We start from the raw sequence: 230,686 nt of genomic DNA, 5'->3' as shown, positions 1-230,686 counted from the left end.
AAGTCTTTATTTAAACCGTGGCGAATGTTATCCCCATCCAGCACATAATTTCCAATATTCTTTTCAAACAGTTTACGAGCGACCGCATTCGCTACTGTAGATTTACCCGAAGCTGATAAACCAGTAAACCAAATTACAAAACTGTGATGTCCATTCTTCACTCTTCTATCATCTTTTGAAACCGAAGCTATATGCCAAGTAATATTCGTATCCATCTCGTTCTCTCCCTATTCTGTTACTACTTCTTTTTTTAAACCTTTAATTAGCACTTCTACTACTTCTTTACGACTAAATGTACTTGGCGGAATCTCACCGTTTCTTAATAATTCTCTTACTTTCGTACCCGATAAAATAACATGATCTTCTTTTCCGTGCGGACATGTTTTCGTTGAAGCCATCGCTTCACATTTCGTGCAGTAAAAACTATGTTCAAAGAATAGTGGTGTAATGCCTAACTCTTCTATCGTAAAATTCGTGAAGATTTCTTGCGCTTCGTATGTTCCGTAATAATCTCCTACTCCGGCATGATCACGCCCTACAATAAAGTGTGTACATCCAAAATTCTTTCTTACTAACGCATGAAATATAGCTTCCCTTGGTCCTGCGTAACGCATTGCAGCAGGAAATACACTTAAAAAGACACGATTTTTCGGATAATAGTTTTGAAGGAGTACTTCATAGCTTTCCATTCTTACATCAGCAGGAATATCATCCGATTTCGTTTCTCCAACGAGTGGATTTAAAAAGAGACCATCTACAATTTCAAGAGCAGATTTTTGAATATACTCATGGGCACGATGTACCGGGTTTCTCGTTTGAAATCCGACTACTGTTTTCCACCCACGTTTTTTAAATTCTTCTCTCGTTTCAATTGGGTCTAAACGATAAGAAGGAAATTGATTATTTTCAAAGCGTTTTGTTAGAATAATAGTTCCTCCAACGTAAACGTTTGGCCGTTCATATAACTTTTTCACTCCTGGATGAACCTCATCCGTTGTTTTATATACAAGTAACGCTTCTTTTTCTTTATCTGGTACGAAAATATCTTCTATTTGAATAACACCATATATATTTCCATTGTTGACAAGCTTTACTTCCTCTCCAGTCTTCAGGCTTTCTGCGACTTCTTCTGTTACCGGTAATGTAATCGGTATACTCCACACACTACCATTTGCTAAACGAAGCGTTTCTACGACTGAATCATAATCTTCCTTCCCTAAAAAACCAGTAAGCGGGCTATATCCACCTGTCGCCAATAGTTCTAAATCACTTAAAGCAATATTGTCTAATTTAATTTCTTTTTCAATTTGTGATACCTCATATGTCTCATCTATACGGTTTACTAATTCGTTTACTGTGCTCATTTTCTATATCCCCTCTTAGCTTTATTTCAAGATTCATCTTATTGATAATGAAGACCACATTCGGTTTTCATTTTCCCAGCCCATCTACCATCTCTTGAATCGCCACCATCCCCTACAGGTAAAGTACATTTCTCACACCCAATACTTGGATAGCCAACATCATGCAACGGGTTATACGGCAAGCTATGTTTGTATACATATCGCCAAACTTCTTTCCACGTCCAATGAATGAGTGGACAAACTTTAATAGATTGAAAACGATGATCTTGATTTATAAACTTTGTATGCTTACGTGTTTCTGATTGTTCCCTTCTTAAGCCCGATATCCATGCTTTTTCCACGACTAATGATTTTTCTAAAGGTAAAATTTTTCTAATCTTACAACAAAGATTCGGATTGCTCTCCCACAGTTTTTCACCATGCAACTTCGCCTGTTCATCAAGTGTAAGTTCTGGCTGTTTTTCTATAATATTCAATGAAGGAAATCGTTCCCTCACTCTTTGAATTAATTCATACGTTTCTTGAAAATGAACATTTGTATCTAAAAATACAACTTTAGCAGATGGATTTACTTGGTTTATAAGGTGCAGCAATACCATACCTTCCACCCCAAAGCTACATGCATAGACGATTTCATCTTTATACTCTTCATAAGCCCAATTTAATACTGATAACGCGCCTTTTGTTTCATCTTCTTCCGAAAATGAAACAACATTTTCTTCCCACGTTTCATACGTCAACATGTTTTTTCCCCCTGTAAAAGCAAAAAGACGGTTTTAACCTAATGAAAATAGGTTAAAACCGCCTCTAGTTTTTCTAGTCAGCGCTTTTCACTTTAAACGTACTTTTTCACTTTTCTCTAACTGAATTACTTTTCCATCTTGCACAACAATTGTAATTGAACCATATTTCATATCAGCAAGCATCGCTTCAATCTTCTCGGATACTTCATCAAAATGTTCCCGTACACTCACGCGAACAGCCCCCCTTTTTATTCATAAAAAAAATCTTTCCCATTTCGAAAAGACTGTTCGGTAATATATTTTACCTTATCTTTCAAAATGGATTCCATTTTGCTGGATTTAGCACCTTGCTTTCTATAAGCAGGTTGCCGAGCTTCTTCGGGCCAGTTCCCTCCGCTTCTCTTGATAAGCTTTGTATTTGTATTTTATCACAATTCTGATTTTTTTCAATCCTAGTTTTCCGATATATTTTAATTATTTTATTTTACAAAAAAGGAATTGCCCATCCGAACAACTCCTTTTCTATTTAGACAAGCTCTTTAATACGTATGCGATCGTTCCCAATAATATTTTCATATGTTTCGCGTTCCACAACTACTTGCGATGTTCCGCCTTTTGCAAAGACCACGGCTGGTCTTCGAATCCGATTGTAATTATTCGCCATCGAATACCCGTAGGCTCCTGTACAGGAAACTGCTAGTAAATCAGCAGAAGCGACTTTTGGTAAATGAATATCCCAAATCAACATATCTCCACTCTCACAGCATTTCCCAGCAATCGAAACGAGTTCCTCATTCTCATCATTCCCTCGATTCGCTAACATTGCTTCATAACGCGCACTATATAAAGCAGGTCTTAAATTATCTGTCATTCCACCATCGACTGATACATATTTCCGAATACCAGGAATATCTTTCACAGATCCAACTGTATAAATTGTTGTCCCAGCATCACCTACAATGCTACGGCCTGGTTCAATCCATATTTCTGGCAATGGATATTCACATACAGTAAATTGTTCTCTCACTGCACTTGTTACAGCTCGCACATATGTCTCAAGAGTTAATGGTGTATCCGACTCTGTGTAGCGTATTCCAAATCCCCCGCCTACATTTAACACTTTTACTACATAGTTTGTTTGCTCTCTCACTTCTTCTAAAAATTGGCGAAGAACTTCAATTGCTCGAACAAAACCAGCTGTTTCAAATATTTGCGATCCGATATGTGAATGAATCCCTAGCACATTATAATTTGATTTTTGTAAAGCAAATCCAATTGCCTGCATCGCTTGACCGTTTGAAACGCCAAATCCAAATTTCGAATCATCTTGGCCTGTTGTAATATATTCATGTGTGTGCGCCTCTACTCCAGGTGTTACACGAATTAATATGTTCACAAATTTTCCATGTTGCATCGCTAAATCGTGTAAAATTTCTAATTCAAAGAAATTATCTACGACAAAACAACCAATATTCGCCTGAAGAGCCATCACTATCTCTTCTTCTGTTTTATTATTTCCATGAAAATGAATACGTGATGCTGGAAATCCAGCTTGGAGCGCAGTATATAATTCTCCCCCAGAAACAACGTCTAATGACATATTCTCTTCACGAGCTACTCGGCACATCTCCATGCACAAGAACGCCTTGCTTGCATATGCTACTTGATAAGAGAAACCACTTTCTTTAAAAGCACGATGAAACGCTCGGCATTTTCCTCGAATAGACTCTTCATCGTATACATAAAGTGGTGTTCCGTATTGCTTTGCTAGCTGCGTCGTATCGCACCCTCCAATTTCTAAGTGTCCTTGCCCATTAATTCGGCTTGTGCCGTGTAAATACATTTAAATTCCTCCCTTATTTCCTCTAAAACTCATAACCCCAATCTTCTATTCATTGCAGCACGCTTTTAGATAGACAAAAAACGCGCGGAACAATGTTCACACGCGTTTCTTATTAGGAAAAATATATATTGAAAAAATAAACGAGTTGTTATCTCCTCAAAATAAGAAACCGCATCAACATCTCCAAATAGCTCTCCATAAAATAAATCTTATGACAGTACTACATTTATTCAATGTAGTCCCAATATATGAATAAGATGGTTATTCTTATATTTCGGCAATAGTCCCTTTCAACCTATGATCACAGATTCCATTAAATCTCCCATAGCTTACTCTTTCCTATCGCGGCCTCTACCTTTGAGAGTAGATGAGGTAAGTCTATTTAATTTTCAAACATCTAATTGTTGCTATTAACAATACCAAAGGACCATTTTATTTGTCAAACAATTTTTTATATTGTTTTTTTACAGTTTAATTTTGTATCGTTTGGTAAGCGCTTTACTGAAATCTTTGTCACTTCCCATTCGCCTTCTTCGTTATTAAATGTAATCGTTACCTTCTCAAATGGTGGAGCAATTTTCCCAGCAACACGTTCATACTTTGTCACTTCAATACTTGCTTGAAATAAATATGTACCGCTATACACTTTTTTTAAACTAATAATTTTAGGACATTGATAAGGTTTCAAACTTCCATATTGTTTTTCAATTGCTTTATTTATTTTTGGAAATAAAACAGAATAAAGTGCATCTTCCATAAGAGGTGCATCATATTGAGCTACCGACACACTCGGTGAAGTAAAAAGTATAACACTACTGCATGCTATAAAATATAATAATTTTCGCATTATAACCTCCGTATATCACGCGATTCTTTCTACGTACGATAATTATCATACATAGAAATTCTGTTTTATTGTCTCCCACCAATCTTTTTCTACTCGATTATTATAAAAAAGCCCACAACCCCCTTTTATTTTCGTATAATGATACTCATAGTATAATAATCATAATAACAAAGGACTGTTCGTATATATAAAAGGAGTCGTTAAGCAAACTGACTCACAAGAACTGTCATGCTTTTTAGGAGAGGAGTATATTATGCTACAACATCTGTTTCCAAAACTGCGATTTGCACTCGTTGCAGTCGTTTTACTATGGATTAAAACATATATTGTGTACAAGCTAGCATTTGATATTAAAATTGATAATTTCTTTGAAGAATTCATGCTTTTTATTAATCCACTAGCTGCGTTACTTTTATTTTTCGGCTTAGCTTTACTTGCATCTAAGCACCGAAACCGAATTATAATTGGAATCAGTTTTATACTGTCATTTATTTTATTTGGAAACGCAATGTTTTATGGGTTCTATAACGATTTCGTTACTTTCCCGGTTTTATTCCAAACAAACAATATGGCTGATTTAGGGACAAGTATAAAAGAACTCTTTACGTACAAAACATTACTTTTATTTGCAGATGCAATTATTTTAATGTTTATTTCGCGTAAATTCCCATCATTTGGCGACAAAACACCACTTTCCCGCTCAGAGAAGCGAACTTTCTTTAGCGGTGTAACAGCTTTATTAGCACTACAAATTGTTGTATCAGTTATTTATAAACCACAAATGTTCTCACGCTCATTTGACCGTCAAACTGTTGTGAAAAATTTAGGTTTATACACATATCATCTATTTGATATTACACTTCAATCCAAGTCTTCAGCTGAGCGTGTATTTGCAAGTGGCGATGGATTTTCTGAAATTAAGAACTATACAGACTCAAAAGACAAGCAAGTTGATAAAAACTTATTTGGAGCTGCAAAAGGTAAAAATGTAATTTTAATTTCAATGGAATCTACACAAAGCTTTGTTATTAATAAAAAAATAAATGGAAAAGAAATTACACCATTTTTAAATGAATTTATTAAGGATAGCTTCTATTTCGATAACTTCTATCATCAAACTGGACAAGGTAAAACTTCTGATGCTGAATTTATCGTTGAAAACTCACTTTACCCACTAGATCGTGGTTCTGTATTCTTTACTCATGCAACAAATGAATACACAGCTACACCAGAACAATTAAAGAAATACGGATATTCTTCTGCCGTCTTCCATTCAAACGATAAAACGTTTTGGAATCGGGATGTAATGTATCCTACACTTGGATATGATCGTTACTTTAATTTAAATGATTACGTAGGAACGGAACAAATGTCTGTCGGTTGGGGATTAAAAGATAAAGAGTTCTTTGAACAATCTATTCCAAAGTTAAAATCTTTACCGCAACCGTTCTATACAAAATTTATTACATTAACAAATCATTTTCCGTTTCTTCTAAATCCGGAAGACCAATATGTTGATGAATTCAACTCAGAAAGTGGTGTTGTAAACCGCTACTTCCCAACTGTTCGTTACACAGATGAAGCTCTTAAATTATTTATTAAACAATTAAAAGAAGAAGGACTGTATGATAATTCCGTTATTGTCATTTATGGTGATCATTATGGTATTTCCGAAAACCATAACGCAGCTATGGCACAGTTCCTAGGAAAAGATACTATTACACCATTCGATTCTATGCAATTACAACGCGTTCCTCTTATTATTCATGTGCCTGGTCAAGAAGGAAAAGTTGTTTCTAAAGTATCTGGTCAAATTGATATTAAACCAACGCTCCTTCATTTACTTGGTATTAAAACAAATAAATCCGTTGAATTTGGAACTGACTTATTTATTAAAGAAAAAGACCCGCTTATGGTAATGCGTGATGGTAGCTTTGTTTCTGAAGAGTATGTTTATACAAAAAATATGTGCTACAAAAGAAGTACGGGTGAAGAAGCTGACATGACGCTATGTCAGCCGTATGTTGAAAAAGCAAAAACAGAATTAAAACTCTCCGATAAATTAATTTATGGAGATTTATTACGTTTCGATCCTAATAATCGATATAAAACCGGAACGATGACAACGAAATTTGAATAGTAAAGGAAGCAACTTTATACAAGTTGCTTCCTCTTTTTATTTTCACTTAATTTATTCCTCATCCTTCTATGAAATCTTTCACAAATTGGTAATTTCTTTCGTATGAGGAATAAATTTATGGTATGATAAAATAAGTAAACTTTCATACACTAATTAAGAATTTATTACAGAAAGCAAGGGATCAGATTTTGTATAGAGCAGCTATTCCAAACTTATTTACGCTCGGAAATTTATATAGCGGATTTTTATCAATCGGCTATGCATCTTTAGGATATTATAAATCAGCTGCTATTTTAGTACTTATCGGGATGATGTTAGATAGTCTTGATGGTCGTGTTGCTCGTTTATTACGTGTTGATTCACAAATGGGAAAAGAGCTCGACTCGCTTGCAGATGTCGTAACATTTGGTGCAGCACCTGCTGTTTTAATGTATTACACATCTTTCTCAAACTACGGAATCATCGGATTATACATAGCGGGATTATTCCCTCTTTTCGGGGCATATCGTTTAGCACGATTTAATGTAACACCATCTTCTACTTCAATGAAATATTTCACTGGAGTACCGATTACAGCAGCGGGAGGGCTTGTTGCTTTCTTAACATTATTTTCACATACCATTCCAAAAATCGTTCTTATTACCGTATTTGTAACGTTCGCATTTTTAATGGTGAGCCGCATTCGTATCCCAAGTTTAAAAGATGTACCAATTCCACGATATAGCATCATTATTACACTATTTTTAGTTGGAATCATTATTACAATGTATCAAACAGGATTTGGCAATTTTTCTGTTTTCTTATTCATTGCCATTCCACTATATATTTTGTACATGTTATCTCAATTCATTAGACAAAGACCGTCTAAAAAAGCGAATAAAGAAAAATAAGAAACCTTCCGAGTCCGGAAGGTTTCTTTTTATTTTGTGACTAATACCTTTTGATTTACAGGTGTTACTGGCTCTTCGCCGTTTAATACAGCTAAAATATTTCTGACAGCCATTTCAGCCATCGCATCACGAGTTTCAAACGTTGCATTCCCTACGTGTGGAGCAAGCACTACATTCTTTAATTCTTTTAGCTCTTCTGTAATTTTCGGTTCAAATTCAAACACATCAAGAGCTGCCCCTTCAATTTCATTCGTTTTTAATGCATGAGCAAGTGCCGCTTCATTCATAATTGGTCCACGTGAAGCATTTACAATATACGCTGTTTTCTTCATCATTTTAAACTGCTCTTCATCAATCATATGATGTAATTTTGGATTATAAGCACAGTTAATTGTAATAAAATCTGCTGTTTGTAATAATTCTTCCAACGTCACATACGTTGCTCCCAGTTCACTTTCAGCTTCAAGCTTACGATTTGGCCCTGTATATAAAACACCCATTCCAAATGCTCTCGCACGTTTTGCAACAGCCTTCCCGATTTCTCCAAGACCAATAATTCCAATTGTCTTACCGTGGACTTCTCGTCCTAAGAAAAATAACGGTGCCCATCCGTTAAATCCAGTCGTACGACATAACGTATCCCCTTCAGGAATTCTACGCGCCGCTGCTAAAAGAAGTGCAAATGTTAATTCTGCAGTCGCTTCCGTTGATACTTTCGGTGTATTCGTTACTGCAATTCCTTTTTCCCCAGCATACGTGTAATCAATATTGTCGTAACCAGCACCATAGTTTGCAACAATCTTTAAATGAGGCGCTGCATCAATAACTTCTTTTGGCACCTTTGTTGAAAGTAAACTTAACAATGCATCTTTATCTTTTACACGCTCTGTTAATTCATCTATAGAAATTAACTCCTCTTTATCGTACATTTCTACATCATGATCTTTTAATAGTTCTAATCCAATTTCTGGAATTTTTCCCGCTACTAATATTTTTGCCACTACTAACACCTCTTCTATAGAAAATAAGATATCTCTTATATTTCATTGTAAGAAATCCATATATAAAAACCAAGGAATTTGATTATAGTTTTGAAAATCGACACTTTTCCATAAAAAAAGAGGAGATACAACTCTCCCCTCTTCTTACGCTTTTTCCTGCGATTCTTTTCCGAGCTTCACATCAATAGTTCCTTCTGCAACCGTATCGCTAATTTGCTCCTCAATAACCGATTGAGATGCAGCATTCGTTTCAGACGTATAAGCTTGTTGCTGTGCAACTTGTACATTTTGTTTATTTTGTTGTTTCGCCATTTCTTACCCTCCTTTTCATTCTTTCTTATTTTGAACAAAAAGGACGGTTTTCATCAAAAAATCGCGTTTCATTTTAAATTTGTTACTTCTTCTTCAAGCAACCTCATTACTCTTGCTCGCTTCGTAAATGTTGCGACCTGAGTAACACCGTGAGCTCGTAATGTTTGTACATTTTCTTGTACATAATTCCCTAAATCATTTGGATAATGGGCATCCGAAGAAATCGTAATTGGAACACCATACTTAGCTAATACTTGTAAATATAGTGGACTTGGGCACATCTCACGAACAGGGTAACGATAGTACAGTCCTGCATTTATTTCTGTTGCCGTATTCGTTTCTACTAACGCACAGGCAATTTCCTTATAATAAGAAAGCTGTTCATTCTCATCCAATCGATAATTAAATACTTTTATATTATCAAGATGAGCGATAATATCAAATAACTCTGTATGAATCGCACTCTCAACTGTTTTAAAAAACGTATCGTATAATGTGCGTAGGTCATGCACCTCAAAATATTCTTTCGTATCCGGATTATCAAATCCCCAGCCATTTAGAAAATGAACGGAACCAATTACATAATCAAAGTCTCCTAGCGCTAATAATTCTTTTAACTCTCCTTCACAATCAAGAAAATAATCCGCTTCAATTCCAAGTTTAAGTGTGACACCTCTTTTACTCCATCGTTCTTTCGCTTCTTCAATTGCCTTTGTAAAATCATACAGTGAAACTACCCTTACTTGATCTAACCATTCCTTCTGTATACGACCAAGCTTAGAATCACTAATATCTACATATTTTTCATAATATCCTTTCGCTTCATGAAAACGATATAGATGATCAACAATTCCCACTTCTTTTATTCCTTTTCGCACAGCTTCTTCTAAATAGAGATCCATCCATTCTTTTGTAAATGGCCCTTCCTTCACACGCTTTTGCAAACGCTCTTGTGTTTTCATAAGCCAATCAATAGAATGCCTTTCTTGAAGCGGTTCATAACATTCCAACGCTTCATTTATTTTAGCAAGCCATCTTATTGAATACGGTCCTTCTTCTAAGTGAAGATGATAATCTACTTTCATATACATTCCCCCTTATAATGTATCTATTTCCCTTCTATCCCCAACTCTCGAAAGCTTTCCATTTCGTTCTTTCACCTCTCGCATGACATCTTCCAATGCAATATTTTTTTCAGCCAATAAAACGAAACAGTGATAAAATACATCAACCATTTCTTTCACTACTTCTTCTTTATCATTATTTTTACATGCGATAATTACTTCAGCGCACTCTTCACCAATTTTCTTTAAAATTTTATCTTCTCCTTTTGAAAATAAATAATTTGTATACGATTCAGGAAGTGGGCTTTCCTTTCGTTCTTCAATTGTTTTATACAGCAACTTAAAGGCATTTTCCATATGTATCCCCCCTATATAATTTGATAGTGAAAGCATGTCTTCTCCCCCGTATGACAAGCAGGCCCTACTTGTTTCACATTCACAACAATTGAATCTTGATCACAATCTAAGTATAGAGATTGCACATATTGAACATTCCCTGATGTTTCTCCCTTATTCCATAACGACTGCCTCGAACGAGAATAAAACCATGTTCTTTTCGTCTCTAACGTTTTTTCATATGCGTCTTCATTCATATAAGCTAGCATTAAAACTTCTTTCGTACCTTCTTCGATGACAATTGCTGGTATTAATCCTTTTGAAAAATTAGGTTTCATAACCGCACCTCAACATTTGCATCTCTTAATTTTCGCTTTACACTCTGCACTGTCGCCTCACCATAATGAAATATGGATGCCGCTAACGCTGCATCAACCGTTGTCTTTTGAAAAACTTCTATAATGTGATCCGTATGACCACAGCCCCCTGATGCGATGACTGGAATGGAAACACTTTTTGAAATCTCTTCTGTTAAACGAAGATCATATCCACTTTTCGTTCCATCTGCATCCATACTCGTTAACAAAATTTCACCCGCCCCGAGCTTAACAACACGCTTCGCCCATTCTATAGCATCCATTTCTGTGTCAACTCTTCCACCGTTGACGTATACGTTCCATTTATCTTCCGCTACTTTTCTAGCGTCAATTGCGACGACAATACATTGTGATCCAAAGTGTTCTGCCCCTTCTTCGATTAGCTTCGGGTTTCGCACTGCCGCTGAATTTATTGAAACTTTGTCTGCTCCAGCTCTTAGTAAATTGTACATATCTTTCACACTTGAAATCCCCCCGCCAACCGTAAGAGGAATAAATACTTTTGCTGCTGTTTTTTCTACAACATCTATAATCGTTTTTCTTCCTTCATGGGTCGCCGTAATATCTAAAAATACGATTTCATCTGCCCCTGCCTCGTTATATGCTTCAGCTATTTCAACCGGATCACCGACATCTTGTAATCCTATAAAATTTACACCCTTTACGACTCGCCCTTCTTTCACATCTAGACATGGAATAATTCGTTTCGCTAACATAACTTCGTTACCTGTAATACTTCTTCTAAATCAATCTTTTTCTCGTAAAGCGCCTTTCCAATTATGACACCATATATATTCATATCATTTAACTTTTTCACATCTTGAATAGATGCCACTCCTCCAGAGGCAATGAGACGAATGCCCACACTTTTTTGAAGTAACGTCAATTGTTCAAAATTTGGCCCTGCAAGCGTCCCGTCTTTCGAAATGTCTGTAAACACAATCGTTTGAACACCTAAACTTTCCATTTGTTTCGCTAAACTAATATAAGAAATTTCAGACAAATCAAGCCAACCTCTCGTTGCTACGAAACCATTTTTCGCATCAATTCCAACAATGATTTTCTCTTTATATAGATGAACTGCTTCCTCTAAAAATGACTTATCATAAAGAGCCGCTGTTCCTAAAATCACTTTTTCTACACCTACTGACAATAACTTCTCCACCGCTTTAAGTGAACGAATTCCTCCTCCCACTTGCACAGGAATACGTACCGCCTTGCAGATTTTTTCAATGACGAGAAAATTTAGCGACTCGCCAGCAATTGCACCGTCTAAATCAACAATGTGTAGTATTTCCGCTCCAAGCTTTTCAAATATGATCGCCTGCGCTACCGGATCTTCATTCATCACCGTTTCTTTACTAAACTCTCCTTGATAAAGTCTAACGCATCGCCCTTCCTTTAAATCGATAGCCGGGAAGATTTCCATGCTTCTACCACCCCTTGAAAATTTTTTAATATTTGCATGCCAATTTCACCACTTTTTTCTGGATGAAACTGTGCACCAAATACATTTCCTTTCGCTACAAACCCTGGTACTTGCATTCCATAATCACTTACTCCGCATACAATTTCATCTGGACAATCCGCGTAATATGAATGAACATAATACACGAAAGAACCATCTACTAATCCATTCCAAAGCGGAAATTCTCTTTCCTTCCTTAATTCATTCCATCCCATATGAGGAATTTTATACGAAACTTTTAACTTACGAATTTCCCCTGGTAGTAAACCTAACCCACTACAACCTTTTAGTTCCTCACTTCGTTCAAATAAAAGCTGCATGCCCAAACATATACCGAGGAGTGGTTTTCCTATATCACAAACTTCTTTTAGTACACACACTAAATCTCTTTCTTCTAATACTTCCATCGCTTTCGGAAATGCACCTACTCCCGGTAAAATCACGCCATCGCTTCTCAATATCTCTTCTTTATCACTCGTTACAATGTGCTCTGCCCCAATATATTTTAATGCTTGCTCTACACTACGAATATTCCCCATTCCATAATCTATAATGGCAATCAATTACAACATCCCTTTCGTTGAATTTACACCAGTAATGTTGGCATTTTTTTCGACCGCTTCTCTAAGCGCTCTACCAAAAGCTTTAAATAATGCTTCAATTTTGTGATGTGTATTACTTCCATATAGAACGCGCGCATGTAATGTAATATTGGCAGCATGTGCAACTGCTCTAAAAAATTCTTCCGTCAATTCTGTATCAAAATCCCCGAGCTTCGGATTTGTTAATTCCCCTTGAAATACACAATATGAGCGTCCACTTATATCAATTGCGACAAATCCTAAAGATTCATCCATCGGTACATACGCTGAACCGTAACGATTAATTCTCTCTTTATTTTGCAATGCTTCTTTCAAGCAATTTCCGAGTACAATTCCAACATCTTCAACGGTGTGATGTGCATCGACAAATACATCACCTTCTGCCTCAACTTGCAATCCAAATCTTCCATGTCTAGCAAATAAAGTCAGCATATGATCGAAAAAACCAATCCCCGTTTGAATAGATACATTCGTACTTTCATCAAGCTGCAAACTTAATTTAATTTTTGTTTCTGTCGTCTGACGTACTTGACTGGACTGACGCATTATTTTTCCTCCTCTAACCTTATTTGGATTGCTCTCGCATGTGCATGTAACCCTTCTTTATTTGCAAGCTCTACAATATGATGCTGTACATTTTTTAATGCTTCCTCCGTATAAGAAATAAAACTTGATTTTTTCACGAAATCATCGACTGATAACGGAGAAAAAAATCTTGCCGTTCCGCTCGTTGGTAATACATGATTCGGTCCCGCCAAATAATCCCCGAGCGGTTCAGGTGCATATGGCCCAAGGAAAATAGAGCCTGCATGTTTCACATAATCTAGAGCATTCATCGGTTCTTTTATATGTAACTCTAAATGTTCTGGAGCAATTTCATTTGATAACTTTAGTGCCTCCTCTAAAGAAGGAACGATAAAGATGGCTCCATTTCTATTTATTGATTCACGTGCAATTTCACTTCTTGGTAACATTTCTAACTGTCTTTCTACCTCTTTTTCTACTTCTTTAGCTAGTTCCATATTCGTTGTAATACAAATTGCCGTTGCTCTCTCATCATGCTCTGCTTGCGATAATAAATCCGCTGCGATATATTTTGCATTACCTGTTTCATCCGCGACAACTACAATTTCTGATGGACCAGCAATCATATCGATATTTACTATTCCGTATACTTCTCGTTTCGCTAGAGCGACGTACAAATTTCCCGGTCCAACTATTTTATCCACTTTCGGAATCGATTCCGTCCCGTATGCTAAAGCCGCAATTGCTTGCGCGCCACCTATCGTATAAATTTCATCTACCCCCGCAAGATTTGCAGCAGCTAATATATGAGGATCAATTCCTTCTTTCCTCGGCGGTGTTACCATTACAATCTTTTTCACACCTGCGAGTTTCGCCGGCAATACATTCATTAATACTGAAGAAGGATATGAGGCTGTCCCACCCGGTACATATACACCTATATTTTCTAATGGCCGAATGAGCTGTCCTCTAATTATGCCTTTACTTTCACAATCGAATATTGAGTACTTCTTTTGCTTTTCGTGATACGAAACAATGTTTTTCTTCGCCTCTTTTAAAGCTTCTAAAAATGAATTCTCTACAAGCATACTCGCTTGCTGTATTTCTTCTTCACTTACACAAAAATCTTTCATCTCTACACCATCAAACTTTTTTGTATAGAAAGATAAAGCCTCATCTTTCCCTTCCCTTACATTTCTAATGATTTCTCTTACACTTCTTTGAACAGTTTCTTCTATTATATTAGCGTTTTCTCTTAGCACTTTTATTTTAGATAATGCCTCCTTAAAGTCTTCATAAATGATTTCCATTTTAAGTCCTCCTATTTCCCTGATAAGATTTCTTGCTCCATCATATTTACAATACTGAATATTTCGTCTTTTTTAGTTTTTAAGGCCGCCTTATTTACAATCATCCGAGCCGATATAGAGTGCATTTCCTCAAATACAATAAGTCCATTCTCTTGTAATGTTTTTCCTGTTTCAACAATATCTACAATTGCATCTGCCAATCCAAGAAGAGGAGCGATTTCTACAGAACCTTCTATTTTAATAATTTCTACGTCCTCTCCCCTATCATGAAAATAAGTAGAAGTAATATGTGGGTATTTCGTAGCAATTCTTTTCTTCCGGTAACTTTTCGGATTATACGTAGGAATAGAAGCAACACAAAACTTACAAATCCCTACTCCTAAATCCAGCATTTCATAAATATCTTTCTCGTTTTCCATTAAAATATCTTTTCCAACGATCCCAATATCAGCTACCCCATGTTCTACATAAGTAGCAACATCAACCGCTTTTACTAAAATAAATGAAACATTTGTATTTTTACTTTGAAATACAAGCTTCCGACCTTTATTTTTGAGTTCCGAACAATCAATTCCAATCTGCTCAAAGAGTGGAATTACATGTTTTTCTAATCTTCCTTTCGTTAACGCAATTTGAATGTTACGCATGAAGTCTCTCCTTCTTTCTGGACTACCCATTTCTCATTCCACACATATTCCACTAAGTATTCATTCTTTGCCTCAACGACCGTTCCTATTTTATTTTTTCTTGCAAATTGAAAGGTATCGCTTAAATTAGAGAATAGAGATAACCAGGCATTTTTCCCGTCCTTTCGAAGTAAATTTCGTAACCTTTCTGCTTCTGCTAATCTATTTAACTCATAATGAATCACAATATCAATTTGATTTCGTTCATATGGTTCTTGCTGCTCTTGTAGCGCCTTCACAATTTGATTTACTTGCACCGCGAGTCCAACAGCCGGCAGCGTTTCTCCAAAATTCCCAATTAGCTCATCATATCTTCCGCCACTAACGATTTCTTCTCCAATTTCATATATATATCCTTTGAAAATAACACCCGTATAGTAATCTAAGTGTTGAATCATGCCTAAATCAATTGATATGTAAGAACCATATCCTAACGTTTCCATTGTTTCATACATTTCTTTTACTCTTGCAATTGCCATTTTCATTTCATTACTTGAAGCAAGCTTTTCTGCTTCCTCAATAACTTCTAAATTTCCAAATAGCCTCGGTAATTTCTCAAGTAATCTTACTGTCTCATCGCATCGATCTAATTTCTTTTCTCCGATGAAATTTGAGAGGGCAGCATAATTTTTACTTTCTATATACGTTCTAAGTACCCTTTCTTCTTCATCATGGATGGAGAGCTTTTTTACAATACATTTATATAACTGTACTTGCCCAATCTCAATTGTAAAAGATTGCACATTCAACTTTTGAAGTGCTTGAATGACACTTATTACGCATTCAATTTCAGCTCTTACATTATCAATCCCGATAACTTCAATACCACTTTGTACGATTTCATTATATTTTCCAGAATGGGATTCATTTGCTCGAAATACATTCCCGCTATACGTCACTTTAAGTGGCGTATCCCATCTCTGTGTTCCAATAACTCTCGCTAAAGGAATTGTCATATCTGGACGTAAAACGATAATCCTTCCCTTTTCATCAAAAAATTTATACATCTTCTCTTCATCTATCGGTCTATTTTGAAATGCAAAAACATCATAAAATTCAATTGTAGGTGTTCTTATTTCCTCATAACCTCTCTCTAAAAAAGTAAGCCTTAATTTTTGCTCCACTTCTTCAATTAATGTACATTCTTCGAATAAATAATCTCTCGTTCCATTCGGGTTTGCCCGCTTCCATTTTGTCATCTAAATTTTCACACCTTTCCCCTTCTAATGTATGCCGATTTCATTCACCTAAGCCGAAAATAAAAAGAGCCTTGTAGACAAAATACCTACAAGGCTCTTCAATAGAGTGTAGGTACAACGGGAATACCCCTTGTACCTACACGTTTTCACGCTAGGTTCAAGGGTTTCATGTATGATGATGTAGTTGTGTAAGCATTGTAATAGATCGCACGATATTCATAATACTTACTCCCTTTCTCCTCTGATTTTCACATAGTATATAACAGTTAATTTTGAATGTAAATACATTTTTAATATTCCGTCACTTTTTTAATATAAAGCCACTTTTCTTTCATACTCTTTTATTTCTTGTTCATATTGCATTGTAATACTAATTTCATCTAAACCATTTAATAACTTCTCTTTCCACATTTTCTCGATTGTAAAATGGAATCTATGCGTATTCGTTGTAATTACTTCATTTTCTAAATCAACTGTGATTTGTTCCCTCGCATCTGTTTTAGCAAGTTGTTCACGCATATCTTTATCCATTACAATCGGTAACATGCCATTCTTCATACAATTCATATAAAAGATATCGGCAAATCCTCCAGCGATAATAACGCGGAAACCATAATCAGCAAGCGCCCATGGAGCATGTTCTCTTGACGAGCCACATCCAAAATTATCACCTGTAATTAATATGCTGGCTCCTTTTCTTTCTTGTGCATTAAGAGGAAAATTAGGGTTTTCTTGGCGATTATTATCATATCGCCACTCATCAAATAAAAACTTCCCAAACCCAGTTCTTTCAATTCTCTTTAAATATTGCTTCGGAATAATTTGATCTGTATCAATGTTATCATTCATCAGTACTGCGGCAGTACCTTTATGAATACGAAATGGCTCCATCATAACTCTCCTTTCTAATATCAACAAAATGACCATATAACGCAGCCGCAGCCGCCATTGCCGGGCTAACTAAATGCGTTCGTGCTCCCTTTCCTTGTCTTCCTTCAAAATTGCGATTTGACGTAGAGGCACAATGTTCTCCTTCAGGCACTTGATCTGGATTCATACCTAGACACATTGAGCATCCGGGCTCTCTCCATTCAAATCCAGCTTCTTCAAATATGCGATGTAATCCTTTATGCATCGCTGCTTCTCTTACCCTTTGAGATCCGGGTACAACAAGTGCTCGCACACCTTCTTTTACTTTCTTACCTTTCACGACAGATGCAGCAATTTCTAAGTCAGAAAGCCTAGAATTTGTACAAGATCCAATGAAAACATGTTGAACTGGAATGTCATACGTACTTTGTCCGGGACTCAATCCCATATAAGAAAACGCTCTTTCGTCATTTGCATCATACTTTTCTGGCAATTTCTCATCAATCCGAACACCCATACTAGGATTTGTTCCCCACGTAACGTACGGCGCTAAATCCGTAACATCTACTGAAATATGTAAATCATAAACTGCATCTAAATCTGTATAAAGTTCTGACCATTTTTTCTTAATAGATTCATAGTCTTTCGGCGCATATTTACGCCCTTTTACGTAAGCAACCGTTTTTTCATCTGGTGCAATAATACCAGCCTTTGCTCCCCCTTCAATTGCCATATTGCAAAGCGTCATCCTCTCTTCCATATCCATAGCATGAATGGTCTCTCCGTAAAACTCCATTACGTAACCTGTTCCAACTGCTACTCCGTACTTTGAAAGGAGATGTAAAATAATATCTTTCGCATAAACACCTTGCGGTAACTTTCCTTTTAACTCAATGCCCATCGCTTTCGGCTTTCGTTGCCATAACGTTTGCGTTGCCAATACATGTTCCACTTCACTCGTACCAATACCAAACGCTAGTGCACCAAAAGCACCGTGTGTTGCTGTATGACTATCACCACAAACAATCGTTTTTCCTGGCTGTGTGAGTCCAAGTTCTGGTCCTATAACATGAACGATCCCTTGCTCTTCATCTCCGATATCCGCTAATGGCACCTGAAATTGTTTACAATTTTCCCGAAGTGTATCTAGTTGCTGCTTCGCAATACGATCGGTAATATTCCAAACATCTTTCGTTGGAATATTATGATCCATCGTTGCAAATGTTAAATCTGGTCTGCGGACTCTTCGATTTGTAAGCCGCAAGCCTTCAAAGGCTTGCGGTGACGTTACTTCATGAACAAGATGTAGATCGATATATAATAAATCCAATCCATTTTCATTAGTCGCAACTACATGTCTTTCCCAAAGCTTATCTAGTAACCTTTTCCCCATTATTTTCCTCTCCCTACTAACGCTTGCTCTTCCATTTCTTGAATAACTGCCTTTGTAAATGAAATTGTCGTTTCAGTCCCCCCGATATCTGCTGTACATTTTCCTGATTTAAGGACTGCAGAAACTGCTTCTTCAATTGCATATCCTTCCCTCGTTAATCCGAACGATTGCCCAAGCATCATTGCAACAGAACGCATCATCGCAATTGGATTCGCCTTATTTTTCCCCGCAATATCCGGCGCTGATCCGTGAATAGGCTCGTATAATGAAGGCCCCTTTTCAGCGTGACTTGCTGATGGAAGCATTCCTAATGATCCAGCTAATACTGAAGCCTCATCACTTAAAATATCACCAAATAAATTTTCCGTTACAATAACGTCAAATCTTCCTGGATTTCGAATTAATTCCATAGCCGCTGCATCTACTAAAATGTGTTCTACTTCCACATTTGGGTAGCGAAGTGCTACTTCTTCTGTCACAGTTCTCCATAGTTTACTAGACTCTAAAACATTCGCTTTATCAATAGATGTTACTTTTTTCTTCCGCTTATTCGCTAATTGAAAAGCATACGAAACGATACGTTCAATTTCATGGCGATGATACGTAAGTGTATCTGTCGCCACTTCTTCCGTTCGCTCTTTCGGATAAGAAAAATAAATTCCGCCTGTTAATTCACGAACGACAACGAAATCAATTTCATCCACATTTTTTAATGGTGATAAATGTGCAGTTGCACTTTCTACCGTTACAGGGCGAACATTCGCAAATACACCGAGTCCTTTTCTTAATGCTAATAATCCTTTCTCAGGCCTTTCTTTCGCACTATCCCACCTTGGTCCACCTACTGCTCCAAGTAAAACCGCATCACTCGCTAAACAGGCGGCAAGTGTTCGCTGTGGTAATGGTTGCCCAGTTAAATCGATAGCAACACCACCAAAGTACTCATCTTGCAAATGAAAATGATGTCCATATAGCCTTTCTACCATATGCAATACTTCCTTCGCACTTTCCATAACTTCTGGACCGACACCATCACCAGCTAAACAAACGATACGTTTTTCCATTTTTAACACTCCTTTTAACTGAATTTTCAGAACTTTAATTTGATAGGTGAGGAAAACTTCTCTCACCTATCAAATATTTATTTCACAAGCGCTATAAGAGATTTTAATTTCCCTGCTGCATGGACATAAGCTCTCGCCGACGCTTCCAATACGTCTTGCGCAACTCCGAAACCTGATATTTGGTGACTACCTTCTTTTAATTCAACATGAACGTGAGCAAGTGCATCTTGACCTTGTGTAATAGATTGTATGCGATAATCTGCCAATTCACATTCTAGTCCTAAAATTCTTTGAATCGCATTGTATATCGCTTCAATACTACCAGAACCAGTGGCTGCATCTTCATATACATTTCCTTCCTCATCCTTCAGCACAACTGTTGCGCATTGTGTACTATTTGATACGAAATGCACTTGTAATTGCGTAATGTTATATTGCTGGGCTGCAAATGCTGCTTCACCAAGCATAAGTGCGCGTAAATCTTCCTCAGTAATTTCCTTTTTACGATCAGCCAATTTTTTAAACGCTTCGAATACCGCATCTCGCTCTTCATTTGTAAATTCATAACCAAGCTCTTTCATTTTTTCCGTAAACGCATGACGGCCAGAATGTTTCCCAAGTACAAAGAGATTTTGAGATTCTCCTATAAGCGCTGGTTCGATAATTTCATAAGTTGTTACTTCTTTTAGAACCCCATCTTGGTGGATGCCTGATTCATGAGCAAATGCATTCGCTCCAACGATTGCTTTATTTTTCGGTACAACCATACCCGTTAACCTGCTTACTAATGTACTCGTCGCCTTAATCTCTTTTAAAGTCATAGAAGGTTCTGCTTTATAAAAATCTTTTCTAATATGAAGAGCAACCGCAACTTCTTCTAACGCTGCATTCCCTGCTCTTTCTCCAATGCCATTAATCGTTCCTTCTACTTGCAATGCTCCGCCTTCAACCGCAGCTAACGAATTTGCTACTGCCATACCAAGATCATCGTGACAGTGACAAGAAAAAATCGCTTTTTCATATGATGGAACGGATTCTTGTAAGTATTTGAAAAGAGAATAATATTCTTCTGGATTCGTATATCCAACTGTATCCGGAATATTAATTACATTCGCTCCTGCGCGAATCGCAGTTTCTACTGCTTCAGCTAAAAATGCTCTCGATGTTCTTGTCGCATCTTCTGCAGAAAATTGTACTGTCGGAAATAATGATTTTCCAAGCGTAACCGAACGTTGAATACTATTTAACACGTCTTCTTTTGACATACAAAGTTTATATTTCATATGAATATCACTCGTAGCTAGAAATACGTGTAGACGAGGAGATACAGCACCTTTCACTGCTTCATATGCTCTTCGAATGTCACTTTCTTTCGCTCTAGCTAAACTCATAACCGTAGCATTTTGAATTGTATTCGCGATGCGTTTTACTGATTGGAAGTCACCTTCGGAAGCTGCCGCGAATCCAGCTTCCATTACATGAATACCAAGCCTCTCTAATTGCCTAGCAATTTGTAATTTCTCTTGTTCATTTAAATTTACTCCTGGTGATTGTTCGCCATCACGAAGCGTTGTATCCATGAACAAAATCTGCTTCATATTATTTAATCCCTACCTTTACTCGCGGCTGTACGAAAGGCATCATTTCACGTAATTTACGTCCAACTACTTCAATTTCATGTTCATTCTCTTTCTCATTTGTCGCGTGGAAATTTGGTCTTCCTGCTTTATGCTCTGCAATCCAGCCTCTTGCAAATGTACCATCTTGAATTTCTGCTAATACTGCCCCCATCGCTTTCTTCGTATCTTCAGTAACAACGCGTGGTCCTGATACGAAGTCTCCCCACTGCGCTGTATCTGAAACTGAATATCTCATATTTTCAAGTCCACCTTCATACATAAGGTCAACGATTAGCTTCAGTTCATGTAAACATTCAAAATATGCAAGTTCAGGCTGGTATCCCGCATCAACTAACGTTTCAAACCCTGCTTTTACAAGTGCAGTCACTCCGCCGCAGAGTACAGCTTGCTCTCCAAATAAATCTGTTTCTGTTTCTTCTTTAAACGTCGTTTCTAATACACCAGCTCTCGTTGCTCCAATTCCGTCAGCATAAGAAAGTGCTTTTTCAGTCGCAACTCCTGTTGCATCTTGATATACGGCAAATAGTGCAGGAACAGCCCCGCCCTCGGCGAACGTACGGCGTACGAGATGCCCCGGTCCTTTTGGCGCTACTAGAAATACATCTACATTAGCTGGTGGTTTTACTTGATCAAAGTGAACATTAAATCCATGTGCGAACACGAGAGAATTTCCGGCTTGTAAATTTGGTTCAATTTCAGCTTTATATACTTCTGGTTGTAATTCATCAGGCAGTAGAATCATTACTACATCAGCTTTTTCCGCTGCTTCTGCTACTGTATATACAGAAAATCCATCTTCATTCGCTTTATCCCAAGACTTACCTTTTCTTAAACCTACTACTACATCAAATCCGTTATCACGTAAATTTTGCGCATGCGCATGACCTTGCGAGCCATATCCGATGATTGCTACTTTCTTTTCCTTTAATACATTTACTGTTACATCTTTCTCATAATAAACTTTTGCCATTTTCATTTCCCCCTATATTTAAATGATTATTGAATTAACATAACTTGCTTATCTTGTTTTTTCATACTACGTGTAAATGCTGTTACACCTGTTCTCGCAATTTCTTTCAAACCGTATGGTCTAAGTAATTCAATTAACGCTTCCACTTTATCTTGCGTACCTGTTACTTGCACAACTATGGAATCCTTCCCAACATCTATTACAGCGGCTCGAAACGGTTCAATTAAACTATATAATTCCGCCCTTGCTACAGAAGTTGCTACTTTAATAAGAGCAAGCTCTCTAGCAATCATCGCTTCTTCTGTAATATCTGATACTTTCAGAACATCGATTTGCTTATGAAGTTGTTTAATTAACTGCTCAACTTGCTGTTCACTTTCCACATGCACAACTATCGTCATTCGCGATATATCTGATGATTCCGTATGACCTACTGAAATACTTTCAATATTAAAATGTCTTCGTGTCATAACCCCTGTAATTCGGTTTAACACACCACTTTGATTTCGAACTGTCGCTGTAACAATTCTCTTCACCTTTTTTCCACTCCTTCCATTTGGTGAACGCCTTTCCCGGGCGCAACCATCGGCATAACTTTCTCAGATTGAAGTACACGGCAATCAATTAAGACTGGTTCTTTTAATTCAATCGCATGCTTCAACTGCTTCTTTGCAAGAAGTGGATCATCAATACGAACAGCTTTTATACCATACGCATTCGCAAGAGCGACGAAATCTGGTTGACACGACAATAAGGAATGTGAATATCTTTGATTATAAAATTCGTCTTGCCATTGCCTTACCATTCCTAAAGCTTCATTATTTAAAATAAATACTTTAACAGGTAAAGAATGTTCTTTTAATACACTTAATTCTTGTAGAGTCATTTGAAACCCAGCGTCACCAACAATTGCAATGACTAGTTCTTCAGGCTTTGCGATTTGCGCACCAATTGCTGCTGGAAATCCGAATCCCATCGTTCCCAATCCGCCAGAAGTTACCCATTTATCTGGATTTTTCAGCGGATAATATTGCGCTGCCCACATTTGATGTTGCCCAACGTCTGTTGTTACAATCGCTTCTCCTTTCGTGATTTCATATAGCATATCAATCGCGTATTGAGGTTTAATACTTTCAGAGTTTCGTTTATAAGAGAATGGATACTGTTCTTTTCTACTCTTTAATAAAGAGATCCATTCATGATGATTTTCTTTCCTTCCTTCTGGTTGAAGTAATACTTCCAATGCCCGCTTAGCACTTGCAACAATAGGAATTTCAGTCGGCACATTTTTTCCGATTTCTGCTGGATCGATATCGATATGCGCGACAGTCGCTCCTTTAGCAAAATAAGCTAAATTTCCAGTAAGCCGATCATCAAATCTCGCGCCTACATTAATGAGTAAGTCGCATTCATATAACGCCATATTGGCTGTGTAAGAACCATGCATTCCCCCCATCCCTAGAAAAAGTTCATCATCTGGCGGAAAGCCACCAAGACCAAGTAATGTATGCACAACAGGAATTTCATATTTACGCGCAAAACTTGTTAACTCTTTTGATGCTTTCGCATGCAATACACCTGCTCCAGCTAAAATTAACGGCTTGTTTGCAGCACTAATTGCTTGTAATAATTTGTTTATTTGGAGTAAATTCGGTTCATAATTTGGGTTGTATCCTGGTAAATCCATTTGCACATCATTACATCGTTCTCCTTGCTCTACTACCATATCTTTCGGAAGATCGATCACGACTGGGCCTGGTCTTCCTGTTTTAGCAATATGAAATGCTTCTTTAATAATTCGAGGTAAATCTGAAGCCTTTCGCACTTGATAGTTATGTTTTGTCACCGGCATTGTAAGCCCCATAATATCCGCTTCTTGGAAAGCATCACTTCCAATTAACGTTGTTGCTACTTGCCCTGTAAATACAACAAGTGGTAATGAATCAATCATCGCATCTGCTAGACCAGTAATCACATTTGTAGCACCTGGACCACTCGTTGCAATGACAACCCCTGGATTACCAGTAATTCTGGCATACCCTTCAGCAGCGTGAATTGCTCCTTGCTCATGCCTTGTTAAAATATGAGGAATTTCACAATCATACAGTGCATCATAGAGAGGTAAAACAGCACCACCAGGATAACCGAAAATCACTTCTACTCCTTCCTTTTCTAGCGCTTCTAACAATAGCTGTGCACCAGTTGCCAGTTTCTCTTCCGTTTTTGAAGACATTATTCTTATAAGCCCCCTTTTTGAAAACCTTTATCAATAAAAAAAATCCTACGTCCACACTCCAGCTATGTGCTGAAGGGACGAAAGATTTCGCGGTACCACCCTTCTTTGCAAGAATACTCTTGCCTCAGTGACCCATAAATGGATCTAGCTAATAACGGAGCTACCGTCTAAGCCTAGACAAATGCTTCAGCTTAGCACTCAAGGGCGATGTTCGTCGACGTGAACCATCGGTTTTCAGCAACCACCGACTCTCTGTGAGGCTTCACAATCAACTACTCCTCCCTCTCAACGCTTTCTTATGTTATAAAAAGTTGTTATCCAACTTTATTTTCTTCGTAAATTTTCTCTCCATCTTCTATAACTAACTTTCGGAATTCTTCCAATAAACGATTCGTATGTGGACCCGTTTGCCCTAAACCAATCGTTCTACCATCTACTGTCGTAACAGCAATAACTTCAGCAGCTGTTCCTGTTAAAAACACTTCATCAGCTACATATACATCATGTCTTGTAAATAACTCTTCTCTTACGTCATATCCAAGTTTTTCGCCGATTTCTAAAATGGCGTTTCGTGTAATACCTTCTAACGCTCCAGCAGAACTTGGTGGTGTAATTAATTTATTTCCTTTAACAATAAACACGTTATCTCCTGATCCTTCAGCAACATATCCTTGATCATTTAACATAAGTGCTTCTTGTACTCCAGCTAATTTCGCTTCAATACGAACTAAAATATTGTTTAAGTAATTTAAAGATTTTACTTGAGGGGATAAAACATCGGGACGATTTCGGCGCGTTGCAACTGTTACAACTGGAATCCCTTTCTCATAATATTCTTGTGGGAATAAAGATAATTGTTCTGCAATTACTACTACATTCGGCTTCTTACATGAATCGGGATCCAATCCAAGATTTCCTGCTCCTCTTGATACAACAAGGCGAATGTATCCATTAGATAATTTATTTTGTCGAATCGTCTCAACAACAATATTCGTTACTTCATCTAATGAATATGGAATTTCTAAAAGGATTGATTTTGCTGATTCATACAACCGGACAAGATGCTCTCTCAAACGGAAAACATTACCGCTATAAACTCTAATTCCTTCAAATACTCCATCGCCATATAAATAGCCATGATCATATACCGAAACTTTTGCTTCATCTTTCGGAACAAATTCTCCATTTAAGAAAATCCATTGCTCATTCACTGGAAGTGCCTCCTATGTTCTATGAATTTTTTATTGTTTCCTAGTTTACTCTCCTTTTTAAATAAATCAAGTAAATTTTTAGAAAATTTATAATTTTTAATCGTACGTACATCTTCAATTATATTGATTTAACAACATTGTTAACGTTTACAAAAAGTCCGAAAATTTTTTTCGCCAATTTTCACTAAAAAAATATTTGTTTAAAAGAAGGATTTTCATCAATTAATACGAATCTATTGTATTCAATAAACGGACGTCCGATTTTATAAATCCGGGAATATATAACGACTTTTGCTGAAAAAGGGGGAAAATAACAAAAATAGCGCTGTCTAAAAATAACATTCATATTTTTCATTTCGTAATCATAATCCTATTTTTAAAAAACAATTTGTCAAAATGAAGGAGGAAATAAATATGGCATGTGTACAAATTAAAGGAACGAGACAAGAGGTAGTAGAAATGTTGCAATTATTTGATCTAATGGACACGAAAGGTTTTTGTAAATTCGATAATTACGTAGAGGTAGAACCAAACACGCAAGAACATAATCATTTTATTGCTTCAATCGACATCCATTCAAATACTTCTTCTGCACAAGATACATTAAACGATCAATTCGTTAGTCAAATGCTTACTGGCGTATATAACGACTAAACAAAGATTTACTTCCTACCGTCTTTTCATAAATATATGCAGTGAACTTGAGCATACTAGCAATTAGATGGTAGGAGGTGAGAATTATGGCTAGAATTGGCGTTGAAAACTCATTAACAGACGTTCAACAAGCTCTTCAGCAACAAGGTCATGAAGTTGTTACACTTAACTCAGAACAGGATGCACAAGGGTGTGATTGTTGCGTTGTAACTGGGCAAGATTCTAATGTGATGGGCATTGCAGATGCATCAATTAAAGGATCAGTCATTACAGCTCACGGTTTAACAACGGATGAAATTTGTCAACAAGTTGAAATTCGCACTTAAAAAAAGAAAGAGGACTCCTTTTGAAAAGGAGTCCTCTTTTTTATATTCACCTAACGGGAAAGTAACATATACTGGATGAAAGCCCTACCTCTCTCTCATCATTACGGTTCCACTGACCGCTCCTTGATTCACTAGTATACCTATAAAGCTTACACTTATAATTTATAGGGTTTGTTCACAAAAGTTGTTGGTAAGACTACCCGATCTTTCGCAAACTTTTCGTATTACATTTATAAGATTTATTTACTTTATACTAGCTGTAACCGAGACACGAATTAAAATTTTAACATCAATAAAATAACTTGTCAACATTTTTTGCAAATTAAAAACAGACAGTAACGGTTTGTCTGTTTTAGAATGGAGCTTTTTCTTTTATTACATATACAACAAAACCGCTTACTAACATACATAAACCAACTACTAAGTTTTTGATATTAATCATAAATTCCTCTCCCTTATTCCACACATCATATATATTTACAGTTCAATTATTCCGATCATCCTAAAGCGCACTTTTTCTAATATATCATAATTCCTAAAAAATGCAAGTTCACTTTTGGCGACCATTTACAAATTTATCTACAGTGCTTGGTACCGTATTTAAAGCCTTTTCAATTAAATGTGTACTACTATTGAGGTGTAATACTTGCACACCGTTAGAACCGACTACTAAAAAAGCAACTGGGCTAATAGAAACCCCAGCCCCGCTTCCTCCTCCAAATGGATGCCCTTGCTTTTTCTCTTTATGCTGATTTTGCCCACCGTTATGTTTTTCAGTAATGAAATCCCCTTTAAAATCACTTCCACCAGCTCCAAAACCAAAAGCCACCTGAGATACTGTTAATACTACATTTCCGTCAGCTGTTGAGACCGGGCTCCCAACAATTGTATTTACATCTACCATCTCTTTTAAATTTGTCATTGCCGTTTTCATTAAATTTTCAATTGGATGTTCCATTATGTATTGCACCCTTTCCTCTTTATTCCTTTTTATACTTTCCAAAATAGAGGAAGTCATACTAACTTTTCCTATTTCAAGAAAACATTTTCCTCCTTTTAAAAGATACTACTCCCTGTACATGCTCCGGTATAGTGAAACTTTAATCAGTAGGATGTGTACGTAGCTCGACTCCCACAAATAGCAGGATAAAAAAGAAAAAGAGATACATACTACTATTGAACCTTGTTATGAAAGGAGTCATGACTTTGACTGAGAAATTTGATGATTATAAAAGAAGAGATAGAATAGATAGTGATTATAGTGACTATAAAGAAGAGTACGCCGCTGAGGTTGCACCACAACGCATTGATTATGATTACGATGATAAAGACGATAAAGATGTTGTAAAATCATCCGCCGCTGGATCAACTGCTGGTTTTATCGCTCTTGCGCTATCTATCTTATCGCTATTTACATTCCCAACACTATTTGGTCTTGTTTCTGTTTTACTCGGTATTTACGCTTATAATCGCGGAGCTACTGTAACTGGCGGTATCGCTGCAGTTGTCGGTGGGATTGCTGCACTTATCGCAATTTTATTCCGAGTAGCACTTATTGGTTTATTGTTCTCCCTGTTCTAAAAAAGAAAAAGGTATCTCGCTTAACGCGGGATACCTTATCCTGTAAACACATCTTCCGATGGATATTTTATTTTTTGTTTTGCTGGTCGCGCTAAAGAAAACACAAGTGTTAACGGTCCAATTAATCCGCAAAACATAACAAACATAATAATACATTTTCCGAATGCCGATAGCTTTGCAGTAATTCCCATCGTTAATCCGACTGTGCCAAACGCTGATATTGTCTCAAATAATAATTGAATAAAGCTGAAGTTTTCTGTAAGCATTAATATAAATACCGCTGTAAAAATAAGTATTTGACTAGCAACAGCAATCGCTAAGGCCCTCGTTACTGTCGACATTTTAATTGTACGCTGAAATAAAACAATTTCTTCCTTTTTTCTAAAGAAAGAAAGGACAGATGTAATTAAGATAACAAACGTTGTTAATTTAATTCCTCCACCTGTTGATACACTTCCTGCACCAATAAACATTAAAATCATCGTAAATAATATAGATGATTCTTCCATACCTCCATAGTCAATCGTATTAAATCCAGCTGTCCGCGGGGTAATACCTTGAAAGAAGGAAGCCCATAGTTTTTCATTTAAAGATAAATTCCCTAACGTCTTCACATTATTATATTCCAATACAAAAATTACAATCATTGCTATAACATTTAACACTACTGTTCCAATAATCATTATTTTTGAGTGAAGTGATAATTTTCGAAAACTGCGACTATACCATATATCAATTAATACGGTAAAACCGAGTCCACCTATTACAATTAAAGAGCAAATCCCAATATTAATAATGGGATCCCCTACATATCTTGTTAAATTATCTGGCCATAAAGCAAATCCTGCATTATTATAAGATGCAATTACATGAAAAATACTATAGTATAAACCTTTTCCAAAACCAAACTCTGGAATAAAGCGAAACGATAAAAAGATGACCCCAATAAGCTCAATACAAATCGAAAATATAAAGACACGCTTTACTAATTTTACAAGACCACCTATATTTGTTTGATTAAATGCTTCTCCAATTAATAAACGATGGCGTAATCCGATTTTTTTGCCTAATACCCAAACAATTAAAATGGCAATTGTCATAAGACCTAGACCACCTGTTTGAATTAAAAACATAATAACAATTTCGCCAAACATCGTAAATGTACTTGCTGTATCCACTACTCCCAAACCAGTTACGGTCGCTGCTGACGTTGCTGTAAAGAAAGCATCTACCCAACTAATATGTGCTTTCGTTGCGAATGGTAACTTTAATAACAAACCGCCAACCACAATTAAGCAGAAAAAACCTAATGCTAATATTTGTGGTGGGTTTAATCGTATAAGACGATTATACAGCCCTTGTTTTTTTGTTACTTCCATATCACTAACTCCCTTATTAAAGTGAAGCTTTCCCCTCATAAATAAAAAGCTTTTAAAAAGCCCTTAAACAATTGGGACAAACCTTATATTCTTATAATATAGTTGAGCATAATCCTTTTTTTCATAGATTACAACTTTTATTTATATTCAGATTCCTTTTTGTTTTATGCTGGAAAACTATATATCCTAGCTCAATATTGCTAGCAATAACAATTTCATATGTACTATTTTTCAAATCCCCATATCTTTCACTCTATGTTCACATAGAGGTCACATCCACCTTTTATAGTATATGTATCGAAGCTGTTCCTCCCTAATTTTTAAGACATTCCCCAGTGTCTTTGAATAGCTTCCATCCCTAATTAAATTGACATAAATTGTCCCCTTCCTTGACCATCTTATAAATGATGGTCTTATTTTTTTGTCTTTCTATCTTTTCTTTAAAACTCCCTCTCTCTTTCACTCTATGTTCACACAGAGGTCACATCCACCTTTTATAGTATATGTATCGAAGCTGTTCCTCCCTAATTTTTAAGACATTCCCCAGTGTCTTTGAATAGCTTCCATCCCTAATTAAATTGACATAAATTGTCCCCTTCCTTGACCATCTTATAAATGATGGTCTTATTTTTTTGTCTTTCTATCTTTTCTTTAAAACTCCCTCTCTCTTTCACCCTATGTTCACATGAGAGTCACACCTACCTTTTATAGTATATATATCGAAGTTGTTCCTCCCTAATTTTTAAGACATTCCCCAGTGTCTTAAAGCAGCTTCAATCCCTAATTAAATTGACATAAATTGTCCCCTTCCCTAGACCATCCTATGTGATGGTCTATTTTATTTTCCAAACACAAAATCAGTCTATCTACACTTAAATAAAAACGAAAAATTCAGAAAATATTGTTAAATTAGGTATTTTTTCGGTATAATTACTTTAGAAAGAACTTTCGCACAAACAAAAGGGGGGATTTTATTGAAACAAACAAAAGCAATCTTAATCGCATTATTTCTAGGTCTAGTTGTTGGACTCACTCTAAATTTAGCCGCTCCATCTATCTTTGAGCCACTAAATCAATATGTGTTCAACCCAATTGGTCAATTGTTTATTCGCCTTATTAAAATGCTAGTTGTTCCTGTTGTATTCATTTCTATCGTACTTGGTGCTGCCGGCCTTGGAGATCCGAAACAACTTGGAAGAATCGGTTTAAAATCAATTTCATTCTTTCTCGTAACAACTGCGGTTGCCATCTCTATAGCGGTTACATTTGCACTTATTATAAAACCAGGAGCTGGCGGTAATTTTAAAACAGAAGGTCTTAAGTATGAAGGTGCAAAAACTGAAACATCTTTCGTCGAAACATTGCTAAATATCGTACCAGATAACCCAGCAAAAGCAATGGCTGACGGAAACATGTTACAAATCATTGCCTTTGCCGTATTGATTGGACTCGGTATAGCTATTTTAGGAAAACGAGTTCAAGGTATCCATTCATTACTTGAACAGGGCAACGAATTAATGATGTATCTTGTTAATCTCGTTATGAAATTAGCCCCAATTGGAACATTCGGTTTGCTCGCTTCATCCGTTGGTAAAATGGGTCTTGCAGGCGTCGCTGCGATGTTCAAGTATATGATTGTCGTTATGTTAGTACTCATTATTCACGGGGTCTTTGTATATGGCGGCCTATTAAAGGTATTAGCAAAAGAAAGTATCGTCCGGTTCTTTAAGCATTTCGGACCGGTAATGGCAATTGGCTTTAGCACATCTAGCTCTAATGCATCTCTTCCATTTGCAATGAAAACCGCACAAGAGAAGCTTGGAGTTCCAAAAGCAATCAGCTCATTTGTACAACCACTCGGTGCAACGATTAATATGGATGGTACCGCTATTATGCAAGGGGTAGCAACTGTATTTATCGCTCAAGTATACGGAGTTGAACTTACATTACCGCAATTAGCTATGGTCGTATTAACTGCTGTACTAGCTAGTATTGGTACTGCTGGTGTACCAGGTGTTGGACTTGTAATGCTTACAATGGTTTTAAATCAAGTAAATCTACCAGTAGAAGGTATCGCTTTAATTATTGGTATTGACCGTATTCTAGATATGTCAAGAACAGCTGTAAACATTTCTGGTGATGCAATTTGTGCAATGATTGTCGCAAAATCAGAAGAAAAATATAATACTGATCAATCGGCAGCATCTTAAATCAAAAAAGGAGTGAATATATTCACTCCTTTTTTGATTTACTTCCTTTTTTCGAACGATATTCTTTCCCTTTATTATCATTACCAGTTTCAAATTCAGTGCTAAATTCCTGATTAAACTGGCCGGACTTTGGTGATCCTTGATTACCGCTCCCTTTACTACCGTTACGATTCGTCATATTTCTCCCTCCCTTCCTTGTATTAGTAGTATGGCGCTCTATCTTTTTTCATACACATTTTATTTTTTAACATCTACTACACACGAAAGAAGACCTTCCATATATAAGGAAGATCTTCTTTTTCATCACGTAAGCGTTTTCTTGTTTATAATCACTTAAATAAGTTTTTTGGAAATCGAAATCATTACACTCATTTCATCTTCTGAAAGTGCAGAGAATCTTTCTTGTAAATATTGTTTTTTCGCATCTTCCATTTTCGCAACTAAATCTTTCCCTTGTTCTGTAATCTCTAAATACACAACTCGGCGATCCGATGTAGAACGTGAACGAGTTACAAAACCTTTATTAATTAATTTTTCTGTAACAGCTGTAATATGACTATTCGACACATTTAATTCATTTGCTACACGCGATACCATTTCTTTATTCGTACGATTTAATATTCTCAGGACGATGAATTCATTCCACGGTATGTAACCACCGAATATTTTTCCGATATCATTACGCAATGTGCGAAACATAGCAAACACATTTGTCGATAGTTCTTCCATTAATTGCTCTCGATTTTGAGACAACTTTGACAGCTCCTTTTATTTCATTTAGTTAAATAAAAACCTTATTAATAATTTTACATGAAATCTTACTTTTTGTCACCTTATTTTCCCATAATTCGTAGTTTTTTAATAGGTATTTCATGATAAAATAAAGTTAACTTCCAGAAAAAGAGGGTATTTTAATGCATGAGGAGGAGAAATTCTCAAATCTCAGCCTAAAAGATAAAACGATTATCACTAGTATTATTGCTCTTTTTCTCATTATCGTTTTTGCATTTATATTTTTTGTATATGTAGGAATCTTTCAAATTACAGGTATAGAGTATAGTTCACGTACTGCGTTACTTCTCTTTTTTTATTAATCACTTTCTTAGACAGTATTACATTTTTCATCTTCAGTTTCTTCAAAGCGCTGCTATATCCACTGACACAAAACATGCCAAATTGGATTTCTATTACTCTTTTCTCGTTCATTGAAATTACACTAGATTGGTTCGTCATTCATACTGCTGATAATTGGATAGAAAGCGTACAAATGTCCAACACAGCTGAATTATGTGTCGTACTATTCTTTTTCCTCTTAAATAAATTATTAAGTGACGAGAAAGAGTAAGAATACAAGCTTTTCTATATAAAAATTGGTACAATGAAAGCAAATCTTACTAAAGAGGTGTTAATTATGAACTTACAACAATGGGCTGATAAAGGTATGTCCTTTGATACATATGTGAATGAAATGCAAGTAAACCAATACGAGCTACTACACATTTACAATAACTTTTTAATTCCAAATGAATTACTTCCTGTATTAGAAGAACGTCAAAATGACGGCTGGCGTGTTATCGTATTAACTGCTGATTGGTGTGGCGATGCTCTTTTATGCGTACCTGTTATGAAACGAATTTCTGAAGTTGCAAATATTGATATGAGTTTATTAATTCGCGATGAAAACTTAGAATTAATGGATCAATATTTAACAAATGGAACAGCACGTGCGATTCCAATCTTTATTTTCATTGATAAAGATGGAAATGAACAAGCCGTCTTTGGACCACGCGCTCCAAAAGTACAAGAATTAGTAACTTCAATGCGCGCTACATTACCTGAAAAAGAAGATCCAACATTCGAAGAAAAACAAAAAGAAATGTATGCTAATTTCCGTGCTACATTAGCTGATGATACTTCTCTTTGGGAGCATGTAATGGAAAATATGGTGGAAAAAATAGTAAAATAAAAAAACTGCCGAGCTCGGCAGTTTTTTTTATTACATAATGAAGAAATAGAATACCGCAGCTAAAATGAAACGATAGTAAGCGAACGGTGTTAGTTTTACACGAGATAATAATTTCAAGAATGAAACAATTGCAAGCATCGCAACAACGAATGCAGTTACAAATCCTGTTACAAATAGCGTTATATCTGCTGAGCTTAATACATCCCAGCTTTTAATTAAATCTAACCCACTTGCAGCTACCATCATCGGTACCGCTAAAATGAACGTATATTCAGCTGCCGCTGTATGCGACACGCGAGCTAATAAACCACCACTGATTGTAGAACCAGAACGAGAAAACCCTGGCCAAAGAGCTAAACATTGGAACATTCCAATTGTAAATGCCTGTTTATATGTGATTTCATCTAACGTTCTTGCTGTACTTGGTTTTGAAAACTTCTCAGCAACAATCATTAAAATACCACCGGCTACTAAGCTAATAACAACTGGTCCTGGACCAAATAAAACCTCTTTAATAGTGCTATGGAATAATACGCCAAGTACCCCGGCAGGAATCATCCCGATAATAATATGTAATAAATTTAACGATGGTCCGTCTGTTACTTTTCCTATTCCAACTAACGACCATAGACGCTTCCAGAATATAACAACAACTGCTAAAATCGATCCCAATTGGATAACAACTTCGAAAACTTTCGCTCTCTCATCTTCAAATCCAATTAAATGTCCTGTTAAAATCATATGTCCTGTTGATGATACTGGTAGAAACTCTGTTAACCCTTCAACAGCACCCATGATTAAACCAATTAACCAATCAGCCACAAGTAGTGCCTCCTTAATAACAAATAATATGTAATTTTTTCACACCTTATCATAATACCTTATCCCTTTTCAAAGTGCATCCTTTTTTTATTGGTTTCATATGTTGTAGGCGCGTATTTCTTTTCTAATCTTTGATTAAATTGTATGATAGTAAGAGTTTGTTTTTTTATACGGAAAGGGGATTTTATGAAAGAAACTACTTCATTCTCACAAAAGTTAAAGCAATTTGTATTACTATTTTTTCCGATTTTCGTAACGCAAATGTCATTATTTGCGATGAGTTTTTTTGATACAACAATGTCAGGACATGCAAGTCCAACTGATTTAGCAGGTGTTGCAATTGGAACAAGTATATGGCTTCCAGTTAGTACGGGATTAACAGGAATTTTAATGGCTACTACTCCCATTGTTGCACAGCTCGTTGGATCCAAGAAAAAAGAGGACGTTCCCCACGTTGTCATACAAGCAGTTTATTTAGCAATTTGTGCTAGCTTCGTTGTTATCCTCATCGGTTTCTTCGTCGTTTCACCTATTTTAAACGGCATGCGCTTAGAAGAACCTGTGGAACGAATTGCAGCTCAATTTTTAAGTATTATCGCAATAGGAATTATACCTTTATTCACGTACACTGTTTTACGTGGATTTATTGATGCATTAGGAAAAACTCGAACAACGATGATTATTACATTACTATCATTACCAATTAACGTAATATTAAATTACCTATTAATTTTTGGTAACTTCGGTTTCCCAAAGCTTGGTGGTGTCGGAGCAGCAATTGCTTCCACTGCAACATATTGGTGCATTTTAATTATTACAGTCATTATTATTCAGACGAAAGAGCCTTTTGCCTCTTTTAACATTTTCAAACAATTATATCGTCCTTCTCTTTCGAGTTGGACAGCATTCTTAAAGCTTGGCGTCCCTATCGGATTTGCTATCTTTTTTGAAACAAGTATTTTCGCTGCGGTAACGCTTATGATGAGTAATTTTAGTACGACAACTATTGCAGCTCACCAAGCAGCTATGAACTTTGCTTCCTTGTTATATATGACTCCGCTAAGTTTAGCAATGGCAATGACTATTGCAGTCGGATTCGAAGTCGGAGCAAAACGTTACGATAATGCAAAACAATACGGACTGATTGGAATTGGATTAGCCCTTGCCTTTGCTTTATTATATTCGATTCTTCTCTACTTCTTTGATAATCAAATTGCTTCTATTTATACGACAGATGCAAAAGTTCATCATTTAGCAAAAGAATTTCTTATCTTTGCGATTTTATTTCAAATTTCAGATGCAATTGCAACCCCTGTACAAGGAGCTCTGCGTGGTTATAAAGATGTAAATGTTGCTCTAATTATGACTTTAATTGCTTATTGGATAATAGGTCTACCACTAGGTTACATACTAGCAACGTATACAGAATGGGCCGCAAAAGGCTATTGGATCGGTCTTATTATCGGTCTAGCATTTGGCGCTGCCTTCCTACTTATCCGTCTCTTTCAAGTACAACGAAAATATGCAACACAAAACAGCCGCTAATAATAAAGCGGCTGTTTTCTTTATGCATATTTTTTCTTGTAACGTGTAATATAATGAAAAAGAAAGGTGGGTACATATGGACGACAAAGAAAAAAAGCAATCATTCGATGAAGAATTTGCCCCTGAAATTTCACCTGGATATCGGCAAGATGTACATAAGCCACCTAAATATAAAAACACTTCGTTTTTAATGGGCATTACCATTTTCGCTGCTGTATTACTCATACTTATCATTTTCGTTTATTTTTGATGAAAGGTGCCTATTATATGAAGAAACAAAATTCCAATTGTTCAAAAAGAACTGTTAAAACACAAAAAGGATATGCAGGAGATTCTGTTCATACACTTAAACAAGTCGAGCAAGGAAATTTATATATTGCTCAAAAAGAACTTGGTCAACAAAATGAAAATCTTTAAAGGCCCTTGATTCCTTGAGGGCCTTTTTATTCCGCATTAAGTAGTACACCCCCAAATGTTCTATTGAGCAATGAATTTCCTTTATTGTACGCGCTGCTTTTGTTCTAGCACCATAAATATATTATTAACCTTTACAATTTTCACTTCATAATTCAATTTCATTTTGCTTCTCTTACCATTTTCAGTACCCGCAACGTACGCTACAGCTTGATAAAGAAAACTCTCATCGGTCTCTTCACGTATCTCCTCGTTTGTAAATTTATACTCTAAATCTTGAAAACGATTTGGATAATAATTTCCCATTAATTGTTCATACCCTCTATTTAAAAATAGTTCTTCACCTTTTCGTTTCACATCTTCTTTATTAGTAAACTCAAACACTGATAGTTGCTCGGTCACAAAATGCTCTCCTACCTTTTTCATTTCATTATGAGTTAAATTTTCTATACTTTTGTTCTTTAATTCCTTATTTAACTCGTACTGATCAATCGGTTTAAAGGTAGCAAAAACCTTCTCTTTATATGACCAAAACAATACAAAAGCGATACATAGAGAAATGATTAACAATCTTTTTTTCGTAATACTCCCGCCCTTCTTCATAATGATAGCTATATTTTAACATATAGAAAGAAAATTCTGATATCATAAAGTAGAATAACTTAACTCAGAAACGAGGAACAATTATGGACTCTTACAAACATTATATAAAAGAAGCTTTGCCTAATCTTTCTATACGTTCATATAAACAAAATAAAGGAGGATGGGATAATGTAGCAGTTATAGTAAATGATGAGCTACTGTTTCGTTTCCCGCGAAAACAGGAATATGCAATGCGAATTCCGTTAGAAAAAGAACTATGCACAATTCTCACTCAATCACTACAAGAAATCAAAGTTCCACAATATCACCTAATTTATAAAAATGAATCTGATGAGGTTCCTCTTTGTAGTTACTATACTCTCATTCATGGTGAACCATTAAAAACAGAAACAATTGCCACGCTGGAGGATACAGAGCTGAAAGCAATTATTACAAAATTAGCTACTTTCCTTGCGGTACTACATAGTATTCCTTTAAACCAAGTTACAACGCTATGTTTCCCTATTAGAAAAACATGTACCTACTGGAAAGAGCTACAAACAAAATTAAACCAATATCTCACTACTAACCTTACTTCATTACAGAAACTAGCCTTAAATCGCTTATTTGAAAATTTCTTTGCATGTTTAGCTACATCCACTTTTCAAAACACAATCATTCACGCTGATTTTACACATCATCACATTTTATTTAACAAGCAGAACAAAAGCATTTCAGGTGTTATCGATTTTGGTGATGCGCAAATTGGCGATCCTGCTTTTGATTTTGCAGGACTATATTATGATTTCGGACATGAGTTTACTACATCTGTATATGAACAGTACAGTACACTTATTTCTCATCATGATCCATTACTCATTCACCGCATTACTACCTTTTATCAATACAGTCCTTTACTACATAATATTATTTATAACTTTGAGTCAGAGAATGAACTCGAATTCATTACAAGTACAGAACAGCTAAAAACGATATTACAGGGATGAGATTACATTCTCTCCCTGTATACTCTTTCCTCATACATCATTAACTTTTTATCCATTTCAACAATAACTTTATACAATTGAAATGCCTGTAAGATTTGCAGTTGAATTTCAAAAGGAGCATTTTGTTCTTTTAACCATTGAAATACTTTCGTTTCATCTTTCATTGATTATTCCTCCCTTTATCCCGCTATTTGCGGGCAGTAAGACCCCCACCTCAAAATTCAGCGGAAGCAAAGAAGTTAGGTGGGGGTCGGGCTGCCCGTTAAAGCCCGCTTGGTTAAGGCTAATAATCAGTGGGTGATGAACAAAAACCCACTAATTAAAATTTCACTTTATTAAAATCTGCTACAAATATACCGTAAATGATGAAAAGCTTTTCATGTCAATAACAAAAAAGGATGCAAAGTTGCATCCTTTAATGAACTATATTTTTCTTCTGTTTCGCTTCTTTCTTTACTTCTTCCCTTTGGCATTCACTACGAAACGCACAACTTATACACTCAGAACGAAAATGACGCTCAGTATAATGCTCAGGTTGCTGTAACATTTCTTTCATTCTAGATAAATCAGCCATTCCAGTTATAATATCTTCTTGTTTCGGAATGTACTCATACTTAGTTCCTTCTATTAAATTAATAACTTCAATTTTTCCTGGAAGAACGCCGAAAGCTTTATAACTGAATACTGTCATTAGCTTCTGACAAAGAGCAAGCATTTCCTCATCCGCATCGACAACATACTTTTTAATTACAAACGACTCAGCATTCCACTCACCAACTTCAAATGTCAATGACATGTGGACACCTAACTCTTCCATATATGTTTGAAACTTCTCGTATAAAAACAATGGTGGTGTCTGACTATCATCCCTTTCAACAAACTGTAATAAGTGATCCGTTAGCTTCGCTAATACAATATAGTACTCCGTCTTCGAAGCAAACATATTAATCCTTACTTTTTTCCAATACTTTTCTATTAATATTAAAAGTACAATTTTCGTTTGTTGACCCGCAGGTAGCGTGTAATACTCGTTAATAATTTGATTCACAATCATTTGCGCTATTTGTTGCCATTCAAATGAAGAAGGTTCTCTTCTTTTTATATGACGAAAATAAAATTTATGCGGACACCGCATAAAATCATACAAATGATAATCTGTCATCGTTTTGATTGAGATTTTCTCATGCACTTGCTCTTCAGCTCCCTTCTGCCATTAAGAAAGGTGTTTTACAAATTTAGCTCCAAACTGTAAACATTTTTCTACATCTTCATCTTCTGGCGTTAATTCTACTTTTAGTCCTTCTAACACAACTGCTGCTCCGCGCTCTTGTAGCTTTTCTATTAAAATGTCAACCGCCACTCCGTATTTCGGATAAGCCGAATCACATGATCCGAATACGGCCGCTTTTTTCCCAGTTAAATCAATAGAATCCATTGCATCATAAAAATCTAAGAAATCATCAGGAAGATCACCATCTCCCCATGTGTATGCACCTAAAATAATTCCATCATACTGTTCCAATATAGAAGCTTCTGGTGAATCCATAATATCAATAACTTCAATTTCATTTTCTGTTTCACGAATTACGCCGGCAATATGGTCAGCCATTTCCTCTGTATTTCCACTCATACTTGCAAAAATCATTACTAACTTACTCAACTGAACCTCTCCCTTTACTTTGTATCTCTTTTTCTGTTTGAATGCTCTTCTTCTCATCTACATATTCAGACCGAATTACATTTCGTTGCCATTCCATATGCTGATCAACATCTTTATTTTTATCTTTTAATCCCCTCCGTAGAAGGTGAAATTTTTTTCTCATTAACATGTCGCATCCATCCTATTGATAATAATTATCAATTTCAACTATATTTAGATTAATTGACATTGATTATCAATGTCAACAACTATTTTTAAAAAAATGATTAAAATGTACAAGCTTGTCCGTTAGCTATTCATATACTATAAATGAGCATAGTTCTTTCTCAGCCCTCTCTGACGGAAAGAAATAAAAGCAACTGCGATAGAGCGCAGTTGCCTTTTTTTGTTTTTCTATGATTTTAGTAATCTTATAGTAGTCTCTAAGAATAGCTCCACTCCACAAATTAATGCTGATTCATCCACGTCAAATTTCGGATGATGATGTGGATAACAAGTATATATATTTTCATTACCTGTTCCTAATTTAATGAAACAACCGGGTGCTTTTCTTAAATATGCTGAAAAATCTTCCCCACCCATAGAAGGTTCAAGCTTAACAACACGCTCATTCCCAAACAAATGTAGTGCACTTTCTTCTACTATTTTCGTAATATATTCATCATTAATAACCGGATCATATCCATATCGATACGTATATGTATACGATCCTCCATGTGCTTCTGTAATTCCTTTCACAATTTTTTCGATTTTCCCTTCTGCTTCTATTCTTAATGTTTGATTAAAAGAACGTACAGTTCCCATTAAAGTTGCTGTACTTGGAATAATATTATCAGCCATTCCCCCATGGAACTGCGTAACTGAAACGACTCTTTGCATGAAAGCACTTGTATTTCTTGATACGATATGTTGTAAATTTGTAATAATCTGTGCTCCGATAGCAATAGGGTCAATCGTTTCTTCTGGACGTGCTGCATGTCCTCCTTTGCCTTGAATCTCAACTGTAAATACGTCTGGAGCTGCCATCATTGGCCCATACGCAATACCTATCTTTCCGCTCTCCAATCCAGACATAACATGTAAACCTATTACATAATCAACACCGTCCATAACGCCCGCCTCGACCATTTCTTGTCCACCACCAGGGTATGCTTCTTCTGCATGCTGAAAGAATAGACGAACTTCCCCTACAAACTCTTCCTTCATATTTGATAACATCTCTGCTGTACTTAATAAAATAGCTGCATGAGCATCGTGCCCACATGCATGCATCACTCCTTTATTTACAGACGTATAAGATTTCCTTGTCTCCTCTTGGATTGGTAAAGCATCTATATCAGCTCGAATCGCAATCACTTTCCCTTGCTTCACGCCTCTTTTAATTGCTAGTACACTATACTTCGTCGGTCTCGTTACTTCAAAAGAAGAAAACGAGCATAATGTATCATATATAAATTGCGAAGTTTCTTTTTCATGAAATGATAATTCCGGATACTTGTGGAAATGTCGTCTCCATTTTATAATGTTTTCTTCTGAAATAAGATCCTTCCAAACCCTCGTCATTAGAGATTCCTCCTTTTAAGAAACTTTAGGAATTCATACATTAACTATGAAAAAATGCAAACAAATATTGCATTTCTATACATTCTCTCAGGGCAATTTTATACATTCACACAATCCACTTCCTATTTACATATCAAACCCATTACAAATTCATGCTGAATGTAATATAATTGCTAAGTTAGGGATTTTCTTTTTTAGTATTTAGTGCTAATATCAGAAAAGAGCCTTTTGACTTATTTTTACCTAAAATGTGGGATTTTGTTTTTTTCACAATAATGTAGGACATGATACCTACAAAGAGCTATTATTTCATTAAGAGAGGGAAAGACATGGAAAGATTAAAAGAGATATGGTCTCGACCACTCACACAATGGGTTGCAAAGACGGTTTATTATCTTGCAATTTTATTTGCATTACTTTGGTTGTATGGATTCCATGATACAAACACAAGTACATTTATTTACAATGAATTCTAGGGTGGGAACGTTATGAAGTTATTAGAACTAATTGAAAAGTGGGCTATTGAAACGCCTGATCAAACTGCTTTTGTTTGGCGAGATGCGAAAATTACGTACAAACAATTAAAGGAAGATTCTGATGCGTTAGCACATTGGATTTCTTCTGCGTATCCAGATGATCGTTCACCAATTATGGTGTATGGCCATATGCAACCTGAAATGATTATTAACTTTTTAGGATGTGTAAAAGCTGGACATGCTTATATTCCTGTAGATTTATCTATCCCAGCTGATCGTGTACAACGTATCGCTGAAAATTCTGGTGCGAAATTACTTTTATCGGCAGCAGCAGTAACTGTAACTGATTTACCAGTTCGCATCGTAAGTGAAGACAACTTAAAAGATATTTTCTTTACTCATAAAGGGAACACTCCAAATCCTGAACATGCGGTAAAAGGTGATGAGAACTTCTACATTATTTACACATCAGGAAGCACAGGTAATCCGAAAGGGGTTCAGATTACTTATAACTGCCTTGTTAGCTTTACAAAATGGGCTGTAGAAGATTTTAACTTACAAACAGGGCAAGTATTCTTAAACCAAGCACCTTTCTCATTCGATTTATCTGTCATGGATATTTACCCATCATTAGTAACAGGTGGTACACTTTGGGCAATCGATAAAGATATGATTGCGCGTCCAAAAGACTTGTTTGCTTCTTTAGAGCAATCGGATATACAAGTATGGACTTCCACACCTTCTTTCGCTGAAATGTGTTTAATGGAAGCATCCTTCTCTGAGAGTATGCTACCGAACATGAAAACATTCTTATTCTGTGGTGAAGTATTACCAAATGAAGTAGCTAGAAAATTAATTGAGCGTTTCCCAAATGCAACAATTATGAATACGTACGGTCCAACAGAAGCTACTGTCGCTGTAACAGGTATTCACGTTACAGAAGAAGTACTTGATCAATACAAATCACTTCCAGTTGGCTATTGTAAATCAGACTGTCGCCTTCTTATTATGAAAGAAGATGGCACGATTGCACCTGATGGTGAAAAAGGTGAAATCGTAATTGTCGGTCCAAGCGTAAGCGTTGGATACTTAGGAAGCCCTGAATTAACAGAAAAAGCATTTACTATGATTGACGGTGAGCGTGCCTATAAAACAGGCGATGCTGGCTATGTAGAAAATGGTCTTCTATTCTATAATGGTCGTCTTGATTTCCAAATTAAGCTGCATGGTTATCGAATGGAATTAGAAGAAATTGAGCATCACCTTCGTGCGTGTTCTTACGTTGAGGGAGCAGTTATCGTTCCAATTAAAAAAGGTGAGAAATACGATTATTTATTAGCGGTTGTTGTTCCTGGAGAGCATTCGTTTGAAAAAGAATTCAAATTAACATCTGCAATCAAAAAAGAACTCAATGAGCGATTACCAAACTACATGATTCCACGTAAATTCATGTATCAATCTTCTATTCCAATGACACCAAATGGAAAGGTAGATCGCAAAAAATTATTGAGTGAGGTTACAGCATGACCGCATATGGATCATTTTATTTTTTCGCTATAGTGGGCATTTTATTAATACCTACTATCATAGCTGGATTAAAAGGTAAAATGTTGCGTAAATATAATGCCGTTTTAACATTAGTCATGCTTGCTATTATCTTCTCAGATAAACCAAAGCAAGCAATGATGTTAGCTGCATTTATTATTTGGCAATATGCCCTTATTAAAGGCTATTTAATTTTAAGAAAACAAAATAATAGTACATTCACATTTTGCATAGCTGTTATTTTATCGATTTTGCCTCTTATTTTGGCAAAAATCGCACCATTTGCATCGTTATTACCTGAGTTAAAACTTGTTGTTTTTCTAGGTATATCTTACGTAACATTCAGAGCAGTTCAAATGGTATTTGAAGTTCGTGATGGTTTAATTAAAGAGCTTTCTTTCTTTAACTTCTGGGAATTCGTTTTATTCTTCCCTGCAATTTCAACAGGACCTATCGATCGTTACAGAAGATTCCAAAAAGATATTCAAAAGCCACCTAGCGCTGAAGAATATCAAAATTTACTATATACAGGACTAAATCGTATTTTCCAAGGTTTCTTGTATAAATTTATTATTGCTTACTTAATAAAGCAATATTGTATGGATCCAGCATTCGCTCAACACGATACAATCTTTTCAAATATGATTTACATGTATAGCTATAGCTTATATCTATTCTTTGATTTTGCTGGTTATAGCTCTTTTGTAATTGGTGTAAGTTATATGATGGGAATTAAAACGCCAGAAAACTTTAATAAGCCATTCCTTAGTCGTAATATTAAAGACTTCTGGAACCGCTGGCACATGAGTTTATCATTCTGGTTCCGTGATTTTATTTACATGCGTTTCGTCTTTTTTGCAACGAAGAAAAAGTTAATTAAGAACCGTTACACAATTTCATATATCGGTGCATTTTTAAACTTTTTCATTATGGGAATTTGGCATATCCAAGGAAGCGCTGTTGCGCAGTATATTATTTATGGTCTATATCATGCCGCACTGTTTATTTTATTCGATATTTTCGAACGAAAAAACAAGAAGCATAAGTTTTGGCCAAACACTAAATTTACACGCATCCTTGCGATTGTAATTACGTTCCACGTTGTATGTTTCGGTTTCCTAATCTTCTCTGGACACCTTAACAGATACTTTTAATGCACCCTTCTTATTCCATTAAGAAGTTGCACATATAATATATTTCGGATATAAAGGAGATTTTAAAAATGGCAGAATTCAAAGAGCAAGTATTAGATATTTTAGAAGAAGTATGTGAAAACGATATTGTGAAAGAAAACTTAGATGTTCAATTATTTGAAGAAGGTATCCTTGATTCTTTCGCTGTAGTATCTTTATTAGTTGAATTCCAAGAGCGTTTAGATATTGAAGTTTCTATTTCTGATTTTGACCGTGACGAGTGGGCTACACCAAACATGGTTATTAAAAAGTTGGAAGAAATCCGATGAACAAAGCAAAATTTGGTCCGATGCTTTTAGCATTGGCCCTTTTTGCTGTATTCTTACTTATTCCAACGCGCTTCCTACTTCCACTTTTAAGTGATGAAAAAGTAGAACAAGCTGCTACTTCTTTAAAAGAAGAAAAAATTCAAAGTATGATTTTACAGCAAAAGATGTTAGCAAATCCAAAATATCTTCCGATGTACGGTTCATCGGAATTCGCACGTATGGATGCTTTCCATCCATCTAATTATTTTAAAGTAAAGCCTGAAGGGTTCACACCATTCCTTCTTGGACGCGGCGGAACACAAGACCTTGTACATGTGTTAAACTTCGCATCTACAATGGATCAATTGAAAGATAAGAAAATGGTATTTGTTCTTTCTCCGCAATGGTTTGTACCACAAGGTATTGATGAAACGCACTTTGCACCAAACTTTTCAAAACAACAAGGTTACCACTTCATTTTCAACAATGATTTAAAACCTGAAATGAAAAAACAAATTGCAAAGCGTTTATTAAATTTTGAGATTGTAAAAAAAGAAACTTTATTAAAAATTTCACTTGAAGGTATCGCTTATGATGATACGAAGTATAAAGTAAAAGCACTTGCTGCTAAACCTTTCGCTTATATTTACCGTAACATTTTAGATCGTAAAGATTTATTTACAGCCATGTTTAATATTAAACCGCACAAAGAAAAGCTTGACCCTTCATTAAAACAAATGAACTGGGAAGAGGCTCGTAAACATGCGGATCAAACAGGTGCAGTGGAATCTGGATCTAACGAATACGGTATTGAAGATGATTATTTCAATAGCAAAATTAAGAAAAAATTAAAACAACGTGAAGGTTACTTAAAAAATGATGCTTATGACCAATCGCCAGAATATGAAGATTTACAAATTGTACTTGATTTATTAAAACAATCTGGTGCAAAACCACTCTTCATTTCTGTTCCTGTCAAAGGTCCTTGGTACGACTACGCTGGCTTCCCAAAAGAACGCCGCGAAGCATACTATAAGAAAGTTCATGAGCAAATTGAAAAAGCTGGGTATCCAATTGCCGACTTCTCAAATCATGAATACGATAAATACTTCTTGAAAGATCATATGCACTTAGGTTGGAAAGGCTGGGTTTACATCGACGAGGCCATCCAACAATTTTATAAAGCAAACTAATGAAAAGACCGCTTGAATTACTCAAGTGGTCTTTTTGTATATATTTTGTAATTGCTCGATTGCATTCTCCGCTTCTTTCACAACTCGCTCCACTACATGCTGAGCTGATTCGATTCGTGCCAACGATGCTGCCTGTCCTGCCCAAAGTGACATATATTCTTCCTTATTTTGCTTCGCTGCCTCTTGGCGTATTTTAGAAGTTAATACGTTTTGCACTGGATACATCGGAAGCCCTTCTTCTTTTCCTTCATGTCTCTCTATAAATTCATTCCGAATACCGCGTGCATATTTCCCGGAAAACGCACGAGTTACAGTTGTGCTCGTATCTGTACTATGTAAAACCGCTTCTTTATACACATCGTGCGTAATACTCTCTTCACTTGTTAAAAAGGCTGAGCCCATTTGAACACCTTCTGCTCCTAGTGCCAATGCCGCAACAAGCCCTTGTCCGTTCATTACACCACCTGCTGCGACAATTGGGATATGCGGAACAGCCCCTACTAACTGAGGTATTAACGCAAACGTACCAATCATAGCATCTCGTTCTTTCCCAATAAACGTTCCTCTATGCCCTCCTGCTTCGCTACCTTGCCCAATAATAATATCTACTCCTAGCTCAGCAAGTACTTTCGCTTCCTTCACATGGGTAGCTGTTCCAATGACTTTTATTCCACTTCTTTTTAAATCATTTATTTCTTCTTTTTCTAACGTTTGAAATGCAAAGCTAACGACCGGTACTTTTTCATCTAATAGCACTTGTAATTGTTCCTTATAGCTTTTTGGAAGCTTTAACGTTCCTTCTACTTCTATACCTAATTCTCTATTCACTCCGCTTAGTAATACTTTCGCCTCATTTACCTTCTCTTCTTCTATTTGTATCTCTTTCGTTACAAGTAAATTAACACCGAAAGGCTTATCTGTTAGTTCTCTTATTCTATAAATCGCTTCACGAATTTGTTCTGGGCTCATATAGCCCGCTCCAAGCGTCCCTAATCCTCCGCTATTACTTACTGCTGCAACAAGTTCTGGCGTCGTAATCGCGCCTGCCATACCGGCTTGAACAACGGGATACTCAATTTTTAATATGTCTGTTACTCGACTTGTAAACATCATTTTCCCTCCTATTTCCCTTATATCTTCTTTATTTGATAAGCTTTCCCCTGCTTTTGCAAGGGTTGAACTTCATATGAAGCGAATATATTGAAAGAGAAGGAGGCTGAGCTTAATGATTTATCCAAATGCATTAAAACAAGGTGATACAGTAATGATCATTGCACCATCTGGTCCACCTACAATCGAAAATGTATTAAAAGGTGTGAATGTATTACAAAAGATGGGGTTATCCGTAATAATCGGGAAGAGCGTTTACGAGAAATATGGATTTTTAGCCGGAAGTGATCAAGTTCGGCTTGACGATATACATGAAGCATTTACAAATAATGAAGTAAAGGCCGTTTTCTGTGCACGAGGTGGTTACGGAAGTGCTCGTCTCCTCCCTCACATTCAATATGAAATCATTCGGCAAAACCCTAAAATCTTTTGGGGATATAGCGATATTACAGCTTTACATACTGCTGTTTCACGTTATGCAAAGCTTATAACATTTCATGGTCCGATGATTGAAGAACTAGGAAAAGGTATTGATTCCCTATCTTTATCCTCTTTCAATCAGCTATTTCATCCGTATTCAACCATTTTATCTGCATCAGAATGTATCGTACCTAGCTCTCACAGTACAGTTACAGGTACATTAGTTGGAGGAAATTTAGCTGTGTTAACGAGTATAATTGGCTCGCCCTACGAGATAAATACGGACAATACACTTTTATTACTTGAAGACATTGGTGAAGAACCGTACCGCATTGACCGTATGTTAAATCAGCTACTTTTATCTGGAAAGTTTAATGAATGCAAGGGCGTTATTTTCACAAGTTGTCACGACTGCACTCCTTCAAAGCCATCTCAATCATTGCAAACAATATTATATGAATATTTCGCACCATATCATATACCTGTCCTATTCGGTTTACCAATTGGACATATAAGTCCAAACATCGGTATTCCACTTGGAGCTACAGCGACAATAAACACAAATAATAAAACAGTCTCTATTTCTTCTGGTATAGCCACTCCATGTTCAAATTAAAAAGGAAAAGCGATTACGCTTTTCCTTTTACTTATAATAATTAAAAATTCGTCCAGATGCGATATCTGCAATTTCTTCTGGAATAAATGTTTTACTTATATCAGTGCCAACATTTAATACAGCTGTAGCATCTTTCTCAATGCTACCAAATAACTCTTTCCCACGTATCGTAATAAGGGGCGTTCCTTCTGGCAACACATCTTTTACAAATTCCATTTGTGTAAAGAACGGAACGATCCATCTACCTTCTCCTTGGAAATGACGCAAACGAAGTATTCCTTCTGTTGCCCCGTCCTCTGCTTCTAGTGAACCAGCAACATAAAACTCAGTAGATAAGAGCAATTCATAAAATTCCTTTTGCTTCTGTTTATCATCCCCTGCTACAACAAGTACCTCTTCTAATTTCTTTACTGAAATTTGCTCCATATGATGCCACCCCTATTTCAAAATGATTGTACTTAGATTATACGAAATATTCTTATTTTTTTCTACATAATTCGCAATTATTTTTTCAAAATAATTTTAATGCTTCTTTTGTCGTCACAATCGTAGCAAACTCTTCATGTAAATTTACAAGTGTCATATTGTGAATATCTTCTGCACTATACTCTTTACCATCTAAACCTTTACGGTTAAAAGTAGCCGTTGCATCACTCACTAAATACGTTGTAAATCCTAAATTCCCTGCCATTCGTGTCGTAGTTTCCACGCAATGATTTGTCGTTAATCCTACAACTACTACTGCATTACATTTGTCCTCTCTTAATTGCTCTTCTAAATTCGTCCCAATGAACGCGCTGTTAACGAATTTCTGAATAACCACTTCACCAGGTAGTGGTTGCACTTCTTCTTTAAAGTTTACCGTTTTCCCTCTCTCATAAAACATTGACCGAGCATCTTCTTTATTTACATGTTGAATATGAAAAACTGGTCGTTTCCTTTTCCTCCATTCTGCTAACAAAATTCTCATGTTTTCTTCAGCAAAAATATTATTTCTCTCGCCCCAATCTTGTAATTGAAATGCCTTTTGTACATCGATTATGATAAGTGCTATTTGATTTGTCATCATTTCCTCCTTAATTTGGCTGTAATTGAAATAGAAAACCAAGTTGTTGTGACGCAGTAATAAAGCAAACATAGACGCAAAGCTCTACAATTTCTTTTTCTGTCCAATATTGTTTTAATGCGTGAAACATAGTATCATCTATCGCTTTTCGGTCATGAACAAATGTATGCGCAAAAGTAACGGCTACACCAATCTCCTCTGCCTTTTGCACATCATCAGGTCTTCCCTTTGCCATACAGTACGGACATTCATTCCCATACGCTAGTGTTCTTCTCACTTGCTCCTTCAACTCTGCTGAAAGAATTCCTTTATTGTACAGTGTATCCTCTAACGTACTCCACGAATGTAATATATCCGAATTATGCCCTAATAACTTTTGAAACTTTGTATCTCCTACATTTGATAATGAAATTCTCTCCATCATTTCCCCTCCTATTTCCTTCTGTTTTATTGTAAAATAAATAACGTTCACTTTACATTTCATATGAATCTTAATTTATATTTTCCCTTTACAAAAATCATTATTTTACTGGAGGTATATTTACAAATGCAACTAGACCGTGTTGATCGAAAAATTTTAAATGAATTATATAATGATAGTCGCCTTTCTATGCGTGAATTGGCGAAACGAGTAAACTTATCTGCTCCGTCTACTGCAGAACGTGTTCGTAAACTTGAAAGTGAAGGCGTTATTCAAAAATATACAATCGATATCGACTATAAAAAAGCAGGACTAGTTTTAGATTGTATTTTAGAAATCACTTTAAAAAATGGTGATACAACACGTATGCAACAGTTTATTCAGTCTTATCCATCTGCAAGTTTTTGTTACCGAGTAACAGGAAGCTTATGCTACATTGTAAAAATTTCTGTTCCTTCACTCGTTGAACTTGAAGAATTTATCAATGATGTTTCTTCATATGCAACGACAGTTTCTCATATCGTATTATCAGAAGTATCTCTTACTCCTGATATTGAACATATCTTTCCAGAAGATTAATTTATTTTTATTCATAAAATATAAAAAAACCCCTTACAATAAGAATAAAAATAATATATTATGTATTAAAATACATAAAGTTCGAGAAAGGGGCTTCACATTGAAAATCTGGTTTTATGAAAAAACGGCACAATTAGATGACTTGCTTGGTATTTGGGATAATGTTCCAACCATCCCGCGAATTGGTGAAAAAGTGGAGATTTTAAAGACGGTCCGCACTGTTACAGATATTAAATATGTAAAGAACGGTAATAATTTTCGTGTAGAAATTATTACAAATTAAAAAGTAGCTCCTAAGAGCTACTTTTTAATTATCTATTATGTGCTTTCTTTATAACGATTTTATCTTCTTCTACTGATACTGTTACATAATCACTTTCTTCTAACCGAAGCTTATTTACAACCTCATCTGGTAACTCTATGGCCATCAATCTATCGGTTACGATCACTTGACTATACACTTCATTTTCATGTGATGGACTCTCTACTTTTTGCTCATTTATAAAACGTACTGGTGGCACGCCAACTTCGTTTACTATACGCCATTGTTTCCAAACATACGGAATTAACCATAGTAATCCAACAACTGTAAGACCGATACCAATCCATAAATTACTTTGCGCTTGTAATTCAGTAATTGAGATTGTACCACTTTCTTCTCCACCGAAAAATTGCATACTTGTTGCAATCAAATTATTTAGAGCGTGCACAGCTATATTCGTCCATATATTTTTTGTCTTTATGTATAAAAGACACATAACGACACCAAACATGAACGCACCAATAACATCAAAATGTCCTAGGCCAAAAATAATTGAAGATATAATTACAGCTTTTTTAATTCCCCATTTATGAGCCATTCGCTGTAAGAAAAATCCCCTAAAAATAACCTCTTCCATAATAGGTGCTAACACACATGCTGAAATGAAAGTAAATATCGTCATATATACGTTACTCGTATTAATAACATTTCCGTCTTCTAGCATAGTAACTAAGAAATTCGGTAACGTATGTGCTAATATGTAAAATTGAATCTGAGATATGCCAACTGAAAAAATCATCCCCATTATCGTTGCTAATACAATTAATCCCCAAGATAAACGTCCTGGCTTATCAAAAAAACTGTTAAATACAACATTATTTTTATTTGTTTTTACGTATAGCCAAAGTAACGGAAATACAAAAAATACAGTTATTTGTGAAATAACCTCCATCGTATTCTCAGAAACATTTGCTAGACCTAATGGTATCATTATAAGGAACACCCCTATAATCATCCATCCAAAAAAGCTACGTAGCCTTATACGTGAAAATGCATAGTGCATATAGAACACCCCCAAAGATAGTAAAAATAAAACTTTAATCAGTACTTTATAGGCAATCCTTTCCCTATAAATAGCAGGATAACTAAATTATAATATGAATATAGTTGAAATCCTTCCTATTTTTCTCAAATCATTTCAAACAGCATAGCTCTTAAAATACCATATCGCTGTTCTTCAAGTTGCAATCCAAGTGAAATTTATGTAATAAAAATCCCCGTTTTTACAAGCGGGGATTTCTTTTATTATAATACGTCACGTTTTTGGAATAATGCACTTGATGCTACAAGTAACACAACAAAGTATGCAGCTACAAGTAATAATGAAGTTGTAAACGTAAATTCTGTAAATGTTGGTTCCATTCCACCATTGATTAATTTATTACTATCGTAAGCTCTTAAATCCAAATGGTTGAATACTACAAACTTCGCTACACCTTTTGCAAACATTATTAATACCATGTTAATTGCACCTTGTAAGAAGAATAGGAACATCGTAATAATTAATGGTAATACAGACTTTCTAAAGACATTTGCTAGGAAAAATGCAAGTGTTGCAAAAAAGAACGGTGAAAGTAGTTGATATAAAGTGGACTTCATTACGATTCCTAACGTTAATTCTGTTTTACTACCATCCATTACAATACCGCCAATAATCATTGCAATTAGCATACCAGCTAATACGATAAATAACATTGCTAATAACACTGTAATATATTTAGAAAATAAAACTGCAAGTCTTTTTCTTGGACGGATTAACAATTGTTTAATTGTACCTTTTTGGAACTCATCAGTAAGAGTACGGGCAGCAAGTGTGATCCCAAAAATCGTTGTAAATAAAACAATTAAGCCAATCTCTGAGTTTGCATAATCTAAATATGATCCCTTAAACTCATCACCTTTTCCCCACTTCAACATTGCTAAAGTACCTAAAATTTCGAGTGCCGCAATGACACCAATTAAAATATACATACCTTTTTTCGCATGCAACTTTAAAAATTCATTTTGAATTAATTTAAACATTACGCTTTCACTCCCCCAGTAATCGCTAAGAACTCATCCTCTAACGTTTTATTTTGAACAGTAACTCCGTATACAAGCACATCAGCATGAACAAGTTTTTTTACAATTTGTGGAATGTTGTCTTTTGTTAAAGATGCTACAATTACATTCCCTTTCGCTTTACCTTTAATAATTTCATTCGCTTTCTGAACTTCATCTACTTCAAACGCTACAACGACTGCCTCATCATGCTTCACTTTTTCATGTAAGTTGTACTCTTGTACAAACTCACCTTGTTTAATAATAACGACGCGATCACACATTAATTCAATTTCACTCAATAAGTGACTTGATACGATTACAGCAATATTCTCTTCTTTCGCTAAACGTTGTAAATAATCACGAATTTGGCGAATACCAGCTGGATCTAATCCATTTGTCGGCTCATCTAAAATTAAGATTTTCGGCTGATGAAGTAATGCCTGTGCAATTCCTAAACGTTGTTTCATACCAAGTGAATATGTTTTCACCTTTTTATGAATTGCATGCTCTAATTCAACAAGCTTTACAATCTCAGCAATGCGCTCTTTACTAATTGGTTTAATAGCCATGTTCGCAAAATGCTTTAAGTTTTGCATTCCTGTCATATAATCATATAGTTCAGGATTTTCTACAATCGCTCCAATTTGCTCTAGTGCCTTTTCACGCTCCGAGCGAATACTATGTCCACAAATTGTAATATCGCCCTCTGTCATTGAAATAAGACCTGTCATCATACGGATCGTCGTCGTCTTACCGCTACCGTTCGGTCCAAGGAATCCGTATACTTCTCCTTCACGAACCTCAAATGATAAACCATGAATAATTTCCGTTCCACCAATCCTTTTTCGAACATTCTCTAACTTTACTACTACGTTTCCCAATGCTGATTCCTCCTTTAGACTTCTAGTTTTTTATCGATAATATAAGCAATTACATATATTATTAGAGCACTAACCATTACCATGAAACTTATATTAAAAATGTTAAATCCATTTTCTTGAAACATATTAATAAACAGACTCTTGCTTTCACTATGATATTCTACTTTTCGTAATACTTGGAAAGCTGGAGCTAATTTTCCTAGCAAGGTTGTCGCTAAAGTAATCGCTATATTTATTACTAGGAAAATAATAACGATTAGTATATTTTGCGCCTTTTTCTTTTTCGTAAGTAACTTTACTAGAGTAATTACCAATATGATTTGTAAAACACTAAACAAAAACTCAAATAAATCGCTTATCGTATATATTAAATTATTAATTATGCCTACTTGCATAATCTCTTTTGCTTCTACATATACAGAAGTCGTAGGAAAAGCTAATACATAACTTACGTAGAAAAGAATTCCACATATCCCATACCATATAGCCATTGCGATAAATGAGAAAATAAGCATAGAAATTACATATTGTTTCCCAGATATTGCTGTAAGTCGTAACATTGGATTAGTTAGTAAGCGTGAATATGATTTCATTGTTTGTATAAACATATAAACAATATAAAAGAAAAATATAATCATAATGATTCCAAATATACCCTCTTGTCTACTGATAGCCGCATCACTTTTTCTTACAATCATTTGTGAAAATAACACAGCTTCAATTAGCACAAAGAATAAGAAAGTAACAATATATCTTTTCTTATTTACATTCCATAAATAGGAAAGTACTGACTTCACTTACTAAACACCTCCTTAAACAATTCATGAACTGCTTTTCCTCTCTGAAAACGAATTTCTTCTACATTTTCATATAGAACCATTTCTCCATCTTTTAAAAAGATCACTTCATCAAAAATATTTTCAATTTCATTTATTAAGTGAGTGGAAATTAATATCGTACAATCTTCCCTATAGAACTGTAGAATTAGATCCAATACATGTTCTCTAGAAAGAGGATCTATCCCGCCCAATGGCTCATCCAGTACATATAGCTTCGCTTTTCGAGAAAACGTTAAAATAATCTGCAGCTTCTCAACCATACCTTTTGACAATGCTGTAATTTTTTCTTCTAGCGGTATTTTAAATTCCGCTATCGTATCTACCGCTTTTTGAATATCGAAGTCTTTATAAAAATCCCGGTAGAAAAATAAAGCGTCTTTTACAGTCATCCAATCATCAAAGATTGGCTTATCGGACATAAATGAAACGATTTCTTTCGTCTGTAATCCTACCTTTTTACCGTCTATTGTGATACTGCCTTCAGAAGGGTGTTGCAAGCCTGCAATCATTTTCAATAACGTCGTTTTCCCGCTCCCGTTATCTCCAACAAGCCCAACGATTTTCCCTTCCGTAATCTCTATGTTTAATTCACGGATCACTGCTTTTAATCCGTATCTCTTCCATAAGTTTTCTATTTTTAATAGCTCTGTCATTGGCTCTCCTCCCTCTTATCATGCAATGAAGAACGAAGAATTGTAAGAATTTCTTCTTCTGAAAAACCTAAATTGTCCATTCCATCTATAAAAGAATGAAGTAATTCTTTCGCCATCTCTTTTCGCAGCTCCATTATTTTCTCCCCTTCATTCGTTACATACCGTCCCATTCCTCTACGTGTTACAACAACTTCATCCCGTTCTAGCTCTTGAAATGTACGCTGAATCGTATTTGGATTCACTTGTAATTCACTCGCTAATTCACGGACAGAGGGAATTTTATCACCAGGCAATAACTGTCCTGTTACGATCTCTTTTTTTATGTATTCCATTACCTGAATGTAAATTGGTATATTTGGAGAAAACTCTATTTTCATTTCTTCCCTCCTTTTGTATTGGTGTACTAGTTAAATAATACACTGATACAAAAAGTTTGTAAATACCCATTTAATTACAAAAAGTTCTATCCGTTAACCGAATAGAACTTCCCAAACATAAATCGCTATATAGAAATAATAGTGTTATGTAAACAAAATTATAAAGAAAAGCTGTCTTATCAATGAATAAGACAGCTTTTCTTTATAATCCTATATTAAAAGTTAAACACGAAGTCATCGTCAGCTAACTTTTCAACGTTCGTTGCTTTTACGTAACCATTTCCTTTTACAGAGAAGAAATCATGGTTTTTCGTATCTGTACGTAAACCATTTAAAACGATTGGGTTAATTTCTTCTTCTTCAAACTTCGGCTCAAGTCCTAAGTTCATAAGCCCTTTATTCGCATTGTAACGAACGAAACGATTTACATCTTCTACAAGACCGATAGAAGTGTAAATTTCTTCTGTATAGGCCATTTCAATTTCATATAGTTCCATTAATAACTCTTGTGTTTCTTTTTGCACTTCTTGTTGCTCTTCTGCAGAAAGTTCTGCGAAGATTTGTTGTGCTAAAATACCGACGAATACGCCGTGAATTGACTCATCACGAATTATCAAGTTAATAATCTCACCACTTGCTGTTAGTTTTCCTTGACCAGCTAAGTAAAGCGGATAGAAGAATCCACTATAGAATAAATAACTTTCTAAGAACACACTTGCTACCATTGCCATATATAGCTCTTTTTTCGTTACCTCAGGCTTTAACAAACGACGATAGTAACCAGTAATAATACCGGCCTTTTTCTCAAGTAATGGATGATTGTCTACCCAGTCAAAAATATCATCAATTTCTTCTTCAGTAGCTAACGTTGTAAAGATATGACTGTAACTCTTCGCATGTACTTCTTCCATAGCTCCCATGAAAGCTAATACACTTTTAGCTTGTAAATTTTCAAGATGAACAAGTACAAGTGGCATTCCTTCGCCACCTTGTTTCGTATCTAAAAGTGTTAAACCACCTAATACACGCTTATAAGCAATTTGCTCTTCTTTCGATAATTGCACCCAAGTATTTTTGTCAGACGAAACCGCAATTTCTTCTTCTGTCCAAAACTGAGCGATGTTTTGCTTCCAAAACATTAAACTAAAATCATCTTCTTTTTTGTTCCAGTTTACCGCACGCATTAAATCGCCCCTTCTCTAAATATGATAACTAAGCATGAGCAGGGTTCAGAAAACCCTGCTCATCATGTCTCACTTTTTATATTAAACGGTACAAGCCACACACTCTTCCACGCTTAATTTACGTGTTCTCGTATAATACAGACTCTTTAAGCCTTTTTTATGTGCATAGATGTAGTAACGTGCTAATTCACGTGTTGAAATATCACTATTAACGTAAAGAATTGTACTAATTCCTTGATCAATATGTTCTTGAATTTCTGCGATTAAATCAATTAATTTAAACTGATTCATATCGTAAGAAGATTTATAGTACCAGAACGTATCTTTTGATAAATACGGCATTGGATAATATGTTGTCGCGTTCGCATATGTTCTTGATTCGATTTGACTTACGATCGGCATTACGCTTGAAGTTGCATTTTGAACGTAACTGATTGATTGTGTTGGAGCAATGGCAAGACGATATGAGTTGTATAAACCATTCTTTTGCACTTGCTCTTTTAAACTTGTCCAATCTTCTTTTGTCGGAATATGAATTCCTTCAAATAGTTGCTGAACTTTTTCAGTTACTGGGCTGTAATCTGTCGTTTCATACTTTTCGAAGTATGTGCCATTCGCATAATCAGATTTATCGAAGTCTTTAAATGTCTCGCCTTTTTCTGTAGCGATTTCCATACTTTTCTCAATAGAATAGTAATTTAACATCATAAAGAATGTACGAGCGAATTCTTTCGCTTCTGCACTTTCATAAGCGATTTTATTTTTTGCTAAATATCCGTGTAAGTTCATTGCTCCAAGTCCAACTGAATGAAGCTCGTCATTTGCTTTTTTCACAGTTGGTGCATTCGGAATAATCGTCATATCAGAAACAGCTGTTAAAGCTTCCATTCCCGCATGAACTGCTTCACGAATTTCTTTATTTTCCATTACGTTTACGATATTTAACGATCCTAAGTTACAGTTAATATCACGACGGATAATGTCATCTGTACCGTAATCATTTATTTCTGAAGTTTCTTGAAGCTGGAAGATTTCTGTACATAAGTTCGACATCTTCACAGTTCCAATATCCTTCAATGGATGTTGATTATTTGCATTTGATTTAAACATTAAGTATGGGTAACCAGACTCAAGCTGAATCATAGCGATTTTAATAAGCATATCACGTGCACTAATATCTAGTGGCTTCTTCTTCACTTTCGGATTGCTCATTAATTCATCGTACATTTCATCAATGTCAATATCATCTAAATGCTTGCCATATTCTTTATAAACCGTATAAGGCGCGAAAACATGGAAAGGTTCGTTTTTCTCAGCAAGCTCAAAGAACTTACTTGGAACGATAATTCCGATTGATAGAGACTGAATACGGCTCTTCTCATCGGCATTTATTTTTTTTGTATCAAGGAATTCAATAATATCCCAATGGAAAATGTTTAAATATACTGCGCCGGCACCTTTTCGTTGGCCAAGCTGATTCGCATATGAAAACGAATCTTCAAGCAATTTCATAACAGGCACTACACCACTTGCAGCGTTGTCGATACCTTTAATTTGCTCACCACGTGCGCGTAGCTTAGATAAGTTTAAGGCTACTCCCCCGCCGATTTTCGATAATTGCATCGCAGTATTAATGTTAAAGCCAATTGAATTTAAGCTATCGTCCATCTCTAACAAGAAACAAGACACCATTTCTCCTCTTCTGCTTCTTCCCGCATTTAAAAAGGTTGGTGTCGCTGGTTGGTAGTTTTGTTTTACAATCATGCTTGCGAATTGTTTTGCCTTCGAAACATCACCGCGTCCTAAGTATAATGACACAATTGCTACACGATCTTCATAGCTTTCTAAGTATTGTTTTTGATCATTCGTTTTTAACGCATAATCTTTGTAGAACTTAGATGCTGCCATATAAGATTGGAACTCGAAGTTTTCACCATAAGCGATGTTATATACTCCCTCTACTTCCTCCAAGCTATACTCGTCCAGAACGTTGTAATAGTAATCATGTTCTTTCATATACTCCATTCGCTCTGCCACGCTATTAAAAGGAACGGTATTCTCTCTAGCTTCTTCCATAAAGACTTCTAATGCCTCTTTATCTTTATGAAGCTGATAAAAACCGTCCTGCATTTGCGTGATTTCATTATTCAGTTCAATGTGTCGCAATCTCCCGCACCCTTTCCTTAAAATATTCTACATCGTTATTTGTTCCAGATAACTCAAATTTTGATACAATAGGCACTTCATATTTAGTAGAAATCTTGTCAGCACTTGCACCGAACATGTCTCCCCAGTTACGATTGCCGCTTGCAGATACGCCTTTTAATTTTTCATTATTGCGCTCTAAAAAGTCTAAAACACGTTCTGGTACATTGCCAAAACCTGTTGTATACGTAATAAGAATAAAGTCTTCATCTATTACTAGATCTTCATCAATTTGAACGGCCGGCATATTTAATTTGTGAATGAAACGCTTCACGTTTCCTGTCATAGAATCATATGCAACTAACATTTCCGACCCTCCCTCTCAAATCTATATTCTCTATATGTTGTTCTTGATTTCTCTATATATTGTATTACGTTTCAAAATAAGACACAAGATATATGTATAAATTCTTTCTTTTTTTAACTTTTACTTTTCGACATGATAGCCGTTTTTTTTCAATACAATGACTATGAAACAACATTCTAAAACTCATGTCAATAAAGTGCTTTTCAAAAAAGTTGTCAACGAATTTAATCTTATTTTTAAAAAAGTTAACAATATATTTTGTCATAAAACGGTAGATGCTGAAGAAATATATTTCTCCAGCATCACGCAAAAAAGAACAGATATGAAACTATAATCTGCTCTAAAAAACGATTACATTTATCAAATTTACCTTATTAAATATATTATACATATACTTTCGTTTTTCGTTACATACTAAAAGATAACTATTATAGAAAAAGATTATTATTATGGAACTTCAATTTATTTATGAAAAGTTTATTCAGAGTGCTCAATACGCAAAATATCTTTTACAAATATGTGATGTGGATTTTCATCTTTATCAAGCATTGTACATACAGGAGCCTCTTCATCAAAGTATACAATCATTCCTTCTACGTACTGATATGTATGTTGAACTTGTACAGTTACTTTAATTTCTATCGCTTCTTCATATGCTCTTTTTATTTTCTGAAGCATTTTTGCTGAACATTTTCGTTTCTCTGGATACATAACCATTCCCATAAATCTATTGCCGGCTCTATCTTTCCACATATAATCCCAATGTGGTAAAATGCCTTGTTTAAAATCGCCCATAATTCCCCTCTCCTTTATCTTTTATTTATCCCGCATTAAACGTTCGATTGGTGTCGGCTACTAATCAGTGAGGGATGCCCTGCTGATCAAAATTCCCCTTTATGAACGTGGCGTTTCTGAATATGTATAAATCACTTGCCCGCCTCGTTGTGCGTTACCAATGAAATGCTTAAAGTCTTCTCTATTTACAACAACTTCTCTGAACGTATAAAATACATCTTTCGTAACAACATACTCCGTTATTTCACCATTTTTCAGCTGATCTAAAATTGTATTTGCTAATTCTTTATCCATGTATTTCACCTCTCTGCAATATTTTATTTTATCGTATATTCTATAGGTCAACAACTGTAAAATTATCCCGCTATTTGCAGGCGGTCCGATTGGTGTTGGCTACTAATCAGTCGTGGAATGAACAAAAGTCTTACTGATTAACGTTTCATTTTATCTCGTTGTTATGCCATGATTTTATTTTCGTTATTTCGCAAACAATATCGTTTTACTATATGTCCACTAAATATCATATACTAACATAGCTACTTCTCTATATCAAACATTTCGGCATTCAATTATGCAAAGTTCCATACCACTATGCTACAATATACAAATAGAACTAGGAGGGATACTATGATTCGGAAAGCAAAAAAGACAGATGCACTGGCAATAGCTCCTTTATTGTATAATGCTCTGCATGAAATTGCTGAAAAAATCACAGGTAGCACAGTTAAAGCAGAAGTATTACTAGGACTTGAGACATGGTTCTCAAAAGAAAATAACCGTCTGAGCTACGAAAACTGTTTTGTCTATGAACAAGACGAGAGTGCAGTTGGAATTATTGTCGCTTATCACGGTAGTGAAGCAACACAGCTTGACGCACCAATTGTACATCACTTAAGAGAATTACATAAAGATGAATCAATTACGTTAGAAAAAGAAGCTGAGCTTGATGAGTATTACATTGATACATTATCAGTTTCAAGTGCACACGGCGGAAAAGGTATAGGTTCTAAATTAATTGAAGCTGCCGAAATCTATGCAACTGAAAAAGGGCATGAAAAAATCGCTTTACTTGTTAATTTAGAAAACACACGCGCCTATTCACTATACGAAAAGTTAGGTTATAAAAAAGATGAAATTGTTATGCTAGTAGGCGAACCTTATGCTCATCTCGTAAAAACATTAAACGTCAAAATTTCTATATCTTAAAAAGAAAGCACACGATTTATATAAATCGTGTGCTTTTATGTTAAATTCGTATTTAATATATTTCCATCCATCGCCTCGTGAAACGTATATGTTGTACATCCCCATGGCTTTCTATGCAAAATAGGAGAACCAGACCATCCCATTGCCCTCAGCTCCGTTCCAATCATCGAATTAAAATACTTATGACCTACAAGAGCAATACTTCCATGTACGAGAGCATAACGATGTAACAGGTAAGCCGCTTGCCTTGCCCTCTCTCTTACTTCCTTATAAGACTCAACATCTTTATGGTAGCCAAGTATCCATAATGTTCGTCCAATGAACATCCATACCTTAATTGTGCATTTCAACCACTTCGGAGCAAAAAAGCATGAAGGAACTTCAGCTTCTCTAAAAAGAGAATTTTGCATAAAAGATAAAGAATCTGTCAATTCAGCTGCTGATTGTACAGCACGCCTTTGATCACTTGTTAAGACAAATTTCGCTGCTTCAATTGCCTCTATTGTTTCTATCGGCATTTTAGCTTTTTGTATCATTGATTCGGAATCATACTGTTTCATCCATTCGTGAAATGAATTAATTGTCATCGGTTCTCTTATACGACCTAAACAACCATGACGAATAAAAGAAATCTTCATTCTTTTCACTCTCCATTCATCACTTACGAACTCTATTATGCACTAGTTCTAAATATCATACCATGCAAGAAAAGAAAGTTATATACCTTTACATCTCCCCACCACTATCATGTGTTATCGAAGCATGGGTACCATCCATCCCATCAAAATATGTATTCGTATCATATTGACGAATCTTTTTTAAATGCATATAAGAAAATAAAAATAAAATTAAAGCTATAACACTCCCCACAAATTCAAAAATCATTTTACCGCCTCTAATTTCTCCCACTTCAGCAGGTTATTCTACTTTTTCATTATACCTCGATATAAAGATTTCCGCATTTTTGCTATTTTTTCAAATAACATGGATTTTCTACATATTTTCTTACAAAAAGTGAATTTTTTTCGAATTTTTACTTTGGAAACATTTACAAAGTAGGAAATATGGTTCAAAATAGGAGGAAATAAAAAAACCCAAATTTATTCTTTTTTGGGAAAACTGTAACAAGGAGAGTTGCTTATGCAGATCGCAGAAACTGGAGATATCATCGAATTTAAAGGTGGAATGCAAGGCCGTGTTCAAAAAGTAAATCAAAACTCTGTTATTGTTGATATAACAATTATGAAGAATTTTAGAGAACTAGATATGGAACCTCTTACAGTTGTAAGTCATAAAAACTATACTGTCATTAATCAAAATGCATAATATAATAGAAAGAAAGGGCCTGTATAGTATACAGGCCCTTTCTTTCTATTAACGATTATCAATTGTTTCCGGATATAGATCGTGGTTCATCATGCGGTAGTCAGCCATTTGTTCATACTTCGTCCCCGGGCGACCGTAGTTGCAGTATGGATCAATTGAAATGCCACCACGTGGTGTAAATTTCCCCCATACCTCAATGTAACGTGGATCCATTAATTTAATTAAATCGTTCATAATAACGTTCATGCAATCTTCGTGGAAATCACCATGATTGCGGAAACTAAATAAATACAACTTTAAAGATTTACTCTCTACCATTTTTTGCTCTGGAATATAGCTAATATAAATTGTTGCAAAATCTGGTTGTCCTGTTTTCGGACATAAACTTGTAAATTCAGGACAATTGAATTTTACAAAATAATCACGGTTTGGATGATTATTATCAAATACCTCTAATATTTCTGGGCTATATTCAAATAAATATTTTGTATTTTGATTTCCTAGTAATGTTACATCTTTTAAATCTTCATCTAATCTTCCTGTCATTTTAAACATCCCTTCTCATTATACGCCGCGTTTATTTCCCCATACTAACGCATGAAGCTGGGGCAATACTTTTGCATCGTTCATCTCTTTACAATTTACAGCTTTATCAATCAGCCACTCATACTTATCTAATAATTTTTTAATAAGCATTGCATCATCCACTGTTTTTGTATCATCGTTTCCTACTTGCAAGAAAAATGGTACATCTGGATAACGTTCGTGCATCTTAACTGCATATTCAAAATCATAATCATCGAATACTACTACTTTTAAACTAATATCTTTTCCTGCTAGTTTCTGAATAATAGCATCTAACTTCTGAAAATCTGTTTTCATCGTCGAACTTGGTGGTTTTGGAGAAATTGTTACTTCATCAATTTGAAGTAACCAATCTTGCCATTTACTCCCTTGAGTTTCAATTGCCGTCCGCATTCCATTTTCTTTTAATATAGAAAGAAGAAACTCAATATTTTTCAGCAATGCCGGATTCCCGCCTGAAATCGTAACATGAGAAAATTTTTCTCCTCCAATTGCAACAAGCTCATCCCAAATATCTTCTGCTGTCATCTGTCTAATTTGATTTTTAGCTGATCCATCCCATGTAAAAGCAGAATCACACCAAGCGCAGCTATAATCACAACCAGCCGTACGGATAAACATTGTCTTTTGCCCTACAACCATTCCTTCACCTTGAATAGTCGGACCAAATATTTCTAAGACAGGGATTTTACTCATCGAGCATCCACTCCCGTCTTACTTCCGCATAACTAGTCGGCGTCTCAAATAGACGAACAAATTCTACGCGAGCTCCTTTATATTCGTTCACTCGATTCTCTTTAGTTAGTGCCTCTGCCATCTTTTCATAAATCCAAACGACCATATTTTCAGCAGTCGTATTCATTGCAGGTAACGTTTCGTTTAAATAACGATGATCTAAATAAATTTCGATTTCATTCTTCCAAATCTCTTTTATATCACCAAAGTCAATTGCAAGTCCTATTTCATTTACATATCCACTAATTCCAAATACAACTTTATATGTGTGACCATGTAAGTTTTTACATTTCCCTTCATAACAGTGTAAATGGTGTGCTGCATCAAATGTAAATTCCTTGCTGACCATTACTCTTTTATTATGGTATTTGAGCTGTTTACGCTGAATATCCTTGTCCATTTTTTGCAAATTTTCTACGATGCGAAATCCAAAGAAATTATCCATTAGTTGTTCGCTCCTTCGCGTTCTTGTAGGTACGTATCTAATCCTGCTTTACGAAGTTGGCACGCTGGACATTCACCGCAACCATCACCAATGATTCCGTTATAACATGTTAATGTTTTTTCTCGAACAAACTCAAATGCTCCAAGTTCATCTGATAATTTCCATGTTTCAGCTTTATCAATCCACATAAGTGGCGTGTGAATGACAAACGGGTAATCCATGGATAAATTTAAAGTAACGTTTAACGATTTCACAAACACATCACGGCAATCTGGATAACCACTGAAATCAGTTTCACATACACCCGTTACAATATGACGTGCTCCAACTTGTTTTGCTAATACAGCAGCAAATGATAAGAAGAGTAAATTTCGTCCATCTACAAATGTCGATGGCAATTCACCTTCTTCATGTGTAATCTCCATATCCGTTCTCGTTAACGCATTTGGAGCAAGTTGATTTAATAGACTCATATCTAGTACCGTATGCTTTATTCCTAGCTCTTTTGCAATTTTCGCTGCACAATCAATTTCTAGCTTATGACGTTGATTGTAATTAAAAGTTACAGCTTCTACCTCTGCAAACTGCTCTATTGCCCAAAATAAACATGTTGTACTATCTTGTCCTCCACTAAAAACAACAACTGCTTTTTCTTTTTTCATTTCACTCATTCTCCTTCTCTACTATAAATAAGAAGAAAGAACGTTCTTGAACTGTCACAATAAAAAAACAAAACAATACCTAAGGATATTGTTGTTTCCATAGTTTTTTATAGAGGGAGTTCGCGAACCTCTCCCGCGCGGTGCACGGAATTTCTTCTTTCATTGACACAGCTTATTGTAACATATTGTATACTAGCGTAAAAATTTCTGATTTTTCCGCTATTTATTATTTCATTTCTTTCATTTTATAGTATGATTAATTTAATATAAGAAGAGAGGAGGCATCCCACTGAAATCCTTTATTATTTATCTCTTTTTAAATATATTATTCATCCTTATTACAATGCTCGTATATCATTTATTTTGGAATCAAAAAGGGAAACGCTCTCCTAAATTAAATTCAGCTATATTTATTGTATTGTGTTGCCTCGCTACCGTACTCTGTATTACATTTGCAGCAAAAACAAATAATGGTTTTCAATTTGATATGCGCCATATTGTATTAATTGTCGGTACATTAACGGGAGGGCCTATTGCTGGTGGTTCTATCTTAGTTGTATTAAACATATATCGCTTACTATTAGGTGGGGTAGGTGTTTTCCCATCTCTTATCGGTTCTGTTCTTCTATTTATTGTTCTACTATTAACATATAAATTTTTCAATCGAACTTCTAATCGTATAAAAATAACACTTGCTATTATCTACAGTCTCACATACGGATTTAGTTGGATACCTTTCTTTCTTTCAAAGGTTACAAATAAGACTGATTATATACCGCATATTATTGTATATGAGTTATGTTCAATGCTTGGTACGATCCTAATTTTATATTTACTACACATATTACAAACTCAAGTTCGTCTCCAAAACGAACTTATAAATGCTGAAAAGTTTCATTTAATTGGTGAAATGGCAGCGTCTATCTCTCATGAAATTCGCAATCCATTAACTTCAACGAAAGGGTTTTTACAACTGTTACAATCAGATACATGCACTGAGCAGGAACGAAAATTATATATCGACATTGCCATTAACGGCATCGAACAAGCAAATCATGTTCTTACAGATTATTTAACTTTTGCCAAACCAAGCATTGAAAAAGAACAAACATTACAGTTAGAAGAAGAATTACTACATGCATTGTCGTTAATTACACCGCTTGCTAATTTAACAAATGTACGTACTCATTATATAAAGCAAAGCACTTCTTTTTTTATCGCTGGAGAAAAACAAAAACTAAATCAATGTTTATTAAATATTTTAAAAAATTGCATTGAGGCTATGCCAAAAGGCGGTGATCTTTATTTCACATTAGTTCCTGATCATAAGCATATTCAGTTATATATAAAAGATACAGGAATCGGTATGGATTCAGAACAAGTAAAACGTCTTGGTTCGCCTTTCTATTCAACGAAAGAAAAAGGCACTGGACTTGGAATGATGGTCGTATTCAGTGTTGTTCAAGCTATGAACGGAAAAATTGATATTATAAGTGAAAAAGGAATCGGTACAACCTTTTTATTAACTTTTCCACTCATACAAAAAACGTGATGAAATAATCATCACGTTTTTTCTGTTCCTTCAACTAATTCAGCAAAAGCTTTCACTTTTCCGTGCGGTTGTTGATTTTCTTTACGCGCTTTCCAGGCGCGCTCCTCTTCTCGCTTCTTCTTAGACATATTTTTTCAACTCCTTCTTTTCTTTCTCCATGTAGTATTCCAAAATAAGAAAGAAAACTATGCACATATCAAAAAAGAAGTGGTTTCCCACTTCTTCCACTTTAGCGTTGCAAAATTGCATGTTTCGCCTCTTTTAACTGCGTAAGATGTCTTTGTTCATGCAAATCAAGAAATTGAACCCATTGATACAAATTCAGATCATTAAAAACAGGATGCTTTAATCCATTTTCAAATAGATCTTTTTCATCTATAACACTATGAAGCGCGTGTAATAGTTCTTGTCGTGAATGTTCTAGTAATTGAATTCCTTGCTGTTTTTTCATTAAAGTTTCTGTTGGTTGCATTTGCTGAGGAGCTTCTCGTTTATGTGTGCGATCAAGCGTAAGTTGGAGGTCTTTAAATGGAGTCATGTTTCTTTCGTTTTTTTGTAAAGCATATACAAGGGCAGACGTGACAGATTGTTCAACTAAATGCAAGTGGTGTAAAATTTGAGTAATACTCCATTTATCACGGCGTGGCTTTACATTCACTTCTGTATCATTTAACATTTCAATTTCTGATAATAGCGTGCTTCGGGTAGACTGTAATGAGTTTACTAAACTTTCTAAACTCACATCCATATTAGATTGAAGCATACTTGTTCCCCCCTTTTGTTGGTGAAAAGAGGTGCTCCTTATTAGAAACACCTCTTTAGTATTCTGAATTTTCTTTTATTATCTCATCATTTTCCCATTATGTCGATGTTAAACATGTGAAAAAAAGCGCATGTTTTTTACAATTTTGTGTCGTCAATCGCATGTAACCATGCTTCAATTTCTGTAATAACACTTTTCACACAGCCTTCAGCAAATGGTGATGTTAAATTTGCAACTTCTACTAATTCTAAGAACGATTTACTTCCACCTTGTTGGCACAGATTCACATAATCTTCCCACGCCTCTTGTCTATTATCTCTTGCACGTTTCCAAAATTGTAGCGCACAAATTTGAGCAAGCGTGTAATCAATATAATAGAAAGGTGAACTATAAATATGCCCTTGACGTTGCCAAAAACCACCGCGCTCTAAATAATCATTATCCTCATAATCACGATGCGGTAAGTATTTCTTCTCTATGTTACGCCATGCTGTCTTACGCTCTTCAGGTGATGCTTCAGGATTTTCATATACATAATGTTGATATTCATCAACTGATACGCCATAAGGTAAAAACAGAAGTGCTGAACTTAAGTGAGAGAAGTAATATTTATCTGCATCTTCTTCAAAGAATAGCTTCATCCATGGCCATGTAAAAAATTCCATACTCATAGAGTGGATTTCACACGCTTCATATGTTGGCCAATTATATTCTGGAATTTCAAATTTACGACTTTCATATACTTGGAAAGCATGACCTGCTTCATGTGTTAATACATCAATGTCACCAGATGTTCCATTGAAGTTTGAGAAAATAAATGGCGCTTTATAATTCTCAATATATGTACAATATCCGCCACCAGCTTTTCCTTTTTTCGCAACTAAATCTAATAAATCATTATCTAGCATGAAATTGAAAAATTCATCTGTCTCAGCCGATAACTCTTTATACATCGTCTTTCCATGATCAACAATCCAATCCGCATCTCCTTTTGGAGTTGGGTTCCCTGTAGCAAACTCAAAGTTTTCGTCGTAATAAGCTAACTTCTCTACACCGATACGTGCTTGTTGTCGCTTTCTTAATTCCGTTGTAACGGGAACGATATAATCCAGCACTTGCTGACGGTAATTAGCCACCATCTCCGCATTATAATCTGTACGGTACATTCTTGCATATCCAAGTTCAACAAAGTTTTTGAAACCTAAAGATTTTGCGATTTTCGTTCTCACTTTAACAAGCTCATCATAAATACGATCTAGTTCTTCCTCATTTCCAGCTAAAAATCCGTAGTATGCTTCACTTGCTGCTTTACGTTCGCTTCTTTCTTTTCCTTGCATAAACGGAATCAGTTGCGATAACGTTCTTTCTTCTCCAGCAAAGTCAATTTTTGCAGATGCTAATAACTGTGTATATTGCGACGATAATTTATTTTCTAATTGTAAATCTTTCACGACTTCATCTGAATATGTTTTTAAATCACATTCTGCTAGAGCAAATAATTGTTTTTCATAATACGCCTCTAATTCTTCACGAAATGGAGAATTAATGAGTGCCTTATAATATTTTGTACCATATCCTTGTACAACTGGAGAGAATTCATCAAAGAAATCCTGCTCCTCCTTATAAAAAGTATCCGTCGTATCAACAGAATGGCGAATGTAACAAAGGTTTCCCATTGTACCAAAATCGTTGCGAATTTCATTAATTGAATTAATGACTTGTTTTTGTTCTTCTACAGTTTTTGCGTTATCAAACTTCTCTAAAGCAACAGTAAATTTCTCTTTTAACTCTTCAATATTTGGGCGTTTATATTCATAGTCTTTAAATGACATGAACGAGCCTCCTCTCCATTACATACCTTTACTATAATTCAATACGTATTCCCGAATTCCCTCTTAATTTTCAACAAAATTCGGCAGTTACTACCCTGAGTTCATTGCAAATAAAAAAGCCTTGGATTTATTTATCCAAAGCTCCTTTGGAAAATATTATTATTTTTCATACTTCCCAATTTTTTTTAATAGATCAAGTAATTCATCTTTTTCATCTTTCGTTAACATTTCAAAAGACTGATGTATAACTTTCTCATGCCCCGGAAAAATAGAAGCAATAAAGTTCTCGCCAGACTCAGTTAATTGCGCGTAAATAACACGTCTGTCATTCGGGCATGGGATTCTCTTTACTAATCCCTTTTTCTCCAGCTTATCTACAACATATGTAATGCTGCCACTGGCTATTAAAATGCGCTCACCAATTTGCTGGAGTGGTTGACCGCCTTTATGATATAGCAGTTCTAATACAGCAAATTCCGTTGGATTTAACCCGTTACTTTGTATAGATTTATTTGTAGTATCCATAACAGAACGATGTACACGAGATAATGCAATAAATACTTTTAAAGATTGAGAAATATCTTCTCGTTCATTATTTGATGTCATACAACTTTCAACCCTTCACTTAAATTCTCAGCAATAAAAAGAAAATGCCACTTCATACTTCATGTGAATTCCGAATGAGCATTCACTCATCCATTTCCTCTCCCCTAATATATTAAGAATCATTCTTGAATAAAAACATGACAATTTTAACATAGTTTATATATAATGATAATAAAAAAAGAAGGAGTACCACATTTGAAAGTCAAATTCCAAAGCATAATTATATATATATTGCTTGTTATCCTACCGACAATAGGGATTGGTGCTACATTTTATTCGTATCATACATATAAAATGAAACAGGAAAACAAATTATCCGCTCATACAGTTCTCTTTTTATATAGAGATTATTTAGATCATCATCTTGGTGAAGCAATTTCTGCTTTAGACATGCTTGCAAAAGTTGTAGGCACCGAGACTGGTAATATAAATGGCATTAAACAAATTGTACATGATACAGATGGAAACGATGCACGCTTTTCTGGTCTATATTACGCTACACCAAAAGGGGTCATTACAATCGCATCTGAAGATGAATCAAAGCCCGTAGATGTTTCAGACCGTAAATATATTCAAGACGTGCTACAAACTAAAAAAACCACTGTATCATCAGTCATTACTGATCGCGTTCTTGGACATAAAGCTATTATGATTGCTGCCCCCATATTCAATAAACAGAAGGAGCTCTCAGGATTATTATTAGCTAGTTTACGCTTTGATTACATTTCATCTTCTTTAAATGCCATTAAACCACAATACCATTTTGAGGTAACTGATAAACATGATGTAGTTTTTCTAACCGATGATAATAATGACACAAGTGATACGCATTCTAATATGCTTACTACTCCACTCCAAAGATTAAATTGGAAGGTCTCTGTTTCACCATTACCTATTCATCAAAAAAACTTATACCAGTGGGTTGCAATAGAGTGTATCGCTACTTTATTTTTAATGTCTATTTTATTTTTACTTGCTCAATATATGTTGTTAAAACGTCAAACAAAACTTGAAAGACAACAAAATGAACTACAGAAAATTGAATTAGTTGGAACTTTTGCAGCAAGTACAGCACACGAAATCCGTAATCCTCTTACTGGAATTAAAGGACTCGTCGCTCTATTAAAAGAGAAATATAAAGATGAACAAGATCAGTTCTACTTTTCCGTAATTGAACAAGAAATAGAGCGAATCAATGAAATTGTAAGTGAATTTCTTATTCTCGGCAAGCCAACCGCCATCATCGAACAAACATATGACGTAAGAACAATTCTAAATGAGGTAGCATTAATTATTCAATCTGAGGCGAATTTACATAACATTGTATTCCATTTACATTTGCCAGACCATCCTGTTCATATCCGTTGTTCGAAAGACCATATGAAACAAGTGGTTTTAAACATTACAAAAAATGCAATTGAGGCCATGACTTCTAGTGATACACTAACCATTGTAGTAAAAAACAATGAAACACACGCACAATTACAGATTACAGATACTGGAAAAGGGATTCCGCAACATATTCAAAAACACCTCTTTCATCCGTTCTTTACTAATAAAGATACTGGAACAGGTCTTGGACTTGTCATATGTAAACGAATTGTAGAGATGTATAATGGGCATATTTTTATTGACAGTACAGAAAACGAAGGAACGACAGTTCATATCGAAATTCCGTTACACATAGTATAATTATCCTTATCCTATAAGGGTAATTATACTTATTTCATAAAACCAGCGACAAGCATTCGCCAAAAATTATTTGATTTTCCTTCATACCCGATTTGGAAAATTGGTATTTTTATAATTGAAAACCATTTCGGTGTTTGTTTTTCTTTATAACACTGATATTGTAAAATAAGCTTGTCCAATTCTTGACTAACTTGAATTGTCTCCCTACTATTTAGCCCACTTGTTAATCCTAGTTGAATCATTTCTTCACGTTTCATATGAATATCACGTGAAAGCTTTTCTAATGTGTACTTCCTTTTTACAGTAAACATCCATATCCCCCTTATTATACTTCCATGCTCTCAACTTCACTTCTCCATTGACCTTTTTAACTACTTAATCATATACAAATTTGAAGAATCAGAAATTTTAACATTTTCTCCCTGTAATTTACAAATCTTTACCCTCACTTTGAGAATTATTACAAATTATTCTATCTTTGTAAATACATTCGCAATAATAGACATTTTTTTCATCTTCTTTTTTTACAAATTCTACGTAAACCGGGGATTCTTAATTTTCCACCTACTTTTCTTCGACATTTTTTGTTTAATTTATATAAAAAAGCAAAACATAATGATGATTGATAAAGTGAAACTTTAATCAGTGTTTTTTGTTCAGCCCCACTGATTATTAGCATTCACCAATCGTGCGTTTATAGGCAGTGAATCTCCCACCTATCCAGCCCAATGTTGAGGTGGGAGTCTTACTACCCACAAATAGCGGGATAACAATAGAAAGGAAATATTTATATGCGAAAATATACGATTACATTGTTCATCATTGTTTTGTTTTTACCGTCCTTCTTATTTCCTATTCAAGCAAATGCTCATACAAATAAAGTTGCTATTGTCATTGATGATTTCGGCAATAATATGAAGGGGACTAATCAAATGTTATCACTTCCCATTCCGCTCACTGTTGCTGTTATGCCTTTTCTTCCTTCCACAAAAGAAGATGCAATAGCCGCCCATAAAAAAGGCCATGAAGTTATTATACATATGCCAATGGAACCTATTAAAGGTAAAAAAGAATGGCTTGGACCGAAAGCAATTACAACCGATTTAAGCGATGAAGAAATAAACAACCGACTTGAACAAGCGATTCAAGAAGTTCCGCATGCAATTGGAATGAACAATCATATGGGGTCAAAAGTAACAGCGGATGAAAGAATTGTTCGCCTTATACTTGCTGCTTGTAAAAAACACGGTTTATTTTACTTAGATAGTAAAACTAATCCTAATAGTGTCGTCCCAAAAATCGGAAAAGAATTAGGAGTTCCTATTATTGAAAACCAACTATTTTTTGATGATGTGTATACAGCAGGACATATTTCAAAACAAGCCCAATTACTCATCAAAAAAATTCAAGAAAAACCTATTATGGTAGCTATCGGGCATGTGGGCCCCCCAGGTGAAATTACATCACGCGTTATTGAAACTTCTATCCCTAAAATTCGTGAGCATGCAGACTTTATTTTTTTATCTGATCTAGCATTATCCCCGCCTCCTGTTTCAAAATAAAGTTTATTACTCACAAAGAAAAGTACCTATCTATATATAACAGATAGGTACTTTTCTTTTTAACTTAAATATAATCTACATGACTCACTCTGAATCCTTTTTTCTCTATTTTTCCGATTAATTGCTTTAATCTTGTTTCATCTAACTCATCTGATATATTTACAATAACGCGGCGGATATATTGATCACCGTTATCGAGTGTAAACAACCCACCGATATTATATGCTTTTAACAATGTCCCAAGCTCTTTAATCGTTCCTTTACAATCTTGTGTTGCAATTGTTAATATATAACCACCTGTCCGCATACCAAATGAATCTTCAATAACATCAAATATATTCGAATGCGTTAACATACCGACAAATTCATTATAATCATTTAGCACGGCTAAAAACGGAAGCCGACGAATCACATAAAAGGCTCTGAAGAAGGAATCCTTTTCAAAAATAAATGCATTGGAATTGTCAAGTATATCTCCTGCACTTACATGCTCTAATCCGCTATTGCATTTTTTTTCTAATAAATCTACTTTATAAATAATCCCCGTGAATTTCTTCTCATCTTCTGCTAATACCGGGATGGCTCGAAATCCCGTTTTGTTCATCGTTTGCAGTGCCTCTTCACCAGAATCATTTATTTTGCAAAATGTTACTTGCTGCTTTGGCAGAAAATGATATTTAACTCGCAAAATATGTTCCTCCTTACATGTCAACATGTAATCTATATATAATAAGGAGACCTATATTTTATGAGTGAAATTATTTTTAAAACGCTTTCATTTATTTATTAACTTGTGGCCATATCACATTCATTTTTATATAACAGAGCTTCTTGCGCCCTTAATCATTAATAATTTCACATGATAGTTCATTAAATATTCTATACCCTCTAGCCATTTTTTCGCTTCTTCTGGCGTTTTTCCCCACACAATCATGCCGTAATTATGAACAAGAACTACTCCTCCACCTTCAATGAAATTCGGAACATTGCTTTCTAATAAATCAGCGAATTTTTTTTCATCTTCTACAATTGGAATGGTCATTTCTGTTATACCTTCTTTTCCGAAAACACGTTCCACACTGCGTTTATCGAACGTTACTTCTCCTTCTTCTCCATATAACTCTGATATTAAATGACTATCTACAGTCTGCACTTGTAAAATACATCCTGCACTACTTTTTTTATAAATATCCGCATGCATAAATGACTCTGCAGCTGGTTTTTCTTCATTTTCAAATACTGACTCGCACATGCAATTTACGACAATAAAATCTTCTTCCGAAAATAGCCCTTTATCTCTTCCCTCAACATTTACTAAAAATGTTAACGGCTCTTTTGACGTACATAGCGACAAACTAATTTTGGTACCATAAAACCAATCACGAAGTGCCAATTCAGATTTCACATCTTTTAATTCATTCCATTTCTTCAGAAAAAATAACATTTCGTCACCCCCGGCATAATATTCATATAAGGTTCGAATCCTTTCTATGTAAAAGGAATATTTTTTGATTATTCTAAAAATTTAATTGAATTATCACATGAGAATGCTTTTTTGTCAATATAGTTTCGCGGTTCTTCTTTAAAATAGGCTATTCATATGTCTATACTCCTATCTATTGCCTATTTCATTTTGTACATAAAAAAATGCACTATTCTTTAATTAAAGAATAGTGCATTTTCCTCACTTTTTATCCCGCTATTTGCTAGGCAGTAAGACCCCCACCTCAAAATGCAGCGAAAGCAAAGAAGTTAGGCGGGGATCGGGCTCTGCCCGTAAAAGCCCGATTGGTGAGGGCTAATAATCAGTGGGGGATAAACAAAACCCCCACTGATTAAAGTTTCACTTTATTTCTTTATTGCATTATACAAAAACTGTGCATATTGTTCACGTGTTACGAAATTATCTCCTAAAAAATTCCCTTCCCCGTCACCTTTTGATATTTTATTATCTACTAGAGCTTTCACATATCCTTTCGCCCAATGGCCATTTGGTATATCTTTGAAATTCTCTGCACTATTTTCATTTTCTTTTAACTGAAATACTCTTTGTAGTACTACTGACATTTCATATCGAGTTAATACTCCATCTGGACGGAATATATCATTTCCATACCCTGTCATAATACCAGCTTGAACCACTGCATCAATAGCCGTTTCATACATATTTCCTTTCGTATCTGTAAATGCCGTTTTTGGTTCTAGATTATTTTCTAATTTTAAATACCTTTGTATTAGAAGAGCTACTTGTCCACGAGTAATGTTATCACCAAATCCAAATTCACCATTTCCATAGCCTATAAATAACTTTTCTTTCGCTAAGTAATTAATTGCTTCTTCTGACCAATGTCCCTTTGGTACATCTTTAAATTCTACCACTTCTGTTTTCTCATCTTCTTTAGATGTATTACCGTCTTTACTTTCTACTACATTTTGAATAACAGACCCTGTAAAGAAGATTCCTGTATCCGCAAATGGATCTTTCACACCAAATTCATATACTTTCTCACCTGGTGTACTCCATTTCACTACACCATTACTATACGTACCGTTATCGCTCTTCAGACGAATTTTCGTAGAAATCTCACCATCTTTTTCATATATAGGTACTTTTACTTCTTTATTTACTTCTGTTTCCTCTAAAAATACTTTTTGGTTTTGGACATTGATATAAGCCGTCTTACTTAGTTCTATAACTGGTCGGACATCACGGATTTCATTTGCAACAAAACTTAGAAATACTAATTTTTTCAAATTGCTCACTGGTGATAAGTCTGTAATATAATTCGCTTCTAAATCAAGCTTTTGTAAGTTTACTAGACTTGATAATGGAGTAATATCTTTTAATTCATTATTGGGTAAATCTAATTCTGTAAGCTGAGTCATTTTAGCAAGTGGTGTCACATCTTTAATTTGATTTTTCCCGACAAATAATTTATTTAATTGATTCATTTGATCAATACCCGATAAATCTTTAACATTATTACGCGTTAATACTAAATCTTTTAAAGGTAATGAATATAACGGTTTAATATCTTCAATTTGATTACCTGCTAAAGTTAAGTATGTTACATTTTTTAAAGCACTTAATGGAGCAACGTTCTTAATTTTATTATTTGCTAAATTCAAGTAATCTAGTTGTTCCATTTTCGCTAATGCTGTTACATCTTCTATTTGGTTGCCTGATAGATATAAAGTTTTTACATTTTTCATTTCAGTTAGTGGTGCAACATTTGTAATTTTATTATTACTTAAATCAAGAGACTCTAAATTATTCATCTTAACAAGTGGCGTTACATCTGAAAACTCATTACCACGCAAAGCTAAATGATTTAATTGCTTTAGGTTCGCAAAGAACGACGGATCTTTTATCTTTGCATTCGCAACTGTTAAAGATTTTAAATTTGGCATATATTTTAATGCACTATAATCAAGTATCTCGTTTGTATTTAAAAACAAATCCTTTACTTGTAATAACTCTTCTTTCGTAATTGGTGTATTTAAATCTTTTCTATTAAATACTTTTTTATTAACAAGTTCTCTTAATTTGTTATCTGTTATCATGTTTTGATTATCAACTGGATTATCCGTTTCCGTATTGCCTGAATTAGAGTTATTATCTGGTTTCTCTGTTTCTTTGTTACCTACAGTTGGATCTTTAATTTCAAATTGAACTTGATATTTGTGATCATATCCAATAGCTGGAATAAGTATATGCATTTGCATATTGTGCTTCTTCTCAAACTCGCCAATTTCAAATTGAACTACTTTCGTTCCATTCTTCCTCTTATCTTCTGACAAAACTTTCACATCATGAAATACACCAGGCTGGTTTCTATCTTCTATTCTAAGATATTGAAAATAATCGCTATCTTGCATTGTTACAGTGACAATTTTTTTGCCAGCTGCAATTGTTACTTTAGGATCTTTTATATATTGAGAAACCATAGATGGCTCGTCTTTTTGATCCTTATATATTTTAATCTCAGTATCATACGTGCGATCACTCGCTGCTGCTACCGATTGATTTGCTTCAACTTTTAGTGCTGCTAATGCTGGAGTAGAGTACGTAGCAAATGGAATTGCTAATGTTGTCGCTACTACTAGCGCCTTCATATAATTTTTTTTCAAAATAATATCCCCTATCATATATAATTTTTATAATTGATAATACTTATCAATTATCCACAAATAAATGATAATGAATCTCATTATCATTGTCAATGAGAATATTACATTAAATTTATATTTTTAAAGATAAATAATAAAAAGCCCTTTATTCAAAGGGCTTTTTTACCTATCGTATGAAGAATTTCACTTTTTTCCTTCTCATTGATGACACCGATTTTTTGCAAAATATTCGCGTACAATACAAGTTTATTATATATTCGTTCTGACATGTTCTCCCTTCTTTCCTTCGACCAACTTTTTTTGTATTGGTAAATTATATGAAAGAGATGAGAAAATGTGTCCACTTTTTGCATAAATGCAAATCTTTTATTTTACGATTTACAGACAATAAAACTCCCTCCTAAAAATTAGGCGGGAGTTTAGGTACTTTCACTGTATTTAACAAACTGTCCACTGAATATTATGCTTCATAAGTTCTTCTTCAAAACTATATGGCATTTTTTTATCACAAATTACATGTTGAATACGTGAAAATGCTGCTATACGATAATTCCCTTTCACGCCTACCTTCGTATGATCACATAAAATATATGTTTTCTCAGCTAATTTCATCATCGCCTCTGACAATTTCGCTTTCTCTAATTCAAAGCTGGAAACTCCAAAACTAGGTAATAGCCCATCAATCGAAACGAACGCTTTATGAAAATGGAATTGCTGTATTACTTGCTGAGAAATAGACCCTGATACACGCGAATGCTTTGGAGATACTTTTCCACCTATAAATAAAACTTCACCGTGAAACATCTTTTTATTAATAGAAGAAATTAATTGTGTTGCGACTGGAAATGAACTTGTTACAATCGTTAAGTTTTTACGATGAACAAGGTATGGAACCATTTGAAGCGGTGTACTTCCATCATCAATTGCAATGACATCACCATCTTCTACAAATGTCGCTGCTTTATAACCAATTCTTTTCTTCTCTTCTATGTGTAGCATTTCTCTTTCTAACATTGGTGCCTCTACCCCAGCGCCTGGAAGTTGAACAGCTCCACCATACACTTTTTTCAACTTCTTTTCACGATCTAATTCTTCTAAATATCGACGAATCGTTTCTGTTGATACAGCAAATTCTCTAGCTAATTCTGAAACCTTTACTTTCCCTTTAAATTCTACCTTTTCAAGAATGGTTCGCTTTCTTTCTTCTCCTACTACAGACATAGCTTCACCTCATTTATATCTCCCTCATAAACTTCCTTATTTATACAAGGTTGTAATTTTCTTTATAAGCAGAAACTTTTTCATGAATATGAATACCGCGCTTTGCTAGCTCATCAAAAATCAATTGTGGATTTTCAAAAGCTTCTTCAGGCGTAACAACACCCACCCTATTTACATTTCCATTTGCAATTAACTCTGCAGCAATCCCAAATGGAATACCTACGTTTCTCGTATAAGCTCTTAATTTTTCCCATCCTACAACAGAGCCATCAGATAACGGATGTGTATGATATAATACATGTCTTTGCTTCTCATTATTTTTCATACCTATTACTTCTACATGAAGTGCATAACCATAAACCTCTGTTTCTTGTCCTTCTTTCGATTGTAATAAATACTGCGAAATACAATCCATAATACCAATTTCTTTCCCATTTATTTCAATCTGATCATTACGCAATATGCCGTAATCATATAAAGCATGTACAAGTTGCATATTTTGCTTTGGCCAAGTTCCTCTCGTCTCTATCAGTTTGATACCTTTATTTTCTAGTGCCTTTGCTAACGTAATTGTTTCAGAATGCGGGATTATATACTGCGTTGTCTTACCATAAGGCGCTGGCAATTCTATTTCTCTTGGACGCGCAAACGGAAGTACTTGCTTAAATTCACCATCTTCATACACTGTACGCGATGGTAAATGTGGATCATATTCATATGTCGTTGTCTCTGTAATTGATGCAGAAAAAGCAATCGGACGATACGAACCGTGACTTACGCGGATCGTATCTACAGTATCCAGTTGATTTGCTGCATGCATTGCCATCATTTGCGTTACACCTGGCGTCATGCCAAATCCAGGTAAACATGTTTTTTCGTTTTGAACAAATATAGCATGCGATTCATTTTCTTCACCAAATCCATTTAAGTTCACACCGTGACACCCTGCTTCTGCAATACAGCGGGTCGACAATCCGTTTAGCTTTATCGTCGTACCGTCCATTACAATGTCATAACCAATCATTTTTGCAACCGTATCCTCGTGATTCGTTACATCTACTTTTACAAAATCAACACGAGGATCGTTGAGCCATTCTACTACTTTACGGCCCTCTTCCTCGTTAAAATCAGCTACTGTAATCGTCTCAAAAGATGAAAATTGAACTAAATCCAAAATAGCTTCACGACAAATTTTACCTGCTCCACCTAAGCAAAATACTTTCATCCAATAACAGCTCCTTTAGCAATACTATCAACTAAGCGATTAATATCTTCTTCATGTACATCACCGATATTTCCAATGCGAAACGTATCTACTTTCGAAATTTTTCCAGGGTAAATAACAAATCCATAACGCTTTAATTCGTTATATAACTGTTGAAACTCGAACCCCTCTTTTGGATAAATGAAAGATGTAATAATAGGAGATTGATATTTCTCATCTACTAGTGGCTTAAATCCGATTTCTCCCATTCTATTCACTAGTAGTTTTTGATTGTTGTAATATCGATTGTAACGCGCTCTCACTCCCCCCTCTTTTTCTAGTTCAAGTAGTGCTTGATAAAAAGCATGTACAACATGTGTAGGTGAAGTAAAACGCCATTTCCCATTTTGTTTTTCCATCGTTTCCCATTGATCATATAAATCAAGAGATAAAGAACGTCCTTTTCCTTTACACTTCAATAATTCATCACGTTTTGCGATTACAAATCCGAATCCAGGAACCCCTTGAATACACTTATTTGCACTACTAATTAAAAAATCAATTTGTAAATCAGCAATGTCTATTTCAATCCCGCCGAAACTACTCATCGCATCAACAATTGTAACCTTTCCATACTGCTTTCCTAATTTACATACATCTACAATTGGATTTATAATACCTGTCGTTGTTTCACAATGAACAACTGCAATATGCGTAATCTCTTTATCTTCTTGCAATAACTTTTCTACTTCTACAATATTAGTAGGTTCCCACTCTTCTGTTTGACTGACCACTACATCAATCTGTAACCTCTCTGCCATTTGCACGATGCGCTTACCGTACGCACCATTTGTACAAACGAGAAGCTTCCCATTTGCCGGAATAACAGAACCAATTACTGCTTCAACTGAAAACGTACCGCTTCCTTGCATTAACACTGTTGTATATTTCTCTTCTTCCTTCGTCGCTAACGATACAAGTTTAGCTCTTACTTCTTGCACCATCGTATTATATTCAACATCCCACGTACACCAATCGTATAGCATAACTTCTTTTACTGATTTTGTTGTCGTTAATGGTCCTGGTGTTAATAATAAATAGTGATTTTCATTCATGATCCAGTGCCCCTTTTATGAAATAATTAGTTCTTGTTTCTCGATATGTTCTATTATATTTTCGAGCTCCTGCATCGTTTCAATCGTAAAATGAGCCCCATTTTCAACAAACCGATTACGAACTACTTCTATTTTTTCACGAAGCTCTACCGAATCCATACTCTCCACTTCCTCTTCCGTTAAACCGAGCTCACTACTTCCAAGAATTACGCCAACTGTCCACATTCCAGCATTTCTACCTTCTTTCATATCTGATACTGTGTCCCCTACTTTTATCATATGATTCATCGGATACACATCAAGTTCCATTGCATTTTTATAGCACATCCATGGATATGGACGGCCTGCTGGAACATCATCTGGCGTAACAAGAAAATCAGGTTTATATCCTTGTAACGCTGCTTCCTTTGCAACAATATCCATCATTTCTCTCGTATAACCAGTTGTTGAACCGATTTTAATGCCTCTCTCACGTAAAGAAGCGATTACTTCTTTTACCCCCTCAATCGGCGTAGCATAACTTGGCAAAATAGAAAAGAGAATTTCTTCAAACTCTTCATACATCTCATGAATGTCTACTTCTGTTGGTAATTGACCGAAGACACGCTTCCACTCATCCGCAATACGAGGCATTTCTGTTAGTGCCCTTACATGATCTATTTTTAATAATCCCATTGGCTTACGTGCTTCTTCTACTGTAATTTCAACGCCGCGTTTATGAAAAATCTTCATGAATACTTCTAGTGGTGCAAAACATCCGTAATCAACTGTCGTACCTGCCCAATCAAAAATAACTGCTTCAATTTTCATTCTGTCCATCACCCTTCTTATTTATCTTTTTTGCCATTGCGAAGTTCGGTTACGAAGTGCTTTCGTTCCCCATTCATATACAACTCTCACTACAATATTTGTAATAACAATAAGTACACTCATTGCAGCTGCTGGCGCTACATTTCCTGCATCATCCATATTTACGATTGATACGGCAGCTAGTTTAAAATCAGCTGCATATAAGAATACAACTGCTGACACAGTTACCATCGAATTTACGAAGTAGTACATCACCATTTCTAAAATTGCTGGTAAACACATTGGTACTGTTACTCTAAAGAATGTTTTATAAAACGGAATACCCATTGACTGCGAAACAAGCTCAAACTCTCGGTCTAATTTCTTTAAGGCAGTCGTTGCCGTGACAAATGTTACAGAATAAAAATGAATGATATTTACTAGTACTAACACAGCGATTGTTCCGTATAAAGAATGAAACGGATTCGTTACTGATAGTCCCAGAATTTGAATCGTTGGTTGACTAAAGAAAAAGACATATCCTAATCCGAGTACTAAACCTGGTATCGCTAACGGCACTATAGAGAAAAAGTAACCTGTTTTTCTAAAAAATTGTAGCTGGTCTATTTTCTCAATTGCATATGCGAATACAAATGTTAAAATCGCCCCAATAACTGCTGTAACTGCTGAAACAATTACGCTATTTTTAAATGCTTCAAGTCCATCTCCTGTTAAACTCGAAAAATTAAAATGCTCAAATGTAAAACTCATATTATATGGCCATACTTTCACACTTGCAGCAATACCAACTGCAACAAATAATAGAATGATCATAAGTGTAATTACACTACAATATATGAATGAGATTACATCTCTTTTCTTATTAGCTATTATTCTGTATGGTACTGCTTTTGAAGATAAGAAATTCGCCTGCTTTCTTTGCGTAATACGATCAACTACAAATGCGAATATAGCTGGGATTAATAAAATCATTCCGACAGTTGCACCCATCGGCATATTTTGCTGTCCAATTACTTGTTTGTATACGTCAGTAGCAAGCACATTATATTGCCCACCAACAATTTTTGGTGCCCCAAAATCAGTAAAACTAAGTGTAAACACAACAAACATTGCACTAATTAATCCGTACTTTACACTAGGTAAAGTAACCGTGAAAAATTGCTTTGTTTTACTCGCCCCTAACATATTAGAAGCTTCATATAATCGATAATCAGATCCTTGAAAGGCAATTAGCAATATAAGAAATGCTTGCGGAAATGTATACATAACTTCAGCTATTACAATTCCTACTGGTCCATATAAAGGGATTTGTATACCTTCAAATAACCCAAACATCCCTTTCGTTACTAGCCCTTGATTACCAAATAAATATGTAAGTGCTATACCGTGCATCATCGTTGGTGCGAACAATGGTAATAACGCTACATACTGAAATACACGCTTTCCAAAAACATTCGTACGGGCAATTGCATATGCGTAAACGAATGCGATTGCAACTGAAATAATTGTTGTTGCGCCCGAAATCCATACTGTATTTTGTAAAGACTGAACTAAAGTTGGTGTTGTGAAATATTTACTGAAATTCACTAAACCAATGAAAACTCCATCTTTATTATAAAAAGCTTGTGTAAATATTTGTAATAGCGGCAATACAAGTATGATAAGGAAGGAAAGGATCATACCGATAATTACGAGCCTTTGGATCCATTCCTCTTTCCCAATACTTCTCTTAATCTTTTTTTTCGTACTTTCTACCTTATAGTTTTCTAACATCTCCATCTATACAATGACCTTCTTTCCATATGACAACATATGATTTTCTGAGAAAGAGATTTGAATCGGCTTTCCTTTTCTAATAGCGGTTGCTTCTACTTCTGATGCTAATATATCCACTACAATTTTCTCATTATAAAGGTGTGTGTTTTCTTCTATGACTCGCACTTCCGTCCGATATACGGATCCGCGAAATTCCATACTTTCCACAACTGTTTTAATACCTTCCTTTTGTACAATTGTTACATGTTCAGGACGAATTGCATGTTCTTCGTTATTTTTCGAAAAGAAATTAATAGAACCAATAAAATCTGCCACAAACGGATTGGCTGGTCTTTGATAAATCTCCTCTGGTGTTCCAATCTGCATAATTTCCGCATGATTCATTACAACAATTTTATCAGCCATCGTTAATGCCTCTTCTTGATCATGCGTTACCATAATCGTCGTTATTCCTATTTCCTCTTGCAAATCACGCATTTCTCTACGTAATTTTTCACGCACTTTTGCATCTAAAGCTGATAACGGCTCATCGAGTAACAAAATATCTGGAGACAGAGCGAGCGCACGTGCAAGTGCTACTCGCTGCTGTTGTCCACCAGACATTTGAGCAGGATATTTATCTTTTACATTCAGCAAATCTACAAGTTTTAACGCATCTAGCGCTTTCTCTTTCACTTCTGCTTTCCCATATTTTTTTGTCTTTAAGCCGTATTCAATATTTTCAAGTGCTGTTAAATTCGGAAATAAAGCATACGATTGGAAAACCATTCCGAAGTTTCTCTTTCCAGGAGGCAATGCTGTAATATCTTTTCCATTCACAGCTATACTGCCAGTCGTTGGTTCCTCTAGTCCCGCTAAAATGCGAAGCAACGTCGTTTTCCCACAACCACTTGGGCCTAATAAACAAACAAACTCATTTTTGTTCACAGTAAAAGAAATATCTTTTAACGCTGTAAATGCATCAAACTGTTTTTGAATGTGTTGAATTGATAAATATTCGCTCATTTTTCTCTCTCCCACTCACTTACTTTTTCGGTTCTGCTTTTTGGCCAAACTCTTTTTCCCATTTTTCTAAAATTTTGTCACGATTTTCTGCTGCCCATTTAAAGTCATTCTTTTTATATAATTTTTCAGTAACATCTTTCGGGAATCCCTCTGGAAGTTTATAGTCATTTTTAATTGTCGCAAATCCATTTTTCTCAAAGTATAACTTCATTACATCATCAGTAATTGCCCAATCTAAAAATGCTTGCGCTAATTTATCATTTTTCGCATTATCTTTCTTAATAAGTGCGTTCGCTTCTACTTCCCATCCTAATCCTTCTTTCGGCAGTACAACTTCAACTGGGGCACCTTTTTGTTTTTCTTTTAAAGCACTATAAACCATTGATACACCGACTGGATATTCACCTGCTCCTGCTAATTTTGCTGGTTTTGATCCTGAATGCGTATAACTTGCCATATTATCATGAAGTTTCTTCATGTAATCCCAGCCTTTATCTTCACCCATGATTTGTAGCCATGCAGAAACTGTTAAAAACCCTGTTCCAGATGATGCTGGATGTGGCATAACAAGTGTTCCTTTATACTCTGGTTTCGTTAAATCTTCATATGATTCTGGCATCGGTAAATTTTTCTTCTTTAATTCTTCTTTATTTACAGCAATCCCCGTCATAAATGCAGTATTTCCTACCCATTTTTCAGGTTGCTTATCATCTTTAAATTGCGGAAGAACACGATCTGTTCCTTTTGGAGAGTATCCTTTTAACATATCTTTTTTATCTAAAGCTAATAGACTTGATGCCGCAGTTCCCCATACAACATCTGCTTGTGTATTTTTCCCTTCAGCTAGCAATTTCGCAGTAATAACTCCTGTTGAATCACGTACAATGTTTAATTTCACATCAGGATATTTCTTTTTAAAGGAATCAAGATAAATTGGTACAAGCTCTTCTTCAATTGCTGTGTAAACAGTTAATGATCCAGATAATTTTTCATCTTTCACTTTCGCTCCAGCACTTTCTTCCTTCTTTGCACCACACCCCATTAATAACGAAAATACCATTCCAGTCGCTACAGCTTTAAAGATTGTTTTTTTCACTGTTTCTCTCTCCTTTTACAAATCTTATGTACAACTCAAATATAAACAACTAGTGTAAAAGCAGTATTAAACCAACATTAATCTTTTGTTTGTTGTTTGTTTTTGTGTAATACGTTGCTACTTCTATGTTTTTTCGCATTTTTCTGCTAATAGAAAACACTAAATTTACAAATAATTAAAAAAACCTTTATAATCCCACAAAAAAATGAGGCGTTTGTAAAAACGCCTCATTTTTGTTTCCCTTTTTTTGAATTACGATTAGCATACTTTGCGCTATTTTCTCCTTCATACTCTAATGCAAATTCTGCATCTGGTAAGCTTTCTTTCGGAGTTTTATTATTATTGATTGCCGCATTTTGTTTTACTTTTCTTTTTACCAATACATTCACCTGCTCTCAAGAAATCACTTTCTACTCTAGTTTGAAACAATTTAAAATAATTATTACTGGCAAGTGTTAACAAGTACATAAGAGGCGTTCGATGGAAATACTACGTATGAAGAAATCATTATAAAAAGGAGCGATGATTTTGAAGAAAAAAGAAAAGATTCAATCACCAATTTTAGACGAAACGCTCCCGCATCAAATGAATTTTCCATCTTTTAAAGGAACAGGAAAAACGATGCAACAACCTTTTGTGAATCCATATGATGTTGTAATTGGAGACAGTAAATATAATTCCGAGAACAGTCCACTTAACAATTGGAGTGATGAAGTAGATCCTGCCATTATGGCTGGTGATGAGTGGATCCATCCTACAAATGATATTGGGTGGATTTCAGAAGAAAATCAAGAGTTGCTAAAAAACGAATCAGATAATAAAAATGAAGCTTTTATGCATCCACAATTTGGCATTAACGACTAAAAAACCATTCTACCTAACATAGGTAGAATGGTTTCATACTATCCAATAATAATCCGTTCTTTCGGGTATTTATAGCGAGGTGGTTGTTCCCTTCCACCACTAGCTAAAATAAATGTTAAAATACCAACGCGTCCGATAAACATAAGCACAATGAGTACAAGCTTCCCAATAGTTGTTAAATCAGGCGTAACACCTGTTGATAGTCCTGTCGTTCCGAAAGCAGAACAAACCTCAACAATTAAGCTCATAAGCGGTACATTTTCCGTAATAGATAAAACGAATAGCGCAGTAGCACATAACAAAATCCCCATCGTCATAACGACAGATGCTTTCAGTACATCCTCTTCATGTAACTGACGTTTGAAGACTCTAACTGTTCTACCGCCCCTTGCAAAGGTGTATAGTGACAATATACTAACAGCAAATGTTGTTGTACGTATTCCGCCCCCAACCGAACTTGGAGATGCCCCTATAAACATTAATATACTCATAAATAAAAGCGTCGGTTGTGACAATTCACGTATATCCATTGTAGCCAGTCCACCACTTCGCGTCGTCACAGATTGGAATAATGTATAGAAAACTGTTTCATGCCATGACTTTCCTGCTAAAAACTGATTTCGTTCTAGTAGAAAAATCATAATTGTTCCAACGATAACGAGTGCAAAAAATGTCGTTGTCGTCAATTTTGTAAATAACGAAAAGCGGAATAGTTGCTGTCGCCTTTTACTAAAGAATTGTTTTACTTCCATTAACACCGGGAAGCCAATCGCTCCTAAAATAATAAGCAACATATGAATCATTTGCACAATATAATCTTTTTTGTACGGAATTAGTGATTGTCCAGTTAAATCAAATCCTCCGTTCGTAGTTGCACTAACAGCGGCAAAGAAACCGTGGAAATAAGCTTCTTGCCAAGTTGGAAAATAAAGTAGAAATCTTGTACCTAATAGTATTGCTCCAATAAGTTCTATCGAAATAATTACAATTAAAATAGAACGCATCAATTCTACAAGGCCTGATAAATTCCCTTGATTATGATCTGCCATAATGAGTCTTCTTCTCTGCAAACCGATTTTTTTCCCCGTTATAATCCAAACAAACGTACCAAGTGCCATAATCCCTAAGCCGCCTAATTGTAAAATAAGGGCTAACATAATAATTCCTGCCGTAGTAAATGTATCTGAAATCGTAACAACAGACAGTCCCGTAACACTTACCGCACTAACAGATGTAAAGAGGGCATCTATAAATGTCCATTTCACACCAGCCTTCGTAACAAACGGGAAACTAAGCAATATTACCGATACAACTACCGCTAATAAATAAAACAAAACGATGAGTTGTACAGGACGTAATTTTTGTAAAAACTTTTTTATATCTCTCATTCCATCACTTCGCTACCTTTTTTCTATCGATTAAATAAAGAGAAATCTTTACTTTCTTTATTTGTAAATAACTGCTCAAATAATTTGGCAAAGACCATTCCATATACAGTTCCATTACCTCCATACGGCAATGCGTAAAACAAATTATGTATCTTTTCGTCTTCTTTTAAAATGGGGAGACCATCATGAGTACCACCAAATGCGGCTGCCCAATAGTAGTCTGCCTGTATATTTTTATACTGCGGGAACAGTTCTTTTACAATATTAATAAGGATATCACGCTTATGCAATAATTTCGTATCACCGATTGTTTGAATTTGTATCGCTTCATCTAATCCGCCTACAATAATGCGGTTTCGATACGTTCGAAAATATAAGTAGGGCCGTGCCGTTTCCCAAATTAACGATCGCTCATGCCAGCCTTCAAACTGATTTATTTCATTTGTTACAATTGCATAAGAAGTTTCTACTGTTGTATTCTTTTCTTTCTTTCCAAAAAGCGCTTCATAACCTGTCGCCATAATAATATTCTTTGCTACAATTTGATTTCCTGTTTTCGTGTAACAAATTAAATCATTTTGGTGTTTTTTTATATGTATTGCCTCTGTATGTTCATATATATTAGCTCCCATTTGGTTTGCTTTATGCAAAAAACTATGCGCTAGTAAATACGGATTCACCTCAGCATCACCTTGCATATATAACGCTGCTTGTTTTGCAAAAGAATAACGTTTCTTAATATCAGCTTCTGTAAAATATTCAACTGGAAATCCATAATTCTGTAACGTATTATATTCCTCTTGTAAAAATGAGACATCCTCACTTTTACTTGCATAATATAAACTATTTCGCGGAATAAAATGGGGATCAATATCAAGAGTCGGTATAACCTCTTCCATTGTTCTTAGCGCTTCATAACAAAGCTTATATGCTCGTACCCCTTTTTCTTTACCAAATGTATGAATAAGAGAAGTTAACGATTTATCATGAAGAAATTGTAGTAAACCTGTATTAGCAGCTGTGCTACCACACGCAATTGCTCTTTTTTCAATAAGTGTAACACTCATACCAATTTTCGCTAACGAATGCGCTATATGAGCACCTGCTTCGCCACTTCCGACTACAAGTACATCACATATCATATCACTTTCTAACGGTGGATAACAAGGTACAGAAACTCCTGTATTCCAAAACAACTTACCGGTCATAAGTTTCATAATCATACTCCTAAAATATAAATTTCTCCTTTCTATGTTTTGTTATTTTCCATAAAAAAATCCAACTAACATAGGCTAGTTGGATTTTTTTATTTTTAATTAGAACGCTCTTCAAGCCAATTTCCAATCGTCGGATATGTTTGTTTTACAGCTGTTCCACCGTAAACAATAGACATATGCCCTGTCGGTAAACATACATATTGTTTATCTGTGCTAGAAATATGGTCTAGTAACGCTTCTACTTGACATGGCAAAGCGATATGATCACGTTTCCCGGAAATATTTAAGACATTCGCCTTAATATTTGCAAGGTCTACCTTTTGTCCGCGAATAACAAGTTCACCCTTAACCAGTTTATTATTTTGATAAAAATCACGAATCCACTGTCTGTATGATTCACCTGGGAACGGAATACCATCACCAACCCACTTTTGAACCAATCTCCAGCTTTCGACGAAGCGCTCATTCTCTGAACGATCTACTAAAGCAACATATGGACCAACAAAGTTCGTAATTGGTTTTAACATTTTGTTTCCGAAATCAATCATTTCTGGCGGAATATTTCCAAATGTATCAACCGCTTTATCTAAATTGAAGTATTTCTCATCTAATAAAGGACCATACAATCCTGTTTCAGAGAAATCAAAAGGACTTGTCATGAAAATTAAATTACGAATTGGCATGTGCGGATGAAGTGCTGCATAAATGGAAGTTAGCGTTCCACCCATGCAATAACCAAGTAAAGAAATCTCGTCCGCTTTTGCAGTTCGCATTACTTTTTTTACTGCTTTTGCAATATAATCAAACACGAAATCATCAAATTTCAAATGACTATCTTCTAAACCAAATGTGCCCCAATCAAGCATATACACATCAAAACCACGATCCACTAGATATTCCACTAAACTATTTCCAGGAGTTAAATCCATAATATATGGTTTATTAATAAGAGCATATATTAACAGAATTGGAACTCTTTGTGTTTTTTCTTGTTTTGGAATGTAGCGATAAAGCTTCGTCTTATTCTTCGTCCAAATAACCTCTTTCGGCGTTAATCCTACTTGCGGCTCTGGTTCACGTAATAAAATTTCACTCGCCCTTTTCACTCGGCGGTATGCTTTTCGGTACTCTTCTGGGTATAGCTCTAATTGCTTTTCCCATTCTGTTGCGAATGTAGTCATTTTCCTATCTCCTTTTTGGTCGATTTCCTTCTAAAAAAAGAAGTGCATTCCTGCTATGGATATGCACTTTTTTCTTACTTCATTACATATATAATCCGCCGTTAATGTTTAATTGCTGACCTGTGATATACGCACCGTCACGGCATAGGTATACTACACCTTTTGCAATTTCATCAGCTTGACCAAAACGTTTTTTCGGGATTTTTGCAACGATTTTTTGACGTACTTCTTCTGGTACTTCTGCTACCATTTCAGTATCAATAAATCCAGGGCAAATTGCATTTACAGTGACATTTGTTTTTGCAAGTTCTAATGCTAATGATTTTGTAAATCCTAACATACCCGCTTTTGCTGCTGAGTAGTTTGTTTGGCCAAATCCACCTGCTTGGCCAATAATAGAAGAAATGCTAATAATTCTTCCTTCTTCCGCTTCCGTTATGTATGGAAGAACCGCGCTTGTCGTATTAAATACGCTACTTAAATTCACGTCAATTACGCGCTCCCAATCTTCACGATTTAACTTTTTGAATGTACGATCTCTTGTAATACCAGCATTATTAACAAGAATATCAACTTTACCAAAATGATTCACAGCTTCTTCTACAAGTCGGTTTGCATCTTCTACTTTAGAAACATCCGCTTGCACTGCATAAACGTCATGTCCATCTTTTCCTAGTTCATTTACTAAATTTTCAGCTGCTTCTTTACTGCTATTATAGTTAATAACTACTTTCGCTCCCTCTTGTGCTAATGCTACTGTAATTGCTTTTCCAATCCCTTTTGCTCCACCTGTTACGATTGCTACTTTGCCATTTAATTGAACCATTTCTTTTCCCCCTTAAATGAATTTGTGAACGATTGTTATGAATCATTTTGGTACTCATACTGTAGAGTCCCTATATAATTATGTTTCGCCGTTTACACGTGAAAGAGATTCTCCCTCTCTCTTTTACCTGTTATAAACAAGCGCTTTTATCATTTTTTATTTTCCGGCTTATTCGCAGGCTTTATCTCTTCTTTTACAGGTACTTGTAGTTTAGCTAGTACTGCATTTTGCTTTTCTAGCAATTCTAAAATTTGATCTACTTTTGTTTCAAGCGTACGAATATCTTGTTTCACTTTCGTCACATCACGCTTTAATGTAGGAGCTTGTCCTAAAGAATCTACTTTCTCCTCTAGAAACTCCTCAATGTTATCTACTTTATTTTCTAAGTTAATAACAAGCGTAGCCACTCTTGCGATATCCTCTTTCGTCGGCACATTTACTTGTTCTAAATAGTTTTTTGTCGTATCATTTAATGCTTTTTGATAAAACAAATTCAAATCTAGAACGCTGCCCATCCAAGCAGAATATTCTTCTGTTTTAATTGTTTCATTGAGCGCTTTTCCCCAAAATGTTTCGGTTTGTTCATAAGCATTTTTCCATGCTTGTAGTGGATCGAATTTTTGATCAATCACTTTACCTACACTCCCTTTTTCGTTTTTGAAACAATTCAACCTATTCACTATTTTCTAATATTCTGAATAAAACTTCAAGTCTATATTTTATTTTTTTCTATTTTCTAACAAATGTGTTGACTTTAAAAACAGATAGGTGTAAATTGCACTTATAAGCAAAAAATTCCATCTAACTGATTCATGAGGTGATGCACAATCATGCTACAAAATGAACCAGAACAACGCGAAAGTTTGGAGAACAACCAAGCGAAACAACCAAACTCCATGCCAAAAAACTTCTTAGTTCCCTTCTTACTTCTCTGTCTAAAAGACTGGAGTCTTCATGGTTACAAACTTATTCAAATGCTAATGGATATCGGCTTTTCTTCTGTTGACCAAGGTAATGTTTATAGAACACTACGCAAATTAGAAAAAGAAAACCTTATTTCTTCTACTTGGGATACAAGCGATGGAGGGCCGGCAAAAAGAATTTATTCTTTAACTGAATATGGAGAGCAATATTTAACAACATGTGCGACTTCTTTTGAACATTATCAAAATATGTTGCGAACGTTTTTCACGTTATACACCAATGCATTCTTTCCATTTTCTACTTCTCCAGAAAAGGATGAAAAGGATTCTTCATCTTCACCTGGTGGTACAGCAGAGTAATCTGCGTTCACAATATGCAAAAAAACATTTGGGGGTCAAACAATGGAAACTAAACCATACGAATTAGTCGATGCATTTTGGAAAAACTGGTCTCAATCACTTTCCCTTTTCTCTTCAGCTGGGAAACAATTAGAGCAACTTACTTTAGAAACATTAAAACAACAACAAGACGCTTTGCATAAATTAACATCAGGAGTAGATGAACTAGAAAAAGAACTACAACAACTCACTGCTCAGTTCAATAACCAATATACAGATTACGTGAAACAATTAACTGGAAACTCCTTAAATGATCAAATTAACGAGTGGCAAGACAAGTGGAAGGAACTTTCTGCTCATATGCAGCAACTTACTGTTTCTCCTACAAAAACATCTTTGTCAATCCTTACACAAACAAGCGGTCAATTTGAAGAAACAACAAAACAATTTATTGAGCAACAACAATTACAACGTGAAGAGGCTCAAAAACAGTTAGAGGGTTTTTTGGAAGAGTTCAAGTCAAAACAGTTGGAACTCGCAAAAAAGTTCGAGGAAAATTCAAAAAATCTATTTACTTCCATCAAGTAAGAAAAATGTGGGAGCTAACTGCAGCACAAACAAAACTCTTTCTTCCTCCTACTACATCAAGATGGCTAGCATTTTTCGATATGGAAAAGAAGGAGGACAAAATGAATCCATTTCAAGAAGCACAAACTGTTCCGGAGCTTCGTTATGATGAGATTCAAGTCGGTGATCAAGCATCCCTTACAAAAACAATTACGGATGAAGATGTTATCAATTTTGCAAAATTGACTGGAGATGTGAATCCTATTCATATTTTAGATTCTTTTGCAAAAACAACAATGTTTAAAGAACGTATTGCTCACGGTATGCTCGTTTCGAGTTTTATTTCTACCATCCTTGGAACGAAACTCCCAGGCAAAAATACGATTTATTTATCCCAAAATGTTTCATTCCGTGCCCCTGTCAAAATCGGTGATACACTTCGTGTTGTGGCAGAGGTTATTAAGAAGCGTGACGATAAAAAAATCATTACGTTGCAAACAAACATATATAATCAATCAGATGATATTGTCGTGGAAGGAACGGCGACAATACTAAAAAAAGAGTAGCAAATTTGCTACTCTTTTTTCTATCCAAGAACTTCTAATCGCACCGATTACTTCCGCGTATGACTACGTCATTTCCACATAAAATAACGTTACCAGTTTAGATAAGAACTTAGCTGAACTGGACTACTCATAAGGATGTGTATCAACATGGTAAAAACAAACAAATTATTAGTTCCAGGTGCAGAGCAAGCGCTTGAACAATTTAAATATGAGATTGCACAAGAATTTGGTGTAAGCTTAGGGTCTAATACAGCATCTCGTTCTAACGGTTCAGTTGGCGGTGAAGTAACAAAACGTCTTGTTGCTTTAGCACAACAACAATTACGTGGATAATAATATAACATATGGCTTAGAGGCAGATATTCTCTGCCTCTTTCTATTTTCAACATACATAATAGTGCTTTTTCACATACTAATCAAAGCAAAATGAAAGGAGCGATATGTGAAATGAAACGGATTAATATTAGCATGAGCCCTCCACGCGTTCTTACTTTATCTTTTCTTCTATTATCAGTTGTCGGCACATGCTTATTAAAACTGCCCATTGCTACGACAACGTCCATTTCATGGCTCGATGCCTTATTTACAACCGTTTCCGCTTGTACTGTTACTGGGCTTGGTGTTGTAGATACCGGAAAAATGTTTACTTTATTTGGACAATGTGTCATTTTAGCGCTTATACAAGTTGGCGGGCTTGGCATTATGAGCTTTGCTGTCTTAATTGCGATTATGCTCGGAAGAAAAATCGGTCTTCAAAACCGTATTTTATTACAACAAGCATTAAATCAAACGAATATCGGCGGCGTCATCCGTCTTGCCAAATCGTTATTTTTATTCTCTTTTACAGTCGAATGTATCGCTACTTTAATTCTTTCTTTTGAGTGGGTACCAAAATATGGGGTTACCAAAGGGATCTATTATAGTTTTTTCCATTCAATCTCAGCCTTTAACAATGCTGGTTTTTCTGTGTGGAGCGATAATTTAATGTCCCATTCTCATAGCATTCTTGTCAATTTCGTCATTTCCTCTCTCATCATTTTAGGTGGAATAGGTTTTACAGTAATCGTAGACATAAAAAGAAAGAAAAACTTTAAAAACCTTACACTACATTCAAAACTTATGCTTTCTTCTACTCTAATCGTCAACATTATTGCTACCCTTTTTATTTTTATATTCGAGTTCCATAACTCCCTTTCTATGAGAGGTTTTACCCCATTTGAAGAAGGAATAGCCTCTTATTTTCAAGCAATTTCGACGCGAACTGCCGGGTTTAATACAGTTGATATTTCTACATTGTCAAAACCTTCCCTCCTATTAATGATGCTCCTTATGTTTATTGGTGCTGGTAGCGCTTCAACGGGTGGTGGGATTAAGTTAACAACATTTTTAATCATATTTTTTGGCGTATTTAAATTTCTACAAGAACAAGAGGATATTGTCGTATTTAAAAAATCCATTAAAGATACTCTCATTGTCAAATCATTAACTATTACTATTATTTCCATTTCATTTATCTTTTTTGCTATTTTAATTTTGAGTATTACTGAGCGAGTTCCTCTATTGATGAGTGCTTTCGAAGTATTTTCAGCATTTGGGACTGTTGGCCTCAGTATGAACTTAACACCCCACTTAACTATAATCGGAAAAGCTATTATTATCTTTATGATGTTTTTTGGGAAAATGGGTCCTTTAACATTGGCTTTTTCATTTGCTCGTAAAAAGAACCGGAAAATAAAATATCCGAATGAAGATATTTTAACAGGTTGACAACCGTAGAAATTATCCATATAATGAGAATACAATAGCATATCTCCAAAGGGGAGTAGCGTCCAAGAAAATTTCTTGGAAACAAAGTCGTCATTACGTAGAACTTAGTTCTTCCGGCTTTGTTGGCATTTTCATTACATATGTCTAGCAAGACCTTTGCCTATTAACGGCAGAGGTCTTTTTTGTATTCATTTCCAGATTCTTCCAAAGTTAATAGGCAGGAGTATGGGGAAACTAAATAGTGGGGAAATTCTTCACTTATTTAGAACTTATAGAAATGAGAGGAGAATGTACATGGATGTATCATTATTATTGGAGTATGGTTGGGTATTACTCATCCTAATTGCACTTGAAGGAATTTTAGCGGCTGATAACGCTCTTGTTCTTGCAATTATGGTAAAACATTTACCAGAAGAAAAACGAAAGAAAGCACTATTTTATGGATTAGCGGGGGCATTTGTTTTCCGATTCGGATCGTTATTTATGATTTCGTTCTTAGTCGATGTATGGCAAGTGCAAGCAATCGGTGCCATCTACCTTATGTTTATCGCTGGTAATCACTTATTTAAAACGTATGTTAAAAAGAATACGGATGAAGAAACTGAAGAAAAAGAAGCAAAGAAAAAACAAGAGAACTTTTGGTGGACTGTATTTAAAGTTGAGGTTGCTGATATCGCCTTCGCAGTTGATTCAATTTTAGCTGCTGTTGCACTAGCAATGACTTTACCAAAAACAGGATTAGGTACAATTGGTAGTCTTGATACTGGGCAATTCGTTGTTATCTTTGTGGGTGGACTTATCGGATTAATCATTATGCGATTTGCAGCAACTGCTTTCGTACAAATCTTAAAACGTAAACCAGGACTTGAAACTGCAGCATTCTTAATTGTAGGTTGGGTTGGTGTAAAGCTAGCAGTTTATACATTAGCACACCCTGCATTAAATGTAATTCCACATTCATTCCCAGAATCCACTCCGTGGAAGCTTACATTCTGGATTGTATTAGTCGGAATCGCAGTTGGTGGTTGGTTCTTCTCAAAAGAAGTAGAAGTAAAAGTAGAAAAGAATTTAGACGAAAAAGCGCTGTAATTACAGCGCTTTTTCTTTTTGCTTTCTTCCTCTCAATATCCAGAAAAAATTCCATTATACTATCTTTTGTAAACGTTTTCTAAATATATGTATGTCCTTTTTGTGAAACATTGCACAAACTTATTGAAAGTGAGAACAATTCCATGTACTTTATTCATATAAGGAGTATTTATAGAAGATTTACTAAAGGAGCGTATTACTCATGCTAGAACAAGGACTAGATTATGTTGTCAAACTGGCTAAAAGCAAAAAGAAAATGCTAGATACAAACCCAATGCAATATTTCATTCGTGCTGCACTTGCGGGTATTTATATCGGTTTTATTATTGTACTATGTTTTAAATTAGGTAATTTTTTTCACATTGCAGATTCACCAGCAACTTATTTAGCTGCTTCTATGTTTTTCGGGATTGCTCTCGTACTCATTATATATGGCGGTGCTGAATTGTTTACTGGAAACACAATGTACTTTACTGTAGCAACTTTAAGAAAGGAAACAACGATTTCTGATACACTGCGTAACTGGGTTGCTTGTTACGCAGGTAACTTAGGTGGCGCGTTATTCTTTGCCTTACTATTTTACGCAACTGGAATTTTTGAAGCAATTGATCACGGTCACTTAATGAGTAAAGTCGTTGAAGGAAAGATGAACACACCTACAATGCAGTTATTCTTTAAAGCCATTTTATGTAACTGGCTCGTATGTCTTGCTTGCTTCTTACCTTCTCAGGTCAAAGGTGACACAGCAAAAATAATGGTCATGATGCTACTTGTTTTCACATTCTTCTTATCTGGTTACGAACATAGTATTGCAAACTTATCACTCTTTGCTTTATCTTTAGTTTCACCGCATCCTGAGACAATTTCTTTTTCAGGTGCTATTCATAACTTAATTCCTGTTACAATCGGTAACATTATTGGCGGATCAGTATTTGTCGGTATGGTATACCACTACTTAACTAAGAAAACACCTGACGTTCAACAGGAAGAAACTGAAATCGCAGCAGCTCAACAAGAAGAGATTATTCCTTTACAAGCACATATGAAACATTAAAAACTCCAAAGTTTTACTTTGGAGTTTTTAGCTTCCCACATATTTAACAACAAGGTAAGGATTAATTTCTCCTTCTTCCTTTCCCTTATCCAATCTTTGTTTCATCTTATGCATACCGATGATATCATTCGTATGAAGGTGAATTTCATTTACATATAACCCTTCTGTACAAAAGGCTTCTACAAAATCTAGTCCACTTTTTTCTCCCCATCCCATATTAAAATCAAGGGAAAGAATATTCACACCATAATCCCGAACCATTTGTAAGGTACATTCTACTGTAGTTGCCGGCACATACCCGAACGGACAACTTCTTTGATCATCCATATATACGTTCATTTTCTATTCCCTCTCTACTTTGAATATGCGACCAATACATAACATATTGCCCCAAGGCTAATAAAAGGACCAAATGGAATGGGCTTTCGTACTTCTATACGCTTTAATACGATCCCAATCCCGAAAAAACAAAGACTAAAACAAGATGCTAAAAATAAAATGATAAAAACTCCCTTCACTCCTACTATAAACCCAAGCAACGAAAGTAGTTTTATATCTCCACCGCCAAGCCCTTCTGGATATATCTTTTGCATGCAATATAACAAAATGAATATAACACCACTACCAACTATACTATCTGTCCAAGTAACTAATTGTACAAAAACACTTTCGAGAATGAGTAAAACGGCAAATGAAATTAAAATACAATCAGGAATTAACATATATAAGTAATCTGTAAGTGAAATAATAAGAAGTAGCGAAAAAAGGGATAAAATGATAATAAGCTCTCGTTCTATTCCAATCATATACACGGTAAGAAGAAATATACTTCCTGTTATACATTCAAATGCTACATACATAATCGGAATTTGCCTCTTACAATTCGTACAACAGCCTCTTTGTATATAAAATGAAATGATGGGGATTAGTTCTTTTGGCCTTAGCACATATTTACAATAATGACAATGTGAACGCGGGGTAATGATAGACTCCCCTAATGGAACCCTCATCGCAACTAACATAAAAAAAGACCCAAACACCATTCCTGCTAACAGTGCATATAAATAAGTGAACATCCCTTCCTCTCCTTTCCCAAAAAACATAGCAAAAAAAGGAGAGAACTTCTACTTCATATTATCCATTATTCTACTAAAAAAGCAGGCCATTTTCTGGCCTGCTTTCCCCTCTTTTATACGATGAAATATATTGCTTTTAATGGTCCATGTACTCCGACAACAAGATTCATCTCAATGTCAGCCGAGTTACTTGGTCCTGTAATAAAGTTAATACAAGATGCCGCTGTCTCGCCATCTTCTACACGTGAGTTCATATCCTGAACTGCTTGTGTAATACGAGGCACAAGTGTTTCACGTGGAATAATAGCTAAATATACAGTCGGTAAAAAATGTAAAGAACGTCCTTGTCCTTTATGACTTTGTACAACAATTGTACCAGATTCAGCTAATGTATAATCACTAAATGCAATACCAATATTCGCTTTTTCAGCTAAACGCATATTTCCGTCTTTTCTCTCTGGATCCCATACGTTTACTTCAACGTCTCGCTTTGGAAGTTCTTCTTTAAATAAAGATGTTAAACCATATGCATCAAAACGCTCATCCGCTGATAATAAAATAGGTCCTCCGCCGTTTTCCATGATTACTTGTTGAAGGTCTTCACGTAAACGTTCATTTGTCGTTTCTACTACAGTTGTATGAATGTTTGTACATTGATTTTTAAACACTTCTAGTAATTCTTCTTGTGAATAATCTTTTAATGTTTCTATATTCACATTACTTTTCCATACTGGACGCTCTACACCTTCTGTTTTACGCGCGCGCCCAAGTTCTTTTGCAATGTTATCTAGAAAGGCATCACGGTTTTGAATTAATCCTGTCATTATTTATCCCCGCCTTTCTTATGATCTTTATACCAATCACGGAATCGTTCTTTACTTGGAGCTGGGAATTCACGAATATCCGTCCAGTTTTTAAGTGGGCCAACACCTTTTGATACACGATTACCAGATGTAAATGGACTCATTGCCGCTGGTGCCATTTTTGAACCCATTTTATATAAAGCAGCTGAAGAAGCACCCATACTAAACATTTTCATCGCTAGTTTTTCTGCAAGTGGTGCACGACCTTCTTGCTCAACGATGACTTGACGATGTTTTAATAATAAATCATGCAATGGAATTTTTACTGGACAAGCTTCTGTACATGCTCCGCATAAACTAGATGCATAAGGAAGCTCTTTATAATCATCATATCCACCTAGAAGCGGTGTTAATACCGCGCCGATTGGTCCTGAATAAATCGATCCATATGAATGTCCACCAACGTGACGATATACAGGACATACGTTAACACAAGCAGCGCAACGAATACATTGTAATACTGAACGGAATTCAGATCCAAGAATTTGAGAGCGACCATTATCAACAACAACTAAATGGAATTCTTCAGGTCCATCAACTTCCTCTTCTTGAATTGGTCCTGCTACTGTTACATAACTTGTTAATTTTTGACCTACTGCACTACGACATAGTAAACCAACTAAAACATCTAATTCTTCCATTGTCGGAACCATACGTTCCATACCCATTACTGCAATTTGTGTTTTCGGAATTGACATAACAAGATCTGCATTACCTTCATTCGTTACTAAACAAAGGGAGCCCGTATTTGCAACAGCAAAGTTACAACCAGTTACACCAATTTCTGCATCCATAAATTTCTCACGAAGTTGTTTACGAACAAACTTTGTCATTTCATACGGGTCATCAGAATTTTCATAGCCTAGCTTTTCTTTAAATACATCGCGAATTTGCGTTCTATTTTTATGAAGTGCAGGTGCAATAATATGTGAAGGTGGATCGTTATCTACTTGCAAGATATACTCTCCTAAATCACTCTCTAACACTTCACAGCCAATCTCTTCAAGCGCATGGTTCATACTGATTTCTTCTGTTACCATCGACTTTGATTTTACTACTTTTTTCGCTTGTTTCTTTTTGGCGACGTCTTGAATATACTTTGCTGCTTCCTCTTTCGTCTTCGCAAAGTACACGTGTCCGCCTCTTTTTGATACATTTTCACTTAACTGCATTAAGTAATAATCAAGATTTTCTAACGTATGTTGACGGATTTGTTCACCTAGTTCACGCCACTCTTCCCAGTTTCCTAATTCATCTGCGGCTTTTAAGCGATTCGTATATAAGCGCGTTTGTGCCGAAGATACTGCTCCGCGCATAAACGAATCTTGAATTCCATCACCAACGCGATCATTAAATTTTTTCTCACTGATTTTCATAGACATAGCTTATGTTCCCCCTTCATGAGCGACTATTCAGTACCTCAGCAATATGCATTACTTTTACTTCTTTTCCTAAACGCTCAATACGTCCGCCAATGTTTAACAAACACCCACAATCTGCACCGATTAAATAATCTGCACCTGTTTCCATTACACTATCTACTTTTTCATCTACCATTTGCTCAGAGATTGGAGTCATCTTAACTGAAAACGTTCCCCCAAACCCACAACAATTTTGCACGTTTGGCAAATCTCTCACAGTTAATCCTTTTACATTTGATAATAAAATCCCTGGTGCTTCTTTTACTCCGAGCATACGTGTCATATGACATGATTTATGAATAGTAGCTATCCCTGATAAACTTGCACCAACATCTGTAACTTTTAAAACATCTACAATAAACTGTGTAAATTCATAAGTTTTATCAGCAACTTTTTGTGCACGTTTAGCCCACTTTGGATCATCTTTGAAAACATGCGGATACTCATGAAACATTGTCGCACACGAGCCAGATGGTGTAACAATATATTCTGCATCTTCAAAAGTTTCAATCATATGTTTCATCGCTTCTTTTGCTGCTTCTACATGGCCGCTATTATAAGCAGGCTGACCACAACAAACTTGTGCTTCTGGAAATTCAATTTCACAACCTAAACGCTCCAACACTTCAACTGTTGCTTTACCGACATTTGTTTCAAACATATCGACTAAACAAGTAACAAATAAAGTAACTTTCATAACTATTACTCCCCCTTTTTACAACTTCGCCAACAAACATATGGTCATCAGATGACTGAGTAGAGAAGAAATAGGCTCAACCATGGCCTATCCTCTCCCTCTCCTAAAGAAAACGCTTACTTAATCTTTCTCTATTTTATCAGAAAATTAAATTTTTAAAAGATTAAATTACGAATTTATATCGTTTTTACCTGTGACAATATGTTCTACATTTGTTAAATGATCTAGCATTGCTTTCTGCGCTAATTCTACATCTTGTTTTAACACCGCATCATATATAACTTGATGCTCTTCTATAAGTCGTTCTGATGTCGTTTGTTCACCATATAAAATAATGCGTCTTGATTCACCAATTGTTTCAGCAATCATCTCTGAAACATGATTCATGAGTTCAAGCAAAATGTTATTATGCGAAGACTCTGCAATTCCCATATGAAATTGAAAATCAGCTTTTTCGCCAGCCTTTTCATCTCCAATGCTCTTTGCCATTTCATCTAACCAATGTTTCATATTTTGTAAATTATCTTCCGTACGTTTTGCCGCCGCTACTCGAACTGCCCCCACTTCAAGCACCTTTCGTACTTCTAATAAATTCAAAATATCTTCTTTCTTCATTAATAATCTATTGTTTAATGATTTTGTTAATGAAGAAGAATCGAAGTTCTTCACATATGTACCTTCTCCTTGTTTCATCTCAATTAAGCCCATCGCTCTTAGCGCACTTAGCGCTTCACGAACAGCAGATCTGCCAACTTGAAACTGCTCAGCTAATTGATGCACAGGGAGTAGTTTGTCACCAGGTTTTAACGTACCATTTTTAATCATTGTTAAAATAGCTTCAGATACTTCTTCGTAAATTTTTTTCGGTTTAATAGATTTGTACTCCAGTTAAATCACCTCAGTATCTTCCAAACAACAATTGAAACGATTTATAAGAACTTTGCATCATAACTATTTTAGACCGAATTGATAAGAAGTACAAATGTTTTGTTCATAAAATAGTCAAATTTCCGATATTTATTACATATTAATTTATATTTTTACGTATAAAGTGAAACTTTAATCAGTGAGGGTTTTGTTCATCCCCCACTGATTATTAGCCCTCACCAATCGGGCTTTTACGGGCAGCAGTGCCTCCACCTAACTTCTTTGCTTCCGCTGAATTTTGAGGTGAGGGTCTTACTGACCAGAGAATAGCGGGATAAATATTTTCTTCAATATAAAGAACATGCCCTAAAAATTAGAACATGCCCCCTCATCCTGTACATTCAGTTTAATAATAACCGTTGTTCCCTTATCTTTTTCACTTTCAATTTTCCACTGTCCACCATGTATATGAACAATTTGTTTCACAATAGCAAGGCCTAAACCTGTTCCACCATGTTGACGACTTCTCGCTTTATCAACTCTGTAAAAGCGCTCGCCAAGATTTTCTAAATGCTCTATATCAATGCCAATTCCTGTATCTTTTATTTTTAATTCACAGTAATCATCGATTTGCTCTAAAGTTATAACGATATTTCCATTTTGATTTGTATACCGTATCGCATTATCTAACACATTATGAAGCACCTGTTGCATACGATCCTCATCAATCATGACAATGACCTCTGGATTTAAATTGGTTGAAATATGAATTTCCTTTTCTATAAACTTAATCTCATACGTATCTAATACGTCTTCAATCAGCTGTGAAAAAACGATAGGTTGCTTCTTTAACGGAAAGTGCTCACCTTCTAATTGTGCTAAGTCTAACAAGTCATGAACGAGACGCTGCATACGACCTGCTTCTTTATGAATTAGCTGGGTTACTTTTTCCTGCTGAGCTCCCTTTGCAACACCATCTAAAATAGCCTCGCTATACCCTTTTATATAACTAAGTGGTGTTCTAAGTTCATGCGAAACATTTGCTAAAAATTCCTTACGCTTTACATCTTCTGTTTCTAATGAATTTGCCATTTTATTAAATGCTTTTCCTAATCGTCCAATTTCATCCTCTGAAGAAACGGTAATCCGCTCCGAAAAATCTCCCGTAGCCAAATGATTTGCAACCCGCTCCATTTGCGAAAGCGGCTTCGTAATTGCAATTATAATTTTTCTTCCAACCCATATCGTAATTAAAATCATAGCAATTGCTAGTGGTGCTAAAATAAGACCCATATCATATATTAAGTCTTTTATACTTTTTAAAGGAATATAAGAATATACAATTCCGACTAATTTTTTATTTTCCAATACAGGGATGACAACCCCCATAATATTACGTTCAAAATGTTCTTCATATCCTATCTTTGTCACAGTTTTCCCATCTAATAGCGTTTGCCTATCTCCTTCACTTATAAGAGAATGATGATGCACATCAAAAGGTAAACATGCACTTAAATCACGCGGATTAGACACGAAAAGAACGTCTGAACTAGATATTTGATCAAATGATCTTACTTTCTCTTCAAAAATTGATATTCCTTCGCGCTTATCATACTGAGCAGCAAGATTTTTCCCTTCCATTACTAATGAACCTTTTAAATTATCAACGTATAGTTTTTCATATGAGTATAAAGATACGAAATAAAGAAAGGACACTGTTACACATACTGCACACACTACTGTAAGCCAAAGTTTTTGTACCATCGTAAACATACGTTACACCTCGAATTTATAGCCTACACCCCAAACAGTTTGAATGTAGTTTCCACTTTCTCCAAGCTTCAAGCGCATCGTTTTCACGTGCGTATCTACTGTTCTTGTACTTCCCGCATAATCATATCCCCATACCTTTTCAAGTAATTGTTCCCGGCTAAATACTTGTCCTGTATGCTGACAAAGAAAATATAGTAAATCAAACTCTTTTACTGTAAGAGAAATCGGCTCACCATCCGCCTCTATTCGTCTACTTTTTTCATTGATAAGAATTGGTCCAAATTGAATCTCTTCTTGCTGTTCTTGCTTTGTATATCTTCTTAACACAGCTTCCATACGGGCAACCAATTCACCAGGACTAAACGGTTTTACAATATAATCATCCGCTCCCATACGTAAGCCGTTCACCCTATTCCACTCTTCACCTTTTGCGGTTAAAAATATAATCGGCACATCTGACGTTTTTCTAATTTCTTTACAAACTGAAAGTCCATCCATTTCTGGCATCATAATATCTAATACAACGAAATCATAATGATCTGTTTCTAGTTTTTTAAGAGCCTCTTTTCCATTTTCAGCTTCTCCCCACTCATATCCGAAGTTGTCCAAATACATTCCAACAAGCTGCCTCATATCACTTTCATCATCTACAACTAGCACTCTATATTTATTCATTATCCTTCCCTTCCCTCTCTATGAGTTGAAACGGTCCTTTTCCGACTTTAATTGTTTGTTTTATTTTCAAATTCTTCATATCCATAACGCACACTTCATCACTATCATAACTTGCTACATATCCTTCTGCTCCGCTCTCCAAAAATGCAAATGGATTCGATCCTACTTCTACAGAAGCTATTTCTTTATATGTGCTAATATCAAACTTTCTAAGTGTGTTCGAACCATGACTTAGTGCATATACGTACTTACTATCCTTCGTTATATTCACAGGCATAAATGGAGCGTGTAAAGAGCGCACCATTTCTCCCCCCTGTAAAGAATACACTAACACTTTCTCATTTACTTGATTTCCATCACCATGTCCGCCAATCCATATTTCTTTCCCATCAGGACTAATCGTTGCTCCGGTTGATGCTGGCGGAATCATAAAGGATTGAACAACTTCTTTTTTCTTCGTATCAATTGTCGTTAGTTTCGTATCATAAAAGTTTAGTACAGATAACCGATGATGATACTCTACCATCGTTATAGGACCTTTTCCTGTTGAAACATTTCCTGTCTCTTTCCCATTTATCGTAAAGAACCTTACCTTTTGAACATTTTGATCGGCAGCAAATAATTGCTTTTTATCTTCTGATACGACCACATTTACAATGCCCTTTCCAGTTTTATATTTTTCCACTTGCCTTCCTTCCGCCAATGAATATACATACATATATTCTAATTGCTTACCGTATACAAGGATTTCCTCACCGTTTGGAAGCAGTGTGATTCCGGCCATTGGCTCATTTAGTTCCCATGTCGTGATTAACTTTTTATTTTTTTTATCAATAAAACTAATGCTGCCTTCTTTTATATTCGTTGTTATAATAACATTTTTATCTTTAGCAATTGGTGTATATGAACTTCCTTGACACCCTACTAATAGAAATAAAAAACAGAGAAGAAAAACATACTTTCTCAAAAGATTCCCTCCATCTTCGGATGATTTCGTTATAATTGTAAAATAACAAATAAATGTGTGGAAAGTGTGAAATTTTCCTTTCTTACTCAATTTACATATATAATGTACAACAAATAGAATTTGAGGTGTGTCAATTATGCTATTTCCTGATTTAGCGAATAAAATTGTACGAGAAGTACGCAGACTAATTACAGAGAATATTATTATTATTAATATACAAGGCGTTATTATTGCAAGTACAGATACAGAAAGAATTGGTCAATTTCATGAAGGTGCACTCCGCTGCGCTAACCAAAAGAAAACTGTCATCATTACAACAGAAGATGAAAGGCAGTTGCAAGGTGTAAAGGCTGGAATGAATCTTCCTTTATTATTTCATGACGAAGTAATTGGTGTTATTGGAATTACAGGAGAACCTGAAAATATTTCACGCTATGGAGAAATATTGCGTAAGATGACCGAGTTATTAATTCATGAAAACTACTTTTTAGAGCAACTAGAACTTGAGCACCGTTCTTATGAAGCTTTCGTCTTTGATTGGCTTCAAAATACAGAATGGTCTCCAAGTTTTCTCGATCGCGCCAAAACACTTGGCATTGATTTATATAAGAAGAAACAACTTATTTTGTTTTCTATTGGAAAAAATGACACGATGCTCCAGCGTAAAATATGGCAACATATACGCAATATATTAACAAAAGAGCATCTATTTGTTCGGTGGGGAAATGATCGTTTTATTTTATTTACAGCGATGAGCTCCAACGAGCAAACATACCAATTTTTAAAACGATTAAAACAAGACTGCGAAGCTTTATTTTCTATTCCTTTATATATCGGGATTGGACAAACAGTTACCCCAAACAATATGAACATATCTTACGAACAAGCATTACGTGCTCTTTCTGTATCATTGGAAACGAAACAAATTGTATTTAATGAAGATTTACGTTTAGAAATGTGTTTACAAGATATTTCTGCCGAAACGCGTGAACAATTTCTAGAGCGTACCATCGAAAACTTACTATCATCTCCTGAGCTTATGCACACCTTACGCTTATTTATCGATTATAACCAATCTTATAAACAGACAGCTAAACAATTACATATACACATTAACACATTACATTACAGGCTAAAAAAGATTGAAGAGCATACAGGACTTGATCCAAAACAATTCAAAGACTTAAACGTTTTATACTTCGCACTCCTCCTATTAGATAATCATACAAAAAAGAACGATAAAACAGATTAATCTTTAGATGATTACACATAGAAAGAATCCCTTTACTTTTTTATCATTATAATGAAAGCACTGTTACCACGTTGTTTATTATAACTAAACACGTTAACAGTTTGAGGGGGATTTCCAATGTTAGAAAAGCAAATTATTCATTCATTCGTATCTATTGTTGGCGAAGATAATGTAGATACATCCAATATGGGGCGTTTAACTTATAGTTATGATGCCACTCCAAACTTCCAAGCAATGCCTGATGCAGTCATTGCTCCACGTAATACAAATGAAGTAGCTGAAGTGTTAAAGGTATGTAACACTCACAAAATTCCTGTGTATGTTCGTGGGTCTGGAACAAATCTTTGCGCAGGAACATGTCCACTTGAAGGCGGTATCGTCCTTATTTTCCGCCATATGAACAATATTTTAGAAATTGATGAAGAAAACTTAACAATTACTGTACAAGCTGGTGTCATTACACTTGATATTATTAAAGCAGTAGAAGAAAAAGGTTTATTTTATCCGCCAGATCCAAGTTCGATGAAGATTTCTACAATCGGCGGCAATATTAATGAAAATTCAGGTGGGTTACGCGGCTTGAAATATGGCGTAACACGTGATTATGTAATGGGGCTTGAACTTGTCTTACCAAATGGTGATATTATTCGTACTGGCGGCAAATTAGCAAAAGATGTAGCTGGTTACGATTTAACTCGTTTATTTATCGGCTCTGAAGGAACACTTGGCGTGGTAACAGAAGCGATATTAAAACTTGTTCCTATGCCTGAAACAAAGAAAACAATGCTTGCACTCTATGAAGATATTAATGAAGCTGCACGTGCTGTTTCTTCTATTATTGCAAATAAAATTATTCCAGCAACTCTGGAATTTTTAGACCAACCGACAATTGAAGTAGTAGAAGAGTTTGCACAAATCGGTTTACCTACAGATGTAAAAGCAATTTTATTAATCGAACAAGACGGCCCGCCCGAAGTAGTCAATCGAGATATTGAAAACATGGCTAACGTTTGCCGCTCTATGAATGCAGTTGATGTTCGCATTGCAAAAGATGAAACGGAAGCAGATGCACTTCGTACCGCTCGCCGTAGTGCACTATCAGCGCTCGCACGATTAAAACCTACTACAATATTAGAAGATGCAACTGTACCACGTTCACAAATCGCTCCGATGGTTGAAGCTATTAATGCCATTGCAAAAAAATATAATATTCCTATTTGTACGTTTGGACACGCTGGTGACGGTAACTTACATCCAACTTGTATGACAGACGCTCGTAATGCAGAAGAAATGCACCGAGCTGAACAAGCTTTTGCTGAAATATTTACGAAAGCAATTGAACTTGGTGGCACAATTACTGGTGAACATGGTGTTGGTGCGATGAAAGCTCCATATTTAGAAATGAAATTAGGTAAAGAAGGTATTGCAGCTATGCAAGGAATAAAGCAAGCTTTCGATCCAAATAACATTATGAATCCTGGAAAAATGTTCGCGAAAGACACTCGAAAAAGAGTGGTGGTTGAGCGATGACCACATTAAATAAAGAAAATATTCAAAAAGAATTTAAAGAACGATTAAGTGAAGATGAATTACTAAACTGTATGCGATGCGGTTTTTGTTTACCTACTTGTCCTACCTACATTCAATCCGGATATAAAGAGTCACATTCACCGCGCGGACGTATCGCATTAATGAAAGCTATCGTTGATGGTTTAATCGAACCAGATGAAGATGTTGAAAATACATTAAACGTTTGTCTTGGTTGCCGTGCTTGTGAGCCTGTTTGTCCATCTGGTGTAAATTATGGACATTTATTAGAAGAAGCTCGTGATATTATTAATCAAAATAAAAAATTCTCAATGCCAGTGAAAGCTGTTCGAAAAGTCGTTTTTGAAGGATTGTTCCCCCATCAAAATCGAATGAGAACATTAACAGGACTAATTGGATTTTATCAACGTTCTGGTTTACAAACACTAACACATAAAACAGGTATTATGAAGTTATTCCCTGAAACACTTGCAACGATAGATCTCATTTTGCCAAAAGTGCCAAAAATGAAAGCAATGAAAGATCGTCCTTCATTTTTACCTGCAGAAAGTACAAAGAAAAAACAAGTTGCATTCTTCACAGGCTGCTTAATGGATACTATGTTTTTAGAAACAAATAACGCAACGATGAAACTTCTTCAATTAGCTGGTTGTGATATCGTTATTCCGAAAACACAAGGTTGCTGCGGTGCATTGCATGGACATGCTGGTGAAAAGAGTGGAGCAAAAGAATTAGCAAAGCGAAATATAAAGGCATTCGAAGATTTAAACATCGACTATATTATTACGAATGCAGGTGGTTGCGGAGCTTACCTCGTAGACTATGATTATCTTTTAAAGGATGATCCAGAGTGGGCTGAACGTGCTAAGCAGTTTGTTTCTAAGATTAAAGATATTACTGCTATACTAGTAGAACTAGACTTCCATAAGCGAACTGATTTACGACTCACGCAGCAAATTATTACGTATCAAGACTCTTGTCATTTACGCAATGTTATGCGCACAGCTTCTGAACCTCGTATGTTACTAGAGGCTATCCAAGGTGCAACATATCGTGAAATGAAAGATGCGGACCGCTGCTGTGGCTCTGCTGGTATTTACAATATTGTTCATTCAGAGTTATCAATGGAATTTCTAGATTACAAAATGGACCGTGTGCATGAAACAGACGCAGCAACCATTGTTACTGCAAATCCAGGTTGTTTATTACAAATGAAATTAGGAATTGAGCGAGAAGGGCTTTCTCATAAAATGAGAGGAATTCACATTGTAGATTTATTATTAGAAGCAATTGAAACTAACTCGTAACATACGTAATAATAGGAAAACGGCTATCTCCTTCGTCTATGTAAAGAGATAGCCGCTTTTTTGTCTGCTACAACATTAAAAATATGTTACTTTATTATAAAAAAGAACAACAGAAACATTACAGTTTTGTAAAAATCAATCCATTATATTCCTCAAAAAATCGCTCAAACCATTGATACAATAGGATTCTTTATTTTCTCTTTAGGTAAATTTATCCAAAAACCCCTCTTAAAATCAAGTATAAAAACACTATAAATTCCTTTTATACTCTATATTTCTCTTATTTTTGCTCACTTCTTCTCTTAGGATAAATTAGGTAATTTTAAAGTCTATGAATTTTTTTCCATCTTTTTTCTCGCAAATTGTATGCTACGATGAATTTGTCAGTCAGACAGGCTGTCAAAAACAAATCGTGTGAAAACAAATTAAAACTTTATATAGGGGGACACACATCATGAAAAAGCGTGTTTTATTATCTGTAGCTGCTGCAACAGCTCTTACTTTAGGAGTATCTTCTCTAGATGCACAAGCTGCAACAGTACAACCATCTAACATTAAGGTTCAAAATATTCAGCATTCAAAAGTAATGATGAAACAAATGAACCAACAAGAATTACAAGCATTCTTACAATCTATGGGCGTTGAGTCATTAGCGCAATGGCAACAAGGAAACTTCCAACCAAATTGCATTATTCCTGGTCAACAACCTACTGAAAATGTTGTAACTGAGCAACCAACAGCTAAGCCAGAAACTCAAAAGCCTGCCGAGCAAAAGCCTGCTGAAGAAGTTCAAAAACCAGAAGCTCAAAAGCCTGCTGAAAACAACAATACTCAAAAACCTGCTGAGCAAAAACCTGCTGAGCAAAAGCCTGCTGAAGAAGCAAAATCTTTAAGCGAGTTCGAACAACGTGTTGTTGAATTAACAAACGCTGAGCGTACAAAGCAAGGCTTACCAGCACTAAAAATCGATACTGAATTAAGCAAAGTAGCACGTATTAAGTCTGAAGACATGCAAAAAAACAACTACTTTGATCATAACAGCCCTACATACGGGTCTCCGTTTGACATGATGAAGAAATTTGGTATTTCTTATACATCTGCAGGTGAAAACATCGCTCAAGGCCAACGTACACCTGAAGAAGTAGTACAAGCTTGGATGAACAGCGCTGGACACCGTGCAAACATCTTAAATAACGGCTTCACTCACATCGGTGTTGGTTATGTAGAAAGCGGCAACTACTGGACACAACAATTTATTACAAAGTAAATAGATTAAAAGAGTCTTCTCATAATGAGAAGACTCTTTTTCAAGTTTCATAGCTTTCTATTATGTATGAATAGAAAATATAGAACATAAACAACATAGATCCACAGCTTATTACACTAAGCAATATATAAAATCCCCACTCTAAGTTCAAAAACAATGAAAACAATATGCCACATGCCATCACTTGAAAAATCCGTCTACTTACTAAACGAATTTTTTGTAATTTAATTGGATCTTTTTCTGTGCCTTTTATTTTCTTAAATTCTTTACTCAGCATAAAAAGAAACATACTAATCCCAATCGTTAATCCTGTTTGAAAGAATATAAAATCTCCAAAATTAATCAAGAGAATAAGCATATGAATAAACAACATAAATAATGTAATTTTCTTTATAAATCCACCTATAATACAATGCTCTCTTTGATTAAACTTAAATATATTATGTGAAATAATATACAAAAATCCATATGAAAAAATAATAAAACAAGGAATAAATGCTACAACAACTTGTTTACTCATAAACTCGTTTGGCTCACCATTTACGTTCCAATGTACTGCCATACGATTTGGTAAATAGGGGTAAAGACATAGAGTAACTAAAAGACAAGCGAAAAATATTCCAAGTACATACTTATATTTGATCAAGTAATTCTCACCTCTCTTTTCTCTTAACGGCTTCGCTTCTTTTAGAGAAATCCCTGCAAAAATCTACTTTTTTCAAATTAAAACTTATACTTTACGCATTTTCTTTTTGAAATTCTTTTATTTTATTATTTAATTTTGTAGGAAACGGCACATCAACTTCAATCGCTTCTTTCGTAATTGGATGCAAGAAATTTATCTTCATCGCATGTAATGCTTGACTGGACATATATTTTGTTTGCCCACCATATAATACATCCCCAACTAGTGGATTACCATTATGACTCATATGAACACGAATTTGATGCGTTCTACCCGTTTCTAATTGTAACGTTACGAAAGTCGTGTTTTGCTTCTTAAAATACTTTTCTACTTTATAATATGTGATAGCTTGGTCACCTTTTGGAGAAATACGACGCCTTGTAGCATGATGGCGATCCCTTCCGATAGCAGCATCAATCGTTCCTTGTTTCTTCTTTACTTTCCCTTCAACGAGCGCTGCGTACGTTCTTTTAATTTTTCGTTCCATTAATAAACGATCCATAATTGCACCAGCAATTCTATGCTTAGCAAACACGACACCACCTGTCGTATCTTTATCTAAACGATGAATATGACGAACCTTCGTCTCTAAACCTTGCATTTGAAAATGAAAAGCAACAAGATTTGCAAGCGTCCCGTTTCCACCTTTTTCAGCAGGATGTGTGTCCATTTGCTCTAGTTTATTTACGATGAGTACGTGATCATCTTCGTATACTACATGTAATTCACCATATTCTGGATCTACACCGTACTCTTCCTCCGCAAACATATGAACTTGTAACTTATCGTTCTCTTTTAAAAGCTCATTCCATCTTCTTTGTTCCCCGTTAACCGTAACACCTTTTTCCATACGAAGCTGATGTAATAGCTTTTTCGGTATTTCCCATTCTACTTTTAATACCGATTCAATACTTATACCATTCCATTTAGCTGGAACGGTAATTTCACACCATTCGCCCTTTTTCTTTGTTTCCATACTGTTTATCACCTTATTTCTATTGATTCTCTCATTGTAACGGAAAACACACTTTGATGCACCGTCAAAAATAGAGGACAGTCTTATAATAGACTGCCCCTCAAGCTCTAAGCCTTTTCATTTCTAACAATACTTCTTCAGCTTTTTGTTCATACGATAAATCTTTAAAGAAATCTGCCAACCTTTTATAATCATTGTAAGCATCTAATAAATCGTCCATCCTTTCTATTTTCATCACTTGTTGTTTTTGTTTCATTTTTACTGGATAACGATAACCTGATACTTCTTGTATTTTGTAATACTCATCCTCTACTTGAACGACCTTTACAAGTTCTTCCTCCTCTGCATCCATCGTATACCCGTCAAATTCTCTAAGTAGTTCATAAATGATATGAGTCCATTCATCTTTTGGATAAAATCCCTTTTCTAACCGATAACCGACAATGCGATACATATGCCCATCGTTTTCTGCAAACTGTACTGTATCATTTAACTTAAACTTAAAATAACGAAACATTGCCTTCACCTACTTGTATGTAATGTTCTTATCACATACTATTTGCAAAATGTAGGTCTTGCTATTCATAAAAAAATGCTCATCAATATGATGAGCATTTTTTTATGATGATTTTTCTCGTTTTTTTCGAAATGGCAACCACCAGTTCCAGTCTCCAAATAACTTCATTAAGCTTGGTACGAGCATAAGACGAATAATTGTTGCATCAAGAAATATTGCTAATGCGACGCCAAGCCCCATCTGCTTTACTGGTAAAATATCAGTAAATGCGAATGCACCCGTTACAACAATCATTATTAAAGCAGCTGATGTAATGATTCTACTTGTTGAAACGAGCCCTTCTAACGTTGCTTGATCGTTATCTCCTGTTTCTTCATAGAGCTCATGAATGCGTGAAATAAGAAATACTTCATAATCCATACTAAGCCCAAATACGAGGCCAAAAATGAAGATTGGTAAGACAAACAGAACCGGACTCGCTTCTAAACCGAAATGACCACCTTCAAATAACCAAACAACAATTCCAATGGTTGCACTTAAACTAAGTATATTCATAATAATTGCCTTAATTGGAATGAGTATAGATCGGAATGCAAATAATAATATAACAAAGGTCGATCCAAATATAACAGACATACCAATTACAACTTTATCTTTAATTTCATCTTCTAATTCTTGTTGAAACGTCGTCATTCCGCCTAGATAATACGTAACATCCGTTTCTTTATAGTTCTTTTTAAAGTCACGCACCCACTGTTTTGCAGTCTCTGTACGTGGTTTTGTTTTCAAAAAGACTTCTATCGTCGTCTTATTCCCTTTCGTGTATGCTTCAAATACAGGAGTTAGTTTCGCTGACTCTGGCGACTGCAATATTCCAACAACTTGATCTGCTTTCATTCCAGTTAACCCGTCGTATAAACTTCTTACTTCATGTACTTTCTTATCATCTTTTAACTTTTGAACGACTTCTTCTATCTTTTGTAGACTTTCTTTTTCTTTCATATCTTCTTTCGTCTCTACAACTAACATAACATCAGCGTGTGTTTTGACAGTTTCATTAAATGCTTCTTCATACTTTTCATATGCAATCCTTGTATCACTCTTTTCAGGTAAAGCTTCAACACCAGGGAACTGCAAATTAGCTGTACGTAACGGCAATAAGCAAATAACAATAAATGTTGTAACAACAATAATCATTGCGATTGGATGTTTCATTACAAATTGTGCAAATTTACGCCATGCTTTTGCCGGCGTATGTGCTACTTGATTCTTTTTTAATATTCTTTTACCTATTAACGATAATAGCGCTGGAAGAAGTGTGAGTGAGAATAAAATACTCATAATCACAACAATCATTCCGCTAATCGCGACAGATTGAATATAATCTATCTTAAAGAAAAACAAACCTGACAACCCAACAAATACGCATAATCCTGAAAATACAATTGCACGTCCTGCCGTCTGATATGTAATTGCTATCGCTTCTTTTACCGTTCGTTTAGCAACTTCCTCTCGAAAACGGTTCACAAATAATAGCGCAAAATCAATAGATAGTGCAAGTCCAATCATCGGTGCAACGTTTAACACGAAAATAGAAAGTTCTTTATCCACACCGATAAAATACAATATACCCATCGTGCTAATAACACTAAGCGCCCCATTCAAAATCGGTAAAATTGATGCCAAAAGGCTACCAAACGAAAATAGTAATACAAGAAACGCAATTGGTAATCCAATCATTTCTGCTACTTTTAAATCATTTTGCGTTCTTTCATTAATCTCTTGATTAATTTTCGGAAATCCTGTAGGTGTTACTTTTAATGCTACATTACTTTCTTTCTCAATCTCATCAGCAAATTGTAATGTCTTTTCCATTCTTTCTTTATTTGTTTTCCCGGAAAATAAAATTGTCGCATAACCGATATCACCTTGTAGCATTTCTTTATTTTGGATTGGGTGATGGAAAGATTCATAGTTCTCTTTCTCTTGAACATTCTTTACAATTTCATCTATTCGTTTTTTAAATTCCTCATGCGAAGCATCTTTATTTTTCTCAAAAACGAGCAGAAGCGTATCTTGAGACCTCTTAAAATCTTTATCTAAAATTTCTTTTGTTTTTTGATAGTCGCCTTCCGTTTGGAAACCGTCACCACCTAATACTCCCGGTAGCTTTGGAGCAAAAATCCCAAGTGCGATTGCGAGCAACAGTAACGCTACAATTACTGTATAACGAAATTGATACAAAAAAGCTCCTAACTTGCCCCACTTATCAACTTTATGAACATTTGTCTTCACACATTTTCACCTACTTTAAATAATTCAATTGTCACTTATACTGTATCATATCTTTATACAAACAAAAAACGCCTAGGAACACTATAATGATAGTTTTTCCAGGCGTTTTTTCTATCTCTCTTTATTAAACCCCAATCTCTCAGTAAGTAAACGATGATAGTAAATAGCGATAACTAACAAAATACCACCTACGCAGTAACCAGCTAAAATATCAGTTGGGTAATGTACATTTAAAATGACTCTACTTAATCCAATCGATAGAATTACTGTGCCCATCAAAATCGTTGTGACACATTTCCCAGCTATGCTTTGCAAATTAGCAGCAATGATATAAGCAAGAAATCCAAATGTCATAATTGATAGCATTGCATGTCCACTAGGAAAACTATATCCAAGTGCATCTAGCGCTTCATTTAATGACGGACGTTCTCTCTGTACAATCTCTTTTATCCCTTTATTCACAAGATGTGTTATTAAAATTCCCAGTGGATACACAATCATCGTAGCATAATAACGCTTCTTCCAAAAAACAAGCAAACTTATAACGAGCGTAGCGACTATCCCAATTGCTGATCCCAATTTTGTAAAGTACGAGAAAAATGTAAGGGAACTCTCCGTTTGTAGCCCTTTTACTAATCCACGGACATATGTATCCATCACGGTAACGCCACCTGCATGTACGCGCCAAGCAACAATACCAAATACAGCAAATAATAAAGCAATACACATTATCTCATATTGATGTAACTTCTTCTTCAAACGATTTCCTCCTACTATGAAAAAATGCGATTTCTACTTTAGAAACCGCATTTCCTTACTTATTTACCTTTTGTTTTTAGCTCCGTCCAGTAACGATCATAGTCTTTTAACTTATCATCTACATCAACAAGCCATTCTGTACGATCTAACTCTTCTTTCGTTAAGAAAATCATGTGATTATCACGGTATTCTTTACTATGAAGAGGATGAGCTTTTTCATTTGGATTACTGTAACCAATTGACTCGTAGTTTTTCACACTTACTTTTTCATCTAGTAAGTAGTTCATAAATTTCTCAGCAAGCTCTTTATGTTTTGCACCTTTTGGAATTGCTAACGTATCAGCCCAAATTGTGCCGCCTTCTTTTGGTACAACGTATTCTACATCTTTATTATCTTTTGCGATAAATGCTGCATCTCCAGACCAAACTGTTCCGATCCAAGCATCTTCTGTAATGAATTTTTGTTTAATGTTGTCTGTATCAAATGCTAATAAGTTTGGAAGCAGCTTCTTTAAATCATCTGCTGCTGTCTTTAACTCTGCATCTTCTTTCGTACTGTTTGAGAAACCGTGCTTCTTAAGACCCATTCCTAATACTTCACGAGAATCGTTTAGTAACGTTACATGTCCTTTATATTTCTCATTCCATAAGTCAGCCCAGCTTGTAGGTGCTTCTTTCACATACTTTTTATTGTATGCAATCCCTGTTACACCCCAAGTGTACACTAAAGAATATTTATTCTCTGGATCAAACGCCGGTGTTTTGAAATTAGAAACCATGTTTTCGATATTTGGGATATTCTTTTTATCTAACGGCGCTAATAAATCCATTTTCGCCATTGTTTTAACCATGTAATCAGATGGCTGAATTAAATCATACTTTGCGCCACCAGCTTGTAATTTCGCAAGCATTTCTTCGTTACTTGCGTACTTATCATAGTTAATTTTCACATTATATTTCTTTTCAAAATCTCTTAGCACTTGCTCATCAAAATTGTCAGCCCAGCTATAAATATTTAATTCTTCTTTTTTTTCACCACAACCAGCAAGTACACCAGCAACAAGGCTAAAGCTAATTGCTGCGCCAGCTATTCTTTTCATTAATTTCATCGGTTTATTACCCCCTCGTACTTTCTATATCGTTCGTATTATAAAGGAAGGTGTCCTCCAGAGTTTTCTTCACCATCTGCACCTTTGTTACGGAAGATTTCAGATAGAACCATTAATCCTACGATAGCAACAATTAAAATTGTAGAAAGAGCATTAATTTCTGGTGATACTCCGCGCTTAACCATACTGTAAATGTATAATGGCAATGTTGTTGATCCTGGTCCTGATACGAAGAAACTAATTACAAAATCATCAATTGATAATGTGAATGTTAATAATGCTGCCGAAATAACTCCCGGTGCAATTGCTGGGAACGTTACATAACGAAACGTTTGCCAAGGCGTTGCTCCTAAATCATTTGCAGCTTCTTCTAAGTCACGTCCCATACTTGAAAGACGCGCAGCTAAAATAACAACAACAAACGAAATACTAAATGTAATATGTGCAATAATAATCGTTGTTTGTCCAAGTTCCATTCCTAACTGACTGAAAAGAATTAGTAAAGATAATCCCATTAAAATATCAGGAATTAAAATTGGTAAATATACAAGGCCATTAATAGCCCCTTCGAAACGATATTTATAACGATGTAAAGCAATCGCAAAGAATACGCCAAGTACCGTTGTCACAATCGTTGTTATAACTGCAATCGTAATACTATTTACAAATGCATCAATAACATCTTGTTTTTGAAATAAATCTGTATACCAATGGAATGTAAAACCTTCCCACTCCGCATTAATGCGAGAGTCGTTGAAAGAATAGACCATTAAAACCATCATTGGAAAATACAAGAATAACAAAATTAACCAAGAATAAGAAACTAAAAACTTCTTCATCTTTGCCTATTCCCCTCCGTTCTCATTATATTTATATACTTTCGTTGCACGATAATATAAGTAAATTAACAGAACAGAGAATAGAACAACGATAATCGATAACGCAGATCCAAACGGCCAGTCACGTGCACCTAAGAATTGGTTTTGAATAACGTTTCCGATTAATGCTACTTTCGATCCGCCCATCACGTCTGATACAACAAACATTCCGATAGAAGAAACGAATACTAAAATAGAACCAGTCGCAATTCCTGACATTGTCATCGGCACTGTTATATTCCAAAATGCCTTTATTGGTGTTGCTCCTAAATCATAAGCCGCTTCTAGCTTACGCTTATCTAGCTGCTCAATTGCTGCATACACTGGTAAGATCATAAATGGTAATAAAGAATAGACCATTCCGAGTATTACAGAAGGAGTATTATATAATAAATTTAACGGTTCACTAATAATACCAAGCTTTAATAACAACGTATTCACAAGGCCTTGTGAACGTAAAATAACAATCCATGCGTATGAACGAACAAGAAAGTTAATCCAAAACGGGATCGTTGCCAATAATAAAAGAATAGAACGATATTTGCGGTCAACAATTGTAATTGTATACGCAAATGGATAACCAATTAATAAACATATTACTGTAGTAATAACTGCGATTTTAACAGTTTCCCATAATGTCCCTAAGTACAATGGATCAAACACACGGGATATATTCTCCAGCGTAAATTGCATTTCTACTGTCCCGTAAGCTCCGCGCTGCATGAAGGCGAATCCTAATACGAATACGAGCGGGATTAGGAAGAAAATTAATAACCACGCGACTGTAGGTAGTGCGAGTAATTTCCCTTTTTTCAATTTAAGGTCACCTCGTCCTCTTGCTCCCAGCCTACATATACATTATCTCCAATGCTCCACTGCGCTGCCTCTTCAGCAGTTTGATATGCCATTAGTAATTCTGATGTTTTCTCATCACGTACATAAAGCTTCTCCATATTTCCGACAAACTCTATATCTTCAATATGTCCAAGATGGTATTCTTTTAAAATTGGTTCTTCAACCGAACGTACTTTTACATTTTCAGGGCGAATTGCTACATAGCCTTCCCCGTTTTTCACAATATTATTTTCACCGATGAATGTCGCAACGAACAACGTTTTCGGCTTATTATAAATTTCTTTCGGCGTTCCGATTTGTTCGATATGTCCTTTATTCATAACCACGATACGATCGCTCATGCTCATTGCTTCTTCTTGATCGTGCGTTACGTATATGAACGTAATTCCTAAATTACGTTGTAAGTTTTTCAATTCACGTTGCAAGTCTTTTCGTAACTTAAAGTCAAGCGCTCCAAGTGGCTCATCTAATAGTAATACACGCGGATTATTTACAATTGCTCTTGCAATTGCAACACGCTGCTGTTGTCCACCAGAAAGCTTCGCAGGTTTACGATTACGGAACTCAAGTAACTGCGTTAAACGCATTGCCTCTTCAGCACGCTCTTTCTGCTCTGCTGCTGATACTTTCTGCATTTTCATACCAAAACAAATATTCTTCTCCACTGTCATATGTGGGAATAGTGCGTAATGTTGGAACACTAGGTTCATATGACGCTTATATGGCGGTAAATCGTTAATTCTTTCATCATCTAATAAAAGATTCCCTTTAGTTGGAGTTTCAAATCCTGCGATCATACGAAGTAAAGTCGTTTTCCCGCAGCCACTCGGCCCTAAAATTGTTAAAAACTCTCCCTCTTTAATATCTAAAGAAAGAGGTGGGATAATCACTTGATTTCCAAAATGTTTTTCAACTGCTTCAACTTTAATAATCTTTTTCATTTTCCCGTCCTATCTACCTTAAATTTTAAATTTTTATATTCATGAATAAATATTTATGTTCTATAGACTATTTTTTGTTTCGATCCAAACAAAAATGGTTATTTAGCAAGCGTTCGTTTCTATTCTTTATGTAGTATGTTTGATTCATTTTCGCATGATACATAACGTCGAACAGAAAAACCCCTTCCATTGCGAAGGGGCTATTATCATACGGCTGCGCCTACTGATAAACACCATCATCATTTTAACAACTTTCGTATGAATTTTAAAGCACTTTTTGTAGAAGAGTAACGAATTTTCATGTCGAATGCTGTAGATTGGGCTAAAATGCTTTTATAATGTGAAAAAGTCCGAAAACTTTCTTTCCCATGATAACCCCCTAATCCACTACTTCCAACACCCCCAAAAGGTAAATATGGCGTGGCAAGATGATAGACAACATCATTAATACAGCCTCCACCATATGAAATATTACTCGTCACTTTCTTTTGTACTTCTTTATCTTCAGAAAATACATATAACGCTAACGGCTTCGGATGTTGCTGAATTGTGCCAATTACATCTTCTATATTGTCGTACTCTATGATTGGTAAAATCGGGCCAAAAATTTCATCTTCCATAACAGCATCTTGCCATGTAGTATCCGCTAGTACTGTCGGCTCAATATGTAATGTATCTTTCTTATAGTTTCCACCAATTACGACTTGACCATCTTGTAAAAATCGACATAATCGTTCAAAATGACGCTCACTTACAATACGCACGTAATTTTCATTTTGCAAAGGTTCTTTACTATACTGCTCTGTAATTTCATGTCGCATTGCCTCAATTAGCTTTTCTTTCACGGAAGAATGCACGTACATATAATCAGGCGCTACACACGTCTGCCCTGCATTTAAAAACTTACCCCAAACAATTCTTCTTGCTGTCATCTCTATCTTTGCATCTTTATGTACAATACAAGGACTTTTCCCGCCAAGTTCTAACGTAAGCGGCGTCAACTGTTTCGCTGCTGCTTCCATTACAACTTTTCCAACGCCAACACTACCAGTAAAGAAAATATAATCAATCGGTTCCCTCAGCAAAGATGTACTCTCTTCAACGCCACCTTCTACTACCGCTACAAGCTCTTCTGGGAATAACTCACCTAACATTCTCTTAAGCACTTTTGAAACGCTTGGCGTTAACTCTGACGGCTTTAAAACGATTGTATTTCCAGCTGCCAGTGCTCCTACAAGTGGTGCAATTGCTAATTGGAACGGATAGTTCCACGGTGCAATAATAAGCGTAACACCATACGGTTCTGGCACTACTTTTCCTTTTGATCCAAAATGAGTCAGTGCTGTTCGAACTCGCTTTGGTTTACTCCACGATGACATATGTTTCAATTGAAAAGAAATTTCTTTTAATACATATCCAACTTCCGTTGTAAACGACTCGTGAACTGACTTATTTAAATCTAATTTCAATGCCTGAAATATTTCTTCTTCAAAACGCTGAATGCCTTCATAAAGCCTCTTCAAATTATTCTTTCTCATTTCGATGCTTCTCGTATGCCCTTTTAAAAAATATTCCTTTTGCCTACTTACAATAGAGGAAATACTCATTCACTCACCTTCTCCCACTATTTTTATCCAGTTCTTTCATTATTTATATAGACTTCATATATAATAAATTTCTATTCTTAAAGTTACATTATATATGACTTTTTCAACTATATAAAATTCATTGCTCACAAAAAAACTACCGAAAGAAAATCTCTCGGTAGTTTCACAGTATTAACGATATAAACGAACAGCACCTGCAGAATTATCATCAGCTTGTCCTACTACTTCAAACTTCAGACCAAGCTTCGGTAAAATACGTCCTGCATCTGGAATCTGTTGATTAATATACGTTTTCGAATCATCAAACTTCGCTACACCCGCTAAGCCATCATACGTATACGTTCCACGCGTTGGAGATACAACTTTCCAAGCTGGCGTTTTATCGAATGAGAATGCCGCATCAGCGATTTGGAATCGTGTACTACTATCAATTGTTGGTTTACCATTTAAAGTTCCTACAATTGCTTCTGGATGAGAATCAACTACACCAAGGAAACCATGTCCTGGATGTAAACCAACCCAGTTATCTGCGTAAGCTGAGTCTGCATACCATACAACCATACCTGAGTTATATTCTGGACCGCGAGCAAATTTCAATGCGCTATCTGATCCAGTATGGTTTCTCCACTCTACGTAGTAGTTATGTTTTTTCTTCTCTGTTCCGCTAGATACAACGAAACCATCTAATTTTAATTGTGGTGTACCTTCAGCATCATCTGAGAATGTAACTTTACCATCTACTGTTAATGACGCATTATCAAGTAGGAAACCATTTAATGCTAAACCACCATCCGTAATGTACTCAAACGTTAATTTTACTTTTTTACCTTTGAATTGACTTAAATCATATGATTTGTCAATCCATTTTCCATTTGTCGAATCTGCATTTCCACTATTTGCTTTCTCGCCCAGTCTTTCAATTAACGTTTTTTGACCATCTTCTGTTACAGCATGTACTTCAAGGAAATCATACTCTGCTTCGATTTCATATAACGATTTGAAATCAAATTTCGCATTCGTTGCATTCGTTAAATCGAACAGTGGTGTTTCTAACGTTGTATGAAGATTATCACCTTTTGTGCTGTAGTAATACTGTTTACCAAATGCTGGTGCAATTGTTTTTACATCTTTATCTGGTAAGTTAACACGAATCATACCTGGACGGTTAGATTTCGTAACACTTTGGTCTAAATATGTTGCTAGACCGATACCTTTATTTAATTTCTCGTAATCTACTTCTACGATGTTTGCCCAGTTACCACCAATTGTTTTTTGGAAAAACTCTTTATTTTGTGGTGAGAAACTCGTTGGTGTTGTTCCAGCGATTTTACCAGCCCAGCTGCCGCCACTCATAACAGACCAAGCTTGAATTGGCTCACCATGACCCGTATAGTCTGTATCATACTCATCTGGTAAACCTAAATCATGGCCATATTCATGCGCGAATACACCAACTGCGCCATCTTCTGGTTCAATTGTATAGTCGAATGCTGCCATCTTTCCGCCCCAATATGGAACTTTCGCTTGTGTGCCTTCAATTGCGAATGGTTTTGGTCCAACTGTCCAGCGATGTGACCAAATTGCATCATCACCTAATTTACCACCGCCAGCTTCTTGTCCAACACCCGCATGAATAATCATTAAGTGATCGATTAAACCGTCTGGTTGATTTTGATTTCCATCACCATTTACATCGTATTGATCGAACTGATCAAACTGTGATAAATCAAGACCGCTATCTACAGCTGCTTTTAATGCATCTTTTACTAGATCACGTGGTCCTTTTGGTCCTTTATTATCATGACCTGTAGCAGCATCTGCACCATAATCAGCAGCTTTACCAGGAACTGTTAACCATTTTGTAACTGTTCCGTCCACTGTGTAACTACCACCGGATTGCTCTTCGTAATATTGTTTAAATGTTTCGATTTTGCTTCCATCCTCTAACGCGAATGGCTCATCACCGAATAACATTTTTTCATAGTGTTCTTTGTTAAAGTCTTCCGAATACATATAACCAGGTTCTTTATCGATGTTGTTATGTTTAAAATCAGCGTACTCTACAAGTAAAACAAGTACCTTATCTTTACGAACATCGCCGTTATATGCTTTTTGTTTTGCTGGAGAAGTTGGTACTTTACCATTTAGTCCGCCTTTAACTGGTCCTGTCGCTGCAGGTGTCCCTGTTGCTGGCTGATTTAGTTTTTCTTTCGTATCTGCTTTCGCATCTTTCACTTTCTTTAAAAAGTCAGATGCTTCTTTCGTAAGTTGATCCCCATTTGTTGCTTCTTTCCCAGGATTTTCACCCTTTTTGTCCTCTACATACTTTTCAACAGCTTTCTTTGTTTCTTTCTCTGAAGCTGAAGAATCAATTACCCCACGTTTTTTCAGTGCATCTGCTAAACGCTCTTCTGGAATTAAATGATCATCCACTGGGCTCGTAGCTGTTTTATTCACAGGTGTTTCAGCATATGCCGATTGAGTGCCAGCTCCGAATGAAAGGCCTAATACAGCTGTCAAAGCGATTGATGACAAAACTTTGAACGGTTTCTTGTTCATCCCTTATTTCCTCCCCTAATAAATAATATGTATTACAAATTAAATTTTATTAAAAATTCAATATTTTTTCAATATTTAGTCATATTATGTAATGTTTTTAATATATTTGTAAAAATTTCATAGTTAGCATACGGATATATCACAATTCAACAATGTTTTCTGAAAATATTGAAAGTTTTTATCGAACAATTTATAATTTCCATAGAGGGAGTTTAATGGGGATTTTATCTTTGTTTCATCTACAAAGTATTTGATAATTCACTATATAAAACACAAAGTCCGATTGCATTATCATGTATTCTGTAGCAGCAATTATGACCGATAATTAGGGAGGAATTACATTTGTACAAAGATAAGACAGACGCACTGGATCAAGAATGGATTGATTTAATACTTGAAGCTCTAGATGCTGGTATCGCCATGCAAGACATCGAACAATTTTTCCAACGTATGAAGCCATCCAGTCAGGCTCAATAGGTTTGTTCTTTTTAACGAAGTTTATGTTATAATAATGACATCATAAGACAACTACATATTGATAGAAAGGTGCGCAAATATGATTGGAGAACGTATAAAACGCCTTCGTTTACAAAAAGGTATTTCATTAACTGAACTTGCCGAAAAAGCTGGCGTTGCTAAATCTTACATTAGTTCTATAGAACGAAATTTACAAAAAAACCCTTCCATTCAGTTTCTTGAAAAGATCGCAGCAGTTCTACAAATTCCAGTTGATACTTTACTTCATGATGAAACAACAAAGGCAACTAACCTAGACTCCGAATGGACACAACTCGTTAAAGATGCAATGAACTCTGGTGTCTCCAAAGAACAATTTCGTGAATTTCTTGAATTTACAAAGTGGAAGCAAAATCAAAAATAATAATAGAAAGAAGTGCTTACAACCAGCACTTCTTTTTCTTTATAAAAAAAAGCGGGAATACCCGCTTTTTTATTATTTTTCTTCCCCAGCTTCTTGGTTAGCATTGAATGTCCATTCTAAATTCAATGTATCACCTTGGAAGATATTTTGGTCTTTTCCATCATCTACAAATTCAAATTGTACCCATAGATAATCCTCTGTACCAGCTGCTAATCCACCCTTTTCTCCCCACTCAGGAGCAAAGATGTCTTTAGCTAAAAGATCTGGATCAACTTTTTGTAAGTCTGCTAAAGTTGTTTCGTATACAGGCTCACTTTGTTTATCCCAGTTCCAAAGGAATTTTACTTTAACGTGCTTACCAAAGTCTTCACCAGCATTATCACCTTTTGCATCTTTAACAGTATACTTTGTTGCTAATTTAACGTCTTTAATAGTTAACGAACCGCTGTTTTGTAATAAGAACTCTTTCTTAACAGAATCCCCTGGTTTTAAATCTTTAATATCTACAAGCGTCTTAGGGTTTAATGTAAGGTCTAACGTCCCAGCTGCAAATGTATTGTTTGATACTTCTTTATCGCTAAAGAATGCAAATGTTCCTCCACCAATTAAAGCTAACCCCAATGCTGCTGATGCAACTCCCATACCTAATTTCTTTTTCAGACTCACAATCAATTCCCCCTAGCTTTTTTTTATATTTTTATCACTTATTTTTCAATAAGAGATGTAAAGAAAACTATATTAGCTTAGCTAATATGTGTTCTTTTTTAAAAACCTTATGTTCATTATAACGAACAACCCTATATAAACACAACACATATTTATTAATATTTTCAATTATTTTTATTTCTCAATATTATTTAGATTTTTCAGAAAAAAGAATGATGATTTATAACTTTTTTCACACTCAAATGCATTTAATACTATAAGAAAAACAAAGAGGTGAGGGCTAACGTTCCCTCACACTCATATAAATATTACTAGTTTTGCTTATTCGTTCATTATCTCTTGCACCACATTCTTGTTTTCCAGCCGTTTCACTACAGCAGTTACTCCGCTTTTTTCTGTTCTTCTGCTTTCTTTTGCTCTTCTACTTTCTTTTGCTCTTCTATTTTCTTCTGTTCCTCTACTTTCTTCTGTTCTTCTGCTTTCTTCTGTTCTTCTACTTTCTTTTGTTCTTCTGCTTTCTTTTGTTCTTCCGCTTTCTTCTGTTCTTCTACTTTCTTTTGTTCTTCTGCTTTCTTCTGTTCTTCTGCTTTCTTCTGTTCTTCTACTTTCTTCTGTTCTTCCGCTTTCTTCTGTTCTTCTACTTTCTTTTGTTCTTCTGCTTTCTTTTGTCCTTCCGCTTCAATTGCAACGTTTAATTGTTGCTGAAGAGCCTGAATTTGCTCATCAATAGCTTTCAAGCTAATTTCTTTCTCAATATAGTCATGTTTCTCTTTGATACTGCGAAAGCCTTCATTTACATATACGGACACTTGCTGCATCGACTCATCTTTATTTACCTTTAATTCTTCTTGTATTTGATTGTAAGGAGCCTCTATTTCAGTATATACATTTTGCAGAGCTTCCTTCTCAGCAACAATTTTCTCACGCCCTTGTTGCCATACAGAAATCGCCTGTTTTATTTCTTCAATAGAAGTTGCTTTCGATTTCCCCTTCATCGTTCCATACTCACGCTCAATAAACTGTTTATGTTTCTCAGATTGCTCTTTTAACGTATTAACTGTTTTCGGAAATATAATTGCTGTAGAAAGCGTCGCTTCCACTTTCGTTTCATGAATGAACGCCGCTTCTGTATACGTCATAATTTGAGATCCTAAATAAAACGTAATAGAACACATACACGGCAATATAAGCATCTTTTTAAAATTCCGCGGTCTTTTCAGCATCTTAATCTCCCCCATCGAACATTACGTTCTTTATACAGAACATTATCTATATTATAGTAAAGAACTATTAAAATTGATAGACAAATACTAGAAAAATAGAAAAAGGGCTATCCATGTGATAGCCCTTTTTGTTATTATCTTTCTTCACCTGCTGTTTGTTGTGCATCAAACGTCCAATTTAATTGTAACTTATCGCCTTGGAATTGATTTTGATCTTTTCCATTATCAACGAACTCAAATTTCACTTTGAATTTATCAGATTTACCTGCTGAAATACCTTTTTCATCCCAGAACCAAGCCGATAAATCATTATCTACAGCTGTAAGTGTGTCACCTTTTAATTTATCTAAAGTAGTTTGTTTCACAATTGTCTCATGCTTATCTACATTTTTTAAGAATGTTACTTTAATATGTTTACCAAAATCATCTTTATTATCTTTCTTTACATCTTCTACATTATAATCTGTTTTCAGTAGAACCTTTTTAATATCTAAAGAGCCTTTATTTTCTAGTTTAAATTCTTTTTCAATTGTATCCCCAGGTTTTAAATTCGATACGTTAACAACTGTTGATGGATTTAATGCTAAATCCAGTGTCCCAGCCGCAAATGTATTGTTTGACACTTCTTTATCACTGAAAAACGCAAATGTTCCTCCACCAACTAACGCTGCTCCTAGTACTGCTGATGTAATACCCATTCCTAATTTTTTCTTTAAAGTCATGTCCATATCCCCTTAATATATATTTGTTAACTTCCTAAACGGAAAGTATAACCAAACGAACTAGACGGATTGTTCTACTTTTTTATCTTTCTTTTCTCCGTCAATACTACGAATAGCACCAAAAATAGAAATCGCGGAATAACCAAGTAAAAAGACTCCTGGAATAATAAGAAGTAATGCTGCTCCCGCTTTTGAATTCGCATAATTCAGTAAATACCCAACATACGGAACTGTAATATCTGCATACTTTCCAACTACATTTTCTGCAAGTACTGGCTCTAAATCTGGTCCGTTGTTGTTATCCCCTTTTGTTTCATACACTACTTTTCCATTTGTATCTTTTACACCGATAATACGGTGAGTGATAATTTTTTGATCTTTCTCTTTAAAGGTAATAACATCACCTTTTTGATATTTAGAACCATCTTTGTTTGGTTCTATTGCAATGATTGATCCTGTTAAAAACGTTGGCTCCATTGATCCTGAAAGAACGCTCTTAAATTGATATCCCATCACTGTGGGATCACCACCACTTGCTTTTGAAGAAATAACTACAAAAGCTAAAAACACCATCAATGCAAATAAAACAAATGAGATCGCGTTGCTAATTACCTTCCAAATTAATTTCATCGACTCTCTCCCTCTCCGTTGTTTTATATTATTTGAAGTATGCAATGTTCATTGCGTTCTTTAACAAGAACACAAGTAAATGATATAACGAACTTTAGGTTATTGCAATAAGAAAATTTACAATTATTAGTTAAAAGTATTTTTAGCATAGAAAAAGACTGTGATAAAATCTCCACAGCCTTTTTACTAATACGTTATTTTTCTTCTGTTTTCATTCCTTTTGTATTTCGGCGTAGCACTACATATAAAATGGCTCCAAATAGTACAAGTGCGCCTACCCCAAAACTTATTACTTTCACATTTGACTCTTTTTCTTCTGATACAATTGTATCTTTTTTAGGCATCGCAAAAGTGACATCTTCTGTTGAAAGAACATTTACCGTCGCAATTGTTTGATTATTTTTCGTAATATCAACTGCACCAACTACCTCACCACGATGAATTCCTTTATGATACAAAGATTCTTTATCTAATGAAGCTGCCCGGAAAATAGTTTTCACATTTTTCCCTTCATCTTTCTTAAGCATAAGTTCTGCACTTTTTTCAAGTTCACTATTAATATCTTTATTTAAATATGTTGTTTTTTGATGCCAACTATGTTTATCTAGTACAGTTTGCTTCACAAATTGACCAAAAGAATAGTCCGCCATCTGCTTCAAATCTTCATAAATTTCAGGTCTTTGAGAAGCCATTACTACATTTATAATACGATTTCCATCTTTCTCATTTAATAAAACAAGTGTATTACGCGCTTCATTCGTAAACCCTGTCTTACCGCCAATGCTATATGGATTTTCAAAAAAATTAGATTTATTAAAAATAGACACCGTCTGCCTAGACGTCGTAACTGTCGTTCTTTTCGTATTCATCGCTTGTAAAATTTCAGGATAATTTTGCACACCTTTCGTAATCATAGCCATATCATATGGCGTCGTATAATGATTCGGATCATGCAATCCATTCGGTGTTACAAAGTGACTATCTCTCGCTCCTAATTGCTTCGCTTTCTCATTCATCATATTGGCGAAATTTTCAACACTCCCGCCAATCCGCTCCGCAATCGCATACGACACATCATTCGCACTCAGCACCATTAAAATCATAAGCGCAGTATTTCTATTAATTGTCTCTCCAGGTTGAAACTCAATTTGATAATTACTCTTCTCTTGATCTAATGCTAATTGTGAAAATGTAAATTGATCCTCTGGCTTTGTATGCTCCATGAGTAGAATCGCTGTTAACACTTTCGTCGTACTAGCAGGATATGCGCGGTGATATGCGTTTTTGTCATACAAAACATCTCCTGTTTTCGCATCAATTGTCGTTGCAAACTGACTAAAAACATTTGGTCCTTCCGCAGGTGGTGGTGCAACTTGTTCTGGATTTACTCCAATATTCGTCTCAGCACGCAATGTCATAGGTGTCAACAAAAACAAACAAATAACTGTAATAAAAACCAAAATTTTCTTAAAATTTACCATATGACTCTCCCTTTTCCATTTAATCCCTTAACAAAATAATATATCTACCAATCATATGTAATTTGTATTAAACTGGAAGAATTTTCACTATTTTTTACTATATCATATTTTTACGATAAAGAACATAAATATACAATAAAAATAAGAAGGAATTACTCTTTCTTATCCTTCTCATCAATCAACGAATCTATTAACTTTTGACTAGCTTCCTCGGGCGTAATCTCATCCGTTATCCCCATAAACGACCAACCTTTAGAATCAACCCACTCAACAAACTCTTGTAAAAATTCATCATGTGTAACATCCACATCAAGAATCGATCCATTAATCGAAATCGTTCTATTTCTAGACACGCGCATCTTGAACGTTTTTCTTACCATTACAACTTTTCTCCCTCTACTCCTGAATATTTATAAAATAATCTTGTATCTCTGTTATACATGATTTTCAGTAAATTGTAAAAAGGATATATTGGCCAATTTAAATAGCAAAAATGAAAATCTCTTACCTACGTAAACGTAATACGACATATAACTGCTCATAAATTATTAAATAAATTCATAAAAACATACAGTTATGTGGATTTATTTAAGTAAGCCATTATAGCCTTTTGGAAGATATTATCTAAAATAGTATACTAAACGGATGAAGGATATTTGAATACAGAAACTGAGGCTTTCTATTTAGCTGGACTCTTAAGTGGTAGACTTAGAGACTGATGCCGAAATTCATATTTAATTTCTATTTCTGTACATAATATTGTAAGAAAGAAGGTAGTACTGTGAAAACAACAGAAAATTTTACTGACAGGGCCGATATATATGCACAATATCGTCCTAGTTATCCTAATGAATATATTGATTACTTACTTTCAGCTAACCAACTGAAAGGAAATCCGATTGTAGCTGATATTGGTTCAGGTACGGGTACGGGGATATTTAGCCGCCAGCTGCTTGAAAGTGGTTTACATGTTATTGGAGTTGAGCCAAATAATGATATGAGGAAGATGGCTGAGCAATCGTTAAAACTATATTCTCGTTTTCAATCCATAAAAGCAACTGCTGAAAATACCACTTTAAAAGAAAATAGTGTAGATTTAGTAACTGTTGCCCAAGCATTTCATTGGTTTGATAAAGAGGCTTTCAAAATTGAATGCCAACGAATTTTAAAACAAAAAGCAAACGTTGCTCTTGTTTGGAATAGTAGAGATTTAACTAGTCCACTTATTAAAGAGAACGCAGAAATTTGCCACATCAAATTCAAATGACTTTCGTACAATAAAGTAGAATATATTAGAAAACACCTTAAAATGAGGAGGAACTCAATGGCGCGTTGTACGTATTGTAAAACGAAGTGGAAAGTAAAAGACGTATGGTCGCTTCTCATAACATTTGAAAAAGATTGTCCGTATTGTTTTGGAAGACAATATATGTCTAATGATACTTTTCATCAAGCTAACGCCGCTTTACCACTGTTATTTTTATGCCCTTTAATTGTTGATTTAAGCGATGAAAATCCTTTAGATAAATACCGGAAATAATATAACGGCTACATTCAAAAACTACTTTTCACTGAATTTTCTTCTTATCATTATCCCTTCATACATTACTAGCATAATCGCTTATACTTTCCCTTTTGAAGATTCCGTAGCCCAGCAGGAATAGCGTCCTCTGAACAAGGTTTATCAATTATGACTAAAAAACAGTGATATATGTATACTGTTAAACATAAAAAATTAGCATTAGGTTCCAATCAAATATTAATTGAAACTCAGCACCGCTTGTATTCTGTAATTCAGAATACAAGCAGTGCTTTTTATTATGCATTTTTGCATACAGTATGATTTTCTCTTGTAAATAGATAATAATGGTATATAATAAAATCAACGTTTTACCAATAAAAGGTAATAAAAAGCAGTGTGATAAGTAAATAACCAAAACGTATTAACAGATTTGCTCTATGTAAATCATGATACATATATGGAATCAAAACTATGAAATTATATGTAGAGGTTAGATTACTACAAGATGAAAGATTCATAGCGAATACACTCGAGGAAAAAAGCGTTCGATTAGATTAATGTTATAAAACTACTTAATGTGGTATCTATGGAACGAATTGAGAATATACTTAGGGGGAATTTCAAGTGAAAACATTTGGTAAAGTATTATTAACAGGAGCTTTAGCTTTAGGTGGTTTAACAGCTATGAACATTGATACACCGAAGGCACATGCTGACGGAGCAAGCGAGTTCTGTCGTTATATTTGTGGTCCTAGCGAAACGGTGAACGGTGTTACAGTTCAGGTACACTCTACACAAGTTACTTTTGGTAACAGCGTAATTGCAAGAATTACAAATGACCGAGCGGAAGAAATTCATTACAATGTCAGCCTTGAAAAGAAATATGGCGATAGATGGGGAGAATTTGAAACCAACTTCCGTTGGCAAAATCAATGGGTCCCAGCTGGAAGCAATGATGAAATTGCAACTTTCACAGGATATGGCGATGATATTTATGAGGATGGAACATATCGTTATAAAGTCGAAATAAAAGACGCTGACGGTTCTATTGATACAATTTACACAGCAGGAATGACAGTTACAGGGCGATAGCTCATGACTGAGTTCCATTATTTATGATTTTATTTTTGATAATATCATTGATAATTGCGGTGATATTATTATTAAAATAAGCTCTTCGGGGCTTATTTTTTTATATAAAAATTGGAATGATAATATTCAGAAAATTACATCTTTACACTATTGAAATTTGTTGTTATTATAAGAATACATTAAATGTTACAATATTCAACAAATTATATAAATTCTCCGATTACACGAATGAAATGAAAACACATTGCTGGTGGTAATATTTATAGTTGGGATCCCGTAGCTCAGCAGGGAGAGCGCCACCTTGACAGGGTGGAGGTCGTGAGTTCGAACCTCTCCGGGGTCATAAAAAAAGAGACACCATATCAACCTTCTACGTGATATGGTGTCTCTTTTTTATCTAATTCAATTACTTCCCACCAAACATCTTCTCCAAAGACTTTGCATTGGCAAACAATACTTCTTTCAAGTTATCGTCAGCAACGATTTTATAGTCGCCATCTTTGTCTTTCTTTAAGTTCAATGTAACTTCGCGAGTTGCCATTGCTGCATCTTTATCCGTTAAGTTTTTGATGATAGTTGAGGTCATTGTTTTTTCAATCGCTTTTTCAGATTGTTCTTTGTCTTCGCTAAATGCGCTAGCGAAGGCCATTGGCATAACTTCTCCCACTGCTTTTGTTACAGCAACGGATAGATCAGCAGATGTAATTTTCACTTTCACTTCTGCTTTGTCATCCTTTTTCGATACTTCTTCTAGCTTTTCAAATTTAAAGTTCTTTGTAATTGCACTTAGCATTGCTTTTGCCTCAGCATCATCTGTTTTTTCATTTAGTTTATTAAATTCCTTGTCACTCTCAACAAATGTACGAGCCTTTTCTACATCACCTTTTTGTATCGCTGTTAAAAATTCTTCTGTAGTATCTTTCGGATTTGCACACCCTGCTAAAACAACCGCTGTTAATCCTACTACCATCATTAATAGCAATAATCTCTTTATCTTTTGCACGCTCATTCTCCTCATTATCTTTTCTAGTAAGTCAGTATCATACAATATTATGAAACTGACATTACAAACATTTTTTAGTATAGCATTTATATGATTAATTTTCTATTAATTCCCAAAAATATAAAGAGCCTTGCAGCATTCCTACAAGGCCTCTCTTCTATCAATCTGTATCCGTAGCACAAATGAACCACATTTTCTGTTCCCTACTACCATCCATATAGTCCGATCAAAGATCATAAGCGATAACCAAAGTGATATATTAATAGCAGCAAATAATAAATATAAAATGAAGTCTCTCTTTTGTAGTGCCCCTCTATTCATTACAATGTAAAATGCACCGATAGGAGGCAAAATAAAGCAAAGGAAAAAGTTTTTCTTAACAACCATAGATACGCAGTTTCTTTCTGCATATGAATCCCCTTTTCATCATAATACTTGCTTCAACATCGGCCTCACTACCCTATATTCATCACTATAAGCTTCCTTTATGATTAAAGGCGGATATTCACTTTTTTCTTCCTCAATCATTGTAAACACTTCTGTTTTCTCTTGTAATGTATTAGATTCTCTATTTTTAGTAGGGTTTTTACTTGTTTTAATTTTCTTTGTTACTTCGCCAAGTTTTTGCCCAACTTCTTCTACTTTGGCAGGTTCATTCGTAACATAGTATTCTTGTTCGTCCCATACTAATATAGGTGGCACTTGTTCTCTTTTGTTACATATTATATAAGTAGTACTAGCTACAAGTAGTATACAAGTTAATAAATAGAAGATAGTTTTTTTATTCATATACTACACTCCTTATCTATCAGTTCATTGGATTATATAACACAATTTATTTACATTAAATTGATTTAGAGGTAATTTTTAGGTTTAACAATAAAGAAAAACCTTACCGAAGTAAAGTTCCGTTTTTACATTCTATAGTGACTGATTAATTAATACGATCATTACAATAATCGCTATAAGCATAACAACTAAACAGCCGATTAATTTATAAAATCCTCGCTTCGTTAATGTCCCACCTTGAACATCTTTACGAATAAATAAGAATACGGCTAAAAATAATACAAGCCCAATGCCAAAAGCATACATCATTTGCATATGTTAATCTTCCTTTCTCTCTTCCATCTTAATATCTTTTTGCCAAAACAACAAATGAGATAAAGACGGTACTCATCGTAAGTGCCATAAGTATATTCAATAATTCAGTAGCAGATAGTGTAAGTATTTTTAAGTTTAAGCCAATAGAGAAAAGAAGATAATATACTGTTAATGCAAAAAAGGTTACAAACATTCCTTTATAACGAATGAGTTTCATTCGCTCATCTTTTTCTTTAAATTGTGGGTGTAAGTAGCTTAGGCAGAAACTCATAATCATCATCCCAAGCAATGGATACGTTATAGCCGGCGGTGCAGAATGCGTCATTATACCTGTTAATATCATAAATCCACTCATAAATAGAAAGATAATTCCCATGATTACAAAGTACTTTTGTGAATAGTTCATTCTTACTCCTCCCCTTCTTTTCCTTCATAAATAAATACATGTTCTATCGTTGTCTGAAATGTTTTTGCTATTTCAAATGCTAGCGGAAGTGATGGATCGTATTTCCCTTTTTCAATTGAGATAATGGTTTGTCTGGAAACCCCGAGTTTCTCGGCCAGTTTTTCTTGAGATAGTCCAAATTTCTTTCGGTATTCGACCATTTTATTTTCCAAGGAAATTTCTCCCTCCTTCCATATATCGAGTATATATGTAAAGTAAACTTTACGTCAAGGTTCCTTTACATTTATTTCAATCAGTTTTCGTTCTATTTATAATAGAAGAAACTTGTTCGATTTCAGCACGTCTATTTTGTAATAAAACATGGAACACTGTATGTAATCGTTACTATATTTCCTCCTCACTTTTTTAAAAATTTAATATCTTCATATTTGTTTTATCCTTTTAAAATATTTCATTCTCTGCTTTATTAGATGCAATGTGTTATTTGTTTTACGGTGTTTTTTGGCATATTTATAGAAACTAACGGGTTATAAAGCATTTTTTATGTTTAACCACTTTTTTTGTAGAAATCCTTCATTTTCCTTTCGATATTTAACACTATCGAAATAAAGTTTATGGTAAATTCATAATTTTTTATTTTTTATACTATATTCCGTTATATTGTTGTATAATATCTATGAAAGCGCTTATTATTTCAATATACATAATTCGAATCAACTTTTATCAAAACATTCCAATGATTATACTTATATTTACATGTAACAATTCTAGTTTTCAATGTAGGTATACCAAATATATCCACCCCATTTTTCTGTAAAATTACTTTATAAAGTGAAAGATTAACTTGGGTGATAAGTTATTGTGAATGTTTTTTTTAAAAACAGATAAGTAATAGTGTTTGGTATTATGTAAATTATTGTAATAACATAAGAGTAAAGAAAACATTTACATTGATTATTGGTTCATCAATTATTGAAAAGAGCAAAATGCACCTTTTGTATGGAAAAGGATTATATGCATTGGGAGGTTTAAACAAATGACGAGGAAGAATACAACGACAAACCCTTGGGCCAAGTTCCACGGTCCGAACCTTGGTTATGTGATTGAACAGTATGATCTTTACGTAACTGGAGCAGGTTCTGTTGATCCGGAATTACAAGAGCTTTTTGAAATTTTTGGAGCTCCTTCGTTTCAAGATGATGTCGTAACAGGGGACAACACAGCAACACATTTTTCTCCTCAAAACACAGGTAACATTGAAAAAATTCTTAAAGTCGTTCAACTTGTTGAGCAGATTCGTTCTTTCGGGCACACGTTGGCTCACATCAACCCGATGGAAGATGCTGCAAATGGACAATCTCTTCTTGAGAAAGCAATGAACGAACTGAGCGATGCTGACTTGAAAGCGATTCCAGCGAAAACAGTATGGCAAGATGCACCAGAAGGTATTCACACTGCACTTGATGTAATTCATAGATTAAAAGACGTTTATACAAAATCTTTAGCTTATGAATTTTCTCATATACAAGATAGTGAAGAACGCACGTGGTTGCATCAAATGGTGGAATCAAATTCATTGCGTCAACCACTATCAAATAAAAAACGGACTGCTCTTTTAAAACGTTTAACAGCTGTTGAAGGTTTCGAGCAATTCTTGCATAAAACATTCGTTGGGCAAAAACGTTTCTCTATCGAGGGCGTTGATATGCTTGTGCCTGTTTTAGATGAAATTGTTCTAGAAGGTGCTAAGAACGGCGTAGAGGATGTCATGATTGGTATGGCTCACCGCGGTCGTCTAAGCGTACTTGCTCACGTATTAGAAAAACCATATAGTCACATGTTTGCTGAGTTCAAACATGCAAAAATAGAAGGCGCAGTAGCCAATTCTGGCTGGACTGGCGACGTAAAATACCACCTAGGTAGAGAACAAGTCGTTAGTAACGAAGAAGTTAGCACTCGCGTGACATTAGCAAATAACCCGAGTCATCTTGAGTTCGTGAATCCTGTAGTAGAAGGTTTCGCACGTGCTGCTCAAGAGAATCGTAAAAAATCTGGTCTTCCAGATCAAGATATTTCAAAATCATTCGTAATTTTAGTTCATGGTGATGCTGCATTCCCTGGTCAAGGTATTGTATCTGAAACGCTCAACTTAAGCAGATTGAACGCGTATCAAACAGGCGGAACGATTCATGTTATCGCAAACAATGCAGTTGGTTTTACAACTGATAGCTATGATTCTCGTTCTACGAAATATTCAAGTGACCTTGCAAAAGGTTTCGATATTCCGATTGTTCACGTGAACGCTGATGATCCAGAAGCTTGTCTTGCAGCTGCTAACCTTGCGATTCAATATCGCATGTTGTTCAAAAAAGACTTCTTAATCGATTTAATCGGTTACCGTCGATATGGTCATAACGAAATGGATGACCCAGCGGTTACGCAACCACAAGTGTACAAAAAAATTAAAAATCACCCAACTGTAAGAGCAATTTATGCAGATCAATTACAAGCTGCTGGTGTTCTAAATGCAGATGAGGTTGAAACAATTACTCAGTTTACGCAAGAACAATTAAAATCAGATTATGCACAAGTACCGCCAGCTGATACGAGCGATGCAACAATTCACGTTAAAGTGCCAGATGTTGTTGCAAAAGGCATTCAACCAATTGATACTGGTGTTGAGATTGACTCACTTCGTGCAATTAATGAAGGTCTACTATCTTGGCCAGAAGGCTTTAACGTATATCCGAAAGTGAAGAAAATTCTTGAGCGCCGTAAAGATGCTTTAGAAGAGAACGGTAAAATTGAATGGGCACTTGCTGAGTCATTAGCATTCGCTTCTATTTTACAAGAAGGTACGCCAATTCGTTTAACTGGTCAAGATTCACAGCGTGGTACATTTGCGCACCGTCATATCGTATTACACGATACTGATACAAATGAAACATATTCACCATTACATCGCTTACCAAACATTAATGCATCATTCTCTGTTCATAACAGTCCGTTATCAGAGGCTGCTGTTGTTGGTTACGAATATGGTTATAACGTATTCGCTCCAGAAACTCTTGTTATGTGGGAAGCGCAATATGGTGACTTTTCAAATACTGCGCAAGCATTATTTGATCAATATGTTTCAGCTGGAAGAGCAAAATGGGGTCAAAAATCTGGTTTAGTTCTTCTATTACCACACGGTTATGAAGGTCAAGGACCAGAGCACTCTAGTGCACGTCCAGAGCGTTTCTTACAGTTAGCTGCTGAGAATAACTGGACAGTTGCAAACTTAACGAGCGCGGCACAGTACTTCCATATCCTGCGTCGTCAAGCATCTATCTTAGGAACAGAAGCTGTTCGACCATTAGTACTGATGACGCCGAAGAGTTTATTACGTCACCCACTTACGCTTTCAACTGCTAGTCAGTTAAGCGAAGGACGTTTCCAACCTGCTTTAGAACAAGAAAACCTTGGCACGAAACCAAATAAAGTAAAACGTCTTGTTTTAAGCACAGGTAAAATGGCGATTGACTTAGCAGCAGAAATCGAGTCTGGTAAACATGAGTACAACTTAGACGAAGTTCATGTCGTTCGTATCGAGCAATTGTACCCATTCCCTGCTGAGAAAGTTCAATCTATTATTAAACGATTTAAAAACTTAGAAGAAATCATTTGGGTTCAAGAAGAACCTCGTAATATGGGCGCATGGCATTACATGGCTCCAATTCTGTTCGAACTTGCTGGAGATAAAGTGAAAACAGGTTACATTGGACGTCCTGATCGCTCTAGTCCATCTGGCGGCGATCCATTCGCTCACAAAGCCGAGCAAGAACTAATTGTTGCACACGCTTTAGATGTGAAGTATAACTTCCGTCAAGATAAACAAGAAATTGAAGTTTTCAGCAACTAAAAAGTAATAATGAAGGTTTCTAGCTTGTTCCCTGGGCAGATATTCTGCCCAAGGCCAGGCTAACAAATGGAGATTACCGAAGACAAAAGAAGAAAAAACACACCGTTAGGCAAATAAGGGGAGGACATTTAAAATGATCGAAATTAAAGTACCTGAGCTTGCAGAATCTATTACCGAAGGAACTATTTCACAATGGCTTATCAACGTAGGCGACAAAGTTGAGAAAGGCGGCAGCGTTGTTGAGCTTGAAACTGATAAAGTCAATGTAGAAATCATTGCAGAAGATTCAGGTATTGTATCGAAGTTACTAGGCGAACCTGGGGATACAGTTGAAGTTGGCGCAACTATCGCAATTTTAGATGCTAATGGAGCACCAGTTGCAGTAAGTACACCTGCACCACCTACTGAGCAAGCAAAACAAGAAACAGCTGAAGCACCGAAAGCTGCGGCTCCAAATGCTGAACAAACTACGAGTCTACAAGGCTTACCAAATACGAACCGTCCTATCGCATCACCAGCTGCTAGAAAAATGGCTCGTGAATTAGGAATCGACTTAAACGACGTACGTAGCACAGATCCACTTGGACGCGTGAGACCACATGATGTACAAGCTCATGCTGCAGCATCAAAAGAAGCACCAGCTGCTCCAAAGAGCCCAGCTCCTGCTCCAGTTGCAAAAACGGAATTCGAAAAACCAGTTGAGCGCGTGAAAATGTCCCGCCGCCGTCAAACAATTGCAAAACGTCTTGTAGAAGTTCAACAAACATCTGCAATGTTAACAACATTTAACGAAGTTGATATGAGTGCGATCATGGAATTACGTAAAGAGCGTAAAGACGCTTTCGAGAAAAAACATGATGTACGTCTTGGCTTCATGTCATTCTTCACAAAAGCAGTTGTTGCAGCATTAAAACAATTCCCATTATTAAATGCTGAAATTCAAGGTGACGAGCTTATCATCAAAAAATTCTATGATATCGGTATTGCAGTAGCAGCTCCAGATGGATTAGTTGTTCCAGTTGTACGCGATGCTAACCAATTAAACTTCGCTGAAATCGAAAGTGAAATTCGTAATTTAGGTATGAAAGCACGCGATAACAAACTTTCATTAAAAGAACTACAAGGTGGTACATTTACAATTACAAACGGTGGTGTATTCGGTTCTCTAATGTCAACACCAATCCTAAATAGCCCTCAAGTTGGTATTTTAGGAATGCATAAAATCCAAGTACGCCCAGTTGCAATTGATAACGAGCGTATGGAAAACCGCCCAATGATGTACATTGCTTTATCTTACGATCACCGTATTGTTGATGGTAAAGAAGCAGTTAGCTTCCTTGTTGCTGTTAAAGATATGCTTGAAGATCCAAAATCATTATTATTAGAAGGTTGATAGATTAATAATCTAATATATAAAGGCTGTAGAATACATCATTCTACAGCCTTTTTTTGCGTTCATACGGGACAAATTTCATGACATAAGATAATAATGTATGCCTAAACGTAAGGAGGATTAAAATGAATAACCTTCCAATTCATGCAAAACTTAAAGTAAATAAGGATACTTTCTTCCTGCCCGATTCAAACGGGGGTGTCTATTTTCGAAATAACGCCAGTTCATTTCGCATGGACGGTGATGGAATTTATGACTGGATTGAAAAATTAATGCCAATGTTTAACGGTAATCATTCTTTAGCAGAAATAACTGATGGTCTCCCTCTCCCCTATCAAAATCGTGTATTTGAAATTGGAGAGGTTTTATATGAAAATGGTTTCGTTCGCGATGCAAATCAAGATGCACCTCATGAATTAAACAGTACATTACTCGACAGATATGCTTCACAAATTGAATTTTTAGAAGCTGATTCTCATTCAGGTGCTTTAAAATTTGAAACGTACCGCGGAGCAAATGTCCTTGTACTTGGCTCCGGAGATATGCTTACTTCTTTAGTTTCTTCTTTATTAGAATCTGGTTTACCTACATTTCATTACCTCGTTACAGATCGAGATGAAACAAACTATGACAGAATACATGAGCTAATAGAACGTGCATATGAAGTTGATAACGGTGTACTCATTCAAGAAATCGATACTACAATTGACCGTCCCTTGCATGAAGTATTCGAACCTTTTGATTGGATTTTATATGTTTCTCAAAATGGAGACATTGACGGTTTAAAAACAGTTCACACTATTTGTAGAGAAACGAAAAAGAATTTTATACCAGCTATTTGTTTATCAACACTCGGTATAGCTGGACCTGTCGTAACGGAAAATCGTGATGAATGCTGGGAATCCGCATGGCATCGGCTACATGAAACGACTTTGCAAAATGAAAATTCATCAGATTCCTTCTCACCAATTACATCTGCAATGTTAGCAAATGTAATCGTTTTTGAATTGTTTAAACATGTCGCGGATGATTTATATCGTGAAAAAGAATTACAATTCTTTTTATTAAACTATGAAACACTTGAAGGAACGTGGCATCCTTTTATAAAACACCCTCTTGCAACTGATGAAAGTTTTACAATTGATACGATAGAAAATCTTTCTGAAAAACTTGAGCATCGGTCCAACCAACATACTTCAACTGATGTATTCCGCTTTTTCGACTCATTAACTTCTAAAGAAGCCGGTATATTCCATGTATGGGATGAACAAGATTCATATCAATTACCGTTATCACAATGCTATATTCAAGTAGCCAATCCATTATCAGATGGCCCAGCTCCCCTTCTGCCTCTTATGACTCGCAGTGGATTAACTCATAATGAAGCACGCCGAGAAGCTGGTTTAACAGGAATTGAAACATATGTAGCAGAAATCATTCACCGCCTTATTCCTGAACATAACGATATCGGTATTGGCGCTGGAGAAACGATGACAGAAGGATTTTACCGGGCACTACAACAACATTTAAATAATAAATTGTATGAACGGCAGTCACATATGCTAGAAGAACTTACAACGATTGATTTAACTGATATTCACGATAAACATTGTAGATTTTATTACGATGCCCTTGCTACAATTCATGAAACACCTAAAATCGCAATGAGTGAAGAGATTCTCAGTTTTCCAGTCGTTTGGGTTGGTATAAATGATAAATGGTACGGTGCATCTAATATTAATATGACGTTAGCGTTACGGAGCGCACTACAACTATCACTGCTCCACATTCAAAGTGAAGAGACTCCTTACAGAGCTAATATCTTGCCTGAATCATCTATTATTTTATATGACACGGATTCTTTTAGGGTGGAAATACAAGCGGAAGAAGAAATTCCAAGTGTGCAATCTTTACAGCTTGCCTTACAGCATTTAGAAGAACATAATTTTTATCCCTTCGTGTTTGATTTAGCAATCGAACCATTTTTGAAAGAAAACTTAGACGGTGTGTATGGGGTATTAATTGCAAAGGAGGACGGTCTATGACTCAAAATATATTGCTTATAGGGGATGGCCTTCTTGCAGACTATGTACATGATCAATTATGCAAACAATATTCCATCATTCGTCAGCATACCCTTACAGAAGAACTTCCTGAAAATATTTATCTCGCTCTCGTATTACATGATGGATCTCCTTCTCCTATTCATCATGATGCTGAGCTAATTTTTCGCTCAAATCATATTCCGTGGCTTCGTGGTTTCACTTCATTTGGCGAAGGTATTATCGGTCCTTACATTCATCCTCTTACGCCCGGATGTTCCCATTGTTCTGATGGACGCCGTTTTATCGCTGGCTTTGATCAAAAAGAAATGTGGGAACTACAGCGGAAATATGCCTTTAAAGCCGAAAATGGAACGAGGCGTGATGTACGTGCCACCCAAAATGGCATGTTACAAATGTGCCATCTTATTTGCGCAGAAACAGAAAAAATATTAACTCATAACCATTCTTCTTTAGAAAATGAACTTATTTTACTAAACTTACAAACATTACAATGTACGCGGCATTCTTTTCTTCCAGATCCTCTCTGTCCTGTATGTAGTAGTTTACCTGATGATACTGCGGATGCGGCGGAAGTTTCTTTACAACCGAGTTTAAAAGTAAGCACCGAAACGTATCGCTGCCGTTCCATTCATGAATTAAACACATTTTTAACGAAAGACTATTTAGATTATCGGATCGGTATGTTGAACGGCAAAATGCAGCATTCTTTATTGCCATTCGCTGACGTCATTATAAACATGCCATTAATGTTTGGAAATGAAGGTGTTGCAGGCCGAACTCATTCATTTGCAGTGAGTGAAGCAACTGCTATTTTAGAAGGTTTAGAACGATATTGCGGTATGTCGCCTCGCGGGAAAAAGACAAATGTGCATGGTAGTTTTCATGATTTAGAGGAACATGCACTAAATCCCCTTACACTCGGTGTGCATACAAATGAACACTACAATCGTGATAATTTTCCATTTAAGCCGTTTGATCCTGATTATGAGCAAAACTGGGTATGGGGATATTCTTTATCACAAAACAGACCGCTTTTAGTTCCTGAATCAATTGCTTATTATAGCCTTGGTCATCGAGATGCTTTCGTGTATGAAACATCAAATGGATGTGCAATTGGCGGTAGTTTAGAAGAAGCGATTTTTCACGGCATTTTAGAAATTGTAGAGCGTGATGCCTTCTTACTCACTTGGTATGCCGAATTACCTCTTCCCCGCCTTGATCTTAGTTCAGCAAATGATACAGAATTACAATTAATGATCCAGCGGTTACGTACGATTACTGGATATGAATTACACGCTTTTAACGCGACGATGGAACACGGCATCCCGAGCTTATGGGTAATTGCAAAGAATACACGTGAAAATGGAATGAACGTTGTTTGTGCGGGAGGCGCTCATTTAGATCCTATTCGAGCTTTAAAAAGTGCCATTCAAGAAATAGCAGGCATGTTACTTATAACAGACGATGAACTCGAGCACAAAAGAGAATACTATGAAAAATGCTTACAAGATCCTTATTTCGTTAATAAAATGGAAGACCACAGTATGCTGTACGGATTGAAAGAAACGGAAGAACGTCTTCACTTCCTTTTACGAGAAGATGCACCAGTGCAAACGTTCCAAGAAATGAATGTATCACAGTCATTTGATATGGATTTAACATCCGATCTCCACCAACTTTTAAATCGTTTGCATCAATCTAATCTTGAAATAATCGTTGTAGATCAAACCGTTCCCCTTATAGAAAAGAACGGACTACACTGTGTAAAAGTCATTATTCCAGGCATGTTACCGATGACATTCGGCCATCACCTTACTCGTGTTACAGGATTAGATAGAGTCTATACCGTACCGATGACACTTGGATATAGCACTGAACCGTTAACAAATGAACAATTAAATCCACATCCGCACCCGTTTCCATAGTAAAGGAGGGATTTCATGCAGCTAGATACTTTTTTACATCATCTCCATTTCTCTATTGATGAAATTATGCCGAATCATGAGGTGGACTGGAAAGACGCACCGCTTCCTTATAAATTATATCGAAATGTACCTACCATCCCGCTCTCCTTAGAAATCCCGTTATCTTTATCGAACTCTTCTACTACACCTACTCTAAATGAGATTGGTCACTACCTTTGGTATTCATTTGGTGTAACACAATTATGTCAGCTAAATAGCGAGAGAAATGTATTACGAAGATCCATTCCTTCAGGCGGTGCTTTATATCCCAATGAATTGTATATCTATTTAAAGATTGACGATTATCCAGATGGCATTTACCATTATGACGCCGCGCATCACCGACTTATTTTACTTCGCGAAGGAAATTTCGATTCTTATTTAGCAGACGCACTCGGTAATCGCTGTAATATACATGATTGTTTCGGTGCCGCATTCGTATCCACTATGTTTTGGAAAAACTTCTTTAAATACAATAACTTTTCATATCGCCTTCAAGGATTAGATAGCGGGGTTCTCATTGGGCAATTACTAGAATGTGCAAAACAGTTCGGTTATACGAACGGCGTATACTTTCAATTTCTAGATCGTGCACTGAACCATTTACTCGGATTGTCAGAAGGTGAAGAAAGTGTGTATGCCGTTATTCCTTTAAGTACAGAGCCAGAAACTAATTGGTTTCACAATGATTACCGTGAAAATAAAACAGTTACTTCTCATGAGTTGTTGCAACAAATTCCGCCGTTAGCACATGAACATTTCGTTCGCTCAAAACATGTAGGTGAATATCCGATGATAACAAAAATAAATGAAGCTTCTATGATCGAATCGACAGCACACTTCCAAACACTACATCATGAAGAGCACTATCAACATAATGCGTACGCTGTACAGCTACCAAAAGTAGAACGGTTATCGTATGATTTCCTACAACTTTGTAAAAAACGATATTCTCCTGATGCGGACTTTATTTTAACGAAATGGGATGCAGCCGAGCTCGCTACTTTACTACAAGAAGCGAGCCTCTCCTTCCCCTATTACAACGACCTTGACGGTAAGTATGCAAATGAAAATGCACGCGTCTTCTTATATGGATGTTTTTATAACGTGAAAAATATTGAAAACGGGGCTTACGCTTATAATAGTAAAACACATTCGATACAACCAATTCGGTATGGAGACCTTCGTTACCCTCTTCAATCTAGTATGACGATGGATAACGTAAACCTTTTTCAAGTACCACTTTGCTTACATGTAGTCGGAAAGAAAGATTACTATACACGTGCATTAGGCTATAGAGGATATCGTATTCACCAAATGGAAGCTGGTATACTCGTTCATAAACTCGTTTTTGCAGCGACCGCGATGGGGATGGGCGGGCATCCATTACTTAGTTTTGATACAAATTCATGTGATCAATTGTACGGTATTGATGCTGGGAATGAAACGTCTCTTATTCAAATTCCTGTTGGGGCGTATCGAGCGCGGAATTGGTTAAAAGGGGTTTTGCATAGTTAAAAGCACGCCGATGGACGGCGTGCTTTTTTACTAGATTAACTTAAAAATACTCTTAATTTGTCTAGCAAATAACCAATTTTTCGTACCGTAGTTATCATTTAAACTATCTAAATTAATAGATTGTCCGTTAGCAAACTTTAATTCTAACGTTGTATTTTTGTCATTTGTTTTTAAATTACTATTTGTAATATCATCATACTTTAATTTTTCAATCTCAATATATTCGTCTTTTTCTTGTCCGATCACGACATGGTCTTGGAAGAAGAAAAACACTTCTACTTTTTTACCGAAACAAAATACATTTTTCGTATAAATTAATGTCGCATTATCAAGTCCGACGCATACTTCTTTCATCTCTTCCACAACGTGTCCAAAGTCTTCTTCTTGTCTTGCGTTTGATTCAGCAATCCATTCTTCGATTGTTTTCATGTTAATTGCCATACTGTGCCCCCTGGTTCGTTCATTGCTTTTTTTAAAAATAAATACTATATGAAAATATAAGCGATAAGTACTATGTTTTCAAGGGTGAACGGTATATTCAAAATAAAGTTAAATTTCAAAGTAATCTACTAGAGGCACCGATTTCATTATATTTTAAACGTTTGAACGAGACATTCTTCATCATCGATTAACTGTGTTTTCTCATCAAATACGATGTTTAGCTCCCTATATACTTTCTTCCAAAAAGAAACAGCTGGTACATTTTTCACAAGTTCGATAACGAAATACTGTCCTCGTTTCTCTTTTAGTACATTCTCAATAACTTGTTTACCAATTCCTTTTCCTTTGTACTGATTCAATATGAAAATGTCATTTATGCCAAAGTCGTTTTCCTTCTTCAAAAACGGGCGTTCCAACAATAATAAAAATCCTACAATACTATTTTCAGCTTTTATAAAATACGGAGTGATTCCGTCATTTCCCCAAAACATGTGCAAATCTTCGTATTCAAAAAATCCATTTGCCCCAATCTTTATATTAGGAGTGAATGTAGAGAGATCATGAAGATATAGTGCGTACAAATTACGTAATATTTCTTTTTCAGATTCTTGAACGGTTTGAAGTGCTACAAACATTTTTAATAATCCCCTTCCCTATATGTAACTGTTTCTCCCTCTTTATTATTCGCTAAAAAAGTTTACCTACCTTTGCAAAAAAAATAGCACTTAAAAAGTGCTATTCTGCTCTCCTTGCCGCTTGCTGAATTGGGTCCCAAACGCTGTTATATGGTGGTGCATAACTTAAATCGACATCTTCTAAATCATGAATGCTCATTTTATTGAAAAGTGCCATCGCGATCACATCAATACGTTTATCTACGCCTTCTTCTCCAATTACTTGCCCGCCCAACAATTGTTTCGTATCAGAGCGATATAGTAGTTTCAAGTAAAGTGGTTTTGCATTTGGATAATAGCCCGCCATATTTGTAGAATCTACTTTGACCGTTTTATACGGGATATGTAGCCCTTTTGCTTCTTTTTCATTTAAGCCTGTTCTTGCGAGCGTCAAATCCATAAATTTAATAATACCTGTGCCTAACGTACCTTTAAATGCTCTTCGTTTATCAAGCATATTCAGTCCAGCAAGTCGCCCTTGTTTATTAGCAGTCGTTCCGAGCGGGATATGATCATGAATTTCCTTTATAACGTGGTAATGTGTTGCGCAATCACCGGCTGCATATACGTCTTGCACATTCGTTTGCATATATGCATTTACTTCGATTGCCCCTTTATAATTTGTACGTATATTTGTTCCTTCAAGAAAATCAGTATTCGGCTTCACTCCAACCGATACTAAAACAAGATCTGCTTTATACGTACCTTTATCCGTTTCAATTTGTTCCACTCTTTCATTTCCTTTAAATGCTTTCACATTTTCATTCGTTAAAATTTCAATATTGTGTTTATCTGCTTCTTTATGTATATATTCAGCCATATCTGCATCATAAATCGTACCGATATGATCATTTCGCTCAATCATTCTTACTTTCTTACCAAGTTCGACGAATGTTTCTGCCATCTCCAGTCCAATCGCACCACCGCCAATAATGGTTACATCTTCAACTTTATTCGTTTCTAGCGTTTTTAATATACGCTCAGCATCTGGAATTGTTTTTAAAAGGTGAACACCTTGCAAATCTCGACCTTCCCATTCTGGCATAACAGGACGCACTCCAGTTGCAATTAATAAACGATCGTACGGAAATTCAAAAACTTCTTTCGTCTTCGTATGCTCTGCGTACACCATTTTCTTTTCTGTATCTACTTTCGTTACTTCATGACGCACTTTCGCATCAATTCCATATTTCTCACGAAACGTCTTTACGTTGCGCGCGATTAACTTTTCAGTTGAAGCGATAGCACCACTAATGACATACGGTAATCCACACTGAGCGTATGAATAAATTTCACCTTTTTCTAACGTTACAACATTTGCATTTTCATCGTTTCTAACAATTTGCATAGCTGCACTCATACCAGCTGCATCTCCGCCAATAATGACATAGTTCACTTTACCACTCCTTCTTTTTTACATACTCTTTACGTTTTCCATATTTTATAGAAATAACACCTACTTCCATTGTAAAGAAAGAGGATTTTATCTTCAAATTTGGTGCACAAACCTATGCTTTAATAGGTAGCCGTCGTGTCTTATAAACAACATGTTTAATATGCTATAACAGTTACTATTGAAAGTAGGTGAAATATATGTGCGCCGGCCTTCTCGCCCAGCTTCCAGATGAACCGCAAGAACCAAAAGAACCGAAACCCGCCCTCTCACTTGACCAAGAATTTTCCATTAATGCGACAATATACAGCGCTCGTGCCTGGTTATCTAACGATGATACGTTTGCGCAAGATATTTGGAAAGCTACCCAATTCGCTTCAGCATCACATGCTGGCAAGTCTATCTTTCCAGTCGGTTCAGTTAAAATTCTGAACTTCTCTGACGATACAATAACTGTTACTGCTTCACCAGAATCAGATCATGCGCTCAAAATAGTCGTACCCCCCCATTCCGAGGCAGCCCTAACATCTGGTCCTTTATCACATATACAAGCTAGTACATCAGGAGGATCAAGTAAAGTCACATTTCTCTTTCACATCTTTTTCTCAAGGGATCCTGGTTCAGATAAATAACCATAAAAAAGGTACAGTTATGCACTGTACCTTTTTCACATGTTTATTCTCTTGATTTGATGAGTTCAACATTATAAGTTTCAATATCTGTTAGCTTTCCTGTAAAATATGGATTTTCTCTATACCAAGATTGTTTTGAAAAATACGTTTGCATATCTTTCGTCTGAAAAATATGTCCATGCCTTGCATATATTTCATTTCTAGCAATTTTCAACTGTTCTTTCGATAAATATGCTAAATCTGTACTCGTTAATTTTCGAATATCACTATCTGGGAAAATGAAACCATTATATACATACGGAGTGGTAGATGGCGGAGTAACATTATAAACAACTGTTTTTTCTGTACTTTTCTTTTGAAATGGAAGATTATAAGACGGAAGTGCCGTTACCGTTTCTACCTTCGTCGTTTCCCTTCCATTTTCTCCATTTCGTTCTAAATAAATCGTCGTACTTCCATCAGTCGCTATAGGCCCCCATGTAATTTCTTCTCCTGCCAGTGCTGTAACTGGTTTTTGATTTACGTACAATGTTGCACCAGGCGCGTTCGTTTGAACTGTAATATATTGACCTTGCAACGTTAAATCTATCATTACGTTATTTTGGCTTTGTTTCATAAGTACAACCTTTTCCTCACGCGATAGTTTTACATAATCATTTTTATATTCTGATTGAAACACTTGATTGCCCGGAAGAAACGGCCCATATTGCTTCTCAAACTTTTTGTCATCTGTCTTATCAATTTCTTTTCCGTTCATTTTTAACGATACGCCTTTTTCATTTGTAAGCAAAGTGGTATAGTACGTCTTCACTTTCAATTTATACCGATCAAATATAAAGAAATACTTTCCGTCTTTCGTTAACGAAAAATCAGCTCTTTCTATTCCGTCCCGTTGTTTTTCACCTTGTCTCAAATATTCTTTTAATTCATTCACATACGATGGATTTTCTTTTATATATGAAAATAGAGGCGTTAAACTCTCTTTTGTTATCATAACCGATTGATCATCTGCCGTAATGATCTCAGCTAATTTCTCTCCGTCCCTCTCTTGTAAAATCGTAATCATCCGATCTACTTGTGCCACCTGCGTATAATACGATGATCCGTACAAATATAATCCAATAATCGCTATAACAAATAGTGCTAACAGTGTAATGCCAACCTTTGCACCACCGCTCATGTTCTTCTTTACTACAGGACTTCCCCTCTTCGTCCCGCAGTTTTGACAAAATTGCACACCATCTTCAAACTGAATTCCGCACTTTGTACATACATTCATCCAGTCAACCACCTTTTCATTAGAAGCCAGTTATTCCCTGTGTTAAGGCTTGAATTATCGTGCTAATGTAAGACCAAAGTACAATAAATGTTGCAATTCCAATTAAAACATTTGCAATAATAAGTGTGTACACGAGATCTAATCCGCCATTGTCTAGCTTTAATATGGCTACAGTTATACTAATCCCTATATAAGTTGCAGCTACCGATAATAATATCGGTAAGAAAAAGATTAATAAGAAACTAAAAAGAAAAGAAAGGACTAATATAGCAATAGCCGGCGTCGCTAGCGTTCCCCATATACCGAATACTTCAAGAAACGAAAAAGATGATTTCATCATCTTACCACTTACAAAAATAATAAATCCGACAAATAAAGTTAAAATTAATAAAAAGAAAAAGACCGTTATAGATTCTACAAAAAATGTGGGAGTAGATATATCTGGTGCAAATGTTCTCGTAACTGCTGATGCTGCACTCATCATTCTATAAAAAATACATGCTCCTAAAAAACAAATAAGAACAAGACTTACAATTCCATTTCTTACTTCAATCGTGCCGCTTTTCATAATCGCTGTCGGTGCTTGTAATGCATGTTTAAAAAATTGAAAATAGCCGCTCGCAAACCGCTTCGCTTGCTCTACCGTTTCATTTGGCCGAGTTTCCTTTACTTGTGCCGCGCGTGCTTGTTCCGGCCCTTCTTCTTGACCACTACTTGCCACTACTTCTTCCGTTAACGAATGTCCACAATTCCCGCAAAACTTTGCCTCTGCTGCATTTTCTGTATGACATGACGGACATTTCATTCTCTCATCCCTCCTTAAGCATATACCATATAGGGTGTTACAAATTCAATATATGACTTTGTACATAAAACATGACTACAAGAAAAAGATTCTGAAATCCTTCTTTCAAAAGAAATTATATATGCTAGCAATCTTGAAAAATAATGCTATTATGAAACAGAACAAATAACATTTTTAACAGATTGGATGAAAGACAATGGAATTGGTAAACTCAATTTTTCAAATACTCCTTACAAGCGTAATCCAATTATTTTCCTTAATTGGCGTTATCATTGTAATTGGATTTCTATTAGGTTATTTAGAATCACTAACACGAATGTATTGGTCGAGGGCTTTCGGAAGAAAAGGATTCCTTTTAACGGCGTGGATTGGTGTTCCGATCCACGAACTTGGACATGCCATTATGTGCGTACTGTTCCGTCATAAAATTGTAGCAACGCAGTTTTTCCCAACAGATACAAGTCAAGGAGCATTAGGTTACGTACAACATCAATACAATCAAAAAAGTGTGTATCAACGAATTGGGAATTTCTTCATCGGCATCGGGCCTATTATTTCTGGTATTACTGCATTAATCCTTTTAATGCGCTATTTCGTACCAGAATCATATTTTTTATTTAATACAACTCTCGAAAAAACGATCGCTTCTACTTCTATTAATGTAGAAATGATTCAAAACATGCTCTTGTCGACGTTTGTATTATTGAAAAGCTTATTTACAATCGGCAATTTATTGAATCCTTCCTTTTGGTTATTTTTATTTATCGCCATTTGTATTTCCGCACATATCGCTTTAAGTAAACCAGACATTAAAGGATCAATAGACGGAGTTATCGTCATGTTTATCGTTTTATTTTTATTCAACATCATAGCGGGACTGTTTCAATACGACAGTAACCAGCTAATTGGACAGGTTATGAAATATAATATGTATCTCATTGCGTTTTCTAGTGTAGCACTGCTTTTCTCTTGTCTTTCTACACTCGTTAGTTTTTCGTTTTATAAAATAAGAAGAGGGCGTTCTTTTTGAACGCCCTCTTCTTATTAATTATTCCCCTTATAATCACAATGCTCAACAGGCACACGAGCATGCCCTTCTTCATCGGTACACCATGACTGTGATTGGAATGCAAGAAAGATACCAATCCATTCTTCTTCCTTTTCAAAGTGAATGAGTATCCCTCCGTCTTGCCATATGCCATTATCACCTTTCCATTTCTCTACATTCCCTTGATTCATGTGAATATCATGTATACCGTTTCCTGGTTTGAAATGAAAATAGGAATCTGGTGTGTTTTCTTCTGGTCCCCATCTTTCACCAAACGCGTAAATAATCGCTTTTTCTTCTATCGCTCGCTTTATATAACGTTCTATTTTTTCGTTTAAATCATTATCTGCTCCTGCTTTTTCGGGAGGCAAAGGAATCATTTGTTTTGAATCAAATAGATTTCCTCTTACATAATCTAAAGCCACTTTCGGTTCATTGTTTTTTATTTCTGTAAAACCGAATGGTAATGTCGGTAAAATATGAATCGCTTCTGATTTAATATTGTTACTCGCAAAATATAAAACTTCTGACGGATAACTTTGCGATTTTACGTTAATTGCAATACGATAATCTACTCCTACTTCATCTTGTAAATGAACTTGATAATGAGGTGTTTTCCCTTTTCCAATCTTTGATTGTATAACTGTACCTTTTAACACACCGTAGTTTTTTAGGGGCATACATTTCATCTCCTATTCATCTAAAATCGGCAAGGATACCCCCTACTTCAATCGTGTGAAGGGCGATAGCCCAACGATAAGTGGGGGAGGAATTGCCGGCAGATACGGTATGGTACGTTAAAAATCCTAAGATTCTGTACCATATCAAGTATCTGAAACTTCCACCTTGCCTCCTACTTTCTCTACTTAAGTTGTTTGCTTTCACTAAAAATCTGTTACAATTTAATTTGTGAAAGGCGGTGAAAATAATGCCTACAATTACTGCAAAAATACAAATCCATGTTTCCGATAATCAAGCTGAAAGTCTAAAGATAACAACGAACGCTTACCGCAAGGCTTGTAATTGGTTATCAAAACACATATTTGAAACAAAGAACCTTAATCAAGTAAATCTCAATAACTTATATTATTCTGATTTGCGAAATCAATTTAGGTTAAAAAGTCAAATGGCTCAATCTGTGATGAAAACTGTAATTGCTCGTTACAAGTCGGCTAAATCAAATGGACATGAATGGTCTTTGATTGACTTCAAACTTGCAGAATATGATTTAGTCTGGAATCGAGATTATTCACTAACCAAAAACCAATTTAGTGTAAACACGCTTGAAGGTCGCCTAAAACTAAATTATGAGCGTAAGGCTATGAAGAAATACTTCAACAGCACTTGGAAATTTGGTACTGCTAAATTAGTGCATAAGTACAAAAAGTGGTTCTTACATATCCCGATGACAAAAGAGTACCAAACATTAGATTTCGCAGATGTAAACAACATCGTTGGTGTTGATTTAGGAATCAACTTCCTTGCAACCACTTATGATAGTCAGGGCAAAACAACCTTCTACAACGGAAATATTGTTAAACATAAGCGTGGTAAATTTAAAGCTACTCGTAAGCAATTACAAACACGACAAACACCATCTTCTCGTAAGAAAATAAAACAAATTGGCTCAAGAGAAAACCGTTATGTAACTGATGTAAACCATCAAATTACAAAGGCACTCGTTGAGGCATACCCTAGAGGTACTATGTTTGTTTTAGAAGACTTAACAGGGGTTCGTTCTGCGACAGAGAAAGTACGAGTGAAAAACCGCTATGTTTCTGTATCTTGGGCTTTCTATCAGTTCCGTCAAATGCTTGAGTATAAAGCTGAATTGAATGGACAAAAGGTAATTGTGGTAGACCCCAAATATACTTCCCAAACTTGCCCTAAGTGCGGAAACATTGAAAAAGCGAATCGTAATAAAAAGCTACACACTTTTAAGTGTAAAAATTGCCAATACCAATCAAATGATGACCGTATTGGTGCGATGAATCTACACCGTAAGGGAATTAAGCATATCAGTGTAGTTACCACAGGAGTATAGCTCTTGTGGTAGGGGCGAAGTCAACCGTCCTTATGCTCCACCATACTAAGGTAGGAGAGCATTGCTCGTTCGTACTACTGGGTAGGAATAAGCGTAGTTGCTCTCTATGAGGGTAGAAGCACTGTCGAACTCCGACAGACGCAAGCCCCCACTTCAAACGACCCGTAAGGGTGTTAAGTGGCGGGTTGTTGACTTAGTAGAAGCTTTTCATATTTAAAACATTATCCATTCATAAAAAAAATCCTCCTATGTTAGGAGGATTTTTAATTTCTCAACATATACCAAACAATAACCTCTACCACTACAAGCAAAACCGCACCAAAGATCATTAACGTCGTCTTCTTTAATAGTTCATTTTCACGGTAAGGGATATTACATAAGTAAGCACCTAATGTAATCCGTGATGGACAAGCGATTGTCGCTACTGATGATGCGGTGTTTTGAAGTGTTGTGACATATTGCCACGGGAGTGCTACGTTTTGTGCGGTTTGCATTTGTAGTTTTATAAACATTGCATTTGATCCTGCGTTACTACCTGTTAAAAATCCACCAATAGCGCCAATAAACGGAGCAACAAAAACGAAAAAGGTTCCAAATGTTTCACCAGCTGTTTTTGCGAGTAATGAATGCATGCCTGATGCACCCATTAGTTCTGAAATGGCGATAAACATTGTCGTCGTAATAGCAAATGGAATCCATTGTTTGATCGTTTGTGAGAATGATTGTTTAATAATATTAGACGGGATGCGGAAGAAAATAATAGTAAATAAGCAAGTCATACCGAGCCAAAATCCTGGTGAATATAGTAACTCTAGTTTATAAGAGTATGATTTCAAATCAAGAACCGCATATGTTCTGAACAAATCATGTAATGCTGGAACGAGGCGAGAAAGTAAAATACAAACTGTTAGAAATATATAAGGGCTAATAATTTTTATAATGGATACTTCTCTCTCCGTTGCAGCGGCATGTTCTGTTATAAGATTTTGCCCACTTTTTCCTTTTAATTTAATGATAAGAAAGCCAAATGTAATCGTAACGATAGAACTTAATATCCCGGCTAGTTCAACACTTACGTACGCATTAGAAAGATATATTCCGAGAGAAAATAATAGAAAGAACCCTACTCCTTCTTTCCACTTTTCTATAACCGCTTGCCAGCCGCCAACAACGTGTAAAGAAAGAATAACGAAGTAAGCAAACATCGGAATACTTAATAGCGCTGTATTTGTACCAAGTGTTGTAAGAGGCATATTTATTAGCTGCGAACCGATAATCGTACCCGTTGCCATTGCGCCCCATGAACTAGCTAGTAAGCCGATGAATGAGAGCAGTACAGCTTGAAATGGTTTATAGCCTAGCGAAAGAAAAATAGGTGCTGCAACCATGAATCCAATACCAAATCCACTTACTGATTCAATAAGCGGACAAATGCCAAAACACATAAGCAGCATTTGTAATAAGCGATCATGTGTGATTTCTTCTAAAAAACGTGCTACTTGATCGATGTATCCCATTTTGTTCATGAGGTGAAATAAAAAAATACCGAAAAATAAAACGTACCCGACAATAAAACAAATTAACCATCCTTTAATCGTTGCGTGCACAGTTTCACTTATCCCTAATCGAAACGTTGGCGAGAGTAAAACGATTCCGACAGACACTGCATAAGAAATTAACGAGGATCTTAATGACGTTTGTTTAAATAAAAATAAACAAATGAAAATCATCATAATTGGGATAAGTGCCAACAATATGGCCATGTTATCATCTCATTTCGTTTAAAATACAATTTTTAACTATTATATAACAGATGACATAATTTTCAATTGTTTTTACAACAGATTCAAAAAAGGAGCCGTTTGGCCCCTTTTCATTCACCCCATTTTCTATTATTCTGAAAAACTGTCTGCTGCCCAATTATTTTTTCTAACACAACAAACACAATGTAAGTACATATTGCTTGCAATACAATATTCCCAAATTTCATTAATGTAAATGAATGAATCCGTAGAAATAATTCGTTTAATAATACAATCGAAACGATACTAAATAATTCTATACTAATCGAAAATAGACATATTTCTAAAATAGACTGTTCTTGAATGCGATTTAAGTTGGAAAAGATAAATACATATCCTAAAAATAGAGCCATCAACTCTATTTTCGCCATGCTAATGAGCCAAGCGTATAGTGGTATAGTTAAAAGAAGATACAGTAATTTGCGTCTTAGCATGCCTTCTCACCTCTGAATTAAATGTATTTTCTGTATATTTTAACATTTATTACGCAAAACAAAAAGAAGAGACTTACGCCTCTTCTTTTTGTTTTGTTGCATATATTAATTCACATATTTCTTCTCGTTTTTCATTTTCTAAAAGCTCAATGATCTTACTTCCAACAACAACTCCGTCACATATTGTAACCATTTCTTCTACATGTTCTTTTGTTGAAATACCGAATCCTGCGACTACTGGTAAGTTGACGTGTGATTTTACTTTTTCTAAGTAACTACGAATCTCCTCTTTAAAGTTTTGACGTACTCCCGTTACGCCCGCTACTGTAACAGCGTAGACGAATCCTTCTGATTCACTCGTAATTTTTTCGATTCGCTCAATTGGGCTCGTTACGGTAACGAGTGGAATTAGCGCAATGTTTGCCTCTCGAAGTAACGGCGCAATAATATTTTGTTCTTCATATGGTAAGTCTGGAATGATGATGCCGTCTACACCTGCTTCTATGCAGTTTTCGATGAATCGTTCTTTTCCAAATGCGAGTACTGGATTTAAATATGTCATGAGTACAAACGGAATTTGCACTTCTTCCCTTACCTCTATTAATGCTTGAAAAATTCCTTTTACTGTTATACCGCTATCTAGCGCTCGCTTCCCTGCTCTTTGAATCGTTGGGCCATCTGCAACTGGATCTGAAAACGGGATACCGATTTCAACGATGCTTGCTCCTGCTTCGTCTAGAAAACGAATTCTTTCTTTTAATTTCTCAAGTCCACCATCTCCGCCCATTACGTACGGAATAAATGCTTTCTTACCATTTTCAAACGCTGCTTTAATTTTTTCTACTCCCATTTTTCACACCTCTTCCATATAACGTTTTATACTCTCTACATCTTTATCACCGCGGCCTGATAAGCAAATGACAAGTCCTTCGTCTTTCTTCATTTGCGGCGCTAATTTTAATGCATATGCGACAGCATGTGAGCTTTCTAAAGCCGGAATAATTCCTTCTTTTTTCGTTAATAATTGAAATGCTTCTAACGCTTCATCATCAGTAATTGAATGATAAGAAACGCGGCCAATATCTTTTAGCAAGCTATGTTCTGGACCAACACCTGGATAATCGAGTCCTGCTGAAATAGAGTGCGCTTCTTGAATTTGCCCTTCTTCGTTTTGCAGAAGATACATCATTGATCCGTGTAAAACACCGACGCTTCCTTTCGTTAAAGTTGCTGCATGCTTTTCTGTATGAACGCCTTTCCCTGCTGCTTCTACGCCGTAAAGAGCGACCTCTTCATCGTGTACGAACGGATAAAACATGCCCATCGCATTACTACCACCGCCAATACAAGCAACGACTGCTTCTGGTAACTTTCCTTCTAACGCCTCATATTGTTTTTTCGTTTCATTTCCAATTACACTTTGGAAATCACGGACAATTTGCGGGAATGGATGTGGCCCGAGAACGGATCCCATAATGTAGTGTGTATCGTGCACGTGTGAAACCCAGTAGCGAAGCGCCTCGTTCACTGCATCTTTTAATGTGCCGCTACCTGCCGCTACACTTTCTACTTTCGCTCCGAGTAATTCCATTCGGAACACATTTAATTTTTGACGTCTCACATCTTCCTCTCCCATAAAGATGACGCATTCTAATCCGAGTAGGGCACATACAGTAGCAGTTGCCACTCCGTGTTGTCCTGCTCCTGTTTCAGCGACAACTTTTTTCTTGCCCATTCGTACTGCAAGTAGTGCCTGACCGATTGTATTGTTAATTTTATGAGCTCCTGTATGGTTCAAATCTTCACGTTTTAAATAAATCTTTGCACCACCGCAATACTTCGTCATATTTTCAGCGAAATAAAGCGGTGTTTCCCTTCCAACGTACGTTTTTAAATAATGATTTAATTCCTTTTGAAACGCTTCATCTTGCATCGCTTCTTTATATGCTTCTTCTAGTTCTAATACAGATTGCATTAACGTTTCTGGAACGTATCGTCCTCCGTATATACCGTAGTGACCTTTTTCATCTGGATATGCGTAGTTCATTTGGAACACTCCTTCGATTTTATAATAAATTGTTTTATTTTCTTTAGATCTTTCTTTCCTTCTGTCTCTACTCCGCTACTTACATCGACCATATATGGCCGAACAGTTCGAATTGCTTCTTCTATGTTAAGGATGTTTAATCCACCAGCTAATATCGTTTTCTTTCGCAACTCTTTTGGCATATGCTCAAGTAATTCCCATGAAAATGTCTTTCCATTTCCTCCATGAAACTTTTCTTTCGGGCTATCAAACAATATATAATCCGTTTCATATGCTTGAGCGCTTTTCATATCACTCTCTGAAGTTACTCCTAGCGATTTTATAGACGGAATATTCAATCTTCTAATTTGATGATTCTCTTCATCCCCATGTAGTTGCACATGCGTTAACCCGCACTCATCTGCAATCTTCTGAATCACTTCAACTGATTCATTTACGAAAACCCCGATTTTTAATACGTGTGCTGGAAGCTCCCCAATAATTTCTTTCGCTAGCCCCAGAGTAATTTTCCGCTTACTTTCTGCAAAAACAAATCCGATTGCATCTGCTCCGTATTCGCAAGCACATTTTGCTGTTTCAACATCAGTAATACCACAAATTTTCACTTTCATATATTCACCTTACAATCTTCAAAAAAGCTACTAATAGAAGATGATGTCATAAGTGCCTCTCCAACTAATACACCTTTTGCTCCAGCTCTTTTAACGCGGGTAATATCTTCTTTTGAATGAATGCCACTTTCACTAATCCAAAGTAATTTCTCCTCATTCAATCGTTTTCCTAACTTTTCAGTTTGGCTTAAATCTACTTCGAACGTTTTTAAATTACGATTATTAATGCCAATAACATGTGGATTTAGTTGGATCGCAGTTTCTAATTCCTGTTCATCATGAACTTCAACAATCGCTTCCAATCCTTTTTCTAACACGTAGCTATACAACTCTTTTAACTTTTCTTTCGTTAACGCTGCTACGATTAGTAAAATAATATCTGCTCCCGTTTCATACGCTCTATCGATTTGAATCTTATCGATTATGAAATCTTTACATAAAAGCGGAATGTTACTTTCTTCTCTTGCTGTTTGTAAATCGTGAAACGATCCTTTAAAAAATTGACCATCTGTTAAAACAGATACTGCTCCTGCCCCGCAGTCTTCATATGTTCCCACTTGTTTTCGTACGTCAACGTGTAAATTGATATCTCCTTTTGATGGTGATGCTCGCTTTACTTCTGCAATGACAGTAAACTGCTGTAACGCTTCTACAAGTGAATGTGTCTTTCTTTTTGTTTTGACTGGTGTATACGTTTCATATAACTCCGCAACTTCCTTTTTCTTCTGTTCTACAATTTTATCTAAAATCGTCCCCACTTTAGTTCACCCTTTCTAATTTTTCGTTGCTTGCTGCAATTAATAAGTTTAATTTGGTTAATGCTTTTCCAGAGTCAATGCTATGTGTTGCTAGTTTAATTCCTTCTTCAATCGTTTCTGTTTTTCCATTTGCAAAAAGGGCTAGACCTGCATTTAATAACACTGTATCGCGGTAAACACTCTTTTCTCCACTCAATACGCCGACTGTAATCTTTGCATTTTCTTGTGAATTCCCCCCTCTAATTTCTTCATTTTTCACTCTTGAAAAACCATAATTTTCTGGATCAATATTCATTTCTACCATTTCATTATCTTTTAAAAGGACTACTTGATTTTCCCCTTGTAATGACGCTTCATCTAAAAAACCACTTCCATTTACGACAAGCGCTTGTTTCCGGCCTAACTTTTGTAATACTTGTGCAACTGGTAATAACATATCTCGTTTATAAATACCGACAAATTGTGTTTCTAAATTCACTGGATTTGTTAAAGGACCAATTAAATTAAAGATTGTCGGCACGTTTAACTCTTTTCTTATTTTCATAATGCGCCTTAGTGCTGGATGCATTGCTGGTGCAAATAAGAAGGCAATGCCCACATGCTCTAGTAAATAATCAATCTCGTTTGGCGTACTACTAATATTTACACCTAGTTCTTCTAATAAGTCTGCACTTCCTGTTTTACTAGAAACGGCACGATTACCATGTTTTGCAACCTTTACACCTGCTCCTGCCAGTACGAATGCTGATGTTGTGCTAATATTAAACGTTTGAGCACCGTCACCACCCGTCCCGCAATTGTCCATTGCTCCTTGTATATGGTTCGAAAACGGCAATGCCTTTTCGCGAAGAGCTCGAACGAGACCGTATATTTCTTCTGCAGTTTCACCTTTCGCTTTCAGTAAGACTAAGAAAGCTGCAATTTCACTTTCTAATATGTTTTCACTTAATAAAAGTAGTCCTGCTTTATACATTTCCTCTTCTGTTAAATGTTGACCCTCCACTAATTTACGAAGATAGTTATTCATACTCTTTCCTCCTCTTTTACTTCTGTTAAAAAGGCACGTATTAACTTTCCGCCTTCTTCTGTTGCGATTGATTCCGGATGAAACTGTAATCCGAAGAGCGGATAATAATTGTGACAGACTGCCATTATTTCTCCGTCGTCCATCGCTGTCGCTAATATGTCAAAACAATCTGGCAAGCTCGTTTGCTCTGCAACAAGGGAATGATAGCGCATCGCCGTCAGCGGCTGTGTAACGTATGAAAAGATTGACGTTCCGTTATGTTTCACACGCGATGTTTTTCCGTGTTTAATACGTTCTGCTCTAACAATGTCTCCTCCAAATGCGGCTATGATCGCTTGGTGGCCAAGACAAATCCCTAATATGGGAACGTTCTTATAAAAATGACGAATCACTTCGATACAAATACCAGCATCCTCTGGTTTTCCTGGTCCTGGTGAAAGCACAATTCCTGTTGGATTCATCTCTTCTAGCTGTTCTATCGTTATTTGATCATTTCTTACGACTACAATATCTTCTTCGTATTCACCTAACAGTTGATACAAGTTATAAGTAAATGAATCATAATTATCAATTAGTACAATCATTTCATTACCTCCAATAGCGCTCTCGCTTTATTTAATGTTTCTTCATATTCAGCTACTGGATCTGAATCGTAAACGACTCCTGCTCCGGCCTGAACGTATGCTTTTTCATCCTTTACGACCATCGTTCGAATGGCAAGTGCCATATCAAGATTCCCTGAAAAACTAACGTATCCAACTGCTCCGGCGTATACGTTTCTTTTTTCATTCTCTAGCTCATTTATAATTTCCATCGCTCTAATTTTCGGAGCTCCAGAAACTGTCCCTGCTGGTAAGCAATACGCTAGCGCATCAAATCCGCTCGTTTGTTTTCGCAATGTTCCGTAAACTTCAGATACAATGTGCATAACGTGAGAATATTTTTCTACTTTCATATATTTATCTATCGTCACGGATCCAATTTCACTCACTCTGCCAATATCATTTCGCCCAAGATCTACAAGCATCATATGCTCCGCTCGTTCTTTCTCATCTTCCAACAGTTCTTTTTCGATTTCCTCATCTTCCCTCTTCGTTTTCCCCCTCGGCCTCGTACCAGCAATTGGATTCGTCATCACTTTATTCTCCCTTACTGATAGCAAACTTTCCGGTGAAGAACCGAGTACAACATAATCTTGAAAATCGATATAGAACATATATGGTGATGGATTTGCAATTCGAAGTTTTCGGTATAACGCGAATGGATCACCAATACATTCACTTTGCAAACGCTGTGACAGTACGACTTGGAATATGTCCCCAGCTCTTATATGTTCTTTCGCCATTTCTACCATCTCACAAAACTCTTTTTCCGTTATAGAAGAAGTGAATGATAATGTGGATTGTATTGCATTTACTTCAGCTTCTTCTCCTTGTAGCACTTCCTCTTTGTATACTCGTAGCCTTTCGTATACTTCCTCATAATCTGCTGAATCATCTTCCCTGCATACATATACAAACGACAACTTTTGGCGTAAATGATCGTAAACGATAAACTCACGATATAGTAAAAGGTGTACTTCCGGAATATTTAATGGGTCGTGTAAATCCGCTCCAATGTTTTCATACTGCCGAATGACATCATATCCAATATAACCAACTGCTCCTCCGCAAAATGGAAATGGGCTATCTACTTGTGATGATGCGATTACTTCTTCTAACACTTGTAGTACGTTACCTTTTAACTTTTCTGTTTGCCCATATATCATTCTTTCTACTTCCGTACCAACGCTTGTCACCTCTCCATAAGGATTACATCCTAAGTAAGAATAACGCCCTTTATCTTGATGAAGCTGTGAACTTTCTAATAAAAATTTCTTCTTCCCTTTCATACGTCTATATAAAGAAATTGGCGTAATGCTATCTCCTTCTTCTTCAGTGATTACTAAAAATGTCTTTCTCTCTCTTTTTTGTTTTATAAATTCTTCTTTCGTCATCATGTCCTTCACCTCACTCTGAAAAATAAAAAAGTCCCCTACATATCGAAAATATGTAGAGGACGATAAATATACCGCGGTACCACCTCGTGTTGGATGCAAAAGCATCCCGCTTTGTTCAGGTACAAAATTTATACCTTATCCTTGTAACGGCGGAACCCGGGTTGCCTACTGAAAATAATTGTTCAGCATACCTCTCGTAAGCCCATTCCGTATATGGCACCGTACCGGGCTCCCACCTATTCCCGGCTCTCTGTAACGTCTCCAATATACGTACTCTTCTTACTTAAACGATTTCATTTATTTAATTTTTTATACACAAAAAGGGAGTACTCATCCTATAGAAAGGACGGGTACTCCCGTGGTGCCACCTTAATTCGTTACAAATGTAACGCACTTTACCGTATCAAAAACAATACGTGTCTCTTGTATCGATGAGATCATGTCGCCAAAGCCTACTTCTTTCGTTTCGGTTTGGAAGCTCCGAAGCCCATTCCACATCAATTCCATACTGATTCGCACCAACCATCAGCTCTCTGACATGTTCATCATGTGTACTCTTCTTCATCAACGCTTGCATTTTTTTAAGTTGCACTCATTATAGACCTGACTTTTTTCACAAGTCAATACTTTTTTAAAAATTTTATTTTTCTTTCCTTTCAATATTATATTGACAAAACAACCTCTTTTTATGTAAATATAATAAATACTCTATTAAAAATAAGGTTTTTTGTATGAATATTATATATTAAAAAAGTAAAATCACATCAAAAAACGCTTACATTTCTGAAAATTCATATTTCTATATGGATTTTTCAGAATAATCATGATAGATTATAAAGTGAAACTTTAATAAGTGGGGGGTTTGTTCATCCCCCACTTATTATTAGTTGAACTAATCGGGCATTTACGGGCAGTTGATCTCCCACCTAACTTCCTTGCCCATCCAATTTTAAGGTGGGAGTTTTACTGCCCGTTCATGCGGGATAAATATGCATAACGCATCAAAAGACCTGACAAAAGAAAGGGGAACTACATGAGTACGCAGATGTTAATTTTAACTTCTATCTCTATTTACATGCTCGGGATGCTAATTATCGGCTATTTCGCTTATAAGCAAACATCCAACTTAACAGATTATATGCTTGGCGGGCGTACACTAGGCCCCGCAGTAACAGCATTAAGTGCTGGAGCAGCTGATATGAGTGGTTGGCTTTTAATGGGCTTACCCGGTGCAATGTTTAGCGTTGGATTAAGTAGTAGCTGGATTGCGATTGGCCTAACATTAGGCGCATATGCAAACTGGCTTTATGTCGCTCCTCGCTTACGTACCTACTCTGAAATTGCAAATAACTCTATTACTATCCCAGAATTTTTGGAACACCGTTTCCACGACAAATCCCATATGCTACGTTTAGTATCTGGACTTGTTATTATGATATTTTTCACGTTTTATGTAGCTTCAGGATTTGTCTCTGGTGCTGTATTATTCGAAAATTCATTTGGACTCAATTACCATGTTGGTCTTCTTATCGTTGGTGGAGTTGTCGTAGCTTACACATTATTTGGTGGATTTTTAGCTGTAAGTTGGACAGACTTCGTGCAAGGAATCATTATGGTAGTCGCTCTTATTCTTGTTCCAGTCGTAACAATTATGCACGTAAATGGACTTGGTCCAGCATTTGAAACAATTAAATCTATCGATCCGGCATTATTAGATATTTTTAAAGGTACTTCTGTATTAGGAATTATTTCATTATTCGCATGGGGCCTTGGTTATGTTGGACAACCACATATTATTGTACGCTTTATGGCGATTTCTTCTGTAAAAGAAATTAAAAGTGCACGACGTATTGGTATGAGCTGGATGATTTTCTCTGTTGCTGGAGCTATGTTTACTGGCCTTATCGGTATTGCATACTATTCAAAAGCAGGTTTAAAACTTTCTGATCCAGAAACGATTTTCGTTGAACTTGGCACTATTTTATTCCATCCACTTATTACTGGATTTTTATTAGCAGCTATTTTAGCAGCTATTATGAGTACAATTTCTTCTCAACTTCTCGTTACTTCGAGTGCAGTAACAGAAGACTTATATAGAACATTCTTTAAGCGTGATGCTTCTGATAAAGAACTTGTATTTGTCGGGCGTATGGCTGTTCTTGTTATTGCTTTAATTGGATGTGCATTAGCACTTAAACAAAATGATACGATTTTAGCTCTTGTTGGATATGCTTGGGCTGGGTTCGGTTCTTCATTCGGACCTGCTATTTTATTAAGCTTATATTGGAAACGTATGACGAAATGGGGCGCGCTTGCTGGTATGGTTTCTGGTGCCGCTACTGTTATTATATGGACTCAATTCAAATTCTTAAAAGATTTCTTATATGAAATGATTCCAGGTTTCGCTATTAGTTTACTAGCTATCGTAATTGTTAGTTTACTAACACAACCTTCAAAAGAAGTTGAAGAGCAATTTGAGAATTTCGAAAAACAACATAGTCATAATCTATAAAGGGAAAGCTCTGCTGTTATCGTATCAGCAGAGCTTTCTTTATATCAAAGTTCGACGATCTTCTGCTCGAATTTAACAATTTCTTTATGTTTCGTTAAATTAAACGTAACACTACTCCTTTATAGTATTACTATCAGCACTTATACAGAAAGGGGACTCCAATATGTTAGCAGCTTTCCAGCAACAACAAACACGAAAATTTTCACCTATCACCAATACTTCTGCGTCTTGTTTGAACATACAACCTAATCCACCTAAAATTACAATTGCTCCTTCTGTTATTTCAGTCATCGGTGTTCATATGGAAAAAAATAAGTTAAAAGTAAGAACTGGCCAAAGCACTGGGTTATCAGCTTCCGTTTTGCCAATGCAGGCAACAAATAAAGAACTTCTTTGGACGAATATGAATGCTGATGTTATCACACTGTATCCAAAGGGGGACACGGTAACGATTACTGGAAAAAGTGCAGGTAGAGCAGTCGTAATTGTCACAACTGCTGAAGGAAAGTTCCGTGACCTATGTATCATTCACGTACAACCTTATATGACAAATCCAAAGTAAAAGAGTGGCTACGAAGCCACTCTTTTACTTTATTTCAATGTGTGGATTTTTACTTTTAACAAGATTGATGAATTGCTCTTTATCTTTAGGAGAAATAATTTCTGTTTGATGTGCACCATAAACAATTTCAAGTCGATCAAATGACAATGCATGGGCTGCTATTGGATTTTTTGTATTTAAAACTTGTTTTATATCTCGTATAAATATGCGCTTTTTAACGAAACCTGATCTAATTGTAATTGTTTCTTCTCCGACGATGTATTTTGTCGAAAACCAACTCCAAATAAATAATATCGCTAATGAAATTGTAAAAAATAAAAGAAAATATTCTCTACCTGCAAATAGGGGAGCAAAACACGCTCCAATGACAACGAAAAAAATCGGATATAGCCATACATCTTTTTTTGATGGGAATTCCATTTCCTTCCCCCTTCCACACCCGTATTTATATAAAACAAAAAGAGAAGTATCACAACTTCTCTTTTCTCCTCTAACATTATAATTCCTGTGTATACGCCGGCTCGTTTATTACATTTTTTGCTGTTCGTTTTTGTTGCTGTAGTAAGAAAACAGATACACCAAATAATACGAGCATGCTACCGATAATTTGCATGGCATTTAGTCTTTCACCGAGTAAGAAGAACGCTAGTATAGATGCTCCAACGGGTTCTCCTAAAATACTCATTGAAATTGTTGTTGCATTTACGTAGTTTAATAACCAATTATTAATGACGTGTGACACTGTCGGGACAACCGCAAGTAAAAGAAAAACGGTCCAATCCCACTTCGTATAACCTGTAAAAGGCACTTGCAATACTATATTATAAATTCCCATAAAAATACCTGCGAATGCAAAAACTGTAAAGCTGTAAATCCAGTGTGATACTTTCTTTACTGTCGTTTGCCCGATAAATAAATAACCGACAACCGCTATTACACTTAAAAAGGATAATATATCTCCATAAATTGCTTGTTCACTTAGCCCTAAATCTCCCCAACCAATACACATTACGCCTAATATCGCAATTCCCATCGTTGCAATAGCTGAGTATGTTGTTCTTTCTTTAAATAAGAAAAAACCTCCAATTAAAGATACGATTGGTTGAAGCGCTAAAATAATCGTCGAACTCGCAACTGTCGTATGCTTTAAAGATTCAAACCATAATAGAAAATGAAGTGCTAAAAAGAAACCAGATCCAATTAAAAATCCCCAATCTTTTATTTGAATCTTACTAAAATCTTCCCGTTTTTTCCATACGATAGGCAGCATAATAAGTACGATAATCCATAAGCGGTACATACTTAAAATAGAAGATGGTGCTGAGGACATCTTTACAAAAACTGCTGCAAAAGAAATGGCAATTATAGAAATAGCTAATGGTAGTGCGATTGACTTTTCTTGTTTCAAATCCTGTCTCCCCTCTCACCTGTCAAAAATCCCACTTCATTATATCCGTTTTCTTTCGTGACTTAAATACTAATTTTTTAGATTCTTCGTACCATTATGGTAAAATAGAAATTAAGGCACCAATTAGTGAATATTTATTTCCTTTTTCACTACAAGCGTCGCTCTTACAATCGTTACAGTAAATTTTTATTTAGGGGGATCTACATGAGTCAAACAATAGGGAGAATTGAAGAAATTTCATTTTATAGCGCATCACTTCAAGAAGACGTTACACTTCTCGTTTATTTACCAGTAAATTACACACCACTGCACAAACATACAGTTGTAATTGCACAAGATGGTAGAGATTATTTTCAGCTCGGTAAAGCGCATCGTGTAATTGAGCGCCTTCGTGAAACTGAAGAAATTGACCGTACAATTATTGTCGGTATTCCATATAAAAATGTACATGATCGTAAAGAAAAATATTTCCCAAATGAAGTAAAAAATGCTGCATATATACGTTTCCTTGCTCATGAACTTGCACCATATATTGATGAAAATTATCCAACGTACCAAATGGGAAAAGGTCGTGTTTTAATTGGTGATTCTCTTGGCGGAACAGTTTCCTTTATGACTGCACTTATGTATCCGCATACATTCGGTAAAGTCGTTATGCAATCACCATTTGTGGATGAGACAGTAATGAACTTAGCAAAAGACTTCAAAGATCCACAAGCATTAGAACTGTATCACGTCATCGGTACAGAAGAAACGGCTGTAAAGCGTACTGATGGACAAGTATCTGATTTCGTAGAACCGAACCGTGAGTTAAATACACTTCTTACAGATAGAAATTTCATTACGCATTACGAAGAGTTTGAAGGTAATCATACTTGGAAATATTGGCAAACTGATTTACCAAAAGCCTTCTCTCATATTCTATCAATGAAATAATAGAGAGCAGTATTCAGAATAATTTGATATAATAGACGAAGAGATCTATTTATCTCAAAATCTAACTAGACTTACAAAGGGAGGAATTGGAACATGAAATTAGGCATTGTAATTTTTCCATCTAAAATGATTCAAGATAAAGCGAACGGATTGCGTAAGCGTTATGACCCACACTACGCATTAGTTCCGCCACATATTACATTGAAAACACCCTTTGAGACGCAAGATGAACAATTAGAATCGATTGTAAACGAGCTACATACAATCGCAGGTAAAACGAACCCTTTCACCCTTCATGTTGGGAAAGTCGGTTCATTCGCACCTGTTAATAACGTCCTTTATTTTAAAGTAGAAAAAACACCTGAACTTACTTTCTTAAATGAAGAAATGCATGGCGGGTTATTCACGCAAGAACGCGAATATGCTTTCGTACCTCACTTAACAATCGGACAAGGCTTATCAGATGCAGAGCATGCTGATGTATTGGGGCGATTACGTATGAAAGATTTCTATTATGAACAACCAATTGATCGTTTCCATCTTCTATATCAATTAGAAAATGGAACATGGACTGTACACGAAACATTCCATCTTGGAAAGGGGAACAACTAATTTGCACGCACAGATTGTACAAACGGACGAACAACTAAGAGATGCATTCTCTGTACGTAAACAAGTGTTTGTAAATGAACAACGTGTCTCTGCTGAAGAAGAGTACGATGAGTTTGAAGAAACTTCAACACACGTTGTTATATATGACAATGATGTTCCAGTTGGTGCTGGACGTTTTCGCACCCTTGATGGTATAGGAAAAGTGGAACGCATTTGCGTGCTAGGTTCCCATCGAAAAAAAGGCATCGGAAAAATTGTTATGGATGCGCTTGAAGCGTATGCAAAGGAAAATTCGCTACCAAAATTGAAACTTCATGCTCAAACACATGCTGAAGATTTCTATAAAAAACTTGGATATGTAACGAGTTCTGATGTATTTATGGAAGCAAATATCCCGCACGTCGTAATGATAAAAGAATTGTGATTTGAAAGCAGGAGGTGACCCCTCCTGTTTTTTTACATTGCTATTTTCTTTTTCTTCCGCTAAAGTTAAATGTTGATGCTATAGTTTTGAAGGTGAATATATGACACAAGAAAAATTTTCACAAAAATCGTTAACACACGCTGATATTCCGCGTGCGACATATCATACTCCGAAAACATCTACCCATTTAATTATGGAAGAAGATGTAGATGCGGCTTATTTCCGCGCTCTCGAACAACAAAATGTTTTTTTAAACGAAAAACAATTAGAAGCCGTGCGCACAACAGAAGGTCCTGTTCTTACACTAGCTGGTGCTGGAAGCGGGAAAACATCTGTTTTAACAACTCGCGTTGGTTATTTAGTAAATGTAAAACAAGTTCATCCAAGAAATATTTTATTACTTACATTTACACAAAAAGCAGCTGAAGAAATCCGAAGTCGTGTTGCAAAGTTACCAGGTATGAATCATGCAGCAAGTAGCTACGTTGTTGCTGGTACATTCCACTCTGTTTTCTTAAAATTGCTTCGTAGTCAAGGGTATAATCAGCAAATTTTAGCAAATGAAAAACATAAACAAATTATGATAAAGAAAATCTTAAAAGAATTGCGTTTAAAAGACGATTATGATTCGGAAACGATCCTCGCGATGATTTCACTTGAGAAAAACAAATTAAATCGTCCGAAAGATGTAAAGGCGAAAACGCCAGTCGAACAAGAATTTAAAGAAGTATATGAACGTTTTGAAGAGGTAAAACAACGATACAATTATATTGATTTCGATGACATCTTATTGGAAACATATTATATGTTAGAAAATAATGCTCCTTTACTAACTCAATTACAACAACGTTTTCACTACATTGAAGTAGATGAGTTTCAAGATACATCCTATGCACAATATGAAATTGTAAAATTGTTAGCCACGCCAAGAAATAATTTGTTCATCGCAGGTGATGATGATCAAGCAATTTATGGCTGGCGAGGGGCAAGTCACCAAATTATTTTATCTTTTCCAAAAGAATTTGATAACACAACAATCATTGCACTAAATACGAATTATCGATCCAATCCCTTTATCGTCGGGCTTGGAAATGAAGTTATAAAATTAAATCAAGAACGTTTTGATAAAGAGCTATACTCCGTTCGTGAGGAAGGTGTACAACCTTTTTATGCAAGACCTGCTACAACTCTTGATGAAGCAAATCAAATTTTGCAGCTCATTCAAGAAAAAGTAGATAGCGGTGACCGAAACTATAAAGATTTTTGTTTACTGTATCGCACACATTCTGTAAGCCGTTCGTTACTTGATCAGCTTACCATTCATAAAATTCCGTTTATTAAACACGGGGCGAGCCAATCATTTTATGAACATTCTTTAATTAAGCCTGTATTAGATCATTTAAGACTCGTGATTGAGCCGTTTCGACTAGAATCACTTTCAAACATATTGCCGACGATGTATATCGGACGTGATGATTGTATTTCATTTATTGAACGTGAACAATGGAAATATGGTGAAGGCCGTTTTCCTTCTCTTCTTCATTTCTTATTATTAAATCCGAGCTTAAAACCTTTTCAAGTGAAAAAGGTAAATGAGCGCATCGATTTTATTAAATTTATTAAAGAATTAGAACCGAAAAAAGCATTAAAAGAAATCATACATGGTAAAGGAAAATATTTAGAGTACTTACAAAGTAACGATCGTTCTTCCTTTACGATGCATAAAGACATACAAGAAGAAATGTTGGAAGAATTAATGGAGTCTGCAACTCGTTTCACCGATATTCCAGCTTATTTACAATTTATCGACGAGGCGATTCAAGGTCAAAAGGAAATGGAAGCATTAAAAACAATGCCGCAAAAAGATGCCGTTTCACTTATGTCAATTCATAACGCAAAAGGCCTTGAATTTCCATGTGTCTTTTTACTTGGAGCGAGTGATGGAATCCTGCCCCATACTTCTTCTTTAAAAGATGCAAATGATCGTATTACGGAAACTTCTGAAGCGTTAGAAGAAGAACGCCGATTACTGTATGTCGCCATTACACGTGCGAAAGAAGAGCTTTACATTTCTTCTCCGCAATTTTTCAGAGGAAAGAAATTAGATATATCTCGTTTTTTATATACTGTGCGAAAAGATTTACCTGAAAAGACATCCACTAAATAAGGATGTCTTTTTTTATATCACATTATGTACATCCCTCCTATATAAATTCCTTGTTTTTATCGTGAGAATTAACGTAATATCAGCCATATCCCACTCATATTGTAATAGTGTATGTCAGAACTCACGATAAGGAGTGAACATAATGAGCTGCAATTGTAACGAAGACCATCATGAACATGATTGTGATTTCAACTGTGTATCGAATGTCGTTCGCTTTATACATGAACTGCAAGACTGTGCAACAACAACATGTGGATCTGGTTGCGAAGTTCCATTTTTAGGTGCACATAACACTGCATCAGTAGCTAATACACGTCCTTTTATTTTATACACAAAAGCCGGAGCACCTTTTGAAGCATTTGCACCATCAGCAAGTCTTACTAGCTGCCGATCTCCAATTTTCCGCGTAGAAAGTATAGATGATGATGATTGTGCTGTATTACGTGTATTAACTGTAGTATTAGGTGATAACTCCCCTGTACCACCTACTGACGATCCCATCTGTACGTTTTTAGCTGTACCAAATGCAAGATTAGTATCAACCTCTACTTGCATTACTGTTGATTTAAGTTGCTTCTGTGCGATTCAATGCTTACGCGATGTTACAATTTAAAACTAAATAATGCGTTAAGTATGGATTGGGTGGCAGATAATTCTGCCACCCAATCCATGCTTAACGAGTATTATTATGTAAATTTCTTAAAATTGGGAACTTGTCTAGAACATAGAACCTGTCCTTTTCATTAACTGAAAGTAGAAACAGATAAAGGAGTGAAAAACATGTTCTCTTCTGATTGCGAATTTACTAAAATTGATTGCGAGGCAAAACCAGCTAGTACACTACCTGCCTTCGGTTTTGCTTTCAACGCGTCTGCACCTCAGTTCGCTTCACTATTTACACCACTACTATTACCTAGTGTAAGTCCAAACCCAAATATTACTGTTCCTGTAATAAATGATACAGTAAGTGTTGGAGATGGTATTCGAATTCTACGAGCTGGTATTTATCAAATCAGTTATACATTAACAATTAGTCTTGATAATGCACCTGTTGCACCAGAAGCTGGTCGTTTCTTCTTATCATTAGGTACGCCAGCTAACATTATTCCTGGATCAGGTACAGCGGTTCGTTCTAACGTTATTGGTACTGGTGAAGTAGACGTATCCAGCGGTGTTATTCTTATTAACTTAAATCCTGGTGACTTAATTCAAATTGTACCAGTTGAGTTAATTGGAACTGTAGACATCCGTGCAGCAGCATTAACAGTTGCACAAATTAGCTAGTAAAAAGCGGTATTTCTAATACAGAAATACCGCTTTTTATATGTATAATAAAAAACACTCACAGTAACATGAGTGTTTCATTCTTCATAGTGTTTTATTGTGTTCTTCTTTTTCCCACAATTGCATCCCTTTTTCTTCACAAATCCTTGTTGTTGTAATTGTTCTTGATATGCCTGTTGTTGTGCATGGTGCTGTTGCTGTATTTGATACCACTGCTGCAGGTCATATGAATTTTGCCTAGGATTATTGCTCACAGCAAACATCTCCTCTACTGTCAATTCTGTCTATTTACTATATGAACAACTCTTTATTTCCGTTCCCTCATTCTTTTAAACTCCGCTTTTTCTCTTATTATGAAAATATATTATTCTCCCATAAAATATCCTGTAATCGTTTCAATGATTGCTGCTGCTCCTGCAATAGCTAATAATGCAAGTAACGGCTCCGCAACGATAGGAATCCAATTATATAAAACTAATAAAAAAGCACTAACCCATACACCTGTACACCAATAACAGCTTAATAATTCGCCAATCCACTTTCTTAATCCTTTACCTTTCACTTTTGTAAACGTTGATACACTTCCATCTGGCTCCGTAATCTCTAATTCATCAATAAATGGTCTTCGCAAAAAGGCTGTAATTTTATCATAAACAATTAAACGAGTGAGCCTAAAGGCTGCTAACGCGAAAATAAAAAATAAAAGCCAGCTTGTAAACAGCATAATTCCACCTTCCCTTATCTTCTTTCGCCTATTTAAAAAAAAAGGTCTTGAGATTGTGACCAAATCTCCTCGACTCCAATATCTTATTAATGTAAATACAAACAAGAAGATAAGGAGTGACATTAATGAGTTGTAACGAAAATAAACACCATGGCTCTTCTCATTGTGTAGTTGACGTTGTAAAATTCATCAATGAATTACAAGATTGTTCTACAACAACGTGTGGATCTGGTTGTGAAATTCCATTTTTAGGTGCACACAATACTGCATCAGTAGCAAATACACGTCCTTTTATTTTATACACAAAAGCTGGAGCACCATTTGAAGCATTTGCACCATCTGCAAGCCTTACTAGCTGCCGTTCTCCAATTTTCCGTGTGGAAAGTGTAGATGATGATAGCTGTGCTGTACTACGTGTATTAAGTGTAGTATTAGGTGATAGTTCTCCTGTACCACCTACTGATGACCCAATTTGTACGTTTTTAGCTGTACCAAATGCAAGACTAGTATCGACATCTACTTGCATTACTGTTGATTTAAGCTGTTTCTGTGCGATTCAATGCTTACGCGACGTTACTATCTAATAAGTGAAGTAAACTAAAAAACTATTGGGGTGGTAGAAGCTTTCTACCACCTTTACATATTTAAAAGCCGGCCATACTAATTGATTGGATATCATCTATAGACAACCTAATATCTCTCATGCTATTTTGCGGCATAATAGATACAATGCCATTACGATACGATATGATCGATCCAACATAAGAAACTGTAGCTGTTTTTATTCTGCACCTTACTTTCGGAATGTAATGAGGGCGGTTTAATAAAAAATGAATTTTTTCATCATTATTCATATCCTTAAATGATTTATTATACGGAACAGTTCTTACTGGTTCTTTCTGTTCTTGTTGTTCTTGTTGTTCTTGTTGTTCTTGTTCTGCGTGTGCTTCTTTTTTCTCTTCTTCTATTTTTTCTTCCACTTGCTGCTCTTCTTGTTGTTCTTGTTCTGTTACCTCTTCCACAGCACTACTTACAATATTTTCATTTCTATTACTTTGCTCTTTTTGATCTTCATTTCCAAAGTTTGTCAGGATAATCCTTTTTATTTTCGGTGCAGTAAGTTCTAAACTTACTTGCGCAATATATAACAACGGTTTTCCAACTGTTGAACTTTTATTTTTATTCTTCACACTCGTCCCTCCCACTTCCATACGTAGCTGAATAAATTGTGTACTATTATAGTTATATTCATCACGTGGTAAGAACTTTCGTTAAAAATCGTTCTTTCTCAGAACAAATAAAAAGGACAATCTCAGCATTTAGAGATTGTCCTTTAAAAATTAATATTATATTTATCCTAGGATATGATACCCTGAATCAACATGAATGTTTTCTCCTGTTACACCGCGAGCTAAATCACTGAATAGGAATACTGCTGTATCGCCAACTTCTTCTGGAGTTGTTGTACGACGAAGTGGTGCGCGCTCCTCAATTTCTCTTAAGATTGAGTTGAAATCGCCTACACCTTTTGCAGATAACGTACGAATTGGTCCTGCAGAAATAGCGTTGACACGAATACCATGTTGACCTAAATCGTTTGCTAAATATTTCACGCTCGCTTCTAATGAAGCTTTCGCAACACCCATAACGTTATAATTTTTCACAACACGCTCGCCGCCAAGGTATGTTAACGTTAAAATATTTCCGCCTTCTGTCATAACTTTCTTCGCTTCTCTGGCTACAGCTGTTAAAGAGAATGCACTAATATTTTGTGCAAGTAAAAATCCATCGCGAGAAGTATCTACAAATTCGCCTTTTAAGTCATCGCGATTTGCAAAAGCAATACAATGTGCTACACCGTGAATAGTACCTACTTCTTGTTTAATTGTTTCAAAGCAAGCTGTAAGTTCCTCATCATTTGTTACATCACAAGGTAATACAAGTGATTCTTGTCCTTCTAATGTATCCGCTAATTCACGAACATTTCTTTCTAAACGTTCTCCTGCATATGTGAAGATTAATTTTGCACCTGCATTATGCAAAGAGCGAGCAATTCCCCACGCAATACTTCTTTGGTTCGCAACGCCCATAACAACAAATGTTTTCCCTTGTAATAGTTCCATGATATATCCTCCCAGAAATACTTATACTTGTTATTAGTACCTGATACTATAATTATAGTACCATAAAACCGCTTAAAGGCAAACAAAAAAGTCATTAACAGAAATTTGTTAATGACTTTTGGTTTCTATAAAAAAGCGCTCTAATCCTTCTTCCCAAGACGGCATTTGTAAAAAACCATTTAATCGTAGCATGTTATGTTGAAAGATAGAATATTTGGGCCTCGCAGCCGCAGCCCCGAATTCTTCCGTTGAAACAGGTAACACATTCACTTTCATATTTGTATACGAAAATATCTTTTTTGCAAATTCAAACCAAGAGCATGAGCCTCTGTTTGATACGTGGTATGTACCGTATAAAGAAGTATGAATGAGCTTATTAATAACTATATTTAAATCCGCCACATACGTAGGAGAGCCAACTTGATCCGCTACAACAGATATTTCATCTCTTTCTTTTCCTAATCGCATCATCGTTTTCACAAAATTATTTCCATATTTACCATATAGCCACGATGTGCGAACGATAAAATATTTATTATGTAACTCTTTGACGAACTGCTCCCCCGCATACTTAGAGGCTCCATATATATTTATCGGCGCTGGACTATGAAATTCATCGTATCCCTCTGGTCTGGCGCCTTGAAATACATAATCAGTACTAATATAAACTAGTTTCGCTCCTACTAATTGTGAAGCGACCGCTACATTTCGAGCTCCGATTGCATTTATTCTATATGCAAGATCCTGTTCTTTCTCCGCATGATCTACTTTCGTATAGGCAGCACAATGAATAATTATATGTGGTTTTATTTCTTGTACCACTTGTTGTATTCGGGATATATTTGTCACATCTAATAACTTTTTATCAAATGGATATATATCATATTCTTCAGAGTTTAACTCTTCAAATAGTTGCTTTCCTAATTGGCCGTTTGCTCCTGTTATGATAACCCTCTCTTTCATTTAACATGCCCCTTACTGGTCTTTTAGTAGTTTCCACCATTCCTTATTCTTTTCATACCATTTCACCGTCTCTTGTAATCCTTGTTCAAACGTATATTTCGGTTCCCAATCAAATTCATTCTTCATTTTCTCTGCATCAATCGCATAACGACGATCGTGCCCTAAACGATCTGTAACATATTCGATATCTTTTTTTGTTTTTCCTAAAAGAGTAATAATTTGTTCCACAACTTCTACATTTGTTTTTTCATTATTTCCACCTATATTATATACTTCTCCTACACGTCCCTTATGCAGAACAACGTCAATCGCACTACAATGATCCGTTACATGTAACCAATCTCTTACATTTAAACCATCACCATATAACGGTAGTTTTTTTCCTTCCAGTGCATTCGTAACCATTAACGGAATTAATTTCTCGGGATACTGGTACGGCCCATAATTGTTAGAACAACGCGTTACTATAACCGGTAAGTGATATGTTTTATAGTAAGATAGAGCTATCAGGTCCGCGCTCGCCTTACTTGAAGAATATGGACTATTTGGAGCTAACGGCGTTTTCTCTGTGAATTTCCCTATTTTCCCTAAAGAGCCATACACTTCATCCGTTGATACTTGCACAAGTTTTATATGCGAATATTTTTTAACTAGTTCTAATAAAGTGACCGTCCCAATTACATTTGTATCATAAAAAGGAATCGGATTTTCAATACTACGGTCCACATGTGATTCAGCTGCAAAATTTACAATCACTTGTACGTCTCGCTCTTTTATAATATGTTCTAATAGCTCTCCATTTTGAATTTCTCCTTTTACAAAAGAGTAATTCGGGTGATTCTGAAGAGATTTTACGTTATTTAAATTCCCGCTATATGTTAATGCATCGTAATTAATAATTTTATATGTTTCATAACTTTGTAGCATATAATGAACGAAATTACTTCCAATAAATCCAGCCCCACCTGTTACTAATATATTCATAAACAACGCTCCTACTTAAAAACTATCTTCATATTCCTCTAGTAATGGTAATATCTGATCCTTATCGGACAATATAGGATCGGTTACTGGCCAAGGAATTGCTAAATCTTTATCTTCCCAAAGTAATCCTGAGTCATGCTCTGCGCTATAATATTCATCTACTTTATACATAACGATAGTATGCGGAACAAGGGTGCAAAATCCATGCGCAAACCCTTTTGGCACTAGTAATTGTCGATGGTTATCTGCACTTAAAATATACCCTTTCCATTGTTTAAATGTTGGTGATTTTTTTCGTAAATCAACGATAACATCATAAATTGCCCCTTGCATAACTTGAATGAGTTTCGTTTGTGCTTTCGGTTTTTTTTGAAAGTGTAGTCCCCGAATCGTTCCTGCCTTAGCCGAATAAGATACGTTATCCTGTACAAATGAATACGTAATCCCTAATGTTTCTAGCACCTGCTTATTATAGCTTTCTGAAAAAAAGCCACGCTCGTCTCCAAACAACCTCGGTTCTAACAATTTTGCATCGATAAAATTTGTTTCTACGACTTTCATATTCTCACCTATTCTCCGTTAAACTGTTTCCCAAAATCAATATCCCGTGCTAACGTATTCGCCTTTTGAAGAGAAGCATGAGTTCCCGCATCAGTCCACCAGCCGCTCATTTCATTATAAGTAAGTACCCCTCGTTTTAAATACCAATTATTTATATCTGTAATTTCAAGTTCTCCCCGTGCAGAAGGTTTTAATTCTTTAATATAAGAAAAAACTTTCGAATCATACAAATAAATTCCCGTAACAGCATAAGAACTTTTCGGCTCTTTCGGCTTTTCTTCAATTTCAACTATTTTTCGGTTTTGAATATGTGCTACGCCAAATCTTTCGGGATCTTCTACAGATTGCAAGAGCACTTTCGCACCTTCTTTTTGATTTGCAAACTCTTCAACATACGGAAGAATATCATCTGAAAAAATATTATCCCCCAATATAACTACCATACGATCATTCCCGACGAAATCTTCACAAAGCCCTAACGCCTGTGCGATACCGCCCGCTTTATCTTGCACACGATACGTAAAGGACACGCCAAATTCATGACCACTCCCTAAGAAGCTAACAACATCCCCCATATGCTCTTTACCTGTAATAATCATAATGTCTGTAATATCGCATTGTTTTAGCTTATATACCGCATGATAAATCATCGGATACCGACCAACAGGAAGTAAATGTTTATTCGTTACTTTCGTTATTGGATATAATCTCGATCCAGTACCACCTGCTAAAATAATTCCTTTCACTCTGCATCTCTCCTTTATGATGGAGATAATATATCTTTGTAATGTTCTATAAACACTTGCCGGTACTTCTCATATGTATCCGCATCAAACTCATCCCCGTTGTAATGAATACACCATAAATTTGCTTGATTTGGGATACCGATTAAATAACCAGCCCTTTGAAACTCTAAAGACTGTGACACATCATAAAAGTGAAACCCTTGAAACAAATCTTCTCGCCACGGAATATCATACTGCGTTGCCATGAATAAACCATCAATTGCCTGAACTGACAAAAATGGTTGATTACCATAAAAAACCTGATCTAAATTTAATAATTGATAATTCTGTCTTCTGTATTCAATCACTTTCCCTACTAAATTTTTTCCTTCCCACCATATCCCGTTATTCGGTAAAAACTGAGCCCCAGCGACTCCTATTAAACCAAGCTTTTCATTTTCTTTAAAAAGAGATATAAGTGTAGAAAACATGTCTCGATTAATAAGATATGTATCTTGATGTATATACACTTTGTATTTCGCTGGATATGAAAGGGCTCGGTTGTATGCACTTGCCATACTTTGTGCATCTCGTATCGGAAAAATTTGTACGACATAGCCAGGGGGAACAAAAATGTTTCTGATTTGGCTCTCACATTGTTTGAAAAGCTCTTCATTATTTACACAAACAACAACTAATATTGTATGATCTTTCATTTTTGTCCCCCCTTTTATTCTTCCTTATTTACCTCTGACATATAGTGTTCCACAAATATTTCCCGATACTTCTCATAGTTCGTCATATTCACATCAAAATGATAATGGATACACCAAGCATCGCGCTGTACAGGTACACCGACTGTATATCCTGCTTTTTTAAATTCAAATGATTGAGATACATCATAAAAGTCAAATCCGTCAAATAAGTCTTCTCGCCACGGAACATCATATTGTGTCGCCATTAATAAACCGTCAATACATTCTACAGGAATAAATGTTTTTGATTCGTGATACGGTTGTTCTAAACTTGCCATATAAAACAAATCATTCATATAACCAATGACCTTTCCTACAATTCCACGCCCTTCGTTCCATACACCAGTTGGAGGAACATATTGCGCTCCAACCATCCCAATCATACCAAGGTGTTCATGTTCCTCAAATAATTGAAGTAATCCGTATAAAAAAGCTCTATTTATAATAAAAACATCTTGATGTAAATACACTTTATACTTCGCTGGATGCGAAATGGCTTGATTGTATCCACTCGTCATACTTTTCGCATTTCGAATCGGCATAAATTGGACAATATACCCTGGTGGTACTAACAATTGCAATATATGTCGCACGCAGTTTGCATACAATTTCCGATCATTTATACATGTAACAAATAATATTGTTTTGTCTGCAGCACTCATAATTGTGATTTTTCAGCTTCAATAATATACTGAAATACAACTGTCTCAGCCATGAAGCCACTTCCAAGACGATATTTTTTACAAATTCCATATAACTCCTCAATAAGTGGCTCATACATTTTATGATCAACATATACACGATCTACTTTACTAATAACATATCCTGCTTTTAAAAACATTCTTAGCATTTCATTAAATGTAAAGAAACGAATATGTGTTTTATCTAATAAACCATATTCTGTATACGTCCAATTTCCGGCAAGTAAGGGAGCTAATACTGAAATATGAGCAACGTTTGGTATACTTGCTAAAATCACACCATTTTGCTTTATATATGGCTTAACCTTTTCAATCACAGCCCATGGATCAAATAAATGCTCTAATACATCTCCAAATAGGATGCAATCAAATTGCCCCTCCTCATAAGGAAGATCTATTTTTTCTATATCCCCTAAAATAACATGATCTAGTCTTTCTTTCGCTTTTTCTGCAGCCTCTGGAAATGCCTCGATTCCTGATACACGTGTACCATTTTCTTTAATAGCTGCTCCCAATGTACCGCTCGAGCAACCAATATCAAGAACTTCTTTCCATTCCTTTTTTATATGCTTTAATAAATTCGGATTCGCTGCATTATAATAATGCTCGGATTTTTCTTCATATAAAGAACTTTTTTCGCGATTCATTTCACACACTCCTTATGCAAATTGAATTAGAAATATAAATCTCATATGAATTCTATAAAGTGCAGATTTTGTTCATCCCCCACTGATTATTAGCCCGCAAATAGCTTTATAAAATTTTTTATCTATATTGGTTTCGTTACTGATACTCTAATATATAACCAATCTATTAGAGTTAGAATAACGATAAATCATTTCTAAAAAACGAAACCTATTACGCTTTATATGGTTTATCAAAAACTCCCCGAAAATATTTACGGTTATATTCAATTGCAGCATTATTCGGAACATAAGAAGCTGCTAATTCATTGTAATAATACGCTTTATCCTGCTCCCCTAACCTGCTATAACAAATACACATTTGTAAATAGGGTAGCCATGTGTAGCTAGCTGGACTATGAAAAGGACTTTCCGTTGCCATTGGTACTTCCGTTGCAAGTTTAAACCAAAATATCGCTTCATTATATTTTTCTTGTTCCATATATATATATCCTATTCTTGTACAATTCTCTCCTCTAGGGACGTCATACCGAAACGACTTCACACAAGATTCGATTGCCTTCTCCCACATTCCGAGCTTCGCATAGCAATCTCCTAACTTACCACATGCATAAATTTTCTCTTCATACCATCCTTCGTCTTGATTAAGAAATGTTTCATAAAGAAGAACTGCATCATCATATTTTTGGTTATCCATAGATTCATTTGCGTAATAAAATAAATCCCTCGAACTCAATTCTTCCCCTGCAGCTACAGTATTTTGAAAAATTTTCAAATTACGATTTGTTACTTTTTTTTCTTTTTTATGTGTAATAGCAACTTTACTACTAAAAGTCTCACCAGCAATAGCTAAATACTCATGAACCTTTCCAAACCATTGAAATTGTTTTTCACGCTTTACAAGTCGATTTCTTTTTGTACAATATAAAGGTTTCCCGTTAGAATCCATCGCAAGATGATAAGGCATCGAAACAGCATCAAATTTAGGATCTAATTCTATTTTTAAGAGTTTCAATGCTTCTTGAGCATCTTCTAATAATACGTCATCTGCATCTAGCCACAATATATACTCTTGCGTCGCTTTTGAAAAAGAAAAATTTCTTGCTGCCGCAAAATCATCAATCCACTGGAAATCATATATGTTAGAAGTGTATTTCTCTACGATTTCTTTCGTTCGATCGACGGAACCTGTATCCACTACTATAATTTCATCCACAATTTTCTCAACTGTCTCTAAACAACGGGCTATTGTCTCCTCCTCATCTCGAACAATCATACATAAACTAATTGTAATTCCTTGCTTGTTCAACATAATCACCCTCTTCCAAATCAATCATATGTTATACATATACTAAACTTTCCATTTTTTTAAATTGTTCAAGTAGTTTAAGATTTCTTTTCAATAATTCAAATGTCCGTGTCATTTTCTTTCGGTTTTGCATCTACTATATAATGAACGCTTTATGGAGGTGAATTTATGTCAAATAATAATTATTCAAATGGATTAAATCCCGATGAATCTTTATCAGCTAGTGCATTTGACCCTAATCTTGTAGGACCAACATTACCACCGATACCACCGTTTACCCTTCCAACTGGGCCTACCGGGCCTACTGGACCTACCGGACCTACCGGGCCTACTGTACCTACGGGGCCTACCGGACCTACTGGACCTACTGGACCTACTGGACCTACCGGGCCTACTGGACCTACTGGCGGAGGAACTGGAATAACTGGACCTACCGGGCCTACTGGTGACACTGGAGCTACTGGACCTACCGGGCCTACTGGTGACACTGGGGCTACTGGACTTACGGGGCCTACTGGTGACACTGGGGCTACTGGACCTACCGGGCCTACTGGTGACACTGGGGCTACCGGACCTACGGGAGCTACTGGACCTACGGGGGCTACTGGACCGACTGGACCATCCGGATTAGGACTTCCAGCAGGATTATATGCATTTAACTCCGGTGGGATTTCTTTAGATCTAGGAATTAATGATCCAGTACCATTTAATACTGTTGGATCTCAGTTTGGTACAGCAATTTCTCAATTAGATGCTGACACTTTCGTAATTAGTGAAACTGGATTCTATAAAATTACTGTTATCGCTAATACTGCAACAGTAAGCTTATTAGGAGGTCTTACAATCCAAGTGAATGGAGTACCTGTACCAGGTACTGGATCAAGTTTAATCTCACTTGGAGCACCTATCGTTATTCAAGCAATTACGCAAATTACGACAACTCCATCATTGGTTGAAGTAATTGTTACAGGACTTGGGCTATCATTAGCTCTTGGTACGAGTGCATCCATTATTATTGAAAAAGTTGCTTAATTTTTTACTTAGCAGTAAAACTGATATCAGTTTTACTGCTTTTTCAATTTCAAATTCAATCATGAAACATTCGTTAGCTACATAATCATATTGTTGTATGACATTTTGCAGGAGGCACAAATATGGAAAGTAAATCTGCTGTTCAGCTTTATCTCGAATTGCTAAAGAAAACAATTTTATTTGAAATATGGTTGGAATATGAGGCATACTTACCCGCATCTCTACATATTTCGAAAGAACTAGAATTCGAACCCGTTACAGTCCCCCTCCCTTTATTCATTAAGCAATATGCCGAAAACCATAACTTAAAAATTGTAAAACCAAATGTTTCAAAAAGTGAACGTCATGATGGAATGGATTGGCCAAGAGCAGCACATAGCATGATTGGTCGAGAACGTATGAACCAATTACAAGAGGCAATGGAAACCGTTGTTCGTGAAAATATAGAGGGAGATTTTATTGAAACAGGTGTATGGCGCGGAGGATCATGCATTTTTATGAATGGTTTTTTACAAGCAAACAACATTACGAATCGTACTGTGTGGGTCGCAGATTCATTTGAAGGTTTGCCAGCACCGAATCTAGAACAATATCCAAAAGATTACGGTGATTATTTACACACATTCGATTACTTACGCGTCTCTTTAGAACAAGTACAAGAGAATTTTAAAAAATATGATTTACTAAATGATCAAGTGAAATTTTTAAAAGGTTGGTTTAAAGATACTTTACCAACAGCACCAATTGAAAAAATAGCAATTGCACGGCTTGATGGTGATATGTACGAATCCACCATGGATGGTCTCATGAACTTATATGATAAAGTTTCTAAAGGTGGCTATATAATTATCGATGACTACGGGCTACCGCCATGCGCTGAGGCTGTGACAGACTTTAGAAAGCAACGAAATTTAAAAGCCCCTATTACTAAAATTGATGTATTTGGCGTTTATTGGAGAAAAGAATAAACAAGATTTAATCTATAGGAGATTCCATTTTCACTCATTCTTCTCTTACTTCTAATCCAATTAAGTATTTCTTTTGTGGAATCTCCTTACATATAACAATTGTTTTCCTTTGTTCTCTCACTACAAATTGAAAATTTTATTAATAGAGTGACTGCATATTCTCACACAAGAAAGGGGTATACTCATGAGCGAACTTAACAAAGAAATGACTTTACTCCCCCCTCCTGAACTCGTCCAATATGTAGGTGGCGACTTCAAAAAGGTGGGAAAAGAGTTCCTAAAGCATTTTATTCAAATTGGCGCTTTAAAATCAAATGAAAAAGTATTAGATGTAGGCTGCGGCGTCGGCCGAATGGCTGTACCATTAATGAATTACTTAAATGATGATGGAGCATATTATGGATTTGATTTGTTTAAAGATGGAATTACTTGGTGTCAAAATAACATTTCAACTATGCGTAATAATTTTCACTTTGAACATGTTGACATATACAATCAATTCTATAATCCAGAAGGAAAAGAAGATGCCTCTCAATATCGTTTTCCCTATGAAGACGGAACATTCGATTTTATCTTTTTAACTTCTGTATTTACACATCTTCTTCCAAAAGAATTAGAACATTACGTATCTGAAATTGTACGTGTATTAAAAAAAGACGGGAGATGTTTCATTACATTCTTTCTAATAAATCCTGAATCGTCCTATTATTTAAATGCAGGACAAAGTACATTAGGTTTTTATCATCGAATTGAAAATTGCTACGTTGTAAATAAAGATATTCCCAATTTTGCAGTTGCTTATCCTGAGACAGATATTTGCAATCTATTGAATAAGTATGGTCTAGAAATAATCAATAAGCCACATTATGGTTTATGGTGCGGCAGACCAGAATATACAAGTTACCAAGATATTGTTCTTACAAAAAAAAGCTTCTGAAAGGAAGTTATGTATGGCGAGTGAAAAAAATCTACCCCTCGTTTCTATCCTTATTCCCACTTATAATCGACCCCATTATTTCAAAATCGCTCTAGAAAGTGCATTGGCACAAACTTATTCAAATATTGAAATCATCATCGGAGATGATAGTACAAATGATGAAACAGCAACTCTAATCCATGAACAATACTTACCAAATTATAAAAATATAACATACATTCGAAATATCTCTACTCTAGGACAATTTCACAATGACCTTATGCTCATAGAAAAATCAAATGGTGAGTATATAAATTTTTTAATGGACGATGACGTGTTTTATAAGCATAAAATACAAAAAATGATGGCCTATTTTGAGCAAGATTCCAATAAAGATCTTGCTCTTGTTACTTCTTATCGAGTACGTATTGATGATCATGGAAATCTAATCGGCGATGCCCATCCAACACAAAAGTTATATAGCGAAGATACACCATTAAACGGAATATTTTTAGGCGACTGGATGCTAAAGGCCGGCCACAACATTATCGGCGAACCTACAACTACTTTGTTTCGAAAGAACTTGCTCACTGAACCTTTTGGCACCCTTAAAGAGCGACAATATTCTTGTAGTGTTGATATGGCCTCATGGATTTCTTTACTTTCTAAAGGAAATGCAATATACATTTCTGAGCCTTTAAGTCAATTTCGCTACCATGCTGGACAACAAATACACAATAAACTACTTCAAGGTTGCGAAGATTTCACACACCTCGTTATAACAGCAAAAGAATATGGATTTTTACAAAATACTATAGACTATAGAACAGCTCTACTTAGTGCTTACAAATGGTGTAAAAGTTCCTTAAAATACTACCTTCATCAACTAGATATTTTTCCTGACGCACATGTACGTCTTGCCCATTGTTTGGATATAATTATTAAAGAGTTAAACAATTAAACTACTCTGCAAAATCAAAAGTGTATGGACTATATGTGAATCATTCGTATAGTTCATACATTCTTTCTCATACTATAAAATCCATTACTATAAAGAGCAGTAGAAAGGAATACCTACATTGAAAGATTCAAATTCTCAATATCAAATAGACTACGTATTACTATTTATTTTATTTGCCATTGGGATTGTTAGTTGTTGTGCTATTGCAAGTGCGCAAGCCTCCTTACCGCCATTTTTACAAAACGTCAATTTTGTACTCAAGCAAATCCAATGGTACTTCATTGGATTTATAGCCATTGGTGTTATTATGATTATCGATTTCGATCGTTATCAAAAAATTGCTTGGTATTTGTATAGCTTTGCAATGGTACTACTTATTGGACTAGAACTTCAAGTACCGGGTGCCGTTACAATTAAAGGCGCTACCGCTTGGTACAGGCTCCCAGGCATCGGAAATTTTCAGCCTTCTGAAATTATGAAATTGTTTTTAATTATCGTCATTGGACGAATTATAGCAAATCATAATGAGAAATATTTTTCCCAAACAATGCGTGACGATTTTTTATTACTTGGAAAAATATTTGCGACAAGCTTGCCACCACTACTACTTATTGCAAAAGAACCAGATTTAGGAAACACAATGGTCATTTCAGCGATGCTTGCAGCAATGATACTAGTTTCTGGCATACGATGGCGTTTTATTTTCGGATTAGTTTCAGGTACTTTCGTGGCTGGATCTACATTAATATATATGTTTTTTACTCACACAGATTTCTTTAAAGCACACATTTTAAAAGAATATCAATTAAATCGCTTCTACGGATGGTTGGCACCTTACAAATATGATGCGCAAGGCTATCAATTAAGACAAGCATTCTTAGCGACTGGATCCGGAGAAATGCAAGGAAAGGGGTGGGAAAATGGACAAGTATATTTTCCAGAACCACATACAGATTTTATTTTCACTAATGTCGCTGAACAATTTGGATTTCTAGGTGCAAGTGTCATTATTTCACTTTTTTTCTTACTCATTTTTCGAATGATTCATATCGCTTTAGAAAGTAATGACCCTTTCGGTAGTTACATTTGCGCTGGTACAATCGGAATGTTTACTTTCCAAGTATTCCAAAATATCGGGATGACAATCGGATTACTTCCCATTACAGGGATAACATTACCTCTTATGAGCTACGGAGGAAGTTCACTGCTTACATACATGATTGCGATTGGATTCATTTTAAATATTCGCTCAAGAACGAAAAGCTTTATGTTTAAATGAACAACACAAAAACGCTATATTTTTATCTCTATCCTTTTTTAGATATACTAATGAAAAATACGATGGAGGTTTAAATATGAAATATGACATTATAGGAGATATTCATGGATGCTTCCAAGAGTTTCAAAATTTAACAGAGAAGCTAGGGTATAACTGGAGTAGCGGTCTACCGATCCACCCTGAACAACGTAAACTTGCATTCGTTGGTGATATTACAGACCGTGGTCCTCATTCATTACGTATGATCGAAATTGTATGGGAACTTGTCATACATAAAAAAGAAGCTTATTACGCTCCTGGAAATCACTGTAATAAACTATATCGATTTTTCCTTGGACGTAATGTAACAATCGCTCACGGACTTGAAACAACTGTCGCTGAATATGAGGCACTTCCTTCTCATAAGCAAAACATTATAAAAGAAAAGTTTATCACTCTTTATGAACAATCACCACTCTACCACATACTAGATGAAAAAAAAGTAATCGTATGTCACGCTGGGATTCGGCAAGATTACATAGGAAGACGAGATAAAAAAGTACAAACCTTTGTATTATATGGTGATATTACAGGAGAAAAGCATGCCGATGGCTCACCTGTCCGTCGCGATTGGGCGCAAGAATACAAGGGGCAAGCTTGGATTGTATATGGACATACACCAGTAAAAGAACCTCGATTCGTCAATCAGACAGTCAATATTGATACTGGTGCTGTATTTGGTGGCAAATTAACCGGATTACGTTATCCTGAAATGGAGACTATCTCTGTCCCTTCTTCTTTACCTTTTGTCGCTGAGAAGTTCCGTCCAATTTCATAACTACCTTACTTAGCGAGAGATTACCGTATTATTTAGGCAGATCTCATATAAAACTAGGTAAAGTAATTAAAAAAAGATGCAATAAAGTGCATCTTTTTTTAATTACTTTACATATAATGTCGCAGGAGGTGACAGAATGAAGAAAAAATCTTCTAAACAAAAAAGAAAATTTCCCCCTTTATATCTGCCCATGTACGGAATTAACAACTGGTGTAGCATTCGGGCTGCAGCCATAGAAGAACTAGAAGAACAAGAGTCATCAAAAAAAAGCAAAGTAAAACCAACATATGTCTCTTTAGAAAATGCTGTGATGAACCACATAATCGATCGCAGAAAAATAAAGATGCAACAAAAAAATAAACAGCTCTCAAATCAAGATGAACAGGTACTACGTTCTAACCAAACAGAAGAAACGGTGGAAGAAAATAATTCTGTAGCAATAAATAAAAAAGTGGAACCAGAAATTCCAGCTGCTATTATAAACAAAGTAAAAAAAATAAAAGAAGCATTAGCTTCATCGAATGATATACAAACTGAAAAACCACTCATAATTGAGACACCTACACCTGAAAATACAAAAGTTAAAAGGGGCGGCCGATATGCATATGCGGAGGGGCTTCACTCTCATGCGGAGGGCATGGCAGCACATGCGGAAGGCTTATTAACACACGCAAAAGGTTCTTTCTCTCATGCAGAAGGATCCAACTCAAAAGCAACTGGACATAGTTCGCATAGTGAGGGAAGTGAAACGACAGCAGGCGGTGCTTATTCTCATGCGGAGGGTAAACAGACGACTGCTTTAGGCGAAGCAGCACACGCAGAAGGAACCGCAACTATCGCTAACGGCTTCTCTTCTCATGCGGAAGGTCATCATACATCAACAGCTCATTTTGCAGGTAGCCATATTATGGGGCGCTTCGGCACTGCAGAAGAAGCTTATTCCTGGTTTATTGCAAATGGTGCAAACGACACCGACCATAATATCGGTGCTAAATGGCTTGCCCATAATGGAGAAATGTATATTGAGGGCGCGTCTTACAATGCAAGCGGAACGGATTTTGCACAAATGTTTGAAACAGAAGGTCATAAACCTATTGATGTCGGTTATTTCGTTACATTTAGTAGCGAAGAAAAAATTCGGATAGCTACTTCACACGATTCGTTCATTTTAGGAATATCTAGTGCAACCCCTGCACTTATAGGAAATAGCGGGGCTTTAAGTTGGCAAAAACGCTATAAAACAGACAACTTTGGAAAACGCCAATATGTATGGACGGAATCAGAAGAAATACAACCTCTTTTAAATACAGAATGGGATCCAGCTTGCAAATATGTAGCAAGAAAAGATCGCGCCGAGTGGCTTCCTGTCGGATTAATTGGGCAAATGTTAGTACGTGATGACGGCACTTGCGAAACGCATGGATATTGTCGTCCAAATGACAATGGCATTGCTACAAAAGCCGAAAGTGGATTTTTTGTTATAAAGCGTACGGGTGAGAACCAAATTTTAATATTATTCCGCTAAGAAAAAAGGGAACAAAATTCTTTATAATATAAGAATTTTGTTCCCTTTTTAAGCATTCCTAAGTAACTCTTGCATATCGCTTGGAATCTTTATAGTGAAAGACATTTCTTTCTCTAAAATAGGATGATAAAACGTCAAAGATTTACTATGAAGTGCTTGCCGTTTCATTTCATCCCTTCTTCCTCCATATAAGTTATCACCAAGTAATGGATGTCCTATATGAGCCATATGCACACGAATTTGATGCGTTCTTCCTGTCTCAAGCTCCAGCGCTACATGTGTCTTATGATATGTACTATCAATTACTTTAAAATGAGTAACTGCCCTTTGTCCATCCTCACAAACCGTTCGCTCAATAATGCTATCAGATTTCCGACCAATTGGTGCATCAATCATTCCTTCTCGTTCTACCATCTCACCGTGAACAATTGCTTCATACGTTCGTTTCACAGCTTTTTGTTGATGCTGCTTCGATAAAAGATGATGCACGAAACGATTTTTTGCAATAAGCATAAGCCCTGAAGTATCACGATCTAACCGTGTTACAATGTGTACTGTACTTGCAAGATGCTGCTTATCATAATGAGATAAAAGCGCATTGGCAACACTCCCTGTCGGATGTTCCCTAGATGGAATCGTTGACATGTTCGCCTCTTTATTAATGATAAGAACCGCATCATCTTCATATACAATGCATAAAGGGATATCTTCTGCAATCATCCCTTCACTTCTTTCCTCCACTGGAAAAAAGATGCGTAATTCTTCACTAGCGCGCAACTGATGACGAACACTCGCATGTTGACCATTTACTTCAATTGCCCCGCCGTGAAACTTTATATCCGTTAAAGCGGCTTTAGAAATACCTTTCGTTTTCAAAAATTCCCTAACTAAAGTACTCTCTTCAGCCAGTCCTATATCCCATTTCAATGTAAATCTGTTCAAATTTATAACCCTTTCTATTTATCTGCAACAAACGAGTCACGAACTCGTTTCCAGAACGGGAACGGGCGGAAACGAACAAATCGTACTTTCTCGTTTGCGACGCGATACTGGATTGATTTCACATCTTGATGAACCATCGTTAAATGATCCACTGTAATTTGTAAGTTCATTCCTGCAGCTGGCTTTAACACACATGTATGGTGCTTCGGCAATACGAGTGGCGATCCCACAGTACGAAACACACGATTGTTAATGGACGCCATTTCTGCAATTTGAATCGCTTCAATAGAAGGGTGAATAATTGCTCCGCCAAGCGCTTTATTATATGCAGTACTTCCTGAAGGAGTAGAAATACAAAGGCCGTCCCCGCGGAATGTTTCAAAATATTCTCCGCGTATTTCTACTTCTGTTACTAATGTACCTTCTGCACTTTTTACAGTCGCCTCATTCATCGCCAAATACTGTGACTCTTTACTTCCATTCACATAGCGAATAATCACTTCTAAAAGCGGATATTCCACCACTTGGAATGGTGTTTTCGCAATCGCAATTACTAATTTCTCTACTTCTGTCGGTAACCAATCTGCATAGAAACCTAAATGTCCTGTATGTACACCAACAAATGCTGTTTCATCCAATCGATTATAATAACGATGAAACGCATATAAAAGCGTTCCATCTCCCCCAACAGAAATTACAATATCGGGTTCCTTTTCATCCATTGTAAATCCAAAATCTAACAAGTACTCTTTCATCGTGCTTGCCAGTGTATCTGATGATTGATCTCCCTTTGACATAATTGTAAATTTCATCGCCCAACACCCTTTAGTTTATGATTCGGAATCTTTCGTTTCTTGCTTTCTTGAAAAAGCCTTCTGCGCTTCTTGAATCTCAAGACGAATAGAAGACATTTCTTCATCTAATAAAAACGCCGCTTCCGCTGCACGTTGCAAGCGTATTTTAATATCTTCAGGAAAACGTCCACTATATTTATAATTTAAAGAATGCTCAATTGTTGCCCAAAAGTTCATTGCTAACGTGCGTATTTGGATTTCTACCAATACTTTTTTTTCTCCCTGAATCGTTTGAACGGGGTAACTAATGACAACGTGATAAGAGCGATAGCCGCTATCTTTCTTTTGCGTGACATAATCACGTTCTTCCACGATTTCAAAGTCATTTCGTTTTCGAAGATATTCTACAACAGGCTTAATCTCATCAACAAATTGACACATCATTCGAAGGCCCGCGATGTCTTGCATATCTTCTCTCAGCCGATCTAGCGGTACATTTCTCTTCTCCGCTTTATCAATAATACTAGCAACCGACTTTACCCTTCCTGTTACAAACTCAATTGGAGAATGCTCTGTCAACATTGCAAATTGAGTACGCATTCCTTTTAGTTTCACTTTCAGCTCTGCCACCGCTTGATGGTAAGGTGCTAAAAATTCTTCCCAATTTCGATTCATTTCAACCACCACCAAAATCAATCCATTTGCTTATAGAAATACTTTTTCTACAGCAGTTACTAGTTCTTCTCCGTAATTTGCATTACCTTCAATATTTTCAACTAAATATTCTACTTCTTCTTTTAAATTTTCTAATTCCATTTCAACGTCATTCACACGAACGAACATTACTATATCGTTATTCATCGCTTCATGCATTGCTTCCCAGCATGTGTGCGGAATACTTACATAAATGAAAGATGATTCGTTTTCTAAAATATATAAAAATGATAAATTGTCTGAGTCTACAAGTACGTGATTACGCGCACTTAACTCCTTTACCTCTATTTCATTATTTTCTGCACAAAAAATAAGCGCATTCTCTCTCTTTTCTACGCTCTTAACTTGAATTTTATTTTGCATGCTCTAACTCCTCCATCTCAACTTCCTGTCTTACTTAACAGTATTATTGTATCATAACATGGACGCAAACAAATAAAACATTGAACCAAATTTATGAAAAAGCGATAATGTGTAAAGAATTATTTTTTAAAAGGAGCGCGCATACAATGACACAAGAAATTGAAATTGAATTTAAAAATATTGTTACAGAAGAAGAATTCGATACATTATGTAAATCATTCTCTATTGAAGCATTTACGAAACAGGTGAATCACTACTTTGAAACACCGGGCTTCTCGTTAAAAGAAGCCGGCTCTGCACTTCGTATTCGTCATAAAGGAGAAATTTATACATTAACATTGAAACAACCTGCAGAAGTCGGCTTGTTAGAAACGCATCAAGTCGTAACAGAAGACGAAGCAAGAATGATGATGGAAACAAACGTAATCATTCCAGGGGCTGTAATGGATCAACTACACAAATTACAAATTCCTGTTTCCACTTTAACTTATATGGGTAGTTTAACAACTGAAAGAGCCGAAGCATTATTTAAAGGCGGAACGCTTGTCTTTGATCATAGTTTCTATTACAATCACGATGATTATGAAATTGAATTTGAAGTGCAAGATGAAGAAACAGGAAAAGCTGCATTTATTCATTTATTAACGCAACATAACATACCTGTTCGTCATACAAATAACAAAGTAAAACGCTTTTTCCTTGCCAAACAAAACAAAGCACGCTAAAGTGAAAATTCCACTAGTGAATATGTTTCACTAGTGGATACATCTTACTAAAAAAGTTTACACCCGTAGAATAAGCAAAGAATGTTTGAGAAGGCTGTTTATTTGCCCTCTCGAACATTCCATTGCTACAATAGATATACATTTCATGGAAAAAGGAGTTTATAAAGGATGAGCAAGCAACCGATGACACCATTTGAAGCAATTGGCGGTGAACAATGCATTGCAATATTAGTAGATACATTTTATTCCTATGTCAGTAAACACCCTGACTTATCTCCCATCTTCCCGGAAGATTTAACAGAAACCGCTAGGAAGCAGAAGCAATTTTTAACACAATATTTAGGTGGTCCTAATTTGTACACTGAAGAACATGGTCATCCTATGTTAAGAGCACGCCATCTTCCGTTTGAGATTACTCCAAAACGAGCAGAGGCTTGGCTATCATGTATGGAGCAAGCAATGGATGATACTGGAGTGCATGGTCATATAAGAGAGTTTGTTTTTGAACGTTTAGCATTAACCGCTCAGCATATGGTTAATACTCCAAACGAAACAGGTGAAGTGTAATGGATAAGCAGGAAGCAAAGCATATAAATATGCCATCTCCTTCCGCATGCGAGCATAAGTCTGTAGAAGCATATTTATTTATTGATCCACTTTGTAAAGATTGCTGGGAAATTGAGCCTTTTATTATTAAACTATGGCTTGAATACGGGAAATACTTCTCTATTCGTCATATCGTAACAGGAAAAGTGGATGGAACGAACGCTTCCTCACACAAATGGAATAAACCTGCTAATATTCGATTTGTGTGGGAAAAGACAACAAGTTTACAAGGTTTTTCATGTGATGGAAAGGTACATATGCAAGAAGCATCGTCAACACCATATTTAGTTTCGATGGCGATTAAGGCAGCGGAGTTACAGGGCCGAAAAGCAGGTTCGAAGTTTTTGCGAAAACTCCAAGAATACATTTTCCTTGAAAATGTATCAACCCCTGACTGCGAACTATTACTTGCATGTGCGAAAGATAGCAATATTGATGTAGAAGAATTTAAAAAAGATCTACATTCTGCTAGTGCAAAAAAAGCTTTCCAATGTGACTTGAAATTCACGAATGAAATGCATATTACAGAAATACCCTCCCTCGTCTTTTTTCATGCGAACTCAGATGAAGAAGGTATTAAAATCGCTGGAAATTATTCCTACGATGTATACGTACAATTATTGAAAGAACTTGTAAAATGTGAAATTGAGCCAGAACCATTACCACCTTTAGAAGCATTACTAGAAGCAACACAATTTATATCTTCAAAAGAAGTAGCATTTATTTATGACTGTCCGCAGCAAGAAATTGAGCGCGAACTTAAAAAATTACAACTGAAACGAAAAGTACAAATGATTGAAGTAAAATGCGAACGTTATTGGAAATGGATAGCAAAAGAAAAAGACCTGGTGTAAACACCAGGTCTTTTTCTTTACGGCTTATAAAAATATTAAAGGGGATGGGAGAAATTTTCACGTTCAAACAAAGGGGTATATGTTTGTATGTGAATTCGTTCACGCTTATTATATTACAAGATTCGACGCCAGATGACAACCCCTTTTGTCGAAATTCACACTTTTGTCACATTCTAAACGTTTTCATTTTTGAATAAGCTATAAAAAAGGTCATTTAGGGGGGTTATTTATGAAAAAATCTTATATTGCTCTTCTCTTTCTAGCTGTCATCGTTTCTTTTTTCTTGTACATCCTCTCTCTACTACAAGCTTTTCCTAAAATTATTGCCTTACCTCTTTTATTTGGAATCATCGTTATCACTCTCTCTTATTTCAATCATAAAAAAAGATTCAAAGGGTTTTAATTTCAAAAATCAGCTGTAAAACTATCCTTTCAGTTAGAAAAACAAAGAAATTCACCTTATTTTTTCGACAAATATCGACATTGAATTTATTCAACAAAAAAGACGAGGATACAATCTCTCGTCTTTTTTCATTACTTTTCTTCAAATAATAATGCTTCTAATTCATTTAATTTCTCTTCAAATACTTGTAGTGCCTCTTTTACTGGTTCAGGAGATGCCATATCTACTCCTGCTTTTTTCAGCACTTCAATTGGATAATCAGAGCTTCCTGCTTTTAAGAATTCGTTAATATAACGTTCTACTGCTGGTTGTCCTTCTTCTAAAATCTGTTTAGATAGAGCTGTCGCTGCACTAAATCCTGTTGCGTATTGATATACGTAATAGTTGTAGTAGAAGTGCGGAATACGAGACCATTCTAAACCAATCTCTTCGTCGATTACTAAAGCGTCACCGAAATATTTCTTATTTAAATCGTAGTAGATTTCCGTTAGCATGTCTGGCGTAACAGCATGTCCTTCTTGTACTTTCTTATGAATAATATGTTCAAACTCTGCAAACATCGTTTGACGGAATACAGTACCACGGAACCCTTCTAAATAATGATTTAATAAATATAGACGCTCTTTCTTATCTTCTGTCGTTTTTAATAAATAATCATTTAGAAGCGCTTCATTACAAGTTGATGCCACTTCTGCTACGAAGATGGAATAATCACCATATACGTGCGGTTGTGTTTTTCTTGTATAGTAACTATGCACCGAATGACCAAATTCATGAGCAAGTGTAAATAAATTATTTACATTATCATGCCAGTTCATTAAAATATACGGATTTGTTCCATATGCACCAGATGAATATGCCCCGCTTCGTTTTCCTTTATTCTCATACACATCTACCCAGCGATTTTCATATGCTTCTTTCAAAATATCAACATATTCATCACCAAGTACGTTTAAAGATTTTAATAAAAGGTCTTGCGCTTCTTCGTATTTCACATTCATTTTCACTTCTGGTACAAGTGGTGTATATAAATCATACATGTGAAGCTCATCAAGTCCTAATGCACGCTTACGAATATCGATGTAACGGTGTAATAAATGTAAGTTGTCATTTACCGTTTCAACAAGTTGATCATATACTGCTTCCGGAATATTATTATTGCTTAGTGCAGCTTGGCGAGCAGAATCATATTTACGAACACGCGCATTGAAATTATTACGTTTTACTGCTCCGCTTAACGTACTTGCGAATGTATTTTTAAATTTCCCGTACGTTTCATATACAGCTTTAAATGCATCTTCGCGAACACGGCCATCATCACTTTCTAAAAACTGAATGTAACGACCATGTGTAATTTCTATTTCTTCTCCGTCTTCACCTTTAATAGATGGGAATTTTAAATCCGCGTTATTCAACATACCAAATGTATTGCTTGATGAACTCATTACTTCAGATGCTTCCGCTAATAAAGCCTCCTCAGCTTCTGATAATACGTGCGGGCGTTGACGTGTAATTTCTTCTAATGCATGTTCATATACACTTAAATCTCTATTTTCCTTCAAGAATGTTTGCAGTGTATCTTCTGAAACCGACAAAATTTCAGGTACAATATACGCTGTGCTACTAGATACTTGTGAATATAAATTTGTTGCGCGATCATTTAATGCTTGATATACAGAGTTTGTTGTATCTTGATCGTAACGCATATGAGCATATGTATATAGCTTACCTAATCGCATTGAAATTTCGTCTTCATATTGCAATGCCTCAAGTAAATTGTCCGCAGAGTCACCAAGTTTCCCTTTAAATTCAGTTAACTTCGGTAATAGCTCTTTAATAGCTTGGAATTCTTTTTCCCATTCTGCATCTGTTTGGAAAATATCTTCTAATCGCCACGTACTTGCTTCTTCAATCTCATTGCGATCTGGTAATGTTTTCGCTTTGTTTTGTTCAGACATTCTTTAAGCCCTCCTTTAATTATCTCTACTTAAGTACAATTCGTTTTTTTCTTATGTAATTCCTTCACAATCAGTCTTTATTATATCCCCTTTTCCTTCTCTCATGTTGTACTTTGCCTCAAATAAAGATAAGGCATACGCTAAACAAGTTTCATCATATTTCATAACTTCCTCCTCTGTTTTTAACATAACGATTCCCCTTATTTTCCGGTACTTATAAGTCTCCACTTTACGTAATACACCTGTATAACATAAGAATGTCATATATTCAGTAACTGCTACTTTCCATATATGCTTTGAAAAGTACGGGAGCATACGCCTTTTCGTATACTTTTTTACATAACTACACACATATTGAAGAGAAATACACTCTCCTACTGCAAGCTCCCCTATACACTTCATATATAGAAAAGCTTGCCATATAAATGGGTTTGTTTGAAAAGCAAATCCAGAAGGGAGTGGAACACCAATTTCAGAAGGAAAGCTCGCTGGGGTACATTTAAATTGATATAAGAGGCGTAATAGTGACTTATAATTATAATTCCAAATAGGCAAAGCATTTTTTCGAAAATAGTCCTTTCGTTGCTTCCATTCTCGGTCTAATATTTCTTTTTGGAAAGGAACAGGGGAAAAGAGTAATTCAAAAGTAGTAGTTTCAGTTGGTAAATATATAGTATGTGAGAAAGAGACGCTTGTAGAAAAAGAAGTGAGAAACGCGCATTTCATAAATGCTTTTTGTTTGGAACAGAAGAAAATAAGAAATGGTTGAGGATAAGATTGTAAGGAGAAAGCCATAAGTGAGGAAAATTTCATCCAATATGCAGATTGCTTTTTCAATTGATTTCCACCAATGATCCAAATGACCTGTATACCCGCTCGCCAATACGAATAGGTTCGTTTGTACAGCTGCTCTATAGAAAGATTTGCGCATTGGTATTCAATCGCAATTTTTCTCCCTGCTCTCTCTATAAAAATATCTGGTCGTTGCTGAATCTGGGGCAGATAATGCTCTATATCTACATGAAAGTTTTGACGTTCGAACCATCTATATAACAATTCTTTACCGTGCCTATGATACATAGATTCCGCTTCATAAAAGGCAAGACATGAATCCACTTTTTTATGAGCAAAATGCCAACTTTTTTGTTTCCCTAATTTCATTTGTACTTCCTTTCCACAAGCTACACAAAAGAATCGTTCCTGTTGACGCATACGGCGCAAAAGCTCTTCATTACAATTGTAGAGTAAATGAATTTTTTCTCCGTTTTCTCTTTTAGCTATAAATATCGTAATCACATCCTTTCAGCTCTTTACATTCTACAATTTATTACAAATTCCTTTAAAAAAAGAGATGTCCCAATTTCGGACATCTCTTTTTATAATAAAGGGGATAATAACCGGTACGTTGATTCAACAATTCGTCTATGAAGACGCCTTTTATGAAAATGATCGACATGAATTTCACTTGATTCTTCTAAATCATCTTTAAAGTCTTGAACAAGTCTTTTAATGCTATCTGTATCATATAAAAAGGCATTTACTTCAAAATTCAAATGAAAACTTCTCATATCCATATTAGCTGTCCCAATTGAAGCTAAATCAGAATCGACAATGACAACTTTACTATGGAGAAAACCTTTTTCATACTCATATATCTTTACCCCTGCATCTAAAAGCTCTGGGAAGTACGATCTCGATGCGTAAAAGACAGTACGCTTATCAGGCTTACTCGGCATTAACAAACGAACATCAATACCAGCAAGCGCAGCTACCTTTAATGCGGATAAAATATCATCATCCGGAATGAAATACGGCGTTGCAATCCAAATAGATTTCCGAGCAGAAGCGATCATTGCGAAATATAAATGCTTAATCGTTTCCCACTTATTATCAGGGCCGCCTGCAACGAGCTGCACGCCTCCCCAATGATCACCCTCAACTGCTTTTGCTTGTAAATATTCAGGAGCTAGCACAGCCTCTCCAGTCATATAAAACCAATCTTGAAGGAAAATAAGCTGTAAACTTTGAACCGCTTCACCACGTAAATACAAATGCGTGTCTCGCCAAAAGCCAAAATATTTACTTTTCCCTAAATACTCATCACCGATATTTAATCCGCCTACAAACCCTTCGTTCCCATCAATCACAACAATTTTCCTATGATTTCGATAATTAATCTTATCGTTTAAAATCGGAAAGCGCACAGGAAAAAACGGAATCATTTCAACACCTGCATCGTTTAATTCTTCAATATACGATTTTGATAACTTAAAACTTCCAACCGCATCATATAAAAAACGAACAACAACGCCTTCTTTTGATTTTTGTATTAAAATATCTTTAATTTCTGTTCCTAATTTATCATCACGCACAATGTAATATTCCATATGAATGTGATGTTTTGCTCGTTTTAATCCATCTAAAATGGCCTGAAACGTTTCATCTCCATTTGTTAATGTCCTCGTTTCAGTTTGAAATGAAATATTTAAAGCGCCTAAGCGATCCGCTAAACGAAATAACAGCTCTTGATGCTTATGATTGCGTAAAATTCTTTCTTCGTAATCTTCATGCCCTTTATATTGTAAAAACGCCTGTTCATCAAGTAACGCCTTCTTTTGAAACATTCTTTTTCTCCGAAAATTTTGTCCAAATAATAAATAAGCAAAGAAGCCAAATACCGGAAAAATCCCTAACACAATTAACCATGTAAGTGTTTTAGATGGATGGCGATTTTCTAAGAAAATAACGCAACCAATTAAAAACGCAGATACTGTAAATAAAATACTAATAATACCTAAAATCGAAACATCTTTTATCCCAATCACATCTGAATAAAATGCTACATCAATAAACATACGTAACGAAACAAATAATGCGAACAATAGCAGGATAAAGAAAATCAGCTTTAACGTATTTTTCATCTCTTACCTCCTAACTAAGAAAGCTTTCCTATTCTTCATATAAAAAGCCGATTTCATACTACAGAAATCGGCCTACGTTTTAGCAGGAAAATTATTGCGAATCGTTTCAAGCGCATGCTCTTTCACAATTTGTTTTCCATACTCACTTACACGATGAATTGTTAAAGTTGATTCTTCCCCATATTCTAAAATAATACTTAAAATACGATCGATTTCTTCTTCATCATGTAGCACTTCATCGAATTCCACATATACATAATAGCGGTTCTCAAATGAATACAGCTCATCTTTTATATCTTCAAAGATAAGACGATGACTTAATGAAATGACATCTTCAAAATCATTAAATTTAATTAAAAAGCCAAACGTACCATCTTCATTAAAGTTTGTTCCTGTTTGTTCTTCTACCTCTTCGACTAACTCTTGTTGGAATAATGATTCGATGCCTTCATCTAGAGGAATATCTATAATTTTGTCTACCCCTATCGGTAGTTCCAGCTTTTGTCCGTCCTTTGAAAGCTCTGCTTTCGTGACAAGTACTTCAATCCCTTTATCGACTGCTTGCACTTGAATCCATAACGGCCCATCAATAAAGAAATCGTCATGATCACGAGCTTCGTCCATCATCTCCCAAAAGAGCTCTTCACTTCGTTCGCGATCATACCAAATTTCTTCACGATTAAATCCTCTATCCTCTATATCAATGTACGTAATAAAAAATTTCATCGTATGATCATTAATTCTTTCAATATCCAAAATACAACTCTCCCTTCCTGCTTAGAATTGTTATGAAGGGATTCCCCACTCATATGACAAATCAATAGATTCTTGTACTCTCATTTTATGATAAGATTCTCCAGAATGGAAATAAAATCGATTTATTTTACAAAAATAGTTATATGCCTATCTTTACTCGATCAACTACATAAATATATTATTATAGCGATTTCTTACTTACAAAAAATTTGGACATACATTTCCACATTCCCCCGTACACTTTAATAAAGTGAAACTTCTATTGGAAGAGATTATTTAACAACAACTTTCTTCATCACATACATACAGTTCGCTTATTAAAACATCATAAATGGAGGCAGACGAATGGACTTAGAGTTTTTAACATCCGTACTAATGATTGTCGGTATCGATGTTGTATTAGGTGGTGACAATGCAATTGTCATCGCACTAGCTAGCCGAAATTTACCTGAATCGAAACGAAATAAAGCTATTTTGATTGGTACTCTTTTAGCAATCGTACTAAGAATTGCCCTTACTATATTAGCTGTCTATTTACTCGACATTCCATTTCTACAACTGATTGGCGGGGTTTTACTTACATTAATTGCAGTCAATTTATTAACTGATAATAACAACGATCTTTCTGCTATTCAAGGAAAAACAACTTTATTCCAAGCTGTGCGGACAATTGTTTTCGCGGATCTCGTTATGGGGTTTGATAATGTTATTGCCATTGCAGGTGCAGCTCACGGGAGATTTTTACTCGTCATAATTGGCTTACTCATTTCTATCCCTATTATTATTTGGGGCAGCAAACTTATTTTAATACTTATGGAACGATTTCCATTCCTCATTTATTGCGGTGCAGCGATTCTTGCCTATACTGCAGGAAAAATGGTTACACATGAAGACAGACTTGCCACCTTTTTTCATAACAACCCAAGTTTCACTGCAAGCATTCCTTATTTGTTCATTTTCACTATTTTATGCATCGGCTTTATCGTACAACAAGTTCGATTACGCAATGTGAAACATTAAAAAAAACCTTCTACTATATAATAGGTAGAAGGTTTTCATATTATTATAATTAATTTACAAGACGTTGTGCTTCACGTAATTGGAACGTTCTTACTGTACGTGGTAAGAAACGGCGAATTTCGTCTTCGTTGTAACCAACTTGAAGGCGTTTCTCGTCAATCATAATTGGACGACGTAAAATCCCTGGATAGTCACGAATCATCTTATATAAATCTTGAAGTGGTAAAGATTCTAAGTTTACATTCAATTCTTGGAAAACTTTCGAACGAGTAGAAATAATCTCATCCGTTCCGCTTTCTGTCATACGTAAAATCTCTTTAATTTCCTCAATTGTTAATGGATCTGAGAAAATATTACGTTCTGTATAGGGAATATGATTTTCCTCTAGCCATAATTTCGCCTTTCTACAAGACGTACAGCTTGGAGAACTATATAATGTTACCATACAAAGCTCACTCTCCTTAAAGAGTACAAATTCTGTACTAAATACAGTTTTAATTTCTAACTTCAGCAATTTTTCGCGATAACTTGTCTTATTGAAAAGTACAAAAATCGCATTTCATGTAAGCAACAACTTATAATAAACAACAATTACTTTTAATAAGTAACTTCTATAATCATTATACAATAGATTTTGCAAGAAATATACAGTAAATTTCCTGCTAGTTGAGAAAACTCTTCCGTGTATTCCACTGCTATGTAACATGATTACGCTCAATTTATCTGTACTTGAACAATAACTTTCAACCCTTTCAATACTCATTTCCCCTAGATTTTTCATATAATATATAGTTATTTATCTATAATCTTCCCTATGAAAAAGAGAACGTTTTCTTACTTTTTCCTGATAAATCAATTAAGAAATGTAAGACTATACAAATGAGAATGAAAAGGAACATTTGTTCTTATTTTAACAAATATTCTCCCTCCTGTCCACACGATTTCTAAAGTAAATTATTTTTTTCTGACATTTCTTTCTTTTTTATTTTTTATCTCATACAATAAACATACAGACAGGCAAAGGGGGAGTTTGCAAATGATTGCTTTTTTTGTTGATTTTATTACGGTTGCTGCCCTCATCATCGGAATAACAGCATTGATTGGTGTCATTACAAATAGCATTGGCGAAAAGCTCTTTGGCGGAAAAGAAAAAATGAAGTTTGTTAACAAAAGTTTGGATGTACAATCCGGCTGGAATCAAGTTGGCGGAAAAGGCATTTATAAGAAACGCACGTATTAAAAAAAGCAGGTGGTTAGCCTGCTTTTTTTATTTCCCTACGGATGCCCATTTGAAGCTCACATCAGGGCCATATTTATGGTTGTACATATCTTTAATTGTTTCTCTTTGTAAGTATGCTCTACCACGTTGGTATACTGGAACAATCGCAGCGTCATCAAGTAACATTTTTTCTGCCTCAAGTAAGTTTTTCCAGCGAGCATTTACATCGCTTCCATCTTTTTTCGCTTTCATAATGATTTCATCGTATTTCGGATTAGAGTACTTCATCTTATTTTGTGACCCATCTGTTACAAACATATCAAGATATGTGATCGGATCTGGGAAGTCTGCCCCCCATCCAGAGAATGACATGACATAATCACCCGCATCTTCTAATTTCAACTTTTGTGCGAATGGTTGTTGTTTAATTTTCACTGTTAAGCCTGGTAAATTCTTTTCCAGTTCACCTTTTAAATATTCACCAGTTTTCTTAGATAATTCAACATCTTCATTTAATAACTCTAATTCAATTTCATTTTTTCCAAGCTCTTTTGTACCAGCTTCCCAATATTTTTTTGCTTCTTTCACATTTGGTTTTACAATATCACCATTTTCAGCACGGAAATCCTTTTTATCCGGACCTTTAATGAAGTTATCAGGAATTAATCCTGTTGCTGGCTTAGAACCGTTATTTAATAATGTATCAACGAACGGCTTACGATCAAAAGCAAGGGAAATTGCTTTACGAATATTTTTATTTGCTAAAGCTGGATCTTTTTGATTTAAGCGTAGGAAAAATACAGATGTCTCTTCTACTGTTTTGAAATCTGGTTTTCCTTTATATTTATCGATGAACTCTGCTAATAACGTCGCTCGATCGATTGCATTTGTTTCATATAAGTTAATTGGCGTAGATGTATCTTTTACAATATTAAAGTTTACTTCTTCAAGCTTCACTTCTTTATTGTCCCAATATGATGAGCTCTTTGTCATTTTAAAACTGCGTTCATGTTGCCAATCACTTAATGTAAATGGTCCGTTGTAAAGCGTTGTGTTCGCTTCCAAACCAAACTTCGCACCTTGCTCTTTCACAAATTTCTCATTTACAGGATAAAAGATTGGATATACCATTAAATCTACAAGATATGGAATAGAATTGTCTAATTCTACTTCTAATGTGTAATCATCAATTGCTTTTACACCTAATTGATCAGGACTCATCTCTTTTTTATTAATTTTCTCTGCATTTTTTATATCATACATAATGTATGCTGATTTCGCAGCTGTGTCTGGGTTGATTGCTCTTTGCCATGCGTATACAAAATCTTTCGCCGTTAAAGGCTCACCGTTTGACCATTTCGCGTCTTCACGTAATTTAAATGTATATTTTTTACCGTCTTCTGACTTTTTAAATTCTTTTGCTACACCTGGAACTAACTTATCATCTTTTCCAAGGCGGTATAGACCTTCCATCGTGTTGTTCATTACTTTTGAAGAAACTGCGTCAGCTGATAATGCTGGGTCCATCGTTGGAATTTCTTGTGTTTCAATTAAATTAAGAACTTGCTTCGCACCGCTTTTCCCGCTATCCCCTTTTGCGTTTGCTTGCGGTTCATCTTTTTGGTAGCTACATGCCCCTAATATCATGCTCATTGCTACTGTTGATACTACAAAAACTGGTATCTTTTTTTTCATACTTCCACCCTCCAAAAAATGTTAGCCCTTTCATTTTCAAACAGAAAGAAATATATATATGTTCTAATAATTCATATTATACACACAAATATATTTTTTGTATATTTATATTTCTATTTCATTAAAATTTTCTGTTAAAAAATATATCTTTGTAAACGTTTTATATTGTCTATTTTCCTTACTAAAGTGCCAAAAATAATTATTTTTATATTTTTCTAAATTATCAGAGAAAAATAAATTTTATATTTTATAATATTTTATGTATAATTATCCCACCCTTTTCAACATAAAATAGCAGGCCCTTCATATTAAAAATATATAGGCTAAAATGAGTGCAAAGGATAAGAAAGTATGTTACGATACATTTTGCTAAAAATAGATATCGGTAAAGAGGGGACGGACATGACAGCAATTCAGGCAAAAAATGGGCCGACAGAGAAATTAAGTTTATTCTTATTAACATGGCCTATTTTTCTAGAAGTTTTTCTTTTTATGTTGATGGGGATCGCTGATACTTTCATGTTAAGTGCATTATCAGACGATGCTGTATCTGGGGTTGGTGCAGCGAATCAATATCTCCATATTGCGATTTTGGTATTAGAAGTCATCGGGAACGGCGCTGCTATCGTTGTATCTCAATACCTCGGTTCCAGACGCTTTATGGAAGCATCTAAAATATCAGCATTAGCCGTCACATTAAATTTAATAGTTGGGCTCGTTATAAGCGCTGGTTTTCTTTTATTTTCGGAACATATGATGCTCGCAATGAACTTACAAGGCGATGTACTAACGTATGCGCAAAACTACTTATCTATCGTCGGAGGGGCAATCTTCCTGCAAGCTATCATTAACTCATTAGCCGCAATTATCCGTGTACACGGTTTTACAAAGCAAGCGATGTTTATTTCACTCGGAATGAATATTATTCATATCGCTGGAAACTACGTACTCATTTTCGGGAAATTTGGTTTCCCTGAGCTCGGTGTACAAGGGGCTGCAATTTCTTCCGCTATCAGTCGATTGATCGCACTTATTGTTTTCTTCTGGTTACTATATCGCGTTATGGAATATCGTGTGAAATTACAATATTACTTCACTTTATCCAAAGAATACATTGGAAAAATTTTAAAAATCGGCATTCCATCTGCATTTGAACAAGTGATGTATCAAGCTTGTCAAATCGTCTTCCTTTATTACGCAACGTACTTAGGAACGGAATCATTAGCTGCTAGACAATACGCTACTAACATTTCCATGTTCACTTATTTATTTGCAATTGCGATTGGTATGGGAACAGCCATTATTATTGGCCGCCTTGTTGGTGGTGGCGAAAAGGATGAAGCATACGAACGTTTGTGGAAAAGTGTAAAATGGGCGATTGGTGTAACTTTATGTATGGTCGCTCTCGTTATTACATTCCGTACACAATTAATGGGACTGTTTACAGATAATCCGCACATTATCAGGTTAGGCGCAAGTGTTCTTTTACTAAGTGTACTACTTGAAACGGGACGTACGATGAACATCGTCATCATTAATTCGCTTCGTGCAGCTGGTGATGCAAAATATCCTGTTTTAATCGGTGCATTTTCTATGGTGTTAATGAGTTTACCACTAGGTTACTTTTTCGCCTTTCATTTAGATATGGGGCTCGTGGGTATTTGGCTAGCGATCGCCATCGACGAATGGACACGTGCCATTATTATGTTCTTCCGCTGGAAAAGTAGAGCTTGGGAACGTTACGCACTAGTTAAACCTGAAGAACAAGAAGAGAGTATTTCTGTTCAAGTTTAGTAATTTTATATAGTAGAAAAAAGAGCCCTCCTTCCGCAATGGAAGAATGGCTCTTTTTTATTGATAGATTTCTTTATATTTCTTATACTCTGCTTCAGAACATAGTACGAAATGTCCTGGACGAATTTCACGCATTGTTGGCACTTCGCTACCGTAATCATGCTGCGATGGATCGTATACGATACGTTTACGATTACGCTCATAATCTGGATCTGGTAGCGGAATTGCTGATAATAGTGATTTCGTATATGGATGAACTGGATTCGCATATAACTCTTCACTTGTTGTCAGTTCTACAATTTGACCACGGTACATTACGCCGATGCGGTCACTAATGTATTTTACCATCGATAAATCATGGGCAATGAATAAGTATGTTAACCCTTTTTCTTTTTGTAACTTTTTCAGTAAGTTTACAACTTGCGCCTGAATCGATACGTCAAGTGCTGAGATCGGCTCATCGGCAATGATAAATTCTGGTTCTACAGCAAGCGCTCGAGCGATACCGATACGCTGACGTTGTCCACCTGAGAATTCGTGTGGGAAACGGTTTGCGTGCTCTTTATTTAAACCAACTGTGTTTAGTAGTTCATGAACACGGTCCATGCGCTCTTTTTTACTTTTCGCTAATCCGTGAATATCAATACCTTCTGCGATAATATCCCCTACTGTCATACGAGGATTTAGTGATGCGTATGGATCTTGGAAAATCATTTGCATTTTACGGTTGAATTTCTTCAATTCTGTGCGTGATTTCTTACCATGTACGTTTTCACCATCGAATAATACTTCACCAGCAGTTGCATCATATAAACGAATAATCGTTCTTCCAGTTGTTGATTTACCACAACCTGATTCTCCTACAAGACCAAATGTTTCTCCGCGGTAAATATCAAATGAAATATCATTAACCGCTTTGACAACACCACCACTCACGTCGAAGTGCTGCTTTACATTTTTTACTTCAATTAATTTCTCACGTTGTTTAGTCATGTTGTTCACCTGCTTTCATTTGAAGAATACGTTTTTCAACAACTGCCGGCGGTTTTACTTCTGGAGCTTGCTCGTGAAGTAACCAAGTTGCCGCATAGTGTGTATCACTTACTTTAAATAAAGGCGGTTCCATTTCAAAATCAATTTTCAGCGCCTGTGGGTTACGTGGTGCAAAAGCATCACCCTTTGGCGGCTTCAATAAATCCGGAGGCGTTCCAGGAATTGCGTATAACTCTTCCTCTGAACCATCTAAACTTGGCATAGATGCGATTAAGCCCCAAGTATATGGATGTTTCGGATTATAGAAAATTTCATCTACAGTTCCAATTTCAACAACTTTACCAGCATACATAACTGCCACTCGGTCAGCAACGTTTGCTACTACACCTAAGTCATGCGTAATGAAAATAATTGCCGCTTCTGTTTTTTGCTGAATGTCTTTCATAAGTTCTAAAATTTGTGCCTGAATCGTAACGTCTAGCGCTGTTGTCGGCTCATCGGCAATTAATAATTTCGGGTTACAAGCTAACGCCATCGCAATAACTACACGCTGTCTCATACCACCTGAGAATTGGTGAGGATATTGTTTTAAACGTGCTTCTGGATTTGGAATACCTACAAGGTCGATTAATTCTAACGCAACTTTACGTGCGTCTCCTCTACTCATCCCTTGGTGTTTAATAAGACCTTCCATAATTTGATTCCCAATTGTCATCGTTGGATTTAATGATGTCATTGGATCTTGGAAAATCATCGCGATATCTTTACCACGAACTTGCTGCATTTCTTTTTCCGTTAATTTCGTTAAATCACGACCGTCAAATACAATCTCTCCATTTTTAATACGGCCTGGAGGATTTGGGATTAACCCCATTAGCGCTTTAGAAGTAACTGATTTCCCAGAACCAGACTCTCCTACAATCGCTAATGTTTCCCCTTTTTTCAAATCAAAAGTAACTCCGCGCACTGCTTGTACTTCACCTGCATGTGTATCAAAGGAGACTTGTAAATCTTTTACCTCTAACAATGTTTTCATTTTTACTTCTCCCTCCTCATTTACTTACGCATTTTTGGATCTAACGCATCGCGTAATCCATCTGCCATTAAGTTGAATGCTAGAATTAACATACTGATGACAACCGCAGGGATGAACATCATGTGTGGATACGTTTGAATAGATTTATAACCATCATTTACAAGAGAACCAAGTGACGCGAATGGTGGCTGAATTCCTAAACCAATGAAACTTAAGAACGCTTCACCAAACACCGCTGATGGAATTGTGAACATTGTCATTACGATAATAGGTCCCATTACGTTTGGAATTAAATGTTTCACAATTAATTGTGTATTTGTTGCACCTAATGTACGAGATGCTAATACATATTCTTGGTTTTTTAACTTTAGGATTTGTCCACGAACAATCCGCGACATCCCTATCCAACCCGTAATCGCCATCGCGAGTGTAATTGACCAAATACCAGATCCCATAATGATTACCATTAAAATAACGATGATTAAGTATGGAATACCGTTAATAATCTCCATAATACGTTGCATAATATTATCTACTCTACCGCCGTAGAATGCTGAAATACCTCCGTATGCAACCCCAATTACTAAGTCAATTGCTGCTGCTAAAAGAGCGATATATAATGATACGCGTGTACCTTCCCATGTTCTTGTCCATAAGTCACGGCCAAGATCATCTGTACCAAACCAGAAGTACTCTTTAATATCACGTTTTTCATATTGGTCAACACCATATTGATCTGTACCGTCAAATGGTAACCAATGAACATTTTCAATAACTGGAATTTTTGGTGGTAATTTCGCACGACCTAAATCTTGCTCTTTATACGAGTGTTTACTTACCATCGGTCCAAAAATCGCTAATAGCGCAATGATTACTAATAATACAAGGCCAAGCATCGCACCTTTATGTTGGAACAAACGTCTTCTTACATCTTGCCAAAACGTTAAGCTTGGACGGGCAATGACTTCATTATCAACATTATTTTGATTGGCTTGTTGAAATAAATCTGGAGATAATTTTTGTACATCTTTCATCATTTTTTCCCTCCCGCTAAACGAATACGAGGATCAATAATTCCGTATAAAATATCGACAATGAAAATAACTAAAATGAAGATTGCACTATAGAAAATCGTAGTTCCCATAATAACTGTATAGTCATTTAAAGTAATCGATTTAACGAATTGTTCCCCAAGTCCTGGTACAGCATAAATTTGCTCGATAACAAGTGTTCCTGTAATTAATGCCGCAACCATTGGTCCTAAAATTGTTACAACTGGAATTAACGCGTTACGAAGTGCGTGTTTTACAATGATAACGCCTTGACTAATTCCTTTTGCTTTCGCTGTTAAAATATAGTCTGACTGCATAACTTCAATTAATTCTGCACGAGAGAAACGTGCGATTGTTGCGATAACTCCCATCGATAATGCAATTGTAGGCATTACAGTAAACTCTGGTCCTTTCCAGAATGCTACCGGGAACCAACCAAGTTTTACCCCTACGAAATATTGTAGTAATGCGGCGAATACGAATGATGGTACCGACATTCCGAGTACCGAAATAACTGTTGCACTATAATCCACCCACGTATTATTACGAAGTGCGGCAACAATACCTAAAATTAAACCGATAAATGTCCCTAATATAATCGCTTGTAAACCTAATTGGGCTGATGGTCCAATACGATCCACAATCATGTCTGTTACTGGGCGGTTATCATATTGGAATGATACCCCTAAATCACCTTTTGCTAAGTTACCTAAGTAACGTGCGTATTGAACTGGTACCGGATCATTTAATCCGTATTTTTCAAGAATGATTTCTTTTTGTGCCGGTGATAGCTTCTCCTGGTTTTTAAGCGGAGAACCCGGAAGTAATTTCATCAAAAAGAAAGTCAGTGTAGTAATTAAAAATAATGTCAAAGCCATGTACACGAAACGTTTTAATACATAACGTCCCATAGTCAAGCACCTCCCCGTTTTTCTCAAAAGCAATAAGATAGTTTAAAATATTCTTACTTTTATTTTTTTAAAATAAGAGCATATGCCCATCATAGGCATATACCCTTGTAAACGATGGAAAAAAAAGATTATTTTTGTTCAACAGATGCCCATTTGTAAGTTAATTTACCACCATAGTTAATTGGGATAATATCTTTTACGGCACCTTTTACTACATACGCTGAACCTTTTTGGAAGATTGGAGTGATAACTGCATCTTCTTTAATTAACATCTTCTCTACTTCTAGAAGGTTGTTCCAGCGAGCTTGTAAATCTTTTGTATCTGTTTTAGCTTTTAGGATTAACTCATCATACTTCTGATTAGAATACCCTGTTTTATTTTGAGAACCATTCGTAACAAACATATCTAAATATGAGATTGGATCTGGGAAATCTGGTCCCCAAATACCAAACGCAATATCATATTGCTGAGAATCTTCTAATTTATTTTTTTGTGCGAATGGTTGCTGTTTAATTTTAATTGATAAACCTGGTAAGTTCTTTTCTATCTCACCTTTTAAGAATTCACCAACTTTTTTAGCATCTTCATTATCAAAGTTTAAGAATTCTAGTTCGATTTTATCAGTTCCAAGCTCTTTCTTCGCTGTTTCCCAAAGCTTTTTCGCTTCTTTTGGATTTGTTTCAACTAGCTTTCCATTTTCAGCTCGGAAATCTTTTTTATTCGGACCTTCAGCGAAATCTTTTCCAACAAATCCGTAAGCTCCAATTGCACCGTTATTTAAAATAACTTTCGCAATGTTATCACGGTCAAAGGACATTGAAATTGCTTTTCTTAAGTTTTTATTACTTAAGTACTGATTACTTTGATTAAATCTTAAGTAAGCAACCCCTGCTTCTTTTCTTGTTTGGAACTCTGGGCTTTGTCTAAACTTATCAACAAATTCAGACGTTAAAGCCGCACGATCAATCGCGTTTGTCTCATATAAATTTACATCAGTTGCTGTATTTTTTACAATATTAAAGTTGATTTCTTCGATTTTAACCGTTTTATTATCCCAATATGAAGGATTCTTCTTGAATTGGAAACTTTGTTCATGTTTCCAATCACTCATAACGAATGGACCGTTATATAATGTTGTATTTGCCTCTAAACCAAACTTATCACCTTGTGCTTTTACAAAGTTTTCATTTAGCGGGTAAAATACTGGATAAACTGTTAAATCGATAAAGTAAGGAACGGGATTGTCTAATTCCACTTCTAATGTATAATCATCAATCGCTTTTACACCTAATTGGTCAGCAGGTAATTCTTTTTTATGAATTTTCTCTGCATTTTTAATATCGAACATAATGTACGAATACGTTGCTTTTGTATCTGGATTTACGGCTCTTTTCCATGAATACACAAAGTCTTTAGCTGTTACAGGTTCCCCATTTGACCATTTCGCATCTTTTCTTAATTTAAATATGTATTTCTTCCCATCATCTAGCTTTTCGACATCTTCTGCAACGCCAGGCATTCTCTTTTGATCTTTGCCAATACGATATAAACCTTCCATCGTATTATTTAATGCTGTAGAAGATGAAGAGTCAGATGCTAATGATGCATTCATTGACGGAATTTCAGATAACTCTGTTAAATTAAGAATCTGTTTTCCGTTACTACTACTCGTAGCGTTCTCTTTCCCTTTTGCTTTTGCATCATCTTTTTGGTAGCTACACGCGCCAAGCAACATACTTGCAGTTAAAGTTGATGCAAGTAATAACGGTATCTTTTTCTTCATGTTGTGTTGCCTCCCCTAATTGCACTTCCTGTACCCTCACTTGTTAAAAAGTAGAATTGAAAGAATAATCTCCAAGTTTCTACAATTTTCATTATACATATAATACGACGATTGTGAATATAGTTTTTTGTTTTTTTGTTAAAATTTTTAATAAAATGTTTATATTTTTAATTTTTCGTAAAGGGATACGTTAACATTGCTACCATCATCTTAAAATCAGACCTTTAATTGTGTATAATTTTCAAAAAATTATTTCTAGTACTTATTATAGCTTTTATAGTATAATAATTCTAGTAATATTTTGACGGAGGGGAATATTTTGAATAAAGTTTTTTTTCATACTTGTATACTAATTTTTATAGCGATGATTGCTTCTAGTATTGGTGCATTCCTCATTTCATCTCAATTTTTGTTGAACTTTGTCAACATCTCGTTTTATATCGCGCTATTTTTTATTCTGATAGGTGGTTTTTTATTCATATTTCAAAATGGATTTTTCAATGTAACTCTTTACGCTTTCCAGAGAGTATTTGGCACGAACAAAAAGATTGACTCTTTAATTGAAGAAGTCGAGGAACCTACAGATAAGAAAGAACGTATTTATAAAACATATTCATTCAAATGGACATATCCAATTTGTATTACAGGTATCGTTCTTGGGTTGTTCTCGACCCTCATTAGCTTTACTATTTTGATGTAGTTTGCAAACACTATCCCATATGATATAATAATCAGCAAAACATTTTGTTATAAAACTTTAGTTCTTTCATATTAAAAGAGCTCAAGTAACAATAAATAAATTTATATGTATGCGATGATAAAGAAGAGTACATATTGATGCAATTTCAGAGAGCTTGTGGTCGGTGTGAACAAGTAATTGTACAGTATGGAATGGGCTTTTGAGCACCAAACCGAACCGAAAGTAGTAGGCCTTGGCGTTATATCCAGACGTTACTATGGATTAGAGAGATTTCACAGTAGTGAAATAATTAGGGTGGTACCGCGGTCCATTCGTCCCTATAGTTTTTTGGGATGAATGGGCTTTTTTGTTTGCCTTCTCTTCCCTATCACGCATTCAAATTTAGGAGGAAATAATTATGTCAGTTATCTTTTCTGGTATTCAGCCAAGCGGAACGATTACACTTGGAAACTATTTAGGGGCTATGAAGCAATTTACAGAGCTTCAAAACGAACACGATTGCTATTTCTGTATTGTAAACCAACATGCCATTACAGTACCTCAAGATCCTATACAACTTCGCAAAAACATTCGTAGTCTTGCTGCACTTTATGTAGCATGCGGCATCGATCCTGAAAAAGCTACTTTATTTGTACAATCAGAAGTACCTGCACACGCTCAACTAGGATGGATCATGCAATCTGTTGCTTACGTTGGAGAATTAGAGCGTATGACACAATATAAAGATAAAGCTTCAGGTAGAGATTCAGTTCCAGCTGGATTACTTACGTATCCACCATTAATGGCTGCTGATATTTTACTTTATAACACAGAAATCGTACCTGTTGGTGATGACCAAAAACAACATATGGAATTAACACGTGATCTAGCAGAGCGTTTCAACAAACGCTTCCGTGAAGTGTTCATAGTTCCTGAAATTCGTATTCCAAAAGTAGGAGCTCGCGTTATGTCATTAACCGAACCTACGAAAAAAATGAGTAAATCTGATCCGAATCCAAAATCAATGATCAGTATGCTTGATGAACCAAAAACAATTGAAAAGAAAATTAAAAGTGCTGTAACAGATTCAGAAGGTATCGTGAAATTCGATAAAGAAAATAAACCTGGAATCTCTAACCTATTAACAATTTACTCTTCATTCTCAGGAAAAACAGTTGAAGAGATAGAAGCAATGTACGAAGGAAAAGGATACGGCGACTTCAAAGGCGACTTAGCACAAGTAGTCGTAGAAGCAATTCGCCCAATCCAAGACAAATATAACGAACTAATCAGCTCCCCAGAACTAGACGAAATTCTAGACAAAGGTGCCGAAAAAGCAAACCGCGTTGCATTCAAACAACTACGCAAAGTAGAAAACGCAATGGGACTAAGCAGAAAACGTAGGTAACATAAAAAGCGGAGGCGACTGCTTAGCCCTGACGGCTAAAGTTCTTTCCCACAGAAGGTGCTTTTTACCTTCTCGTGGGGAAGGTTCTTAGACGCGAAGGGCTAGGAGCCGGAGCTAAATTACATATAAAGTGGAAGCGGCTCGTTTAGAATGTGAGGGGGATGGAGCTCCTGACGTAAAGGCGCTTTTTGCCTCGCAGGAAGGCGCGAAGCCACCGAACATTCTTGCCGCTGGAGCTGGATTTCACCAAATTAAAAAACCGCCAATTGGCGGTTTTTTAATTTACCTTTTGCTCATTTTCCATTTCCCATAACTTTTCAAAAAACGGCTGTCCTTTTACAAGGCGCTCGCATAATTGTTCGTGCTTCTCAGACCAGCCTGATTTCGCTTCATCATATAGTCTTGCCCAAATATCTTCAAATTCCATATGTTGGACCGTTCCATATGCTGACGGATCCCACTCTGTGTACCAATAGCGAATTTCCGCTGTATTTTTCGTTGTATGTAATTGATCTAACGCCATAAATAATAATTGTTTTAGTTGTCTTTCTTTACGAGTCAAGCCATTCATAATGAAAGGCGATGGTGATAAAATGTGGTGTTCTTTTTCTGTTTCTTCTACTTGGAACTCATACTTTTCTGCTTGTACGTTTTCTACCATCTCATATACCATCTGCTCTTGCCGTGGTATAAGTCTGCTTTTACGAATAGGTACATTGTAACCAATTGTATCAATCGCAATAATTCCTTTTCCATCTGTAACAACAAAGCAATACTCTTGCTGCAAACGTTCATGATTTTTACGAATATAAGCCTTATGATGTACGTCTTCCAACAATTTTTGCGGAAGCTCTAACAATTCGTCCTCGATGTAATGATATAATGTGGCATCTACTTTTAATAATGGCACTTGATCTAATAGCTCAATCGTATCATCTTTCCGCCATTCGTAAAAATGACAAACGTTATACCCATTCTCTTCACCTTCAAACCAATTTACCCATACATCATGTAGATATAACATTCACTACCCCTCACTTCACTACTGTTTGTATCAATCATTATGTTCAATTTTTCTTAACTTTATTCCACCTAAGGAAATATATTCTAATTATTATTTTTTCTTCTATTAATACTAAAAAAACAGGAAATAGAGCTCCTGTTTTTTTATATATGAAATGTATTTGCTTTATTCAATATTTCTTTTGCATCTATAGATAATAAAGAAAGTGTATCTTCTCCTTCCAATGTTACACAATCTTTGACAATATGAAATCCAAGCGCATAGCCAAGCATCTTCGGATAAGAGTGAAATCCATTTAATAAGATGTCGTGCTCCCTTGTTCCTCGTTTTATACTTATTCTTTCATGTACAACATTTTTCCAATAATAAATAGCCTCTTCTTTTGAAAGATACATCGTCCACGGTGCATTGTTTTTTTCTGAATATCTTTCCGTTACCGCTTGCTCAGCTAGCCCTTCCATAATCATCGTATCAAGTAATGTATATTCTGTTTCTTTCGTCTCAATTTGATGTAACCTGCATATGTGATGATATTCATGCGCCAATAACACCTTTAATTCTTCCACCGAATTCCGTCCACATACAAATAAGAAAATAACATGACGCATAGATAATCCAGCTCTACCGTTATACTCTTCTTGTACAGTTCGATTATAGGCATCTGATAATAAAATAAAGACAGGGACATCCGGACCTTTCAACCAATTTTTCAATTTATCATACTCCAAGCTCAACTCTTTCCAAATTTCCTTTTCCTCTAATTCTTTAATTTCCTTTTCCCCATGCATGACCGGACGATACATCCCTTTTGAAATCAAAAAGCGATACAACCTTTCTTTTGGCAACGGAATATACTTCGTAAATTTCTCACAAAGTTTTTCTGGCCGTCCATAATATAAATGTAGCCATTCAGCTGTTTCAATAACCCCCATCTTTATCCCTCCTTTTTTCTTATGTATATGCTACAAGAGAAAAAGACGTAAAAATAAATAAGGAGTTTTTTCGTAATATGCTACGAAAAAACTCCTTATTTCATCTATTATTTATACGATTTAAATACTAATACTGCGTTATGACCACCGAATCCTAGTGAGTTACTTAATACTGCATTTACTTCTTGTTGTCTCGCTTGATTCGGTACGTAATCTAAGTCACATTCTGGATCTGGTGTTTCATAGTTAATTGTTGGAGGGATTACTCCGTCTGTAATTGATTTAATTGAGAAGATCGCTTCAACAGCACCAGCTGCTCCTAATAAGTGACCTGTCATTGATTTCGTTGAGCTAATTGCTACTTTGTACGCGTGCTCACCGAACGTTTCTTTAATTGCCATCGTTTCATACTTTTCATTCGCATCCGTACTTGTACCGTGCGCATTAATGTAATCAATATCTTCTGGCTGTAGACCTGCATCTGCTAAAGCTTGACGCATTGCACGCACGCCGCCTTCACCACCAGGAGCCGGCATTGTAATATGGAATGCATCACCAGTTGCACCGTAACCAGCGATTTCGGCATAAATGTGAGCACCACGAGCTAATGCGTGCTCTAATTCTTCAAGAATTAAAATACCTGAACCTTCACCCATTACGAAACCGCTACGGTTTTTATCAAATGGACGGCAAGCCGTTGCTGGGTCTTCATTAAATGTTAATGCTTTCGCTGAGCTAAATCCTGCGAATGCCATACTTGTTAACGGCGCTTCAGCTCCGCCTGTTATCATTGCATCAGCATCACCACGCTGAATTGCTTTAAATGCATCACCAATTGAGTTTGCACCAGATGCACAAGCCGTTACAGAGCAAGTGTTAATTCCTTTCGCTCCTGTTGCGATTGATACTTGACCTGCTGCCATATCTGGAATCATCATCGGCACGAAGAATGGGCTCACACGGCGCGGACCTTTCTCAGTAAAAATCTTAAATTGTTCTTCGTATGTCTCCATACCGCCAATACCAGATCCAATCCATACACCAATTCGAGGTCCGTTTTCTTCTGTAATCTCAAGCTTTGCATCTGCAACTGCCATTTTCGCTGCTGCTACTGCATATTGTGTAAAGCGATCCATACGGCGCGCTTCTTTTTTATCAATATATTTCTCGACTTCAAAGTCGTTAATTTCTGCTGCTACTTTTGCTGGAAATAGTTCCGGATCAATTCTTGTAAGTCGTCCGATTCCAGATACACCTTTTTTAATGTTTTCCCACGCTGTTTCAACATCTGTACCGATCGGTGTAACAGCTCCTAGTCCTGTAATTACGACCCTCTTTTTTTCCATACAAAATACACTCCTTTTTTTCTCTCAGTCCTTATTTACCCCAACGAAGAGCAACTGCTCCCCATGTTAATCCGCCGCCAAAACCAACAAGTATAATTAAATCACCATCTTGAATACGTCCATTTTGCAATTCCTCTACCATTGCAATTGGAATTGAAGAAGCTGATGTATTACCAAACTTTTCAATTGTCATACTCATTTTTTCTTGTGGTAAATTTAATCTCTCTCTTGCAGATTCCATAATACGAATGTTCGCTTGATGCGGTACTAAGAAATCCACATCCTCTTTCGTAAGACCAGCTTTATCCAGCACGCGAAGACAAGATTCACCAAGTTGACGAACGGCAAATTTAAACACTTCTCTGCCATTCATCATAACATACTCGTCTTGATAAAGATGCTTACCGCCACTTCCGTCTGCTCCTAATTCGAAAGATAGAACGCCTCTTCCTTCTGAAACAGCTCCCATTACGATAGCACCGGCTCCGTCTCCAAATAGTACCGCTGTATTTCGATCATTCCAGTCTACAATTTTAGATAGTTTATCACTACCAACTACTAATACATTTTTATAAGTTCCCGTTTGAATAAATTGCTGCGCTGTAATCATTCCGTACATAAAACCAGCACATGCTGCACCTACATCCATTGCAGCTGCATGTTTCGCTCCAATCGCTTCTTGAATGACACAAGCTACTGCTGGAAACGCACGATCTGGTGTTACTGTCGCCACCAAAATAAGATCGATATCTTCTCCGCTAACCCCTGCATCTTCAAGTGCTTTTTTAGCAGCCTCTACGGCCATATACGAAGTATCTATTGTATCATCGGCAATGCGTCTTTCGGCAATTCCCGTTCTCGTACGAATCCATTCATCGGATGTATCCATTATCTTCTCTAAATCGTGATTTGTGACTACTTTTTCCGGCACATATCTTCCGATCCCTAAAATGCCCACGTTCACATCGCAGCCCTCCGTTTTATATCAATTATTATGACTTGGTACTAATTTTAAAACATAAATGTATTTTTGTCTAGAATATATTTCAGCTAAAACATAAAGCTAGGCATTATTCACTTTATTGTTTATTAAAAGAAACAGAAACATACCTTCCCTGTTTCTTTTGAAATATAAAAAGGCTCGAACCGCTTCTCTCGACGGTTCGAGCCTCTTTCTCCTCAAAAAGAAAGGGTTTTATTGTTGATCTGCTTTCCCAAGCTCATATGCTTCGTTCATAACTTTCATCAATAACTCTAATACTGGTTGTGCTTTCTCCATATCAAGCGCAATTCCATTATCATCTAAAATGGCCTTTGCTTCTGGTAAATGCTTCATTGCGATTTGTAAAAACTGCATGCTTTTTTCGTTCATATTATACTCTTCCTCTCCATTAAAACTTTCACATACAATAGTGTAACACGCGTGCTACCCTTCGTATAACTCTTTATATTTTTTCATGTGTGCCAGTTGCTTATTTAAACCGTATTCTAACGGAGTATTTCTTTTTATCGAAATTACCTCGATAGCCTCATCTCTTACTTCGTTATTATTTTTATTTACTTTATCATCCGCGCGTAAAAGGTTCATACCTTTTTTCCATAATGACTTTTTACCACTAAGCAAATTGTATATACCGAGATGCTGCTCGTTCATTCCATTTTCCCATAAGTATTCACATACATCTTCCACGTACAGTAGATCACTTCCGTTTTCCTCACTCGCATAATAGCACTCTTTCTCATCCAGTTCTGATAAAATGAGCTGATGATACATCATAAAAGACGGTTGCCACGGTCCATATAATGTAGGAACTCGAAATACACTATATTGTAAATCCCCTTTTTTCAATCCTTCTTCTACTTTCAAAAATATGCGCTTATTTTCCGATTCATCTGTACTACCTACTTCAATAGAAGAAATTAAATTTAACTTCAATTTTTGTTCTTCACACATTCTTATAATTCGCTTTAAATATTGTAATATGACTCTTTCATTCCGAAATCCACATTGCTGATTTGGCTCATATAAGCAAAAGTAAACAGTATCGAATCTCTCTTCCTCTACTGATCTCCATCCATCTTCATCTCTTATCGAATAATACGTAAATAACGCATTTCGCCCAATTAACAATAACTTCTCTTCATTAATTTTGGTCATACTATTGAATTCATCAAAATCAAGACCATACACTTCTACTTCTTCTGCGATCATTTTATTCACAAGGTGATAACCTACAAACGTAAGTGCACCTATTATCAGCACGCGTTCCATACCACCAACCCTTTCTCCTTGAAACAAATAGCTCCTCATTTATGTATATGGGAGCTTCACAATTCTTCTTCATATTTTTTAAAGAAATCAGTCGTTTGCCTAACCATTTTATATTTCACATCTTGCAGATGGAACAAGACAGACGTATCGCATTGATTTAATTGCCTCATTTTCTCATATTTACGCAACTGTTGTTTTCTTCCTCTTTTTTCTTGTGTTGATACGAAAACTTTGACAGGTACACAAGATGGCAGAAGCGTAAATGATTTCTTATTTATTTTTAAATCTAACTCTTCTTCTTTGGCATCATACGCCAAACTTAATTCCTTCACTAATCTTTTGTAAAAAAACTTATGCTCTTTCTCAAATTCCACATATTCTGGTAAATCTAAACATGGATTCAACATAATGACAGAACGAATACATTCAGGGTATTTGTTCATCATTTCAAGTGCTACAAGCGCACCCATACCATCTGCCATTATGTGCATTTTCGCATTTAACGTCTCTTTTCTCAAAACAACATCATATAAACGTTTTGCTAGACGAACAGATTGGTCGTTTCCCCAGTGCCTTCCGTATAAATTAGAAGAAAAGACCGTGTAGCCTTCCTCAATAAGGCCATGTAAAAAATAAGATCTTCCCGCATGCTGTGTCCATAAACTTGTACCATTCTCAATAAAGTAGTTGTAATCACCGAGGAGCATAACCGAAAATCCATTTGGCTTCTCCGGTAAATAAATGACACATGGTTCTTTTTCTAAGTAAAAAAAACGTTCCGTAATACTCATTTTTCCCCCGCCTTATTTTCTAAACATATAAAACCACTCTTTTATAATGTATGAACGGAATGCAAATTTGCGTTGAAAAATCTACAAATATTTTTCTATATTCTTTTTTCAATTGTGTTACAATAAGGACAGATTGAACGAATAGAGGTGTAAAATATGCGTTTCATTTGGGCATTAATTTGGTCGTTCTTACTTGTACATATGATGAGCTATGTAATCGGCTCTATGACTGGCGGTACATACGACTTTAACCAAGCGTCTATTTTCTCAGTTGTTCTTGCTGTATTAGTACTAGCGATTTCAGCTGCAATTCCAAACGAGCCAGTAGAACAACACTAAAAAAAGAGTCCGGATTTTATCCGAACTCTTTTTTATTTTTATTTTTATTTCACATGAACAACTAATTCGTTATTTTCTACATCGACAACTACGTGACTATTGTCAGTAATTGTTCCTGCAATTAATTCTCGCGCTAATTTCGTTTCCACTTGACGTTGTACGTATCGTTTTAATGGACGAGCTCCATACATCGGATCAAAGCCAGCTTCTACAACAAATTCTTTTGCTGCGTCTGTTAATTCTACTGTAATGTGACGGTCAGCTAAACGCCCTTGTAATTCTTTTACAATTTTATCAACAATACCTTTAATTTCATTCGTTGTAAGAGGTTTAAATAAAATAATTTCATCAACACGGTTTAAAAATTCAGGGCGGAAATGTCCTCTTAATTGCCCCATTACAAGGTCTCTTGATTCCTCTTTAATCGAGCCATCTTCTTCTAATCCATCTAGTAAATGAGCAGATCCAATATTTGAAGTCATAATAATAACTGTGTTTTTAAAGTCCACTGTACGTCCTTGCGAATCTGTAATGCGTCCATCATCTAACATTTGTAATAAAATGTTGAATACTTCTGGATGTGCTTTTTCAATTTCATCTAATAAAATAACGGAATATGGTTTACGTCTTACCGCTTCTGTTAATTGACCGCCTTCTTCATATCCTACATATCCAGGAGGTGCACCAATTAAGCGTGACACTGCGTGTTTCTCCATATACTCAGACATATCAATACGAATCATTTGCTCTTCACTATCGAATAAAGACTGCGCTAACGTTTTTGCAAGTTCTGTTTTACCAACACCCGTAGGGCCTAAGAAAATGAAGGAACCAATCGGGCGGTTCGGATCTTTAATACCAGCGCGAGCACGAAGAACCGCGTCTGATACTAAGCTTACTGCTTCCTCTTGTCCGATGACACGCTCTGATAAGATTTGCTCTAAGCGTAGTAATTTCTCGCGTTCACCTTCAACGAGTTTAGCAACAGGAATACCAGTCCAGCGTGAAACAATATCTGCAATTTCTTCTTCACTTACTTCCTCACGTAATAAACGATTTTCTTGTTTATTATGCGCGCCCATTTCTTCCGCTTCTTTTAACTCTTTTTCAATTGCTGGAATTTTCCCGTGACGAAGTTCGGCTGCTTTATTTAAATCGTAATTACCTTCTGCTTCTTCTAATTCACGGCGCAGACGTTCTAAATGTTCACGTAAGTCACGAACTTTGTGAATGTCTTCTTTTTCTTTCTCCCATTTCGCTCTCATACCACTTGCAACTTCTTTTAAATCTGATAGTTCACGTTGCAACGTTTTAAGACGTTCTTGGCTACCACGATCTGTTTCTTTTCCAAGAGCTGCTTCCTCAATTTCTAACTGCATAATACGACGCGTTACTTCATCTAATTCTGTCGGCATAGAATCGATTTCTGTACGAATTGTTGCACACGCTTCATCGACAAGATCAATTGCTTTATCTGGTAAGAAACGGTCCGAAATATATCGATCTGATAAAACTGATGCTGCTACAATCGCGCGGTCATGAATATTTACACCATGATAAATTTCAAAACGCTCTTTTAAACCACGTAAAATGGAAATTGTATCTTCAACAGTTGGTTCTTCTGCTAATACTTGTTGGAAACGTCTTTCTAACGCCGGGTCTTTCTCAATATATTTACGATATTCATCTAATGTCGTCGCCCCAATACAGTGTAGTTCACCGCGAGCAAGCATCGGTTTTAACATATTCCCTGCATCCATCGCACCTTCTGTTTTACCGGCGCCAACGATTGTATGAAGTTCATCAATAAATAATAAAATACGCCCTTCACTCTTTTTAATTTCATTTAATACAGCTTGCAGACGCTCTTCGAACTCACCACGGAATTTCGCACCAGCTACGAGCGCACTCATATCTAACGCGAAGATCGTTCTATCTTTTAGCCCTTCAGGTACATCTTTTTTCACAATACGCTGCGCTAACCCTTCAACGATTGCTGTTTTACCAACACCTGGCTCACCAATTAAAACAGGGTTGTTTTTCGTTTTACGTGAAAGAATGCGAATGACACGTCGAATTTCACTATCCCGGCCAATAACAGGATCAATTTTCCCTGCTCTCACTTCTGCCACTAAATCACGGCCATATTTTTCTAACGCTTCATAAGTTGCTTCTGGATTTTGACTAGTCACTCTTTGATTCCCCCGAACTGTCATTAAAGACTGTAATAAGTTATCTTTCGTAATATGAAATCTTGTAAATAATTGATTGATATCGCCTTTTTCTTCAGAAAAAGCAAGCAATACATGTTCCACTGAAATGTAGTCATCTTGCAATTTCTCTGCTTCTTTTCCTGCTCTTACAAATAGTTGTTGCAGAGCACCTGTTATATATAATTTGCCTACTTCTGCACCGCTTCCCGTTACAGAAGGCTTTTTCTTAATTAAACTTTCGGCGCCTTGCTTTAACGCTTCTATATCGACATTCATTTTTTGAAAAATACGCACTGCTAACCCATCTTGCTCTTCTAATAATGTAAACAAGAGATGAACAGTATCTACTTCTTGATGATGATGAGATACCGCTAAAGATTGGGCACTCATAATCGCCTCTTGTGTTTTTGTTGTCATTTGATTTAAGTCCATCTTTACAGCCCTCCAAATGTTTGACTTTCTTTGACCTTTGATTTAATTATACGCCAACTGACTTTTTTATACAATAAATTCGCCTATGCATTTTCAAACTTATTATTGGAAAAAGAAAAAAGGAGCATTCATTATGCTATTAAAAAAAGTACGATAAATGAAACTACATTATGTAACAACAAAAAAGCCGCAATAAAGATTGCGGCTTCTGTTACGGTTTTCTTTTATATGTCCACTGGCGGTTATGATTCGTGTTATCTGGAAACTTTTCACCGGCAGTTAATTGTACCATTTGCGGATTTTTTACCATACTTCCCGTTTCACCAATTTCTACGTAAATGCCATCATTTGGCGCTTTTTGTCCAGAACGAAACCTGCGATTTTGTCCCATCTTCATTCTCCTTCCATGACGTCTTGCCTCATTAGTATATCCATTTTAAAAGAAAGGTTTTCTGTCATGTTTAGGAAACAAGTACTACATCTCATTCTTGTACATATACATGAATGACACAAGCTTAGGAAGGAATTCCTTTCCTATCTGTAGAAAAAAAGAAACCAACCTACTCTAGGCTAGTTTCAAAGGAGAGTCAAACATATACGAGAAGATTACATGTTCATTATATGCCTCATCATACGAGCAATGTAACCCTTTTCACATTTTGTACATAATGAAAGAAACATTATTTGAACTTTCTAAAAAGATGTTGACTTTTCTTAATTTCCAACGAGAAATAGTAGACACCATAGTACTTCGCGACGTAAGATGGATATATAGTGAAACCTCCATCTATGGTGGTCTCACCCAGTCTAACCTCTTATTTCTGCATATTAAAAACGGAAATACAGATAGAAACAAAAAAATTATTATAAGAGGTGAAATTATGAACAAACAACATTTAATCGCATTAGACTTAGACGGCACTTTATTAACAGACAACAAAATAATTTCCACTCGAACGAAACATACAATTGCAAAAGCAAAGGAACAAGGACACGTTGTCGTTATTTCAACAGGACGTCCATTCCGCGCTAGTTATGATTACTATAAAGAACTAGGTCTGAATACACCTATCGTAAACTTTAACGGTGCGTACGTGCACCATCCTCTTGATTCAAACTGGGGTATACATCACTCTCCTCTTGAGCTAGCAACAGCGCAAGAAATTGTACGAGCTTGTTTTGATTTCGGCGTAAAAAATATATACGCTGAAGTTATGGATGATGTGTATGTTCGTGAAATTGATGAAGATAAAAAACACATTTTCGAATTCGGTTCTCCTAAGATTTTTACAGGAGACTTATTAAATATTTTAAATGACCATCCAACTTGCTTATTAATTGACGCACATGACGAGCATTCTACTGCAATTCGTCAACATTTAACTGATATGCATGCGGAAGTAATCGACCATAGAAAATGGGGTGCACCTTGGCCGATTATTGAAATTGTAAAAAGCGGATTAAATAAAGCGGTCGGATTACAAAAAATTTCTAGTCATTACAACATTCCACAAGAGCGAATTATCGCTTTCGGTGACGAAGATAATGATTTTGAAATGATTGAATTTGCTGGTCACGGCATCGCAATGGGTAATGCCATCCCTGAATTAAAATCACTCGCAAACCATACTACGTTAACGAACGAAGAAGATGGTATTGCTTTATATTTAGAAGAGGTTCTTGGGTTGTAATCTAAAAATTCCCTACTTATAGTTTCCTGCCAAATGCCCATACTATAAGTAGGCGCATAAGACATCGCGTCGATTGTTTTCAGCTAAATAAAGGGGGTTTTTCGAATGGGTAAAAAGAACAAATCAAAACGTTTTATCCAACAAGGAGCCGATGCTGTTATGAAGCATGATGCAAGATTCCCGTACAGAGGTACATTAGCTGAGGCAGAAAAGGCAAGAAGTAACTCTTCTTTTGGAGGGGTTTAAATGGGGAACTTACTATTCCAACAAGCTAGAGATGCTGTTGAAAATGCCGTATCTTGTTCAAGCGGTACTGAGCAACAAGATCTCGTATATAGAGCAAAAAATGCTTTGCAATCCGCTTACGCAAACTCTTCAACTGCTGAAAAAGTTCAGCTCCGTGAAATGCAAGAGCAATTGCAAAACATTACGAATGTACATTAAAAAAGAGGACCAACTTTGGTCCTCTTTAATCTTTCCGAAACAATCCGAACACCCCAACTGTTTGCAGTATATTTGTAAATGCACCTGGGTCCACTTGTTTAATAATCCTCTCCAATTCGTATAACTCGTAACGGGTAATAACCATCATTAACATTTCTTTATTTTCATTCGTATAAGCACCTGTTGCTGGTATCGTTGTAATTCCTCTTACTAATCGCGAGTGAATCGCCTTTCTTACGTCCGCCCCATTCTTCGTAACAATTAATGCTGTAATCTTTACATGACGAGTATGAATTGCATCAATAATTCTCGTTGATACATATAAAGTCACTAACGTATATAACGCTTTTTCCCATCCATATACATAGCCAGCAGCGATAATGATAATTGCATTAAAAAAGAAAAAGTATGTACCGACAGGCTTATCTTTTATTTTTGATAAAATCATGGCGATAATATCTAATCCACCTGTAGAAGCACCCCACTTTAAAGCAATCCCTACTCCAATTGCCGAAATAATCCCGCCAAAAATCGCATTTAATATAATATCATTCGAAACCGCTCTAACAGGGATGATTTCTAGAAACAGAGTCATAAATATAACACAAAGAAAACTAAAAAAGGTGAAGGCCTTTCCAACCTTTTTCCACGCTAAAATAACGACAGGAATATTAAATAAGCTAAACAATACTCCCGTAGATATGTGAATCGATAAAAAATCACCTAATATTTGTGATAATAATTGAGACAATCCAGCAAAGCCGCTCGCATACACTTTTGCTGGTGTTAAAAATAAATTCATCCCAATCGCGTTTAATAAACCTGCGATGATTACAACGATTAACTTCTTTATAAGTTCAGTATAATTCAACTTCAAATCCATTTCGAATCCACCTTTACCCTTCATAAATGCACCGCTATACATAGTCTTTACGAAAAAGGAAATGATAAACGTACAACGTTTAGGAATGGAGTTGATACATATGCCACATACGAGTGATAACGACAAAAAAGCACGCGATAATAACGCAAAACGCACACAAAAAAATGAGCAAGAGCAAAAAAATATTCAGCAAGGTAAACGTGCATACTCTAAAAAGACCGATCACCTTTGATTCCATCGTACATCAACAATTATGTTGATGTACTTTTTTACATTTTAAAGGAAAAAAACATTAAAAATTCACTTCATGTTCACTTCTATATTCTACAATAGCGATAACATATTCGGATGAGGTGTTGGCATGAGAGGGAAACATATTTTCATTATTACTGCACTAATAAGTATATTGATGCTATCTGCTTGCGAACAAAAAAATGGCTCAGCTACAGTCGCTACAGCAACAGACTCGACCATTACAAAGGATAACTTCGAAAAACAATTGAAAGATCGTTACGGAAAAGACATGCTATACGAAATGATGGCACAAGACGTCATCACAAAAAAATATAAAGTATCTGATGAAGAGGTAAATAAAGAAGTAGAAAAAGTAAAAAAACAATATGGAGATCAATTCAAAAAAGTATTAGAAAATAATGGTTTAAAAGATGAAGAGGATTTCAAAAATCAAATTAAGTTCAAACTTGCTATGAATGAAGCGATTAAGAAAAGCATTACAGTGAAAGACGTAAAAGACCACTATAAGCCAGAAATTAAAGCGAGTCACATTTTAGTAAGTGACGAAAATGAAGCGAAAGAAATAAAGAGTAAACTAGATGCTGGTGCTTCATTTGAAGAATTAGCAAAACAAGAATCACAAGATCTACTATCAAAAGATAAAGGCGGAGACCTTGGATACTTCAATTCAGGTACAATGGCTCCTGAATTTGAAACGGCTGCCTACAAACTAAATGTTGGACAAATTAGCAACCCCGTAAAATCATCAAACGGTTATCACGTTATTAAATTAACTGATAAAAAAGATTTAAAACCTTACGATGAAGTAAAAAAATCTATTCGCAAAAACTTAGAAGAAGAACGTATCGCTGACCCTATATTCAGCAAAAAATTGTTACAAGAGGAATTAAAAAAGGCAAATATTAAAATAAACGATAGTGATTTGAAAGATACATTTACTCTTGTTTCTCCACAAGGAAATTAAAAAAAGCACACCCTTATCTTTTTAGATAAGGGTGTGCTTTTTAATCTTTCATCAATATTTTCAACTTTTTCTTCAAGCTTTTATAATGCCAATTGATGTGATTTAATTCTATCTCCACTTCAATTAGCGCATCTATTAAGTCTTCTTTAGATTGCTGAGAGTTTATAATATTTTCAAGCAATCGTTCGAATCTTTCAGTGCTCTCATATATATCATGTAAATCAACTGCTGCTATTTCACGTTCTTTTTCAGAGGATAATACTGAGAGACTCTTTATTAATTGTTCCAGTACATTATCTTGCATTATCATAACTCCCTTCTCCTCATGGATTGGTTCTATTACCGTCATAGAAGAATAAGTAATTTAAAATAAAAAAGTGTATCTCAAAATCAAACTATTTGTTTAGGGTTTGAAATACACCGAATAGACTTTACTTTTCTTTTTCAAAAATACCAGCCAAGATAAAACTACTCCCCAGAAAAATTACAATTATCACGTTAATTGTATAACCCAAGAACGACATATACGAAGTAAAACTTACTAGAATTGTATATATGAGACTTACTACTAACACCATTGTAGCTCGATAGTTTTTCCTTTTTAACATAATCACCAATAATGCTACAATAAAAACAACATTATATATACCAATCATTGTATGTGTCGTCTCCATTTTACTAATCTATCTTCTTCTTTTCTTAGAATTAGTTTTTTTCGGCTTATAATCTTTATATCCTTTTTTATATCCCTTATAATCTCCATCTATAAAAACCGCCGCGTCCGGAATCAGCCCTATCCCTCCAACAGCTTTACTACCAGTGAATAACGCTCCTTTAGTCGCTGACTTCACTGCATTTTTTAGTATTTGCTGCGTTTGAACGCGCTGTCCCGGCGATAAATTTGCGATTTGTTTTTTCGAGTTACTTCTAGATGATTTCCATCCATAAGTATACCCATTCTGCGTCACAGGATCATCTTCATCACCTGGATCAGGATCCACCGATAAGAACACACCATGATCTGGATTATAATAACGCGCAATCCCTATCTTCAAATTCTTCATTAAAACTAATTCACACTTTAAATCCAATGCTTGTAATCTGCCAATTACTTTTCCCTATTGTCTTGATCAGGAATTACAATAAAGAAATCCACTATGTGTGTTTTATTAAAGTCTATACCTTGTTTATATAACATATTTAATACTTGTCCATCTTCATATTTTAGGAATTTCATTATCATCCCCTCCTTGCTATCAATAAATACAAGCAGTCTTTAATAACTATACCCTTTTATTAGATTCATAGCCTTTGTAATAAATAACATAAGAAATCATTTTATCAAACCCTCCACCAAAAAAGTGATTATTTCGAAAAAAGGAGTTCATCCCCTGTAAATAGTAGGTGATGAACTCCTTTTTCTTTTTAAGTGGACTTTTTCAATGACCTCCTAATTAACTATATATTTTTTTTATTTTACAACACATCTCTTCTACAACTTTTACTTCCATCCCGAATGATGTTTCATACTCCCATTTTTCATTAATCAAATCATTTTTAACAAAAGTAAAGTATACTAAAAATCGATTTTTTTTTAGCTTCACTTTAAATTCTATTTCCTCTTCATCAGCACTTAATACAGCTTCCTTAATATCTTTTCGTAGTAATGCTTCTAGTTCTTCCCCAAATTTAATTATTTCACTCCTCAAAAACATTGGCCCTTTACACTCATAATGAATATTATTCGAGGATACAGCTAAGAAATTCAGTTGTAAATCACGTAAATACAGCTCATCATCATTTGGATACATAGACCCAAATGATACAATGGTTATCTTTTTTTCATCCCCTAAAAACACCAACTCAATTTCTTTTTTTATTTCCACCATTCCACCTTCTTCCAATTTTTATCCTTCTTCGAGCGATGCCCTAGACTAATAATGTTATTTTTTTTAGTTTTTGATACAACAATATGTTTTTTACCTAACGTTTGCACAAATCGGTCATGTGGATTTCTTTTATCTATATGCTTTCTACCAAAACTTCGAACTAATACTGTAGCAGATTTAGACATTTGACGCGCTGGGTTCGCTAAGTGCTCTGTCGCATGAATACTATATTTTAATTTTGCTGCGAAATAGCCAACTCTTCCAACTCCACCTAGTGCAACTCCTGCCACCGCTCCTCTTAGTGCTGATTTCCCTACTCCTTTCCAAGAATACCCTTTTTTTCGATTATTCCATAAGTAAGTACCAACATCCCAAGCAGCTCCACCTAACGCACCAGCTATCCACCAAGCGACATGCCCATCTGGATCAATCTTCATCACCGGATTATTATCACCATACGTATACCCATTCATGGTAATCGGATCATCTTCATCACCCGGATCTGGATCCACCGATAAGAACACACCATGCTCTGGATTATAATAACGCGCAATCAGATAATACATCCCAATTTCTTTATCATACATGTATCCCGCATATCCAAACGGATTATCTGCGGCGATACCTTTTGCGTCGCTTTTTAATACGTTACCCCATGAATCATATTCATACGTTGCTACAACTTCTCTATTTTGATCTGTCATCGCAATGACATCACCACGAGGGTTGTAGTGGTAGTATAACGTTTGTCCTTTTGATTTCATCGCTAGACGCGCGCCACTTGTCGAGTATACATATTGACGAAGAACATTTCCACTACCATCTGTCTCATATAATGGGTTAATGCTGTCT

The 230,686-nt window shown here is 35.7% G+C and carries 248 protein-coding genes, 1 tRNA gene, 4 pseudogenes, 4 riboswitches and 4 other annotated features (1 of these 261 cut by a window edge); of the genes and pseudogenes, 82 read left to right on the top strand and 171 right to left on the bottom strand.

Going from position 1 to position 230,686, the window contains the following annotated elements; translation table 11 throughout:
• The 6 genes from cysC to DOS87_RS07305 all read right to left on the bottom strand — a co-directional run.
• Positions 1 to 215 carry the 5' end (the start) of an adenylyl-sulfate kinase gene (gene cysC, locus DOS87_RS07330; RefSeq protein ID WP_000380490.1) on the bottom strand. Its footprint begins 397 nt before the window's first position, so the window shows 215 of its 612 coding nt (coding positions 1-215); it begins with the start codon at positions 213 to 215; its stop codon lies beyond the left edge, outside the window.
• A 12-nt stretch (positions 216 to 227) separates the two neighbouring features.
• Positions 228 to 1,364 (bottom strand): sulfate adenylyltransferase, encoded by a 1,137-nt coding sequence (gene sat, locus DOS87_RS07325; protein ID WP_000108784.1) that lies wholly within the window; start codon positions 1,362 to 1,364, stop codon positions 228 to 230.
• 38 nt (positions 1,365 to 1,402) lie between these two features.
• A complete protein-coding gene (locus tag DOS87_RS07320; RefSeq protein WP_000959017.1) occupies positions 1,403 to 2,107 on the bottom strand; it encodes a phosphoadenylyl-sulfate reductase in 705 nt (234 codons plus the stop codon).
• An 87-nt stretch (positions 2,108 to 2,194) separates the two neighbouring features.
• A complete protein-coding gene (locus DOS87_RS07315; RefSeq protein WP_000116158.1) occupies positions 2,195 to 2,338 on the bottom strand; it encodes a YezD family protein in 144 nt (47 codons plus the stop codon).
• Positions 2,339 to 2,410: 72 nt separating this feature from the next.
• A riboswitch (SAM riboswitch) is annotated at positions 2,411 to 2,519 on the bottom strand.
• Positions 2,520 to 2,633: 114 nt separating this feature from the next.
• Positions 2,634 to 3,950: a diaminopimelate decarboxylase gene (gene lysA, locus DOS87_RS07310; protein ID WP_000280641.1), complete on the bottom strand. Its 1,317-nt coding sequence runs from the start codon at positions 3,948 to 3,950 to the stop codon at positions 2,634 to 2,636.
• Positions 3,951 to 4,130: 180 nt separating this feature from the next.
• A riboswitch (Lysine riboswitch) is annotated at positions 4,131 to 4,312 on the bottom strand.
• A gap of 89 nt (positions 4,313 to 4,401) precedes the next feature.
• Positions 4,402 to 4,797, bottom strand: a complete 396-nt coding sequence (locus tag DOS87_RS07305; protein WP_001228823.1) for a DUF3888 domain-containing protein — start codon at positions 4,795 to 4,797, stop codon at positions 4,402 to 4,404.
• A 253-nt stretch (positions 4,798 to 5,050) separates the two neighbouring features.
• On the opposite strand from DOS87_RS07305, the gene DOS87_RS07300 reads away from it, so the two are divergent.
• Together DOS87_RS07300 and pssA are read left to right on the top strand one after the other, a co-directional pair.
• Positions 5,051 to 6,937, top strand: coding sequence for an LTA synthase family protein (locus tag DOS87_RS07300; protein ID WP_000939085.1), 1,887 nt, complete (start codon positions 5,051 to 5,053; stop codon positions 6,935 to 6,937).
• Between the two features lie 188 nt (positions 6,938 to 7,125).
• A complete protein-coding gene (gene pssA / locus DOS87_RS07295; RefSeq protein WP_000285417.1) occupies positions 7,126 to 7,827 on the top strand; it encodes a CDP-diacylglycerol--serine O-phosphatidyltransferase in 702 nt (233 codons plus the stop codon).
• A gap of 29 nt (positions 7,828 to 7,856) precedes the next feature.
• Here the strand turns inward: pssA and DOS87_RS07290 are convergent, their stop codons facing one another.
• The 20 genes from DOS87_RS07290 to ilvE form a co-directional block, all read right to left on the bottom strand.
• On the bottom strand, positions 7,857 to 8,828 hold the full coding sequence (locus DOS87_RS07290) for an NAD(P)-dependent oxidoreductase (protein ID WP_001062837.1): 972 nt from the start codon (positions 8,826 to 8,828) through the stop codon (positions 7,857 to 7,859).
• Positions 8,829 to 8,972: 144 nt separating this feature from the next.
• On the bottom strand, positions 8,973 to 9,140 hold the full coding sequence (locus DOS87_RS07285; RefSeq protein WP_001118893.1) for a DUF4025 domain-containing protein: 168 nt from the start codon (positions 9,138 to 9,140) through the stop codon (positions 8,973 to 8,975).
• 68 nt (positions 9,141 to 9,208) lie between these two features.
• Positions 9,209 to 10,225 carry a histidinol phosphate phosphatase domain-containing protein gene (locus DOS87_RS07280; protein WP_000861857.1) on the bottom strand — a complete coding sequence of 339 codons (1,017 nt, stop codon included), beginning with the start codon at positions 10,223 to 10,225 and terminating at the stop codon, positions 9,209 to 9,211.
• A 12-nt stretch (positions 10,226 to 10,237) separates the two neighbouring features.
• Positions 10,238 to 10,561 carry a phosphoribosyl-ATP diphosphatase gene (gene hisE / locus DOS87_RS07275; protein WP_000426355.1) on the bottom strand — a complete coding sequence of 108 codons (324 nt, stop codon included), beginning with the start codon at positions 10,559 to 10,561 and terminating at the stop codon, positions 10,238 to 10,240.
• Between the two features lie 11 nt (positions 10,562 to 10,572).
• Positions 10,573 to 10,878: a phosphoribosyl-AMP cyclohydrolase gene (gene hisI / locus DOS87_RS07270; RefSeq protein WP_000803959.1), complete on the bottom strand. Its 306-nt coding sequence runs from the start codon at positions 10,876 to 10,878 to the stop codon at positions 10,573 to 10,575.
• Complete coding sequence (gene hisF, locus DOS87_RS07265; RefSeq protein ID WP_000880105.1) at positions 10,875 to 11,633, bottom strand: imidazoleglycerol phosphate synthase cyclase subunit; 759 nt, start codon at positions 11,631 to 11,633, stop codon at positions 10,875 to 10,877. The genes hisI and hisF overlap by 4 nt, the downstream gene beginning before the upstream one ends.
• Positions 11,627 to 12,346 (bottom strand): 1-(5-phosphoribosyl)-5-[(5-phosphoribosylamino)methylideneamino]imidazole-4-carboxamide isomerase, encoded by a 720-nt coding sequence (gene hisA, locus DOS87_RS07260; protein ID WP_000402290.1) that lies wholly within the window; start codon positions 12,344 to 12,346, stop codon positions 11,627 to 11,629. The genes hisF and hisA overlap by 7 nt, the downstream gene beginning before the upstream one ends.
• Entirely contained in the window at positions 12,319 to 12,948 is a 630-nt protein-coding gene (hisH, locus tag DOS87_RS07255) for an imidazole glycerol phosphate synthase subunit HisH (protein WP_000560346.1), read from the bottom strand. Before hisH ends, hisA begins: the two co-directional genes overlap by 28 nt.
• Positions 12,949 to 13,533 (bottom strand): imidazoleglycerol-phosphate dehydratase HisB, encoded by a 585-nt coding sequence (gene hisB, locus DOS87_RS07250; protein ID WP_001249962.1) that lies wholly within the window; start codon positions 13,531 to 13,533, stop codon positions 12,949 to 12,951.
• Positions 13,533 to 14,822: a histidinol dehydrogenase gene (gene hisD, locus DOS87_RS07245; protein ID WP_000402916.1), complete on the bottom strand. Its 1,290-nt coding sequence runs from the start codon at positions 14,820 to 14,822 to the stop codon at positions 13,533 to 13,535. The genes hisB and hisD overlap by 1 nt, the downstream gene beginning before the upstream one ends.
• Before the next feature lie 11 nt (positions 14,823 to 14,833).
• Complete coding sequence (gene hisG / locus DOS87_RS07240; protein ID WP_098578223.1) at positions 14,834 to 15,469, bottom strand: ATP phosphoribosyltransferase; 636 nt, start codon at positions 15,467 to 15,469, stop codon at positions 14,834 to 14,836.
• Entirely contained in the window at positions 15,445 to 16,707 is a 1,263-nt protein-coding gene (locus tag DOS87_RS07235; protein WP_000170302.1) for an ATP phosphoribosyltransferase regulatory subunit, read from the bottom strand. Before DOS87_RS07235 ends, hisG begins: the two co-directional genes overlap by 25 nt.
• 309 nt (positions 16,708 to 17,016) lie before the next feature.
• A complete protein-coding gene (gene leuD / locus DOS87_RS07230) occupies positions 17,017 to 17,598 on the bottom strand; it encodes a 3-isopropylmalate dehydratase small subunit (protein WP_000433191.1) in 582 nt (193 codons plus the stop codon).
• Positions 17,576 to 18,970, bottom strand: coding sequence for a 3-isopropylmalate dehydratase large subunit (gene leuC / locus DOS87_RS07225; RefSeq protein WP_000518094.1), 1,395 nt, complete (start codon positions 18,968 to 18,970; stop codon positions 17,576 to 17,578). Before leuC ends, leuD begins: the two co-directional genes overlap by 23 nt.
• On the bottom strand, positions 18,970 to 20,034 hold the full coding sequence (gene leuB / locus DOS87_RS07220) for a 3-isopropylmalate dehydrogenase (protein WP_000415389.1): 1,065 nt from the start codon (positions 20,032 to 20,034) through the stop codon (positions 18,970 to 18,972). Before leuB ends, leuC begins: the two co-directional genes overlap by 1 nt.
• A 77-nt stretch (positions 20,035 to 20,111) precedes the next feature.
• Positions 20,112 to 21,632 carry a 2-isopropylmalate synthase gene (gene leuA / locus DOS87_RS07215; RefSeq protein ID WP_098424946.1) on the bottom strand — a complete coding sequence of 507 codons (1,521 nt, stop codon included), beginning with the start codon at positions 21,630 to 21,632 and terminating at the stop codon, positions 20,112 to 20,114.
• Between the two features lies 1 nt (position 21,633).
• On the bottom strand, positions 21,634 to 22,644 hold the full coding sequence (gene ilvC / locus DOS87_RS07210; RefSeq protein ID WP_001151745.1) for a ketol-acid reductoisomerase: 1,011 nt from the start codon (positions 22,642 to 22,644) through the stop codon (positions 21,634 to 21,636).
• Between the two features lie 26 nt (positions 22,645 to 22,670).
• A complete protein-coding gene (gene ilvN / locus DOS87_RS07205) occupies positions 22,671 to 23,180 on the bottom strand; it encodes an acetolactate synthase small subunit (protein WP_000822952.1) in 510 nt (169 codons plus the stop codon).
• The gene (gene ilvB, locus DOS87_RS07200; protein WP_000095837.1) at positions 23,177 to 24,877 is read right to left on the bottom strand and encodes an acetolactate synthase large subunit; all 1,701 of its coding nucleotides are present in this window, start codon (positions 24,875 to 24,877) and stop codon (positions 23,177 to 23,179) included. Before ilvB ends, ilvN begins: the two co-directional genes overlap by 4 nt.
• A 73-nt stretch (positions 24,878 to 24,950) precedes the next feature.
• Positions 24,951 to 25,178, bottom strand: a binding site (T-box leader).
• A gap of 16 nt (positions 25,179 to 25,194) precedes the next feature.
• Positions 25,195 to 26,091 carry a branched-chain-amino-acid transaminase gene (ilvE, locus tag DOS87_RS07195; protein WP_001005485.1) on the bottom strand — a complete coding sequence of 299 codons (897 nt, stop codon included), beginning with the start codon at positions 26,089 to 26,091 and terminating at the stop codon, positions 25,195 to 25,197.
• Positions 26,092 to 26,505: 414 nt separating this feature from the next.
• Between ilvE and DOS87_RS07190 the strand changes: the two genes are divergently transcribed.
• The gene (locus DOS87_RS07190) at positions 26,506 to 26,745 is read left to right on the top strand and encodes a DUF3911 family protein (RefSeq protein WP_000752514.1); all 240 of its coding nucleotides are present in this window, start codon (positions 26,506 to 26,508) and stop codon (positions 26,743 to 26,745) included.
• A gap of 86 nt (positions 26,746 to 26,831) precedes the next feature.
• Positions 26,832 to 27,071: a YkuS family protein gene (locus tag DOS87_RS07185; RefSeq protein ID WP_000101020.1), complete on the top strand. Its 240-nt coding sequence runs from the start codon at positions 26,832 to 26,834 to the stop codon at positions 27,069 to 27,071.
• 352 nt (positions 27,072 to 27,423) lie between these two features.
• Here the strand turns inward: DOS87_RS07185 and DOS87_RS07180 are convergent, their stop codons facing one another.
• A complete protein-coding gene (locus DOS87_RS07180; RefSeq protein ID WP_000608225.1) occupies positions 27,424 to 27,513 on the bottom strand; it encodes a hypothetical protein in 90 nt (29 codons plus the stop codon).
• Between the two features lie 108 nt (positions 27,514 to 27,621).
• Positions 27,622 to 28,089 carry a GerW family sporulation protein gene (gene ytfJ, locus DOS87_RS07175; protein WP_000204240.1) on the bottom strand — a complete coding sequence of 156 codons (468 nt, stop codon included), beginning with the start codon at positions 28,087 to 28,089 and terminating at the stop codon, positions 27,622 to 27,624.
• A 188-nt stretch (positions 28,090 to 28,277) separates the two neighbouring features.
• On the opposite strand from ytfJ, the gene DOS87_RS07170 reads away from it, so the two are divergent.
• Positions 28,278 to 28,652 (top strand): hypothetical protein, encoded by a 375-nt coding sequence (locus DOS87_RS07170; RefSeq protein ID WP_000136546.1) that lies wholly within the window; start codon positions 28,278 to 28,280, stop codon positions 28,650 to 28,652.
• A gap of 35 nt (positions 28,653 to 28,687) precedes the next feature.
• Here DOS87_RS07170 and DOS87_RS07165 read toward each other — a convergent pair whose 3' ends face one another.
• Positions 28,688 to 30,031, bottom strand: coding sequence for a TrkH family potassium uptake protein (locus DOS87_RS07165; RefSeq protein ID WP_000454114.1), 1,344 nt, complete (start codon positions 30,029 to 30,031; stop codon positions 28,688 to 28,690).
• Positions 30,032 to 31,005: 974 nt separating this feature from the next.
• On the opposite strand from DOS87_RS07165, the gene DOS87_RS07160 reads away from it, so the two are divergent.
• Complete coding sequence (locus DOS87_RS07160) at positions 31,006 to 32,241, top strand: dicarboxylate/amino acid:cation symporter (protein WP_000814811.1); 1,236 nt, start codon at positions 31,006 to 31,008, stop codon at positions 32,239 to 32,241.
• A gap of 22 nt (positions 32,242 to 32,263) precedes the next feature.
• On the opposite strand, the gene DOS87_RS07155 is transcribed toward DOS87_RS07160, so the two are convergent.
• Together DOS87_RS07155 and DOS87_RS07150 are read right to left on the bottom strand one after the other, a co-directional pair.
• On the bottom strand, positions 32,264 to 32,419 hold the full coding sequence (locus DOS87_RS07155) for a hypothetical protein (RefSeq protein ID WP_000184928.1): 156 nt from the start codon (positions 32,417 to 32,419) through the stop codon (positions 32,264 to 32,266).
• A gap of 155 nt (positions 32,420 to 32,574) precedes the next feature.
• The gene (locus tag DOS87_RS07150; RefSeq protein ID WP_000081433.1) at positions 32,575 to 32,994 is read right to left on the bottom strand and encodes a MarR family winged helix-turn-helix transcriptional regulator; all 420 of its coding nucleotides are present in this window, start codon (positions 32,992 to 32,994) and stop codon (positions 32,575 to 32,577) included.
• 161 nt (positions 32,995 to 33,155) lie between these two features.
• On the opposite strand from DOS87_RS07150, the pseudogene DOS87_RS07145 reads away from it, so the two are divergent.
• A pseudogene (locus tag DOS87_RS07145) lies at positions 33,156 to 33,586 on the top strand (regulatory YrvL family protein).
• A 33-nt stretch (positions 33,587 to 33,619) separates the two neighbouring features.
• Positions 33,620 to 34,207 (top strand): thioredoxin family protein, encoded by a 588-nt coding sequence (locus DOS87_RS07140; protein ID WP_003260458.1) that lies wholly within the window; start codon positions 33,620 to 33,622, stop codon positions 34,205 to 34,207.
• 30 nt (positions 34,208 to 34,237) lie between these two features.
• Here DOS87_RS07140 and uppP read toward each other — a convergent pair whose 3' ends face one another.
• Positions 34,238 to 35,029, bottom strand: a complete 792-nt coding sequence (gene uppP / locus DOS87_RS07135; protein ID WP_000796263.1) for a bacitracin resistance undecaprenyl-diphosphatase — start codon at positions 35,027 to 35,029, stop codon at positions 34,238 to 34,240.
• A gap of 186 nt (positions 35,030 to 35,215) precedes the next feature.
• Here uppP and DOS87_RS07130 point away from each other — a divergent pair, with 186 nt between their 5' ends.
• From DOS87_RS07130 to DOS87_RS07120, 3 genes are all read left to right on the top strand, one after another.
• Positions 35,216 to 36,574 (top strand): MATE family efflux transporter, encoded by a 1,359-nt coding sequence (locus DOS87_RS07130; protein WP_000665558.1) that lies wholly within the window; start codon positions 35,216 to 35,218, stop codon positions 36,572 to 36,574.
• 76 nt (positions 36,575 to 36,650) lie between these two features.
• Positions 36,651 to 36,824: a hypothetical protein gene (locus tag DOS87_RS07125; RefSeq protein WP_000341062.1), complete on the top strand. Its 174-nt coding sequence runs from the start codon at positions 36,651 to 36,653 to the stop codon at positions 36,822 to 36,824.
• A 17-nt stretch (positions 36,825 to 36,841) separates the two neighbouring features.
• A complete protein-coding gene (locus DOS87_RS07120; RefSeq protein WP_098578586.1) occupies positions 36,842 to 36,991 on the top strand; it encodes a hypothetical protein in 150 nt (49 codons plus the stop codon).
• Positions 36,992 to 37,072: 81 nt separating this feature from the next.
• Here the strand turns inward: DOS87_RS07120 and DOS87_RS07115 are convergent, their stop codons facing one another.
• Positions 37,073 to 37,591, bottom strand: a complete 519-nt coding sequence (locus DOS87_RS07115) for a hypothetical protein (protein WP_002083113.1) — start codon at positions 37,589 to 37,591, stop codon at positions 37,073 to 37,075.
• 83 nt (positions 37,592 to 37,674) lie between these two features.
• On the opposite strand from DOS87_RS07115, the gene DOS87_RS07110 reads away from it, so the two are divergent.
• On the top strand, positions 37,675 to 38,577 hold the full coding sequence (locus DOS87_RS07110; RefSeq protein WP_000378990.1) for an aminoglycoside phosphotransferase family protein: 903 nt from the start codon (positions 37,675 to 37,677) through the stop codon (positions 38,575 to 38,577).
• A gap of 2 nt (positions 38,578 to 38,579) precedes the next feature.
• Here the strand turns inward: DOS87_RS07110 and DOS87_RS07105 are convergent, their stop codons facing one another.
• From DOS87_RS07105 to DOS87_RS07085, 5 genes are all read right to left on the bottom strand, one after another.
• Complete coding sequence (locus tag DOS87_RS07105; RefSeq protein ID WP_000651086.1) at positions 38,580 to 38,741, bottom strand: hypothetical protein; 162 nt, start codon at positions 38,739 to 38,741, stop codon at positions 38,580 to 38,582.
• A gap of 251 nt (positions 38,742 to 38,992) precedes the next feature.
• The gene (locus DOS87_RS07100) at positions 38,993 to 39,766 is read right to left on the bottom strand and encodes a hypothetical protein (protein ID WP_000544580.1); all 774 of its coding nucleotides are present in this window, start codon (positions 39,764 to 39,766) and stop codon (positions 38,993 to 38,995) included.
• A gap of 24 nt (positions 39,767 to 39,790) precedes the next feature.
• Positions 39,791 to 40,237, bottom strand: a complete 447-nt coding sequence (locus tag DOS87_RS07095) for a flavodoxin (RefSeq protein ID WP_000041154.1) — start codon at positions 40,235 to 40,237, stop codon at positions 39,791 to 39,793.
• Complete coding sequence (locus tag DOS87_RS07090) at positions 40,230 to 40,406, bottom strand: hypothetical protein (RefSeq protein ID WP_000929009.1); 177 nt, start codon at positions 40,404 to 40,406, stop codon at positions 40,230 to 40,232. The genes DOS87_RS07095 and DOS87_RS07090 overlap by 8 nt, the downstream gene beginning before the upstream one ends.
• 224 nt (positions 40,407 to 40,630) lie before the next feature.
• Positions 40,631 to 41,800 carry an amidohydrolase gene (locus DOS87_RS07085; RefSeq protein ID WP_017762937.1) on the bottom strand — a complete coding sequence of 390 codons (1,170 nt, stop codon included), beginning with the start codon at positions 41,798 to 41,800 and terminating at the stop codon, positions 40,631 to 40,633.
• 329 nt (positions 41,801 to 42,129) lie between these two features.
• On the opposite strand from DOS87_RS07085, the gene DOS87_RS07080 reads away from it, so the two are divergent.
• The 5 genes from DOS87_RS07080 to dltD all read left to right on the top strand — a co-directional run bounded on the left by DOS87_RS07080 (position 42,130) and on the right by dltD (position 46,455).
• Positions 42,130 to 42,276: a teichoic acid D-Ala incorporation-associated protein DltX gene (locus DOS87_RS07080; RefSeq protein ID WP_000440293.1), complete on the top strand. Its 147-nt coding sequence runs from the start codon at positions 42,130 to 42,132 to the stop codon at positions 42,274 to 42,276.
• A 12-nt stretch (positions 42,277 to 42,288) separates the two neighbouring features.
• Positions 42,289 to 43,803 (top strand): D-alanine--poly(phosphoribitol) ligase subunit DltA, encoded by a 1,515-nt coding sequence (dltA, locus tag DOS87_RS07075; protein WP_000770497.1) that lies wholly within the window; start codon positions 42,289 to 42,291, stop codon positions 43,801 to 43,803.
• Positions 43,800 to 44,975 carry a D-alanyl-lipoteichoic acid biosynthesis protein DltB gene (gene dltB, locus DOS87_RS07070; RefSeq protein WP_000127955.1) on the top strand — a complete coding sequence of 392 codons (1,176 nt, stop codon included), beginning with the start codon at positions 43,800 to 43,802 and terminating at the stop codon, positions 44,973 to 44,975. The genes dltA and dltB overlap by 4 nt, the downstream gene beginning before the upstream one ends.
• A gap of 68 nt (positions 44,976 to 45,043) precedes the next feature.
• Positions 45,044 to 45,283, top strand: coding sequence for a D-alanine--poly(phosphoribitol) ligase subunit DltC (dltC, locus tag DOS87_RS07065; protein WP_000807310.1), 240 nt, complete (start codon positions 45,044 to 45,046; stop codon positions 45,281 to 45,283).
• Positions 45,280 to 46,455 (top strand): D-alanyl-lipoteichoic acid biosynthesis protein DltD, encoded by a 1,176-nt coding sequence (gene dltD, locus DOS87_RS07060; protein WP_001030287.1) that lies wholly within the window; start codon positions 45,280 to 45,282, stop codon positions 46,453 to 46,455. The genes dltC and dltD overlap by 4 nt, the downstream gene beginning before the upstream one ends.
• A gap of 21 nt (positions 46,456 to 46,476) precedes the next feature.
• On the opposite strand, the gene DOS87_RS07055 is transcribed toward dltD, so the two are convergent.
• Complete coding sequence (locus DOS87_RS07055) at positions 46,477 to 47,565, bottom strand: NAD(P)H-dependent flavin oxidoreductase (RefSeq protein ID WP_000495283.1); 1,089 nt, start codon at positions 47,563 to 47,565, stop codon at positions 46,477 to 46,479.
• A 115-nt stretch (positions 47,566 to 47,680) separates the two neighbouring features.
• Here DOS87_RS07055 and DOS87_RS07050 point away from each other — a divergent pair, with 115 nt between their 5' ends.
• Positions 47,681 to 48,601 (top strand): S66 peptidase family protein, encoded by a 921-nt coding sequence (locus tag DOS87_RS07050; protein ID WP_016077944.1) that lies wholly within the window; start codon positions 47,681 to 47,683, stop codon positions 48,599 to 48,601.
• A 27-nt stretch (positions 48,602 to 48,628) separates the two neighbouring features.
• On the opposite strand, the gene DOS87_RS07045 is transcribed toward DOS87_RS07050, so the two are convergent.
• The 3 genes from DOS87_RS07045 to DOS87_RS07035 form a co-directional block, all read right to left on the bottom strand.
• Complete coding sequence (locus DOS87_RS07045; RefSeq protein WP_000435265.1) at positions 48,629 to 49,027, bottom strand: SseB family protein; 399 nt, start codon at positions 49,025 to 49,027, stop codon at positions 48,629 to 48,631.
• Between the two features lie 85 nt (positions 49,028 to 49,112).
• Positions 49,113 to 49,667 (bottom strand): cysteine hydrolase family protein, encoded by a 555-nt coding sequence (locus tag DOS87_RS07040; protein WP_016077945.1) that lies wholly within the window; start codon positions 49,665 to 49,667, stop codon positions 49,113 to 49,115.
• 10 nt (positions 49,668 to 49,677) lie between these two features.
• Entirely contained in the window at positions 49,678 to 50,091 is a 414-nt protein-coding gene (locus DOS87_RS07035) for a carboxymuconolactone decarboxylase family protein (RefSeq protein WP_074789356.1), read from the bottom strand.
• Between the two features lie 123 nt (positions 50,092 to 50,214).
• On the opposite strand from DOS87_RS07035, the gene DOS87_RS07030 reads away from it, so the two are divergent.
• Both DOS87_RS07030 and DOS87_RS07025 read left to right on the top strand, forming a co-directional pair.
• Positions 50,215 to 50,667 carry an Lrp/AsnC family transcriptional regulator gene (locus DOS87_RS07030; RefSeq protein ID WP_001175498.1) on the top strand — a complete coding sequence of 151 codons (453 nt, stop codon included), beginning with the start codon at positions 50,215 to 50,217 and terminating at the stop codon, positions 50,665 to 50,667.
• A 100-nt stretch (positions 50,668 to 50,767) separates the two neighbouring features.
• Positions 50,768 to 50,950 (top strand): DUF3913 family protein, encoded by a 183-nt coding sequence (locus DOS87_RS07025; protein WP_000707107.1) that lies wholly within the window; start codon positions 50,768 to 50,770, stop codon positions 50,948 to 50,950.
• Positions 50,951 to 50,978: 28 nt separating this feature from the next.
• Here the strand turns inward: DOS87_RS07025 and DOS87_RS07020 are convergent, their stop codons facing one another.
• The 11 genes from DOS87_RS07020 to DOS87_RS06970 form a co-directional block, all read right to left on the bottom strand.
• Positions 50,979 to 51,992, bottom strand: coding sequence for a CPBP family intramembrane glutamic endopeptidase (locus tag DOS87_RS07020; RefSeq protein WP_074789358.1), 1,014 nt, complete (start codon positions 51,990 to 51,992; stop codon positions 50,979 to 50,981).
• 242 nt (positions 51,993 to 52,234) lie between these two features.
• Positions 52,235 to 53,011, bottom strand: a complete 777-nt coding sequence (locus DOS87_RS07015) for an ABC transporter permease (RefSeq protein WP_000475427.1) — start codon at positions 53,009 to 53,011, stop codon at positions 52,235 to 52,237.
• Positions 53,011 to 53,913, bottom strand: coding sequence for an ABC transporter ATP-binding protein (locus tag DOS87_RS07010; RefSeq protein WP_098578001.1), 903 nt, complete (start codon positions 53,911 to 53,913; stop codon positions 53,011 to 53,013). Before DOS87_RS07010 ends, DOS87_RS07015 begins: the two co-directional genes overlap by 1 nt.
• Positions 53,914 to 53,927: 14 nt before the next feature.
• A complete protein-coding gene (locus tag DOS87_RS07005; protein WP_097891273.1) occupies positions 53,928 to 54,710 on the bottom strand; it encodes an ABC transporter permease in 783 nt (260 codons plus the stop codon).
• A complete protein-coding gene (locus tag DOS87_RS07000; protein ID WP_000137741.1) occupies positions 54,707 to 55,405 on the bottom strand; it encodes an ABC transporter ATP-binding protein in 699 nt (232 codons plus the stop codon). The genes DOS87_RS07005 and DOS87_RS07000 overlap by 4 nt, the downstream gene beginning before the upstream one ends.
• Positions 55,402 to 55,782, bottom strand: a complete 381-nt coding sequence (locus tag DOS87_RS06995) for a GntR family transcriptional regulator (RefSeq protein ID WP_098578000.1) — start codon at positions 55,780 to 55,782, stop codon at positions 55,402 to 55,404. The genes DOS87_RS07000 and DOS87_RS06995 overlap by 4 nt, the downstream gene beginning before the upstream one ends.
• A 215-nt stretch (positions 55,783 to 55,997) precedes the next feature.
• Positions 55,998 to 56,966 carry a class 1b ribonucleoside-diphosphate reductase subunit beta gene (gene nrdF, locus DOS87_RS06990; protein WP_001203025.1) on the bottom strand — a complete coding sequence of 323 codons (969 nt, stop codon included), beginning with the start codon at positions 56,964 to 56,966 and terminating at the stop codon, positions 55,998 to 56,000.
• Between the two features lie 81 nt (positions 56,967 to 57,047).
• A complete protein-coding gene (gene nrdE / locus DOS87_RS06985; protein ID WP_001215843.1) occupies positions 57,048 to 59,132 on the bottom strand; it encodes a class 1b ribonucleoside-diphosphate reductase subunit alpha in 2,085 nt (694 codons plus the stop codon).
• Positions 59,119 to 59,478: a class Ib ribonucleoside-diphosphate reductase assembly flavoprotein NrdI gene (gene nrdI / locus DOS87_RS06980; protein WP_000959447.1), complete on the bottom strand. Its 360-nt coding sequence runs from the start codon at positions 59,476 to 59,478 to the stop codon at positions 59,119 to 59,121. Before nrdI ends, nrdE begins: the two co-directional genes overlap by 14 nt.
• Positions 59,479 to 59,955: 477 nt before the next feature.
• Entirely contained in the window at positions 59,956 to 60,273 is a 318-nt protein-coding gene (locus DOS87_RS06975; RefSeq protein WP_000502199.1) for a hypothetical protein, read from the bottom strand.
• A gap of 99 nt (positions 60,274 to 60,372) precedes the next feature.
• Positions 60,373 to 60,567, bottom strand: coding sequence for a hypothetical protein (locus DOS87_RS06970; protein WP_000356686.1), 195 nt, complete (start codon positions 60,565 to 60,567; stop codon positions 60,373 to 60,375).
• Between the two features lie 333 nt (positions 60,568 to 60,900).
• Between DOS87_RS06970 and DOS87_RS06965 the strand changes: the two genes are divergently transcribed.
• Positions 60,901 to 61,479, top strand: a complete 579-nt coding sequence (locus DOS87_RS06965; RefSeq protein WP_000619541.1) for a GNAT family N-acetyltransferase — start codon at positions 60,901 to 60,903, stop codon at positions 61,477 to 61,479.
• Positions 61,480 to 61,514: 35 nt separating this feature from the next.
• Here the strand turns inward: DOS87_RS06965 and DOS87_RS06960 are convergent, their stop codons facing one another.
• Both DOS87_RS06960 and DOS87_RS06955 read right to left on the bottom strand, forming a co-directional pair.
• A complete protein-coding gene (locus DOS87_RS06960; RefSeq protein WP_000703092.1) occupies positions 61,515 to 62,117 on the bottom strand; it encodes a phosphoglycerate mutase in 603 nt (200 codons plus the stop codon).
• Positions 62,118 to 62,205: 88 nt separating this feature from the next.
• The gene (locus tag DOS87_RS06955; RefSeq protein WP_063675133.1) at positions 62,206 to 62,364 is read right to left on the bottom strand and encodes a hypothetical protein; all 159 of its coding nucleotides are present in this window, start codon (positions 62,362 to 62,364) and stop codon (positions 62,206 to 62,208) included.
• Between the two features lie 255 nt (positions 62,365 to 62,619).
• Here DOS87_RS06955 and DOS87_RS06950 point away from each other — a divergent pair, with 255 nt between their 5' ends.
• Complete coding sequence (locus tag DOS87_RS06950; protein WP_001165082.1) at positions 62,620 to 62,805, top strand: YkvS family protein; 186 nt, start codon at positions 62,620 to 62,622, stop codon at positions 62,803 to 62,805.
• A 48-nt stretch (positions 62,806 to 62,853) separates the two neighbouring features.
• Here the strand turns inward: DOS87_RS06950 and queF are convergent, their stop codons facing one another.
• From queF to queC, 4 genes are read right to left on the bottom strand one after another with little or no spacing between them, the layout of a single operon-like run.
• Entirely contained in the window at positions 62,854 to 63,351 is a 498-nt protein-coding gene (queF, locus tag DOS87_RS06945; protein WP_001986050.1) for a preQ(1) synthase, read from the bottom strand.
• 18 nt (positions 63,352 to 63,369) lie between these two features.
• The gene (gene queE, locus DOS87_RS06940; RefSeq protein ID WP_086402379.1) at positions 63,370 to 64,086 is read right to left on the bottom strand and encodes a 7-carboxy-7-deazaguanine synthase QueE; all 717 of its coding nucleotides are present in this window, start codon (positions 64,084 to 64,086) and stop codon (positions 63,370 to 63,372) included.
• Positions 64,079 to 64,570 carry a 6-carboxytetrahydropterin synthase QueD gene (queD, locus tag DOS87_RS06935; protein WP_000368414.1) on the bottom strand — a complete coding sequence of 164 codons (492 nt, stop codon included), beginning with the start codon at positions 64,568 to 64,570 and terminating at the stop codon, positions 64,079 to 64,081. The genes queE and queD overlap by 8 nt, the downstream gene beginning before the upstream one ends.
• Positions 64,570 to 65,232, bottom strand: a complete 663-nt coding sequence (gene queC / locus DOS87_RS06930) for a 7-cyano-7-deazaguanine synthase QueC (RefSeq protein WP_000711598.1) — start codon at positions 65,230 to 65,232, stop codon at positions 64,570 to 64,572. Before queC ends, queD begins: the two co-directional genes overlap by 1 nt.
• 93 nt (positions 65,233 to 65,325) lie before the next feature.
• A riboswitch (PreQ1 riboswitch) is annotated at positions 65,326 to 65,369 on the bottom strand.
• Positions 65,370 to 65,575: 206 nt separating this feature from the next.
• On the opposite strand from queC, the gene kinB reads away from it, so the two are divergent.
• A complete protein-coding gene (kinB, locus tag DOS87_RS06925; RefSeq protein WP_002083096.1) occupies positions 65,576 to 66,784 on the top strand; it encodes a sporulation sensor histidine kinase KinB in 1,209 nt (402 codons plus the stop codon).
• An 11-nt stretch (positions 66,785 to 66,795) separates the two neighbouring features.
• Here the strand turns inward: kinB and DOS87_RS29870 are convergent, their stop codons facing one another.
• The 4 genes from DOS87_RS29870 to DOS87_RS06910 all read right to left on the bottom strand — a co-directional run bounded on the left by DOS87_RS29870 (position 66,796) and on the right by DOS87_RS06910 (position 69,985).
• Positions 66,796 to 66,912 carry a DUF6254 family protein gene (locus tag DOS87_RS29870; RefSeq protein WP_000038355.1) on the bottom strand — a complete coding sequence of 39 codons (117 nt, stop codon included), beginning with the start codon at positions 66,910 to 66,912 and terminating at the stop codon, positions 66,796 to 66,798.
• A 101-nt stretch (positions 66,913 to 67,013) separates the two neighbouring features.
• Positions 67,014 to 67,547, bottom strand: a complete 534-nt coding sequence (locus tag DOS87_RS06920; RefSeq protein WP_000941975.1) for a DinB family protein — start codon at positions 67,545 to 67,547, stop codon at positions 67,014 to 67,016.
• 137 nt (positions 67,548 to 67,684) lie between these two features.
• Complete coding sequence (locus tag DOS87_RS06915; RefSeq protein WP_000008588.1) at positions 67,685 to 69,379, bottom strand: M3 family oligoendopeptidase; 1,695 nt, start codon at positions 69,377 to 69,379, stop codon at positions 67,685 to 67,687.
• Positions 69,380 to 69,538: 159 nt separating this feature from the next.
• The gene (locus DOS87_RS06910) at positions 69,539 to 69,985 is read right to left on the bottom strand and encodes a MarR family winged helix-turn-helix transcriptional regulator (protein ID WP_000203336.1); all 447 of its coding nucleotides are present in this window, start codon (positions 69,983 to 69,985) and stop codon (positions 69,539 to 69,541) included.
• 195 nt (positions 69,986 to 70,180) lie between these two features.
• Between DOS87_RS06910 and DOS87_RS06905 the strand changes: the two genes are divergently transcribed.
• On the top strand, positions 70,181 to 71,677 hold the full coding sequence (locus tag DOS87_RS06905) for a DUF3149 domain-containing protein (RefSeq protein WP_000865060.1): 1,497 nt from the start codon (positions 70,181 to 70,183) through the stop codon (positions 71,675 to 71,677).
• 29 nt (positions 71,678 to 71,706) lie between these two features.
• Here the strand turns inward: DOS87_RS06905 and DOS87_RS06900 are convergent, their stop codons facing one another.
• Positions 71,707 to 71,988, bottom strand: coding sequence for an aspartyl-phosphate phosphatase Spo0E family protein (locus tag DOS87_RS06900; protein WP_000495536.1), 282 nt, complete (start codon positions 71,986 to 71,988; stop codon positions 71,707 to 71,709).
• Positions 71,989 to 72,468: 480 nt separating this feature from the next.
• Between DOS87_RS06900 and DOS87_RS06895 the strand changes: the two genes are divergently transcribed.
• Entirely contained in the window at positions 72,469 to 73,239 is a 771-nt protein-coding gene (locus DOS87_RS06895; protein WP_001234134.1) for a divergent polysaccharide deacetylase family protein, read from the top strand.
• 64 nt (positions 73,240 to 73,303) lie between these two features.
• Here DOS87_RS06895 and cbpA read toward each other — a convergent pair whose 3' ends face one another.
• The 11 genes from cbpA to DOS87_RS06840 all read right to left on the bottom strand — a co-directional run bounded on the left by cbpA (position 73,304) and on the right by DOS87_RS06840 (position 85,977).
• Positions 73,304 to 73,927, bottom strand: a complete 624-nt coding sequence (cbpA, locus tag DOS87_RS06890; RefSeq protein ID WP_001264213.1) for a cyclic di-AMP binding protein CbpA — start codon at positions 73,925 to 73,927, stop codon at positions 73,304 to 73,306.
• 126 nt (positions 73,928 to 74,053) lie between these two features.
• Positions 74,054 to 74,683: a class II aldolase/adducin family protein gene (locus tag DOS87_RS06885; RefSeq protein WP_000896006.1), complete on the bottom strand. Its 630-nt coding sequence runs from the start codon at positions 74,681 to 74,683 to the stop codon at positions 74,054 to 74,056.
• Between the two features lie 404 nt (positions 74,684 to 75,087).
• Positions 75,088 to 77,370, bottom strand: coding sequence for an NEAT domain-containing leucine-rich repeat protein (locus DOS87_RS06880; RefSeq protein WP_103577946.1), 2,283 nt, complete (start codon positions 77,368 to 77,370; stop codon positions 75,088 to 75,090).
• A gap of 438 nt (positions 77,371 to 77,808) precedes the next feature.
• The gene (locus DOS87_RS06875; RefSeq protein ID WP_000117666.1) at positions 77,809 to 78,591 is read right to left on the bottom strand and encodes a DeoR/GlpR family DNA-binding transcription regulator; all 783 of its coding nucleotides are present in this window, start codon (positions 78,589 to 78,591) and stop codon (positions 77,809 to 77,811) included.
• Between the two features lie 40 nt (positions 78,592 to 78,631).
• Complete coding sequence (locus DOS87_RS06870) at positions 78,632 to 79,816, bottom strand: saccharopine dehydrogenase family protein (RefSeq protein WP_000862157.1); 1,185 nt, start codon at positions 79,814 to 79,816, stop codon at positions 78,632 to 78,634.
• Positions 79,813 to 80,910 (bottom strand): 2-aminoethylphosphonate--pyruvate transaminase, encoded by a 1,098-nt coding sequence (gene phnW, locus DOS87_RS06865; RefSeq protein WP_086402377.1) that lies wholly within the window; start codon positions 80,908 to 80,910, stop codon positions 79,813 to 79,815. Before phnW ends, DOS87_RS06870 begins: the two co-directional genes overlap by 4 nt.
• 15 nt (positions 80,911 to 80,925) lie before the next feature.
• Positions 80,926 to 81,720, bottom strand: coding sequence for a phosphonoacetaldehyde hydrolase (gene phnX / locus DOS87_RS06860; protein WP_000687386.1), 795 nt, complete (start codon positions 81,718 to 81,720; stop codon positions 80,926 to 80,928).
• Between the two features lie 21 nt (positions 81,721 to 81,741).
• On the bottom strand, positions 81,742 to 83,499 hold the full coding sequence (locus tag DOS87_RS06855; RefSeq protein ID WP_140153116.1) for a putative 2-aminoethylphosphonate ABC transporter permease subunit: 1,758 nt from the start codon (positions 83,497 to 83,499) through the stop codon (positions 81,742 to 81,744).
• Positions 83,500 to 84,501 (bottom strand): putative 2-aminoethylphosphonate ABC transporter ATP-binding protein, encoded by a 1,002-nt coding sequence (locus DOS87_RS06850; RefSeq protein ID WP_000006195.1) that lies wholly within the window; start codon positions 84,499 to 84,501, stop codon positions 83,500 to 83,502.
• Positions 84,502 to 84,520: 19 nt separating this feature from the next.
• Complete coding sequence (locus tag DOS87_RS06845) at positions 84,521 to 85,597, bottom strand: putative 2-aminoethylphosphonate ABC transporter substrate-binding protein (RefSeq protein WP_000750915.1); 1,077 nt, start codon at positions 85,595 to 85,597, stop codon at positions 84,521 to 84,523.
• Between the two features lie 227 nt (positions 85,598 to 85,824).
• Complete coding sequence (locus tag DOS87_RS06840) at positions 85,825 to 85,977, bottom strand: hypothetical protein (protein ID WP_000240799.1); 153 nt, start codon at positions 85,975 to 85,977, stop codon at positions 85,825 to 85,827.
• A gap of 148 nt (positions 85,978 to 86,125) precedes the next feature.
• Here DOS87_RS06840 and DOS87_RS06835 point away from each other — a divergent pair, with 148 nt between their 5' ends.
• Entirely contained in the window at positions 86,126 to 86,461 is a 336-nt protein-coding gene (locus tag DOS87_RS06835; protein ID WP_000726020.1) for a DUF3905 domain-containing protein, read from the top strand.
• 38 nt (positions 86,462 to 86,499) lie between these two features.
• Here the strand turns inward: DOS87_RS06835 and DOS87_RS06830 are convergent, their stop codons facing one another.
• From DOS87_RS06830 to phaR, 5 genes are all read right to left on the bottom strand, one after another.
• A complete protein-coding gene (locus DOS87_RS06830; protein WP_001204689.1) occupies positions 86,500 to 87,849 on the bottom strand; it encodes a TrkH family potassium uptake protein in 1,350 nt (449 codons plus the stop codon).
• A gap of 23 nt (positions 87,850 to 87,872) precedes the next feature.
• The gene (locus tag DOS87_RS06825; RefSeq protein WP_000772567.1) at positions 87,873 to 89,066 is read right to left on the bottom strand and encodes an NAD(P)/FAD-dependent oxidoreductase; all 1,194 of its coding nucleotides are present in this window, start codon (positions 89,064 to 89,066) and stop codon (positions 87,873 to 87,875) included.
• A 95-nt stretch (positions 89,067 to 89,161) separates the two neighbouring features.
• The gene (gene phaC, locus DOS87_RS06820) at positions 89,162 to 90,247 is read right to left on the bottom strand and encodes a class III poly(R)-hydroxyalkanoic acid synthase subunit PhaC (protein ID WP_000206331.1); all 1,086 of its coding nucleotides are present in this window, start codon (positions 90,245 to 90,247) and stop codon (positions 89,162 to 89,164) included.
• 82 nt (positions 90,248 to 90,329) lie between these two features.
• A complete protein-coding gene (locus tag DOS87_RS06815; RefSeq protein ID WP_000250407.1) occupies positions 90,330 to 91,073 on the bottom strand; it encodes an acetoacetyl-CoA reductase in 744 nt (247 codons plus the stop codon).
• Positions 91,074 to 91,222: 149 nt separating this feature from the next.
• Positions 91,223 to 91,705, bottom strand: coding sequence for a polyhydroxyalkanoic acid synthase subunit PhaR (phaR, locus tag DOS87_RS06810; RefSeq protein ID WP_000566941.1), 483 nt, complete (start codon positions 91,703 to 91,705; stop codon positions 91,223 to 91,225).
• Between the two features lie 198 nt (positions 91,706 to 91,903).
• Between phaR and phaQ the strand changes: the two genes are divergently transcribed.
• The 7 genes from phaQ to DOS87_RS06775 all read left to right on the top strand — a co-directional run bounded on the left by phaQ (position 91,904) and on the right by DOS87_RS06775 (position 97,378).
• Positions 91,904 to 92,356 carry a poly-beta-hydroxybutyrate-responsive repressor gene (gene phaQ / locus DOS87_RS06805; protein ID WP_000939954.1) on the top strand — a complete coding sequence of 151 codons (453 nt, stop codon included), beginning with the start codon at positions 91,904 to 91,906 and terminating at the stop codon, positions 92,354 to 92,356.
• 42 nt (positions 92,357 to 92,398) lie between these two features.
• Positions 92,399 to 92,923: a polyhydroxyalkanoic acid inclusion protein PhaP gene (phaP, locus tag DOS87_RS06800; RefSeq protein ID WP_000448596.1), complete on the top strand. Its 525-nt coding sequence runs from the start codon at positions 92,399 to 92,401 to the stop codon at positions 92,921 to 92,923.
• Positions 92,924 to 93,024: 101 nt separating this feature from the next.
• Positions 93,025 to 93,468 carry a MaoC family dehydratase gene (locus DOS87_RS06795; protein ID WP_001067916.1) on the top strand — a complete coding sequence of 148 codons (444 nt, stop codon included), beginning with the start codon at positions 93,025 to 93,027 and terminating at the stop codon, positions 93,466 to 93,468.
• A gap of 147 nt (positions 93,469 to 93,615) precedes the next feature.
• On the top strand, positions 93,616 to 93,801 hold the full coding sequence (locus DOS87_RS06790) for an alpha/beta-type small acid-soluble spore protein (RefSeq protein ID WP_000241212.1): 186 nt from the start codon (positions 93,616 to 93,618) through the stop codon (positions 93,799 to 93,801).
• A 114-nt stretch (positions 93,802 to 93,915) separates the two neighbouring features.
• Positions 93,916 to 95,235: a TrkH family potassium uptake protein gene (locus DOS87_RS06785; protein ID WP_000822358.1), complete on the top strand. Its 1,320-nt coding sequence runs from the start codon at positions 93,916 to 93,918 to the stop codon at positions 95,233 to 95,235.
• A gap of 38 nt (positions 95,236 to 95,273) precedes the next feature.
• Positions 95,274 to 95,447, top strand: a riboswitch (yybP-ykoY riboswitch).
• An 82-nt stretch (positions 95,448 to 95,529) separates the two neighbouring features.
• Positions 95,530 to 96,324 carry a TerC family protein gene (locus tag DOS87_RS06780; protein ID WP_000383326.1) on the top strand — a complete coding sequence of 265 codons (795 nt, stop codon included), beginning with the start codon at positions 95,530 to 95,532 and terminating at the stop codon, positions 96,322 to 96,324.
• Positions 96,325 to 96,526: 202 nt separating this feature from the next.
• Complete coding sequence (locus DOS87_RS06775; protein ID WP_000893035.1) at positions 96,527 to 97,378, top strand: formate/nitrite transporter family protein; 852 nt, start codon at positions 96,527 to 96,529, stop codon at positions 97,376 to 97,378.
• A 27-nt stretch (positions 97,379 to 97,405) separates the two neighbouring features.
• Here DOS87_RS06775 and DOS87_RS06770 read toward each other — a convergent pair whose 3' ends face one another.
• From DOS87_RS06770 to DOS87_RS06730, 9 genes are all read right to left on the bottom strand, one after another.
• Positions 97,406 to 97,717, bottom strand: coding sequence for a cyclic-phosphate processing receiver domain-containing protein (locus DOS87_RS06770; protein WP_001103767.1), 312 nt, complete (start codon positions 97,715 to 97,717; stop codon positions 97,406 to 97,408).
• Positions 97,718 to 97,731: 14 nt separating this feature from the next.
• A complete protein-coding gene (locus tag DOS87_RS06765; protein ID WP_000495721.1) occupies positions 97,732 to 98,454 on the bottom strand; it encodes a prepilin peptidase in 723 nt (240 codons plus the stop codon).
• A gap of 113 nt (positions 98,455 to 98,567) precedes the next feature.
• Positions 98,568 to 99,278 carry a LutC/YkgG family protein gene (locus tag DOS87_RS06760; protein WP_000147194.1) on the bottom strand — a complete coding sequence of 237 codons (711 nt, stop codon included), beginning with the start codon at positions 99,276 to 99,278 and terminating at the stop codon, positions 98,568 to 98,570.
• Positions 99,278 to 100,699, bottom strand: coding sequence for a LutB/LldF family L-lactate oxidation iron-sulfur protein (locus DOS87_RS06755; RefSeq protein WP_000061930.1), 1,422 nt, complete (start codon positions 100,697 to 100,699; stop codon positions 99,278 to 99,280). Before DOS87_RS06755 ends, DOS87_RS06760 begins: the two co-directional genes overlap by 1 nt.
• Positions 100,700 to 100,715: 16 nt before the next feature.
• The gene (locus tag DOS87_RS06750) at positions 100,716 to 101,435 is read right to left on the bottom strand and encodes a (Fe-S)-binding protein (RefSeq protein WP_000869152.1); all 720 of its coding nucleotides are present in this window, start codon (positions 101,433 to 101,435) and stop codon (positions 100,716 to 100,718) included.
• Between the two features lie 168 nt (positions 101,436 to 101,603).
• Positions 101,604 to 102,293 carry a FadR/GntR family transcriptional regulator gene (locus tag DOS87_RS06745; RefSeq protein ID WP_254894088.1) on the bottom strand — a complete coding sequence of 230 codons (690 nt, stop codon included), beginning with the start codon at positions 102,291 to 102,293 and terminating at the stop codon, positions 101,604 to 101,606.
• A 375-nt stretch (positions 102,294 to 102,668) separates the two neighbouring features.
• Positions 102,669 to 104,075, bottom strand: a complete 1,407-nt coding sequence (locus tag DOS87_RS06740; protein WP_000494813.1) for a sensor histidine kinase — start codon at positions 104,073 to 104,075, stop codon at positions 102,669 to 102,671.
• A 3-nt stretch (positions 104,076 to 104,078) separates the two neighbouring features.
• The gene (locus DOS87_RS06735) at positions 104,079 to 104,750 is read right to left on the bottom strand and encodes a response regulator transcription factor (protein WP_001046396.1); all 672 of its coding nucleotides are present in this window, start codon (positions 104,748 to 104,750) and stop codon (positions 104,079 to 104,081) included.
• Positions 104,743 to 105,717 carry a YncE family protein gene (locus tag DOS87_RS06730; RefSeq protein WP_001234157.1) on the bottom strand — a complete coding sequence of 325 codons (975 nt, stop codon included), beginning with the start codon at positions 105,715 to 105,717 and terminating at the stop codon, positions 104,743 to 104,745. Before DOS87_RS06730 ends, DOS87_RS06735 begins: the two co-directional genes overlap by 8 nt.
• A gap of 127 nt (positions 105,718 to 105,844) precedes the next feature.
• On the opposite strand from DOS87_RS06730, the gene DOS87_RS06725 reads away from it, so the two are divergent.
• The 4 genes from DOS87_RS06725 to DOS87_RS06710 all read left to right on the top strand — a co-directional run bounded on the left by DOS87_RS06725 (position 105,845) and on the right by DOS87_RS06710 (position 111,091).
• A complete protein-coding gene (locus tag DOS87_RS06725; protein WP_003277264.1) occupies positions 105,845 to 106,969 on the top strand; it encodes a CdaR family transcriptional regulator in 1,125 nt (374 codons plus the stop codon).
• A gap of 117 nt (positions 106,970 to 107,086) precedes the next feature.
• Positions 107,087 to 108,499, top strand: a complete 1,413-nt coding sequence (glcD, locus tag DOS87_RS06720; protein ID WP_000890758.1) for a glycolate oxidase subunit GlcD — start codon at positions 107,087 to 107,089, stop codon at positions 108,497 to 108,499.
• Positions 108,496 to 109,824, top strand: a complete 1,329-nt coding sequence (locus DOS87_RS06715; RefSeq protein ID WP_098578612.1) for a (Fe-S)-binding protein — start codon at positions 108,496 to 108,498, stop codon at positions 109,822 to 109,824. The genes glcD and DOS87_RS06715 overlap by 4 nt, the downstream gene beginning before the upstream one ends.
• Positions 109,825 to 110,278: 454 nt before the next feature.
• Positions 110,279 to 111,091 (top strand): CAP domain-containing protein, encoded by an 813-nt coding sequence (locus DOS87_RS06710; RefSeq protein WP_000747571.1) that lies wholly within the window; start codon positions 110,279 to 110,281, stop codon positions 111,089 to 111,091.
• A gap of 40 nt (positions 111,092 to 111,131) precedes the next feature.
• Here the strand turns inward: DOS87_RS06710 and DOS87_RS06705 are convergent, their stop codons facing one another.
• From DOS87_RS06705 to inhA1, 11 genes are all read right to left on the bottom strand, one after another.
• Complete coding sequence (locus DOS87_RS06705; protein ID WP_079245224.1) at positions 111,132 to 111,737, bottom strand: DUF1648 domain-containing protein; 606 nt, start codon at positions 111,735 to 111,737, stop codon at positions 111,132 to 111,134.
• Between the two features lie 91 nt (positions 111,738 to 111,828).
• Complete coding sequence (locus DOS87_RS06700) at positions 111,829 to 112,752, bottom strand: RluA family pseudouridine synthase (RefSeq protein WP_000448345.1); 924 nt, start codon at positions 112,750 to 112,752, stop codon at positions 111,829 to 111,831.
• A gap of 100 nt (positions 112,753 to 112,852) precedes the next feature.
• Positions 112,853 to 113,269 (bottom strand): hypothetical protein, encoded by a 417-nt coding sequence (locus DOS87_RS06695; protein ID WP_000490302.1) that lies wholly within the window; start codon positions 113,267 to 113,269, stop codon positions 112,853 to 112,855.
• A gap of 102 nt (positions 113,270 to 113,371) precedes the next feature.
• Positions 113,372 to 115,564: an MMPL family transporter gene (locus DOS87_RS06690; RefSeq protein WP_000856414.1), complete on the bottom strand. Its 2,193-nt coding sequence runs from the start codon at positions 115,562 to 115,564 to the stop codon at positions 113,372 to 113,374.
• A 111-nt stretch (positions 115,565 to 115,675) separates the two neighbouring features.
• The gene (locus DOS87_RS06685; RefSeq protein WP_142330508.1) at positions 115,676 to 116,323 is read right to left on the bottom strand and encodes a phosphatase PAP2 family protein; all 648 of its coding nucleotides are present in this window, start codon (positions 116,321 to 116,323) and stop codon (positions 115,676 to 115,678) included.
• Positions 116,324 to 116,382: 59 nt separating this feature from the next.
• Complete coding sequence (gene potD, locus DOS87_RS06680) at positions 116,383 to 117,432, bottom strand: spermidine/putrescine ABC transporter substrate-binding protein PotD (protein ID WP_000772489.1); 1,050 nt, start codon at positions 117,430 to 117,432, stop codon at positions 116,383 to 116,385.
• A gap of 38 nt (positions 117,433 to 117,470) precedes the next feature.
• A complete protein-coding gene (gene potC / locus DOS87_RS06675; RefSeq protein ID WP_000714192.1) occupies positions 117,471 to 118,271 on the bottom strand; it encodes a spermidine/putrescine ABC transporter permease PotC in 801 nt (266 codons plus the stop codon).
• Positions 118,272 to 118,277: 6 nt separating this feature from the next.
• On the bottom strand, positions 118,278 to 119,126 hold the full coding sequence (gene potB / locus DOS87_RS06670) for a spermidine/putrescine ABC transporter permease PotB (RefSeq protein ID WP_000715500.1): 849 nt from the start codon (positions 119,124 to 119,126) through the stop codon (positions 118,278 to 118,280).
• Complete coding sequence (gene potA, locus DOS87_RS06665) at positions 119,123 to 120,106, bottom strand: spermidine/putrescine ABC transporter ATP-binding protein PotA (RefSeq protein ID WP_000720333.1); 984 nt, start codon at positions 120,104 to 120,106, stop codon at positions 119,123 to 119,125. The genes potB and potA overlap by 4 nt, the downstream gene beginning before the upstream one ends.
• 239 nt (positions 120,107 to 120,345) lie before the next feature.
• Positions 120,346 to 121,713 (bottom strand): aldehyde dehydrogenase, encoded by a 1,368-nt coding sequence (locus tag DOS87_RS06660; RefSeq protein WP_000028385.1) that lies wholly within the window; start codon positions 121,711 to 121,713, stop codon positions 120,346 to 120,348.
• Between the two features lie 171 nt (positions 121,714 to 121,884).
• Entirely contained in the window at positions 121,885 to 124,272 is a 2,388-nt protein-coding gene (gene inhA1 / locus DOS87_RS06655; RefSeq protein WP_001035950.1) for a M6 family metalloprotease immune inhibitor InhA1, read from the bottom strand.
• Positions 124,273 to 124,614: 342 nt separating this feature from the next.
• Here inhA1 and DOS87_RS06650 point away from each other — a divergent pair, with 342 nt between their 5' ends.
• Positions 124,615 to 124,749, top strand: coding sequence for an anti-repressor SinI family protein (locus tag DOS87_RS06650; protein ID WP_000276219.1), 135 nt, complete (start codon positions 124,615 to 124,617; stop codon positions 124,747 to 124,749).
• Positions 124,750 to 124,828: 79 nt separating this feature from the next.
• A complete protein-coding gene (locus tag DOS87_RS06645) occupies positions 124,829 to 125,152 on the top strand; it encodes a helix-turn-helix domain-containing protein (protein WP_000578875.1) in 324 nt (107 codons plus the stop codon).
• 72 nt (positions 125,153 to 125,224) lie between these two features.
• On the opposite strand, the gene calY is transcribed toward DOS87_RS06645, so the two are convergent.
• From calY to DOS87_RS06615, 6 genes are all read right to left on the bottom strand, one after another.
• Complete coding sequence (calY, locus tag DOS87_RS06640; protein ID WP_000053713.1) at positions 125,225 to 125,818, bottom strand: biofilm matrix protein CalY; 594 nt, start codon at positions 125,816 to 125,818, stop codon at positions 125,225 to 125,227.
• Positions 125,819 to 126,198: 380 nt separating this feature from the next.
• Positions 126,199 to 127,041 (bottom strand): DUF4047 domain-containing protein, encoded by an 843-nt coding sequence (locus DOS87_RS06635; protein ID WP_118961645.1) that lies wholly within the window; start codon positions 127,039 to 127,041, stop codon positions 126,199 to 126,201.
• A gap of 134 nt (positions 127,042 to 127,175) precedes the next feature.
• Positions 127,176 to 127,763, bottom strand: a complete 588-nt coding sequence (locus DOS87_RS06630; RefSeq protein ID WP_000172852.1) for a CalY family protein — start codon at positions 127,761 to 127,763, stop codon at positions 127,176 to 127,178.
• A 60-nt stretch (positions 127,764 to 127,823) separates the two neighbouring features.
• Positions 127,824 to 128,393: a signal peptidase I SipW gene (sipW, locus tag DOS87_RS06625; RefSeq protein WP_000767804.1), complete on the bottom strand. Its 570-nt coding sequence runs from the start codon at positions 128,391 to 128,393 to the stop codon at positions 127,824 to 127,826.
• Between the two features lie 194 nt (positions 128,394 to 128,587).
• Positions 128,588 to 129,874 carry a D-alanyl-D-alanine carboxypeptidase family protein gene (locus DOS87_RS06620; RefSeq protein ID WP_000247023.1) on the bottom strand — a complete coding sequence of 429 codons (1,287 nt, stop codon included), beginning with the start codon at positions 129,872 to 129,874 and terminating at the stop codon, positions 128,588 to 128,590.
• A gap of 152 nt (positions 129,875 to 130,026) precedes the next feature.
• Positions 130,027 to 130,254: a hypothetical protein gene (locus DOS87_RS06615; protein ID WP_000251862.1), complete on the bottom strand. Its 228-nt coding sequence runs from the start codon at positions 130,252 to 130,254 to the stop codon at positions 130,027 to 130,029.
• Between the two features lie 401 nt (positions 130,255 to 130,655).
• Here DOS87_RS06615 and DOS87_RS06610 point away from each other — a divergent pair.
• The 4 genes and pseudogenes from DOS87_RS06610 to DOS87_RS06595 form a co-directional block, all read left to right on the top strand.
• Positions 130,656 to 131,123 (top strand): annotated as a pseudogene (locus DOS87_RS06610) (class I SAM-dependent methyltransferase); the annotation flags it as partial.
• A 75-nt stretch (positions 131,124 to 131,198) separates the two neighbouring features.
• On the top strand, positions 131,199 to 131,414 hold the full coding sequence (locus DOS87_RS06605) for a hypothetical protein (protein WP_000090226.1): 216 nt from the start codon (positions 131,199 to 131,201) through the stop codon (positions 131,412 to 131,414).
• A 606-nt stretch (positions 131,415 to 132,020) separates the two neighbouring features.
• The gene (locus DOS87_RS06600; protein WP_000846651.1) at positions 132,021 to 132,488 is read left to right on the top strand and encodes a hypothetical protein; all 468 of its coding nucleotides are present in this window, start codon (positions 132,021 to 132,023) and stop codon (positions 132,486 to 132,488) included.
• A 270-nt stretch (positions 132,489 to 132,758) separates the two neighbouring features.
• Positions 132,759 to 132,831, top strand: a tRNA-Val gene (locus DOS87_RS06595).
• 63 nt (positions 132,832 to 132,894) lie between these two features.
• Here the strand turns inward: DOS87_RS06595 and DOS87_RS06590 are convergent.
• The 6 genes and pseudogenes from DOS87_RS06590 to DOS87_RS06570 form a co-directional block, all read right to left on the bottom strand.
• Complete coding sequence (locus DOS87_RS06590) at positions 132,895 to 133,491, bottom strand: DUF4878 domain-containing protein (RefSeq protein ID WP_001169502.1); 597 nt, start codon at positions 133,489 to 133,491, stop codon at positions 132,895 to 132,897.
• 141 nt (positions 133,492 to 133,632) lie between these two features.
• A pseudogene (locus DOS87_RS30485) lies at positions 133,633 to 133,901 on the bottom strand (hypothetical protein).
• 16 nt (positions 133,902 to 133,917) lie between these two features.
• Positions 133,918 to 134,280 carry a hypothetical protein gene (locus DOS87_RS06585; RefSeq protein WP_001036577.1) on the bottom strand — a complete coding sequence of 121 codons (363 nt, stop codon included), beginning with the start codon at positions 134,278 to 134,280 and terminating at the stop codon, positions 133,918 to 133,920.
• A gap of 132 nt (positions 134,281 to 134,412) precedes the next feature.
• Positions 134,413 to 134,595: a DUF3976 domain-containing protein gene (locus tag DOS87_RS06580; protein ID WP_001178294.1), complete on the bottom strand. Its 183-nt coding sequence runs from the start codon at positions 134,593 to 134,595 to the stop codon at positions 134,413 to 134,415.
• Between the two features lie 28 nt (positions 134,596 to 134,623).
• Complete coding sequence (locus DOS87_RS06575; protein WP_001109904.1) at positions 134,624 to 135,001, bottom strand: hypothetical protein; 378 nt, start codon at positions 134,999 to 135,001, stop codon at positions 134,624 to 134,626.
• 2 nt (positions 135,002 to 135,003) lie between these two features.
• Entirely contained in the window at positions 135,004 to 135,213 is a 210-nt protein-coding gene (locus tag DOS87_RS06570) for a helix-turn-helix transcriptional regulator (protein ID WP_000428510.1), read from the bottom strand.
• Positions 135,214 to 136,037: 824 nt separating this feature from the next.
• Here DOS87_RS06570 and odhA point away from each other — a divergent pair.
• From odhA to DOS87_RS06545, 5 genes are all read left to right on the top strand, one after another.
• Positions 136,038 to 138,905: a 2-oxoglutarate dehydrogenase E1 component gene (gene odhA, locus DOS87_RS06565; protein WP_000197142.1), complete on the top strand. Its 2,868-nt coding sequence runs from the start codon at positions 136,038 to 136,040 to the stop codon at positions 138,903 to 138,905.
• A gap of 133 nt (positions 138,906 to 139,038) precedes the next feature.
• On the top strand, positions 139,039 to 140,298 hold the full coding sequence (gene odhB / locus DOS87_RS06560; protein ID WP_098578288.1) for a 2-oxoglutarate dehydrogenase complex dihydrolipoyllysine-residue succinyltransferase: 1,260 nt from the start codon (positions 139,039 to 139,041) through the stop codon (positions 140,296 to 140,298).
• A 125-nt stretch (positions 140,299 to 140,423) separates the two neighbouring features.
• Positions 140,424 to 142,343 (top strand): putative thiazole-containing bacteriocin maturation protein, encoded by a 1,920-nt coding sequence (locus tag DOS87_RS06555; protein ID WP_001061548.1) that lies wholly within the window; start codon positions 140,424 to 140,426, stop codon positions 142,341 to 142,343.
• A complete protein-coding gene (locus DOS87_RS06550; protein WP_000192991.1) occupies positions 142,340 to 144,289 on the top strand; it encodes a TOMM precursor leader peptide-binding protein in 1,950 nt (649 codons plus the stop codon). The genes DOS87_RS06555 and DOS87_RS06550 overlap by 4 nt, the downstream gene beginning before the upstream one ends.
• 15 nt (positions 144,290 to 144,304) lie before the next feature.
• Entirely contained in the window at positions 144,305 to 145,846 is a 1,542-nt protein-coding gene (locus DOS87_RS06545; protein WP_001175544.1) for a SagB family peptide dehydrogenase, read from the top strand.
• A gap of 30 nt (positions 145,847 to 145,876) precedes the next feature.
• Here the strand turns inward: DOS87_RS06545 and DOS87_RS06540 are convergent, their stop codons facing one another.
• The 3 genes from DOS87_RS06540 to DOS87_RS06530 all read right to left on the bottom strand — a co-directional run bounded on the left by DOS87_RS06540 (position 145,877) and on the right by DOS87_RS06530 (position 148,357).
• Positions 145,877 to 146,287, bottom strand: coding sequence for a DUF3908 family protein (locus DOS87_RS06540; RefSeq protein WP_000996793.1), 411 nt, complete (start codon positions 146,285 to 146,287; stop codon positions 145,877 to 145,879).
• A gap of 146 nt (positions 146,288 to 146,433) precedes the next feature.
• Entirely contained in the window at positions 146,434 to 146,922 is a 489-nt protein-coding gene (locus DOS87_RS06535; protein WP_000495856.1) for a GNAT family N-acetyltransferase, read from the bottom strand.
• A 100-nt stretch (positions 146,923 to 147,022) separates the two neighbouring features.
• Positions 147,023 to 148,357 (bottom strand): CoA-disulfide reductase, encoded by a 1,335-nt coding sequence (locus tag DOS87_RS06530; protein ID WP_098578289.1) that lies wholly within the window; start codon positions 148,355 to 148,357, stop codon positions 147,023 to 147,025.
• Positions 148,358 to 148,554: 197 nt separating this feature from the next.
• On the opposite strand from DOS87_RS06530, the gene DOS87_RS06525 reads away from it, so the two are divergent.
• The gene (locus DOS87_RS06525; RefSeq protein ID WP_000332402.1) at positions 148,555 to 148,986 is read left to right on the top strand and encodes a hypothetical protein; all 432 of its coding nucleotides are present in this window, start codon (positions 148,555 to 148,557) and stop codon (positions 148,984 to 148,986) included.
• A gap of 43 nt (positions 148,987 to 149,029) precedes the next feature.
• On the opposite strand, the gene DOS87_RS06520 is transcribed toward DOS87_RS06525, so the two are convergent.
• Both DOS87_RS06520 and DOS87_RS06515 read right to left on the bottom strand, forming a co-directional pair.
• On the bottom strand, positions 149,030 to 150,265 hold the full coding sequence (locus DOS87_RS06520) for a TcaA 3rd/4th domain-containing protein (RefSeq protein WP_001099914.1): 1,236 nt from the start codon (positions 150,263 to 150,265) through the stop codon (positions 149,030 to 149,032).
• A 19-nt stretch (positions 150,266 to 150,284) separates the two neighbouring features.
• Complete coding sequence (locus DOS87_RS06515) at positions 150,285 to 151,070, bottom strand: zinc ribbon domain-containing protein (RefSeq protein ID WP_000650096.1); 786 nt, start codon at positions 151,068 to 151,070, stop codon at positions 150,285 to 150,287.
• Between the two features lie 196 nt (positions 151,071 to 151,266).
• On the opposite strand from DOS87_RS06515, the gene DOS87_RS06510 reads away from it, so the two are divergent.
• Complete coding sequence (locus DOS87_RS06510; protein ID WP_000424512.1) at positions 151,267 to 152,100, top strand: hypothetical protein; 834 nt, start codon at positions 151,267 to 151,269, stop codon at positions 152,098 to 152,100.
• A gap of 14 nt (positions 152,101 to 152,114) precedes the next feature.
• Here the strand turns inward: DOS87_RS06510 and DOS87_RS06505 are convergent, their stop codons facing one another.
• Positions 152,115 to 152,798: a DUF2278 family protein gene (locus DOS87_RS06505; RefSeq protein WP_001128581.1), complete on the bottom strand. Its 684-nt coding sequence runs from the start codon at positions 152,796 to 152,798 to the stop codon at positions 152,115 to 152,117.
• Between the two features lie 248 nt (positions 152,799 to 153,046).
• On the opposite strand from DOS87_RS06505, the gene DOS87_RS06500 reads away from it, so the two are divergent.
• A complete protein-coding gene (locus tag DOS87_RS06500) occupies positions 153,047 to 154,162 on the top strand; it encodes an RNA-guided endonuclease InsQ/TnpB family protein (protein WP_001142359.1) in 1,116 nt (371 codons plus the stop codon).
• Between the two features lie 263 nt (positions 154,163 to 154,425).
• On the opposite strand, the gene DOS87_RS06495 is transcribed toward DOS87_RS06500, so the two are convergent.
• From DOS87_RS06495 to trpE, 9 genes are all read right to left on the bottom strand, one after another.
• Positions 154,426 to 155,925 (bottom strand): L-lactate permease, encoded by a 1,500-nt coding sequence (locus DOS87_RS06495; protein ID WP_098578290.1) that lies wholly within the window; start codon positions 155,923 to 155,925, stop codon positions 154,426 to 154,428.
• 110 nt (positions 155,926 to 156,035) lie between these two features.
• A complete protein-coding gene (locus DOS87_RS06490; RefSeq protein WP_000946134.1) occupies positions 156,036 to 156,398 on the bottom strand; it encodes a DUF4029 domain-containing protein in 363 nt (120 codons plus the stop codon).
• A gap of 73 nt (positions 156,399 to 156,471) precedes the next feature.
• A complete protein-coding gene (trpA, locus tag DOS87_RS06485; protein WP_000537822.1) occupies positions 156,472 to 157,248 on the bottom strand; it encodes a tryptophan synthase subunit alpha in 777 nt (258 codons plus the stop codon).
• A gap of 3 nt (positions 157,249 to 157,251) precedes the next feature.
• Positions 157,252 to 158,445, bottom strand: coding sequence for a tryptophan synthase subunit beta (trpB, locus tag DOS87_RS06480; RefSeq protein ID WP_001105026.1), 1,194 nt, complete (start codon positions 158,443 to 158,445; stop codon positions 157,252 to 157,254).
• Positions 158,442 to 159,056, bottom strand: coding sequence for a phosphoribosylanthranilate isomerase (locus tag DOS87_RS06475; protein WP_000865127.1), 615 nt, complete (start codon positions 159,054 to 159,056; stop codon positions 158,442 to 158,444). Before DOS87_RS06475 ends, trpB begins: the two co-directional genes overlap by 4 nt.
• On the bottom strand, positions 159,053 to 159,814 hold the full coding sequence (gene trpC, locus DOS87_RS06470) for an indole-3-glycerol phosphate synthase TrpC (protein ID WP_000536711.1): 762 nt from the start codon (positions 159,812 to 159,814) through the stop codon (positions 159,053 to 159,055). Before trpC ends, DOS87_RS06475 begins: the two co-directional genes overlap by 4 nt.
• 1 nt (position 159,815) lies before the next feature.
• Entirely contained in the window at positions 159,816 to 160,841 is a 1,026-nt protein-coding gene (trpD, locus tag DOS87_RS06465; RefSeq protein WP_098425442.1) for an anthranilate phosphoribosyltransferase, read from the bottom strand.
• Positions 160,838 to 161,425: an aminodeoxychorismate/anthranilate synthase component II gene (locus DOS87_RS06460; protein WP_063675109.1), complete on the bottom strand. Its 588-nt coding sequence runs from the start codon at positions 161,423 to 161,425 to the stop codon at positions 160,838 to 160,840. Before DOS87_RS06460 ends, trpD begins: the two co-directional genes overlap by 4 nt.
• A complete protein-coding gene (trpE, locus tag DOS87_RS06455) occupies positions 161,422 to 162,840 on the bottom strand; it encodes an anthranilate synthase component I (protein WP_002083083.1) in 1,419 nt (472 codons plus the stop codon). Before trpE ends, DOS87_RS06460 begins: the two co-directional genes overlap by 4 nt.
• 52 nt (positions 162,841 to 162,892) lie before the next feature.
• Positions 162,893 to 163,137 (bottom strand) — a binding site (T-box leader).
• A gap of 42 nt (positions 163,138 to 163,179) precedes the next feature.
• Positions 163,180 to 163,417, bottom strand: a binding site (T-box leader).
• 456 nt (positions 163,418 to 163,873) lie between these two features.
• On the opposite strand from trpE, the gene putP reads away from it, so the two are divergent.
• The gene (gene putP / locus DOS87_RS06450; protein WP_000107191.1) at positions 163,874 to 165,352 is read left to right on the top strand and encodes a sodium/proline symporter PutP; all 1,479 of its coding nucleotides are present in this window, start codon (positions 163,874 to 163,876) and stop codon (positions 165,350 to 165,352) included.
• Between the two features lie 163 nt (positions 165,353 to 165,515).
• Positions 165,516 to 165,914 carry an Ig-like domain-containing protein gene (locus DOS87_RS06445; RefSeq protein WP_208730228.1) on the top strand — a complete coding sequence of 133 codons (399 nt, stop codon included), beginning with the start codon at positions 165,516 to 165,518 and terminating at the stop codon, positions 165,912 to 165,914.
• A 24-nt stretch (positions 165,915 to 165,938) separates the two neighbouring features.
• On the opposite strand, the gene DOS87_RS06440 is transcribed toward DOS87_RS06445, so the two are convergent.
• Positions 165,939 to 166,334 (bottom strand): PH domain-containing protein, encoded by a 396-nt coding sequence (locus DOS87_RS06440; RefSeq protein ID WP_000395656.1) that lies wholly within the window; start codon positions 166,332 to 166,334, stop codon positions 165,939 to 165,941.
• Between the two features lie 76 nt (positions 166,335 to 166,410).
• Positions 166,411 to 167,322, bottom strand: a complete 912-nt coding sequence (locus DOS87_RS06435; RefSeq protein WP_000806930.1) for a DMT family transporter — start codon at positions 167,320 to 167,322, stop codon at positions 166,411 to 166,413.
• A gap of 204 nt (positions 167,323 to 167,526) precedes the next feature.
• Between DOS87_RS06435 and DOS87_RS06430 the strand changes: the two genes are divergently transcribed.
• From DOS87_RS06430 to exsF, 6 genes are all read left to right on the top strand, one after another.
• The gene (locus DOS87_RS06430; protein WP_000084010.1) at positions 167,527 to 168,258 is read left to right on the top strand and encodes an alpha/beta hydrolase; all 732 of its coding nucleotides are present in this window, start codon (positions 167,527 to 167,529) and stop codon (positions 168,256 to 168,258) included.
• Positions 168,259 to 168,351: 93 nt separating this feature from the next.
• Positions 168,352 to 168,870: a YjcG family protein gene (locus DOS87_RS06425; RefSeq protein ID WP_000765871.1), complete on the top strand. Its 519-nt coding sequence runs from the start codon at positions 168,352 to 168,354 to the stop codon at positions 168,868 to 168,870.
• Position 168,871: 1 nt separating this feature from the next.
• The gene (locus DOS87_RS06420; RefSeq protein ID WP_000543309.1) at positions 168,872 to 169,294 is read left to right on the top strand and encodes a GNAT family N-acetyltransferase; all 423 of its coding nucleotides are present in this window, start codon (positions 168,872 to 168,874) and stop codon (positions 169,292 to 169,294) included.
• Between the two features lie 100 nt (positions 169,295 to 169,394).
• Positions 169,395 to 171,461, top strand: coding sequence for an ATP-dependent helicase (locus DOS87_RS06415; RefSeq protein ID WP_000191211.1), 2,067 nt, complete (start codon positions 169,395 to 169,397; stop codon positions 171,459 to 171,461).
• A gap of 142 nt (positions 171,462 to 171,603) precedes the next feature.
• Positions 171,604 to 172,074 (top strand): spore coat protein CotY, encoded by a 471-nt coding sequence (gene cotY / locus DOS87_RS06410; RefSeq protein ID WP_001277697.1) that lies wholly within the window; start codon positions 171,604 to 171,606, stop codon positions 172,072 to 172,074.
• Between the two features lie 167 nt (positions 172,075 to 172,241).
• On the top strand, positions 172,242 to 172,745 hold the full coding sequence (gene exsF / locus DOS87_RS06405; protein ID WP_000492933.1) for an exosporium protein ExsF: 504 nt from the start codon (positions 172,242 to 172,244) through the stop codon (positions 172,743 to 172,745).
• Positions 172,746 to 172,822: 77 nt separating this feature from the next.
• Here the strand turns inward: exsF and DOS87_RS06400 are convergent, their stop codons facing one another.
• The gene (locus DOS87_RS06400) at positions 172,823 to 173,008 is read right to left on the bottom strand and encodes a hypothetical protein (RefSeq protein WP_014894818.1); all 186 of its coding nucleotides are present in this window, start codon (positions 173,006 to 173,008) and stop codon (positions 172,823 to 172,825) included.
• 101 nt (positions 173,009 to 173,109) lie between these two features.
• A complete protein-coding gene (locus DOS87_RS06395) occupies positions 173,110 to 173,469 on the bottom strand; it encodes a DUF1360 domain-containing protein (protein WP_000899662.1) in 360 nt (119 codons plus the stop codon).
• 125 nt (positions 173,470 to 173,594) lie between these two features.
• Between DOS87_RS06395 and exsY the strand changes: the two genes are divergently transcribed.
• Positions 173,595 to 174,053: an exosporium assembly protein ExsY gene (exsY, locus tag DOS87_RS06390; protein ID WP_001277734.1), complete on the top strand. Its 459-nt coding sequence runs from the start codon at positions 173,595 to 173,597 to the stop codon at positions 174,051 to 174,053.
• A gap of 60 nt (positions 174,054 to 174,113) precedes the next feature.
• Here exsY and DOS87_RS06385 read toward each other — a convergent pair whose 3' ends face one another.
• The 10 genes from DOS87_RS06385 to DOS87_RS06340 form a co-directional block, all read right to left on the bottom strand.
• Positions 174,114 to 174,680, bottom strand: coding sequence for a spore coat CotO family protein (locus DOS87_RS06385; protein ID WP_086413203.1), 567 nt, complete (start codon positions 174,678 to 174,680; stop codon positions 174,114 to 174,116).
• 141 nt (positions 174,681 to 174,821) lie between these two features.
• On the bottom strand, positions 174,822 to 175,592 hold the full coding sequence (fabI, locus tag DOS87_RS06380; protein WP_000421885.1) for an enoyl-ACP reductase FabI: 771 nt from the start codon (positions 175,590 to 175,592) through the stop codon (positions 174,822 to 174,824).
• Positions 175,593 to 175,700: 108 nt separating this feature from the next.
• Entirely contained in the window at positions 175,701 to 176,555 is an 855-nt protein-coding gene (rfbD, locus tag DOS87_RS06375) for a dTDP-4-dehydrorhamnose reductase (protein ID WP_000664661.1), read from the bottom strand.
• A gap of 12 nt (positions 176,556 to 176,567) precedes the next feature.
• A complete protein-coding gene (rfbB, locus tag DOS87_RS06370; RefSeq protein ID WP_001024179.1) occupies positions 176,568 to 177,539 on the bottom strand; it encodes a dTDP-glucose 4,6-dehydratase in 972 nt (323 codons plus the stop codon).
• Between the two features lie 15 nt (positions 177,540 to 177,554).
• Positions 177,555 to 178,100 (bottom strand): dTDP-4-dehydrorhamnose 3,5-epimerase, encoded by a 546-nt coding sequence (rfbC, locus tag DOS87_RS06365; protein WP_000869412.1) that lies wholly within the window; start codon positions 178,098 to 178,100, stop codon positions 177,555 to 177,557.
• Positions 178,101 to 178,108: 8 nt separating this feature from the next.
• Positions 178,109 to 178,846 (bottom strand): sugar phosphate nucleotidyltransferase, encoded by a 738-nt coding sequence (locus DOS87_RS06360; protein WP_000676159.1) that lies wholly within the window; start codon positions 178,844 to 178,846, stop codon positions 178,109 to 178,111.
• 14 nt (positions 178,847 to 178,860) lie between these two features.
• Positions 178,861 to 179,541 carry a glycosyltransferase family protein gene (locus DOS87_RS06355; protein WP_000651525.1) on the bottom strand — a complete coding sequence of 227 codons (681 nt, stop codon included), beginning with the start codon at positions 179,539 to 179,541 and terminating at the stop codon, positions 178,861 to 178,863.
• A 14-nt stretch (positions 179,542 to 179,555) separates the two neighbouring features.
• The gene (locus tag DOS87_RS06350) at positions 179,556 to 180,242 is read right to left on the bottom strand and encodes a glycosyltransferase family protein (RefSeq protein ID WP_001271181.1); all 687 of its coding nucleotides are present in this window, start codon (positions 180,240 to 180,242) and stop codon (positions 179,556 to 179,558) included.
• Positions 180,239 to 180,928, bottom strand: a complete 690-nt coding sequence (locus DOS87_RS06345; RefSeq protein ID WP_001078436.1) for a class I SAM-dependent methyltransferase — start codon at positions 180,926 to 180,928, stop codon at positions 180,239 to 180,241. Before DOS87_RS06345 ends, DOS87_RS06350 begins: the two co-directional genes overlap by 4 nt.
• A 211-nt stretch (positions 180,929 to 181,139) precedes the next feature.
• On the bottom strand, positions 181,140 to 182,237 hold the full coding sequence (locus DOS87_RS06340) for a glycosyltransferase (protein WP_000932911.1): 1,098 nt from the start codon (positions 182,235 to 182,237) through the stop codon (positions 181,140 to 181,142).
• A 165-nt stretch (positions 182,238 to 182,402) separates the two neighbouring features.
• Here DOS87_RS06340 and DOS87_RS06335 point away from each other — a divergent pair, with 165 nt between their 5' ends.
• The 7 genes from DOS87_RS06335 (at position 182,403) to DOS87_RS06305 (ending at position 189,732) form a co-directional block, all read left to right on the top strand.
• The gene (locus DOS87_RS06335) at positions 182,403 to 183,266 is read left to right on the top strand and encodes a collagen-like protein (RefSeq protein WP_208730227.1); all 864 of its coding nucleotides are present in this window, start codon (positions 182,403 to 182,405) and stop codon (positions 183,264 to 183,266) included.
• A 122-nt stretch (positions 183,267 to 183,388) separates the two neighbouring features.
• Positions 183,389 to 184,234: a TylF/MycF family methyltransferase gene (locus DOS87_RS06330; protein ID WP_000444387.1), complete on the top strand. Its 846-nt coding sequence runs from the start codon at positions 183,389 to 183,391 to the stop codon at positions 184,232 to 184,234.
• A gap of 184 nt (positions 184,235 to 184,418) precedes the next feature.
• Positions 184,419 to 185,171 carry a class I SAM-dependent methyltransferase gene (locus DOS87_RS06325; RefSeq protein WP_001292844.1) on the top strand — a complete coding sequence of 251 codons (753 nt, stop codon included), beginning with the start codon at positions 184,419 to 184,421 and terminating at the stop codon, positions 185,169 to 185,171.
• Positions 185,172 to 185,184: 13 nt separating this feature from the next.
• A complete protein-coding gene (locus DOS87_RS06320) occupies positions 185,185 to 186,111 on the top strand; it encodes a glycosyltransferase family 2 protein (protein WP_000135606.1) in 927 nt (308 codons plus the stop codon).
• A gap of 118 nt (positions 186,112 to 186,229) precedes the next feature.
• Complete coding sequence (locus DOS87_RS06315) at positions 186,230 to 187,390, top strand: FtsW/RodA/SpoVE family cell cycle protein (protein WP_098578102.1); 1,161 nt, start codon at positions 186,230 to 186,232, stop codon at positions 187,388 to 187,390.
• Positions 187,391 to 187,466: 76 nt separating this feature from the next.
• Complete coding sequence (gene prpE / locus DOS87_RS06310; protein WP_000872690.1) at positions 187,467 to 188,207, top strand: bis(5'-nucleosyl)-tetraphosphatase PrpE; 741 nt, start codon at positions 187,467 to 187,469, stop codon at positions 188,205 to 188,207.
• A 136-nt stretch (positions 188,208 to 188,343) separates the two neighbouring features.
• Positions 188,344 to 189,732, top strand: a complete 1,389-nt coding sequence (locus tag DOS87_RS06305) for a peptidase G2 autoproteolytic cleavage domain-containing protein (protein ID WP_000730508.1) — start codon at positions 188,344 to 188,346, stop codon at positions 189,730 to 189,732.
• Between the two features lie 48 nt (positions 189,733 to 189,780).
• Here DOS87_RS06305 and DOS87_RS06300 read toward each other — a convergent pair whose 3' ends face one another.
• From DOS87_RS06300 to DOS87_RS06285, 4 genes are read right to left on the bottom strand one after another with little or no spacing between them, the layout of a single operon-like run.
• The gene (locus DOS87_RS06300; protein WP_001079127.1) at positions 189,781 to 190,674 is read right to left on the bottom strand and encodes an RluA family pseudouridine synthase; all 894 of its coding nucleotides are present in this window, start codon (positions 190,672 to 190,674) and stop codon (positions 189,781 to 189,783) included.
• Positions 190,675 to 190,688: 14 nt separating this feature from the next.
• Positions 190,689 to 191,486 carry an NAD kinase gene (locus tag DOS87_RS06295; protein WP_000673196.1) on the bottom strand — a complete coding sequence of 266 codons (798 nt, stop codon included), beginning with the start codon at positions 191,484 to 191,486 and terminating at the stop codon, positions 190,689 to 190,691.
• 18 nt (positions 191,487 to 191,504) lie between these two features.
• The gene (locus DOS87_RS06290; protein ID WP_001081480.1) at positions 191,505 to 192,143 is read right to left on the bottom strand and encodes a GTP diphosphokinase; all 639 of its coding nucleotides are present in this window, start codon (positions 192,141 to 192,143) and stop codon (positions 191,505 to 191,507) included.
• Between the two features lie 30 nt (positions 192,144 to 192,173).
• Entirely contained in the window at positions 192,174 to 192,545 is a 372-nt protein-coding gene (locus DOS87_RS06285) for a UPF0738 family protein (RefSeq protein WP_001179996.1), read from the bottom strand.
• A 146-nt stretch (positions 192,546 to 192,691) separates the two neighbouring features.
• Here DOS87_RS06285 and DOS87_RS06280 point away from each other — a divergent pair, with 146 nt between their 5' ends.
• The 4 genes from DOS87_RS06280 (at position 192,692) to DOS87_RS06265 (ending at position 195,133) form a co-directional block, all read left to right on the top strand.
• Complete coding sequence (locus DOS87_RS06280; protein WP_000191102.1) at positions 192,692 to 193,270, top strand: CYTH domain-containing protein; 579 nt, start codon at positions 192,692 to 192,694, stop codon at positions 193,268 to 193,270.
• 168 nt (positions 193,271 to 193,438) lie between these two features.
• Positions 193,439 to 193,837 carry a globin domain-containing protein gene (locus DOS87_RS06275; RefSeq protein WP_000043386.1) on the top strand — a complete coding sequence of 133 codons (399 nt, stop codon included), beginning with the start codon at positions 193,439 to 193,441 and terminating at the stop codon, positions 193,835 to 193,837.
• Positions 193,837 to 194,730 carry a ClpXP adapter SpxH family protein gene (locus DOS87_RS06270; protein ID WP_000360659.1) on the top strand — a complete coding sequence of 298 codons (894 nt, stop codon included), beginning with the start codon at positions 193,837 to 193,839 and terminating at the stop codon, positions 194,728 to 194,730. Before DOS87_RS06275 ends, DOS87_RS06270 begins: the two co-directional genes overlap by 1 nt.
• Positions 194,731 to 194,959: 229 nt before the next feature.
• Positions 194,960 to 195,133: a hypothetical protein gene (locus DOS87_RS06265; RefSeq protein ID WP_000750354.1), complete on the top strand. Its 174-nt coding sequence runs from the start codon at positions 194,960 to 194,962 to the stop codon at positions 195,131 to 195,133.
• A gap of 131 nt (positions 195,134 to 195,264) precedes the next feature.
• On the opposite strand, the gene pepF is transcribed toward DOS87_RS06265, so the two are convergent.
• The 4 genes from pepF to mecA all read right to left on the bottom strand — a co-directional run bounded on the left by pepF (position 195,265) and on the right by mecA (position 200,768).
• On the bottom strand, positions 195,265 to 197,091 hold the full coding sequence (gene pepF / locus DOS87_RS06260; protein ID WP_000003356.1) for an oligoendopeptidase F: 1,827 nt from the start codon (positions 197,089 to 197,091) through the stop codon (positions 195,265 to 195,267).
• 51 nt (positions 197,092 to 197,142) lie between these two features.
• Complete coding sequence (locus tag DOS87_RS06255) at positions 197,143 to 198,387, bottom strand: competence protein CoiA (RefSeq protein WP_000628322.1); 1,245 nt, start codon at positions 198,385 to 198,387, stop codon at positions 197,143 to 197,145.
• 80 nt (positions 198,388 to 198,467) lie between these two features.
• Positions 198,468 to 200,012, bottom strand: coding sequence for a cardiolipin synthase (locus DOS87_RS06250; RefSeq protein ID WP_000799189.1), 1,545 nt, complete (start codon positions 200,010 to 200,012; stop codon positions 198,468 to 198,470).
• 72 nt (positions 200,013 to 200,084) lie between these two features.
• Complete coding sequence (gene mecA / locus DOS87_RS06245) at positions 200,085 to 200,768, bottom strand: adaptor protein MecA (protein ID WP_000350716.1); 684 nt, start codon at positions 200,766 to 200,768, stop codon at positions 200,085 to 200,087.
• 345 nt (positions 200,769 to 201,113) lie between these two features.
• Here mecA and DOS87_RS06240 point away from each other — a divergent pair, with 345 nt between their 5' ends.
• A complete protein-coding gene (locus DOS87_RS06240) occupies positions 201,114 to 201,788 on the top strand; it encodes a TerC family protein (RefSeq protein ID WP_000362600.1) in 675 nt (224 codons plus the stop codon).
• 49 nt (positions 201,789 to 201,837) lie between these two features.
• Here the strand turns inward: DOS87_RS06240 and spx are convergent, their stop codons facing one another.
• The gene (spx, locus tag DOS87_RS06235; RefSeq protein ID WP_000258267.1) at positions 201,838 to 202,233 is read right to left on the bottom strand and encodes a transcriptional regulator Spx; all 396 of its coding nucleotides are present in this window, start codon (positions 202,231 to 202,233) and stop codon (positions 201,838 to 201,840) included.
• Positions 202,234 to 202,824: 591 nt separating this feature from the next.
• Between spx and DOS87_RS06230 the strand changes: the two genes are divergently transcribed.
• A complete protein-coding gene (locus tag DOS87_RS06230) occupies positions 202,825 to 203,028 on the top strand; it encodes a hypothetical protein (RefSeq protein ID WP_000559983.1) in 204 nt (67 codons plus the stop codon).
• A gap of 27 nt (positions 203,029 to 203,055) precedes the next feature.
• Here the strand turns inward: DOS87_RS06230 and DOS87_RS06225 are convergent, their stop codons facing one another.
• Positions 203,056 to 204,702 carry a peptide ABC transporter substrate-binding protein gene (locus tag DOS87_RS06225; protein ID WP_000727253.1) on the bottom strand — a complete coding sequence of 549 codons (1,647 nt, stop codon included), beginning with the start codon at positions 204,700 to 204,702 and terminating at the stop codon, positions 203,056 to 203,058.
• 351 nt (positions 204,703 to 205,053) lie between these two features.
• Here DOS87_RS06225 and DOS87_RS06220 point away from each other — a divergent pair, with 351 nt between their 5' ends.
• A complete protein-coding gene (locus tag DOS87_RS06220) occupies positions 205,054 to 206,496 on the top strand; it encodes an MATE family efflux transporter (RefSeq protein WP_002083070.1) in 1,443 nt (480 codons plus the stop codon).
• A gap of 57 nt (positions 206,497 to 206,553) precedes the next feature.
• Here the strand turns inward: DOS87_RS06220 and DOS87_RS06215 are convergent, their stop codons facing one another.
• The 5 genes from DOS87_RS06215 to DOS87_RS06195 all read right to left on the bottom strand — a co-directional run bounded on the left by DOS87_RS06215 (position 206,554) and on the right by DOS87_RS06195 (position 212,272).
• On the bottom strand, positions 206,554 to 207,489 hold the full coding sequence (locus tag DOS87_RS06215) for an ABC transporter ATP-binding protein (protein ID WP_000166354.1): 936 nt from the start codon (positions 207,487 to 207,489) through the stop codon (positions 206,554 to 206,556).
• Entirely contained in the window at positions 207,482 to 208,525 is a 1,044-nt protein-coding gene (locus DOS87_RS06210) for an ABC transporter ATP-binding protein (RefSeq protein ID WP_000854341.1), read from the bottom strand. The genes DOS87_RS06215 and DOS87_RS06210 overlap by 8 nt, the downstream gene beginning before the upstream one ends.
• 20 nt (positions 208,526 to 208,545) lie before the next feature.
• Entirely contained in the window at positions 208,546 to 209,562 is a 1,017-nt protein-coding gene (opp3C, locus tag DOS87_RS06205; RefSeq protein ID WP_000974107.1) for an oligopeptide ABC transporter permease, read from the bottom strand.
• Entirely contained in the window at positions 209,559 to 210,488 is a 930-nt protein-coding gene (gene opp3b / locus DOS87_RS06200; RefSeq protein WP_000534168.1) for an oligopeptide ABC transporter permease, read from the bottom strand. Before opp3b ends, opp3C begins: the two co-directional genes overlap by 4 nt.
• Before the next feature lie 128 nt (positions 210,489 to 210,616).
• Complete coding sequence (locus tag DOS87_RS06195; protein ID WP_208730226.1) at positions 210,617 to 212,272, bottom strand: peptide ABC transporter substrate-binding protein; 1,656 nt, start codon at positions 212,270 to 212,272, stop codon at positions 210,617 to 210,619.
• 319 nt (positions 212,273 to 212,591) lie between these two features.
• Here DOS87_RS06195 and DOS87_RS06190 point away from each other — a divergent pair, with 319 nt between their 5' ends.
• Together DOS87_RS06190 and trpS are read left to right on the top strand one after the other, a co-directional pair.
• Complete coding sequence (locus DOS87_RS06190; RefSeq protein WP_001045002.1) at positions 212,592 to 212,972, top strand: DUF3899 domain-containing protein; 381 nt, start codon at positions 212,592 to 212,594, stop codon at positions 212,970 to 212,972.
• A gap of 105 nt (positions 212,973 to 213,077) precedes the next feature.
• Positions 213,078 to 213,294 (top strand) — a binding site (T-box leader).
• A 75-nt stretch (positions 213,295 to 213,369) separates the two neighbouring features.
• Positions 213,370 to 214,359 (top strand): tryptophan--tRNA ligase, encoded by a 990-nt coding sequence (gene trpS / locus DOS87_RS06185; RefSeq protein ID WP_000110979.1) that lies wholly within the window; start codon positions 213,370 to 213,372, stop codon positions 214,357 to 214,359.
• Positions 214,360 to 214,636: 277 nt separating this feature from the next.
• On the opposite strand, the gene DOS87_RS06180 is transcribed toward trpS, so the two are convergent.
• From DOS87_RS06180 to DOS87_RS06150, 7 genes are all read right to left on the bottom strand, one after another.
• On the bottom strand, positions 214,637 to 215,383 hold the full coding sequence (locus DOS87_RS06180; RefSeq protein WP_000966119.1) for a YjbA family protein: 747 nt from the start codon (positions 215,381 to 215,383) through the stop codon (positions 214,637 to 214,639).
• Between the two features lie 143 nt (positions 215,384 to 215,526).
• On the bottom strand, positions 215,527 to 216,315 hold the full coding sequence (locus DOS87_RS06175; protein ID WP_000538197.1) for a DUF2268 domain-containing putative Zn-dependent protease: 789 nt from the start codon (positions 216,313 to 216,315) through the stop codon (positions 215,527 to 215,529).
• Between the two features lie 107 nt (positions 216,316 to 216,422).
• Entirely contained in the window at positions 216,423 to 217,661 is a 1,239-nt protein-coding gene (gene fabF / locus DOS87_RS06170; RefSeq protein ID WP_000412645.1) for a beta-ketoacyl-ACP synthase II, read from the bottom strand.
• A gap of 31 nt (positions 217,662 to 217,692) precedes the next feature.
• Positions 217,693 to 218,625 (bottom strand): beta-ketoacyl-ACP synthase III, encoded by a 933-nt coding sequence (gene fabH, locus DOS87_RS06165; protein ID WP_001100533.1) that lies wholly within the window; start codon positions 218,623 to 218,625, stop codon positions 217,693 to 217,695.
• Between the two features lie 231 nt (positions 218,626 to 218,856).
• Positions 218,857 to 219,033 carry a ComZ family protein gene (locus DOS87_RS06160; RefSeq protein WP_001003335.1) on the bottom strand — a complete coding sequence of 59 codons (177 nt, stop codon included), beginning with the start codon at positions 219,031 to 219,033 and terminating at the stop codon, positions 218,857 to 218,859.
• Positions 219,034 to 219,087: 54 nt separating this feature from the next.
• The gene (locus tag DOS87_RS06155; RefSeq protein WP_016097951.1) at positions 219,088 to 219,960 is read right to left on the bottom strand and encodes an NAD-dependent epimerase/dehydratase family protein; all 873 of its coding nucleotides are present in this window, start codon (positions 219,958 to 219,960) and stop codon (positions 219,088 to 219,090) included.
• A gap of 29 nt (positions 219,961 to 219,989) precedes the next feature.
• A complete protein-coding gene (locus tag DOS87_RS06150) occupies positions 219,990 to 220,724 on the bottom strand; it encodes a lipase family protein (protein WP_000028706.1) in 735 nt (244 codons plus the stop codon).
• A gap of 156 nt (positions 220,725 to 220,880) precedes the next feature.
• On the opposite strand from DOS87_RS06150, the gene DOS87_RS06145 reads away from it, so the two are divergent.
• Positions 220,881 to 221,063, top strand: a complete 183-nt coding sequence (locus tag DOS87_RS06145; RefSeq protein WP_001211116.1) for a YjzD family protein — start codon at positions 220,881 to 220,883, stop codon at positions 221,061 to 221,063.
• 44 nt (positions 221,064 to 221,107) lie between these two features.
• Here the strand turns inward: DOS87_RS06145 and clpB are convergent, their stop codons facing one another.
• Together clpB and DOS87_RS06135 are read right to left on the bottom strand one after the other, a co-directional pair.
• Complete coding sequence (gene clpB, locus DOS87_RS06140; protein ID WP_000365378.1) at positions 221,108 to 223,708, bottom strand: ATP-dependent chaperone ClpB; 2,601 nt, start codon at positions 223,706 to 223,708, stop codon at positions 221,108 to 221,110.
• A gap of 211 nt (positions 223,709 to 223,919) precedes the next feature.
• On the bottom strand, positions 223,920 to 224,099 hold the full coding sequence (locus DOS87_RS06135; RefSeq protein ID WP_000531422.1) for a YjzC family protein: 180 nt from the start codon (positions 224,097 to 224,099) through the stop codon (positions 223,920 to 223,922).
• 490 nt (positions 224,100 to 224,589) lie between these two features.
• Here DOS87_RS06135 and DOS87_RS06130 point away from each other — a divergent pair, with 490 nt between their 5' ends.
• The 3 genes from DOS87_RS06130 (at position 224,590) to DOS87_RS06120 (ending at position 225,843) form a co-directional block, all read left to right on the top strand.
• On the top strand, positions 224,590 to 225,399 hold the full coding sequence (locus DOS87_RS06130) for a Cof-type HAD-IIB family hydrolase (RefSeq protein ID WP_001041241.1): 810 nt from the start codon (positions 224,590 to 224,592) through the stop codon (positions 225,397 to 225,399).
• Between the two features lie 105 nt (positions 225,400 to 225,504).
• Complete coding sequence (locus tag DOS87_RS06125) at positions 225,505 to 225,645, top strand: hypothetical protein (RefSeq protein WP_000516816.1); 141 nt, start codon at positions 225,505 to 225,507, stop codon at positions 225,643 to 225,645.
• On the top strand, positions 225,646 to 225,843 hold the full coding sequence (locus DOS87_RS06120) for a DUF3813 domain-containing protein (protein ID WP_000527408.1): 198 nt from the start codon (positions 225,646 to 225,648) through the stop codon (positions 225,841 to 225,843).
• A gap of 25 nt (positions 225,844 to 225,868) precedes the next feature.
• On the opposite strand, the gene DOS87_RS06115 is transcribed toward DOS87_RS06120, so the two are convergent.
• On the bottom strand, positions 225,869 to 226,726 hold the full coding sequence (locus DOS87_RS06115) for a YitT family protein (RefSeq protein ID WP_000364431.1): 858 nt from the start codon (positions 226,724 to 226,726) through the stop codon (positions 225,869 to 225,871).
• Positions 226,727 to 226,826: 100 nt separating this feature from the next.
• On the opposite strand from DOS87_RS06115, the gene DOS87_RS06110 reads away from it, so the two are divergent.
• A complete protein-coding gene (locus DOS87_RS06110; RefSeq protein ID WP_001120851.1) occupies positions 226,827 to 226,958 on the top strand; it encodes a DUF3941 domain-containing protein in 132 nt (43 codons plus the stop codon).
• Positions 226,959 to 227,087: 129 nt separating this feature from the next.
• Positions 227,088 to 227,945, top strand: a complete 858-nt coding sequence (gene prsA / locus DOS87_RS06105; protein WP_208730225.1) for a peptidylprolyl isomerase PrsA — start codon at positions 227,088 to 227,090, stop codon at positions 227,943 to 227,945.
• 40 nt (positions 227,946 to 227,985) lie between these two features.
• On the opposite strand, the gene DOS87_RS06100 is transcribed toward prsA, so the two are convergent.
• The 5 genes and pseudogenes from DOS87_RS06100 to DOS87_RS30055 form a co-directional block, all read right to left on the bottom strand.
• The gene (locus tag DOS87_RS06100; RefSeq protein ID WP_003260911.1) at positions 227,986 to 228,249 is read right to left on the bottom strand and encodes a hypothetical protein; all 264 of its coding nucleotides are present in this window, start codon (positions 228,247 to 228,249) and stop codon (positions 227,986 to 227,988) included.
• 379 nt (positions 228,250 to 228,628) lie between these two features.
• Positions 228,629 to 229,009, bottom strand: coding sequence for a hypothetical protein (locus DOS87_RS06095; protein WP_002162888.1), 381 nt, complete (start codon positions 229,007 to 229,009; stop codon positions 228,629 to 228,631).
• Positions 228,984 to 229,182, bottom strand: a pseudogene (locus tag DOS87_RS06090) (ribonuclease E inhibitor RraB); the annotation flags it as partial. The pseudogene DOS87_RS06090 and the gene DOS87_RS06095, both read right to left, overlap by 26 nt.
• Positions 229,183 to 229,399: 217 nt before the next feature.
• Complete coding sequence (locus tag DOS87_RS06085; protein WP_000390929.1) at positions 229,400 to 229,849, bottom strand: hypothetical protein; 450 nt, start codon at positions 229,847 to 229,849, stop codon at positions 229,400 to 229,402.
• On the bottom strand, positions 229,822 to 230,686 hold an 865-nt coding region (locus DOS87_RS30055; protein ID WP_261795633.1), incomplete at its 5' end, for an RHS repeat domain-containing protein. The genes DOS87_RS06085 and DOS87_RS30055, both read right to left, overlap by 28 nt.

It is taken from the genome of Bacillus sp. CR71 (assembly GCF_003429245.1).
Classification (GTDB): Bacteria; Bacillota; Bacilli; order Bacillales; family Bacillaceae_G; genus Bacillus_A; species Bacillus_A thuringiensis_S.
Note: the sequence above shows the minus strand (reverse complement) of the source record. Positions and strands in the feature narration are given on the sequence as shown.

What these genes read in the sequence shown, in the direction of transcription:
- sat (WP_000108784.1), bottom strand. Translation starts at nt 1,364, where the DNA reads ATGAGCACAGTAAACGAATTAGTAAACCGTATAGATGAGACATATGAG.
- DOS87_RS07320 (WP_000959017.1), bottom strand. Translation starts at nt 2,107, where the DNA reads ATGTTGACGTATGAAACGTGGGAAGAAAATGTTGTTTCATTTTCGGAA.
- lysA (WP_000280641.1), bottom strand. Translation starts at nt 3,950, where the DNA reads ATGTATTTACACGGCACAAGCCGAATTAATGGGCAAGGACACTTAGAA.
- DOS87_RS07305 (WP_001228823.1), bottom strand. Translation starts at nt 4,797, where the DNA reads ATGCGAAAATTATTATATTTTATAGCATGCAGTAGTGTTATACTTTTT.
- DOS87_RS07300 (WP_000939085.1), top strand. Translation starts at nt 5,051, where the DNA reads ATGCTACAACATCTGTTTCCAAAACTGCGATTTGCACTCGTTGCAGTC.
- DOS87_RS07285 (WP_001118893.1), bottom strand. Translation starts at nt 9,140, where the DNA reads ATGGCGAAACAACAAAATAAACAAAATGTACAAGTTGCACAGCAACAA.
- DOS87_RS07280 (WP_000861857.1), bottom strand. Translation starts at nt 10,225, where the DNA reads ATGAAAGTAGATTATCATCTTCACTTAGAAGAAGGACCGTATTCAATA.
- hisE (WP_000426355.1), bottom strand. Translation starts at nt 10,561, where the DNA reads ATGGAAAATGCCTTTAAGTTGCTGTATAAAACAATTGAAGAACGAAAG.
- hisI (WP_000803959.1), bottom strand. Translation starts at nt 10,878, where the DNA reads ATGAAACCTAATTTTTCAAAAGGATTAATACCAGCAATTGTCATCGAA.
- hisF (WP_000880105.1), bottom strand. Translation starts at nt 11,633, where the DNA reads ATGTTAGCGAAACGAATTATTCCATGTCTAGATGTGAAAGAAGGGCGA.
- hisA (WP_000402290.1), bottom strand. Translation starts at nt 12,346, where the DNA reads ATGGAAATCTTCCCGGCTATCGATTTAAAGGAAGGGCGATGCGTTAGA.
- hisB (WP_001249962.1), bottom strand. Translation starts at nt 13,533, where the DNA reads ATGCGTCAGTCCAGTCAAGTACGTCAGACGACAGAAACAAAAATTAAA.
- hisD (WP_000402916.1), bottom strand. Translation starts at nt 14,822, where the DNA reads ATGGAAATCATTTATGAAGACTTTAAGGAGGCATTATCTAAAATAAAA.
- hisG (WP_098578223.1), bottom strand. Translation starts at nt 15,469, where the DNA reads ATGCGTAACATTCAAATTGCGTTAACGAAAGGAAGATTAGAAAAACAT.
- DOS87_RS07235 (WP_000170302.1), bottom strand. Translation starts at nt 16,707, where the DNA reads ATGACAAAATGGAAGCGGGCAAACCCGAATGGAACGAGAGATTATTTA.
- leuD (WP_000433191.1), bottom strand. Translation starts at nt 17,598, where the DNA reads ATGGAGCCATTTCGTATTCATAAAGGTACTGCCGCAGTACTGATGAAT.
- leuC (WP_000518094.1), bottom strand. Translation starts at nt 18,970, where the DNA reads ATGGGGAAAAGGTTACTAGATAAGCTTTGGGAAAGACATGTAGTTGCG.
- leuB (WP_000415389.1), bottom strand. Translation starts at nt 20,034, where the DNA reads ATGGAAAAACGTATCGTTTGTTTAGCTGGTGATGGTGTCGGTCCAGAA.
- leuA (WP_098424946.1), bottom strand. Translation starts at nt 21,632, where the DNA reads ATGAAGCAGATTTTGTTCATGGATACAACGCTTCGTGATGGCGAACAA.
- ilvC (WP_001151745.1), bottom strand. Translation starts at nt 22,644, where the DNA reads ATGGCAAAAGTTTATTATGAGAAAGATGTAACAGTAAATGTATTAAAG.
- ilvB (WP_000095837.1), bottom strand. Translation starts at nt 24,877, where the DNA reads ATGTCTTCAAAAACGGAAGAGAAACTGGCAACTGGTGCACAGCTATTG.
- DOS87_RS07190 (WP_000752514.1), top strand. Translation starts at nt 26,506, where the DNA reads ATGGCATGTGTACAAATTAAAGGAACGAGACAAGAGGTAGTAGAAATG.
- DOS87_RS07185 (WP_000101020.1), top strand. Translation starts at nt 26,832, where the DNA reads ATGGCTAGAATTGGCGTTGAAAACTCATTAACAGACGTTCAACAAGCT.
- DOS87_RS07180 (WP_000608225.1), bottom strand. Translation starts at nt 27,513, where the DNA reads ATGATTAATATCAAAAACTTAGTAGTTGGTTTATGTATGTTAGTAAGC.
- ytfJ (WP_000204240.1), bottom strand. Translation starts at nt 28,089, where the DNA reads ATGACTTCCTCTATTTTGGAAAGTATAAAAAGGAATAAAGAGGAAAGG.
- DOS87_RS07165 (WP_000454114.1), bottom strand. Translation starts at nt 30,031, where the DNA reads ATGGAAGTAACAAAAAAACAAGGGCTGTATAATCGTCTTATACGATTA.
- DOS87_RS07155 (WP_000184928.1), bottom strand. Translation starts at nt 32,419, where the DNA reads ATGACGAATCGTAACGGTAGTAAAGGGAGCGGTAATCAAGGATCACCA.
- DOS87_RS07140 (WP_003260458.1), top strand. Translation starts at nt 33,620, where the DNA reads ATGAAAGCAAATCTTACTAAAGAGGTGTTAATTATGAACTTACAACAA.
- DOS87_RS07130 (WP_000665558.1), top strand. Translation starts at nt 35,216, where the DNA reads ATGAAAGAAACTACTTCATTCTCACAAAAGTTAAAGCAATTTGTATTA.
- DOS87_RS07125 (WP_000341062.1), top strand. Translation starts at nt 36,651, where the DNA reads ATGGACGACAAAGAAAAAAAGCAATCATTCGATGAAGAATTTGCCCCT.
- DOS87_RS07120 (WP_098578586.1), top strand. Translation starts at nt 36,842, where the DNA reads ATGAAGAAACAAAATTCCAATTGTTCAAAAAGAACTGTTAAAACACAA.
- DOS87_RS07115 (WP_002083113.1), bottom strand. Translation starts at nt 37,591, where the DNA reads ATGAAGAAGGGCGGGAGTATTACGAAAAAAAGATTGTTAATCATTTCT.
- DOS87_RS07110 (WP_000378990.1), top strand. Translation starts at nt 37,675, where the DNA reads ATGGACTCTTACAAACATTATATAAAAGAAGCTTTGCCTAATCTTTCT.
- DOS87_RS07105 (WP_000651086.1), bottom strand. Translation starts at nt 38,741, where the DNA reads ATGAAAGATGAAACGAAAGTATTTCAATGGTTAAAAGAACAAAATGCT.
- DOS87_RS07090 (WP_000929009.1), bottom strand. Translation starts at nt 40,406, where the DNA reads ATGTTAATGAGAAAAAAATTTCACCTTCTACGGAGGGGATTAAAAGAT.
- DOS87_RS07085 (WP_017762937.1), bottom strand. Translation starts at nt 41,800, where the DNA reads ATGACGAGGGTTTGGAAGGATCTTATTTCAGAAGAAAACATTATAAAA.
- DOS87_RS07080 (WP_000440293.1), top strand. Translation starts at nt 42,130, where the DNA reads ATGGAAAGATTAAAAGAGATATGGTCTCGACCACTCACACAATGGGTT.
- dltA (WP_000770497.1), top strand. Translation starts at nt 42,289, where the DNA reads ATGAAGTTATTAGAACTAATTGAAAAGTGGGCTATTGAAACGCCTGAT.
- dltB (WP_000127955.1), top strand. Translation starts at nt 43,800, where the DNA reads ATGACCGCATATGGATCATTTTATTTTTTCGCTATAGTGGGCATTTTA.
- dltC (WP_000807310.1), top strand. Translation starts at nt 45,044, where the DNA reads ATGGCAGAATTCAAAGAGCAAGTATTAGATATTTTAGAAGAAGTATGT.
- dltD (WP_001030287.1), top strand. Translation starts at nt 45,280, where the DNA reads ATGAACAAAGCAAAATTTGGTCCGATGCTTTTAGCATTGGCCCTTTTT.
- DOS87_RS07055 (WP_000495283.1), bottom strand. Translation starts at nt 47,565, where the DNA reads ATGTTTACAAGTCGAGTAACAGACATATTAAAAATTGAGTATCCCGTT.
- DOS87_RS07050 (WP_016077944.1), top strand. Translation starts at nt 47,681, where the DNA reads ATGATTTATCCAAATGCATTAAAACAAGGTGATACAGTAATGATCATT.
- DOS87_RS07045 (WP_000435265.1), bottom strand. Translation starts at nt 49,027, where the DNA reads ATGGAGCAAATTTCAGTAAAGAAATTAGAAGAGGTACTTGTTGTAGCA.
- DOS87_RS07040 (WP_016077945.1), bottom strand. Translation starts at nt 49,667, where the DNA reads ATGACAAATCAAATAGCACTTATCATAATCGATGTACAAAAGGCATTT.
- DOS87_RS07035 (WP_074789356.1), bottom strand. Translation starts at nt 50,091, where the DNA reads ATGATGGAGAGAATTTCATTATCAAATGTAGGAGATACAAAGTTTCAA.
- DOS87_RS07030 (WP_001175498.1), top strand. Translation starts at nt 50,215, where the DNA reads ATGCAACTAGACCGTGTTGATCGAAAAATTTTAAATGAATTATATAAT.
- DOS87_RS07020 (WP_074789358.1), bottom strand. Translation starts at nt 51,992, where the DNA reads ATGCACTATGCATTTTCACGTATAAGGCTACGTAGCTTTTTTGGATGG.
- DOS87_RS07015 (WP_000475427.1), bottom strand. Translation starts at nt 53,011, where the DNA reads ATGTTTAAATTAATTCAAAATGAATTTTTAAAGTTGCATGCGAAAAAA.
- DOS87_RS07000 (WP_000137741.1), bottom strand. Translation starts at nt 55,405, where the DNA reads ATGACAGAGCTATTAAAAATAGAAAACTTATGGAAGAGATACGGATTA.
- DOS87_RS06995 (WP_098578000.1), bottom strand. Translation starts at nt 55,782, where the DNA reads ATGAAAATAGAGTTTTCTCCAAATATACCAATTTACATTCAGGTAATG.
- nrdF (WP_001203025.1), bottom strand. Translation starts at nt 56,966, where the DNA reads ATGCGTGCGGTAAACTGGAACAAAAAAGAAGATGATTTTAGTTTAATG.
- nrdI (WP_000959447.1), bottom strand. Translation starts at nt 59,478, where the DNA reads ATGTTAGTTGCATATGATTCTATGACAGGAAACGTGAAGCGTTTCATT.
- DOS87_RS06975 (WP_000502199.1), bottom strand. Translation starts at nt 60,273, where the DNA reads ATGGGCGATTTTAAACAAGGCATTTTACCACATTGGGATTATATGTGG.
- DOS87_RS06970 (WP_000356686.1), bottom strand. Translation starts at nt 60,567, where the DNA reads ATGGATAAAGAATTAGCAAATACAATTTTAGATCAGCTGAAAAATGGT.
- DOS87_RS06965 (WP_000619541.1), top strand. Translation starts at nt 60,901, where the DNA reads ATGATTCGGAAAGCAAAAAAGACAGATGCACTGGCAATAGCTCCTTTA.
- DOS87_RS06960 (WP_000703092.1), bottom strand. Translation starts at nt 62,117, where the DNA reads ATGAAGATTTCTTTTATTCGTCATGGTTGTTTAGGTCGTATAAGAGAA.
- DOS87_RS06955 (WP_063675133.1), bottom strand. Translation starts at nt 62,364, where the DNA reads ATGATTTTTGAATTTGTGGGGAGTGTTATAGCTTTAATTTTATTTTTA.
- DOS87_RS06950 (WP_001165082.1), top strand. Translation starts at nt 62,620, where the DNA reads ATGCAGATCGCAGAAACTGGAGATATCATCGAATTTAAAGGTGGAATG.
- queF (WP_001986050.1), bottom strand. Translation starts at nt 63,351, where the DNA reads ATGACAGGAAGATTAGATGAAGATTTAAAAGATGTAACATTACTAGGA.
- queE (WP_086402379.1), bottom strand. Translation starts at nt 64,086, where the DNA reads ATGAGTAAAATCCCTGTCTTAGAAATATTTGGTCCGACTATTCAAGGT.
- queD (WP_000368414.1), bottom strand. Translation starts at nt 64,570, where the DNA reads ATGGATAATTTCTTTGGATTTCGCATCGTAGAAAATTTGCAAAAAATG.
- queC (WP_000711598.1), bottom strand. Translation starts at nt 65,232, where the DNA reads ATGAAAAAAGAAAAAGCAGTTGTTGTTTTTAGTGGAGGACAAGATAGT.
- kinB (WP_002083096.1), top strand. Translation starts at nt 65,576, where the DNA reads ATGCTCGTATATCATTTATTTTGGAATCAAAAAGGGAAACGCTCTCCT.
- DOS87_RS29870 (WP_000038355.1), bottom strand. Translation starts at nt 66,912, where the DNA reads ATGTCTAAGAAGAAGCGAGAAGAGGAGCGCGCCTGGAAAGCGCGTAAA.
- DOS87_RS06920 (WP_000941975.1), bottom strand. Translation starts at nt 67,547, where the DNA reads ATGCTTCAATCTAATATGGATGTGAGTTTAGAAAGTTTAGTAAACTCA.
- DOS87_RS06915 (WP_000008588.1), bottom strand. Translation starts at nt 69,379, where the DNA reads ATGTCATTTAAAGACTATGAATATAAACGCCCAAATATTGAAGAGTTA.
- DOS87_RS06910 (WP_000203336.1), bottom strand. Translation starts at nt 69,985, where the DNA reads ATGACATCAAATAATGAACGAGAAGATATTTCTCAATCTTTAAAAGTA.
- DOS87_RS06900 (WP_000495536.1), bottom strand. Translation starts at nt 71,988, where the DNA reads ATGTTTACTGTAAAAAGGAAGTACACATTAGAAAAGCTTTCACGTGAT.
- DOS87_RS06895 (WP_001234134.1), top strand. Translation starts at nt 72,469, where the DNA reads ATGCGAAAATATACGATTACATTGTTCATCATTGTTTTGTTTTTACCG.
- DOS87_RS06885 (WP_000896006.1), bottom strand. Translation starts at nt 74,683, where the DNA reads ATGTTATTTTTTCTGAAGAAATGGAATGAATTAAAAGATGTGAAATCT.
- DOS87_RS06875 (WP_000117666.1), bottom strand. Translation starts at nt 78,591, where the DNA reads ATGTCTGTAGTAGGAGAAGAAAGAAAGCGAACCATTCTTGAAAAGGTA.
- DOS87_RS06870 (WP_000862157.1), bottom strand. Translation starts at nt 79,816, where the DNA reads ATGAAAGTATTTTGCTTAGGTGGAGCAGGTAAAATTTGTCGTGAAGCT.
- phnW (WP_086402377.1), bottom strand. Translation starts at nt 80,910, where the DNA reads ATGAATGAAAATCACTATTTATTATTAACACCAGGACCATTAACGACA.
- phnX (WP_000687386.1), bottom strand. Translation starts at nt 81,720, where the DNA reads ATGAAAATTGAAGCAGTTATTTTTGATTGGGCAGGTACGACAGTTGAT.
- DOS87_RS06855 (WP_140153116.1), bottom strand. Translation starts at nt 83,499, where the DNA reads ATGGAGATGTTAGAAAACTATAAGGTAGAAAGTACGAAAAAAAAGATT.
- DOS87_RS06850 (WP_000006195.1), bottom strand. Translation starts at nt 84,501, where the DNA reads ATGAGCGAATATTTATCAATTCAACACATTCAAAAACAGTTTGATGCA.
- DOS87_RS06830 (WP_001204689.1), bottom strand. Translation starts at nt 87,849, where the DNA reads ATGAGAGATATAAAAAAGTTTTTACAAAAATTACGTCCTGTACAACTC.
- DOS87_RS06825 (WP_000772567.1), bottom strand. Translation starts at nt 89,066, where the DNA reads ATGAAACTTATGACCGGTAAGTTGTTTTGGAATACAGGAGTTTCTGTA.
- phaC (WP_000206331.1), bottom strand. Translation starts at nt 90,247, where the DNA reads ATGACTACATTCGCAACAGAATGGGAAAAGCAATTAGAGCTATACCCA.
- DOS87_RS06815 (WP_000250407.1), bottom strand. Translation starts at nt 91,073, where the DNA reads ATGGTTCAATTAAATGGCAAAGTAGCAATCGTAACAGGTGGAGCAAAA.
- phaQ (WP_000939954.1), top strand. Translation starts at nt 91,904, where the DNA reads ATGCTACAAAATGAACCAGAACAACGCGAAAGTTTGGAGAACAACCAA.
- phaP (WP_000448596.1), top strand. Translation starts at nt 92,399, where the DNA reads ATGGAAACTAAACCATACGAATTAGTCGATGCATTTTGGAAAAACTGG.
- DOS87_RS06795 (WP_001067916.1), top strand. Translation starts at nt 93,025, where the DNA reads ATGAATCCATTTCAAGAAGCACAAACTGTTCCGGAGCTTCGTTATGAT.
- DOS87_RS06790 (WP_000241212.1), top strand. Translation starts at nt 93,616, where the DNA reads ATGGTAAAAACAAACAAATTATTAGTTCCAGGTGCAGAGCAAGCGCTT.
- DOS87_RS06785 (WP_000822358.1), top strand. Translation starts at nt 93,916, where the DNA reads ATGAAACGGATTAATATTAGCATGAGCCCTCCACGCGTTCTTACTTTA.
- DOS87_RS06780 (WP_000383326.1), top strand. Translation starts at nt 95,530, where the DNA reads ATGGATGTATCATTATTATTGGAGTATGGTTGGGTATTACTCATCCTA.
- DOS87_RS06775 (WP_000893035.1), top strand. Translation starts at nt 96,527, where the DNA reads ATGCTAGAACAAGGACTAGATTATGTTGTCAAACTGGCTAAAAGCAAA.
- DOS87_RS06770 (WP_001103767.1), bottom strand. Translation starts at nt 97,717, where the DNA reads ATGAACGTATATATGGATGATCAAAGAAGTTGTCCGTTCGGGTATGTG.
- DOS87_RS06765 (WP_000495721.1), bottom strand. Translation starts at nt 98,454, where the DNA reads ATGTTCACTTATTTATATGCACTGTTAGCAGGAATGGTGTTTGGGTCT.
- DOS87_RS06760 (WP_000147194.1), bottom strand. Translation starts at nt 99,278, where the DNA reads ATGACAGGATTAATTCAAAACCGTGATGCCTTTCTAGATAACATTGCA.
- DOS87_RS06755 (WP_000061930.1), bottom strand. Translation starts at nt 100,699, where the DNA reads ATGTCTATGAAAATCAGTGAGAAAAAATTTAATGATCGCGTTGGTGAT.
- DOS87_RS06750 (WP_000869152.1), bottom strand. Translation starts at nt 101,435, where the DNA reads ATGAAAGTTACTTTATTTGTTACTTGTTTAGTCGATATGTTTGAAACA.
- DOS87_RS06740 (WP_000494813.1), bottom strand. Translation starts at nt 104,075, where the DNA reads ATGTTTACGATGGTACAAAAACTTTGGCTTACAGTAGTGTGTGCAGTA.
- DOS87_RS06735 (WP_001046396.1), bottom strand. Translation starts at nt 104,750, where the DNA reads ATGAATAAATATAGAGTGCTAGTTGTAGATGATGAAAGTGATATGAGG.
- glcD (WP_000890758.1), top strand. Translation starts at nt 107,087, where the DNA reads ATGTTAGAAAAGCAAATTATTCATTCATTCGTATCTATTGTTGGCGAA.
- DOS87_RS06715 (WP_098578612.1), top strand. Translation starts at nt 108,496, where the DNA reads ATGACCACATTAAATAAAGAAAATATTCAAAAAGAATTTAAAGAACGA.
- DOS87_RS06710 (WP_000747571.1), top strand. Translation starts at nt 110,279, where the DNA reads ATGAAAAAGCGTGTTTTATTATCTGTAGCTGCTGCAACAGCTCTTACT.
- DOS87_RS06700 (WP_000448345.1), bottom strand. Translation starts at nt 112,752, where the DNA reads ATGGAAACAAAGAAAAAGGGCGAATGGTGTGAAATTACCGTTCCAGCT.
- DOS87_RS06695 (WP_000490302.1), bottom strand. Translation starts at nt 113,269, where the DNA reads ATGTTTCGTTATTTTAAGTTTAAGTTAAATGATACAGTACAGTTTGCA.
- potD (WP_000772489.1), bottom strand. Translation starts at nt 117,432, where the DNA reads ATGAAATTAATGAAAAGAATAGCTGGCGCAGCAATTAGCTTTAGCCTT.
- potC (WP_000714192.1), bottom strand. Translation starts at nt 118,271, where the DNA reads ATGAAGAAGTTTTTAGTTTCTTATTCTTGGTTAATTTTGTTATTCTTG.
- potA (WP_000720333.1), bottom strand. Translation starts at nt 120,106, where the DNA reads ATGAAAAAGATTATTAAAGTTGAAGCAGTTGAAAAACATTTTGGAAAT.
- DOS87_RS06660 (WP_000028385.1), bottom strand. Translation starts at nt 121,713, where the DNA reads ATGAGTATTTCCTCTATTGTAAGTAGGCAAAAGGAATATTTTTTAAAA.
- inhA1 (WP_001035950.1), bottom strand. Translation starts at nt 124,272, where the DNA reads ATGAACAAGAAACCGTTCAAAGTTTTGTCATCAATCGCTTTGACAGCT.
- DOS87_RS06645 (WP_000578875.1), top strand. Translation starts at nt 124,829, where the DNA reads ATGATTGGAGAACGTATAAAACGCCTTCGTTTACAAAAAGGTATTTCA.
- DOS87_RS06635 (WP_118961645.1), bottom strand. Translation starts at nt 127,041, where the DNA reads ATGCTGAAAAGACCGCGGAATTTTAAAAAGATGCTTATATTGCCGTGT.
- DOS87_RS06630 (WP_000172852.1), bottom strand. Translation starts at nt 127,763, where the DNA reads ATGACTTTAAAGAAAAAATTAGGAATGGGTATTACATCAGCAGTACTA.
- sipW (WP_000767804.1), bottom strand. Translation starts at nt 128,393, where the DNA reads ATGAAATTAATTTGGAAGGTAATTAGCAACGCGATCTCATTTGTTTTA.
- DOS87_RS06620 (WP_000247023.1), bottom strand. Translation starts at nt 129,874, where the DNA reads ATGGTAAATTTTAAGAAAATTTTGGTTTTTATTACAGTTATTTGTTTG.
- DOS87_RS06615 (WP_000251862.1), bottom strand. Translation starts at nt 130,254, where the DNA reads ATGGTAAGAAAAACGTTCAAGATGCGCGTGTCTAGAAATAGAACGATT.
- DOS87_RS06605 (WP_000090226.1), top strand. Translation starts at nt 131,199, where the DNA reads ATGGCGCGTTGTACGTATTGTAAAACGAAGTGGAAAGTAAAAGACGTA.
- DOS87_RS06585 (WP_001036577.1), bottom strand. Translation starts at nt 134,280, where the DNA reads ATGAATAAAAAAACTATCTTCTATTTATTAACTTGTATACTACTTGTA.
- DOS87_RS06580 (WP_001178294.1), bottom strand. Translation starts at nt 134,595, where the DNA reads ATGCAAATGATGTATGCTTTTGGCATTGGGCTTGTATTATTTTTAGCC.
- DOS87_RS06575 (WP_001109904.1), bottom strand. Translation starts at nt 135,001, where the DNA reads ATGAACTATTCACAAAAGTACTTTGTAATCATGGGAATTATCTTTCTA.
- odhA (WP_000197142.1), top strand. Translation starts at nt 136,038, where the DNA reads ATGACGAGGAAGAATACAACGACAAACCCTTGGGCCAAGTTCCACGGT.
- odhB (WP_098578288.1), top strand. Translation starts at nt 139,039, where the DNA reads ATGATCGAAATTAAAGTACCTGAGCTTGCAGAATCTATTACCGAAGGA.
- DOS87_RS06555 (WP_001061548.1), top strand. Translation starts at nt 140,424, where the DNA reads ATGAATAACCTTCCAATTCATGCAAAACTTAAAGTAAATAAGGATACT.
- DOS87_RS06550 (WP_000192991.1), top strand. Translation starts at nt 142,340, where the DNA reads ATGACTCAAAATATATTGCTTATAGGGGATGGCCTTCTTGCAGACTAT.
- DOS87_RS06545 (WP_001175544.1), top strand. Translation starts at nt 144,305, where the DNA reads ATGCAGCTAGATACTTTTTTACATCATCTCCATTTCTCTATTGATGAA.
- DOS87_RS06540 (WP_000996793.1), bottom strand. Translation starts at nt 146,287, where the DNA reads ATGGCAATTAACATGAAAACAATCGAAGAATGGATTGCTGAATCAAAC.
- DOS87_RS06535 (WP_000495856.1), bottom strand. Translation starts at nt 146,922, where the DNA reads ATGTTTGTAGCACTTCAAACCGTTCAAGAATCTGAAAAAGAAATATTA.
- DOS87_RS06525 (WP_000332402.1), top strand. Translation starts at nt 148,555, where the DNA reads ATGTGCGCCGGCCTTCTCGCCCAGCTTCCAGATGAACCGCAAGAACCA.
- DOS87_RS06520 (WP_001099914.1), bottom strand. Translation starts at nt 150,265, where the DNA reads ATGAATGTATGTACAAAGTGCGGAATTCAGTTTGAAGATGGTGTGCAA.
- DOS87_RS06515 (WP_000650096.1), bottom strand. Translation starts at nt 151,070, where the DNA reads ATGAAATGTCCGTCATGTCATACAGAAAATGCAGCAGAGGCAAAGTTT.
- DOS87_RS06510 (WP_000424512.1), top strand. Translation starts at nt 151,267, where the DNA reads ATGGAATTGGTAAACTCAATTTTTCAAATACTCCTTACAAGCGTAATC.
- DOS87_RS06505 (WP_001128581.1), bottom strand. Translation starts at nt 152,798, where the DNA reads ATGCCCCTAAAAAACTACGGTGTGTTAAAAGGTACAGTTATACAATCA.
- DOS87_RS06500 (WP_001142359.1), top strand. Translation starts at nt 153,047, where the DNA reads ATGCCTACAATTACTGCAAAAATACAAATCCATGTTTCCGATAATCAA.
- DOS87_RS06495 (WP_098578290.1), bottom strand. Translation starts at nt 155,925, where the DNA reads ATGGCCATATTGTTGGCACTTATCCCAATTATGATGATTTTCATTTGT.
- DOS87_RS06490 (WP_000946134.1), bottom strand. Translation starts at nt 156,398, where the DNA reads ATGCTAAGACGCAAATTACTGTATCTTCTTTTAACTATACCACTATAC.
- trpA (WP_000537822.1), bottom strand. Translation starts at nt 157,248, where the DNA reads ATGGGAGTAGAAAAAATTAAAGCAGCGTTTGAAAATGGTAAGAAAGCA.
- trpB (WP_001105026.1), bottom strand. Translation starts at nt 158,445, where the DNA reads ATGAACTACGCATATCCAGATGAAAAAGGTCACTACGGTATATACGGA.
- DOS87_RS06475 (WP_000865127.1), bottom strand. Translation starts at nt 159,056, where the DNA reads ATGAAAGTGAAAATTTGTGGTATTACTGATGTTGAAACAGCAAAATGT.
- trpD (WP_098425442.1), bottom strand. Translation starts at nt 160,841, where the DNA reads ATGAATAACTATCTTCGTAAATTAGTGGAGGGTCAACATTTAACAGAA.
- DOS87_RS06460 (WP_063675109.1), bottom strand. Translation starts at nt 161,425, where the DNA reads ATGATTGTACTAATTGATAATTATGATTCATTTACTTATAACTTGTAT.
- trpE (WP_002083083.1), bottom strand. Translation starts at nt 162,840, where the DNA reads ATGATGACGAAAGAAGAATTTATAAAACAAAAAAGAGAGAGAAAGACA.
- putP (WP_000107191.1), top strand. Translation starts at nt 163,874, where the DNA reads ATGAGTACGCAGATGTTAATTTTAACTTCTATCTCTATTTACATGCTC.
- DOS87_RS06445 (WP_208730228.1), top strand. Translation starts at nt 165,516, where the DNA reads ATGTTAGCAGCTTTCCAGCAACAACAAACACGAAAATTTTCACCTATC.
- DOS87_RS06440 (WP_000395656.1), bottom strand. Translation starts at nt 166,334, where the DNA reads ATGGAATTCCCATCAAAAAAAGATGTATGGCTATATCCGATTTTTTTC.
- DOS87_RS06430 (WP_000084010.1), top strand. Translation starts at nt 167,527, where the DNA reads ATGAGTCAAACAATAGGGAGAATTGAAGAAATTTCATTTTATAGCGCA.
- DOS87_RS06425 (WP_000765871.1), top strand. Translation starts at nt 168,352, where the DNA reads ATGAAATTAGGCATTGTAATTTTTCCATCTAAAATGATTCAAGATAAA.
- DOS87_RS06415 (WP_000191211.1), top strand. Translation starts at nt 169,395, where the DNA reads ATGACACAAGAAAAATTTTCACAAAAATCGTTAACACACGCTGATATT.
- cotY (WP_001277697.1), top strand. Translation starts at nt 171,604, where the DNA reads ATGAGCTGCAATTGTAACGAAGACCATCATGAACATGATTGTGATTTC.
- exsF (WP_000492933.1), top strand. Translation starts at nt 172,242, where the DNA reads ATGTTCTCTTCTGATTGCGAATTTACTAAAATTGATTGCGAGGCAAAA.
- DOS87_RS06400 (WP_014894818.1), bottom strand. Translation starts at nt 173,008, where the DNA reads ATGTTTGCTGTGAGCAATAATCCTAGGCAAAATTCATATGACCTGCAG.
- DOS87_RS06395 (WP_000899662.1), bottom strand. Translation starts at nt 173,469, where the DNA reads ATGCTGTTTACAAGCTGGCTTTTATTTTTTATTTTCGCGTTAGCAGCC.
- exsY (WP_001277734.1), top strand. Translation starts at nt 173,595, where the DNA reads ATGAGTTGTAACGAAAATAAACACCATGGCTCTTCTCATTGTGTAGTT.
- DOS87_RS06385 (WP_086413203.1), bottom strand. Translation starts at nt 174,680, where the DNA reads ATGGAAGTGGGAGGGACGAGTGTGAAGAATAAAAATAAAAGTTCAACA.
- fabI (WP_000421885.1), bottom strand. Translation starts at nt 175,592, where the DNA reads ATGGAACTATTACAAGGGAAAACATTTGTTGTTATGGGCGTTGCGAAC.
- rfbD (WP_000664661.1), bottom strand. Translation starts at nt 176,555, where the DNA reads ATGAAAGAGAGGGTTATCATAACAGGAGCAAACGGCCAATTAGGAAAG.
- rfbB (WP_001024179.1), bottom strand. Translation starts at nt 177,539, where the DNA reads ATGAATATATTAGTAACAGGTGGGGCTGGATTTATTGGAAGTAATTTC.
- rfbC (WP_000869412.1), bottom strand. Translation starts at nt 178,100, where the DNA reads ATGAAAGTCGTAGAAACAAATTTTATCGATGCAAAATTGTTAGAACCG.
- DOS87_RS06355 (WP_000651525.1), bottom strand. Translation starts at nt 179,541, where the DNA reads ATGAAAGATCATACAATATTAGTTGTTGTTTGTGTAAATAATGAAGAG.
- DOS87_RS06350 (WP_001271181.1), bottom strand. Translation starts at nt 180,242, where the DNA reads ATGAGTGCTGCAGACAAAACAATATTATTTGTTACATGTATAAATGAT.
- DOS87_RS06345 (WP_001078436.1), bottom strand. Translation starts at nt 180,928, where the DNA reads ATGAATCGCGAAAAAAGTTCTTTATATGAAGAAAAATCCGAGCATTAT.
- DOS87_RS06340 (WP_000932911.1), bottom strand. Translation starts at nt 182,237, where the DNA reads ATGTTGAACAAGCAAGGAATTACAATTAGTTTATGTATGATTGTTCGA.
- DOS87_RS06335 (WP_208730227.1), top strand. Translation starts at nt 182,403, where the DNA reads ATGTCAAATAATAATTATTCAAATGGATTAAATCCCGATGAATCTTTA.
- DOS87_RS06330 (WP_000444387.1), top strand. Translation starts at nt 183,389, where the DNA reads ATGGAAAGTAAATCTGCTGTTCAGCTTTATCTCGAATTGCTAAAGAAA.
- DOS87_RS06325 (WP_001292844.1), top strand. Translation starts at nt 184,419, where the DNA reads ATGAGCGAACTTAACAAAGAAATGACTTTACTCCCCCCTCCTGAACTC.
- DOS87_RS06320 (WP_000135606.1), top strand. Translation starts at nt 185,185, where the DNA reads ATGGCGAGTGAAAAAAATCTACCCCTCGTTTCTATCCTTATTCCCACT.
- prpE (WP_000872690.1), top strand. Translation starts at nt 187,467, where the DNA reads ATGAAATATGACATTATAGGAGATATTCATGGATGCTTCCAAGAGTTT.
- DOS87_RS06305 (WP_000730508.1), top strand. Translation starts at nt 188,344, where the DNA reads ATGAAGAAAAAATCTTCTAAACAAAAAAGAAAATTTCCCCCTTTATAT.
- DOS87_RS06295 (WP_000673196.1), bottom strand. Translation starts at nt 191,486, where the DNA reads ATGAAATTTACAATTATGTCAAAGGGAGATCAATCATCAGATACACTG.
- DOS87_RS06290 (WP_001081480.1), bottom strand. Translation starts at nt 192,143, where the DNA reads ATGAATCGAAATTGGGAAGAATTTTTAGCACCTTACCATCAAGCGGTG.
- DOS87_RS06285 (WP_001179996.1), bottom strand. Translation starts at nt 192,545, where the DNA reads ATGCAAAATAAAATTCAAGTTAAGAGCGTAGAAAAGAGAGAGAATGCG.
- DOS87_RS06280 (WP_000191102.1), top strand. Translation starts at nt 192,692, where the DNA reads ATGACACAAGAAATTGAAATTGAATTTAAAAATATTGTTACAGAAGAA.
- DOS87_RS06275 (WP_000043386.1), top strand. Translation starts at nt 193,439, where the DNA reads ATGAGCAAGCAACCGATGACACCATTTGAAGCAATTGGCGGTGAACAA.
- DOS87_RS06270 (WP_000360659.1), top strand. Translation starts at nt 193,837, where the DNA reads ATGGATAAGCAGGAAGCAAAGCATATAAATATGCCATCTCCTTCCGCA.
- DOS87_RS06265 (WP_000750354.1), top strand. Translation starts at nt 194,960, where the DNA reads ATGAAAAAATCTTATATTGCTCTTCTCTTTCTAGCTGTCATCGTTTCT.
- pepF (WP_000003356.1), bottom strand. Translation starts at nt 197,091, where the DNA reads ATGTCTGAACAAAACAAAGCGAAAACATTACCAGATCGCAATGAGATT.
- DOS87_RS06250 (WP_000799189.1), bottom strand. Translation starts at nt 200,012, where the DNA reads ATGAAAAATACGTTAAAGCTGATTTTCTTTATCCTGCTATTGTTCGCA.
- DOS87_RS06240 (WP_000362600.1), top strand. Translation starts at nt 201,114, where the DNA reads ATGGACTTAGAGTTTTTAACATCCGTACTAATGATTGTCGGTATCGAT.
- spx (WP_000258267.1), bottom strand. Translation starts at nt 202,233, where the DNA reads ATGGTAACATTATATAGTTCTCCAAGCTGTACGTCTTGTAGAAAGGCG.
- DOS87_RS06230 (WP_000559983.1), top strand. Translation starts at nt 202,825, where the DNA reads ATGATTGCTTTTTTTGTTGATTTTATTACGGTTGCTGCCCTCATCATC.
- DOS87_RS06225 (WP_000727253.1), bottom strand. Translation starts at nt 204,702, where the DNA reads ATGAAAAAAAAGATACCAGTTTTTGTAGTATCAACAGTAGCAATGAGC.
- DOS87_RS06220 (WP_002083070.1), top strand. Translation starts at nt 205,054, where the DNA reads ATGTTACGATACATTTTGCTAAAAATAGATATCGGTAAAGAGGGGACG.
- DOS87_RS06215 (WP_000166354.1), bottom strand. Translation starts at nt 207,489, where the DNA reads ATGACTAAACAACGTGAGAAATTAATTGAAGTAAAAAATGTAAAGCAG.
- DOS87_RS06210 (WP_000854341.1), bottom strand. Translation starts at nt 208,525, where the DNA reads ATGAAAACATTGTTAGAGGTAAAAGATTTACAAGTCTCCTTTGATACA.
- opp3C (WP_000974107.1), bottom strand. Translation starts at nt 209,562, where the DNA reads ATGATGAAAGATGTACAAAAATTATCTCCAGATTTATTTCAACAAGCC.
- opp3b (WP_000534168.1), bottom strand. Translation starts at nt 210,488, where the DNA reads ATGGGACGTTATGTATTAAAACGTTTCGTGTACATGGCTTTGACATTA.
- DOS87_RS06195 (WP_208730226.1), bottom strand. Translation starts at nt 212,272, where the DNA reads ATGAAGAAAAAGATACCGTTATTACTTGCATCAACTTTAACTGCAAGT.
- trpS (WP_000110979.1), top strand. Translation starts at nt 213,370, where the DNA reads ATGTCAGTTATCTTTTCTGGTATTCAGCCAAGCGGAACGATTACACTT.
- DOS87_RS06180 (WP_000966119.1), bottom strand. Translation starts at nt 215,383, where the DNA reads ATGTTATATCTACATGATGTATGGGTAAATTGGTTTGAAGGTGAAGAG.
- DOS87_RS06175 (WP_000538197.1), bottom strand. Translation starts at nt 216,315, where the DNA reads ATGGGGGTTATTGAAACAGCTGAATGGCTACATTTATATTATGGACGG.
- fabF (WP_000412645.1), bottom strand. Translation starts at nt 217,661, where the DNA reads ATGGAAAAAAAGAGGGTCGTAATTACAGGACTAGGAGCTGTTACACCG.
- DOS87_RS06160 (WP_001003335.1), bottom strand. Translation starts at nt 219,033, where the DNA reads ATGAACGAAAAAAGCATGCAGTTTTTACAAATCGCAATGAAGCATTTA.
- DOS87_RS06150 (WP_000028706.1), bottom strand. Translation starts at nt 220,724, where the DNA reads ATGAGTATTACGGAACGTTTTTTTTACTTAGAAAAAGAACCATGTGTC.
- DOS87_RS06145 (WP_001211116.1), top strand. Translation starts at nt 220,881, where the DNA reads ATGCGTTTCATTTGGGCATTAATTTGGTCGTTCTTACTTGTACATATG.
- clpB (WP_000365378.1), bottom strand. Translation starts at nt 223,708, where the DNA reads ATGGACTTAAATCAAATGACAACAAAAACACAAGAGGCGATTATGAGT.
- DOS87_RS06135 (WP_000531422.1), bottom strand. Translation starts at nt 224,099, where the DNA reads ATGGGACAAAATCGCAGGTTTCGTTCTGGACAAAAAGCGCCAAATGAT.
- DOS87_RS06130 (WP_001041241.1), top strand. Translation starts at nt 224,590, where the DNA reads ATGAACAAACAACATTTAATCGCATTAGACTTAGACGGCACTTTATTA.
- DOS87_RS06125 (WP_000516816.1), top strand. Translation starts at nt 225,505, where the DNA reads ATGGGTAAAAAGAACAAATCAAAACGTTTTATCCAACAAGGAGCCGAT.
- DOS87_RS06120 (WP_000527408.1), top strand. Translation starts at nt 225,646, where the DNA reads ATGGGGAACTTACTATTCCAACAAGCTAGAGATGCTGTTGAAAATGCC.
- DOS87_RS06115 (WP_000364431.1), bottom strand. Translation starts at nt 226,726, where the DNA reads ATGGATTTGAAGTTGAATTATACTGAACTTATAAAGAAGTTAATCGTT.
- DOS87_RS06110 (WP_001120851.1), top strand. Translation starts at nt 226,827, where the DNA reads ATGCCACATACGAGTGATAACGACAAAAAAGCACGCGATAATAACGCA.
- prsA (WP_208730225.1), top strand. Translation starts at nt 227,088, where the DNA reads ATGAGAGGGAAACATATTTTCATTATTACTGCACTAATAAGTATATTG.
- DOS87_RS06100 (WP_003260911.1), bottom strand. Translation starts at nt 228,249, where the DNA reads ATGCAAGATAATGTACTGGAACAATTAATAAAGAGTCTCTCAGTATTA.
- DOS87_RS06095 (WP_002162888.1), bottom strand. Translation starts at nt 229,009, where the DNA reads ATGAAGAATTTGAAGATAGGGATTGCGCGTTATTATAATCCAGATCAT.